This window comes from Proteiniphilum propionicum (assembly GCF_022267555.1).
GTDB classification, from domain to species: Bacteria; Bacteroidota; Bacteroidia; order Bacteroidales; family Dysgonomonadaceae; genus Proteiniphilum; species Proteiniphilum propionicum.
Genome location: NZ_CP073586.1, coordinates 749,728 through 980,413 on the forward strand (window position 1 = coordinate 749,728; position 230,686 = coordinate 980,413).

A 230,686-nucleotide genomic window follows, 5' to 3' on the forward strand; every position below is an offset into this window, starting at 1 on the left:
CCTGTCGCCATACATTCCTTTTCCTCCGTGCCTTGGCAGAAGAGCAGGATGAATGTTAACTATTCGTTCAGGATAACTGTCAAGAAGAGGTTGCGACAATTTCAGGAGAAACCCGGCAAGTACAATAAAATCGATATTGTATTCACGAAGAGTGTCGAGAACAAGCAGGCCGTCATCAAATTCAGGCTTGCTGAATGTAAAAGAGGGGATACCCAGATGCCTGGCACGCTCGTGCACATAAGCATCTCTTTTATTAGAGATAATTAGTGAAACCACAATATCGTCACTATCGGAAAAATAACGGACAATATTTTCAGCATTACTGCCGTTACCCGACGCAAAAATAGAAATACGAGTCATAAAACGGATGTTTTTTGCACAAAAAAACGTGATTTGTGCACTTATTTTGATTTTAATAGACAAAAGTTTGCACAATTAGAGAAAAAATGCGTTACTTTGCATCGCAAATTTAAGAATAAAATTTTTAATTTATTAATTAATATCGAAAGTTATGTCTGAAGTAGCACAAAGAGTAAAATCGATTATTGTCGACAAATTAGGTGTTGAAGAAGCTGAAGTAACAGAAACAGCAAGCTTTACCAATGATTTGGGAGCCGACTCACTTGACACAGTAGAATTGATCATGGAATTTGAAAAGGAATTCAATATCTCAATTCCAGACGATCAGGCAGAAAAAATCTCTACTGTTGGCGACGCAGTTTCTTATGTAGAACAACACGCGAAATAATCCATTCTATTCATGGAGTTAAAAAGAGTAGTAGTAACAGGCTTGGGAGCAATTACTCCGCTGGGTAACGACGTTAAGACAACGTGGGAAAATGCCTTAGCGGGTAAGAGTGGTTCCAGGCCTATTACTCATTTTGATGCATCGCTTTTTAAAACGCAGTTTGCCTGCGAAGTAAAAGATTTCAACCCCAGCGATCTTTTTGACCGCAAGGAAGCAAGAAAATATGACAGATATGCCCAACTTGCGATCAAGGCAGCCAAAGAGGCGATGGAAAATTCCGGACTTGACCTGGAGAAAGAAGATACAAGCCGTATTGGGGTAATATTTTCTGCGGGGATCGGAGGAATAAGAACATTTGAAGACGAGGTAGGTGACTATTATATCAATAAGGAGAAAGGACCACGGTTCAACCCCTTTTTCATTCCGAAAATGATAGCGGATATCGCAGCTGGGCATATCTCTATGATTTACGGACTGAGAGGTCCGAACTATGCAACCGTATCCGCTTGCGCTTCATCAACAAATGCCATCGTGGATGCTTTCAACCTCATTCGTCTTGGTAAGGCAAATGTGATCGTTACCGGTGGTGCTGAATCGACCATCAGCCCGTCTGCCGTGGGCGGATTCAATTCAATGCATGCTCTGTCTACACGAAACGACTCTCCGGAAACAGCATCACGCCCGTTCAGTGCGAGCCGTGACGGGTTTGTTATCGGCGAGGGAGGGTCAGCACTCATCCTGGAAGAGCTGGAGCATGCAATAGCCCGTGGAGCAAACATTTACGCGGAGGTGGCCGGTGGAGGTATGTCTGCCGATGCATACCATATAACCGCTTCACATCCTGAAGGATTGGGAGCAAAGTTAGTTATGCGTAATGCACTGGAAGATGCCGGAATGAAGCCCGAAGATATCGATTACGTAAACGTACATGGAACATCTACAACTGTTGGAGATATATCAGAGGTAAAAGCTATTCTCGAAGTATTCGGTGAACATAGCTATAAACTGAATATCAGCTCTACAAAATCGATGACAGGCCATTTGCTGGGAGGAGCAGGCGCACTTGAAGCAATGCTTAGTATCCTGGCAATCAGGGATCAGATTGTCCCCCCCACCATCAACCATGAAGAAGGGGATGACGATCCGGAAATTGACTATAATCTTAATTTTACATTCAACAAAGCTCAAAAAAGGGAGATAAGAGCTGCGTTATCTAACACTTTTGGCTTTGGGGGACACAACGCAAGTGTAATTCTCAAGCAATACAGCAAATAATGTGTTAAGAAGACTCGTAAAAAGGATCAAGGCTCTCCCTCATATTGGGAAAGAGCCTTATCTTTCATATTACAATGTACTTGGGTTCTATCCTGACAGGATTGATCTCTACAGGGAAGCTATGACTCACCGTTCCTCTTCCGTACGCTCCAAAAAAGGGAGATGGGTGAACAATGAGCGACTTGAATTTTTGGGAGACGCCATTCTCGATGCTATCGTTGCAGATATTCTCTATAAAAAATTCGAACACAAAAAGGAGGGATTTCTTACAAGCACTCGCTCACGTATTGTACAAAGAGAGACACTTAACAAGTTGGCAGTAGAATTAGGACTTGACAAGAAGATTGTATCATCTACCCGAAACCTGGCACACAACACTAACATATATGGAGATGCTCTCGAGGCTCTAATTGGCGCCATCTACCTTGATCAGGGCTACAGGGTAGCCAAGAAATTTGTATACGAAACACTTATAAAGGAGCATCTGAACATTGAAAAGGTACTAAAGAGTGAAGTCGATTTCAAATCACGCCTAATTGAATGGGGACAAAAAAACAAGGTGGATGTCTGTTTTGAGGTCACAGAATCGCTGTATGATACCCAAAACAACCCTGTTTTTATTTCATGTGTAAAGGTTGCAGGAGCTGAGATTGGTTCGGGAAAAGGATATTCAAAGAAAGAGTCGCATCAGATGGCAGCCAAGGTGGCCATCAAAAAACTTAGAGAAAGCGACAGCCTGCAGGAAGCCATCGCCAAAACTCAACAAAATAACTTATCAGCTCAAAACGAAATAACACAGGAGTAATGTCCTGAACAGAATTAAGGCAGCTAAAAAAATCATCTGTACTGACAGTCTTCAGAATGTGGTGCGTGCAACGCTTACCCTATAAAGTACCAAAAGAGATACCCATGCGCTTACCATGGACAACCAGGTCAGTGTCGGGTGTTACCAGTCGAAGCTTTCCTGCAATTTCTGACAAAGGTATATCGGAGATGCTGTTTCCCAGCTTTGCCACCATTCTCCCAAACTTCCCTTCATGGATCAGTTCCGCAGCATGTCCCCCCAGCAACGTACCAAGATTTCTGTCATAAGGCGAAGGTGATCCGCCTCTCTGTATATATCCAAGCACTGTTTCACGTGTCTCGAAACCGGTATGCTCCTCAATTTCACGGGCGAAATATGTAGCTGGCCGTTCTCTCACTGGCACTTCCACACCCTCTGCAACAGCAACAATAGAATAAGCTTTCCCCATCTCCATCCGTTTGTTGATTTTTTCTATTATTGCCTTCATATTATATCCCAGTTCGGGTATAAGAATTATATCCGCACCCCCTGCCATTCCTGCATAAAGGGTAATCCACCCAGCGTGATGCCCCATCAGCTCAATCACCATAACGCGACGGTGAGAACTGGCTGTGGAGTGTAGCCTGTCGATAGCCTCGGTAGCAATATTTACCGCCGTATCAAAACCGAAGGTTATATCAGTGCCGTACACATCGTTATCAATGGTTTTTGGTATCCCCACCACATTTAATCCAAGCTCCGAAAGCATCCATGTTGTTCGTTGGGTGCCGTTTCCTCCAATGCATACCAGACAATCGAGCCCCAGCTCGTGATAGGCATTTTTTATCTGCTCCCTGTCCTTCTCGTCGGGAGAGGTAATCATCTTGCGAAATACCTTTTCACGCGCAGTCCCTAAAATTGTACCACCCATATTAAGGATACCGGACAACGACGGGTCGGTAAGTTCTACAATATCTTTATGCAACAATCCTGAAAATCCATTCAAGATACCTATTACCTGCATACCGTAATTATTGATGACTGTTTTACCTACACCACGTATTGTAGCGTTAATGCCTGGAGCATCTCCGCCTGAAGTAAGAATACCGACTTTCATAAAATTTTTCTTTTAATCATTCAGGTCTGTGGATAATTGAATAGTCGCATAGATGCTGAATTGCAAACTTGTTACCTCCCTATTCTACTTATCCTTCAAAATTGACATGTAAATGTGACATGCAAAGGAAATAAAAAAGAGGTAAAAAAAGAACAGGAGGGGGTTATTTTATTAAGGAGACTTCATAAAAGCCCTTAAAAATTATGCTTAATTGTTGGAACCCCCACTAAATGCTTGTTAACGCCTTAAAACTCTTTCCTTATATCAGTCGCAAGATATTTATTTAAAAAAACTCCAAAGCCTCCCGGTACCGGCTGCTTATTAAAAAATTGAAAGCTTGGAAGAATATTTATTTATTGCTGCTAAAAATTATCTCCGCAGCTCTGTCAGATGCACCGGGCCCACCCAGAACCTGTTTCATATTTTTGTAATTATTAAGCATATTCTGCCTGTAGCTCTGCACATGAAGAATCTGATGCAACTCTTTGCGAATATTGTCTTCCGTAAAGTTAATTGCAAATAATTCTTTTACAACCTCATGTCCGCATATCAGGTTAACCAGCGAAATATAAGGTGTGTGAAGAAGATGTCTGAATCCCCAATAAGATAGCCTGGGCATTGCCATGCGGTAACATACCACTTGGGGCACTCCAAGCAAAGCAGTCTCAAGGGTGGCTGTCCCCGATGTCACCAACGCCGCATCCGATTGTGCCAGAATGCGATAAGTTTGATTGAAAAGCACGGTTGCAGGAGGGAAAGAGGTGGTGAAATCTTCATAAAATTGTGGATCTATTCCTGGGGCACCGGCTACAATAAACTGGTAACCATCAGCAAAACCCGCTACCGCCTGTAGCATAGAAGGTAAATTGCCCGCGATCTCCTGTTTGCGGCTTCCGGCCAGAAGAGCAATAACAGGCTTGTTCTCGAGGTTATTGACAGTGATGAAATCGTTGAAAACCTCATCTTTATGGCTTCTTGCCGCAATAGCATCTAACGTTGGATTACCAACATAACGGACTTTATATTGATGTTTTTGGTAAAAATCGACTTCAAACGGCAGGATGGAGAGCATCTCATCAACATATTTTTTTAACAATCTTATCCTGTACTCTTTCCATGCCCAAACTTTTGGTGATATATAATAATAAACAGGAATTCCAAGAACTCCTTTTGCATACCTGGCTATTTTCAGGTTGAATCCCGGATAATCTACCAGAATAACCACATCGGGACTGTATTCTGAAATATCTCTCTTGCAGTAAGCTAGATTTTTGAGAATAGTGCGAGAGTTCATAACAACAGGAATTATACCCATATATGCCATATCGCGGTAATGTCTTACAAGTGTCCCACCTTTTGACTGCATAAGATCACCTCCGAAGAAACGAAATTGAGCCTCATCGTCAAGTTTTTTGAGCGACTGCATCAGGTTCGATGCATGCAAATCGCCTGATGCTTCTCCTGCCACAAGATAATATTTCATGTTTTTTATTTTATAATCGCCACTCGTTCAACTCGGGAAGAAAATTGTGAGCTGTCATATCTATTTTGACCGGGACTACTGCTGCATAACCGTTCGCAAGTGCCCACTCATCGTTATTATTGTTTTCCTCTTCCCAATTTTCAAAATTACCGGTCATCCAGAAGACATCTCTTCCCATGCCATCTTTCGACCGGTGATACTCATTCACCCATTTCCCTTGTGTCTGGGTTGTCATTCTAATCCCTTTAATGTTGCCCGCAGGAACATTGACATTCAAACAGATCCCTCTGGGAAGCCTAACTTCAAGAACTTTTTTTGCAAGCTTGCGAGCAACATTTGCCGTAATTGAAAAATCCGCGTCGGGCGTAAAATCACAAAGCGAGAAACCTATTGAAGGTACATCAAAAATACAACCTTCAATTGCTGCCCCCATAGTTCCTGAATAGAGCACACTGATGCCGGCATTTGAGCCGTGATTGATTCCTGAGACAAGCAAATCGGGTTTTCTGTCCATGAACTCGTTGAGTGCAAGCTTCACACAGTCTGCCGGCGTTCCGTTACACATGTATGCTGTAAGATCCTCTTCTTTGTGAAATACTCTTGCACGAAGCGGTGTTGAAGTAGAGATAGCACTCGACATGCCCGAGCGGGGTGAATCGGGTGCAAAAACAACAATCTCTCCCAAACCTTTCATCGCTGAAGTAAGCGAAACAATTCCTTTAGCCTGATATCCATCATCGTTGGTGACAAGGATCAGGGGTTTTCTATTACTCATCATTCAATTTTTTAAAACCACAAATATAAGTAAATTCAAACACTTCCGCACAATGATGACTGTTTACAGGTCTAATTATTATGTAATCCTTATAATAACATAAGAAGAATTTACTACCTTTGGACGGTTAGATTAAATAAAAAAAATCAATATAATGAGAAAATTACATCTTTTGTTTTGCTTATTACTTATTTCCCTTACACTTTTTGCACAGGAAGTAAGACCAGTAAAAAACTTAATCGTTATGATCCCTGACGGCACCTCCATAGGTGTGTATTCCGCAGCAAGATGGTTCAAATACTATAACAATCAGGGCGAGTCGCTTCACATTGACCCCTATCTCACCGGGACCGTTACAACTTTTTCATCCAACGCGCCCATAGGCGACTCTGCACCTACAAGCTCAACATATGCCACAGGAATCTTGCAGCAATCGGGTAATGTAGCAATTTATCCGGAAAAATCGGATAACGACATTTTCCCGGTTGACGAATCAAGAACCTGGCAGCCGGCGGCAACAATACTTGAAGCGTCTAAAATTGAAAAGAAAAAAGCAGCCGGACTGGTAGTAACCTGTGAATTCCCGCATGCAACTCCTGCCGACTTTTCGGCACATCATTATAAACGAAGCAATTATAAAGCCCTTGCAGCTCAAATGGCATATCAGAATTTAGACGTGATGTTTGGAGGTGGAAACGGAATTCTTACGGATGACATCAAACAACATTTGTCCAACAACGGGACCACACTTATTCAGGATGATAAAAATTCACTTCTTAACTATAAGGGAGACGGAAAGGTTTGGGCATTGTTTGGTGACAAGGCTCTGCCTTACAACATCGACAGAAACACTGATAAGATACCAAGCCTTGCAGAAATGACAGAAAAAGCTATTGAACTACTATCAAAAAATGATAACGGTTTTTTCCTTATGGTAGAAGGGAGTCAGGTGGACTGGGCAGCACACGCCAATGACCCTGCTGCTATGATTGACGAATTTCTTGCTTTTGACGAAGCTGCAGGCAAAGTGATTGAATTTGCTATAAACGATGGAAATACAGCTGTGGTAATTCTTCCCGATCACGGGAACAGCGGCTTCTCAATAGGCAGGAAAGACTGCCCCGGATATGATAAGCTTTCAATTGAAAAATTATTTGGAGCAGTATCAAAATATAAACTTAGCACCAATGGTTTGGAATCAATCCTGGCAGATACGAAACCTGAAAATATTAAAGCTGTTTTTAAGAAATATACCAGTATAGACATTACGGACGAGGAGTTAGAAACGCTGCTCTCTTCCAAGAACTACAAAGAAGCCGATTATACAAAGGTGGGCACAGGCAACAATCTGGCGCATAATATTGGGAATATTTTAAATTCACGCACCTGTTTTGGGTTCACCACAGGAGGCCATACCGGAGAAGAAGTACTTCTTGCAGCCTATCACCCACAGGGTGATGTACCTGGAGGGCACCTGATGAACACACAGGTAAACGAATATCTTCAGAAGGTATCGGGTCTGGAAACATCGTTGCAAGAGCTTACAGACCGGATTTTTGTAAAACATTCGGAGTTGTTTTCAGGACTTAATTACTCTATTGATAAAAAAGATCCTGACTTTCCTTTGTTACGAGTAAAAAAAGGGAAGAACAGTCTTGAAGTGAAGGCTTTTTCATCGGTGGCAAACCTTAACGGAAAACCATTCGATATAGGCTCAGTAGTGGTTTACATCGATAAAAACGATACTTTTTATCTGCCAAAGATGCTTGCTGAGAAATTATAAACGGCAATGGAATTTAATCCAGGTTGTTGAACAAAAAAATCCACTTTACCGTGGATTTTTTTGTAATAATGCAATGAAAGACTTCATGGTCGGGACTTATCTCTTATTTGCTGTTTCAATATTTCCCAGAAATGAGATATGTTCTCTGTTTACATCACTCACATCGAGGCGTGCTGTACCGTTCTCCCAGATATCAAAGCTAAATGTCACAGCCCTGTCCAAATCTAAAATGGAAATTTGAGCAATCCAATTCCCTTTTTTCTTTCCCTGAGCGACCTGGTACGAAAAATCGGTACTTGTGAAGTTAAAACCACCTTCCCGCGGATCCATGAGTGCCCGGTATGCCCGTCCATAATATGGCAGATATGCCTTTACAGTATCGGGAGTGACTTTTACATCATAATAGGGAGAAAGGTAAACCGACATAAATCTGTTAGGATAGGCATAAGTGGCTTCAAAAGTAAAGTGAGGTATCTCCACCGCATTTTTTATCTCTGCTGCCCGCATCTCTTTATCGGCGGCTGTCTGTGTGCTTCCGCATGCCTGAAAAACAAGCAGGACAAAAAGCACAACTATTACATAGCGTAGCAATTTTGTCATTTTTCACCTCCTTAATTATTTGAAAGATCTTTCTGAGTTAAAGCCAAAACAGCACCGTATATCAATGCTGCTAGCGAAAAAACTAATCTCAGGCAAGAGAATATTTTTACGCGGGTTTAATGCAAAAAATAAAATAATCACATGAAACCTATATATTTAACACCTGAAAACATGATATTGTTTAACTAAAAGATCAGCAAAAAAGGAAAAATGAGAAAGGTAAAAACAGGTCATCACCACTATAATGAAATATGCCATATATATAGCTGACTTGGAAACAGTCCTAGTGTAGAAGTATGCATTCAGATAAGATATTAGAGGCACGACAAGAGTTAGAAAGAATATGTTCCGGCTCCAGTAAACAATCTGCAATAATAACATAAATACGGTGAGGAATACCACAAACTGCATAAAGCTAATTGTTAGCACTTTATCTCTTGAGTAGGTATTTATACTAAAAATCATGTTCGACACAAAAAACAGGCCGGTAATAATCACAGCCACCCACTCCGAAACGGAAAAAGCTGGAATCCCGGGAAGCGAAAATAAAGCAAAAGCTAAAAAAGGCTGAACGAAACCGGGAATATCATCGAAAAGAAAATAGAGAGAAAAAACAGATAGATATATTAGTGAAACACCGAAAAGCGATGACAAGAGCGAACGGAACTGAGGGCCGCGCATTGTCCGTTCCCCTTTCCACCATAGAGGTATCAGCATAAGCGCGTAGATCTGGAACAATGAAGCTGCAGCTATTAACACCCCTGCACGAAAGGAATAGAGGTATGAACTTGACTTTTGATAAGATCTCAGTAGAGGAAAAAATGCCAGCAGGACAAACACGATGGCGATATAGTTGCCGTTCATCACAAGAAAACATGGATGGAGGCTTAACAAAAAAAGAGGAACAACAAAGGGAAGATTTGAACGTGAACGGATAAGGTTAAACCTGCCATTCATAGTGGCAATTATTGATGCAATAAGAAAAACAGAGAGAGTGGAAACGAAAAACGATGTAAACGGATCATCAAACAAATGTTCAAAATATCTCCAAAGATGGCTATCGTCGATAAAAGAGGCTTGTGCCCTGTTTCCCCAATAAAACATTGCGGCACGCATACCTATCACACATATTGAAGTGAGCACAGGGATGAAGCGTCCCTCGACTATTACTGACCTGAATCTCCTTACAACACTGTGCATGAGGATTGATTGTTTACGGGATGCGAAGATCGAACCCTATATCTTTTCTGAAATAACTCTCTTCGAATCTTATTTTTTCAATGTTCTTGTAGGATGTTTTTAATGCTTCATCCATTGTGTTGCCATAAGAGGTAACTGCCAACACGCGGCCGCCTGCAGTAACCACATCGTTGCCCTGAATTTTTGTTCCTGCATGAAACACAATACTATCCTGAATATTTTCAAGACCGTCAATCTTTTTACCTTTTTCATAGGCTTCTGGGTAACCCCCTGAAACCATCATAACGGTTGTTGCAAAACGACCGTCAACCTCCAGCGTTTTGCTATCAAGCGTCTCGGTTGCCACACTGATAAACAGTTCTAAAAGGTCGGACTTGACAAGCGGCATCACCACTTCCGATTCCGGATCACCCATACGCACATTGTATTCAATCACTTTTGGGTCTTCTCCTATCTTAATCAGTCCCAGGAAAATAAATCCTTTATATTCGATCTTCTCTTTTTGTAATCCTTTTATGGTAGGTTCAACAATGCTAATGCGCACTTTTTCCATGAATTCTTTATCTGCAAAGGGGACAGGCGATACGGCACCCATGCCGCCGGTATTCAAGCCGGTATTACCTTCTCCAACACGCTTATAATCTTTTGCAACAGGAAATATCTTGTATGAGTTTCCATCGGTCAACACAAAAACCGAACACTCTATACCAGACAGGAACTCCTCTATCACTACCTTGCTGCTTGCCTTGCCGAACTTCCCGTTAAGCATCTCCCAAAGCATCCTCTTTGCTTCATTAAGTTCATCAATAATAAGTACACCCTTACCTGCAGCCAATCCGTCAGCTTTTAACACGTAGGGTGAAGGAAGTGATTCTAGAAAGGTGTTTCCCTCTACAATATTTTCAAGAGTGACAGTTTTATAAATTGCCGTGGGGATATTGTGGCGAATCATGAAATCTTTGGCAAAATCCTTGCTCCCTTCCAGCTGTGCCCCCTTTTTTGAAGGGCCTATTACGGCAATATGACAAATATCTTCATCGTCATGAAAAAAATCGTAAATACCTTGTACCAAAGGGTCTTCAGGACCGACCACAATCATATCAACATCATTGTCGAGCGAGAATTGCTTCATCGCTTCAAAATCAGTAACGCTAATAGAAACATTTGTCCCCAGCATTGCAGTGCCTGCATTACCAGGAGCAATATAAAGATTATTCAGATAGCCGCTTTTGCGTATTTTCCACGCTAAAGCATGCTCACGACCACCGGAACCAAGAAGAAGGACATTCATAATGTCAGCGATTCATTTACAATTTTACTTATTCATTGCCTTATCAGAGACATCAGGCAACAGCTTACAAAGCTACTAAAAATATTCTTAAGAAGCAGATAGTAAATTAAAATTTGGATTATGATTAGATAAAATTGATAAGCAAAAGCTATCTTTGCACAATAAACAAAAAAATGAACAGTAACAGGATATCAGCCCTATTTGGCATACGCTACCCTATTGTACAGGCCGGCATGGTATGGTGCAGCGGGTGGAGGCTGGCTTCAGCAGTTAGCAATGCCGGTGCTTTGGGATTGATTGGAGCGGGATCAATGCATCCTGTCACGCTGCGGGAGCATATTAAAAAATGCAAGGCAGCAACTGAAAAACCCTTTGGGGTGAATGTCCCGCTGATGTATCCCCAGATAGAAGAGATTATAAAGATAGTGATGGAAGAGGGAGTACCTGTAGTTTTCACTTCCGCTGGAAATCCAAAAACGTGGACCCCGGTACTGAAAGCCAGGGGAATAAAAGTAGCGCATGTTGTCTCAAGCTCCCTGTTTGCCCAAAAATCCGCTGCTGCAGGTGTTGATGCCATAGTTGCCGAAGGGTTTGAAGCAGGTGGCCACAACGGCCGCGAAGAGACCACCACACTTACTTTAATACCACAGGTAAGGGGTGCAGTTGATCTGCCGCTTATTGCCGCCGGTGGTATTGCCTCCGGAGAGGCGATGGCTGCAGCATTTGCTCTGGGTGCAGAAGGGGTGCAGTCAGGTACACGCTTCGCCCTTACTTATGAGAGCTCTGCCAGCGATGCATTCAAAGAAAAGTGCATCACCTTGGATGAGGGCGATACCATGCTTTCACTCAAGAAAGTAAGTCCCACACGCATAATTAAAAACGACTTTTACCGTCAGGTTCAGGAGATGGAAGACAGGGGGGCCACAGAGGACGAATTACGGCAACTCCTTGGCAGGGGTCGTTCCAAAAAAGGTATTTTTGAAGGTGATCTCAACGAAGGCGAGCTAGAGATTGGGCAGATAGCTTCACAGATCAAACAGATTATCCACGCCGAAGATGTGGTGAGAAAGATGATTGAAAGCTATAACCAAACAGTAATAAGGCTGTCTCAGCAAACTTTTGAATAAACAAGCGTTGCAACCAAACGTAAGCCGGCATGCCAATATCTGCAAATGAGGAATAACTTTATAGATATCCGTTAGTTAATTGAAATGAAATCATATGTAACACTTGTACCATACGGGGGACTTGCAAACCGCATGAAAGCTATCGAATCAATTATAGCTTTAATAAGAGGTACGAATATACAAGCTACGGCGATATGGTTCAAAGACAAAGGACTGAACTGCTCTTTTGAACAATTATTCCAATCAATTGACATACCAAATTTAAGATTGCGCAACGCTGTATTATCGGATTACATACTGTATGACCGTCCCCGTAGGAAAAACCTTTTTATTCCATTTATTTTTGAAAAAGCTGCTTTCAATAACTGCCTGTATGAAGATGATGTAACACAAAGGGTAAGCATGAATTTCGACTTCCGTCAATGGGTGTTATCAAATAAAAAAACTTATCTGTCAGCATGCGTGCTATTCTATCCAGGCGAATCTAAGTTCAGATTCAACTCTTTTATTCCTGTACCCTGGTTGCAGGAACGGATAAATGAAAGGTGCAAAAATTTTACAAACTATACTGTTGGGGTACATATCCGCCGCACAGATAACATTAACTCCATCAGAGAAAGTCCTACTGAATTGTTTATCCAGCGGATGAAAAAAGAGATAGAAAGTGAAAGTGACGTACGTTTCTACGTAGCATCGGATTCTACGGAAGAAAAAAAGAAGCTTACAAGCATTTTCGGAGATCGAATAATAACGGACTGGAAACCCACTTCACGATCTACCCCCGAAGGGATAGAGGATGCTTTAGTGGAACTATACTCCTTATCACGTACACAAAAAATATTTGGATCACATCGCAGTTCTTACTCAGAGACAGCTGCTGAAATAGGCAAGATATCACACGAGAAGATAAAAAGCAAATTATAAGCTGCCCATAAAGAGATGCCGGTATTGATTTATTTACTTTATCTTTGTATTCAACTATGCAATACGAACTTTTTCAATTGGAACGATTCTCATTTTTCAGCCTGAGCAGCGGGAGTTGCGGCAATTGCTACTATCTGGGTAACAGCCGTTACGGCATCCTTATAGATGCCGGTATAGGGCCCCGCGTTATCAGAAAGCGACTTGCCGAAAACGGAGTTGATCTATCATCTATTATGGCAGTTCTGATAACTCACGATCACTACGATCATATAAAATCGGCCGGATACCTGGGAGAGAAACTGCATATCCCGGTGTATGCAACCCGTGAGGTGCACAGAGGCATATCAAACAGTCCACTTATACGCCACAGCCTCAACGGGTCATCAAAATATATTAAAAAAGGGAACCCTTTTCAGATTGAAGATTTCCGCATTACTGCTTTCAACGTGCCACACGACAGTATCGATAATGCAGGCTATTTTTTTGAATTCGGCAACAACAAGCTTACTCTGGTTACCGATGTAGGTGCCATAACCGATGAGGTAGCATACTATATCTGCAAAGCAAACCACTTGGTTATTGAAAGCAATTATGATGAGGAGATGCTCCGTAACGGCTGCTATCCCTATCATCTGAAACGCCGGATCACATCAGGAGAAGGACATCTCAGCAACCGTGAAACTGCCGAATTCCTAGCTAACAACTATTCATCGGAGCTGCGCAATATCTGGCTCTGCCATCTGAGCGGCGACAATAATAATCCAACACTGGCTTATGAAACAGTAGAGAGACAGCTTTCGCAGAGAGGTATAGAAGTGGGGCGCCACGTTGCGCTACATGTGCTAGAACGAAATGTGCTGTCGAACAAAATAGATTTTTAGCCTATGAACCCTGCCCCTGTCATACTCTTCACATATAACCGTCCTTCCCATACCCGGCAAACATTAGAGGCATTGCTCAACAACAAGTTAAGCAGCCAGAGCGTGCTATATATTTTTTCTGACGGTTATAAAGACAACTCCGATAAGAGTGAGGTGCTGAAGGTACGTGAACTTATACACTCAATAGAAGGCTTCAAGGAGATTCATATTATTGAAAACAAGTTTAACCAGGGCCTGGCAAGAAATATTATCGACGGTGTTACCAGGATTGTAAACGAATATGGCAGAGTAATTGTTCTTGAAGACGATATTGTTACATCTCCATATTTTCTGACGTTTATGAACGAAACGCTTGAGAGATTCAAAGATGAAGAGAGGATAGGTCATATACAGGGATTCTGTTTCCCTTTGCCCGACCTGCCGGATGTCTTTTTAATAAGATGGACAGGCAGCTGGGGATGGGCAACCTGGAAAAGAGCTTGGCAGATGTTTAACCCTGACGGGGAAGCTCTGTTATTGTCACTGAAAAAGAAGAGACTAACAAAAGCGTTCGATTTCAATGGAAATTACCCATATACACGTATGCTGAAAAGGCAGGTTAAAGGGAAAAACGACTCCTGGGCTATCCGCTGGTACGCTTCACTGTTCCTGAACAACGTTCTTTCACTCAATGCAGGAAAATCACTCGTTCAAAACATTGGATTTGACGGAAGTGGAAGACATAGCGGAAGGAACATCGTTTATTCGACCAGTCTCCATAAAGATGATTTAAAGACAGAGATCGGAGTAATCAGAGAAAACAGAGCTGTAAAAAAAGCAATCGGTAAATATTACAGAAGAAAAAACTCTGTTTGGGCAAAGTTAAAGGGAAGGATTAACCGTTTTCTGAGAAGTAGATAACATATGAACATTCTCATTGTAAGCACATCAGACATTTACGGCGGGGCAGCTTTGGCAGCATTCAGGCTAATGAGAGCACTAAATTCCGGTGGAGAAAATGTTAAAATGCTTGTCCGGGATAAAAGGTCAAATGACCCTGATGTGTTTGTGGTTGGCAACCAACTCAAAAGCAGATGGAATTTTTATTTTGAACGGGGAGCGATTTTTTTACAAAACCGTTTCTCAAAAGAAAACTTATTCGACGTTTCTATCGCCAACACTGGCTGCTCAATTACAGAGCTACCCTTATTCAGGGAGGCCGATGTTATTCATCTGCATTGGATTAATCAAGGGATGCTATCCGTAAATGAAATTGAAAAGATCATTGCCTCCGGCAAAAAGGTGGTGTGGACAATGCACGATATGTGGCCGTTCACCGGAATCTGCCACCATGCGGTTACTTGCATTAACTACGAGAGGTCATGCGGTTTGTGCCCCTATTTAGTATCAGCATCGCCTGAAGATCTGTCACACAGTATTTTTCTGAAAAAACAAGCCATCTACGGAAATGGGAAAATCACTTTTGTGGCCTGCAGCAACTGGCTCAAAGAACTTGCAATCAGAAGTCCGCTAACGCAAGGACATACGGTAGTATCCATACCTAATCCCATAAATACTGATGAGTATTGCCAAAAAAACAAATTTGAAGCGCTCAAAAGGCTCAATCTGCCCGTTGACAGGAAAATTGTGCTGTTTGCAGCAGTAAAAGCATCTGATCCCAGAAAAGGGATTCACTGTCTGCTCGAGGCAAGCCGAATACTTGCAAAGAATCACAACAACATACTGTTCATCATTGCCGGCGGCAACGGTGAAGAATTGGAGGAAAAGCTTTCGCTCCCTGCTATTGACTTGGGACTTATTCCGCCTAATAAAATGGTTGATGCCTATAACGCTGCCGATCTGTTTGTAACACCATCGTTACAGGAGAACCTGCCCAATACCCTCATGGAGGCAATGGCATGCGGAACACCCTGTGTAGGGTTCAATACAGGTGGTATTCCCGAGATGATCTTACACGGTGAAAACGGTTACGTAGCCAAATACAAAGACGCCGGAGACCTGGCAAACGGGATATTATGGACTCTTTATAAGGCCGATTACGCAACACTATCATCCAACGCACGCAAAAAAGCACTTAAAGATTACAATGAATCACTGATAGCACAACAGTACATCGATATATATCATGCTTAAACTTTCTGTCATAACTGTTACCTTCAATGCCGAAATGACTCTGGAACGAACACTGAAAAGCGTTCAGGAGCAAACATATCATAACATTGAGCACGTGATTGTAGATGGAGCGTCAAAAGACGATACACCGATGCTCATCAGTCGATATTCAAATGAGAAGATGAAATGGATGAGCGAGCCGGATAAAGGATTATACGACGCAATGAACAAGGCTGTAGCAATGGCATCGGGCGATTATATCTGTTTTCTGAACGCCGGTGATACCTTTTTTGAAAAGGAAACGGTAGAAAAAATGATGCAATCTTTTAAGGAGAAGGCTTCTCCCGATATTCTCTACGGAGAGACTGCCATTGTAAATGGAGAGGGTGAATTTTTACATATGCGCCGCCTGAAAGCTCCTGACAGACTCTCTTGGAAGAGTTTCAAAATGGGAATGGTAGTGTGTCATCAGGCATTTTTTGTGAAACGGATACTCTTTGAGCCTTACGATATTTCATACCGATTCTCCTCCGATTTCGACTGGTGCATTCGAATGATGAAAAAGGCTGCATCAATTTACAACACTCGCAGTACGCTCATCAACTATCTTAACGAAGGAATGACTACTGCCAACCGTAAAGCATCTCTAAGAGAACGGTACCGTATCATGGTGAAATATTACGGCCACCTGTCAACCTTGCTTCATCATGCATGGTTTGTTATAAGGGCTGTTATAAAACGCGATGGGAAAAAGTGATTTAATATTGAGAAATACCTTCTCTGTTTACTTTATTTATGCCTCTTTGGCCTTTGAAAAGGTAACTGAGTATTTGGAAAGACCATTTGAAATAACAGGAGGATGCGTGCGAATGTTTATCTACGAAAAGGCTATCGAGTGTTGGAAATGACGGATTGATACGATAGAGATGTTTGAGATGATTGAAAACAACAGCATGATAATGAATAAATCTGATGTTTAGTAAAATGAAAAGACGAAAACTTAAGGTTGAAGAGCTGAATCGTATAAGTATTGAGGAGTTTCAGGCTGCTGAGAAAATTCCCCTGGTAATAGTACTTGATAACGTACGCAGCAGGAACAATATAGGTTCTGTTTTTCGCACAAGCGATGCTTTCAGAGTCAAGGAGATATTACTTTGCGGTATAACCGCAACACCACCCGATGCCGAAATCCACAAGACTGCTCTCGGTTCCGAAGACTCAGTAAAGTGGCGCTATTTTGAAAAAACATTATCGGCCGTTCAGCAACTGCGATCTGAAGGCTATACAATCTTCTCCGTTGAGCAGGCTGAGAACAGTCTCTCATTGGAATCAACGGAGTTGGACAAAAACAAAAAATATGCTGTTGTCTTCGGACACGAAGTTTACGGTGTGCAACAATCAGTTATCGATGCTTCGGACGGGTGTATCGAGATCCCGCAATATGGCACCAAGCACTCTCTCAATGTGTCGGTTGCTGCAGGTATTGTAATATGGGATTTTTTCAAAAAAATTTTGCATCCCTAAAATTACACTGCATGAATTGAAGTTCGCCATGTGCGAAGGCCCATTATATGTTTACCGGGGATATAGCTTCGTAAATCTCGGTACATCAGTTAAAAAGGATAAAACTGATATTTAAGAGTCGTACCTCTCTAGCCTTAAGGTTTTCCCGTTGAATACTGCATAGGAGAAGTATGTTATCCAGTCCCCAAGCATAATTACTTTAGAGCTCTCTGCTATGGGCAGTTCAAGCAATATATGGCGGTGTCCGAAAATAAAGTAATCAATATCAGGAACTTCACTCAGTTTCTGTTTTGCAAAGTTGACAAGATTCTCCTTTTCCTCGCCCAGGTAGGGCTGCACTCCGCCGTAGAGGCGGCTGCTATTCGACCAGGCATGTGCCATCGGTATGGTCCACCTTGGGTGAATAGCCGAAAAACATCTCCTGAGGAATTTGCTGTGGAACACTTTTCTAAGCAGGCGAAACGACCTGGAGTTATCCCCCAGCCCATCGCCGTGAGCAAGAAAAAATTTCTTTCCTTCTATTTCGGTTATAAAAGGTTCGAAATGCAGAATTAGCCCACACTCTTCTGAAAGGTAGTCGGTTAACCATATATCGTGGTTCCCAATAAAAAAATGGACCTCCACCCCTGAATCGGTCACCTCTGCCAGCTTTCCCAAAACACGAGTAAACCCTTTAGGTACAACATACCTGTATTCATACCAGTAGTCAAATATATCACCCATCAGATAAATCGCCTGGGCATCCTGTCTTGCGAAATCAAGCCAACGACACAGCTTCCGTTCCGTCTCAAAGGAATCGTTATGCGATTTTGATCCTAAATGGGCATCAGCGAGGAAATATATCTTTTTATCCACTGTTAATGATTCTGCAAATTTCCACACCAGATTACATCATTCCCAGCTCCAGAAGAGCCTCTTCACTCATCATCGAACGATCCCACGGCGGATCGAAGGTAAGATTGATGTCCACCTTTTTCACCTCCTGTATCGATTCAACTTTCAACTGCACATCCATAAGGATAAAATCTGCAGCCGGACAAGCGGGCGATGTAAATGTCATTTCTATTGTTACATTGCTATCATCATCTACATCCACATCGTAGATCATACCCAGATCATAGATATTCACGGGAATTTCGGGATCATACACCGTACGGAGCATCACCACTATTTTATCTTGTATCGCCTGTATCTTTTCGTTCATAATTCATTTTTTATTATTAAACCGAATTCCGGGCAAATTGTTTCTTTAATCAGATAATTCCTTCATCTGCATAACTGAAATAAGTTTCCCCGCATACTATAATATGATCCAACAGCATGATATCCATCAATTGAGCAGCATCTTTCAGCTTTTTTGAAATATGAGTATCCTGAGGGCTAGGACGGCAATTCCCGGAGGGATGATTATGCCCAAGTATTATACCTGATGCATAATGATTTAGCGCCTCTCGAAGAATCAGACGGATATCCACAACGGTCCCCGAAATACCTCCCCTGCTGACCTGCATTGTGGTAAGTACCTTGTTTGACCGGTCTGTAAGCAAAGCCCACGTCTCTTCATGGTTCAGATCGGAAAGAATTGGAAAGAAATGTTCATGTGCATCGCGTGATGATACTATTTTTCTTCTGTCGGAGATATCCGTATTTTTCCTTCGCCTCCCCAATTCGAGAGCCGAGATAACTGTAACTGCCTTGGCTTCACCTATTCCACGGAAGTTCCGCACCAGGTCGGCCACACTCATACGGGCAAGATTATTCAAATCGTTGTCGGCTTTAAGCAGAATTCGTTTACTCAGTTCTACCGCACTCTCCCTGTCATTACCAGAGCCAATCAATATAGCAAGTAGCTCCGAATCGGAGAGCGCCGATACCCCTTTCATCACTAATTTTTCCCTTGGACGATCTTCCTCTGCCCACTGTTTGATACTTAACCTGTTCATGTTATTATATTTCCGGATTGTAACAGAACAAATGTACGAATAAAAATCATAATGGGAAGGGGACGGCAGTTTTAAAACAAAAGAGGACGGACATTTTCTTTCATGTTCGTCCTCTCTAATACGAAGTTATTTAAATGTTTACTAAGAATCACTCTCTCACACGTTCCACATAGGATCCGTTTCGTGTATCAACTTTTATTTTTTCACCTGTGTTTACAAAAAGTGGCACACGCACCTCAGCACCTGTTTCAACGGTTGCAGGCTTCAAGGCGTTTGTTGCGGTATCGCCTTTTATTCCTGGCTCGGTATAGGTAACCTCAAGCACAACATGCAGAGGCATTTCTGCTGTAAGAATAGTCCCGCTTTCGGCATGGATCTGCACATCCACTATATCACCTTCTTTTAAGAACTGCACTCCTTCAATCTGCTCTTCAGGGATGGGTATTTGCTCAAATGTTTCGGTATTCATGAAATTATATCCCATATCGTCGCGGTAGAGATACTGAAAAGGGCGACGTTCTATACGTACCTCATCCACCCTTACCCCCGAGTTGAATGTCTTTTCAAGCACGCGTCCGGTAGTCACATTTTTAAGTTTTGTACGAACGAAAGCTGCCCCTTTACCTGGTTTCACATGCAGAAATTCCACAATAAAAAAGTACTGCCCATCCAAATCGATGCACATCCCGTTCCTGAAATCAGCAGTTGTTGCCATAAAATATTGTCAGTGTTAGTATTACTTATTATTAATTGATTCAGAGCGCAAAAGTAATTATTTCATCTGTAAAAAGCAAATGAAAATGCTTTAGCATTTATTAAAGGTGAAGAAATAGTTTGCAACGAAGTTCCACAGGGTTACGAATGCAGTAGCGATAGCTTTAGATATGTAGAAGTTTATCTTCCCCTTTTCGTGAAGTAGATAAAGAAACAGGTTATTCAATCCTAGGCCAATCACCGAAACTAGGAAAAAAGATAAATATTCAAGTCCCACATCAGGATTTTCGCTTTCAAATGTCCAGATTCTGTTCAAAACATAGTTGGATGTGGCTGCCAGCATAAAACCGATTGAATTGGAAAGAAATTTATTCCACTTTAACTTCTCCTTGCACATCCATGTAAAGAAAAAATCGATCACCGTACCCGACAATCCTACCACGCCAAACTTAAGAAACTTTAAAAACAAATCTATCATCATTCAAAAACTTTATTAATCGGTTTTTCCATTAAAAAAAGATACCAGATGAAGCCTGTACCTAACTACCGTTTTCTGCAAAAATAAAAAGTAAGTCCCGGTAAAACGAATTTTACAGGACTTACTTTCATTAATAGTTATTTATAGCACATTCATCGCATCCAATACCATCTTCACAATAAACAACACAAATATCACCCACATGGTCGTGGAGATCTGCCTGAATTTTCCGCTCAGCGCTTTCAGGAAGACAAAAGATAGCATGCCGAACACGATACCCTGGGCAATACTGAAAGCAAAAGGCATCATCACAATGGTAAGGAAAGCCGGCAGGGCTTCTGTCATATCATGGAAATTGATCTTTACAACTGAAGTTATCATGAACAGCCCAACCAGTATAAGCGCTGGAGCAGTAGCTGAGGCAGGAACCATTAGGAACAGCGGGGCGAGAAACAACGCCAGTGCAAACATTACAGCCGTGGAGAGAGCGGTCAGCCCGGTGCGTCCTCCCACAGCTACGCCAGAAGCACTCTCAACGTATGAGGTAACTGTACTTGTTCCCAGAACAGCACCAAAGGTTGTGCCAAGAGCATCGGCAAAAAGGGCACGTTTAATTTGCGGAAAGCTCCCTTCGTTGTCAGTAAGCCCAATCTTAGAAGCAACTCCCAAAAGGGTTCCAATGGTATCGAAGAGATTTACAAAAAGGAATGTAAACACTACGATCAGCATATCGGGTGTAAAGATATTGTGCCATTCAAACTTCATAAAGATTGGTGATATATCGGGAGGGAGAGCAACAATGCCTCCTTCGGGCAGGTGGACCAGTCCCAGCAAGCCTGCAAAAATTGTAGCGACAATAATCCCTATAAGGAACGCCCCGTGTACTTTTTTATGATACAATACCGCTGTAAGTATAAGTCCCGCCGAAGCGACCCATATATGGGGGTTAGACATCGCCCCAAGGGTTAGCATGGTGTTTTCATCTTTCACAATCAATCCCGCGTTCTGCAGCCCAAGAAAGGTAATGAAAAGGCCTATTCCTACTGGAATAGCATTTTTGATTGAACCCGGAATACTCTTCACTATCAGTTCCCGCACATTAAAGAACGTGAGGATAACAAAAATAATCCCTTCTATAAAAACTGCAGTAAGGGCCATCTGCCAAGAATAGCCGAGCCCTAACACTACTGAAAAGGCGAAGAAAGAGTTAAGCCCCATACCGGGTGCCTGTGCCACCGGCAGATTAGGGATGAACGCCATAAACATGGTTCCCAGTACGCTAGCTAATGCCGTTGCCGTAAAAAGTGCTGCCTTGTCCATACCCGATGCGCTCAGGATATTTGGGTTCACTATTAAAATATAAGACATGGTGAGAAAAGTTATGATCCCCGCCACAATCTCGGTACGAACAGTCGTCTTGTGTGCTTTTAGCTTAAATAATTTTTCCAACATAGATTCTTATATTAAACTTCAGAAAGTCCATTTAGTTGCCAGCGTTGGGATGGCATAAAAATTCTCAAGTCGCACAAAATTGTAGCTTATCTCCACTTCGCTCCCAACAGAAAAATTGGGAGTGACATTGTACCATATCTGCGGTTCGCTCAGCAAAACCAGCCTTTTCCCCGATTCAACACCTGTACGGTCTTTGTTCTCGGACCACAAGTCGAAAAATCCGGAAAGCGAAAGCTTGCTATCAGCCAGCAACGAGTTCCATGTAAAGGTCCACTGTGCGTCGTGACTCACCTCCTGAAACGAATTCAGCTTGTATGCCACGTATGTGTTCATGTGGAAATTACCCAACTGAAAGGGGTATCCCAAACCTCCCAGATAAGCAGCAGGAATGGAAAAGCCAATACCTGTACCTTTTACCAGTCCCAGACCCCCATTATATTCTATATGGGGAAAAAGCGGAAAATCGCCTATCTTAAATTCACGGGCTATCTCTGCATAAACCAATCCCGGGTTCCTTTTATCGAAACTAAAATCAAAGTCCACAAACATAAAAGTATTCCCCCACCGGTCGGGTTTAAACATTTCAAATGTAGCCGTAAGATAATTGACAGGGGCAACTTCATCGCCGTAAAATGAATGGCGGGGATCGAAATGCAGTTGTAGATTCTGCGCCTCAATCACAACCGCAACAGAAAGGATTGCAAGGGAAAGAAAGATCTTCCTGAACATACTGTAGTTGTTTTGATGAGTTAAACAAAAATAAATCGCAAAAGTAATAAAAAACGCAAAACAACACCGGTTACAGAAGACTTTTTTTCCTTTTTTATACCAAATGCCGTTATTACCGCTTAAATTTGTAATTTTGCCTTTTTAAAAAACTAGCCGGTAAAATGAACGAAGAAAAAGCAAAAAGTTTGGTAATCTACAACACATTAAGCAGGACAAAAGAAGTTTTTAAGCCACTGCATCCTCCTCTCGTGGGTATGTATGTATGCGGCCCCACTGTGTATAGTGATATCCACCTTGGGAACTGCCGTACATTCATCTCTTTCGATATGATATACAGATATCTGCTTCACCTCGGATACAGAGTGCGCTATGTACGCAATATTACAGATGCGGGGCATCTTGAAGGCGACCGTGATGAAGGAGAGGATAAATTTGCCAAAAGGGCCAGGATAGAACAACTTGAGCCGATGGAGATTGTACAAAAGTACACCATCGGATTTCATGAAGTACTCTCACTCTTCAACACTCTTCCGCCAAATATTGAGCCCACCGCCACCGGACATATCATTGAGCAGGTAGAGATGATAAAAGAGATTATGGCTGCAGGGTTTGCTTATGAGGTGAACGGATCAGTCTACTTCGACGTAGAAAAATACAGCCGTCACCACGACTACGGAATGCTTACAAACAGAAAACTGGAAGATCTGCTGGAAGGTACTCGCGAACTGAGCGGACAGGATGAAAAACGGGGAAGGCTTGATTTTGCACTATGGATAAAAGCAAATCCGGAAACTCTTATGCAGTGGCCTTCACCATGGGGCCAGGGTTTCCCGGGCTGGCATATCGAATGTTCAGCCATGAGCACCAAATACTTAGGTACTTCGTTCGATATTCATGGTGGCGGAATGGACCTTCAGGCAACTCACCACACCAATGAGATTGCTCAATCGGTAGCCTGCAATCACACTGAGCCTGTAAAGTACTGGGTTCACACCAATATGCTCACCGTAAATGGTACACGTATGTCCAAAACGGCGGGAAACGGTTTTTTGCCAAGGGAGCTGTTCACCGGTAGCCATCCATTGCTGGAAAGAGGTTATTCACCCATGACCGTACGTTTCTTTATGGCTCAGTCTCATTACCGGAGCACACTCGATTTCTCCAACGAGGCTCTTCAGGCATCAGAAAAAGGATATAAAAAATTGATGGAGAGCTTCTCAACAATAGAGAAGATAGAGCCTTCACCCTCCTCTTCGGTAAACATCGCCGATCTGGAAGACAGATGCTACGCTGCCATGAACGACGACTTTAACAGCCCCGTGCTGATTGCCCATCTGTTCGATGGAGTACGTATTATCAACTCAGCGTACGATAAAACAGAATCTCTCACTGCCGATGATCTGGCAGCACTGAAAAGGGTTATGCACACCTTTGTTTTTGAAGTATTAGGGTTGGTGGATGAGTCAAAAAGCGTGGCAGGAAGTAATGTGATTGACAATCTTATGAAGTTGATTCTTGATATAAGAGAGACTGCCCGTGAAAACAAAGACTGGGCTACTTCAGATAAGATACGTGACGAACTGAAAGCCGCAGGCGTGGAGATAAAGGACACCAAACAAGGTGTTGAATGGAGAATGTAAGACAGAATATGTATATCTGGACAGGATATTAAACAATTGAGAAAGCATTATATTGCGCCCTAAACCTAAAATATCAAAAATAATTATTTATAATATAAATACCTTTTTGGCAATTGATATTAAAATAGATTTTCAGAGGAGACTCAAGGCATTGAATGTAGAAAGTAAGATAAACAGAGTATGACGAAAACCGGGATAGTGGTATTCATAGTGAAAAGATATGCAGAAAAGAGATGCAAGGTCAAAACAATATTCAAAGCAGAAGAGTGTAAATAACATCAACAACCGATTGCCAATATTTCACAAGGCGGAAAAATTAATTAAATGAATTTAAACAACGTAAAAGCGAAAAGAAACAGCTGAACCTTCGTTTTAAAGTATTATTTTTGTATTATATATCAGTGATAAAAGTCGCACAGAGATGCAATTACAATATAAATTGTTTCCACCCGGCTCAATCCGGGTCACAGTACAGCTCCCCTCTTCTAAGAGCATGAGCAACAGAGCTCTTATTCTCAATGCATTGAGTTTGAGCGATAATCCTATCAGGAATCTTTCCGATTGCGAAGACACGCAAGTGCTTATAGATGCTTTCAACTCCGACTCCAACGTGTTCGACGTTAAGGGGGCCGGCACCGCAATGAGGTTTCTGACTGCTTTTCTAGCGGGGATGGAGGGCGAATGGATCGTAAAGGGGTCAAAAAGAATGCATGAGCGCCCCATTCATCCTCTTGTAGAGACTCTCATAGCGCTGGGAGCAGAGATTGAATATCTCGAGAAAGAGGGATTTCCACCTCTCAAGATAAAGGGGCGAAAACTCAAGGGTGGCGAAGTGTATCTCTCCGGAAATATCAGTTCTCAATTCATATCGGCACTACTTATGGTTGCCCCTCTGATGGAAAAGGGACTGACCATGCATATCGAGAAAGAAATAGTCTCCAGGCCTTATATCGACCTTACTCTGAACATGATGGAGAAATGTGGCGTTCATGCCAAGTGGGAGGGTAATGATATAACAGTCAAGCACCAAGCCTACAAGCCAATTGAGCATGTGGTGGAGGCAGACTGGACCGCTGCTTCCTATTGGTATGAAATGGTTTCCCTGCTTCCAGGTTCTGAGGTAAAGCTGAATGGGCTGAAGAAAAAGAGTCTCCAGGGCGATGCCAATGTGGCTAATCTTTTCGGCGACCTGGGTGTAACAACTGATTTTGTTTCGGATGGTATTATCATTCGTAATTCAAAGAGAAAAACGAGAAAATTTTTTCACGACTTTGTAAATGAACCTGATCTAGCACAAACTTTTGCGGCTACCTGTTGTTTTATGGGTATACCATTTCTTTTCTCAGGTATCCAGAGCCTGAAGATCAAAGAGACTGATCGTGTGCAGGCATTGATCAATGAGTTGGAAAAGCTTGGATATCTGCTTAATGAAACTGAAATAGGCATGCTTGAATGGGACGGAACGCGATGTTCTCCCGTAAAAGAGCCGTCTATAGACACCTACGATGACCATCGTATGGCTATGTCCTTTGCTCCGGGTGCAATCATTTTAGACACACTGATTATTAATGACCCAAATGTGGTTTCCAAATCGTATCCCAATTTCTGGGAAGATTTAAAATATGCAGGATTTAGAATAGAAGAAAGGTAACTGATTATGCAAAGTTTATTTGTTTTTGCCGGCATCATAGTTTTTTTCATCATAGCACTTGCTGTATCCAACAGCTTACAGCGCAAAAAGGGTAATACGAAGGAGCGGGAAGCCACTCCCCCCTATATCGACTTAAGTGGAGGCGGTTGTTGCGGAGCGCACGAAGTGTGCGAAAAAGACAGCCTTATAGCTGCCTTCGAGGAGAAACCGGAATATTTTGACGACGAGGAACTTGATAAATACTCAAACCGCGACTCTTCAAAATATGCCACAAACGAGATAGAGGAGTTTCGTGAGGTGTTCTACTCTGTTCTTGATGAGGAGAAACCACGCTGGATAAGAAGCCTTCAGATGAGAGGAATTTCCGTTCCCGATCAGATGAAAGATGAAGTGCTTATGATAGTAAATGATCTTAGAGCACAAAAAATGCATGCCTGACAGGGAATAAAGAGATGAATATCATTGAACTGTTTCAGTATGCTTTCTTCAGGAATGCACTTTTGGGAAGCCTTTTCGCAAGCATTGCCTGTGGAATCATAGGTACTTATGTAGTTACAAGACGATTGGTATTCATCAGTGGCGGCATTACACATGCATCATTCGGGGGATTGGGAATAGGTTTTTATTTTGGTCTTCCTCCTGTTTTGTCGGCTATGGCCTTCTCTGTTTTTTCAGCTTTCGGCATCCAGTGGCTATCAAGCAAGCAAGACGTTCGTGAAGACTCTGCCATTGCCGTCTTCTGGTCGCTGGGAATGGCAATAGGAATAGTACTTACTTTTCTTACCCCGGGGTATGCCCCTAACCTGTCGGAATACCTTTTCGGCAACATCCTTACTATTACACGAGCCGATATTGTTTCTCTGTTTGTTTTATCACTTGTTCTCCTGCTTTTCTTTGTACTGTTTTATCATTCTATTGTATCAGTATCGTTCGACACCGAATTTGCCCGTACCCGGCGTCTACCCACCCAATTTATTGAATATACGATGATGCTCTTTATCGCTGTTACCATTGTCCTGAGCATCCGCCTTGTGGGTATTGTGCTGCTTATGTCGCTTATCACCGTCCCGCAGATGACCGCCAACCTGTTCACTGTAAGCTATTCAAAAATTATCTCACTCTCTGTCCTGTTCAGTTTTGTGGGATGTGTTACCGGCTTGCTTCTCTCTTATTACCTGAACGTTCCCTCCGGAGCATTTATCATTTTTATACTGATCTTGATATTTTTTATCGGGAGAACCTTAAAACTCATTTTAAAAAACAAAAACAGGAATAATTAAAAACACGATAAGCATAGAAATGCTATTTAATCCATTAACTATCTGAGAATATGCTTTGCCGAATCTCAGTAGCCTTTCTTTTCGATTGTCAGTTGTTAAATAAACATTAACCTAAATAAAAGTCCCCTCCGATAAGTTTTTTATACACATAATGCACAAAATCACATACTTATTTTTAGCATGTTGCAATCCGTTAATATCGGTTTTCGGGGTTTTCGTGACAATCTCAAGTTTCGATATTGAAAAGCCTAAAACTTTAAGAAACTTATATGGCATACACAATAAAACAGTGTTTTTAGTGTTATTTACATAGAACAACGCCATATCGATATAAAACATATACTCCTCGCTGCTATCCAGCGAAAATCTACTAATATTGAACAAAGTAAATATCCTTATATCGAACACGCGTTGCAATAATTATTCATTTTAAACCGGTGAGTGAAATTAAAAGACAAAATCTGCATAGTTATCTCGGGATCTCTCTGTATAGCCCTCATTTTCGGGTGTTCTACCAAAAAGAATACCCCAGTCACACGTGCCTATCACGAGCTAACCACCCGCTACAACGTTTTTTTTAATGCACAGCAGGCCTATAATGAAGCACTGGCAAATCAGGTGGAAAATTTATCTGACAATTATTATAAACTACTCCCGTTTTACCCCTTGGAAACAATACAGGGGAAGACAACACCAGGCGGACCGTTTGATGGCGTGATTGATAAAACCACAAAAGCCATTCGGGAGCACTCTATTTCAACTAAACCGCGCCGCATCTCCTCAAAGAGATACTCGAAAGAGCAGTTACAGTGGTTTCGACAGGAGGAGTATAATCCCTTTATGAAAAATGCCTGGCTGCTTATGGGAAAAGCCTTTGTGCAGAACCGCGACTATGAAGAGGCGTTATCGGTTTTCGGTCAGATCTTACGCTTATACAAGGATGATGCCGATGTGAAGTTTGAAACAGAGATCTGGATGTTGCGTATATACACTGAGATGAACAGGACGTACGATGCAGACAATATGGCCTATGTTTTGAAGCTGAAAACGGTTCCTACTCATTTAAACACTATTTTCACAGAGACTTACACACTCTATCTGCTTCATAAAAAAGAGTACGCCAATGCTATCCCTTACCTGAAAAGAGCAATCAGTACCGAGAAAAATCACAAACAGCAAAAACGGCTGCAATTCCTTCTCGGGCAGGTTTATGCAATTCTTGGCGAGAACAAAAATGCTTACCAAGCATTCGAAAAAGTAAAAGGGCTCACTACCCCTTATAATCTTTTGCTGAATGCCACAGTTTACCAGACTGCCCTTTCTACCGGAAAGCAACAGCACAAAAGTCATGGAGAGTGGATAAACCTAGCTAAGAGAGAAGTCAACAAAGACACTACCGCAACGGCTTATAAGCTCTATAAGATATACAGTGAACTAGGTAGTGATTATCTCTCTCAAACACTATATCAAGGACTGACAGAAGAGAAACCAAATAAAAAGGAGACCACATTATCTTCCTTGCCTGCACCCCAAAGCAGGGTATCTCTTTTTACCTACCCTGAAGAGGAGTTGTATCAAAAAGCATATGAGGCTTATAAAAAAGGAGTTACCGCAAGTGTGCATAATGCTTTTGAAGAATTCATCGTTAAACATCCCGGATCGGGATTAATGCCTCAGTTCCTTCTGCTTAACGCACTATCTTACGCGCAAACAGGCAATGTGGCACAGACAAATGAATATTTGAACAAGCTTCTTGAAAGCTTTCCGGACTCAGATGCGGCTCCTATTGCCGAAAACATAGTGGAAGCGATATCGCAAGGCCGGACATTGGCAGACAACGCTTCCATGTATGTTGAGTGGAATAACGATTCGGCCGGCTCTCTCAATCAAAAAAAAGTAAAATTTGAGAACACCCTGTTCAGTAACGATAAAAAAGGGCTGCACCTTTTCCTCCTCTTATTTACACATAACTACACTGGTAAAAACAGGCTCCTTTTCGCAACGGCAAATTTCAATTTTTCACACTTCAGCTATCGCCGGTTTAATCTTTCTTTCATCCCTCTCATTAAGATGGAGGCGCTCAGTGTTCAGCCCTTTAACTCTTTTGAAGAAGCTTCACAATATGCACAAACAATATTATCTGATTCCATTTTTATATCTGCGTTGACTAAGGAAGTTTTTCCCGTAGTAATCTCCGAAGAGAACATCTCCTTACTGCAAATCCCGGAAGATATTGAAGAGTATCTTACCTTCTGCCGGGAGTATTTAAATACTTCACCGGCAAGAGTTCAGCAGACTGAAATGATTGTAAAAGCAGAAACAGGTGAAAATTTCGCACAAAAAGAGGAAAAGATTGTACCTTTGGATAGACGGAGTATCCCTGTGGGGGAAGGTTCGGTGAAACCGATCCGGCAAACAGACCGAATTACACCCGATGAGTTGAAACTGAGGCTCGAAGTGAAGGCCGCTGAGGCGATCCGGCAGAACAGGAAAGCCACGGAATCCGCCAGCAGAAAAGCTTTACAGAAAAAACGGGAACGTGAAAGAAAAGAAAAGATCAGGCAACGGGAACAGGAACTGAAGAGAAGGCAGCGCTTGCGTGAAATCGAATTAAAACAACGTGAACGGGAAAGAGATTTAAAAATTCGGAAACAGGAGGGTACCCGGAGAGAGAAGCTCAATGAAAGAGAGGCACTATTGCGTAATCAGAAAAAATAAACAGTTAATAAAAGCATAAACATCGTTTTCATTTGCTTATATGAATATGAATAGTCAACGTATGAAACAAATTGTTTTTGCAACAAACAACAGCCATAAACTCGACGAGATCAGAAAAATTATTAACGGAAGACTGCAAATCCTCAGTCTTTCCGATATTAACTGTCACAACGAGATAGAAGAGACCGGGGGAACCCTTGAAGAGAACGCCCTTATCAAAGCCAGATTCGTTAGAGAAATGTTTGGATACGACTGCTTTGCCGACGATTCAGGACTGGAGGTGGAAGCACTTGGTGGAGCTCCCGGCGTTTACTCATCGCGTTATGCAGGTGAAGGGTGCAATTCTATCGACAATATGAATAAACTGCTCCTGGCATTGCAGGGATTGGGAAACCGCATGGCACAATTTCGCACCGTAATAGCTTTGGTTATCAATGGAGAAGAGCACCTGTTTGAAGGAGTAATAAAGGGACAAATCATTGAGGAAAAGCGTGGGAAAAGCGGTTTTGGTTACGATCCTGTATTTGTCCCCCTTGGTTATGATCAAACCTTTGCCGAACTGGGCAACGACATTAAAAACAGCATCAGCCATCGGGCCATTGCCACTCAAAAACTGGTCGATTTTCTGCTGAAGCAAGAGTAACACTCTCTTTTTATTGAAAAATTCCCTATCTTTGAGAACTTAACAAATAAATTTATAACCTATGTCAACCAATATTCGTACAGGCATCATCGGCTACGGACTCTCCGGCCGCGTGTTTCATGCACCTTTCATCGACGTTGTGGAAGGCTTTGAACTTTCAAAAATAAGCACATCAAATCCCGGAAGGCAGGCCCTGGTAGAAGAACGATACCCAATCACAACAGTTGTTCCCAACGGAAAAGGGATCATCGATGATCCAGAGATAGATCTCGTAATCGTTACCTCTCCCAATACCGGTCATTTCCGTTGGGCAAGAGAAGCGTTGCTGGCTGGTAAGCATGTTGTGGTTGAAAAGCCTTTTACTATAAATGTAGCAGAAGCAAACGAGCTTATTGAGATTGCGGAACGACAAAAAAAGATCTTGACAGTTTACCACAATCGCCGTTTCACCAGCGACACCAAGACTGTAAAAAAACTACTTGAAAGCGGAATATTGGGAGAAATTGTTGACTATGAGACCCATTTCGACCGATACCGAACTGAACAACGTCCTAATGGGGCTTGGCGTGAAGAACCTCTTCCCGGATCGGGCATCTTCTACGATCTGGGTTCTCACCTTATCGACCAAGCCTTGTGGTTTTTCGGCATGCCTGCAGCAGTAACGGCGCAAATCGACTCACAGCGGCCTTGGGCAAAGGCTGACGACCATTTCGACGTGCGCCTCCACTATTCCAATTTCATCGCTACTCTGAAATCTGGAATGATCTGCCGGATACCTGGACCCACCTATATGCTTCACGGCACTAAAGGGTCGTTCGTCAAGTATGGGCTCGACGTGCAGGAGGCAACACTCGACAGCGGTATAATACCCTCCGGAAAAGATTGGGGGCGTGAACCGGATAACATCTGGGGCTCCATCAACATCGAATATAAGGGAGTGAAAATACAGGGAAAAGTAGAAAGTGAGCACGGCGATTATCGCGATTATTTCATCAATCTGCGTGATGCTATCAACGGTGAAGCCGAACTGGCCGTAAAACCGGAAGAGGCACGCAACGTAATGAGGATCATTGAACTTGCATTCCAGAGTAGCAAGGAGAGAAGGACCATCAAAGTCTTGTAATAGCTATGACAATCAGGGAAGATGTTAAATTGTTATTTCAACATCTTCCCTTCACCATTTTGAAAGTGTGTTTCATTACTATAAAAATGAAACGCTTTCGTATTTAACCTTCTGTCCCGATAATGCCAGCAACTTAATTATTTTCTTTCTGAATTGATTTGTTCTATTCTGATAAAGGCCAAATCCGTTTTATCAAAATCAGAAACAGTAAAGGTAAAAACACTGTTTGTCTCTGAGAAAAATTTCTCAATTTTTTTTTCTTCTTTGGAGGTATATACCTTAATGGCATATTTCCCGGGCATGGTTACAGAACATTGGATAGCTACATCTTCGTTCTTAGCCCCTTCTAAATTATCAGTAATTTCAATGCCGGTAAGGTCGTATATCAGAGCAAGCGTTTTTCCGCCATCTAAATTCAAGTGGCTGATTTTTATATTATCGTCTTTTGCCGTCAGCACAGCATATCCAGGTCCCGGTAGACCCGGGTAAATAATGTCTACATTACTGGTGATATTTGAAAATATTCTCGTCAATGCTTCTCTTTCTGTTACTTTATTTGGCAGTTCTTCTCTTACCTCTCCGTAACAATACACTCCAAATCCTTGCGCAGCACGTTCAAGTGTTTGTGCTGTGAATCGGCGGAAGTAAGGCAAGGAATTGAAAGATCCTATCCCAATCTCTGATGGTATGAGTACAGGCAGTCTGTAATTATACATATTTCCGTAATGTATGTCTAACCCCAAAAGAGCTTTTTCTCCCCAATGTTTATAAAGCATTGTACCTATAGCATCTAAGTTCCCGTCGGCATAAGTGGCAGCACTGGTCCCGGTCATTTCTACTCTTTTCGGGTCATTGGCTTCCGCTTGTCCCGCATCTAAATTAAAAGAGATAATTTTATAGGGGTCGCCTTCGTGATAGGCAGTTGTAAATTGTTTCCACCACCAATCCATAGCATCTTTCTTAAAGAGCGCATAATCTGTTTTGTTTGTCTTTAGCTTCCATTCTTCGTAGAGTGCTGATGTAACCGGATTAAAGTCGCTTTCATCCAAAAAGCTAAATCCTTCCTCGTTCCCCAACTGAATGCCCAATACTGTTGGATCGTCGCGATAATGTACCGCCAGTTTATATAACATGCGACGAATACGGTGAAATATTTCGGGATGCCCGTAAACGTGCAGCGGACGAATTCCGCCATCTTCGAGCAAACTCTTAATATCTTTATATACTTTTCCGTTTCGTTTTGGCCATTGCATTGTATAATTGGCCGAATCTCTATTGTCGAGGTGAAAAGTCCATGCTGTCTCAGGTTTTTCAGTCGGCACTTTGTCACGCTGGGCATGGAGAAACAGTATCCATTTAATTTTGAGTCCTTGCTTTGCGGCAGCATTTGTTACTTTATCGGAAAAGCTGAAGTCGAATTTATTATCCTGTGTTTCAATATCTTCCCAATGCAACATAACATAAGCGGTATTAGCTCCAATCCCCTTCATATCAGCAAACACCTTGTTGTAATCCGTATCCGGGTGGTAGCGTGTGTCCCAATAGCCTGTTTCTATAGCTTTTATGAAGAATGGCTGCATCACACCATTTTCTTTTGACATGTAAACAACTTTCTTGTTAGTAAGGCGTACTAATGAAAATGGTGCGTTAACTGTGTCTTTGTGCTCATAATCTGTTATGATTGCCGATTTTGGAGCAAACGGAGTCATAAAAGGAATTTCTTTGCTCATCATAGACTGAGCGCTGACTGCCAGGGATAAAATTAATCCGGCGACTAAACAAATAAAAGGTCGTATCATTGTATCAATAGTATCTGGCTTTAGAAGGAGCTTCTCCTTTATATTTTTCGTTTGTATAAACCCTGATCCAATCTATTTGCATATTTGGAGGATTACCTGGATTCCAGTCTGCCGGGTTTGCGCTTCCCATCCAGGATCCCTGACTAAAGGAGAATCCGGGAGTCATCATAAAATACCATCCTTCGGGGGTATTCCAGGGCCAGTCGATATTCCCGTTGTCCCCATATTTATGAATAAAATAGCAATCTCCATTAATACCAGCACGTATCTCTTTTTCTGTCAGTTCAATCCAATATATATGCCATTGGTTCATATCGTCAAGATCAAGCGTTTTATGAGTACTTCCATTAGGAGATTGATTATTGAAATTTTTGGAGTGCAGCGTAAACCACGCCTTCTCATTGGGCTTAGCCCGAGGTGTTTCCAGGAGATCTATCTCTCCGCATTCGGGCCAGCCAACGTAAGACGCGCCGCCATCTTTTCCGTAACGGGAGTTCTCCGGCATAAACCACAAGGCATGATTAAACCCGAGTTCGGGACCACACTTCATACGCACCTCATAGCGCATATTTTCTGTAAAAACGCCCCAGTATTGTGGAGATATGGGGGCAACCGTTTGTGTGGAGTAGGTAGAGTATTTCACAGTATTTCCGAAGAAATTGACAACTGAGTCGGGCTCTTCGATAGTAAGAAGATGGAGAACACCTTTTTTTACTCTCATACACTTGCTATTGTCTATTGCAGCATGATTCTTAAACCATTTCATTTGGTCTTCAAATCCGTAAGGGACACCATTAGGATTTACATCTTTGTCTTTAAATTCATGGGCTGTAAAGAAATACCATCCTGTCTGTGTCGGGTGCTTATCACCTGGTTTCAATTTAATTGGTTTGGAAGGGTTGGAATAAATAAGTGTTTCGTCTTCCTTGGGTTGTTTTACTTGTTTTGTCTGTGCTATAAGCGGGGTATAGTTGAGTGTCAACAAGCAGACACTAATAATAGTAAATAATATTCTAATCATAGTTTTATAAAGATTAGCAGTTTATTTGTTTAATTCAAACAAAAAAGTCATCGAACTATTTCTTTCTATTTTTTTTGGCAAATAAATTTTCACTTTGTTGCCTTTTACTTCGCATCTCCCCTTTTATAAAGTTTCAATAGCCCATAATCTGTTAATTAATGGATTACGTGGCATACAGGAACTTTATTACCGAACTGATTTAAATTATAAAAGAGAAAAAAGCACCGGCACTATTGCCGGTACTTTTTAAAAAATTTAGTAGCCAATAGCTCCTGAATTTGAAGTAAGCGGCCAACCGGGATTCTGATAGATTACCGAAGTAGAGGGATCATCGGGATTGGTGGCTGTAATTCGGAAATGCTCAATGTTGATCGGACTCAAATAATGAGCTTCACACCATTTGTAACCATCTTTCACGTAGTTGCTCGCAGTCAGGTTGATGCGATATGGACGGATATATTCGCTCTCATCAGGACTAGAAACGTTAGCTTTAGCAGCCGGAGCAGGAATCAGCACTTTTTTGGCATCTATTTTCCCTTCCGCTTCATAGAGAGGTTTATAATGAGAGCCCCAAAGACGGAATCCTTCGGGCATAAAACCGTTGATATTATCAAGAGCTCTCCATCGTTTCAGATCGTCCATACGAAAGCTTTCTTCCATAAGTTCGCAACGACGCTCTCTTCGGATATTGTAAAGAAGTGAAGATACCAAGTTCTTACCTGAATATTTTCCCCAATCTGACTCTTTACTCAAATCGGTAGCGGCAACTGTAACAGCGTAATCTGCAGGTAGCATTGCACGGGTACGCAGCTGTTTCCAATATTTATCTGCAGTAGCGTCAACGCTGTTTCCACCATTTTTAATGCACGAAGCTTCAATATAGTTAAGATAGGCCTCTGTAACTCTGAAGATAGGACAGCCTTCAACGCACCAGCTACCACCTCCGGCATAGGGTTCGTCCGAAAGGCCTTTGCGGAGAACATATCCGGTTACAGGCCTTACTTCAACCAAATCGACTACGTTGGGAAGAAGTGGCGCTTTGTCAAGGTTATCGCTTTTGGTGGTAAATTTTTCACCGGGTGTCATCATGAAAATCTGCAAACGATTATCGCGGTTTTCTCTTACACTTTCGATTGAAAGATCACCTTGATAAAGCGATGATGCATAAATTGGCTTGCCATCGCTGCAGAGGAATGTTTCAACAAATTGACGAGTGAATCCGTTATTTCCGCCATGACGGAGGTAGGAAGACGCACTGTGATTCAATTTGTCATTACCGCTACCTAAATCTTTCTCATAAGCACGCCAAAAAAGTATTTCAGGATATTTTTCCAGGCTCTTGTCAGCAAATTGTATGTAATAGGGGTTATTGGCATATCCACCGTTGTTTTCTGCCAAAGGAATAGCATCTGCTAGTTCTTTGGAAGCTTTCATACATTCATCGAGAAAGAAAGATATTTCGGTTTCGATATTGATACCTGTTTTTTTGCCAGGCCAACCCGGGCCACCAGGAACAAGAGCTGTTCCTTTATGATAGCTTAACCAGCTTGCTTCAAACAGTGCTACACGAGATTTCATCAACAATGCAGCATTTTTTGTCAGTCTGTTTTTACCTCCAACAGGTGCATTATTCATATATTCAATAGCTTTATCAAGATCAGAAAGAATGAACCGTGCCACTTCATTGCGTGGAGCACGTACGCTTGCCTCGGTAAGAGCAGCCATATCGTCAGGTAATTGAGTTGTGATAATAGGGAAGTCGCCCAATTCTTTCAAACGGGTAAAGTAGTCGTAAGCACGAATGAAATACACTTCTCCAATGTATTGTCTGAGGTTTACATCATTACCTGTCAGTTCTTTTCCTTCATAACGGGGAAGAACTGTTTCGAGGAAGTAGTTGCACGAGCGAATTATTTCAAATTTCCAACTATCATTGTTAGAATCAGTTTCAGGTACACGCCATTGCCCCGGCACCCAACGCGTGCTGTAATCTGCGGAAGTCTGATTGTCGGTATGCCTGTCGTTACCAAATGTCCCAACACTTCCCCACACACCGTGAACCGGGAAAATTGTATACAGATTGACAGCATAGGCGGCAAGATCGTTATCTGTCTTTAAGAACGTGTTTGGGGTGATCTGCGACAGAGGTTCTCTGTCAAGATAATCATTGCAAGAGGATGTTACAAGCCCAAAAAGGAACAGAAACATCACGGAGATTTTAATATTTTTATTCATATCAATATGTCTTTTAATTAAAAGTTAATACTCATACCAACGGATAATGTCCTGACCAATGGATATGTCTTTGTAACACCGGATGCCCAGGTACTGCTATAACCGGTACCCAAGACTTCAGGGTCAAACTGACTGGTCAAACTGGTAATAGTGAACAGGTTTTCGCCTGATAAGAATAATCTGAGGTTATTGAGGTTTATTTTATTCATCATTTTCTTTGGAAAGGTATAACCAATTTGAGCATTCTTCAAACGAATATAGGCCGCATTTTGTAAGTAACGGGTCTGAACATACTGGTTCTTACCGGCGCTTAGGATCGGACGTGCAAAATAAGCATCAAGGTTTGCACCATCGGGGTCTCCTTCCGGACGGAAGAAGTCGAGATGTTGAACAAATCCACTCGATTGCCATTTACCTCCTGCTGCACCAAAGAATGTATTTCCGGCACACCAGTAGTCGCGTTTTCCAACTCCCTGGAAGAAGATGCGAACATCAAAACCTTTCCATGCTGCATCAAGATCGAGACCGAATTTGTAGCGAGGGAGATTGTTGCCAATAATCCTGAGATCACCCGGATCTGTGATAGTGCTGCTCCCGGTATTTATTTTTTTGTCATCGTTGAGGTCGCGATACATAATGTCTCCGGCTTCCCATTTGCTGCCAATTTGAGACTGGTCGGTAGTAGCCAGGTGTTCTTGCATCTCTGCATCAGTTTTGGCGATGCCGATTGTTTCAAATCCCCAGATCTCACCTAAATATTGACCTGCCAGGTATGTTGAGATTGATCCGGTCGGGTTAGGGTAACGGTCAATTTTTTGACGGTCGTCTGATAAGTTTGCTTTAATTCCATAAGAGAAACTTCCTATAATATCGCGCCAGCTAAGGTCTAATTCAAAACCTTTTGAGGTTAAGTCAGCATTGTTGGTACGAGGTACTGCAATACCAAGAATATTTGGAAGCGCTGGTGCAGGCCCTACCATATTCAATGTATTCCGTACAAAGTATTCGGCTGATAAATTTAGACGGTTGTTGAACGCTGAAAGGTCAAGGCCGATATTCCACAAACGGACAGTTTCCCATCCCAACGATCTGGAAATAAGGGCGGGAATGCTCGATATGTTTTGCTTGGCTCCATTAATTATCCATGAATTCCAGTTAGTGTTTGAAGCACCTGCTGTAAAAGGCATAGTCTGTATATACGGATACAGGCTTTCTGTATTCTGATTGCCCAACTCTCCCCAGGATCCGCGTAACTTGAAGTTACTTACGAACTTGTTGGAATCAATTGTTTCCCAGAACGATTCGCGTGCAATGTTCCATCCGAGAGAGAAAGAGGGGAAGAAATTCCAACGTTTTTCCCTTGCAAAACGTGAAGTACCGTCGTAACGGCCACTGACTTCCAAAAGATAGCGCTCTTTGAAGTTGTAGTTGATACGCCCGAAAAAACCTGCAGTAGCCCAATCGTTGATGTTGCCATAAATCCCCGTATCTTTACCTGATGCAGCTCCGATTGCCTGAACCTCCTGGCTGATAAGGCCAGCACGAGTAACCCCAACTTCATTGTACTTGTTCAGTTCGGACTGAAATCCAGTCAAGAACAGAAAAGAGTGTCCGCTATCTAGATTAAGCGCGTAGTTAGTATAAACGTTTGGGTTGAAAAAGTTAGTGCGTGCGCGGCTCTCTGAAATACTTGTAGTGCCTGATGTATTGGCAGGCGTATTTTGGACAGTCCAATCGGTGGTAAATAATGTTGTTTTGTGAGTAAGATAATTATCTGTACGATAGTTCATCTCAGCAAAAATCTTCCAATTCTTTACAAATTCGAATTCCAGCTGCAACTGCTGATAGAAAATATCATTTTGTTGAATATTCCTGCCGCTGTTCATAATAGCATTGGCAAAGCTTCTGTAGTGCCCGTTAGGATCAATTAATGGCTCAGTTGGCCAACGCTTAGCAATATCGTGATAAATCTGGGCATCGTTCATTGACAAATATGTTGGTTTGTCAAGGTCGTTACGTATCCACTTCGTACTGTAATTAGCCTTTAGGTAATCGGTAACCTGAGCATTGATTTTTGCAGTAGTAGTGTAACGTTGCAATTTATCAGGGGCAAAAGAGATAATACCGTTTTGAAGCATATAGTTACCTGATACGTAATATTGGAACTTTTCCGTACCACCACTAATGCTTAAGTTATGCTCGTGTGAGGTATGTGTTTCGCCAAACATGATGTCATACCAGTTATTGTTTGCATTCCCAATCCAGTTCCAGGTTGTTCCATCAGCATTGGCATAAGTCTGATCGGTAATTTTTCCTGCTTGATAGTCAAGAATTAATTTCATCACTTCATCGTTATAGGTGACCCCCTCACCATTATTTATCGCAGCTCGATTGAAGTATTTAGCGAAAGTATAAGAGTCCATTGTCTCCGGCCTGTTAATAGCATTGGTAAAACGGATGTTGTTGTTGTAATTTACAACCACTTGTCCGGCTTTTCCTTTTTTAGTTGTAATCAAGATAACACCGAACGGAGCACGTGAACCATAAATAGCCGAAGATGCAGCATCTTTCAAAACCGAAACACTTTCAATGTCTTGAGGGTTGAGATTATCAATGCTACCTTCCATCCCATCAATAAGTACCAAAGGGGATGCTTTTGAGTCTTTACCGATGGTGCCTGCACCACGAATGTTAATATTAAGGTTATTACCTAACTCCCCTCCGTTTCCACCGTAGCTGAAGTTCATACCCGGAATAGCACCTTGCAGGGCTTGAGTCACAGAGGCGACAGGGCGAGATTCAAAAACCTTGCTGTCAACTGTTGATACAGCACCGGTTAAATTTACTTTCTTCTGGGTACCAAAACCTACCACAACAACCTCTTCCAATAACTCAGTGTCAGAAGTCATAACCACATTAATAGTAGTGCGTCCGTTTACAGAAACCTTCTGCGTTTTCATACCTACGTAGGTGAACATCAAGTTTCCGCTTGCCGGAACATTGTTCAACACATAGTTTCCTTCAATATCGGTAGTGGTGCCTATAGCAGCATTACCTTCCACAATAATGGTCGCTCCTATCACTTCCAGTCCGGTATCGTCTTTCACGTTACCTTTCACCGTAATGGTTTGAGCATACATTCCTAAAGACATCATCCACAGCATGGTGAATATTAGTCCTTTCCACATAATAATTGAATGTTTCCTATTCATTCTGATTTTTTTTAAAATTAATAATTGATTCATAAATCATGGCTGTTTTTATTGTTTTAGAATAGCTTTTTATATTTTTGATTAACTACATATGTTTTGTTAGTTTATAACAACTTCATCCAGATAAACCCATGTTTTTTGTCCTTGTCGCACGTGATATGGCGGACAAATTCCCGGATTTTTCACATCGATACGTATATATCTTGCAGAAATATTACAGAGAAGGAGTGATTTATCTTCACTAAAAGTTCCTTCGCGAAATATTTCCTCATAAGGGGTTTTCAACTGTCCGATTTGATGGAAATTCTCACTGTTTTCTGAAACAGATACTGTGAATTCGGATGGTTGATGCACCCCCATACCACTATTGGTTATGGTGCCAATGGAAAGAAACTGTAACGCCTGTACTGTCCCCAAATCAATAACAAACGAAAAATCAGTATCGTACCAACCCCTCCATTCAGAATCGGTGTGTTTCAAACTTCCCCGAACTCCGTTCACAAGCAACAATAAATTTCCGCTTGTTCCTTTAATTTTTGCTGCTGTAGCTTTGTTGAAACGTATTGGAAACGACAACACCTCTCCCATTCGCAAACCGTTTTTAAATGCGGCGGCTTTTATAAAAGTATACTTATCCACAACTAAACTTTTTTCAAAAATATGCGATTGATGTGTAGGTTGTGACCCATCCACGGTATAATGCACTTGCACATCGGGACGGATACAACTTATCGATACTTCTAATCGTTTATCATCTATTGGGAGCACAAGGTGATCGAGGTTATACATAGATGCGGCAAAGGAGATACGCATTGCCGCAAGCCTATCTGTAAATGCATCAAGCCGTGGTAAGAAATCATTCCAGTCTGCAGCATTTTTATCGCGCCACGCCATATCTGCAAAGGCTATCAAACGCGGGAAAACAAGATATAGTACATCTTCAGGCGATGAGCAAAATTCAGTCCAAAGTGAGGCCTGAACGCCCATCAAGAGGTTTTGCGCGTTTTTATCCCAGTCCGGTTGAACAGGTTCGTAATCGTAAACGTCTTTAAGCGTATTGTTCCCGAAATAGGTAAACGGCTCAAACCACTGAGGCCCCTGATATCGGATTAAATAAAGCTTTTTGGCAGGAGTCATTACAAACCTGTGTCCGAGTTTAGCTGCTTTTATCGCTTCTTGTCCATTGCCCTGCCAACCGAAAATTATTGCATTTTCAGGAATTTTACTATTCGTCAGTTCATCCCAACCCATTACTTCCTTTCCTTTACTCTGAACATATTGACCGACACGTTTCATGAAATAACCTTGCAATTCTTCTTCTGTTTGGATATTCTCTTTTTTCATTCTTAATTGGCATCGCGGGCATTTCTTCCAATAATACTTATTGGCTTCATCGCCGCCAAGATGAATGTATTTTGAAGGGAAGAGAACCATAATCTCATCCAAAACATCTTGGAGAAAAGTGAAAACACTGTCGTTTCCTGCACAGTAAATGTGTGAACGACCCTCTCCACCGCCAGGTATTACACCGAAAAACTCATCATCAACAGGACATGCTAATTCGGGATAAGCTGCCAGTGAAGAAACCGTATGGGCAGGCATCTCTATCTCTGGAATTACATCTATCTGACGATCAGCCGCAAAGCTCACTATTTTGCGGACATCATCCTGAGTGTAAAATCCACCAACTGTAGCCGGTTCATGCGCCTTTTGATTTCGCCTGTTCGGAAAAGGATAAACATTACGGTTTACGCACCACGCTCCAATACCGGTAAGTCTTGGGTATTTTTTGATTTCAATTCTCCAGCCATTATCGTCAACCAAATGCAAATGAAGTATATTGAGTTTAAGCATTGACATTGCCTCAATGATTTTCAAAACCGTTTCCTTAGGAATAAAGTAACGCGACACATCCAACATTAATCCGCGATAGCCGAAACGCGGCTTATCTATTATTTCTCCGCATGGCACTTTCCACTCAATTTTCTTTATATTAATGCTGCCTTCAATATCAGCAGGCAGCAACTGTCGTAAAGTTTGGAATGCATAAAAAAATCCGGCATTTGTTGATGCTGAAATCTGAATTTTTGATGGATATACGTTCAGCTTATAGCCTTCAAAAGGAATTGATCTGTCTGTTTTGAGCTGAATGTCTGATTTATTTGATTCCCCTGATATAATCACAGGTCGAAATCCAGCTGAACTAACAAAAATATCTGCAAAAATTTTTGCAGATATATATTGCTCTTCACTTTCAACCGAAATTGTGGTTTGCGGAGAAAAGTTAAAATAATCTTTGTTGTGCCTATGAGCTGATACAACTGGTGTAATATTATATGCCTTAACTAAAGGACTAAAAGCAGATATTAATATAAATACGAAAAAAAAACTTTTTTTCCTCATGTAATCTTAAAATTAGCATTTTGAAATAAAAGACAAGATCATAGTTTATTAAAAAAACTCACATATAGGGATATATTGATAAATGTCATTAAATGACATTACCGATTAGAACTATTATAATTTGTTTGAATGTTTTTGCGAAATTCTAAAAAAATTCGTGAAAGAATGTTCAAAAACATCTAATCTATTTCAAATAATATCTATTTAACATATTCTCTTGCTTATAAAGGCCTATGATAATATATTGATATGTTTTAGCATTTTATTGATAACATGATATATAAGTCCACTTCTATAAGTATTTTTCACGTAAAGTGGACCAAATGCATATTAAAATTAAATGTATCCTGTTAAATGTACAGGTTTATATTCAACGATGGAATAATTGTCCATGCGTGTATTTACATCCCAACTTATTTGAGATTCATTTAAAATAGAAGCAGGTTTCTCCGCAAATTAAGTTAAGGTTATATCTCCTTTATTTAATTGAGATAGTTAAGGGGTGGATCTGATCTATAAATTAAGTTAAGATAGTAGTTGAAGAGCACAATTATGAGACAAAATTTATTAAGAAAAAAACATCATTTATCAGTTTCAATTAGCTAATTTTGTAGAATGAAAACGAAAGGGGAAAATTTTTATGAGCTATACATTTAGAAACCGGTTTTTAATTTTTATAGCTATCTTATTTTATCTTTTACCGTTATTTACAAAAGCTCAAAATAACAACTTCTACAATTTCCATACTTTTTCTCTTAAGGATGGATTGACACAATCTACAGTATATGCTATTTTACGTGATAATAATGGCTATTTGTGGATTGGCACAGGTGCTGGGTTGAGTCGTTTTGACGGTCAACTAACCACCAGATATTTTGCTTCTATTAATGACAGCGAAACAATTCCCGGAAACCGTATCTTTTCTATCATTGATGATACAATGGGCAATGTATGGATAGCTACTTCCGGAGGATTAGTGCGCTTCGATGATAATAAAAATATCTTTGAGCGTCAGGAAATCAATGGAAAACCAATTATCGGAAACACTTTATCTGTTTTACCTGATGGCATTTTTTGCACCTCTGTCGACTCGTTTTACAAATATGATTACAAAACAAAAAAATGGCAAACACTACCTGTAAAAAGTAAAAATAAAGTTGATTTATTTTTCACAAGTACTGTTATGCTGAGTAATAACAAATTCTTATTAAGCGCCCGGCACAAGAATTTGTATCTTTACGATATCAACACAGGCGAATTCTGTGAAGCTGCATTTTACGAAGGAAAACATGATGTGAACAAAGTTTATCTCGATAATCAAAATCTCATTTGGGTTGCACCATACGGCGAAGGGCTCATGTGCTATTCACAAACAGGACAACTGATTAAAATCTACAATACCGCTAACTCCGGCTTGAACAACAATGTGGTATTAGATATTATTGAGCACAACGGCAGCCTATGGATTGGAACTGACGGAGGAGGGATTAATATTCTGAATACTGCTAACGATGAGTTTTCTCATTTACTGCCTATCCCGGAGAAAACATCTTCATTCCCTGCAAGGGCTATCGCTTCACTTTACAAAGACAAATGGAATAATCTTTGGGTAGGCAGTATTCGCAACGGATTAATTGAAGTCAAATCAGTATTTATGACTACTTACCTGCAAACTACATTTGGCAACCCTCATGGACTAAGCAGTTCTACCGTTATCTCATTACTGCAGGAGGACGACAGTACCATTTGGATTGGAACAGACGGAGGTGGGATTAACAAATTTAATCCTAAAAACAGAAGTTTTGAACATTTTCAGGCTTCAATTGGCGACAAAGTTTCCTCAATTGTGAAACATACAAAAGATGAGTTGTTGATTTCGGTTTTTGGGCAGGGTGTTTATTATTTTAACAAAAAAACCGGTCGGAAACGTCGTTTGATAGTGATGAATGAAAAGGAAGATTTTCGTGTGCTCAGATCTGGCTATACAGCAACCTTGCAAACCAATGATGGCATACATTATCTAATTCTTTCCGATAGTATCTATGAATATGACAGCCGGAATAATTCATTCACAATAATACATTTAGAGAAAAATATCTCTGAACAAAGTCATGTGATACGACAGGTAATATCTGATACTAATTGCAGATTTTTATTCACTGCAAACACCCTGTATTCACGTACTGAAAATAAAGAGTGGAAAAAAATGATTTCATTCCCTTCGGAGGAGATTATTGGGACTGTTGCACTCGGCTATGGTGAGACCTTATGGATTGGTACAAACTACGGGCTTAATCGTTTTAATCCACATACAGATAGTGTGGCACATACAATTCCATTACCTTACGAAAGTTCCATCACATCTCTTATATGTGATTACCAAAATCGTCTATGGATAGGTACAAATGGTACATTATGGGTATATTATGTTAACGAAAACCGTTTTGAACAATTCGATGTGTCAAGTGGAGCCATACCTAATGAGTATATGCCACGCTCAGTTATGATCTCCGGCAGTGGAAATATCTATATGGGTGGAGTAAACGGACTATTGTTTATTGACAAGAATATTATTCCATCAAAAACTACACAACCGGAAATTCAACTTAATGAGGTAATTTGTAACGATAATTTGCGTCAAAAACTTTATACAGCCGGAAAAAATATTGGGGAACCACCACGCTTAAAATTAGCTTGGAACAAATCATCGATAACTATGCAAATAATGGTTCCGGAAAAAGATATTTTCAGAAAACGTTTGTTTCATTACTATATTTCAGGATTTTCCGGTAAGCCAATTGAGACTGAAGACCAAAATATTACTCTGCAGTCACTTCCCTCAGGCAACTTTACTATTTCTGTATCGTGCAATTTAGCTAATGGCTTATGGAGTGACCCGCAAAAAATCCTATATCTTTCCGTATTGCAGCCCTGGTGGAAAAGTAGCTGGTTCATCGCTCTTTTTACTCTTGCTGCTTTGGCTGGTATCATTTTGACTGTATTTTGGTATATTCGCAAAAAAGAGAATGCTCATAAATGGCAACTAGTTATGCATGAGCAGGAAGTTTATGAAGAAAGGCTGCGGTTTCTTACCAATATAAGTCATGAATTACGCACACCACTAACACTTATTTATACGCCGCTAAAACGAATTATAAATCGGTTGCCTGAAACAGGAACAGGAACAGGAACAGAAAATGAAAAAAATGAAATTACCGGGATTTACAAACAGGCAGCAAAAATGAAAGAGATTATCGATATGGTGCTCGATATGCGTAAAATTGAAACAGGTAATGAAAAGCTAAACATCGAATTATATCCGCTGCACGAATGGATTATAGATACGGTAGAGTATTTTTCTGAAGAGATGAAGTACAATGAAATTACCCTTAAGTACAATTTTGACGAACATGTAGATAAAATTTCTTTTGACAAGAGAAAATGCGCCATAGTCTTATCTAATCTTTTATCCAATGCGCTAAAATTTGGCGGATTCAAAGGCAATATAACCATAAGTACCAAGTTGAGCAAAATTGAAAATTGTGTTCGAATATCTGTCTCGGATGAAGGTAAAGGGCTGAATGATTTAGATACCGACCGGTTATTTTCATGGTTCTATCAGGGAAAGCACGAGTATGGGGGGAGCGGTATCGGCTTGGCTTTTTCAAAGAAGTATGTTGAAATGCACAAAGGAAAAATTGGTGCACAAAGCAACAAAAATGGAGTAGGAGCAACTTTTTATTTCGAATTGCCTTTAAATCAACATCAGCTTAATAACGATGTTACCATAAAAGCTCAATGCAACGAGCTAACTGATAACGAGAACGATTCATCATATTCACAATATAAAGCAATACCTCGTTTCAACACCTCAAAGCTCTCTTTGTTGGTTGTTGAAGACAATCCTGAATTGCTCATCTTCTTAAAACAAAATTTCAGAGACACATTTCACACCGTTTTAACTGCAACAAATGGTGTAAATGCATTAGAAATAATTCGCAGTATGCAACCCGACATTATTTTGAGTGATGTTGTTATGCCTCGTATGGATGGTTTTGATCTTTGCCGTATTGTAAAATCGGATATCTCCATAAGCCACATTCCTGTGGTGCTGCTCACTGCACGTACCGGTTCAGAGGATACGTTACTGGGATATAAGCTTGGTGCGGATGCTTATGTAACGAAACCTTTCGATATTGATTTTCTTCAAACCATACTCGAAAATCAACTTAACGCTAGAGAACAAATCAGGGTGCAATATAAATCTAAAGCTACTGTTATGCAACCTCATGAAATAACTTTCAGTAATGCCGATGAGCACTTTATACAAAAACTTAACGCGCTTATTGAAAAACATTTAGATGACTCAAAATTCAACGTCCCATATATTGCCACGGAAATGGGGATGAGCCGGGCATCGCTTTACAACAAGATGAAAGAGTTACTGAATATCGGGGTAAATGATTATATAAATCGAATAAAACTTGAAAGAGCGGCTTTTTTATTAACCTCAAATCCAGATTTAGAGATCGCAGAAATTGCATCGAGAATGGGCTTCTCATCCCAACAATATTTCAGCACAAGTTTTAAACAATACAAAGGTGTTTCGCCGAGTGAATATCGGAAAAGGGAGCCCTGACGTGATGTAACCATTTCTCTGAACCTGATTCCTTTCGGCACTATGATGAAAATGGGCACCAGCACGATCAGTGCGGAGGCAATACATTGGGAAAAACATTGAAAATCCGTCTATTCTCTTTTCTCGGAACAAGCGGAGTGCAAGGATATATGAATATATTCAAAAAAACCACTCAGCGGATCTCTTGAATAAGTTTTTTCACTGCTCTTTCAATCGTCTTTTCACTCTTAAGCAGAGAGATGAATTTGCTACCTATTATTGCTCCCGAAGCTTCCCTGCAGGCAGCATCATATGTCTCTTTATTTGATATTCCAAAACCTATCAGGCGGGGATTCTTTAACTGCATCGCATTTACCCGCCGGAAATATTCGAGACTATCCTCACTAAAGGTGTCTTTGGCGCCGGTCACCGAAGCATTGGAGACCATGTAGATAAAGCCGGAAGTATGTCTGTCTATCTGCCTGATCCGTTCTTCCGATGTTTCAGGAGTAATAAGCATTATCATTCGAAGGCCATACTCTTTAGCAATGAATTTATAAGATTCCATATATTCGGCAAAAGGTAAATCGGGAATGATAAGACCGTCAATTCCGCATCTGGCTGCTTCCCTGCAATAATTATCGAACCCAAACTGAATTACCGGGTTGAGATACCCCATCAGCACCAGAGGGATCGATACCGACTGCCGCACATCGGTCAGTTGTGAAAAAAGAGTTTTCACGCTCATACCGTTACAGAGCGACTGCGCTCCAGAAGCCTGTATTACGGGTCCATCGGCCATGGGATCGCTAAACGGCACACCAATCTCAAGCAAATCCGCTCCATGTTTCTCAAGCGCCTGTATTACACCAACTGTATCGTCTAATTGCGGATATCCTGCGGTAAAATAGACCGATAAGATATTCTTTCCTTTCTCTTTAAATAATTGATCAATCCTGTTCATATCTGATTATTTCACTAAATTTAAACTTATTCTGCCACCTTCGCACCTCACCAAAAACCGGACTTAACGGAAGTGTTCTATTAATATTCTTATTAATTCAATATCTTTAATTGCCGGGGCAATCTCAAAACGACTGTTCACATCGATTCCTATATACTTGGGATGTGAAAAATATTTCACTGACTCTGCATCTTCCGGTGAGATACCGCCACTTAACAGAAAAGGTGTTCCGCCACGGTAATCCAAAAGCAGCTCACGGTTGAATTTCCTGCCGGTACCACCATAAAGCGGTGATTTTGTATCGAAGAGAAAATAGTCGCAACAACCTTCATAACGTTCCGTAAGCACTATGGGGAAGGGCTCATCTATGCTTATTCCAAATGATTTTATCACCGAAAAGCCTTTATCTCTCAACGCATTGCAATATGCAGGAGATTCATTTCCGTGCAATTGCAAAATCTGCAAGCGGTTATTATCAGCCAATGCAAGAAGAGAATCGATATCCTCATCCACAAAAATGCCTACTCTCTTCACCTTCTCCGGGATATAGGCCAATTTTCCACCTGTGTAGCGGAGCGACTTCCTGTAAAAGATAAATCCCATCCAATCCACCCCCAGCTGTTCTACTTTGCGAATGTTCTCTTCATCGCGCATACCACACACCTTGATGATCATTTTTCAATTCTTTTATTCATGCTTCATCGTTATTAACTTATACGGCTCCTCTTTATTATCCACTAAATTCAAGTTACTCACTATGAATTACCTGGCATTGCCGTTACTACCGGTAATATCATCTATCATCTCTTTCAGGCTCTTTCCTGGATTATCGCCCTTCATAAAATGTTCTCCGATAAGGAAACCACGATACCCTGCCTCTCTCAACTCTTTAACGATTGCAGCATCAGAAATGCCGCTTTCTGAAATCAGAATAGCCTCTTCCGGAAGTAGCTCTGCCATACTGAACGACTTCTGCAAGTCGGTCACAAAACTTTCCAGATTACGATTATTTATACCGATAAGAGTGTTAAGCGGAGTGATATAGTCCACCTCTCGTTCATCGTGTAGTTCCAGCAAGACCTCCAGTTGCAGGTCGCAGGCCAGTTGAGTTAGCTCTATGCATTCCTTCTTTGTAATAGCTGCCGCAATAAGCAGTACAGCGCTAGCACCTGCCAGTTTTGCTTCAAACAGCTGGTACTCATCTATGATGAACTCTTTCCGCATTACAGGAATCTTCACTCCACAGGATGCCTTTTCCAGATCTTCCATCGTTCCTCCAAAGTATCTCTCATCAGTGAGAACAGATAGTGCCGAAGCACCTGAGGACTCATATTCCTTTGTCACCCTGCTCACATCGGCAGAACGGTACAGCCACCCCTTGCTTGGAGAACGACGCTTAAATTCTGCTATGATTCCTGTTTCTGAAAATTCCAAAGCTGTTTTCAATGAATAGAAGGGGATAACGGCATCCTCAAGCTGCTTTTCCAGGAAGGGGAAGGGCTGCTTTTCCTTTCTCCGGGCAACTTCTGTTCTTTTATGTATAATGATCTCTCTTAATATATCTTTCATCTGTCGTCTGCTTTCTGTTTACTGTTGTCTGATACCGGCTCACCTATGCGGAAAATACTCCGGAACGGATTCAATGAACGTTATCCATATTCTCTTTTCAACTGTTTAACGTTACAAATTTCTCCAGCACCATCAATGCCTTTTTCCCATACAATGAATCTTCGGCCATTTGTAAACACTCCCCGATAGGTTTCTCCTGATCGATTGTCTGAATGCCGAAAGCAGCATTAACCAACACCGCATTCATCTGTGCATCAGTCGCCCTGCAATTAAGAACATTCCGGAATATTTGAGCAGCCTCTTCAGGGGTGTCCCCTCCATACAACGCCTCCTGTGATACACGGCTAAAACCGAGTTCTTCAGGGACAAACAGCTGTTCGCCTTTATTTGAGGACACTTTAAACTGACTTGTGAGAGATACTTCATCATAACCGTCAAGACTATGTACGATACAGAATTTCTTATCCTCCTCCTGGTAAATATAACTGTATAACCGCAACATAGACAGGTTGTAGACACCCAGCATCTGGTATTTGGGTTGCACAGGGTTTACAAGCGGCCCCAGCACATTGAAAAAATTGCGGACTCCAAGGCTTTTTCTCACAGGAGCTACAGCCTTTAATGCCGGGCTGAACAGAGGAGCGTGAAGATATGTAATATGGCAGTTCTCCAGACTTTTTCGAAGAAGATTAATATCGGTAGTAAACTTCACTCCCAGCTGCTCAATAACGTTACTTGCACCACTAATGGAGGTGGCCCCGTAATTGCCATGCTTAACTACGTTGTATCCTGCTCCGGCAACCACAAAGCATGCCGATGTAGAAATATTAAATGTATTTTTGCCGTCGCCGCCTGTTCCCACAATATCCAGCGGACTGTATTCAGACAGATCTGTCGGTAAACGCATCTCAAGCAGTGCATCGCGAAATCCCAGTATCTCATCCACCGATATGCTTCGCATCAGAAAGGAGGTGATAAGAGATGCAATCTGGGTATCGGGAATATCTCCATTTACAATATTGAAAAGTATCTGTTTGGCTTCTTCTCGAGAAAGATAATGAGAGTCAAAAAGCTTATAGAGTATTTCTTTCATACTATATTCAAATATTTTATTATTCAAGTTTCGTATATATAAATTAAAACATATACAGCTAAATATGAGGCCTGTGAAATGTATAGTGGGAACCCATTCGATGAAACAGTCGTAATCTGATAAGCTGTTTGAGCAAAACAAGTGAGCGCTATATTATCATTGTACCGCTTGATATTTATGCATTAAAGAGAGTTGCCGCTTTGTCGATGGCCAGCTTCAACGCTCCCAGCTTATTATTTACTTCGTTCAGTTCGTAAGTATCGTTACTTTGAGCAATTACACCTGCACCGGCCTGATACCACAGATCATTATTCCTGCTCACAAAGGTCCGGATAGTAATAGCCTGGCTCAAATCGCAATTAAGACCAATAAACCCAATACATCCACCATATGCACCGCGGTTGTGAGGCTCTATTTCGGAAATGAGCTGCATAGCCCTCACCTTTGGTGCACCGGAAAGAGTGCCGGCAGGGAAAGTGTCAAAAAAAGCTTTTATGTGATCGGCATTTCCATTGAGAGTTCCGCTCACGCGTGAAACCAGGTGTATCACATGAGAATAAAACTGAGGCTCTTTGAAGAACTCCACCTTTACATCGTGTGCATTACGACTCAAATCGTCCCGTGCAAGATCTACCAGCATCGCATGCTCCGCATTCTCTTTCGGATCGTTCAATAGATAATCCAAAGCTTTCATATCATCCTGGTAGTTACCGCTCCGTTTGGTTGTCCCGGCAATCGGATCAATAGTTATGGTCGATCCTTCTATCTTACAGTGCGTCTCGGGTGATGAACCAAAAATGCGGAATCCGCCGAAGTCGAAATAGAAAAGATAAGGTGAAGGGTTTATGGAACGTAATGCACGGTAAACCTTGAAATCGTCACCCGAAAAGGGTTGCACAAACCTTCTCGAAAGAACAATCTGAAATAGCCTACCACCTACGCAGTGCTCCACTCCTTCACGCACACTATTTTTGAATTGTTCGTCGGTCATGGTGCTGTATTCTTCTCCTTCTATAAAAAAGTTGTAAGTAGCATAGTTACGTTGATTTATAAGTGATTCCAGTTTGTGTAGAGTGCTAAGCTCTCCTTGCTCTTTCAGTTCTATCAGTGTGATTTCATCTGTAAAATGGTTGAAGATCATCACATATTTATATAGGATATAGAGCATGTCGGGGGCATCGTTCCGCTCCTCTATGCTCTCTCGCACAGCAATATTATCCGTATATTTCACACAGTTGAATGTAGTGAAGCCGAATAATCCGCAATGCCCACTTTCACTACCAGTCACTTCAAAATGTCCAATAAAGCTGTTTAGTGCATCGGAGATGGTAAAATCTTCCGAAAGTTGCCGTTCTTCCTCCCGGTCATCAGGAAAGAGGAATCTGCAGATACCCCTGTTCACCTCAACTCGTGCAATTGGCTTTAGTGCCAAATAAGAGATACTGTTCTCATTGGCATGGTAGTCGGAGCTCTCAAGCAATGCCGACTGGGGAAATGCATCCCTTACTTTCAGGTAAGTGCTCACGGGGGTATGCAAGTCACCCATCACCTTTTTGCTGTTAGTTTCAAATTTGTATATCATACGATAATAGTTTTATTATGTTTAGTACTCTTTTTCATACCTGAAATATGTATCGAGATCCTTGTCTCCTCTTCCGGAAAGTGTCAATACAACAATATCACCGGGAGAGAAATCCACTTTCTCGAGCGCTGCAAGAGCATGAGCAGATTCAAGTGCCGGAATTATACCTTCATGCCGTGTAAGGTCAAATGCAGCTCTTAGCGCTTCGTTATCGTTGATAGCGTACACTTTTGCTCGCCCTGTAGCTGCAAGATTGGCATGTACCGGACCTATGCCCGGGTAATCGAGTCCGGCAGAGATGGAATAGGGCTCAGTGATCTGCCCGTCTTCGGTCTGCATCAGCAGTGTTCTGCAGCCGTGCAACACACCCGGTTTACCCAGATGGATTGTAGCAGCCGATTCGCCGCTGTCTATTCCTTTACCTCCAGCTTCAGCCAACACTATGCGAACCTTTTCATTATCCAGGTACTCATAAATGGTACCAGCAGCATTACTCCCGCCGCCCACACAGGCAAAGAGGTAATCAGGATAATCACGCCCCTCTTTTTCTGCAAGCTGAACCCTGATCTCCTTACTGATGACCGATTGCAAACGTGCTACAAGGTCGGGATAGGGATGGGGGCCGATGGTCGACCCTATAATGTAGTGGGTGTCGGCGGGATGGCTGCACCAGTCGCGTATTGCCTCGTTGGTGGCGTCTTTCAGTGTCATATTACCGGAAGTGACCGGAACAACCTTTGCACCCAACATCTCCATCTTTCTCACATTCACCTGCTGACGTTCTACATCGGTTTTTCCCATGTAAACCGTACACGGCATCTGCATCAGTGCACAAACAGTAGCCGTTGCTACGCCGTGTTGTCCTGCTCCTGTCTCTGCAATAATACGTGTTTTACCCATTTCACGGGCTATCAGGATCTGTCCGGTGGTGTTGTTTATTTTATGTGCACCCGTATGGTTTAGGTCTTCCCGTTTCAGATATATCTTCGCCCCGAAACGCTCCGACAGACGGTTTGAGTAATAAAGCGGCGAAGGCCGCCCCACATAATCGTGCAGAAGCCGGTTAAACTCTTTCTGAAAGCTCTTACTCTCGATAATTGCCAGATAAGCCTCCTTGAGGTCTGTTACACACTGATGCAGTATTTCAGGAATGTATGCTCCTCCAAACTCCCCATAATATCCCTTCCCATCAATTGAAAAATGTTGCATATGTTTATTTATTTAATTGTCTTCTGTAGCGGCCCACGAAAGAAGTATCGAATGTTGACAATTGTTTGATCAACCTATCTCCTCTATTTCGTCCAATCCGTTTGTTGTCTGCCTATTGTCAATATCCTGCCTGCAGTTTGTATATGCTAAAAACACAAAGAGCCTGTCGCAGGATTGCGACAGGCTCTTTATATTTTTTCGATTTACTATAAACGCACGATGCTTCTCCTTACGACATTTTGAGTAGTAAGTAGCGCCACCAATATCCGTTTATAAGTAGATTCGTCATTTCGCTATTATTTTGGTTGCAAATATATACGATCGAAAAATAACACGCAACATTTTTTTCTTTTTTAACTTTAAACCATATTCAGGTTAAATTACCTCTGCATCAAAACCGGTTCGTTTCACGGTTTTGATGATATCCTCCGGAACTAGATCTTCCGTTTCCACAACCAATATTTTATCTGGATTGTCAAGCTCCATATTCCATGAATGTATTCCTTCCTTTCTATTCAAAAAAGGGGTAACCTTAGCTAGGCAGTTTGAGCAATTTATATTTGTTTTGAATCTGATAGTTCTCATTTTATTTCCTTATTAAAATTAGATGGAAGCAGCTGTTCTTTGAAACATCAAACTTTCATTTTAAAGACAAATGTAAACCTTTTTTGTTCATATTTCCCCTAAACCAATTGGGAGCTGAAGGGAAATTCTCTTATAATGGTCTGTATTTAGACCATTATAAAACCATTTTAAAACCATAATAACACCAAATAAATACGGAGTATATTAGGAGAAGATACGGAGGATCATAAGACAAACCCAAGCTCGGTTGAGGATTATTTCCTGTTCAAAGACAGGCTGGATCTTCAAAAACATTGAACAAGAAACAAATAACCAAAACAAATGTGATGATTTAGCGGGGCAGAGAGCAAAGATTCGCAATAAATGCATTATTTTTGGAAATGGCAAAAAAACAAAACAGGCACAAATTTACGCATCTGCTGACAGTTGCAGGGGCGTTGTTTGGAGTGATAATCATTTTCAGCCGCAGCACCCCCCTTTCGGAATGGTATATGCGCCACATTTACCCTGCGGTTGCAACCGTGCTATCCATGCTATCGGGGTTATTCCCCTTTTCACTCTACGACCTGTTTATTATGGCAGCGTCACTTTATCTGATAAAGCTGATTCTCTTTGTGATCATTCGGAAGAGTGGTTTTAAAAAGTTTCTTTATTCGCTGGTTCGTTTTGCGACGATTCTGGTCACCTGGTTTTATTTCGCATGGGGCATCTCCTATTTCAGGGAAGATTTTTATGCGAAGAGCGATCTCCAGGAGACTACATTTGGCGCAGAAAATCTAAAAAACTTTGCTGTTCGTTTTATTGCAGATGCCAACAACGCTTTTGTGGATTTCGATATCGTGGACAAAGAGATTGTCCGGGAAGAGATTGAAAAATCTTATATCTCATTGCACCGGAAGCTGGGGATTGCCTACCCCAATGGCAAAAGAAGAGTAAAACCCATGATGTTTGAATCGCTCTACTCGAAAATGGGTGTCTCCGGGTATTTCGGACCTTTTTTCAATGAAATTCATGTGAACGACTACAGCCTGAATTTCACTTACCCTTTCACATTGGCACATGAAATGGCCCATCAGTTTGGTATTGCGACCGAATCGGAAGCCAACCTGTATGCATTTATTGTTTGCGTGGGAAGCGAAGATGAACGAATTCGGTACAGTGCTTATGTCTCAACGCTTCTCTATTTGATGAACGATGCTGCTTATTTTCTGCCGGATGAGGTTGAGTCATTGACATCGCCAATACGAACGGAAATAATCGCAGATTTGAGAAGAAACCGGGAACACTGGCTGGTCGTCAGGAACAAGTCTCTCTCGGAGGTGCAGGACAGGGGCTATGATGCTTATCTGAAAACAAACAAAGTAAGCTCGGGGCGTGAGAACTACTCCGAAGTAGTTGGATTACTGATTTCAAGCTACGACATCTACATAAAAAAATAGCAAAGAAACTCCCGGAAGAACCGAGCTAACTAAAGTTTAATTCAGCTGTTATATATAGTAAATAACCGGTTATAAAACGGGCATGAATTGCTTGCAATCGATGAAAGGTAGGTATTCGCTCGCAGTAGCATAGTTCAAGCAAGCTTGACTCTGCTCATTTAGTCTAACGCGGACATTCCTTACACAAATGAAAAAATAAATAATCAGATGAAAAAGTTATTCCTTTTATTTACAGCCGTATCATTCATTGTTGCCTGCTCGGGGCCAAAAGGATTGGTAAAGATTGAACCGAACGGTAGTGAGGCCGCTCCGGAAGATTCCGTGGAATACGAGCTGATTGTCATGGATGCGGGATTCGAGACCTGGTATACACTCCAGGATTCACCGGCCAGGTACCGTTCGCAACAGTACTACGAAGGCTGGAACCAACAATATGTGTCGGCCTGGAACTATCTGGCTACACAACCGGGCAGAAGATCTTTTTTTCAGACCATCGTTGGATATGAACCGGGTGTGGACTATGGCTTCAAGCTAAACCACAAACTGTTCTACTATTTTCAGTACGTGGAACATGTTCTGGGTATTCCCATTCTGTCCTACCATCCGGAGGGCGTGGTCTTTTGAAGATATTTGTCCGTCATAACAAAGGGTAGAGCCTAAGGGCATGCCTTTACGTTGCTTTCCGGGATATTTTCCGGAAAATAAGCATTGTCATATTTTTTTGTTCTTCAGACGCAGGCTGTTTGTCACCACACTTACAGAACTCAATGCCATTGCAGCACCAGCAATCATGGGGTTTAGCATAAAGCCTGTGAGAGGATACAATACCCCTGCCGCTATGGGGATGCCAATAATATTATAAATAAACGCCCAAAAAAGGTTCTGACGGATGGTCTTGACTGTTGCCCGGGAGAGTTGGATTGCCTTAGGTATCTTATTCAGATCAGAAGAAATAATGGTCATTTTCGCCACATCCATTGCGATATCGCTCCCCGCTCCCATGGCGATGCTTACATCGGCCTGAGCCAGCGCACCACTATCGTTTATTCCATCTCCCACCATCGCAACTTTTTTTCCCTTTTGCTGGAGTTCCTTCACCATTTCGGCCTTTTCTTCGGGTAAGACACTCCCTTTATAGTGAGTGATGCCCAACTCTTTTGCCAATGCAGCTGCTACTTTCTCATTATCTCCGGTATATATAGCCACGTCAATTCCCATATCGCGAAGTTTATCTATCGCCTCTCTGGAAGTAGGTTTCATTTTATCGGTAATACCTACCACACCATATGCCTTCTTCTCATCGGCAAACAGGGAGACAGTATGCGCAACATTCAGTTCTTCGTCGATTTTGCGTTGCAGTTCAGATGAGATCAATATGTTCTTCTCCTTTATAAACTGCTCATTCCCCACATAATACGTCAACCCATTATATCTCCCCTCTATTCCTCTTCCGCTTACCTGTTGCACAGTCACATCGCCAAGTAATGTACAGTTCTCTTTCAGTGCTCCCGTGATAGCATCCGCCAGGGGATGCTCCGACCTGTATTCAATACTGTAAAAGATGTTATGATAAAACGTAAGAATACCAGGCTCCCACATAACAGAGCTAACCTGCGGCCTCCCCTCGGTAATGGTACCGGTCTTATCGAGCACCACAACATCAATATCCTTTGTCATCTCCAGGCTCTCGGCATCCTTGATCAGAATACCCTCTTCCGCTCCTTTACCTATACCAACCATAATGGCTGTAGGTGTGGCCAGTCCCAGAGCACAGGGACAGGCAATCACCAGCACCGTCACCATCGCCATCAGTCCGAAAACAAAGCCGTTGCCACCACCGGAAATAACCCAAACAACAAAGCTCAGCAAAGCAATAATGATCACTACCGGAACAAATACACCTGCAATTCTGTCCACCAATCCCTGTACGGGTGCCTTACTTCCCTGTGCTTCATCCACGGTTTTTATTATATGTGCCAGCAACGTCTCCTTACCCACCTTCCGGGCCTTGAAGCGGAAGCTTCCTTTCTGGTTGATGGTACCGGCATAAACCTTTTCTCCCGGGAGTTTTTCAACATGAATCGGTTCACCTGATATCATGCTTTCATCTACAAAAGAACTTCCTTCCGTCACCTCGCCATCCACAGCAATTTTGTCTCCCGGCTTCACGAGAACTATATCACCTACAAGTACCTCTTCAATGGGAATCTCTTCCGGTTTCCCGTCCCTGAAAACAATCACAGTGGAGGGCTGCAGCCCCATCAGCTTCCTGATAGCCTCAGAGGTGTTTCCCCTGGCACGGGCTTCTAGCAATTTCCCAAGCAGGATAAAGGCGATAATCACACCCGCCGCCTCAAAATAAACATGTGCTTCCAAACCGCGGTTTTCCCAAAACCGAGGGTAGAGCATATTAAAAAGGCTGAACAGATAGGCGATCCCGGTACTTAGTGCAACCAGCGTATCCATGTTGGCGGTATGGTGTTTGGCTTGCTTCCAGGCACCAACAAAAAAACGTCGTCCGAATATAAACAGGGCAGGGGTTGCCAGCAACCACATCGCTATGTTGGCAAACGGAGCATACATAAAAAACATGCCTATAATCACCAGGGGGACAGCCAATCCCACTGCCCAGATAGTATCACGACGAAGTTTTATATAATTCTCTTCCCGGAGATGTTCCAGATTTTCAAACGAAACCTCTTCCTCCTCTATCAACAAATCGTACCCTATCTCACGAAGGGCAGTTTTCATATCCGAAGGAGTTACAACACCCGGAAGGAACTCAATATTCCCTTTACCATTGCCATAGTTAACAGATGCGGCAAGCACACCCGGAACAAACGAAAGGATATTCTGAGTACTTGATGCGCACGCAGAACAAGTCATGTTGAGCACCGGCCGGATGATTTTTTCAGTTTTTACCTCTCCTCCCGATTTCCTGATGACAGCTGCCACCTCCTGCAGTATCTCTGCTGCAGCATCATTATATTTTTCATCTATTGCTATCGTTATCATTTTCTGTCTGCCGTTAAAATGAAACGATGCAATACCTTTTATCTGTTGAAAGGAGAGTTCAGACATAGCCGGCTCGCCTGTGATATATATTTTGTAACTGAGATTCTCTTTCATAATTAGTTATAACAATTCTGAATAGATGAAGTTCAAAACGAGTTTCATCATCTTTTTCATGAAAAAAATTGTATTTTTGTAAATAAATTTCGTACAAACCCTGCCTGACCGGAACTGGCACTGATAAAAATTTATTTTTGTTATGTTTAACAACAAGCCTGGTGTTATCCTGAATGAGAAAGCTTGAGCTGAACATAACACAGTGTCACTTGGTAAGCCAATTTTTGAATGCTTCACAGCGGAGTGTTATACAATATTGGCAAGCATCAAAACAGTGAAATTCTCTCGATCTACCTTTAACAGTTCTTTGAGCACTGGCCGAGAGATGATTACGCTCTGGTATAGATAAATAAGGGATTGTAATTTACCGGGAAAAGACAAATAAAAAATTAGTTGCCTGTAAGAGATGTCTGATGAAGTAAACGATCTTATTGAATTAAAGAACGGCTCGGAAAAAGCTTTTGAAACTATCTACAAACGATACGCCGGAAAGCTTTACAACTTCATTATGACCATCTCTCATGGAGACCGGTATATGGCAGAAGAGATTGTTCAATCAGTATTCGTAAAACTGTGGGTAATCCACCAGCAGATTAATCCAGAGAAGTCTATTCTTTCTTTTCTATCCGTTATCGCGAAAAACATGCTGCTTAACAAGTACCAAAGACAAACCGTTGAATTCTTGTATCATGAGTATGTTTCAAAAGAGCAGCCGGTTCATGACACGGTAACCGAGAAAGAAATTGATAGAAAATGGCTTGAAAACTACATAAATGAGCTTATCGAGCAATTACCCCCATCTAGAAAAAGGATTTTTATATTAAGAAGAAAAGAAGATTTATCAACTAGGCAAATCGCGAAGGTAATGAAAATATCCGTCAGCACTGTAGAAACTCAACTTTCACTGGCAACTAAATTTATACGAAAGGAGTTTGAAAAGAACTACGATAAATTGTTTCTCTTGGGACTCTGTTTGTTAATTTAACATAATGCACAACGTATGATTAAGGTAATTCCAATCACAAGCTGTACTATTTAATAAAGGAGCTTCAGGGTAGTCAACTGGTAAATACATTACACCCCCCATAACTAACAACTCGATCAAATAATGGAAAAAGAAAAATACATATTGCTTTTTGAGAAATATCTCCGGAACGAGGCCTCTGAAGAAGAGAAAGAACGTCTACTCACTATGCTTCGGAGGGACAAATACATCAATCAATTATTGGAAAAAGGACTTGAAAATAGCGAATCGGAATTCGATGAAGAAATCATAAACCGTATGTATGAAAATATTCGCACGACTGTTTTCCCTTCAAAAAAAAGCACGCGCAAGCTCATACAACCTGTATGGCGAAAAGCCATGCAGTGGGTAGCCATCATAATGCTTCCGGTTTTATCAGCATTTTTAGCATATTATATCACTATAAACCAAACTTACAACAACAATAATAATGTAACCGTCACTGCTGGCAATGGCGAAAAGGCCGATATTATGCTCGCTGATGGTAGCCACGTATGGATAAATTCCGGTTCTTCGCTTACTTACAACGAAGGTTTCAACCGCAAAGAGCGTAATGTTTACCTTGAAGGCGAAGCCTATTTTGAAGTGGCTAAAGATGCTGAACGCCCGTTTATTGTAAGAACCGGTGAAATGGATATCCAGGCGTTGGGTACTGCTTTCAACGTGAACGCATATAATGATGAAAGATATGTTTCATCCGTTTTACTGGAAGGAAAAATCAAAGTAATAGCGCTGGGGCAGGAACACATACTAACGGAAAACGAACGCGTTACAATAGACAGATCACTTCAAACGCTTTCCACTGACAAAGTTTATGCTTCCGATTTTGTGCAGTGGAAAGACGGAAATATCTATTTCGAAAATCGCTCCTTTGAAGAAATTGCCAATACGCTATCACGCGTTTTCAATGTAGAAATCAGGTTTGCCTCCGACAGCCTTCGCCCAATTCGTTTTTCGGGAACCCTCGGAAACAGCAGTATTCGCAATGCAATGGATATATTATCACTCACATCGCCCATGTACTATGAAATGAATGGTACTGTTATAGAGTTATATTACAAAGAGTAGTTCACGATCAGGTCTTTCTTAGTTAATATTATGGTAACACGCCAAATCAGGCACAGACCTTTAGCTGTACGCTTGGGGCCTTTCTCCGCCATTATTAAAGTAACACTCCAAAACAAATAGTCGTTTAAATGGCTTTCTATTTATCCTTTTTCAAAAGCTATCTGTTTTCTTAAAAACCGGTCAGTTAAATATTGCTAATTATAGTTAACCTATTAGCGGAATCATTTTACATTCCTGTACTATTATTAACAGGCGGGATAAGCACACTGGAGAAAAAACCTATTATATATTTTTCATTCATCGGAGATAAGAGTGAAACCTAATATGATTTTTTATCCCGGCGACCAAGGTCAACACTTAAAAAATTTAATTTATGAGGCAAAAACAATTTTTCAAAAGGTCCCCATTAGCAAGGCTTGCCATACTCTTGCTTTTATGGGTTGTGACAAATGCTACCTTCGCGCAAATTACCGTGAACGTGCAAAACAAACCATTGCGCGAAACATTGAAAGAAATTGAAAAAGTGAGCAACTACAAATTCTTTTACAACGAATCGCTTCCCGGATTGGACAAAAACATCACCGTCCGGCTCACCAATTCCGGTATTGATGCAGCTATGCAGCAATTGCTTTCGGGTACAACCATCGAGTATCGGAAAAACGAAAACAACATCATAGCATTGGTAGAAAAAGGTGCGACGAATCTGCCAAGCGCTGATCCCGCACAAAGCCGGCAAACTCCTGTCAAAGGACGTATTGTTGATGCTTCCGGTGAGCCTGTTATTGGAGCAACTATTCTCGAAAAAGGAAATCCAGGTAACGGAACTGTTACCGATTTCGATGGAAATTTCACCATCAACGTTGCTGCCGAAGCTATATTGCAAGTTTCGTATATCGGCTATCAGGAACAGGAAATTTCCACAGCCGGAAAAACATCAATAAATGTTGTGATGCGGGAAGATACACAGCAGTTGGAAGAATTGGTGGTAATAGGATACACCGTGCAACGTCGCGAAAGTTTAACGGGTTCACTTCAAACAATTTCTACCGAAAAGCTAAAAAACATAACAACTCCTTCCGTTGAGAATATGCTTAATTCCAAAGCACCGGGGGTATATGTTGCACCCGGTTCGGGACAACCCGGCTCTGTAGGAACCGTCGTTATTCGCGGTAAATCAACCGTGAATGGAAGTACCGATCCACTTTGGGTTATAGATGGCGTGATTGTAGGCAACAGTTCGGGATCTTTGAATCCCGCGGATATAGAAACGATGACCATCTTGAAAGATGCTGCCTCAACTGCTATCTACGGCTCGCAAGGTGCAAACGGCGTAATTGTGGTAACCACAAAAAATCCCAGAGCCGACAAATTGTCCGTGACACTTTCAGCAAAATCAGGTGTAAGTAACCTGATAAAAGGCAACTTGCAAGTGATGAATGGCGCGGAATTATATGACTATTATTCATCTATGGACAATCAGGAATCAATTGTTTTTCCGAGATGGAATTCAGACTTAAGAAATAGTGATTTTAACTGGTGGGATCAGGCTACGCAAACAGGAATTGTCCAGGATTATAACCTGTCTATTTCCGGCGGTTCAGAAAAAATGCGTTCATTAGTATCAGTAGGTATTTACGATGAAACCGGCTCTGTGAAGGGTTACGATTTTGTGCGATACAATTTTTTATACAAAACTGATTATCGTCCTACCAACTGGTTGACAATTAAACCGTTTATCTCAGGCTCACGTCGCGATATCAACGACCGGCAGCATTCTGTTTCTGCAATGTATTCAGCCCTGCCGTGGGACAGTCCTTATGACGACATAGGCAATGTTGTTCCAAATCGCTCACCGTTATGGGTAAACAGCAACGGCACAAACTATATGTACGATTTGCAGTGGAATTTTTCGAAATCAACAACGTACGAATTTATGGGAAATTTCGATTTCGATATCAAACTTACCGATTGGCTCACGTTCTCATCCGTAAACAATATAAAATACCAGGGGTATGCTTCAAAAGCGTACTACGACCCGCGTTCGTCTTCAGCAGAAGGTGTAAATGGACGTATCCAGGAGTACCGTTCGGAAATGACGCGACGCTACACCAACCAACTGCTTCGCTTCAATAAATATTTCGATAAACATTCCATTAATGCCCTCTTGGCATATGAATTTAACGATTACAACACCAATAATGTGGATGCAATAGGAATAGGTTTTGTGCCCGGATTCGAAATTCTCGACGTAACTGCAAAACCAGAAAAGACCAAGGGCGGCGTATCTGAATGGGCTGTACAGTCAGTGTTTTCAAATATAAATTATGCATATGACAACAAATATTTGGCTCAATTATCATTGAGACGCGATGGTGCATCAAATTTTGGAGACAATGCCAAATACGGAAACTTCTTCTCCATAAGTGGCGGCTGGAACATTCACCGCGAAGCATTTTTTCAAAATGATATTGTGAATGAACTTAAGCTGAGAGCTTCGTATGGTTCAGTCGGAAACCGTCCTAAATCGCTCTATCCTCAGTATGATTTATATTCTGTTTCTTCCGGATCAAGCTATAACGAAAAATCGGGTGCACTTATCTCACAAATTGGTAACCGGAATCTCACGTGGGAGAAAACATATACTACGGGAGTGGGGATCGATGCGGCTCTCTTTGACCGCGTACGTTTAACTCTCGATTATTACGATAAAAACACAAGCGACCTGCTTTACCAGGTTCCTGTATCCGGATTAACAGGTGTTACAAGTGTTTGGCGTAACGTGGGTGCAGTACGTAATAAAGGATTTGAGGCTACCGCAAGCATAGACGTCATCAAAAACAAAGATTTGCTATGGACTATTGACGGGAATATCGGATTAAATCGAAATAAAGTAACTGAACTTTACGGGCAACGGGATCCGCAAACCGGGAAGATAGCTCCCATAATTGGTGGCAGCGGCGTTAATATTGCAGGCGCAGCACAGACCATTCTGCGTGAAGGAATTGATGCCGACACATGGTATATACAAGAATGGGCAGGGGTTAATCCTGAAAACGGTGCACCCCAGTGGTACAAGACCGTAACCGATGATAAAGGAAATAAAACCAGGGAGGTGACGAGCTCGTATGCAGAAGCGGACCAAGTAGAATTAGGAGCTTATACGCCTAAATTCTTCGGAGGTTTTTCCACATCGCTTTTTTGGAAGCAATTTGATGCTAATATGGTATTCGGTTACTCCGTGGGTGGAAAAATTTATAATTACACCCGACTCGAATACGACTCTGATGGCACATATACCGATCGCAACCAGATGCGTTTAATGCCATCGTGGAGCCGGTGGACAAAACCCGGAGATATCGCCACTCACCCCAAAGCCATTTATGAAAATGCCACGAAATCAAACAGTGTCTCCTCTCGCTATCTAGAAGATGGCTCATACTTGAAACTGCGCAGTATTTCGCTGGGATACAATCTGGAATTGCCTCAATTTAACTTAAAAAATGTAAGGTTTTTTGTAACAGGTGAAAACCTTTTCACTATCACTAATTATTCGGGTGTTGACCCCGAACTTCCAACTTATGACGATGGTACAGGGCGCAAAATAGTAGGTGTAACTACCACCGTTTATCCCTCTACCCGCAAATTTTTATTTGGAATCAATGTAACATTCTAAAAAAGATCTAAACAGATGAAAAAAATATTTCTATATAGTTTACTCATTGCAGGCATCTTATTTTCTGCTTGCGATATAGATAGGTTGCCCTACGGCTCTATGCCCGACGAAAAAATAAAACAAGACCCTGACGGTTCTCTTGAAACGTTGCTTACCGGTACGTATGCACAACTGAGAGGCTGGTCAGACGTGATGCACCGCTGCGGTGAATACGCAGGCGATAACATCATGATTCGCGGATCATCCACCGATGCATTTTACGAATTTATTTCTTACTCGCGCACACCAAATAATTATCGTTTACAGAGTTTTTGGGACAATAGTTACAAAGCCATCGCTCAATCGTCAAATATCATTAAACTGATCAAGGAAGGACAAAGCCCCGAAGTTGACAATCAGCTAGGCGAGTGTTATTTTTTACGCGGTATGCTCTATTTTTACCTGTCGCGTGCTTATGGCCGACCCTACGCACAGGCTCCGGACAAAAATCTCGGAGTTCCCATCGTCAACGGAACTCCAGACGATGTCTTCGGTAAACTACCCGATCGGTCATCAGTCCAGGACACGTACAAACAAGCTATTGCCGACTTGGAGAAAGCCATTACATTATTAACTATCGACAAAGGGCCGGCTTATGCTTCCAAATCAGCTGCTCAAGCTTTATTATCACGTATTTATCTGTATATGAGCGGAACGTATGACAATCCGAATACCGAATATGCTAACTTGGCAATAAAATATGCCGACGAGGTAATTAATTCCGGTAAATACAGTTTGTTACCACGTGCAGACTTTATGAAATACAACACACTGAAACCCGAAAACAACAAAGAAAGTATTTTCGTTGTAAAACGTGTAGCTACCGAATTTTCAGGTTATGACCATTATTACGGCATTGGCGGAATGTACTCCAATATCGGTGGAATGGGCTGGGGAGAAATGTACGCAAGCGCTAAATACATCAGTTTACTCGACGAAACCGGACGTAACGACTGGGCAAACAATAAACTGGTAGATGCGCGTGCCGCATTTATCGAGCCACAGTATTCAAACGACAACGTAATGGTTTTCCGTTTCATAAAAAATTTGTATAACGCTTCCGGGGTACAAACTAATTATAGTTATGTACAAGCCCCCATTACAGTATCGGCCAACACCGTAACCTGTAAAGAGGGAGATAAAACATATTCATTAACACCGGTCGATGCTTCGCAGGGAATTTACTCCATAAAATATGAAGACGGGAAAACATATACCGGCGTTATCGACAAATTAATGAAGCTCAACCGGGCTTATCCGATGTTTTATATTGTAAAATGCTCACGTGAGGGCGAAGATTCCCAACTCCATTCGCCCATCATTACCCGATTGGCCGAAATGTATTTGAACAAAGCGGAAGCAGCCGCCAAAACCGGAAAATATGGAGATGCACTGACAGCCTTGAATATCATTCGCGAACGTTCATTGCCTGGCGAAGGCTATTCCGCGCTTACTGCCGCCAATGCCTGCGAGTTGATCGATAAAGAACGTCAATTAGAACTCGCTTTCCAGGCAGAACGAAGCTACGATGTATTTCGCAACGGCAAGTCGCTAACGCGTCATTATCCAGGGCCACATAATGCGATGGAAGAAGTGAAAGCAACCGATTACCGGGTAGTGTATTACATTCCCCAAAATGCAATAAACGCATACAAAGGTTCGGGTAGTACATTGACACAGAATCCGACATCAAATTAATTTTTCATTCCAAACACTTTTATTAATCTGTGAGGCAGAACAAATAACTGCCTCACATTTTTTCATTTTCTTTCAAAAAACAATCATGACAAAAATCATCAATTACATCTTTATCGCCTTACTTGGACTGATGCTATCTTGTGCCGGAAACGGAGGACAGGCGACAACTGTAAAATTAATAGAAACAAATATTCCGTAACGTCCTCCCGGGCAAGAGGATATGTTCAACTTTGCAGCGCCAAAAATGGATATGGTACGAGTAGGATTCATTGGACTGGGAATGCGTGGTCCGGGAGGCTACAACGTTTTACCCACATTCCCGGTGTTGAGGTTAAAGCTCTCTGTAATTTACACTCCGAACGCGTTGACAAAGCGCAGAAAATTCTGGGAAAAGCCGGATTTCCCGAAGCTGCTTGTCAGGCACTCGATATCCATCGTGGTGACAAAATGAATATTCTCGTAGCAATGAGACAAAGACAATTGTTCTTCAGTCGGTTAACCTAATGAAGTCGCAACGAAACATGATACTGACCGTAAAAAACTATCTGACGAAGAAAAAATAAGGATTAAAAACCTCGTTGCCGCATTGCTTCAAACGTGAGCACGGCAGTGGAGACCGAGACATTCAGCGAATCAATCTTACCGCGCATGGGGATTTTGATTCGCTTTGTCGCATTTTTCAGCCAGAATTGGGTGAGCCCGTCTGCCTCGGTCCCCATTATAATAGCTGAAGGTTGTTTAAAGTCTATATTTTGGTAAAAATCAGAAGCCTGTAATTCTGCTGCATAAGAACGGATATTATGCGCCTGCAGCCATGCAAATGCCTCTTCGGAAGAGCAGGCGGCCGTCTGCACGGTAAAGATGCCCCCCACCCCTGAGCGGATCACATTTGGGTTATACAGATCGGTCTGTGGATCACATACAATCACCGCATCAACAGCTGCAGCGTCGGCGGTGCGAAGAACAGCACCCAGGTTGCCTGGCTTCTCAACCGATTCAAGCAGTATAACAAAAGGGTTGGAGGAGAGATGTATGTCACATAGTCTGTGATGTTTAGGCTTTGCAATTGCCACAATCCCATCGGAATTCTCTCGATATGCTATTTTCCCGAATACCTGTAGTGATATATCGAAAATATTATTCCCGGGCAACGATTTCAGGATGTCGGGATATTTCGACTTTTCAAACATCTCGTAGCACACGTATACCGACTCTACCTTATATCCGCTCTGCAAGGCCAGGGAAAGCTCCCTCGCACCTTCAATCACGAACAGCTGTTGCTTTTTTCTCTCGTTGCTCTTCGACAGTTTTACAATGTTTTTTATCGAAGTATTTTGCAGACTTGTGATCATTCTCTTATTTTTGTGTGTAGTCCTGAAAATAGACAATCGCCCAAACTTTTTTTATATGGTTCAAATAAAGTCCATCACTCTTTCTATTGTTTAGGTATAAATAAAAAAGTCAAAGGGCAGACTTATTATCTTTTTTCAGCAGAAATGTATCAATAACCTCCCTGAATGATTTTTTTGGCAGAGCACCCATCGCCATCTGAGGTTGCTCTTTCATGGGAATAAAGAGGAAAAGGGGGATGCTCTGCACACCAAAGACAGACGCCAGCTCTGGCTCTTTGTCCACATTGATTTTATATACATGGATATAGTCGCCATATTCTGCAGCCAACTCTGCAAGTATGGGAGATGTTATCCTGCATGGGCCGCACCAGTCGGCATAAAAATCGACTATTGCCGGCTTATCACCCATATATTTCCAGGCTTCTGGATTCTTTTCATAGTCGAAAACTTTTTCCAGAAATGCAGCCTTTGTCAGTTCTATTGGTTTTACGGTCTTTTTTTCCTGCGGCTTGGCAGCCGATGCCGCAAGCACAATCATAAGTGCTGCGAGGATGGTTGTTATTTTTTTCATTATAATTTCTCTAAAGTGTGATTTCAAAATGCCCACTCATTTCAACAACAAACCATTGAAAAAAGTTTATCGGTAAGGTTTAATAACTCTCATCAGTTACAATTCGATAAGGTTTAATAACTTTCATCAGCAACAAACAGGATAAATTAAAATGACTTCCGGTCTTTATATTTTATCGTGTTTGGGCCCGGCACACCGAATTCTCTTGCCGATACATTTTCAAACTCAACCTTCCATATCTTTACATTATTAACAGAAGGTACCGAATAACTGAACTTCCTGCCGGAGTATTGGCGCATAATAATATCCAGCGCTTTTACTTTCTCATCATACTCTTCTTCGAAAACTACCTTACCTTTACAGATCACACTATAGGAGCGCATCCGGTAACTGCAAGCCACTTCCTCATTCTGCCACACAAGCGTGGGGTCTGTACAGAAGGTAATGCATACATTTGGATTTTTCTCAATGATAGAGATTGAATGCCCTTCCTGTGCCGAATGAAGATAAATAATTCCCTCTTCGTAACCGAAGTTCATTGGTAATACATACGGAATTCCGTTTTCATCAGACATCCCCACATAGCACAGCCTGCATGCCCTGATCGCATTATCTATGCGTTCTTGCTCTTCAATTGAAATGGTTCTCATATTGTTGTCTATCTATAACTCTTTTTGGTTTGTTGAGGGGCCATCCACGGTAAGCATAGGAGTCCCCTTTCCCATCTTTTTTCATATCATAGAACATTTTCTGAGTTTTTCAACTTATCTAATTCTCTCTCTGCAGGTGCTTGCAGAAGAAGCGGAAATAATTGAGACACTATTTTTATCATGCCGTAGGTTGAAAGCACAAACTAATTACCGAATACCAGCTGTTACGGATTTAAACATGGAAACGGCTTACGAAACTGTTGTTCCACTGCTATCAAAAACAGTTATTCTTTTTCCGCAAAGATAAACAAAAAAAGGAAAATCTTCTCCAGATCCTCCCTTTCTATATTTTTACCGCCTGTGTTCGGGCCGGTTATTTTACCTTATCCACTATTGCTTTAAACGCTTCTGGATGATTCATTGCCAAATCGGCAAGAACCTTACGGTTGATTTCAATCTCATTTTTGTGCAAAGCACCCATAAGGCGGGAATATGACATACCGTTTTCACGGGCTGCCGCATTGATACGCTGTATCCACAAAGCGCGGAAGTTGCGTTTTTTGTTTTTACGGTCACGATAGGCGTAGGTAAGTCCCTTCTCCCACGTGTTTTTTGCTACGGTCCACACATTTTTGCGGGCACCAATGTAGCCTCTTGTTAATTTCAGAACTTTTTTTCTGCGGTTGCGTGAAGCAACATGATTTACTGATCTTGGCATAATGTTACTTGTTTTGAATGTTAGCGTCTCTGTCCTGCAGAGCTCTTGGGAGCGTACATCCGGTTATTAAATCTCTTTACTGGAAACGTCGGTTATTTCAGCCTTAACAGTGTTTTAATACTATTCAAGTCTGATTTGTGAACAAGTCCCGTATGCGTAAGATTTCTCTTCTGCTTTTTTGTCTTTTTCGTCAGAATGTGACTCTTGTACGCATGTTTCCGTTTGATTTTTCCTGTTCCGGTAAGGGCGAACCTCTTTTTAGAACCGGAATTAGTCTTCATTTTTGGCATTTTGCTGTTCTCAAATTTGTTATTACTAATATCTTTTCCCAATCCGCAATACGGCGAAAAAGTTTGCAAAAGTAATGATTTTATTTTCTTTAAGCAAACAATTCTTTAATTTTTTACAGATGTAGAGTCAACCAGCAAGTGCAATATTACATACAATTTTTGTAAAACACATTTTTTGGTGAATTAAAATTCAATTTTTCTCTGGGTCTGTGATTCAGCTTGTACTGAATTTGTTTTATATCGTCATCGGAATAATCTTTAAATGAGGCTTTTTTAGGAATATATTGCCTGATTAGTTTATTTGCATTTTCAATGGCTCCTTTTTGCCATGAAGAATAAGGGTCGGTAAAGTAAATGGGTACTTCTAATTTTTTTGTTATCTCCCGGTGTGCTGCGAACTCGGATCCGTTGTCCGTTGTAATGGTTTTCAGTATATCTTTGAAAGGGAGCAATGCCTTGAAGACCTCCTTCACAACACCACCGGAATCTTTTCCTTTGGGCAATTTTCTGATCAAAAGATAATTTGTTTTTCGCTCGGTTAATGTCAGTATGGCCTCCGAGTGTGTTGCCCCGATGATGGTATCCATTTCAAAATCTCCAAACCTGGTTCCATCTGCTTCTGCAGGTCTTTGACGAATACTCACGCGATTGGGAATGTTCTTGACCGATCCTACAGGTCTTTGACGATACTTGAGTCTGTGACGACAATGCTTATACAAATCTCCGCCCTCGTTCTTATCCTTACGAATCCATTTATAGATGGTCTCGTGTGAGATATCTATTGACTCATATCTTTTGAAATACCCACTGATTTGTTTGGGAGACCAATCCTGACGAACTTGACGAAACACTTTTTGTTTGATCCACTCAGGAGTAGCTCGGTTCCCCGGCAAATGCTCTTTGCGCTCATTGGCCATCTCCTGCGCCAAACGCCATGAGTAGCCCCCGAACTTATTCTTGTTGCGCCGTACTTCTCTGGATACCGTGGAGGGGCTGACACCGATCTTCTTGGCAATTTCTCTTTGGAAAGCGCCGTTTTTCATTTCCAAATAAATTGCATACCTTTGCTCTGAAGTTAACTGTTTGTATTTTTTCATAAGCAACATAATAGTTAATTTTAGGGAGACTTCGGTCTCCTTTCTTGTTAATTTATGTTGCCGATTGACGCTCTTTGGGGGTTTCGCACCCCCATGCCGCTTGGCAAACCCCCGCGGTGTTTTTCATGGCTTGTTTGAGAAAAACTATGTCAAACTTATTGCGGGTGTTGCACTTCTAAGTTGAACTTAGGAGATCGGGGTACATAACTAATCAGGCCGCCTCAGTGGCCAGGATATCCAGGATAAAGTGCTGAAAACGTTACTCGCAATCAGAAATCACTTGAGAAATTCGCTGAGATATCCAGGATAAAGTGCTGAAAACGTTACTCTTCTTTGTTCTCTTTCTTAAGGGCAGGGGAACCTTTCTTAGGGGTAAGCATGATAGACATACGTTTTCCCTCCATAATAGGCAAATGTTCCACTTTGGCATAATCCTCAAGGTCGTTTGCGAAACGCAGAAGCAACACTTCACCCTGCTCCTTGAAAAGTATGGAACGCCCTCTGAAAAAAACGTATGCTTTTACTTTTGAGCCTTCGCCCAGAAAATTCATGGCATGTTTCAGTTTAAAGTTATAGTCGTGATCATCTGTTTGCGGACCAAACCGGATCTCTTTCACAGTAACTTTAACCGCTTTAGCTTTTTGTTCTTTCAGCTTTTTCTTTTGTTGATACATAAATTTCTGATAATCTATGATCCTGCATACAGGCGGTTTAGCCATGGGAGCAATTTCAACAAGATCCAATTCTTTTTCTTCGGCAATTCTCATTGCTTCTCTCGTAGAATAAATACCCTCTTCTACATTATCGCCTACTAATCGGACTTCCGGTACCCGGATTCGTTCATTGATACGGTGCTGGTCTTTTGAGTCTTTTCTCATTCAGAAACTGTTAATTTTTTCTCTGTGTTGTTGTAATTAATTTTAATTTCGTTGTTAAATCGATGAGTCCACTTTAAATAGTGGCAATTTTAAGTTTAAAAAAGTAATTCGTTGATTTTTCATTTCCTATTTTTGAGAAGCAAGGAAGTAAAAAATCAAACACGATAAAAAGTTTCTCCCTTATGGAGGTCTTTATATAGCGAAAATCGGTTATTAAACCATTTTCATGCGCTCTTTGACTTATTGTTATCAGATAATTTCCAAGGCGGACATGGTTTATCCATAAACATCTGGCGAAAGTAAATAATTTGTGCCTGAGCAAACCTCTGTATCGTGTTTTGTTGTTCCTCGTATGGAAGCAATACTGAAAGATGGTTGCCTCCACGTTGTTTCTTTTCATCTGTTCCTGCCCGGGGATAGCCGCGAGTTCGTGTCTTAGTTCTGCAGTTGCTATCTGTTCGTTCGTAAAATACCGGTACTTGCTCTTGCCTGTGGTGGCAATCCTCCATTTATCCCCGGTTTTGTATGCAGGGATAATCTCTCCGGTTTCGATATGGGTGACAACCAGCTCACCCTCCTTCATCTCCAGGTCATATTTAGATTGTCTCCCTTGTAATCCGCTTGTTATAAGTTCAATTGAGTTCATATCGGCAAACTCCCTGTTACCAGGGGGATTGATAAGCACCATCGGCATAGACTTTCTCTATTATATCGGTGCTTACCTTCTCCTGGATGTTGGTAACGGCATCCTTCAGGTAGCCATTGTCTGCAGCACTTGCCGGTTTCACCTGAACGTTTACGATCAGGTTGGGTTTGTCCTTCTGTTCATCCGTGTCATCACAGGTCTCGGTGATGTTCACACTGTAGCCCTTTACCTTCTGGTCTCCTTTTTTTTCGATAATCGGCATCGGGGTCATTGTGGTTTTGAACGCTCCTGGCCGTGATGTCCTCTTTGGGACGAAGGATAGCCTGTCCCTTGACCACCTCGTATTGCTCGTGGAAGACACGGTGAAGAAGGTCGTAGCCGGTAGTGGTCTCTGCAAGGCGTTTAAGAACCTGATAAATGAGCCCACCCAGGGAAGAGATTTTCTCGCCGAGAGTTTCACTGTTTAAGCGGTAAACCATATTCTGAGCATCTTCTTCTAAAAAATAGAAGTACCTGTTTCCTGAGCCTGGGGTTCAAAAGAAGCATCCCCCTATCGCCCAGGTCCTTGATAAACCCGCGGAAAGTGTTGTGAATGATCTCGAAACGGGAGTACCAGGCGATGTTGCTGCCAATGAGCTTACTGTCCATACGGACAGATTTGCCGGATATCTTGAAGGTGGAGAGTTGGTCGCCAGTGAGCTGCTCGAAGCTCTTTTCCATCAGGTTTACACCATACCGGTTTTCGTATTCACAAATACGCCTTCTCAGTAAATAATAAGTATCGATAGAGGGTGCAACATCACTCAGGGAGACTAGACCCAGGGCTTTACGCACCAGGAGATCGAACTGGCATTTATCGAACAGATCTTCATCGCTACAGCCAAAACCCTCCTTGATGATGGACATTCCGATAATCACCCGTATGGAAGCATTGGGAGCGCCCATGTTACCCTGTTTGAAAAGGGGAGCAAATATGGTTTCGTCTATTTGGGAGGTGACGTTTGCATAAAACCGGTTGTGCCACGCCGCAGGATCATCATATTTTTTTGCCTCACGCTTACCCATTTGGGTGGAAGGTGTGGAAAACATGTCATATTGTGGATTTACAGATGTCTTCTTGAACATGATTTCTTCTCTTTTAGGTGATGCAAAATACGATTTTTTTATCTGATAACAAGGGATTTTCAGAGCGTTTTATCAACAAAAAACGGAAATAAAACAACAAAATTAAAGTCAGGGACTTTTTAAAGTGGACTCAATCGATATAAATCATCAAAATTTCGCAGGATTCATCATTTCTTCAACCTCCCTTGAAATTTCTTTTGCAAATGTAAGCAATTTTACCGAACCTTTGTCTTCTCCGCCCTGTTTTCTTACCGAAACCTCTTCATTTTCTGCTTCTTTCTCACCCACGATAAGCAGATAGGGTATCCTTTTTAATTCATTATCTCGAATTTTTCGCCCCACCTTTTCATTGCGGTCATCTACCTCTGCCCTTATACCAAACCTTTTCAGCTCTTTTACTGCATTTTTTGCATATTCATTGAATTTCTCACTAACCGGAAGTATCACTGCCTGAGTGGGAGCAAGCCACAATGGAAACTTACCGGCGGTATGCTCTATGAGAACCGCCACAAAACGCTCCATTGATCCGAAAGGTGCCCTGTGAATCATTACGGGACGGTGCTTCTGATTATCGGCACCTGTATATTCCAGCTCAAACCTTTCAGGGAGGTTGTAATCCACCTGTATGGTTCCCAACTGCCAGCGTCGCCCCAGAGCATCCTTCACCATAAAATCAAGTTTTGGGCCATAGAAAGCAGCCTCTCCAGTTTCCACTTTCGCTTTTAGCCCTTTCTCATTACAAGCCTCAACAATTGCCCGTTCAGCTTTCTCCCAATTTTCATCAGATCCTATATATTTTTCCCTGTTTATCGGGTCGCGAAGTGATATCTGAGCTTCAAAATTTTCAAAATTCAACGCTTTGAAGATTATAAAAATAATATCCACCACCTTCAGAAATTCATCTTTTACCTGATCGGGTGTACAGAAGATATGTGCATCATCTTGCGTGAAACCTCTTACACGGGTAAGGCCGTGCAGCTCTCCGCTCTGCTCGTACCTGTACACTGTTCCGAACTCTGCCAGCCTCAGAGGCAAATCTTTATATGAGCGCGGAAAGGTTTTATATATTTCACAGTGATGTGGGCAGTTCATTGGTTTCAAAAGGAACTCCTCACCTTCTTCGGGTGTTTTTATCGGTTGAAAAGAGTCTTTACCATATTTTGCATAATGCCCCGAAGTGATGTACAGCTGCTTGTGCCCTATATGAGGTGTAATTACCTGGTCGTAATCAAAATCATTCTGAATCTTTTTCAGGAAGTCTTCCAACCTAAGCCTCAGCTGCGTACCTTTTGGCAACCACAAAGGCAATCCAGCACCTACTGTCTGAGAAAAAGCAAACAGCTGGAGCTCTTTTCCTATTTTTCGGTGATCTCTCTTCCTGGCCTCTTCAAGTATCAAAAGATACTCATCCAGCATCTTCTTTTTCGGGAATGTGATCCCATAGAGCCGGGTGAGCTGTGGGCGTTTCTCATCGCCGCGCCAGTAAGCTCCCGCAGATGACAGAATCTTTACGGCCTTTATATATGATGTATTGGGCAAGTGAGGGCCCCGGCACAGATCAGTAAAATTACCCTGTGTATATGTAGTTATTGAGCCGTCATCGAGCTCTTTGATGAGCTCTACCTTGTAGCTCTCGTTTCGTTCAGAAAACATTCTTACGGCATCACTCTTGGATATACTTTTTCTCTCAATATCCTCTTTGGCCGTGATAAGCTCCATCATCTTTTTTTCAATAACAGGAAAATCTGACTCCTTAATGGTAACGCCCTCACCCGGATCCACGTCATAGTAGAATCCGTTTTCAATAGCGGGGCCTATACCGAATTTAATCCCCGGATAGAGCTCTTGCAGTGCTTCTGCCATCAGGTGAGCCGACGAGTGCCAGTAAGCGTGCTTACCCTCATCATCTTCCCATTTCAGCAACCGCACAGTTGCATTATCCTCTATCGGCCTTGTCAAATCCCATGTTTCACCATTCACACTTACTGCAAGCACTTCCTGAGCTAAACGGTGACTTATACTCTTTGCTATATCTAATCCTGTTACCCCTTTTTCATATTCCCTTACTGATGAATCGGGAAATGTAATTTCTATCATGTTATGCTGTTCTAAAATAACTTTTTTCTTATGTGACTGCAAATGTAATGATTTTGTGAATTACGAGATAGCAAATTCACAATAAAAATGTTTCTGGAATGTTAATAAGGGACCTCTTTACTGCATTCTCTTAATAATACTGTATGATTGAACAACACCCAGTTCACCTGCTTTGCGGAGGTCGTCTAGCCCATCTTCGGACTCTCCGATAGAGAGGCGTGACAATCCCCGGTTAAAATAAGCTTCGGCAAACTGAGGTTCTAGCTCAATAGCCTTGGTGTAGTCGGCTATCGCAGCACGAAAATCTTTCTCAAGGCTGAAGATCTCGGCACGGTTGTAATAAGCGTATATGAAACCGGGATTTAAGCTGATAATCTTTTCATACTCTTTCAGTATCTCTTCATATTCAATCGACTTTGTTGATATCTCCGGCAACTTAGCCTTTCCAGGCATTTTACCCAGATCAGGCAGATCGATCCCTGACTGTGCATCCATCAGTAGCGGCTGTTCAATCAGATGATCATATTCAATTTGTTTTGTGCGGATAATCGCTTTTGCAAAATGAGCTACCAACATGTCCGGCATCAATTCAAGGACCCTGCTCATGTCCTTAAGAGCATTTTCATAATCCTGAACAAGCATAAAATCCATTCCTCTTCCGAAATAGAGAGCAGCGTTAGCGGACTCATGTTCAATCCTTCCAGAATAGTTGTCAATAGAGCGGAAATGTGTTTGTATCTGCAACTCATTTAACGACGCCTCGTTGTTGGTAACTTTCAGAAGCCAGGTAAGGTAAAGCTCTTTGTTTGCCCTGTCTATAGTTTCTGAATAGTATACCGGCCTGCGCACCTCGTAATCCCTTTCATAATAGGTGAGTACAAACTTTGGCTCAAGCTCGACCGGGGCTCTCATATTCTGTACTTTTCCCCTGCTTTGACGCTGATACTTGCTTTTCTGTGAAGTGTCTTCATCTGCCACCACCAGCAAGTTGAACTTATCTATATCCTGATCGGCCTGATCGCGGGTATCTCTTGCATCACCCTGCTCTCGTGCCTGTTTAAATGGTTCTGGATTCTCTGTGGCCACCTTTCTCGCTTTAGCCTCTTCTGAACGGGCCAGCATATAATCACGTTCTGCACCACGGAGATCGTCCAACTCACGCTTCAACTGCGAACGCATATAATAACCGGTAAAAAAATCGGGATGTTCCTCCAACACATAGTTCAAATCGTTCAATGCATCGGTTTTATTTCCAATTTCGTTGTTCAGCATAGCCCTGTTCAGATATGCTATTGTGTTGCCTGGCTGCAGCTCAATAACTTTATCGAAATCCTTTATCGCCCTGTTGTTATCTGCAACCTGAGCACGCAACAGCCCCCTGTTAAACCGGGCAATAAGGTTACTCTCATCCATCTCTATTACCCTGTCGTAATCGGCCATCGCTCCGCGCAGGTCGTTAAGGTGGTATTTCACTAACCCCCTGTTGATGTAATTCCCTTCAAAATAAGGATCTAGCCGTATAGCCTCATCAAGGTCGGCAAGAGCCCTGTTATACTCGTTCTGCTGGAAATAGAGCAGCCCTCTTGCAGAAAAAGATTGAGAAGTATAGGGATCAATCTCGATTGCTTTATTCAGATCAGCCATTGCATTGATGGTATCTTTCAGTTCAAGGTACATCTGTGAACGTGTAATGTATCCCGGTGTATAATCAGGGAAACGGCGGAGCAGCACGTCGAAAAACTTCTCAGCAATATCGTATTGCTTCATCTCGATATTCACTATCCCCATATTTACCAGGGTAAGCCTGTCTTCAGGAAAAAACTCAAGGCTTCTCTGATAGTCGGTGGCGGCCAGCTCATACTTTTCCTGATTTTGCCGGGCTGCACCGCGAAGCTGATATGCAGCGGTATAGTAGGGATTACGAACCAGACAGTTAGAGGCATCATCCTCAGCCCCTTTAAAATCATCGAGCATAAATTTTGCGACTGCTCTAAAGTAATAGGGATCAGCGAGGTATGGTTTCGCAGTTATTACCTGATTAAAATATTGAATTGCCAACACATAATCTTCAAAATAAAGCGCGTTTTTCCCTATCATCATTACGCGGTCTGTGTTTACCTGTGCCGATACCGACAGAGTTGAGAAAAATAGAAAGACAGCTATGAGAATTTTCTTCATTTGTAATTTCTTCCTTTATTTGTGAGAGAAACTCACTTTATTCATATCTTTTTTTCACTACCAGCTAAATTGACTGTGTCTTCTTAAGCCCTTTGGATGTGCGAATATATAGAATTTCCTGCATTCACAGCATAAAAAAAATCTTTAAGAGTGCTTTTTTTAATTATTCAACATAGTAACACCTTTATTGTTGTCAGATGCGCCGTACAATCCTGCTTCCATCGCTCTCTTCACATATTAACATTTTCACGGTATTCTCAGGTAAAACAGGCTCTATCAGCTCGGGCCACTCTATAAAGCAGCGACTACCACTGTAAAAGTAATCTTCACAGCCTAAATCAAAAACCTCTTCAAGCTTGTTGATGCGGTAGAAGTCGAAATGAAATATTGAGTCCCCGTCTCTGTCTTTATACTCATTGATGATAGCGAAAGTTGGACTTGTAACAGTCTCCCTTACCCCAAGTTCCTCGCAGACTGCTTTAATAAATGTTGTTTTCCCTGCACCCATGCTCCCATAAAAAGCAAAGACCTTGTCATCACCCATATTCGCGATGAATTCACGTGCAGCAGATCCTATTTTTGTTAAATCATTTATTTTTATATCCATATAATTAAAACTATTTACTTTGACCGGAGCAACAATTGCATATATTTAAACTGAACTATCTGGGAGAAAGTGTGACAAAAGGCACTAGCATCTCTTCAAGGGAAATTCCGCCATGCTGGAACGTATTCCCGTAAAAAGACGCATAATGATTGTAGTTGTTTGGATATACAAAAAAATCATCGTTCTGCGCAAAAATATATCTGGTAGTGATGTCGGGAGACGGCAACCCGAAATTTTCAGGATGAATAATATCGAACACCCTCTTTGGATCGTAGGCCAGATTTCTGCCCAGCTTGTAACGGAGGTTGACATTGGTTTCTCTGTCACCGATTACCTTTACCCCATTTTTAACACGTATGGCGCCATGGTCGGTAGTAAGCACTGCCCTGTAACCTTTCCGCGATATATCTTTAAACAACTTCAGAAGCGGTGAATGCAAAAACCATGTTTTTGTGAGTGAACGGTATGCAGACTCATCTGGTGAGAGTTCCCGAATCATTTTTGACTCTGTTCTCGAGTGTGCAAGCATATCAATAAAGTTGAATACTGCAATATTCAGGCTCTTGCTCTCAAGTTCCGAAAAACGGGCGTTCAGTTTTTCTCCCTCCAGGTTGGTATTCACCTTGTGATATGAAAACTTAACATCACGCCCCGACCTGAGTAAATGTTCATGGATGAGTCGCTCCTCCATCATATTTTTACCTTCTTGATCAGTTTCGTCAATCCACATTTCCGGATATGTTTCCGAAATTTGTTTTGGCATCAACCCTGAAAAAATGGCATTCCTTGCATAAGGAGTTGCTGTTGGCAGAATACTGAAGTAAAGAGTCTCATTGCATGAGAAGTACTCACTGACAATATCTTTAATTGACTGCCACTGATCGAAACGAAAATTATCGATAAGAATAAAAAAGAGTTTTTCGTTTTTTTCTAAAATCGGGAAAACAAATTTCTCGAAAAGGCCATGGCTCATCACGGGACGCGAAGTACAGTTTATCATCCACTCTCCATATCTTTTCCTTACAAACTTAGCAAATAGCCTTCCTGCTTCTGCCTTCTGTGCAAAAAGCATCTCTTTCATCGGGCTCTGTATTTGGTCAAGGACCATTTCCCAATAAACCAGCTCTTTATAAACAGAGATCCAATCGTTGGGCAAGCGGCTACTTCCAATTTCAACACTCAGCTGATTATATCTATCACGATAATTACCAGTCGCTGCTTTTGAAATAAGTTCTTTTTTATCTAAGATTTTTTTAATAGCCATCAGCACCTGGTTAGGATTAACCGGTTTTATCAGATAGTCGGTAATTTTGCTGCTGATCGCCTGATCCATTATGCCTTCATCTTCACTTTTGGTTATCATTACTACAGGCATATCAGGCTGCAATGCATGAATTCCTGCAAGTGTTTCCAATCCCGACAACCCAGGCATATGTTCATCAAGAAAAACAATATCAAAAAAATGTGTGCGGCACAACTCAAGTGCCTCACGCCCATTATTTACGCATTTCATCAGGTACCCCTTCTCTTCCAGAAAAAGAACATATGGTTTCAACAGGTCTATCTCATCATCCACCCAGAGAAACTGCGCCTTATCCATCTTTTAATTGTCTTGTAATTGTTTTAGATAATTAAACAAATGTATCTATTTATACTGTATCACACAATATTTTTTACTTTTTTAGGAACATATATGTATCCTGATGCAGCAATTTTGTAACTGCTATTCAGATGTATATATTTCTTGTTATTTTTATTGGTTTATGCTGATTATATGCATAAAAAGTGTATTTTTGTAGAAACTGGTATCTATATCAATAACTTAAAACCTGAAGAAGTTGAATTACAATTACCGGGTGAAATATTATTCGGAGTACATGAAGACAATTAATACTACTAAAAAAACAGAATATATGACAGCATCAACAAAAGCAGGGCATTATATTGACCTGGAAGAGAAATACGGAGCACATAACTACAACCCGCTGCCGGTAGTTCTCTCGCGCGGAAAAGGCTGTTACCTATGGGATGTGAACGGGAAGAGGTATTACGATTTCCTTTCGGCCTACTCTGCCGTGAACCAGGGACACTGCCATCCAAAAATTGTGAGGGCACTAAAGGAGCAGGCCAGGACACTTTGTCTTACATCACGTGCATTTTATAACGACTGTCTGGGACCATACGAAGAGTATATTCACAATTATTTCGGATATGACAAGGTTTTGCCAATGAACACCGGCGCAGAAGGAGTGGAAACCTCACTAAAGCTGGCTCGTAAATGGGGTTACCTGAAAAAAGGAATCCCTGAAAACGAGGCAATAATAGTGGTTTGTGAAGGAAACTTTCACGGAAGGACCATAACTATCATCTCCGCCAGCACCGATAAGGATGCTCGTGCAGATTATGGACCCTACACCCCCGGAATTGAAATTATTCCATACAATGATCCGCAAGCACTTGCTTCGATATTGGAAGCAAAAGGCAACCTCATAGCCGGATTTCTGGTAGAACCAATACAGGGTGAAGCAGGTGTAAATGTACCTGATGAAGGATATTTGAAGGCTTGTTACGAACTGTGTGAAAAACACAACGTCCTTTTCATTGCCGATGAGGTTCAGACAGGCATTGCCCGTACAGGTGAAAAACTATGTTGCGACCATGAAGGGGTGCGTCCCGATATTGTGATCCTGGGCAAAGCAATTTCTGGAGGGGTGCTGCCTGTTTCTGCTGTACTCGCCGACGATGAGATTATGCTTACTATCCGTCCCGGCCAGCACGGTTCTACATTTGGCGGTTTTCCATTGGCATGCAAAGTTGCTAAGGCCGCGCTGGAGGTAGTCAGAGAAGAAAATCTTGCAGAGAAGGCTGCTCTTCTGGGTGGCATATTCCGTGAGGAGATGGAGAAAATACACAGTCCGTTTATAAAACAAATACGTGGAAAGGGTTTGCTGAATGCCATTGTTATAGAACCTCACAACGGCAAAGAGGCATGGGATATATGCCTTAAGATGGCCGGGAACGGATTGCTGGCAAAACCTACCCATCGCCACATCATCCGTTTTGCCCCTCCGCTGGTAATCAAGGAAAAAGAGTTGAGAAAGGCAATTGAGATCATTAGAAAATCAATCAAAGCTATGGAATAATATTTTTTCCGGCAGTTTGATTTAAGAGCGATATCACTTGTTTTTAAACAGCTGAAGTAAAATTAAATCGAAATGAGTCAGATTAAAATTCGGTAGTTTTATGCAGACAACTTCCAAAATATTAATGGTACGCCCTGCACGTTTTGCATATAATGAGCAGACTGCCGGGAACAATTATTTTCAACATAAATCAGATTCTGATTCAATTGCAGATACAGCATTAAAAGAGTTCGATGCACTTGTGAGTATGCTCCGCGGTAAAGATATTGATGTGACTGTTGTTCAGGACACACTTGACCCGTGGACGCCCGATTCTATATTCCCAAACAACTGGTTTTCATCACACATAACCGGAGAGCTTGTGCTTTATCCAATGTTTGCAGAAAACCGGAGGTTGGAAAGGAAACCCGAGGTGATGAACCTGCTTCGCCGGAAGATGGATCACCGCAAAGTGGTGGATCTTACACACTGGGAAAATGAGGGTGAGTTCCTGGAGGGTACGGGTAGCATGATTTTCGACCGTTACAAACGGATAGTATACTGTTGCCGCTCAAAACGTACATCGGAAAAAGTTCTGGCTGATTTTTGTTCACTTATGAATTATGATGCCGTTGTTTTTGATGCAATAGATAAAAAAGGCAATCCGGTCTATCATACAAACGTGATGATGTCGGTGGGGACACAGATAGCAGTGGTGTCACTTGAATCCATCAGAGAGGAGAAAGAACGCAGCAAGGTTATCTCCAGCCTTGTTTCTTCTGGAAAAATTATCGTGAACATTTCGTTGGATCAGGTTGCACATTTTGCCGGTAACATGCTTGAGCTAAAAAGCCGGGGCGGACATCCGGTCATGGTGATGTCTTCATCGGCACGTGGTGTGCTGACAACGGCACAGGAAACCATCATCTCTACGTACAATTCAATTGTTTCGGCAGATCTTACAACTATTGAGACAAATGGTGGCGGCTCCGCACGCTGTATGATTGCAGAAATATTTCACTAAAGTTAGATATTTGCTCACCATGGCATAATATAAGTAAACTTATCTTCTGCTCATACGGCTTAACGCAAATAGTTCACTAAAGTTAGATATTCCAATTTTTTTATTTACTTTGTGTAAATATGATTTCCTCAACTAAATTAATCAAAAAAACTATGTCATTTAAATCAGAACTCAAAGAATTTTTAATGCGCGGCAGTGTTGTGGACATGGCCGTGGGAATTGTAATTGGCGGGGCATTCGGGAAGATAGTTACTTCTTTCGTGAACGACATTTTAATGCCGCCTATCGCTTTAATCACTGACCAGGGACAATTCACAGACCTCAAGCTTGTTTTAAGACAGGCGGTAATGGAGGGAACCGAGGTGATTTCACCTGCTGTTACATGGAATTACGGAGCCTTCATTCAGGCAGTAGTCGACTTCCTTATAATCGGCACATCAATCTTCCTCGTTATCAAAGGTATGAACTCACTTAAACGCAAAAAAGAGGAAGAGCCAGCACCGGAAGCTCCGGCAGAACCGACAAAAGAAGAGTCATTGCTGACAGAAATCCGGGATTTGTTGAAAAACAAATAAGATTGTTGTCACCGGAGTGTAGAAAAGTAAGGTGTTGCTAAACAACATGCTTGCAAATGTTTTAAACCATGCAATGTTCAGTTGAAGGGTAACGGGTTGCTTAAACAGCCCGTTATTTTAATATTAACCGGGTATGTAAACCATTTGCAAACAAGAATATGTTTAACAGATAGTTCAAATAAATTTAATCGACAGCCATACCACGGGAAACCTTATCTGTTTGGGCGTTCCGGTGAACCTCACCTGGAGATTTACATTGTGTAAATTATGGAATAAAAGAGGTGAGGTTATAACAAAACAGGTTATGCGATATGTTTTGTGGCTATTGACAAGCATAGAACTGAAAACTATTATTGAAAAAATAATTCCTGTTTTTTGTAACCGCACGGGTGAAGTTGCAGTCATATCAATGTAAACAAAGTAAAAATCTTTAAAAACTATTTGAATTATGGAAGATTTAATTGCTATTATTGCTATAGTTTGTATCTTTGGCCTGCCGGTTATTGCCGGTATAATCCTGGGAATGAGAGCTATCAAAAGTCGGAATGATGAACGGATGGGATTAATTAATCAGGGAATTATTCCTCCCGACACTCCAAAAAAGAAAGCAGCCCCCAACAGGCTCGTGTCACTCAGGAACGGGATTGTGCTTGTTGCTCTTGGAATAGGGATAATTGTCGGATTCCTATGCTCAGAATACCTGGCAATCGGAGAAGGGAATGAGTTCTGGGTAACTGGTGCCAGTGTGGTTTTCTTTCTCGGGATAGGTTATCTGATCTATTTCCTGGTAACTCAAAAAATGCCGCTTACGCAGCAAAAAGAGGAAACAGAACAGGAATAAAATCAGTTTGGATGAACGAGAATCAGCGTATACAACAGGTGCTTTCGGGAAACACTTCCGCGTTCGCATACTTTGTCGAGACCTATCAGGTTATGGCGATCACCATAGCCTATCGGATCTGCGGTAATATACAGGATGCGGAAGATGTTGTGCAGGAAAGTTATGTAAAGGCATTCAGGAATCTGCGCAGTTTTCGCTCCGACAGCAAATTTTCCACATGGTTGTATCGTATAGTTTACAATACTGCTATTACGCATACAAAGACACAAATGTGGATAGGTGTCAGAGAGGCAGGGATCGAAGATGCGTCTCATCTGGCTGATAATACACTGGAAATGAACATGGATGAAAAGGAAAGGAAAGAGATTGTTGCAGACGTAATGCAGAAAATGCCTAAGGGAGATGCGCTTTTACTAACGCTTTACTATATGGAGGACAATCCAGTAAAAGAGATTGCTAAAATAACAGGTTTAAACGAACCGAACGTCAAGGTGAAACTGTTCAGGGCAAGGAAACTTTTCAAGGAGATGGTTGTTTCGAGTTATGGAATGCAGGTTACAGGTTCATAAAAATGATAATAATGATGGAGAAATACAGTAATCAAAAAGAAGACGAAAAAATTCGTCAAATGTTGTTATCCGTAAAAATGGATGCACCGGAAAACCTGAAGCATCGCATAATGCAGCAGATAGAGACCGAGAAGGCACTTACACCACAGAAAATAAAAGCGAAAAAAGAGACTGGCAGTGTATTGATAGAGCTGGGTACTATCTTTGGCACCATGTATGCCGTATTGGCGGCAATGATTGCCGGGGTATATTTCCTTTTTGGCAAGGAATTTCTGTTTTCAGCACAATTTTTAGGAGCGGTGATCCTGGTTGCCTCAATATTCAGCCTGTTATGGCTTATATCGCGCTTAGATGCCCATATAAGGGAAAAAAAACGGGTGTTATCAAAAAGAGAATAGATCAAAAATTAATCACTTTCTGCTTAACTGCCCTACATTACTGCCAACGCCTCTTAATAATCCGTTATAGCGGTTATCATCTGAAATAATCTTCAATCCTTCCAGAAAGATATCATTTTCTTCGTTGATAATCCTAAAAAAGGCCGATGAGTCAAACAGGTCTCTAGCCATCAGTGCCTTAAACTGAACAAAAATCAAAGGGCGGGAGGTAGTGAACTCATCATCGTTCCACTCAACATTTTCTTCTTTAGCAATATTTTTCAACCTTCCCACCACCTCGTCAGATATAATGTATCCTTTGTTAAAAGAAAGCACATCTGGATATTTCTGCAACAACACTTCACGTTTAATGTCCACCTCAGAGATAGCAGCCCTGTTGATAATTCCTTTCGCATTAAGGTTCGCATGAAACATTGTTCCTGAAGTAGTATCCATGGGCACAAAATAATCCGGCATTATCCCTCCTCCACCGTATACAGTACGTTTATTCACCAGTGTTGTATATCTGAGAGAGTCGGGAAAGCGAATGCTGTCTGCAACAAAAAGTTCACCGTGATTGTAACGATTCACAAAATCACGGTTATAGGCATCAATGTTTCCCGTTTCATACGGTTTCTGAATACTTCTTCCTGTAGGGGTATAATATCTTGCAACTGTAAGTCGTATCATAGTACCGTCAGGTAGAGGCAGCTGGCGTTGTACCAGGCCTTTACCAAAAGTCCTTCTCCCCACTACCACACCTCTGTCCCAATCCTGAATGGCTCCGGCGAGGATCTCACTTGCTGATGCCGATGCCCCGTTAACCAGTACCACCAGCTTACCTCCCTTCAATTCATCGTTGCCGGAAGCGTTCATTGTAAAACGGGGCTGGTTCTTTCCTTCGGTATAAACTATCAGTTTATTCTCGCCCAGGAACTCATCAGCTATCTCATTAGCAGTTTGCAGTATACCTCCGCCGTTATCGGTAAGATCGAGAATAAGATGCTTCATCCCTTTTGATCTCAACTCTCTTTCTGCCATTTTGAACTCAGTTCCTGAGGTAACACCAAACCTGCTGAGACGGATGTACCCCACATTGTGTGTAACCATGTAGGAAGCATCGATACTTGTGATAGGGATTTTATCCCTTACGATACGAAACTCCATTAACCCGGGAACACCCCTGCGCTGAATCTTTACGTTGACAACTGTCCCTTTAGGGCCGCGAAGGCGCTTCACCACTTCCTGATTACCCATTTTCACGCCGGCAATAGTGGTGTCATTCACCTGAATGATTTTATCTCCCGGGAGGATACCTACCTTCTGTGACGGGCCACCTGAAATCACCTCCATCACGTAAAGGGTATCAGTAAGCATATTGAACGATATGCCTATTCCGTTGAAGTTCCCTTGTAAGGGTTCATTCATAGCCAGCACCTCCTCTTCGTTAAGGTACGACGAGTGGGGGTCGAGCTCTGCAAGCATTGCGCGTATTGCTGCTTCGGCAAGTTTTTTTGAATCTACATCATCAACATACAAGCTTTTTATAAGTTGAATTGTTCTTTCCAGTTTTACCCCATCGGGTGATGGCCTGAATTGCGCAAATAAGTTACCCCAAGCAAGGAGTACGCTTAGGGCAGTAATAATTATCTGTTTATACATCTTTTCTTTTTTGAAGATCAAATCTTCATCCCTTTTGGAATAAAGCAGCTGACATCATGGCCGTAACGCAGCAGTTCCCTTACGTGTGAGGAACTGACGTGTGTTAAAGCGGGTTCAGTGAATAATACAAACGTTTCTATTCCCGAAATAGTTCGGTTCATATCGGCAATTGTTTTCTCGTACTCGAAATCCACTACCGACCTTATACCACGCAGAATGTACCGTGCTCCAGTTTTCCGGGCGAATTCGATTGTTAGCGAGTCGTAGCTTTCAACCCTTACACGGGGTTCGTTTTTATATAACTCGCGAATCATTTCAAGACGTTTGTCCAAAGTAAAAAATGAGCTTTTTGATTCATTGACTCCTATCGCGATTACAATTTCGTCCATTAAAGACAATCCGCGGCGTACCAGCGACTCATGGCCAGTTGTGAATGGGTCAAAAGTGCCTGGAAAAACAGCAATCCGTTTATCGGGTACAGTTGTTTGGAACATTCTACTATTTTAGTATTGCTATAATATTAATAATGGACAAACTAAGCCACCTCATCCTCTTCCACAACCAAATTCTCTATAATAAACGATTGGCGTTCGGGAGTATTCTTACCCATGTAAAATTCAAGCAGTTCCTTAAGAAGGTCCTCTTTGCGCATGGTCACCCTATCGAGGCGAATATCTTCTCCAATGAAATTACGGAACTCTTCGGGAGATATCTCTCCCAAACCTTTGAAACGGGTTATCTCCGGGTTAGGGCCTAGCTCCTCAATTGCGCTGAGCCGTTCCTCTTCGGTATAGCAATAGAGAGTTTTCTTCTTGTTACGAACACGGAAAAGTGGTGTCTGTAAAATATAAACATGCCCCTTTTTAATTAGGTCGGGGAAAAATTGCAGAAAAAAAGTAAGCAGCAACAGCCTGATGTGCATACCGTCGGTATCGGCATCGGTTGCAATAATCACTTTGTTGTACCGCAGCCCATCCATGTTTTCTTCAATATTGAGTGCTGCCTGCAGCAGATTGAACTCTTCGTTCTCATAGACAATTTTCTTTGTCAGCCCGAAACTGTTAAGAGGCTTCCCGCGAAGGCTGAACACAGCCTGGAGATTGGGATCGCGACTCTTGGTGATGGAGCCACTTGCAGAATCTCCCTCAGTAATGAAGATACTTGATTTTTCCCGGTCATCACCTTTAGCATCGTTGTAATGGATTCGGCAATCGCGTAATTTTTTGTTGTGAAGATTGGCCTTTTTAGCTCGCTCCTTCGCAAGCTTGGTTACACCGGCAATTGCCTTACGTTCCTTTTCGGAGTCTAGAATCTTTTTCTGCAGCACATCCACCATATCAGGATTCTTGTGCAGATAGTTATCCAACTCTTGCTTTAGAAAATCGTTTATATGCTTGCTCACTGAGATACCGTTAGGTCCCATCTCTTTTGAACCAAGCTTGGTCTTTGTCTGAGATTCAAAAACCGGCTCTTCCACTTTTATGCTGATAGCTGCAACTATGCCATTACGAATATCGGAGTACTCAAAATTCCGGTTATAAAACTCCTTGATCACACGTGCTACAGCTTCACGAAAGGCTGTCAGATGGGTCCCTCCCTGTGTGGTATGCTGCCCGTTTACAAAAGAATAATACTCCTCTCCGTACTGGTTGGTGTGAGTGATCGCTACCTCAATATCATCGCCGAAAAGATGAATAATGGGATAGAGTTCATCAGAAGTTAGATTTTCATTCAACAGATCTTCAAGTCCGTTTTTCGACGAGTATTTTTTACCATTAAAAACAATGGTTAAACCTATGTTCAGAAATACATAATTTTTAAGCAGCGGTTCAATATGCTCATCCCGGTAGTAATACTCACCAAAGATCTCTCTGTCGGGTGTAAACTCTACATGAGTACCGTTCTGATTTGCACTGCTCTCTATGTCCCCTTCATGCGAGAGTACACCTTGCTGGAATTCCACAACTTTTGATTTCCCGTCACGCGAGCTTACCATAAGAAATGAAGATGAAAGTGCGTTTACTGCCTTTATCCCCACCCCATTGAGCCCTACTGACTTTTTAAATGCTTTGGAGTCGTACTTGGCACCGGTATTCATCTTGGAGCATACATCCTCAACCTTTCCCAGGGGAACACCCCTGCCGTAGTCTCGTACTGTAACTTTATCGCCCTCGACACCCACCTCGATAGTCTTGCCAAAACCCATCATATACTCATCTATTGAGTTATCAAGTACCTCTTTTAGCAACACGTATATACCATCATCGGAAGATGAACCATCTCCCAGTTTTCCGATATACATACCCGGGCGGCGGCGTATATGTTCCTGCCACTCCAGAGTAACAATATTCTCTTCTTGATAGTTATTTTGAAGTATCTGTAATTCTCTTTCTGTTTCGTTCACTTTTTATTAATTCCTCTATAAATTTTTTATAAAAGCTCTGCGCCTTTTTGTCTGTTTAGCTTCAAGGTCGTCCCACAATGATTGTACTCTGCTGTTCAGTTCCAGTTCTGGATTGCTCTCTGCATATTCAAAACCCAATTGAATGGCAGCAGGGATAAACTCATTGAATAACAAAGCATTTACTCCTTTGCCTTGGTATTCAGGATCAACAGCTACCAGCAACAGATCCAATACATTGTTCCCTTTTCCCTTTAAAGCTTTATACAGATGATACCATCCTGTAGGGACAAACCGCCCCCTTGCTTTCTGTAAAGCTTTGGCAATACTTGGCAGGCCTATTCCCACACCAATCAACTTATTGTCTTCCTGCCTTATTACTAGGGTCAGAAATTCCAGACGAAGCATTGGAATGTACATATCCACGTAATAATCGATCTGTCTCTCGGAGAGCTCTACAAAGCCATACAAATCTTTATATGCGCGATTGATTAATTTAAAAATATCTCTTGCATAAGGAATTACATCCTTTTTACTCTGGAGATGTTTTACAGCCAAGCCTGAACGTTTTTTTACTATCTCAGTTGCACGGATAAACCGTTCAGGCATCTCTTTAGGGATAGTGATGAGATACTCCACCCAGTCCTGATCCTTAACATAGCCCATCCTTGCCATATGATCCACATAGTAGGGATAGTTATAAATGGTGGACAAAGTGCTCATCTGATCGAACCCCTCAACGAGCATACCCTCATGATCGAGATCGGTAAAACCCAGCGGCCCGTGAATTTTCTCCATGCCTCTGGAACGTGCCCAACTCTCAGCTGCGCCAAAAAGTGCGTCAACTACTTCACTGTCATCAATAAAATCAACAAAACCGAAACGGGCATTCCTCTCATTCCATATCTCATTCGCTTTGAAATTGATAATTACAGCAATCCGTCCCACTATCTCTTCATCGCGGTAAGCAAGAAAATATGATGCATCGCAATGATCAAATGCAGGATTCTTGGTTCTGCTGAGCGTATCTCTCTCATCATAAACTAGTGGAGGAACAAAATATTCATTGCTCTCATAGAGATCGATGCCGAAATGGATGAACTTCCTTAAATCATCCTTCGTAGTGACTTTATTGATTATGACTGACATTTTTTAAATTCTTTTTTATTTCCTTACTTCGCAACTTACTTACAACTGTTTTAACATTGACACAAAGATAATGATTTTTTTGTTTATCAATAAACAGGTAATTTATTCTTTCACTTTCTCCTTATAGAATTCCCATCTACCAATTACATTCCTTACATAATTTACTGTTTCATCTCCCCTGAAATATCCGTTCTTACACACAGGATCAGCATAATACTGCTTCAGACGCTTCAACAGGATATACTTTTCCACGTTACCTTCCCACACATTCTTATCCGCTTCATACTTCTCTGCCAGTGCCCGTGCATCGAAGACATGCCCCACCCCGGCATTATACGATGCCAGAGCCATTTTCAAGCGTTCGTCAGGGTTCTCAACAGATCTAAAAAGTGCAAGCAGGCTTTTAAGATATTCAGTACCGGCACGTATATTGGAGTCGGGATCAAGTATCCGGTTTTGATCAAGGCCCACTGAAGCTGCCGTTTCAGGCATCAGCCCCATCAACCCTGCAGCGCCTGCCCAGGATTGCCCTTCAGTATTGAATGTTGATTCCTGGAACGCAATAGATGCTAACAGCCGCCAATCGATTTTCTTCTCTTTACCATACTTTTTAAAAAATATATCGAAAGGAGATATTACCCCCCGCCCCAAAATATCTCCATATGTAAACCTGTCACTTGCGGAAAACCCTTTCGCTTCTTCAAAATAACGTTTTATAATATGCAGAAATTCGGGCTCGGCCGCCTTGTTTTCAATCCAGCTGTCAAGTGAGTCGGCCAGCACCGGCATATCCTTCCTCACCATCCACGATGAACGCTGATCGAAACTTACCTGAAGATCAACATTCAGGTTTCTGAAATAGGTCTGGTTAAGCCTGGCAAGATCATCATCAGCAACCGTATAGGCCAGTTCTCCACGGGAAACCATTCGTATAAGGTCCTCCACGACAATAGTGTCTTTGCCTGCATGTTCAATGTAAATGCCTCCACCCAGCTCATTGTTGAGATTTTCCATTCTGTCAATATACTTTGACCCTTCAATAACCGTTACACTCTTCCCTATAAGCCCTGTCACATCGGTAAGAAGTGTATCGCCTCTCATTGCACGTTGAACAAGCACCTGGTGCGAGATCTGCTGAAGCCCGCAATAGATTACCGAATCTTTCAATGCATTGGTTACAGGCATATTATATGCGATAACATCACCCTCTCCACTCTGCAACATCTCCAAAAGTGCTTTTGGATTTTCTGCGACAATAATCTCCGGGATAAGGCCGTGATACCTGCTAAAATCAACAATCATATCATAATGATAACCCATCGGTTGATCACGATAGATAAAATATGAAGTAGATGTGTTTAGCGTAAGAACACGCAGGGTGCCGGACTGAAGGATTTGATGAAAATCACGCCTGCTGTCTTTCTGTTTCCCACACCCGAGGCATGACAGCACCAGCGACATTAACGCCAGCGACTTCAAAACCATTTTGTTCATGTCGGTCAATTTTCATTAAAACTGCGGCAAAGGTACGAAAAAGATCTTATATGAATATGATATCTATTTTATAATCATTTGTTTGTGAAAACATAAAATAATGGGTTATATTTGTAAATAGTCTAACTTTAGTAAACCCTAAATTGAGTATCCGTAATGAAGTACATGAAAATATTTACTCTCTTCTTATTCATTATTGGATCCATTGCCGGCATATATTCCCAGGATTCAAATTGGCGCATATATGTGGAGCATATGGCTGAGGAAGAAGGGATAAGTGAAACCACCATTGAGAACATATATGAAGAGTTACTCTATCTGGAAAATAATCAGATGAACCTGAACAGCATAACTCGCGATCAGCTGGAACAATTTCCTCTCCTTTCGATTGAGGAGATTAATGCCATTATGGGTTTTCTTGAGAAAAACCGACCCCTATACACAGTTTACGAGCTTAGGAACGTACCTCGCCTGGATATAAAGACTGTTGAATTAATTCTCCCTTTCTTCTATACGGGAGAAACAGATAAAACCACAGCTAAACTGTCGTTGCCCGGGATAGCGAAAAAAGGATTAAACGAGCTTCAATTCCGACTCGACAAAACAGTTACACCCCGTGCCGGTTACGGCGAGTTTCCTGATAGTATTCTTGAACGCTACCCTAACCGAAAATATTGCGGTGAGGATTTTTATACATCACTCAGATACTCTTTTCGTTACCGAGATAAAGTACAGTTGGGTATGACTGCCGAAAAAGATGCCGGAGAGCCTTTTTTTAAATCAGATCATCCTAAAGGGTACGACCATTACGGAATTCATATGATCATAAATGATATGGGGAGATTAAGAACAATTGCACTGGGTGACTACCGCCTATCTTTCGGCCAGGGATTGATTCTTAATAACGATTTTATGGTAAGTAAGGCATGGAGCAACGATAATATCGCACGGCGTACACAACATCCGAAACGCCACTTTTCTACGGCCGAAAGCGGTTTTTTCAGAGGGATGGCAGCTGTTTATGAGTATGACAAGATATCTGTAACGGCCTTCTATTCCAACAGACGCATTGACGCAAACCTTTCCGGTGATGGCGAAATCACTTCGTTCAAAACCGACGGATTGCATCGCACACCTCTGGAGATTGATAAGAAAAAGAATACCCGGGAACAAGTGGTAGGGGGAAATATCAACTTCAGGAAAGAAGGGATACGGGTCGGTATAAGCGGATTATACAATACTTATGACAGAGTATATAACCCACCGGAACAGAATTACAACATCTACTATCAGAGGGGCTCTTCGCATGCTAACGCAAGTGTGGACTATTCCTGTCAACTCCCCGGATTTATCTTTGCCGGGGAAACAGCAATAGCTAAAAACGGAGCTATAGCCACACTGAACACGGCACAATACCGTCCCTCGCAAACTCTCTCCTTTACGTTGTTGCACCGATATTTCCCTATCTCATACAATTCTCCGTATGGACAGGCTTTTTCTGAAGGGAGCAGGGTGCAGAACGAAAAGGGTCTATTTTTGGGCAGTGCCTTTAGCCCTTTCCGGAAGTTTTCGGTTGACACGTATATCGACTTTATACGTATTCCATGGCTTAATTTTGGCATAGACACTCCCTCAAAAGCAGTGGAATACTATTTTCTGGGCAATTATGCAATATCTCGCCAAAATTCACTGGATATCCGCTACAGATACAAACAGAAGGAGAAGAACAGGCGCATTCCCGGTGAACCGGTTGCTTTGGTACTGCCCTATGCCACACATAAACTCCGCCTGCGGTATGTTCACGAGCTCAAAAACGGGTGGAATTTTCGGACAACAGCCGATATGGCACATTATACGGAAAAACATTCACCAGCTGAAAACGGATTTATGATCTCCCAAAATACAGGTTACCGAGGCAAAGGGCGAATCACCGGCGATATATATCTGGCTTACTTCAGTGCTGACACCTATAACGCACGGCTCTACTCGTATGAACGAAATCTGCTTAATACATTCTACATGCCTTCATTCTACGGACGAGGATACCGGCTGGCAATCTCGGCAAAATATAATATTGCCACAAATCTGTCATTTTCCGTGAAAGCAGGATACACACACTATTTCAACCGTGATACTATCGGAAGCGGCACGGAAAAGATTAACGGCAATAGCCGTACCGACCTGTTCAGCTACCTGAGGTGGAAGTTCTGATAGCTATCATTGATTTTTGTCCGACTTGAGAAAAATCGGCAATGACACAGGAAAAGCCTGGCAACTTATGTCAATAGTTTTTTGTATTTTTGTAAAAATTATTGATAGATGCCCACCCCACTCCTGCAGATAGACTCACTCACCAAAAGCTTTGGAGACCTCCTTCTCTTCAGTGAAATCTCTTTCGGTATTGCTGAAAGCGACAAGATAGGACTGATTGCCCGGAACGGATCGGGCAAGACCACCCTGCTGAATATTATTGCTGGCCAGGAGTCTTACGACAATGGAAGGGTAGTATTCCGTAATGATATCCGGTTTGCATATCTGGAACAATCTCCCCGGTTCGACCCAAACCTGACGGTACTTGAAGCTTGTTTCAGTACCGGCACCGATATAGTGAAACTGATATCCCGGTATGAAGAGATAATCTCCTCCAGTAGTCAGGATGGGCTCGATGAGGTACTTACCGAGATGGATTTACATCATGCCTGGGATTATGAACAACGTATCAAACAAATTTTATCGCAGCTGAAGATCACCAACCTGCATCAGAAAATGGGCGAGCTATCGGGAGGACAGATAAAGAGGGTGGCGCTGGCAAATGTGCTTATCAGCGAACCGGAGCTGTTGTTTATGGACGAGCCGACAAACCACCTCGATCTTGAAATGGTGGAGTGGCTTGAGGAGTTCCTCTCACGGAACAGCATGAGTCTGCTCATGGTAACACACGATCGCTATTTTTTGGATAGAATCTGCACGCAGATACTTGAGATAGATGAAAAACAACTATTTTCCTATAAGGGTAACTTTTCTTATTATCTGGAAAAACGCGATGAACGAGTATCTGCACAGAACACCGAGACAGACAGAGCAAGGAACCTGATGCGAAAAGAGCTGGAATGGATGAATAGACAGCCTCAGGCACGCGGCACAAAGGCTAAATCACGCATTGATGCATTCCACTCACTCGAAGAGAGAGCCCGACACCGGCGTGAAGACCAAAATATACGCCTGGCAGCAAAAGGTGTGTATATCGGGAATAAGATCTTTGAAGCAAAGAACGTAAGTAAACGCTTTGGCGATATAAAGATCACGGAAGATTTCAGCTATATCTTTTCACGCTACGAGAAGATGGGAATAGTAGGGAATAACGGTACAGGTAAATCTACCTTTGTTAAGATGCTCCTAAACGAGGAGCAGCCTGATAGCGGCAGCTTCGAGATTGGCGAGACAGTGAATTTCGGTTATTACAGTCAGGAAGGATTGTTGTTTGATGAGCAGATGAAAGTGATTGAAGTGGTACAGAATATAGCTGAAGTTATTGACCTCGGCAATGGTAATCACCTCACCGCCTCGCAGTTCCTGCAACATTTTCTCTTCCCCCCCGAGAAACAACATAACTACGTGTACAGGCTCAGCGGCGGTGAAAAAAGGCGCCTCTATCTCTGCACTGTGCTGATCAGAAATCCCAATTTCTTAGTTCTGGACGAGCCAACCAACGATCTGGATATCATCACACTTAATATCTTGGAAGAGTATCTTGCCAACTTCAAAGGATGCCTTATCGTGGTATCTCACGACCGGTTCTTCATGGATAAAGTGGTGGATCACTTGCTTGTTTTTCAAGGAGATGCCCAGATAAGTGATTTTCCAGGGAACTACACACAATACAGGGAATGGAAATCAGAGAATGATAAGATACAATCCGAAATGAGCCGTATTTCTAAACCTGATACTAATCAGCATAGAAAAAAAACTGAGGAAAAAAGGAAGCTCACATTCAGGGAGAGAAAGGAGTTTGAAGCACTGGAACAGGAGATTGAAGCACTGGAGTCTGAGAAAGAGTGCATAGGCAGCGAACTATCATCAGGGAGCCTTTCCCCTGATGAACTGATGAACAAATCAAACCACCTGTCGGAGATCATGCAGCTGATTGATGAAAAAACTATGCGTTGGCTCGAATTAAGCGAACTGGAGTGAAACCGTTTTTATTAAATATGCCGGAACAATGCTTCACTAAGGTTAGACTATTTCTCGCTATGGCATAGCCCAAATAAATTTGTCCTCTGCTCATTTAGCTTAACGAAATAGTTCATATATTTATAATCATTCTAAATAAATAATGCTACCCTTTTATTTTTTTATTTTAATCTCAAAAATGATTATTTTTGTAAGCTGACGATACTGAAAGGATTAATAAAAACAAATAAACTAAAACTTATGAAAAGTGTAAAGGGAACACAAACCGAAAAAAACCTGATGCAGTCATTTGCAGGAGAGTCGCAAGCCAGAATGCGTTATACCTATTTTGCCAAACAGGCAAAAAAAGAGGGCTTTGAACAGATTGCCGCCATTTTTCAGGATACTGCCAACCAAGAACAGGAGCATGCAAAACGTATGTTCAAATATCTAGAAGGTGGAATGGTAGAAATTACCGCTGCCTTCCCTGCGGGAGTGATCGGCACCACTGCAGAGAATCTAAAGGCTGCAGCTGAAGGTGAAAACGAAGAGTGGACCGAAATGTATCCTAAGTTTGCTGATATAGCCGAAGAAGAAGGATTCAAGGAGATCGCCACAATGTATCGAATGATTGCCAAGGCAGAGGCAATTCACGAAGAGCAGTACCTGAAGCTGCTGAACCATGTTGAAAATGATACAGTATTCGCCCGTGAAGAGGAGATAGAGTGGCAGTGCCGTAATTGCGGTTTTGTCATCAAGAGCAAAAAAGCTCCGAAGACATGCCCTACCTGTCTGCATCCCCAGGCTTACTTCGAGCCCAAAAACGACAGGTACTACTAAAAAATTATTCCACGTATTATAACGCTGAGGGTGTTTCACAATGTGATTCCACCCTCTTTTATTTGTACTCCCCGTCAGGGAACATTACCTGATATTCAATTCTTAGAGACTTATTTCTATTCTGATAGCCTGTTTTTATCTGATTTATTACTACTTTTGCACGCTATTTAATCCTGGTATGGAGTATAACGAAATATTTGCCCGTACAGAGCTGCTTATAGGAAAAGATGCAATGCAAGCTATCACCACAAAAAAAGTAATTCTTTTTGGGGTTGGAGGCGTTGGTAGCTGGTGTGCCGAGGGGTTGATACGAAGCGGTATCATGCATCTTACCATCGTGGATTCAGACAGAGTTGCAGCAGCAAACATAAACCGTCAACTGCCGGCTACCACAGGAACAATTGGAGAGCTTAAGGTAAATGTGTTAAAAATGCGACTGACAGAAATAAATCCACATGCAATCATAAATACAATACCTGAAATTTATAATGCCGCATCGTCCGGTTCGTTTCACCTTGAAGAGTACGACTATATTATAGATGCAATCGACTCCCTTTCCAACAAGGTTCATCTCCTCATTACAGCCTCAAAAACCGGTGCAACCCTGTTCTCGTCGATGGGTGCAGCGCTCAAGATAGATCCGCAGAAGATTCACGTAGCGGAATTCTGGAAAGTACGTGGCTGCAAACTGGCATCGGCTCTGCGTCAGCGGATGCGAAAAGAAGGGAAGCCGCAAAAGCCCATACTCTGCGTCTACAGCGAAGAGCTGCTTAATAACAGGGGGGAGGATGTGTTGACAGATGCCGGCGAGCATGGCAGTTTCCGGAAAGCGCAGATTAACGGAACCATGGTGCAGGTAACTGCCGTATTCGGATTCACCCTCTCAGGACTGGTTATTCAGGATATAGTGAAGAATCTGTGAACTTTCTTCCATTTTTCTTACCTTTGTCCATTCAATTGAGAGACAACATTTGTATGAAATGGGAATAAAAGCCTTTCACACAAATTAGCATACAAAAATATTTTCGATAATCTGACGAACAGTAAAAACTGTTTTTTTACTGTTTTAAAGTGTAGAAAACGACTAACTTCAGTGAAAATAAAAGCTTTAATCGTATGAATATTGAACAGATACTCCAGGAGGCTATCAAAGGAGCAATCAGGGAACTTTATGGTACAGATGTGGAAACGTCGCAGATAACTCTGCAGAAGACAAAAAAAGAGTTTAAAGGACACTACACGCTGGTAACATTTCCCCTGCTTAAAATATCGAAAAAAAATCCTGAACAGACAGCGCAGGAGATTGGTACCTATCTGGCAAAAAAATCTCCCATCATCGCTGAATTCAATGTAATAAAAGGGTTTCTTAACCTGAGCATCGCTTCAGACACATGGGTAAAACTGCTCGAATATATTAACGCACAGCCAGAATACGGCTTCACACCGGTGGCCGATGATGCACCACTCTATATGGTGGAATACTCCTCACCCAACACCAACAAACCACTTCACCTTGGTCACGTACGCAACAACCTGCTTGGACACTCACTGAGCGAAGTATTGAAAGCTAATGGTAAACGGGTGGTTAAAACCAATATCGTGAACGACCGGGGTATCCATATTTGCAAGTCGATGCTGGCGTGGCTAAAATGGGGCTATGGAGAAACACCGGAATCATCGGGAAAAAAGGGAGATCATCTCATCGGGGACTATTACGTATTATTCGACAAAAAATATAAAGCAGAGCAGGCCGTATTACAGGATAACGGGCTGACTAAGGAGCAGGCCGAGGAACAGTCGCAACTGATGGAGGAAGCACGTGAAATGCTCAGAAAGTGGGAGGCCGGTGATGAAGAAACTGTAAGCCTCTGGAAGAAAATGAACAGATGGGTATATGAAGGCTTCGATGAAACATATCATCAGATGGGTGTCTCGTTTGACAAGATCTATTATGAATCGGAAACCTACCTGGCAGGAAAAAAGGAAGTATTAAGAGGTCTGGAGAAAGGGCTTTTCTACCAGAAAGAGGATGATTCTGTATGGGCCGACCTAACTACTTACGGTTTGGATCATAAGCTCCTGCTTCGTGCTGACGGCACCTCTGTATATATGACACAGGATATTGGTACTGCAAAACTGCGTTTCGATGATTACCCCATTGACACGATGATTTACGTTGTGGGCAACGAGCAGAATTATCATTTTCAGGTGCTTTCAATACTGCTGGATATGCTGGGGTTCGAGTTCGGAAAAGGACTGATACATTTTTCCTACGGAATGGTGGAACTGCCTGAAGGGAAAATGAAATCGCGCGAAGGGACTGTGGTAGATGCCGACGACCTTATGGTTGAGATGATTGAAACCGCCAGGGAAACTTCAAAAGAGCTTGGAAAGCTTGATGATGTGTCGCCAGAAGAGGCAGAAGCTATTTCCCGCATGGTGGGGATGGGCGCACTCAAATACTTCATCCTGAAGGTGGATCCGAAGAAAAATATGACATTTAATCCGAAAGAGTCAATCGATTTCAATGGTAATACCGGTCCGTTTATTCAGTACACCCACGCCCGCATCAAATCAGTTTTGCGCAAAGCGGAAGAGCAAGGTATTGTAATTCCTGAAAAGCTAAGCGGATCAATACCGTTATCGGAAAAAGAGGAAGGCTTAGTACAGATGCTGTCTGAATTCGGGGCAATTGTGAAACAAGCCGGAGAAGAGTACAACGTATCACTAATCGGCAACTATGTGTACGATATGGTGAAGGAGTACAACCAGTTCTACCACGAATACTCCATCCTTCGCGAAGAGAACATAGCGCTGCGTGATTTCCGGCTGGCACTCTCAAAAAATATTGCATTGACCGTAAAAAAAGGGATGAAACTATTTGGTATTGATGTTCCCGAAAGAATGTAATGGTAGCGAAGTCGCTTTATAAGGTAAGATATGTCCTGTCCTACTCCATATGAATGTGCGAAAGAATTTGTAACCCACACCGGCAGGAATATTTTTATTACCGGAAAAGCCGGCACGGGTAAAACAACTTTCCTGCACCAGTTTTGTGCCGAGACTACTAAACAGACAGCCGTGGTGGCGCCGACGGGCGTGGCGGCTATCAATGCCGGCGGGGCAACTATCCATTCGTTCTTCCAGTTGCCATTTACCCCGTTCACACCGACTCCTGCCGGACGCGAATCGCTGATCGCCCGCATTAAAATGAACAGTGCCCGCCGTCGCGTGATCCGTGAACTGGAAGTGTTGGTTATTGATGAAGTCAGCATGGTGCGGGCTGATGTACTAGATGCCATAGATACGGTTCTTCGCAGTGTACGCCACAGGCACTCGGAGCCCTTCGGTGGCGTACAGATGGTTTTTATAGGGGACATGTACCAACTGTCACCAGTGGCCAAGGCCGATGAGTGGAGGATTTTGTCGGATTATTACCGGGGAATATATTTTTTCCACAGTCAGTCCATTCAGGAGCATCCGCCGGTTTACGTGGAGTTCGACAAGATATTCCGTCAGTCAGATAACCTTTTTATTGACTTATTGAACCAGGTGAGGAACGATTCTCTTTCACCAGAAGGGTTCAACCTGCTGCAAAGCCGTTATGATCCGCATTTTAACCCATCACCAGATGAGAATTATATCACGCTTACCACGCATAACTTCAGCGCAGATGCGATCAACAGCGCCGAATTGGAAAAAATCAAAACAACCGTTCACCAATTCAAAGCTGTTGTTAAAGGTGAATTCCCTGTGAACGCTTTTCCCACCGATATGAATCTCGAACTTAAAGAGGGAGCTAAAGTGATGTTCGTGAAAAACGACATGGAGGTACCACGACGTTATTTCAACGGGAAAATAGGCAAGATCACCCGCATCATGGAAGAGAGCGTAACCGTGCTCTGTCCGGGCGACAAAGATGAGATCACCGTTTCACCCGTAATATGGGAAAATATCCGCTACACTACCAATCCCGAGACCAACGCGGTGGAAGAGGAGATAATAGGCACTTGCAAACAAATTCCCCTTCGGCTTGCCTGGGCCATTACAATTCATAAAAGTCAGGGGCTCACATTCGATAATGCAATTATCGATGCTGGAAAAGCCTTTTCACCGGGACAGGTGTATGTGGCGCTAAGCCGTTGCCGATCGCTTGACAGCTTGGTGCTGAAAAGCCCTATTAACCGCTACAGCATAGAGGTAGACGAACAGGTTGTCCGGTTCTCCTCGTCAAAACCCGATGAAAACCATGTTGCCGAAGAGCTTCAATTGGCAAAGGAACAGTTCAAAATTAACTTACTGCTTCAACTATACAACTTTGATCCGATTCTTCAAACAGCACGCTCGTGGTACTCCGATACAAAGGAAAACGAGTCTTCCTTCAGTGAAGAAACTGTTCCCTTCGTGGGTGAAGTCTGTAATAAGTTAACTGAACTGGAACAGGTAGCCAGTAAATTCAGAATACAACTGCAGCATATCATCCGGCAAACACCTGTCGACAAGGTTTTTCTTACAAAACGGATTCGTGCATCCTCCTTATATTTCAACGAAAAAATTGAAACATTGTTGCGGACGTTACAGGAATCTGCAGCAACCACCGACAATAGGGCTAATGCAAAGGAATACGATGATGACATCACTTCCCTGTTTGCAGCTGCAGCCCTGAAAACACATCTGATTTCCGCCACAGCCAATGACTTCAGCGTAGAGTCGTACTACAAGGCTCGCAGTCAGTTCAGGAAACCCCCTTTCTCCCTCACATCGTACAGCCGCGACAGCACCGGAACACAATTAAAATCGAACCACCCCGAACTTTTAAGTGAACTGGTTCAACTCCGCAACCACATCAGCAAAGAGGAAAATCTGCCGGTATATATTGTGGCATCCGTAAAGACACTGGTACAAATGGCCGATTACCTGCCGGAGACAGAAAAAGATCTACTGAAAATTCATGGTTTCGGAAAGGTTAAAGCAGAACGTTTTGGTGCGAAATTTCTTGAAATCATCAACAACTATATCACGGCATACGGAATTGAATCACAAATGATTCATTTCAAGGAAAACAAAAAGCAGAAAAAGAGGAAAAAATAAAAAAGAATCCGGCTTCGGATGAGTCACGGATCAGATTCAAACACTACTGATTCAGACACCATGTCAGATTCACTCGAATGTCCACAGCACATGGTCAGATTCAGACACTATTGAGCAGCGTAAAAACGTTTAATATTTACCTTTCTCTTTTTTATCTCGATTCTGAAAAGCGGGATTCGAGTTGTTTCTCCTGCTTCAACCCTGAACAGTTGTGTTGGCTTTTCACAGTAAGTATGTTCAGCAAGCGTATTTTGATCGAGAATTATTGTATACTCCCCAACAGGTAAAAATGTGAGAAATTTACCTTTGTTATCGGTAACCACAGTCTGAATAACAGAGCCACTACTATTCATGATGGTAAACATCAGCCCTTCATACCTCGGAATAAAATCATCATATTGTTTATCAGATAAATATTTAACGCCGCCCTGCAATGATCCGCTCTCTTTGAGAGGAATATCTATTACAGTTCTTGAACCGTTAACGACAACCTCTTTTGGATCAAAAAACCATCTTCCTGTTTCAAAAGGCTTTATACAGTACTTTCCATAAGGTACCAGAGAATAAGAGACTTTCCCTTCCTCATCAGAAATAAACACCTTCTCACCAATATTCAACAAATATTTACCGGCAGTTTTTTCATCATCGTCAAATTTACCATTGGCATTAATGTCATAAAATATCCGTGCTGCCACACGGCTTTTTCTTCCGCTCATTGGCTGCGTTCCTCCAAGTTTAAAGGTAACACCAACCTGTGCGTTGAATATATCGCCTCTGCCATGCGCACCATAAGCGTACCTGTACCAATATGAATTAAGGAACAAATTAATATTGCTTTTTGGAATATAGTTAATATTAATATGTGCAGATGGTACGCCTCCCTGGTATTTATCTTTACTATAGTTAATACCTGCTGATAGAAATAGTTTATTGGAAAGCTTTTTGTTGGCTGAAGCTGAGGCTGTGAAGCGTCTAAATCGCTCATTAAGGCCTCTCGACATCATATACTCGTAAAGATAATAAGCACCATTTTGGTAAGTGGCATTCAGATCAAGCCACTGATATGAATAACTTATGGTTGCCCTTGTCTGGTATTGCATATCATCTCCCAGAGGGTTTTTAAAAAACCCTCCATCGAGTGTGCCCAACAGAGAATAAGCGATATCCCGGCTTTGCCATCCCCACTGCCACCCCAGGCGATGCGACTTCATCTGCAAATTTTTACTTCCTGCCGGCACCATGGGAGAAAGCACCCGTGACGGATTACTTTCTCCCTGATGCTGGTAATAAATCAATGACGATAACCTTTTATGAGCTGGTAACGACATAGTTATATTTCCATAACTATTCTCCGATTGATAATTGTAACTATGACCATACGATTTTGGTTTAATCTTACTGTATGAGACACTCCCGCTTAAATGCAGCTCGTTACTGAGTTTAATATTTGCTCCCTGGGAAAATGAGGCTGTTCCCTTTCTGTTACCCGGGAAATAAGCATCGCTGAAATATCCTTCGCCATTTAATGTGAAGTCGCGTGTAATTCTTCCTCGATAAAAAAATTCTGCAGCTCCTGAAAACCTGTTACCGCTTTTCATACTGTATTTACCAATTGTTCCGTACCCTTTTAGAAATATATTCCAGTTTTGCCCTATACCGCTTCTAAGCTCCATTCCTGCAACATGAAAATATGCACTCTCATAAGGATTTTTCTGGTATATATAGCTTATTTTTGCACCCTTGTTATGATTATTTGCACCCAGTTCGCTCTGTAGATATATAGAATAGTAGTTTGAAAACCAAGGCTGGCTCCCAAGCAAGTTAAAATTCTGATCAATAGCGCCAATTATCAACCTTTTGTTACTGTTTCTATCAGAAAACATTGCTTTTGCTCCTCTTCCGAACATAGGTAGTTCCGTCTGTTCACTTATATTACCTATGATGAATTCATTTTCGTAAAGTTTATACATCAGCGAAGTGTTGGTGACCAGCGGTGTAGATTGGGCATTGTATTTGTTTATATTGCCTTGAAGCTGCAGATATCCTGCAGGCAGGTTTAAGTGACCTCTGCCATGAACCTGAATCATGTTTAATGATGAATTATACTGTTTATAGCTTAGCGATATAGCATTTTCCGTGGCTGTTATTCCGGGTATAGTTGAATTGTAGGGAGGAGTGTCAATGTACCTGCCTGAACAATGCACGTTTTGGACAGATATGGTTTTATTGCCGAACAAGGTTTTCTCACTCCCTTTCATTCCTGTTACATATACAGGGAACTGGCTTGATGCAAGCAGGTTGTCGCTGGGAACAAAGCTGAATAAAAATCTTTTACTTTCTCCAGGGACCAGGATATCACACTGTTCGGTAAAGGTATGCGCCCCTCTCAGATTTGGCACATTAAATACCATAGTCACCTTTTCAACAGTATTTCCGTTATTACTTACAGTTACCTGAACATGTACCGAATCTATGGGGTGAACAACCATAACAGGCGTAGGGTCAGCCATTAAAAAAAGTATCGATTTCTCTTCCACCTCCTTGAAAATCTCCTTGTTTGCCAGCTTAATCCCATCATCGTTTACAAAATCATAGCTTACGGCCCTCCTCCCGGCTCTCATCCATGTTTCTACTGTAAGTTTGTATGAAACAAACAGTGAATCTCCCGGCAACAGTAACACCTTTCGTTCCGGCCGTGAAATTATGCCTGCTTCGGAATTAATTTTTATCACTCCTCGCAAGGTATCATTCGTATTGTTTGTAGCTTTAATTATATGATTAATAACCTGCCCATTAAGAGACGATTCACGTATTTCAAGCTCAACCGGAACTAGCGATTGGGCATTCATACCCCGGGATATAAGCAACGCAATTAACAGTGCTTTAAATGATAGAATTAAGTATTCGGGGGAGCACATTATTATTGAGGCGTTATTTCATAAATCAGAGATGTTCCATACAGGTTTGATGATGCATCATAAAGCCGGTAATCATTAGGCTGTGTAGAATATATGATATTAAAAGTTGCTGTTTCATTCCCAGTTGACACACCCCGGAATATGGTTTTCGATTCGGTTGATAAGGTTGCAGGGACAGAAGTTCCGGCACTTCCTGAAAGATGCAGCTTCACTACATCAAGAGGTAGGGAACTTCCTTCTAATGATGAGAAGTTTGCATCTGTAGATCTGACAGATATCTGGTAATCTGTTGTTGCTGTAACCAACAAGCCATCGCTGTACGTAACATTTTTACCATGAATATAATCGTCCATACTGTTTAGTTCAAGTAATCCGTTTGATGCTTCAGCCGAAACACGTATTGAATACTCGTTTTCGGGTGGAAGTGTGCCTGAGAGTCTATGGACATGAATAATAAAAAAAACATCCTGATATCCGATAACACTATTATCCGACCGGTAAGCTGTAAACCTTAAAACTCCGTTAAATATCTTATTCCTTAGAGAGTTAAGATATCCACCTCCTGCAACTACGAAATCAAATACCATTCTGAGATTATAATATGAATTCCACTGGCTCACGTTGTATAGAGGAGCGTTGGAAGAGGGCACCAGAAATACCTCGTTATCATCTGAAAGGATAACCGGAGATATCATACCTATCTGTTGAACGGTTGGTAGTGGTCCCGGATTATTTGCTCGACCTTCAGTATATACCGGGACCAGGCTTAGTCGCTTCAAAGGGAAAGCTTTATTACCTGCGGTGAAAGGTTCAATTATCCTGACAGACAGTTTCCACCCGGGAATATTCAGGTTGGTTCCAATATAAGTAAAACCCATGGTAAACCCATCTGCAGCCACTGCTCCATTATAGGAATATACATTCAGGTAGTTATGGCTCCAGCCGTTGAACATTAGCTGCCCGTACGACATAGCTGCAACTGATAAGAACAGCAATATATGTGGAATTTTTTTACTCATTGCTAAACACCAGCTCTGCAGCTTCAATTGTTGTTTTATCACCATAATCGAGCATTACGGTTGCAATAAAATCGCCCTTCACCAGAGGTTTTGTCATAGGAATACTCAAGGTACGTTTATCTCCCGGCAATGTATAAAAATCTATCGGCTCTAATTCAACCTCATTACCTGTGGACTTGTTAAAAAGGCTGCTGCTAACCTTTCCGTTTATCCATATATTGCCACAGTTAGTGAAAATCAGATAAATAGATCCGTTCTCCCGGTCTAAACCAAGATTCTCTATTTCCAGTTTTTTTATCTCCGGAATGCTACTTCTTCTGTATATCTTAACCCCTTGGCGGACATTAATTTTTATGGCTGCACCTTGTGAATCAGCGCCATCAAGGGGATTCATTTGAGTTACATAGAGCATGGCCGTCTGCACTTCTCCTTTTATACCTTCTATTGGTACAGTCATGTTTAGGTCTATCTCCCGGTTCTCTCCGGGTTTAAGAGAAAGGTATGTTCCTCCGGGGAGTGTCAGCCATCCGGCACAGGAGTTATCAAGTGAACCGGGTGGAAGCATAATGTTGTTACCCTTGTCGTCATATTCCCAGTCCCCGAAAGTTATTGACAGGTTCAGCGCATGCTCTTTGCTGATATTGCTTAAATATATTTTTTGCGAGCTTGTTTCCCCAGGATTAAGATTATAATAGGCCCTTGGCGGGGAGACTGAAATACCGACTTGCGAAAAGAGATTCTGCGATATAAATATCAATGCTCCCGTAACAAAACATATACACAAAATCGACTTGTTTTTTACTGGTAACATAAAGCTGAATTCTTTAAAGGTGAAAGTTAAAAAAGGGAAAGTTAGATATAACAATCACTCTTTCCCATTTATTGAATTCCGGTTTAACCTCTAATTTGCAACTATTGTATAGGTAACATCAGCAGTATATATAGACTCTGGGGTATCAGGATGGGTATATTTGTCGATATATTTATATCCTCCACCTGCTTCGTTGTTATAAGTTATATTGTATTTCAATTCCGATCCACCTTTTTCAGAAGAAATCAGTGAGGTTTGTGTAGTCGATAAGTTAACTGAAGAAAAAGTCCCACCACTTGTGTTATCAGATCCGGCTTCAGCCAAAACAACCATATCGGAAGCTGCAATATTTTCAGTTCCTTTTGTGAAATCACCATTAGTCTGCACTGACACCGTAAATCCACCTGTACTGAAAACAGTAAGATGGTCTTCTTTTGTAACAGAAACACCATTGTTATAGTCATCCTTAGTGTAATACTCAATATCCACATTCTTTTGGGAAGGATTAACCGAGATAGTTTGAATAGGCTTGAATTTGATATTTAAAGTTACATTGTCGGCATTTGCAGGAGTTCCTTCAGCCATCACCTCATTTACACTCACTAAACCGCTAATTAAAATAGCAGCGGTTAAAAATAAATTTTTTGTTTTCATCTTTTTGTTGTTTGATACTTTATAAAAAATTTGAATTATATATGATTCGAATAAATTCACATTACGGACATTTCGTTATATTTTCGAGACATCTGGTCAGCACACTATTATATCGCAAAAAACATAAAGGCCAAACTGTGGAATACCTTCAGTTTTTTACTTGATAAAAAACAATAATAATTATACTATTGCGACACTATCTTCACTTTTAAGACAACTACCAAGAGTAATTTTATTATTGCCGAAAATTTATTGATTATTATCTTAAAATTAGGGACACGATTTTTAAAATTTCGGCGGAACACATTCCGGAGGTAGAAGGACAAAGGATAACCCTTGATCTAAATACTGTTCAATGATTTGGTTCTAATAGGAGACTAACATAACAACATTACAATTTTTTAATTCTAAAAAAAACATCAATAACGCTGTACTGCAATGTACATAAGGGATAGCTCAGCTTTAATATTTTTAAGCGTAAAGTCCTATTCTATAAGGTATTACTACCCGACACCCAAAAAACGCTGCAAATGTACATGTTTTTTTTGTAACATTCGTGTTTTTAACTTTGTTTAAGTTTATTTACAACTGATAAACATTGCGATTTGTAAAAGAAAAAGTAGCCGGATAACCGATGAATGCTTATCTTTGGGGAAAAAAATTGTTATGTCTAAAAATTTTTATTTAAGCTGGTTGTTAACAGCTATTTTTTCAGTTACAACACTTTATGCATCTAAGGTAGATACCGTAAAAGTGTTCAGCCCTTCAATGAAGAAAGAGATCAAGGCGGTTATAATAACCCCCACCTCCTGCTCAGCGGATACCCCGTCTCCTGTACTTTACCTGTTACACGGATATAGCGGGGATTATAGCAGCTGGGTGAAAGCATTTCCTGTAATCAGCGAGCTGGCTGACAAGCATGACATGATGATTGTCTGTCCCGACGGGGCATATGGAAGCTGGTATATGGACAGTCCCGTTGATCCTGATTTTAAGTATGAGACCTTTGTCGCTGAAGAGTTGATCTCATGGATAGATAAAAATTACAACACTGTTGCATCACGCGAAGGACGTGCCATAACCGGACTTAGTATGGGAGGCCACGGCGGTTTGTACCTTGCCTTCCGGAATCAGGATCAGTTTGGTGCTTGCGGAAGCATGAGCGGGGGTGTTGACATACGCCCCTTTCCAGACAACTGGGATATTGCCAAAAGATTGGGAACACAACAGGAGTTTCCCGAACGATGGGAGCATAACACCGTGATGGGTTTACTTCATCTGCTTACTCCCAATAAGCTCAGTATTATTATCGACTGCGGGACTGAAGATTTCTTTTACGAAGTGAATGAACGCTTGCACAGAGAGCTGCTGTACAGGAACATTCCTCATGATTACATTTCCCGCCCCGGCATTCACGACTGGAATTACTGGGCAAATGCAATAAAGTACCAGATACTATTTTTCAGCGAGTTCTTTAAAATCAGTAATTAAACACACTATATAATTACGATTTGCAAAATTAATCTGTAAAAATCTCAGGTCACCCTGCCCGTATTTTGCACCGCCTTAAAAGGTCGAGCCTGAACTGGCATGACCTGAGTCGTTTATGAGAAGCCAGTCTTTTGTAAAGCCAGCCTTTTGTACGGCCTTAAAATATCTAATAGACAACTAACAATAAAAAAAGCAAGTTATGAAGAAGTTTATTTCACTGTTTTTGTCCATTTTTGCAGGAATTGCCATTTTTGCCCAAGCACAGCCTGAGGCCTTCAAATTTGCACTTATAACCGACACACACATTGGAAGCCCTGATAATAATGAAGACCTTTTCCGTACAGTGAAGGATATAAATTCACAAAAGGATATTGCTTTCGTGATTGTCTCGGGAGATGTGACCGAATTCGGTTCCTATAACGAATTACGAATGGCAAAATGCCTGCTGGATGATCTGGATGTGCCGTGGCATATCCTGCCGGGGAATCACGATTCCAACTGGTCGGAGAGCGGGACAAACGATTTTTTGAGGGTGTTCGGAAATGAAACGTTTGGTTTTGATTACAACGGTTATAAGTTCATCGGACTTGCTTCCGGTCCTAATATGCGAATGGGGCCCGGGCAGATACCACGTGAAAACCTTACATGGTTTTTTAAAGAGTTAAAGAAAACCAACACCAATACACCTATTATCTACGTAAATCATTACCCCATGGATAATTCACTTAACAACTGGTACGAGGTGATGGATGCTTTGCGTCCCTACAATGTTCAGTTGATGCTTTGCGGGCATGGACATACCAATAAAGCAATGAATTTTGAAGGCGTGCAGGCTGCTATGTGCCGATCCAACCTTCGTGCAAAAGAGGATTATGGCGGCTACAATATAATAACAGTCAACCCGGGAGAGGTTTCTTTGCAGGAGCGGATTGTCTCCGGAGAAACTCGTGCTCCGTGGCTCTCCTGTTCAACACATGGCCGTCCACGGTGGGAAAGCGATTCTCCCAGGCCCGGCTACAGCATTAACATAAACCATCGTCACGTAAAAGAGGCTTGGAGCATACAGGAGGAAAGTGATATGGGCAGCGGTATGTTCATCCATGAAGGAGTGTTGATTTACACCAACACTGCCGGAGAGATAAAAGCTGCGAATAGTGCTGACGGCCAGACTATATGGATCTTTAACACCGGAGGTAAAATTTACTCCACCCCCACGGTATACAAGAACAAAGTATGGTGTGCTTCTTCCGACTCTTACCTGTACGGACTTGATGTGCGAAACGGTAAGCAGTTATTTAAACTAAAAAACGACAAGCCGGTGGTCTCATCTGCCGCTTGTGCAGATAATATGGTAATGATTGCCGGTGGCGACGGTTGTTGCCGGGCATGGGACGTAAACACAGGAAAACTCCGTTGGAAGTTCGACAGTGTTGAAAACTTTGTAGTGACACGTCCGCAAATAATAGAGGCCCTGCTATTTTTCGGAAGCTGGGGAAATGAGTTTTACGCAATAGATATCAAAACCGGCAACTCACGGTGGATCTGGAGCAACGGGCATACTAACAGAATGCTGTCACCTGCACAGGTTGTTCCCGTAATTACACACGGGCGTATTTATCTTGCCTCTCCTGACAGATTCATGACTGTGCTGGCAGAAAAAACGGGAGAGGTAATATGGCGGTACAACGATCCGGAGCAACGGGTACGCGAATCGATTGGAATTTCTGAAGATGGCAACACGGTGTATGCCAAAACAATGGATGGAAATATTATTGCTATTGATGCAACCGTTCCGGAAAGGAGGGTGAAATGGGTTTCATCGGGTGAAGATATGGGTTACGAACTTACCCCCACACCGGTTGTGGAGAAAAACGGAGTTGTTTACGCTCCCACCGACAAAGGGCTGATCTACGCTTATCGCGCATCTGATGGCACCTTTTTATGGAAGTACCGCATCTCAAGCGGACTGATTAACATGATCCTGCCCACAGAGAAAGGCGAACTATATGTCTCTTCAATGGATGGGAAGCTAGTGAAGTTAACGGTTTTATAGCGTGGCACCCAGGCTGCTTCCTTCAATACAAAATTTAGCGGGAACGATGCTCTGCAGTTCTCCCATCATACCATTAGCAATCTCTGGCACGATACTATAGATGCTATAGTTATCTTTTTACGTTTCTGAACATTTTAACGATTCGTTCAACACCTTTAACAAGCTTGTCTGCTTCCTCTTTTGTGTTGTAGAAGGCAAAGGAAGCTCGTACGGTTCCCTCTATGCCAAGCTCATGCATAAGGGGTTCTGCACAGTGGTGCCCTGTTCTTACCGCTATACCCATCTTATCCAACAATGTACCTATATCGTATGGGTGAATACCATCCACCAGAAACGAGATCACACTGCTTTTCTCTCCGGCATTGCCTATTATACGTAGTCCCGGTATGGATAGTAGTTTTTCAGTTGCATATTGCAGTAACTCATGTTCATATGCGGCTATCTTATCTATTCCGATTGAAGTGAGATAGTCAAGAGCGGCAGCCAGGGCCGCTGTTCCCACAAAATCGGGTGTCCCGGCCTCAAATTTAAAGGGCAGGCTGTTGAAGGTGGTTTTATCAAAAGAAACGCTTTCAATCATCTCACCTCCCCCCTGGTATGGAGGAAGATCATTTAACCACCGCTCTTTACCATACAATACCCCTACACCGGTAGGGCCGTATATCTTGTGTGAAGAGAAGACCAGAAAATCACAATCGAGCTGCTGTACATCAACCCTGCAGTGCTGTACAGACTGGGCTGCATCAATAAGTACAGGCACGTTTTGTGCATGCGAAAGCTTTACTATCTTATCTACAGGATTAATTGTACCTAAAACATTGGAAACATGTGTTACAGAGACAAGCCTGGTACGAGGCGTTATCATTCTCGACAGTTCATCCGTCAGCAGCTCGCCATCAGCGTTTATTGGGGCCACTTTCAGCTTCAACCCGTAATAATCGCACTGCATCTGCCAAGGAACAATGTTGGAATGATGTTCCATTGCGGTAATCAAAATTTCATCACCCTCCTTGCAGAATTTACGGCAAAAAGAGGAAGCGACTAAATTTATCGATTCGGTTGCTCCACGCGTAAACACAATCTCGTTGGAAGAAGCTGCGTTGATAAATTTCTGTACCGTTCTCCTTGAGGCCTCATGTTCATCGGTAGCTGCCTGGCTAAGAAAATGCACCCCCCTGTGTACATTGGCGTTTTCGAGACAGTACATTTTAGTGATCTTGTCTATCACACACTGAGGCTTTTGCGTTGTTGCCGCATTATCCAGATAGACCAGTGGATTCCCGAATACTTCACGTGAAAGTATCGGGAAATCGTCGCGTATCTTGTATATATCAGCTTTATTCAAATTACTCCTCTTTTCAACATTACTATCAACTATTTGCATACATTGCAGTTCCCGCATCGCATCAGTTCGCCCCTGAAACGCTTATCAATAAGGTTAACCAGCCTCTCCTGAAGTGTTTCAATACGTATAAGATCCACCACATCACGAGTAAAAGCCACCATCAGCAGAAGTCGCGCCTCTTCTTTGTCTATTCCCCTTGCGCGCATGTAGAACAGCGCTTCATCATCTAAATGGCCTGTAGTAAGTCCGTGAGAACATTTTACATCATCAGCATATATTTCAAGCTGTGGCTTTGAGTACATTCTGGCATCTTCAGATGCGCACAGATTCCTGTTAGTCTGGTAAGCCTGCGTTTTTTGGGCATCTCTCTCCACCAATATCTTTCCGCAGAAAACCCCTGTCGATTTATCCTGCAAAACAGTTTTAAAAAGTTCGTTGCTCGTACAGTTAGGAACGGAGTGATCAAGAAAAGCGAAATTATCGATATGCTGTGATTTATCGCATATGGCAAGTCCTCCCGCGTGTGCTTCGGCATGTTCGCCCAGAATGCGGTACCGATAGTTGTTACGGGTATATCCGTTATGGAGGGTAATACCGCTTGTAACAACATTGGATTTCTCTTTCTGTTCACTGAACAGGTTGTTCAGGCGGGTCACCTTCACTGAGTTTTCCTCAAGCTCATACATATCCACTTGTGCAGACACATCGGCAAAGATCTCTGTAACCTGCGTCACCACAAAATTAACATCGTCAACCGTATGATCACACACCAGCAGTTTCACGTGTGCATTCTCTTCCGCAATAATCAATATTCTCCTGTTCACATTCAGATCTACGCCTCCGCGTAATATATTGATAAGCTGCAAAGGTTTATCAACAGAAACATTTTTAGGAACATATACTACAAATCCATCCTGAGCAAACATAGTGTTGTATGCCACAACACCATTATCCGAGTAGTCTGCAATTTTCGCATAATATTTTTCAAACTGTTCGGGATAATTAACAGAAAAAACCTGCAAACTGCCTACAAAAACACCTTCCGGTAAAAACTCCAAATGCTGGTTTTTATCGTAATACCTGTCGTTTATAAGAAAATATAGGTTTGTAGAGAGGTTGGGCACATCGCATTTGAAGGCATCGTAAGGATTAACCGGAATAGGAATATTCCGTAGGTTCAAACCTAAATCAGCATCAAAAGCTCGTGCAATATTCGAGTGTTTGTAATCTTCATTCTGTGAAGTGGGAAATCCAATATTCTTAAAGGTTTCAAAAGCAGCATCTCGGTAACTGTTCATCGCCTCTGAGGAATATCTGTCCAGCTCACTCCTGTATTGTTCAAACAGATCTATATATTGTTGTTCAATCATTTTTACAGATGGGTTTTGGGATATGGAGTTATCAGCCAGTCATAGCCTCTTTTTTCGAGTTCGAGGGCTAAATCGGGGCCTCCTGATTTAACAATCTTACCCGCATACAGCACATGCACAAAATCTGGTTTGATATATTCAAGCAAGCGTTGGTAGTGAGTGATAAGAATGGTTGCATTCTCTTTGGTCTGGTGCTTATTCACACCGTCAGCAACTACCCTCAACGCATCAATATCAAGTCCTGAGTCGGTCTCATCAAGAATAGACAAGAGTGGGTTTATCATAGCCATCTGAAAAATTTCATTTTTCTTTTTTTCTCCACCTGAAAACCCCTCGTTTACCGAGCGGTTAACCAGCTGGCTGTCCATTCCCAACAACTCTCTCTTATCGCGCATCAGTTTCAGAAAATCGGAAGCAGTAATCGGCTGTTCATTCCTATATTTCCTTTGTTCATTAACAGCAGCACGCATGAAATTAACCATGCTCACACCGGGTATCTCAACCGGGTACTGAAAACTAAGGAATATTCCCTCACGTGCACGATCCTCGGGTTCCATATCGAGTAGATCTTTACCATTGAAAATTATACTGCCCCGGGTAACTTCATACTTGGGATTTCCGGCGAGCACAGACGCAAGGGTACTTTTCCCTGAACCATTAGGTCCCATAATAGCATGAACCTCGCCGGGTTTTACTTCCAGATCTACACCTTTTAATATCTCTTTATCTTCTACTATCGCATGCAGATTCTTTATCTTTAACATATTTGTAATCACGTGTAATATTATTAAATAGGCTGCTCTATTTAACGCCGCCCTAAAATAGTTTATTTGATAATACGAGTATGACAACAATTGCCACACAAGGATAGAATTCTCGAGACTGATAACAAACGATCCTCCTGAAATGTTTGATTTGTGCCTTAAATAATTGCTCACCCATTATACTAAATCGGGAACCGTCTCCTTTTCAACGCACCTATCCCTTTTCATCTTCGGCAATTATATCTTCCGCCTCCTTTATCTTCTTAAACAGATCAGATGCGAACACAAAATCGTTAAGCTTTACGTTATCAGCATCCATTATTTCCGACCTGTTTCCTTCCCACTCCTTTACCCCTTCATTGATAAAAATAACATTGTCTCCAATATTAATTACCGAATTCATATCATGAGATACAACTATTGTTGTCATTGAAAAATCTGTTGTGATATCATGAATCAGCTCGTCTATAAGCTGAGATGTTTTCGGATCGAGCCCCGAATTAGGTTCATCGCAGAAAAGATATTTCGGATTCAAGGCAATTGCTCTCGCAATAGCCACCCTTTTCTTCATTCCTCCGCTTATCTCTGAAGGATAAAGGCTGGCTGCATTAAGCAGATTGACTCTCTCGAGGCAAAATTCTGCACGTTTTTTGCGCTCACGCTTATTCTTCCTGGAAAACATATCAAGCGGAAACATCACATTCTCAAGCACTGTCTTTGAATCAAACAGTGCTGCTCCCTGAAAAAGCATTCCAATATCGCGACGAAGTCGACGAACCTCACCTGGTTTCATGCCGATGAAATTCTTTCCATCATAACATATCTCTCCAGATGTAGGAGTAATTAATCCGACAAGGCATTTAAGCAGAATCGTTTTCCCCGATCCGCTTTTCCCGATGATCATATTAACTTCTCCCTTATAAAAGGTAGTATTTATATTGTTAAGAACAACGTCGCCGTCAAACTCTTTTGTAAGATTTTTTATTTCTATCATACAGCCATTCCTTTACCCCAACACCAACTGCGTAAACACTAAGTCGGTAACAAGAATCAAAACGCTGTTTATCACCACCGAATTGGTACTGGCCTGCCCCACCTCTAGAGCGCCACCTTTTGCTGTGTACCCAAAATAGGCTGCCACAGATGCAATTATGAAACCAAAAAGCATCGATTTAAAAATGGAATACCAGATAAGTGACTCTCTAAAAAATGCCTGAATTCCATATACATAAGTATCAACTGATGGTATCCCCAGAACAATACATATGACATATCCTCCAAACATTCCCGTAAACATGCTAAAAACGACCAACACTGGCATAAATGCAACAAATGATGCTATCTTTGGCAATATCAGGTAATTTGCAGAGTTAACTCCCATTATTTCAAGTGCGTCAATCTGCTCGGTGATGCGCATTGTTCCAATTTCAGAGGCTACATTAGAACCCACCTTGCCAGAAAGGATAAGGCACATAATGGTGGAGGAAAATTCCAGCAGAATAATCTCTCTCGATACAACACCCACGGTAAACCTCGGCAGCATAGGTGAGTCGATATTCAAAGCTATCTGCAGAACAATAACAGCTCCTATAAAAAAAGAGATAATAACCACAATCCAGATAGAGCTGACACCCAGCTGATAAACTCCTTTCATGAACTCTTTCATGAACTCTCTAATTCTATCCGGCACTGACAATACTTTCTTCATCAGCAACGCGTATTCCCCTACACTTTCTATTGAACTGATAAAACTCATGTGCCTTTTTCGTTCGCTAATTATTTTTGCAAAGATAAATAAAATTATTACTGCGACTTACAAATCTTTCAGCAAGACATCATTTTTGTCATCGAACATACTTTTACGGGTATTCTCCAAAGCGTTCCAGTGATCCCGAAACTCCTCTTCTATATCTATCATGAAATCTTCCGATCCATGCTTATCAAGTTTTGAAATCAGGAGGTTCACCGTAATCTTATTAATATCGAATGCGGGCTGGTATGCGGGCACTCGCTCATCTGACGCTGAAGGAGTGATTGAGATAATTTTCAGTTCAAGCAGTTCATTCAAGATGTCGTTTGTAAGCCGCACCGGCACCTTGCACCACACCGAAAGGTGATCAGCAGTAAGTGGTGGTTTCCCCTCAGCAAAACGTTGAACTATCTCAGTGGTGATCATAAGCGTGAAAAAATCTTTATATCTGCGGCTAATATTTCGCGTCTCCTTCTCGAAAGAGAATTTCCTTACATTTTGTGCTGCATAGGATATCTCTGCGCCAATAAGAACAATAAACCACGATGTCTGAATCCAGAGCAACATTAGAGGGATAGCGGCAAATGTACCGTAAATGGCATTATAGCGGGTAATCCACAACTGACCGCTCAAATAGAGCATCTGAAAAAACTGAAATGCTGTCCCCGCAATTATTCCTGCAAGCAAAGCATTAGTAAATTTCACTTTTGTATTCGGCAAAAATTTGTAAAGTACAGTAATCAGAAGAATGATTAAAACAAAGGGTACAATATTCAGCAGGCGGGGTATAACAGGATACAATATATAGATAATCTTCAACGTATTGTTTTGAGGATAGCTGATGATACTCAAGGTATTGGCAAGAACAAAAAATATTGGCATCAGCAGTATAAACGCGGAATAATCGGTCACTTTCCGCGCAATACTTCTTCCTTTAGGCACCTGCCAGATTTTATTCAGGTTATTTTCAATATCACCGAAAAGGAGAATTATAGTATATAGAAACAACATAATACCCACTCCTGCAAATATTCCCCCACCCTTCGCCTCTTCTAACGACTTTTTAATAAGCAGAAACAGCAGGTTCAGAAACTCGCGGGTTCTCTCCTCTGCGGTCGCATTTTCTCCGGGTATAGCGGTAGTTATATCGGCTGAACCGGGGGTACCAGTGATATTTGAATTTCCTAAGTGTACCTGAACAGCGTTCACACTGTCGCTTGGTGTTTCGGGGATGGGTACTATTACCTCACTATGATGAACATCGCCAAGCATGAAGTTAAAGATACTGCTCTCCATTATATTCTCTATTCCAAATCCACGAGCAATGGCAAAAATTACTGCCAGCAACGGAACTATAGAGAGTAAAGTTCTGTATGTAAGCGACCGGGAACTGGCAGCAATATCAAGCTCCTGCACATTACGGACAGTTAGCATAACCGTCTTTATGGAATCATAAAGAATATTTTTTTTATTTGAAAGGGTTTCGGGATTCTGACGCCATATATCGAACGACAAAAATTGGATCAGTTTTTTTATCCTGATCCTTAAAAGATCGAGTCTGCCGGGTTTTTCCTCCTCTTCGCGATCGTATCTTTTGTTTTTTTTTGCCATTTTTTTTCTTAATAAAAAAGCAGCTGGCCTGTAAGCCGGGTTCTGTATCCCGAAGAGTCGGGATGTCTGTCATTTATCTGCGGATAAGTGTCGCCACTCTCCTTTAGCGGCCTACCCCTCGGCATCGGGCGAGCAACCCTACATATCCGATATACATGGCCTTGCAACCCATAACACGTACGGCATGCTGCATTGCTGCAACATCCGGTGAGCTCTTACCTCACCTTTTCACCCTTACCCGCGGCATAAAACCCGAGCGGTTATTTTCTGTTACGCTTAACTGCCCTCACGAACAGCTTCCCGTTAGGAAGTATGGTGCTCTGCGTTGCCCGGACTTTCCTCCACGACGTTAAAAGTCGCAGCGACAAACCGACCTGCTGCAATTGCAAAAGTAATACTAAATTAGCGATTTAACCCTATTTCTTGAGGTTTTTTACATTTCAGAATATGATTTAAGATTTAGATTCTTTTCTCAAACCAGCAGTATGGCAAAAAAGTTTCAACATATCACGCAATTCAATACCCAATAGCAGATGGCCAGGTAATAAAATACCGCGATACGCCGCATAATCGATTAACTGCAAATATAACAGGCCAGAATAAAGGCAAATATCCCTTTTCGCTGATTATATGGCGATTAAGCAAGCACCCGCCAAAGGGTTATTAAATTATACGCTGCTTTCCGTTATAGGATGAAGGACGCACAAAAGTAACAGCCAAAGGATTATTAAATTACACGGTATATTGTGAAAATTTATTCATAAACTCTTCATAATAAGTCTTTGAGACAGGGATATCGGGTGTGCTTTCAGCGTCAAGCTCCAGGACAAGCCCTCCTTTTATCTTCTTCAATATCTTCACCTTGTCAATATTCACTATGTAGGAACGGTGGCAACGAACCAAGGGGGTCTCTTTAGTTAGGTTCTCCTCCATCCACTTGAGCGAGTTACGAATTAAAAAACGCGACAACCTCGATTTGTTCAGATAATAAATGGTCGCATAATTATCTGCAGATTCAATATAAAGTAGATTCTCCAGCATAATAGATATCTTCAGATCACCTTTTTCATCAGGGAAAGCGATTAAAGTTTTCGCATGTATATCGGCAATCTTTTCATGTCCTATATGCTCTAACAAAGCACTTTTCTCTTTCCATGAAAAATATAGCCAGGAGATTAAATACGGCAAAAGTAACACCAGTGTAGTGTTGAAAAGGCTCTGGCGGAAAATTTCGGATATATCCCTGACGATCCCATCCTTGGGAAAGAATTTAGCAAATAGGGTGTAGAAGATAGCCATAGCCACTATCTCGCAGAGTATCCATAATGCGTATTGCCAATAGAGTACATCCCGCCTGTTTGAGTAAGCTATAAGAATCACACGGCTGATTACAACAACCAACATTCCTGTAAGTATTATCAGACTCGAAAACGCAAAATATTTAATATCTGAAATACCTGGATACCAGTCGCGGGAGCCGAAAGGTTGAAAAAGATTGATAAACAATAGCGCGAAGAGAGCCGTAAAAAGAATCATTCTAAGGCTGTTCTTCTTATCATATAGATATGCAGGGATCTTACCGTCCATCTTATCATCAAATTTTTTCCTGTTCAATACAAAATTAAATTTTTATTGAAGACTTACCAAAATAATTGAGGATGCGGAGGAGATTTTTCACCCCTGCATATCAGATTTCACCCCATATACAAGAATATATCCCTAAATTGCTGCCACTTTCCCTTTCATTTGCTAATAAGTGAAAAAGCCTGTTCTTTTACCGAAAAAAGGAATTATGACAAGTTATTTGAAACAATACAAAGAACTTAATCAATGTTTCAAACAGGGGATTGAATCTCATTTGGAGAAAAACAATATCGATATCTGTTTTTTCAGTTTCCACAGTTTTTCAAATGAAGGTAAAAATAAAATATCAGAGTACTGGGACAACAATATCACCGAAAATTTTTCTTTCGAATATCCGGTCTTTACTCCTTCTGAAAAAAAGAAATTTAACGAAGCCATCGTGCTTCTGCACGGGCTTAACGAGAGAAGCTGGAATAAATACCTGCCATGGGCTGAATATATCTGTAACCATACTCGCAAACCGGTAATATTATTCCCGTTAGCTTTCCATATAAACCGTTCTCCGCTCTCATGGTCAAACCCCCGTAGTTTAAGCCTGTCGCAACTGTTAAACTTCAGAAGGGAAAAATTCAACGGCGATCGTTCTATCAGCTATGCCAATGTAGCTTTAAGCGACCGCATAAGTCAGTTTCCAGAAAGATTTTATCTGTCGGGGCGTCAATCCTGGGAAGATTTAACTATTCTCTTCGAAGAGATAAAAACAGGGCATCATACGCTTTTCGGGGAAGGTGCCCAAATAGACATCTTCTCATACTCCATAGGTACCTTTCTTTCGCAGGTTGCCCTTATGGCAAACGATAAAGATCTTTTTTCCGACTCCCGCCTATTTATGTTTTGTGGCGGAAGCATCTTCCGTTCCATGTTTGGCATATCAAGAAGCATTATGGATAAACCTGCATTTGAGAAGTTGCAACACTATTATATTAATGTTTTCGGTAACGAAAAAGCACCAATATGGAAACAAGACAATGGCTTTAATGCATTTATGCGAATGATAACGCCTGAAAGGATGAAGAGCAAACGCGAAAAATTATTTTCAGGTTTGGCTAAACGAATAAAAGGAATTGTACTCGCCAAAGACCAGGTAATACCTTACAAGGGAGTTCTGGAAGCTTTGGGCCGAAAAACCGCGGAAGCCACTGTCCAATTAATCGATTTCCCTTTTCCCTATACACACGAGAACCCGTTCCCCATTAACACAAAGGATGCCTCATCGGTGAACAGAGCTTTCGTCAATGTGTTTTCACAGGCAGTAGAGTTTCTGATTTAAACCATCATTAATATATTTGAGATTTGTATTAATTATAATATTTTTATATTTTTGAGGTTCGATTTCTCAAAAAAACTAAAAATAATTTTCAGGTGCAGTCATCATCGGGATACAAGGCTCAATTTGAAGAAGTGTATGTTTCCAACTATGCACGAATGAAACGATTTGCACAGCAATACCTAATCCACGAGGAGGACGCTGAAAATATTGTGCACGACATTTTCTCAGAGCTTTGGGAGAAAAAGATGGAATTCTCTTCTTTCGTGAACTTTAACGGATACTTATTTATGATGTTGAAAAACAGGAGTATCGATTTCCTCCGTCGTAAAACCCTTGAACAACACGCTATCACCGAGATGCAGGATGAATACACCCATAGCCTGAAACTGAGACTCGCATCTTTGGAAGAGCTGGACAACAGGCTTCTCTCAGATAACAATATCGATACCATCATCCAAAAAGCAATTGATGCACTACCCGAAAAATGCCGGGAAATTTTCGTGATGAGTAAAATAGAAGGGAAAAAACAAAAAACAATCGCAGAAGAACTCAACATCTCAATCCACACCGTTGAAAGCCAGATGGGCATAGCCTTCAAAAAGCTGAGAGAGGCATTAAAAGATTACATTCCACTCTTTATCTTCTTTTTTATTTAACTTATTATCAATGGATTTAATCTTCTCAGATTTTATTTCACCATCTCTATCAAACCAATCCTTTACAAGACGAAGTTGCAGCAAGTTTCTTCTTTGCCCGACCGGTTTAACGAAAAAGTTTCCACAACTGAATATTCCAAACTATTTTACCCTCTATACTTGCCTAAAGAAAAAAATTTACTCTTTCATTAGCGGATTTTTACTTTTCATTCGTTTTATTAATAACAAGCATTAAAATGGACGAACAACTATTGCGATATTTTTCTGGAGAATTAACGATTAGCGAACAATTGGAATTGACTCTCAGTATTGAAAACGACGACCGGTTAAAGGCCGAATTCATTCGTTTACAGAATCTAAGTGCGGTTTCGGAACTTTCATCTCACCCCACAGACCGTAGTGAGGGAGACAGACATTTCAAAACATTTATCTCTCGAGTCAAACGTAATGCCAAAAGAAAAATCTTTGTCAATATTGCGAAATATGCAGCAATAGCGCTTATTCTGGTCGCTTCAACCGTTTGGGCTACGCTCTGGATCACTGACTCAGAGGCAACGGCAATGAACACGTTATTCGTACCGGCGGGACAACGGGCGCAACTAAGGTTACAAGACGGAACCGAAGTCTGGCTAAATGCACAATCAACTTTGAAATACCCTTCTCGCTTTTCTAAACGAAAGCGGCAGGTAGAGATTACAGGTGAAGCTTTTTTTGATGTGGCAAAAGATAAAAATAAACCTTTTATCGTTACCACACAAAACACTCATATGAAGGTGCTTGGAACACAATTCAACGTGTATAGTTATCCCGGAGCAGGATACATTCAAACAGACCTGGTAGAAGGTTCAGTGAAAGTCTATCAGGAGTACAATGAGAATATCAGTATAGTCCTGAAACCAAATGAACAAGTGATAATAAAAGGAAGTAGTATGACTGTCGGCAATATCGATAATCCCGATCATCTGCTTTGGAGAAATGGAATTTACTCTTTTAACAACGAATGTTTGATCGATATCATTGAGAAATTGCAGCTCTACTACGATGTGAAAATTATAGTGGAAGATCCTGAAATATTCAATACAAGATACACCGGAAAATTTCGCCAACGCGATGGAATTGACGAGATCATGCGTATTATACAAAAAATTCAGCCATTTAAGATTGAAAAAGACAAAGACGAAAATATCATCACCTTAAAAAAATAAAATAATGAACTCTCTAAAATATAATTGCCTATGAAGAATCAGATTCATAAATAAAAAAGCGACAGGTGCGCCAACACCTGCCGCTAAGCTTAAAGCAAAAATTCAACTATTTCGTTAAGCAATACGTGCATAAGACAAACTTGTTGGAATTATGCCTTTGTTAGAAATAGTCTAATTGTAATGAACTATCACTTAGTATTCACTTTAAACTCATACAAATATATGATAAAAAACATTTCATCGGATCGCTTTTTGCTAAAAAAAAGCGACTTTAAAGATTTATTCAAAATCATGAAAATCTGCTTATTTCTATTGTTTGCCTTCGCATTTCAACTGATGGCAACAAATACAAATGCCCAGGATGCTATAATTGAACTGAGATCCAACTCTGTAACCGTAAGTCAGCTGATCAGTGAAATTGAAAAACAGACGGACTATCTGGTCGTTTACAGCAACCGCGAAGTAAATACCAACAGAATAATTACTTTCCAACGGAAATCGGATAAAGTCTCCGAATACCTTAACGAAGCTTTTGCAAATACTGATATCGGCTACGATTTTGAGAACAACTATATTGTCCTTTCAAAAAAAGCCCAACAAACAACTAACATTCTTACTAATTTGGAGCAAACAGCCCAACAGCAAGGAAAAACCGTAAAAGGAACCGTTACCGATTCAAACGGAGAACCAGTTATTGGCGCTACGGTTATAGTGCAAGGCGATGCTAGCAAAGGTACGGTTACCGATATCGACGGAAATTTCACCCTTTCCGGAATTCCGGAAGATGCAGTCTTATTGTTCAGTTATGTTGGAATGAAAGCGCTGGAAGTATCTCTTAAAGGAAGGAGTAACGTATTGGTGGTGATGGAGTCAGATTCGGAGATGCTCGAAGAGTTGGTGGTAGTGGGATACGGAACACAAAAGAAAGCAAACCTAACCGGTGCTGTAGGGCAAGCTGATCCGAAGCAAATTGAGAACCGCCCAATTCCCAATATTGCTGTTGGTCTTCAAGGCATTATCCCTAACTTGAACATTAGCATGTCAAGTGGAGTGGCCACAGAGGTGCCTAGTTTTAATATACGTGGAATGACTTCGTTGACCGGAGGAACTCCTTTAATTGTCATTGACGATGTGCCTTCAACAGTAGAACAACTGATGAAATTGAACCCCAGTGATATTGAAAATATATCTACATTGATGGATGCTGCATCGGCAGCAATTTATGGGGCTAGAGCGGCCTTTGGTGTGGTGTTAGTGACCACCAAAAATGCCCAAAAAGAAAAATTGATTGTGACTGTAGGTTCAAATGTTTCTTTCCGCAGGCCTATCACTATCCCTCAATTTGTAACTGAGCCTGATACCGTTGTGTCATTACGGGTGCTTGGAAGTGGTTTGTGGTATTCGGTAAAGGATATCTATGGTTCGAATGATATGGACTATTTACATGCTGTAGCCAGAGGAGAGGCCGACCCAATAAGATTAAATCCGGAACAACCAGATCGGTGGCAGTATGCAGGAAGTACCGACTGGTTTAAAGAAGCAGCCAAAAAACATGCAATATCTCAAAACCATAATTTCTCAATTTCAGGAAAAGAGAAAAAGGTTAATTATTATTTCTCCGGAGCCTTTAACAGGCAAGGTGGTTTGTTTAAAATTGCAAAAGAGGATTTTGACCGTTACAATCTTCGGTTTAAAATCAATTATAATTTGACTCCCTGGTTGGTACTGTCGAATAATTCTGGATTTTCCTACGATATATACGATGAATCATCCCGAAGGATAGATGTTCAAACCTTGTTTGAAACCCCAACTTTCGATATGATCAAAAATCCTGATGGTTCTTGGACTGCAAGAGGAGCTTCCGTGTTCGGAGCTATAAAAGATGGAGGGAGAAGGGTCTCCAAAAATAATAATTTCAACACAACATTTACAGCGAAAGCCACCTTATATAAAGACCTGGTTTTTACAGGTAAAGCCTCTTTTCTGAAAGCCAGTTATGACATGTCGGCATTTTGGATCCCTATCCCCTACAAACTGGGACCCGATCATGTTGAAATCTATCGCCCTTTAAAAGAGGCTCAGCGTGAAGCTCAGTCAAAAAACCAAAACGTTTTTGATTTATATTTTGACTATGATAAAGAAATCGGCAAGCATAAAGTGCATTGCTTGGCGGGGTATAATCAGGAATATTATTACAATAACTGGTTTTGGGCATCTAACAAAGACTTAATCAGTGAGAATGTGCCTTCGATTAATTTAGCTACAGGCGATCCTTTAGTTGGGGAAAACATTGACGATTGGGCTACCCGGAGCGTTTTTTACCGATTAAATTACAACTTCGATAACAAATACCTTTTTGAATTTAATGGGAGATACGATGGGACCTCTAGGTTTCCAAGCAACAAACGATTCTGTTTTTTCCCTTCAATATCGGCTGGATGGAATTTATCGAAAGAAGAATTTTTCAAACCTCTTAGTTCCTATGTGAATTATCTGAAACCCAGAATTTCTTATGGTAATTTAGGAAATCAGGATGTGAGTTCCTATTTCTACTTACCCAGTATGTATTCCGGTAAAACCGAGGCGATTATTTACGGTGGCAATAAACTTGATCAACTTACCACTGTTTATGCACCAGGGCTGGTATCCCCCAATTTAACCTGGGAAACAGTTAGCACAATAAATTACGGGGTAGACATGGGTTTTCTCCAAAATCGTCTGAGCGCAACATTTGACTATTATCACCGCAACACATACGACATGCTGACCCCGGGTAAAACACTGCCAGCTGTTTTAGGGACTTCATCTCCAAAAATGAATGCTGCCGATTTGATTACCAAAGGTTGGGAACTAACGGTTTCATGGCGAAACGAGGCGAAAATACTGAAATCACCCTTTAATTATTCTGTTAAAGCAATTCTTTCAGACAGTCGGGCATGGATTACCAAGTATGATAACCCTGACGGCAAATTAAGTGATTACTATGTTGGTTATGAAATTGGGACAATCTTTGGCTTTGTTTCCAACGAATTATTCCAATCTCCCGATGAATTAAAGAATCATGCCAATCAAGGAATGTTGTGGACTTATCCTGACAAAGTACCCCCTGGACCAGGTGATATTAAGATTGAAGATCTGAATGGCGACGGAGTAATCAGGACAGGCAATACCATTTACGACCTGCAAGATCAAAAAATTATTGGCAATTCATCTCCTCGTTACCGGACCAGCTTTATGTTCGACTGTAATTGGAAAGGAATTGACTTGAGCTTGTTTGTTCAAGGAATCCTGAAGGGAGACTATTATCCTGGCGACACATATTTTTGGAGCGTTTATCAAACTCCCTGGATGAACGTAACTAAATGGCATCTTGACAATATGTGGACTCCCGAAAATACCGACGCTTATATGCCCCGCTTAAAAGGGTATGCCGCTTCGTGGTGGGGTGGTGGCGAACTGATTCGGGCAAACACCCGCTATTTACAGAAAAGAACTTATATGCGACTTAAAAATGCCAGCTTGGGATATTCCCTACCAGAATCCCTAATTCAAAATGTGAATATTTCTGGAATTCGATTCTATGTCAGTGGTGAAAACTTGTTTACATGGACTGCATTTGAAAACAAAAATTGCGATCCCGAGACATTGGCAAAATATCCACTTCAGAAAACATTTTTATTTGGTGTGAATTTTACATTTTAAAAGAATTAAAGTTTATGAAATCAACATGGAATCTTAAAAAAACATACACAACCTCTCACACTACTGGGAATGAGAAGAATGAATGACCATGCTGGTTAAATAAAATAGCATAATCAATAAACAATTTTAATGAGATGAAAAAAACATTATGCATAATAACAGCTTCAGTCGCATTGCTAGCCTGCAATGATGATTTTCTGGAGCGTTATCCTCAAACGAGTATCGTAGAAAAGAATTTTTTCAAAACAGTCGCTGATCTTGAAACTTATTCAAATCAGTTTTATGACTATCTATATGTCGAAAACATCGACCGCAATACCGATAATACCACTATTGAAAAAGGTAACATCAGGTCCCTTATGCTAGGAACCATCACTGCAGATAATGCTGGCGGATGGGACTGGGGCTCTTTAAGGGCCATTAATACGCTGCTCGATAATTCATTAAATATAGAGGGAGATGATCTGGAGATCAACAAATTTAAGGCTGTTGGTAAATTCTTCAGGGCACGTTTTTATATCGACAAGGTTAAAACCTATAGCGATGTTCCTTGGTATGGGAAGGTACTTACTGATACCGATATTGATTTGTTATACAAAGCTAGGGATACCCGTGAGATAGTCGTTGATTCAATTATTGCCGACCTTGAATATGCCACAAAATATATGGGGGAAAGCAAGCATAAAACGCGATTATCAAAGTGGGCTGCCTTTACTGAATTGGCAAGATTTTGTCTCTACGAAGGAACTTATAGGAAATACCACGAAGGAGAAGCTGATTTGCATGTGGTGAAAACACCAGAGTATTTTCTAAATAAAGCCATTGCTGCTGCCAGTGAGGTGATGGAATCCAAAAAGTTTGATATTTATTCAACCTCAAACTTTGACACCGACTACGGTAGCCTTTTTAAATCGTATGAACTGAATGACAATTGTGAAGTTATCATGTACCTTGCTCACGAAGAGAATAAGCGGGAAAACAATTCAGGAAAAGTACTTGATTATGAAAACGGGATTAGCCGTTCCTTTGTCGATTCGTATCTTTACAAGGATGGATCCTTTGTTCCCCGTAGTGTTACCGATACTTTACAGATAAATTATATTTTTGAAAATCGGGATCCAAGGTTAAAGCAGTCAATCATGTATCCCGGCTATGTGCTGTACAAAATCAGGGCCCACAAATTGCCCATAAACAAAACCGGAGGATACGGACAAATCAAGTTTTTACCCGATGAGAGCAAAAACCATTTGGCCATTTATGTTTCGGCTTCCACATCACTCCCTTTATACCGGTATGCTGAATTATTACTGATATATGCAGAAGCAAAGGCTGAGATGGGAGAACTCACCCAGGCTGACCTGGATAAAACGATAAATGTTTTGCGAAGAAGAGCCGGTATGCCCAATCTATTTATGAACCCTCCTATCGATCCTATGATGGCTGAAATGTACAACAATATTAAATCAACACAAAGTGCTGAACTGTTAGAAATTCGAAGAGAAAGAAACATTGAATTGTTTGCCGAAGGATTTAGGTATGACGACCTGATGAGATGGAAAATGGGCAAAGTTTATGAGTTCCCTCAGCAGGGAATATATGTGCCTAAATCGGGACTAGTTGATATTACTGGCGACGGAAGTCCAGACTATTACATCTGTGATACTGACGAAAATATCCCTTCAGACTTGCCCGGGGATATTTCAATTGAGATTACCTCGAAAAGCAATATTCCGTATTTTCTTGAATATGGAGATCACGGACATATCATGTTCAAAGCCGAAAAAAACGGATTAGGTAGTTTTGTCGAGCCTAAGTATTACTACCGTCCTGTCCCTACTTCTCAACTTAATTTAAATAAAAATTTAAAACAGATTTTTGATTGGGATTAATATTAGTTAAAAAAGATAGACATTAAAATAGGCCACGTCAAAAAACGAATAGCATTTATTGTACATGGCGAATTTTATCGAAAAAACAAAAATTAAATGAAATGAAGAATATTTATAAAATCATACTGGGACTATCTTTGATAGTAGTGGGTTGCCAGCAGGGAGTAGATATTGATGTGTCAATTATTCCAGACAAACCATTTATAAAATCAATTACTCTTGCCAATATGGATTCTACCGGGATTATTCGAAATCCCATAAGTCAAACCAATGTGATAGACACCATTAACTTTATTGATTCGGTATTTGTAAAAGACCGTTCGGTTAATTTTTCAAATATCTGGGCACAGGCATCTCTCGAAGAAGGTTGTACAATAGAACCTCTTGGCGATTCCCCGGCTTTTGGTGAATATGGAGATTTCTCGAAACCCACAAAATATAAAGTTATTTCCCCTACCGGAAGAAGTGCCGAATGGACCGTCGTGGTTGACTTTGAAAAAATTGTAATTAATTGTAAAGTCGATAACTGGGTAGGTAATATTTTCTGTAGCGATGGCATCTGGAGCAGCTACAGTCCGGGATATTGCACAGGCACTAAAGTTTCCAGCAGTTGTGACAGATTAAACCTGACATTCCCTTTTTGGGACGACGAAGCACTAATGGCAACTTTCGAACTGGAGCTAGGGGATTATGACCCCGAGTTATTTTCCGGAAAAATCACCCTTTTAGACGATGTACACCTTGTTGGTTCAGGATATGATGTTACATTCCATAAGGGTGATGCGGGAACTTATAGCCTACTTTCGGGGGTGATGGAGTTGGTAATTGACTTTAGCGGATACGATATAGGTGACGATAAATATAAATTTACTATTAAAGGACAATAAGTAGAATATTAACAATAGAGGTATTACCCAATTACGGCTATCATTCAATAAGCAGTGATAGCCGTAAATATCTCGATACGTGCATCTGTTCCGATTGATCCTCTAAAGGGTTTAATTTTTAGATGGTGCTTGATCCACTAAAAAACTATTTCTATTAAAGCAACTGTTTAATTTTAAAAAATGCCATATTTTGAGCCACACAATAATTAATTATAAATAAAATGAACACAATTGATGTTTTTACAAATGAGTACAAGGTAACAAAAAAACAAATACGATGGGTTGCATTATTAACCTTTATCTGTTCGCTGTATATTCCACTTGCTTCTTTTGGGCAAGAGATAAAAGTAATGACATACAATATCTATCATGGGGAAGAATATTATTCTCCGGGTGAGAAAAATTTGGAAAAAATCTCTGCAATTATCAATAAATACAAACCTGACTTTGTTGCCATGCAGGAAGTAGATAGCATGACCAATCGTACGGCAACAATAAATAACGGGGTAAAAATGGATGTTATAAAAGAACTTGCTGCCATGACCGGGATGTATGGTTTTTTTGGTAAGGCTATTCCTTACAGCGAAGGAGGTTATGGCGAGGGTGTCTTATCGCGTTTTCCCTCCAAGTCCATGTCTTATAACCTGCCGACTCCATCAGGTGGTGAAGGTCGTGCTTTACTGATGATAGAACATACTTTTTCAAACGGACAAAAAATTATATTTGCCGGGACCCATCTGTGCCACCAGTTTCCCGAAAATAGGCTGGCTCAAACCAAGGCAGTCTGCAATATTCTCAAAGACTCAACTATTCCTGTAGTTATGGGGGGAGATTTAAATTTTACACCAGATTCGCCCTCTTACCAAGAAATAACTAAATATTTTGAAGATGTAGCAAAAATGAGGGGGAAAGCCAAGTACACATTTTCTTTTGACGAACCCTCTTCCCGGATCGATTATATCTTTGTCTCCAAAGGCCATAAATGGCGTATTAAAAATGTAAAAGTGATAAAGGAGAATGCCTCTGATCATATGCCGGTTTTAGTCACTTTGGAGCTGAAAAAATAGGTTTTTAAATACAACCATATTGGTCGGATTTGGTTAAAATTGCAGCAATAAAGAAATGAAAAATAGCTTGCTTTTGGTTTTCTTATTTAATTAAACTGAATTCCTATGATAAAAAAACATATTGCAATTATATGCCTTTTTTGTATGGTATGGTCATGCGCGGGCATTAAAAACGAGATTGGAAAGCCCTATGTCGGATGGAAAAACGGCGAGATGGACATCCATCATATTTATACAGGAAGGGGAGAGGCAAATTTCCATATCTTCCCTGATGGCACATCGATGCTGATAGATGCGGGGGACTGGGATCCTTCCGATTACGACAAGATGTGCGAGCTGCTGCCCGACTCTTCACGTCGTTCAGGCGAATGGATTGCCCGCTATATAGAGCAGGTGAATCCATTTAAAAACCATGTCGACTATCTGGTGGTTTCCCATTTTCATAATGACCACACCGGCGATTGCACAAATAAAGCCAAGCAGACCTCAGTAAGAAACCCAGATTACGTTTTAACTGGTATAGCAGAAGTTGGAGAAACTATTAGTTTCAGCAAGATGATAGACCGCGGCTGGCCCGACTATCAATACCCTTTCTCTGTTAATGACTTGGACGTAGACAATTACCGTGCCTTTGTCGACTGGAAAATTGAGACGGAAGGATTATACCCCGAGCGCTTTGAAATTGGCAGCAACAAACAGATTGTGTTACTAAAAAACAAAGAGAAATATCATGAGGCATTCAGCATTCAAAACCTGGCGGCAAACGGGAAAATATGGACTGGTGAAGGCTTGGAGACGACCGACTACTATGAACTTCATCTCGATAATAAAACAAACTGGCAAAATGAGAATACCAAAAGCGTAGCCATGCGAATTTCGTACGGCCCGTTTTCCTATTATACAGGAGGTGACTTAAGCGGACAGTTGCTCGACGAAAAGGAAAATCCGGTTGATACAGAGGAGGAAGTTGCTAAAATATGTGGCACCGTAGATGTGTGCAAAGCCAACCACCATGCATATAAAGACGCAATGAGCGAGGGTTTTGTCAAAAACATTGGAGCATTTGCATACATAATCCCGGTGTGGGATTACGAACACATTCAGCCGGTTGTCATGGAACGAATTATTTCCCTATCTCCACATGAAGGAGGGCCAAAGATATTTACGACTCAATTCCCAGTCAGGCTCAGAAATCAATACCGTAAAGAAAAATGGCTAAATTCGGTTTGCCAGGAAGACGGGCATGTTGTTTTGAAGGTGTTTGATAAGGGCAGAAAGTACAAAATTTATGTACTGTCGCCACGTGATGAAAACCAGATAGTAAAAGGAGTCTATGGACCATATTATGCAAAATCGGATTTGCAGAATTAATAATTATACAGATGCTTCGTTTTAGAAAATAATATTCTGTGGCTCTTAGTATTTTCTTTCATAATGTCGGTGATAATGTCTAAAAAAATAAATTTAAATGATGAGAGCACCAAATGTTTATAGACTGGCCTGTTGCTGTATCCATAAAAATAATCAGAAGCGAAAGTCAAATGGAATTTATAATACACAAATAAAGGTTTTGACAGATTAGAATCACTAATTAAACAATAAATACAAATAACTATGGCAATTAACAGAAGAGAATTTTTAAGAACATCTCTAGCGGGAAGTGCTGTAATACTTGGCAGCAAGCTAAATGGAATGAATAAAACGGTGTCGGACCTGGATATGGTAAACATTACCGACGAAAATAATCCTCCTGCAAAAGGAAAATCAGTCCTGGGGCTCCGCTGCAAACATATTCCTACAGTCCGTATTGGGGTAGTAGGGCTGGGCCGGGGAGGCGCTGCAGTCAATCGGCTTAGCCTGATTGAGGGTACGGAAATAGTGGCTTTGTGCGACCTGAATCCGGAGCGAATCAAGAGCAGTCAGAAATCGCTGAAAAACAATAAGCGAAAGGAAGCTGCCATTTATACGGGAGATGAGGATTGGAAAAAAAATGTGCGAACGTGACGACATTGATTTAATCTACAACGCAACGCCATGTAACAGAGATAAATATCCCGACTTCTCATCCATGTTGCCGTCGAAGTCGTCTAAATCCTCGCCACATCCGCCATCTCGTGGTGTAAAACCTCCTTTTGGTGGAAGCCATCCAATCGATGGCAATGTTTTATCACACATGAAATGTTTTAAATCACGGCCGATTTAATTCGCCCCAAACATTATTTATGGGTACTGCTTGTAAATTTTCACCTCCGAATCCGCCTAACACCAGCTCACCCGTATACAGTAAGATCCTTTTTTATTAAATTATGTTGCTGGTTGACACTCTTTGGGGTTTCGCACCTCCAACCGCTTAGCACCCCCCCGCGGTGTTTTTCATGGTTTTGTTTAAAAACCTATGTAAAACTTACCGGGAAAGTTGCAATTCTAAAATACCAGATAGCAATCTTTAATCCGATCTGTCATCGCCTGTTTGAATGAACAGAATAATAATTCACATTTTTTTCATACATTTGTAAAATCAAAGCAATCAATTTGCAACTTTTTTGCAAACGGTCACTAACAGATATTACAAATCTGACAAAATGAGCCTTATCTGAAATGAAGGGTTTTTTCTATAAAGTATAAAAGTGCTTTGAAGAACAAAACAATAGATATAAACTCACGCACGCTTCGCCTTCTGCAGGAAGGAGATGAAAAGGCCTTTGAACATATTTTTCATTTCTACTACAATCAGGTTTATACATTTGTACTAAACACGCTTTTCAATAAAACTTTTGCAGAAGACATTACACAAACTGTCTTCATAACGCTCTGGGAGAAAAGAGAAACAATTGATCCCGATACCAATATTGCACCTCTTCTTTATACCATTGCCAAAAATCATGTTTACAGACAAACGGAACAATTGCTGCGAAAATACAAATATGAACAAACTCAACAGGAAATTATGCCGGAAGAGAGTAATCCGGAAGAAGATGTAAATAATCTTTTTCTGGAGAAAATTCTTTCAGAATTGATTGAAAAACTTCCCACAGCACGACGTAAAATTTTCTTATTAAGCCGAAAAGAGAATCTGTCAAACAAAGATATTGCTTCCCATTTAAATATTTCAGAAAAAACAGTTGAAACACAAATAAGACGCTCTCTTATTTTTTTAAATGAAAAACTGAAACACTACCTCAATTTGCTGATATTTTAATCTGTCGGTTGCTATAATTCCGGAAACCTTATGCGTCATTTTTAACATTATATTGTTAATAATAATTAATATTCTTGTTAAAACCGAAATCTTTGTAAGGGTTTTACCTTCCTCACGTATATAACAATAAATATGTCAGAAGAAATTACAAATTTGGTTGGGAAATTTCTCTCCAATACCCTATCGGAAGAAGAAATAGGTAAGTTGCTCCGTGCTTATCAACAAAAGCAGATAAGCGAAAAGCAATTTGGAGATTATTATGCAAGCAAATGGGAAGATGCCGGCCAGCATCCGTCCCGGCTCGCCGCAGAAAACAGGGAAAAAGCATGGGAACAGTTTAAGATGTATATGCGTCGAAATATCCAAACCCTTCCGAAACACAAAAGCAGATGGATTGCAATGGCGAGCATAGCAGCCGTAGCTATACTGTTTTTTATACTGGGCCTCTCGCTCCAACGGATCCGTAATCATTCACAACAAGAACTTGTGGTAATGGTTGAAAACGGACAAAAGGCAAGCGTTCAGCTTCCCGACGGTTCCCGGGTGCGCCTCAATTCGGCCAGCGAACTGCGTTATTCTCCGGATTTCGGAGAAAAAAGCCGAATGGTAAAACTGGAAGGAGAAGCCTATTTTGAGGTACAAAGCAACCCAAACAACCCGTTCATCGTGTTAACACGTGACCATCTGCAGGTAAAGGCTGTGGGGACAAAGTTCAACATTAAGGCATATTCCAATGATGATCAAATAACCGGAACACTCATTGAAGGCAGAATTGAAGTAAGCAACTCATTGTTATCCGAAGTGCTGGCTCCTAACGAACGTATTTCATTCAATACTAAAGATGGAATGTTCAGTAAGTCCCGTATAGACAGTGTAAATGAAGCCATTTTTTGGATGACCGATCAATTCGTGTTCGACAAAGAAACATTAGGAGACATTGCCAAAATACTGGAAAGAATGTACAACGTAACTATCTCTTTTACATCACCCGAAATAACAGAGATACAATATAGCGGAAAAATCAAGAACAACAGTATGGAGAATGTACTGAATCTTATCACTGTTGTTTCCCCGCTACAGTACACAATGTCCGGATCGCACATTACATTCAGTAAAAAACAGAATTAATAACTCACAAAAAATAGACGTGTATGAAATAAAACAGAAAACAACTCACCTGATTACAATAGAAATGCCGGAGCAATGTAAGGGCATCACTCCGGTTAAAGAATGCAATATTCCGCTAACAGGATAATAACACAACAGCAACTTGCTGATGGCCGCATTCATATGGGGGACAAAATTACTCAATCATAGTGAACTTCGTGCCTTTTTATCCTTAATTATATCCTAAAACAAGCTAAAATCTAAAAAAATTTATTCAATGAACGTACAAATCAAACGAATTGGCGTGAGCTGTTTGCTCCTGCTGCTACTAAGTATCGGGCAAAGTATGGCGCAATTGAGTATTTCTGCGACAAATACGGAAATAAAAAACATACTTCGACAAATTGAGGAAAAAAGCAGTTACACTTTTTTCTATAGCGATAATTTTCTGGATTTAAACCAAAAGGCGACCATCCAAACTAAGGACGAGACAATTGAAAACATACTAAACAGGTTGTTCCGGAATACGAACATCGACTATCTGATCAACAACACACAAATAGCGCTATCCGAAAAGCGCGCGAAAGAAAATCCCGTCAACACCGCCCAACAACAAAGAGGGAAGACCATATCGGGAACAATTCGCGATAACGCCGGCGATCCGGTTATAGGGGCAACCATCGTGGAAAAAGGGAATCCTTCACACGGAACAGTTACCGATACAGACGGTAACTTTAGCCTTCACAATACGCCTGAAAATGCTATACTCCAAATTACATATGTAGGCATGAAGCCGCAAGAAATAGCTATCAAAGGAAGGACAACAATACATGTCGCTATGGAACCGGACTCAGAACTGTTGGAGGAGTTGGTGGTTATCGGATACGGAACAATGAAGAAAAAATTGGTGACGGGTGCTACAGTTCAGGTAAAAGGTGAAAATATCGCACGATTAAACACACCCAACGTATTGGGGGCTTTACAAAGCCAGGCACCGGGGGTTAACATTACACAGGTCAGCGGATTTATCGGGGACGGTTTTAAGGTAAACATCCGCGGTATCGGTACCAATAATTATTCAACTCCTTTGTATGTAATTGATGGGGTTGTAGGCGGCAGCCTCGACGGACTAAGTCCTAACGATATCGAAAGTATTGACGTATTAAAAGATGCGGCAACCGCGGCAATTTATGGTTCAAGGGCTGCTAATGGCGTTATTCTTGTGAAGACTAAAAGTGGGCAAGCAGGAAAACATGAAATTACGTATGACGGTTATTACGGGATACAAAATCTCTATAAAATACCCACTGTCCTAAATGCCCAAGAGTTTATGAGCATTCAAAATGAAGCCCGGATCATGGATGGCCTGCCAATATATAATTGGAATAATTTAATTCCGACCAGAGATCTGGCCTCTATTCGTGACGGTTCATGGAAAGGAACGAACTGGACAAAAGAGATCCTTAATAAAAACGCCCTTATTCAATCCCACAGTATCGGCATCAACAGCGGAACGGAGCGATCTGTTTCATCCTTGGGCCTTACATTCCTTCAACAAGAAGCTACAATGGGCGTACCTTACAATATTCCCATTTTAAATCGGTTCAATGCGCGAATCAACACGGAATCAATTATCCTTAAAAAAGGAGACCTTGATATATTAAAAGTGGGTGAAACGCTTAATTATCGTTTTAATCGTTCTCAAGGACAGGTCGCTCGGGATGATATATACTGGAACACAATTCACAATACATTAGTGATGAGCCCATTGATGCATGCATACAATAGTAAGGGCGAATACTATACCTTTAATGACCAGGTAGCCGATGGTTATAATTGGGATACAGCAAACAATGCGAATAAAAACCCGATTGCATACATGGATTATATGATGAATCAAAACCTCAGTAAATCTCATTTCTTGCAAACCAGCGCCTACTTGGATCTGCAACCTATCAAGGATTTAACGTTCCGGTCACAGTTCGGTTATATGCTAAGTGCATCCAGCTATAGATCATATATTCCTTCTTTTGGAAAATTAACGGCAACTCTAGAGCAGGTGCAAGACCGCGTAACCCAATCCATGGGGCAATCTCAATATTGGACATTGGACAACACGATCAATTATGTTATGACATTTGGAGAACATAATCTGGATGCGCTCTTGGGACAAGGTATGACACGCCAGATGCTAAGCGAATCAATGAGCGGCTCCAATCAGGGATCTATCTTTTACGATTTCGACCATGCCTGGCTAAGTAATGTGCCTGGTTTAAATACAGTACAATCTCTTACCGGTACCCCTACCCTGTCAGGTGGCTCCTTATCTGCATTTGGACGATTGAATTATAACTATAACGAAACATATATGGCTTCGTTTATTTTACGAGCCGACGGCTCTTCAAATTTCGCTCCAGGGCATAGATGGGGATATTTCCCTTCCGTTTCAGCAGGTTGGGTAATAAGCAACGAAAAATTCTGGAATGAAAACATAAAAGGTGTAGATTTCCTGAAGTTACGCGTATCTTATGGTTCAAACGGTAATGACCGCGTTGCATCTTTTCAATATGTTGGATTGATAACTTCTAACAATAATAATGGCGGTTATCCTTTTGGCAATTCAATGGGAGATGCAGCCACGGGTTCATATGCTTATCGTGGGGTAAATCCAGATCTGAAATGGGAAACACAAACTATGATTAATTTGGGAGCTGATGCCAGTTTTTTCAACAACTGTATGAGATTGGAACTTGATTGGTATAATCGTATTACCAAAGACTGGTTAGTAGATCCCCCTCAGCCGGCAGATTTTGGAGTTTCCCCTGCTTTTATTAATGGCGGTGATGTTCAGAACACCGGGTTTGAAATAACCTTAGGCTGGAACGAGCAGGTAAGTAAGGATTTCTACTTCGATACAAACCTCTCGTTGAGTTATAATAAAAACAAGGTTCTAAAAATTGCAAATGCGGAGAAGATTCTTCGGGGGCCTATCAGCGTATTGTGGGAAGGATCAGACGAAAGCTATCGTTCTGAGGTAGGGAAACCATTCGGATATTTTTATGGATATAAAAGTAGCGGCATTTTTCAAAATCAGCAACAGATTGATGATTATAAAGGAGCCAAACTTCTGGGAGATAATACACAACCGGGCGATGTTATCTGGCAGGATATCGATGGAAACGGAACCATTAATGCCGATGACCGCACAGAAATAGGAAATCCGCATCCCGACTTCACACTGGGTTTTTCTTTTAACATAGACTATAAGGGAATTGAACTGAACGTGAACACTTACGGTGCATTCGGTCATCAGATATTGAAATCTTATCGTGATTATGTAGCCTCTCCAATGGCCAATTATACAACGGATATTTTCCAACGTTGGCATGGAGAAGGGACATCTAACAAATATCCGCGTGTATCAAGTTCGGTAAACTCAAACTGGAATAGGATATCCGATATTTACATAGAGAACGGCGATTATTTCAAAATAAAAAATGTATCCCTGGGATATGACTTCAAAAGAGCATTTAAAAGACTCCCTCTTAGTCAGTTAAAGATATATGTGACTGCACAAAACCTGTTTACATTCACAGGTTATACAGGAATGGATCCTGAAATTGGGTATGGAGCAGGAAATACCTATGCACAAGGAATTGATTTAGGATTTTATCCGAGTTCGAGGGTATATATGATTGGTATGAATATCAAATTTTAAAATAGAAAAACAATGAAAAAATATATCGCATTTATCCTATTATTGACCATTGGTTCCTACATAAGCTGCAGTGATTTTTTAGACAGTGAAAGCTTGACAACCAAATCAACCGATAATTTCCCGTTTACTGAAACGGAAGCTAACGAATTGATTACAGGCATATATGCCAATATGTTATTCCAGGATCCGGAAACATCCTCTTATTTCTATCTGGCGCAATTGGCGAGTGACGATTGCTTGGGCGGGAACCTGGAAGCATCGAATAACTGTGCGACCAACTTTCTGATGTACACAAACCTGAATATGCTACAACCCTTATATGCCCGGTGTTATAGGCAAATCAACCGTGCAAATGTAGCCATTGAAACATTAGATAATGTAGCAAAGTGGTCGAGTGAAACCGAACGAAACCGCTGCTTTGGTGAAGCCTATTTCCTACGCGCTTTCGCATTTAATGAACTGGTACAGGTTTTCGGCGGCGTTCCTTTACGTACAGACAGCAGAAACCCGGATAAACTACCGCGTGCATCTGTCGATGAAGTATATCAACAAATAGCTTCCGACCTGAAAAATGCCATTGAATTGATGCCGGACCGCATTTATCTGGATGGTTCGCCGATGGTGGGGCATGCTACCAAATACGCGGCAGAAGCCTTAATGGCACGTGTATTCCTTTTTTATACCGGGCGCTATGATAAAACCGAGCTTCCCGACGGAATTACCAAAGCACAGGTCATTGAATGGATAGATGATTGCGTGAACAATTCCGGTCATGATCTGGTTTCAGATCAACGCAACCTTTGGGCTTATACAAACAAAGCCTCCCAGGATAATGACCGTGAAGAATATAAATATCAATATGTGCTGAATAATCATCTGGATTGGGCCGGCTTAAGCCCCATCGAAACCCTGTTTGCCAACAAGCATAAATTAAAAGGCAACAATTGGACATATACATGGTTTAGCAATACAGTGTCGCAATTTTATTCTCCCTCGGCCGATAATTCAAAAGCAGAAGATGGAGAAGGTTACCCGTTTGGCAGAGGTTGGGGAGCCGGTCCAGTTTCGCCAGCTATGGTAAATGACTGGATAGAATGGTCGGAACAACAGTCCTATTTGAACGGAGCGACAGAAGATCCTCGCCTGACTGGTTCCATCTGGTCGTATCGTGCACTTGATCCGAATAATACAGGAAGCGTATTATTCGACCGGAGATTAACTCCGGATGAGCCTGATTACACGGTTTCGTATCGGTACTATGAACAGACCGGTTATCATCAGAAGAAATATATTAATGTTATGTCATATCAAAACATTAACGCCAATGATCCAGGAAAAAATCCGGTTTACGGAATCCGATCATTCGCTCTTCAGCTCTATCCTCAAATAACCGCTGATGTTATAAGCCAATCGCTGAACAACATCGCTGACTTAATCCATATTCGTTTTGCGGACGTATTGTTGATGCAATCAGAATTAAAAGAAGATGCCACCGGACTTAATCGCGTACGCGCCAGGTCGAATTTGGCGCCAATTGCTTATTCACTGGCAGCGATCAAAAACGAACGTCGTTGGGAATTTGCTTTCGAATCCATACGATGGTGGGATTTGTTGAGATGGTCAGGACCATCTTTGGAGGAAGCAGGAGAAGCGCTAAACAAACAAAAAGGATTTACCTTGCTTAATGCAGGCGTAGAAGTTCCAATGGTAAATTTTGACTACAAGGCTCGTTTAAAACAGACGCAAGGTTGGTGGCCTATTCCACAGACTGAAGTAGATTTATCGGGTGGTTTGTTTGAACAGAATCCCGGTTGGGAGTCCAGCGCTTTGTTTTCCAGTTGGAATAGATTACAATAACTTAAAAAATGATCAAGTATGAAAACAATAATAAGAATTTTTCTGCTGGGTATTTTATTCACTTATGGATGCGACCCGATTGAAGACATGGCACTGCGTGAACAGTTTGAAAATGCTGGAGCTCCTATAAGTCAAGCCGAATTGGATGCTGCTTTATCTGTTACACAACCTATTCCTAACACAGATGACAAAGTGGAAGGCGATCAGTATGTCGTATTGAAAAACAGTCGCCCCGATGTTGGCGGTGTATGGCACTTGGGATGGAGTACCGGTGAAAAAATTGTAGCATCCGATGACATTACCGTTATTTATGATGCTAACGGCGAATATGAAATCTATTATACCGGCATTTCCGCCAATCAGGTTGTTACGTCTAAAAAATTCAACATCAGCGTAACCAACTGTTTCGATGAATATGATCGTTTGTTATCAGGCGCAAAAGACAAAGCAGACAAAACCGCAAAAAAGACCTGGACATTTTTACAAGTAACAGGAGCCCTTTATAATGGAATGTATGGTAACTGGAAATATTATGATCCGGTTCCCGGACAGAACTCCTGGGGGACCGTAAATGCCGCAACCATACCGGAACAAACCATGGTATTTGAATTTAATGCCCATAAAATGACTACTTATTTGGGATCCGGAGCGGTATCAAAGGAGGGAACCTGGGCCTATACGCATAACAAGCCCGAAGGAGTAACAGGTGAATTGATAACCACTGCTCCTGTTATAGGCACCAATATTAGCTGGAGTGTCTGGAAAGGGGCCTCCACTCCATATTGGATAACGTATATTAGCGAAGACCTATTGGTGTTATGTTTCCCACAGACTTACAGTAAGCCTGCAGATGCAGCGGACTGGGATTTTTATGGGACCTATTTTTACCTTGTACCAAAAGAGGAATAAGTAGGTTTATCAATTGCCGGTAACAGGTATTGTTCTTGTTATAGGCACATTTTTGTGATTTATTGTTTTTCTAATAGATAATTCACATTTATATTCACTTATAATAAATGCTATTGGTTATTACTGTGAATAATAGATAACTTATGAGTTATATCATATTGATTCCAAACAGAATGTTAGTAAAAAATATAACAAAAACCCTTTATGTTGTGTTTGCGCTTTTGTTGTTTACAACTTGTGAGAAAGACGATTATGAAGCGGGATTAAAAGCTCCCGATAAGGACAGCAATATGCCTGAATTAGTAGAAGGACGTATCGCACTGGCTTACGTGACATCCTGGAGTACGGTGATCCCCGATCCCCAATACCTGACAAATATCAATTACGCCTTCGCCGAACCCTATATGGAGGGCGGAGTCTATAAAGGAATCTATGTACTGGGCGACGAAAACCGTTTCCGGCAGATCGTAAATCTGAAGAAGGCTAATCCGAATCTGTCCATTTCCATATCATTAGAAAATTCACAAGGGGAAGGTTTTTCACAACTTGCCAAATCGGATGAATACCGCAAAGCTTTTGCCAATGATTGTAAAGCTTTCCTGCAAAAATGGGGCATCGATGGTATTGATATGGACTGGGAGTTTCCCGGCCTCTCATGGAGCGGTGATCCGAATGCTTATGATGCGACAGTAGATGTAGCGAACCATGTACTGTTGATGAGGCAACTGCGTGAAACCTTAGGGACCCAGTACCTGCTCACCTATGCCGGCTATTGTATGGATAAGCAACCGATTACGGGAGGATGGCGCTATATCGACATTGCAGCCGTTGCCCCTTACGTCGATTTTGTGAATATTATGACTTATGATTTGGATGCGGCCCCCCATCATCAATCCGCACTGTATGATCCGTCGGCGGCTTCTGACTGTTCCCGTGCCGTTCAGGCCTATCTGGATGCCGGCATGCCGGCCAATAAACTGGTGTTAGGCGTACCTTTCTACGGGCGCCACTCATGGACGGAAGCGATCAACTACAAAAAAATCATCGATCTCGACGCCCGATCCTATAAGATCGACAATTGGGACAATGCGGCTTCCGTTCCGTACGTCACCTACAACGGGGTTTACTATTGCGGATACGACAATGAGAAAAGTATCGGAATGAAAGGCGAGTGGGTTCTGGGTAAAGGGATGAAAGGCCTGATGTTCTGGGATTATGACGGTGACGACAATCAGGGAACTTTGCGAAAAGCCGTATGGAAGTCTGTAATGAAGAGCAAAAAATCATAACTATAATTTATTGAATATGTCAGTCAAAATACAAAATTTTAAATTACATCTGCTTTTTATATTGTTTTTGTCTATCGCGATCGGAGTTCAGGGACAAACGAAACAGGAAGGAATAGATAAAAATTTCTTTCCTTTCTCGGTATGGTACAGTGGCGGCAAAGCCAGAGCTCCAATGCTGTCTGAGATAACAACAAAGTCGGAGCAGGAATGGAGAACCGATCTCCGGCAGATAAAGGATCTCGGATTCAACACCGTTCGTACATGGGTTGAATGGGCAGCCTGTGAACCGGAACCCGGTAAATACAATTTCGCCAATTTGCACCTTCTCATGCGACTCGCCAATGAAGTGGGATTAAAAGTATTCATTCAGATATATGTGGATTCCGCTCCGGACTGGGTAGCACAAAATTATCCTTATGCGCTGTTCGAAGCGCAAAGCGGAGATAAGGTACACCCCCAATCGGCACCAGGAGCCTGTACAGATAACAAAGCCGTGGAAGATGCGGTACTCAATTTTTATTCTGAAACAGCTAAAGTAGCAACTTCATATCCCAATTTTTTTGGATGGGATCTCTGGAGTGAACCGCATATAATCAACTGGGCATCTCTCAATTATATTCCAAATGTTCAGTTCTGTTTTTGTGACGGGACACAGGCAAGATTCAGGAAGTGGCTTGAGAAAAAATACAGCTCCCTCGAAAATTTAAACAGAGCGTGGTACCGTAATTTCACAGACTGGCCGCAAGTAGAAGCTCCAAGGTTCAGTACCATTTTAAGTTATACCGACTTCATCGACTGGAAAACTTTTATATATGAAAAACTGGTTCAGGATATGCAGGCGCGTTATGACGCAATAAGGAAAGTTGACAAGACTCACCTGATTACTGCTCATGCCGTAGGTGCATCGCTCTTTCAGTCTCCCCATGTTGGCGCGGGAGCAACGGACGACTTTCTTATGGCCGGTCCGTTGGATTATTATGGGGTATCACTCTATCCCAAACACAATCATCCTCAAAATGCATGGTCGGTGACAACGCTACGTACCGTGATGGACTTCACCAGGAGTGCAAACCGTGAAAAAGGTGGTTGGTACGTTGGAGAACTGCAGGCAGGATTAGGTACTATTGCGCTTCAGGTGAGTGACCCGGTGACCTCCGGCGACCATCGCATATGGGCCTGGTCGGCTATCGCCAAAGGGGCTAAAGGAGTAAATATCTACGCCTATTACCCAATGTCGTCAGGATATGAAGCAGGAGGGTATGGCTTGATTAATCTGGATGGAACCTTAACCGAAAGAGCAATAAAGGCAGGGGAAATAGCAGAGGTGGTGAACCGAAATCAGCAACTCTTCCTGGGTGCTACTCCTGCAAAGGCTGAAATTGGCATTGTATATAATCCGCTGACCCAGATGGTAGGAGGAATGCAGCGCAACGATTTTCCGGCAGCATTGAGCCAATCACTGATTGGTTATTTCCAGACATTTGCCAATCACAATATCCCTGTAGATTTTATCCACAGAAAACATATAGAAAACCGGGATCTTTCGCAATATAAATTGATCATAATCCCCTATCCTATCATGTTCACCCGAGAGGCGGCATCCGGATTGCGTGCTTTCGTGGAAAATGGAGGATATGTATTGGCGGAAGCCCGTATCGGCTGGAACGATGATCGTGGTTATGCTTCGGAAATTATTCCTGGTCTAGGGATGCATGACATTTTCGGTGTAAGGGAAAATGAAATCAGAATGCGTGACAATATTGAGTTGACAATTTCAGATGAAAATCACCCGGCACTGCAAGGACTTGAAGAAGGAAGTAAACTCAAAGGCTCTTTATATTTGCAGTCGTTAAGTATTCTTCAAAACAAAAATGTAAATATTTTAGCTATAGACGAGAAGGGACAACCGGTTGTTGTAAGTACTCAATTTGGGAAGGGCGAATCGATGCTCGTAGGATCTTATTTAGGGATGGCCAATTTTAAGGAGGTGAGCCCTGAAAATGACAGGTTCTTTGTCAATTTACTGAAATGGGCTAAAATTAAAAGACCTTTTACAACATCTCTTGACGGAAGAACTTCTAATCAGGTGGAAGTCCGGCTGCAGGATACAAAGGACGGTCCCCTTCTTTTTATCATCAACCATAGTGCCGGTAGTGAAGAAATTGATATAGTTCTGTATATGGACTCTGACGGTGTATATACCCTGCGGGATGTAATCAATGAAACGCAAAAAGAGGTGCGAAGCTCCGGTAATACGCTGAACATCAACACCCGTATTGACAGCAAAGATGTCCATGTGATTGGAATAACTGCAAGCAATCAAATTTCAAACAAAAAGAGATAACTCATGGCTGTTATAGGGATAGATCTGGGAGGTACCAAAATTACAGGCGCCCTATTTGATGAAAATGGTAGGATACTCTGCCAGGTATTGTGCCTTCTCGAAGAACGAAAAGAGAGCGAGGTAGGCCGGCTGGTTTTGCATACCATCGATGAATTAATTGAACGACCGGAGGGACGCAGGGATGCTGTCGAAGCATTGGGTATCTGTGTCCCGGGTATAGCGGACAGTAAGACTGGACTCATATGGGCACCCAACATAAACGGTTGGGAAAACTATCCGCTTCAAAAAGAGATAGAGGAGCATTTTAATGATGATAAGGTCACAATTAATATTGCCAGCGACAGGACCTGTTACATTCTGGGAGAGAAATGGAAGGGTGCAGCAAAAAATGCCACCAATGCAATATACATCTCAATAGGTACGGGTATTGGAGTGGGAATTCTGGTTGATGGAAACATACTACACGGACATGGAGATATTGTTGGTTCTGCCGGATGGTTTGCAATTGAGACTCCCTATAGAGAGGAATTTGAGAGATATGGTTGTTTCGAAAGTTATGCATCTGGAGATGGCATTGTACGCCAGGTAAAAAGGCTACTGGAAGATGGGACTCTGTTTAGAGAGAGTGAATTATATAAAAGAAAAATTGGGAGCCTGTCAACAAAAGATATTTTTGAAGCAGTGAATAACGAAGATCCCCTCGCATTGTTTGTTATTGAAAAAGCAATTGAAATGTGGGGTATGGCTTCAGCCAACTTAGTCAGCTTGTTAAACCCCGAAATAATCATATGGGGTGGAGGTGTTTTCGGACCAGCCATAAAATTCATAGAACGCATTTATGAGGAAGCTGCCAGATGGGCACAACCCATTGCTATGAAGCAAGTAAGATTCGAGAAATCAATTTTACAAGGTGATGCAGGACTATATGGCGCCGGTTACCTGGCACTTGCATCCATTAACAATAGCCTCAAGATGGGATAAAATAAGCAAAGCCTGCTTTATCTATGTCATGGCAAACGAACATCTAACTTTAGTGAAAATCAATAATTTTAATTTCGTGAAATACAATAAAACATACGTATATGTAGCCGCCTGTATAGGCATGGCTTTTTTCGGGATTGCATTTATTGTCATGGGGTCCGTTCTGCCCACATTGACTGCTGAATATTCTCTTGATGAAGTAGGATCATCTTCCCTAGTTTCTCTACTGCCAGTAGGAGTACTTGCAGGTTCACTCTTGTTTGGGGTTATTGTAGATAGATTTGGATATAAATTATTGCTTATCGTAAGCACACTGTTTACATTATCTGGAATCGAAGGATTGTCGTTTTTCGAAAACCTGAATCTTTTGCGTATATGTATATTTCTTATCGGTTTAGGTGGAGGTATGCTTAACGGCTCCACAAACGCGCTTGTTTCAGATATCTCAAATGACAAAGAGCGTGGTTCAATGCTAAGTATCCTTGGCGTTTGTTATGGCATAGGGGCGTTGGGGATGCCTCTTTTACTGGGAATGTTCTCCAGAACATATTCTTATCAAATAATATTGCAAGGTACGGGATTGTGTATGATGGCTGCCGTTCTATATTTTATTTTGATTAATTTTCCAGAACCAAAAATCAGACAGGGATTTCCAGTGAAAGAAGCTGTTAAATTGATAAAAGAACCTTTGATCCTTTTTTTAAGTTTTTTCCTCTTTTTCCAAAGTGGTGCTGAGGGGCTTATCAATAACTGGACTACCAGCTATCTTGATGGCAGAGTTGCATTGAATGGTAAAGATGTGGTTCTGAGCCTGACATTCTTTGTTTCAGGAATGGCTGTCTCCCGTTTATTTCTCGGTTATTTATTGCGTATAATAAAAAATGAATATGTTCTTCCGGGAGGAATAATAACTGCCATCATCGGAATAATCATGCTCAATTACGCATGTAATTTACGATTAGCCTCAATCAGCCTTTTTATTACAGGGTTTGGCCTTGCAGCGGGATTCCCGGTGATCATCAGTTATATAGGAACATCCTACAAAAATATGAGCGGAACGGCAATCGGATTTGCAATGGTAATTGCGTTGATCGGAAATACCCTGATGAATTATGCCATGGGGTTTATTTCAAAAACATTTGGCATTTCCTCTTTTACACTCGTTATAATTATTTTACTACTAATACAGTCAATTATACTTTTCACTAATTCAAAAAAAATTAAAAATATCAATTAAAATTACAATTATGAGTCCACTTTAAATAGTGGCAATTTTAAGTTTAAAAAAGTAATTCGTTGATTTTTCATTTCCTATTTTTGAGAAGCAAGGAAGTAAAAAATCAAACACGATAAAAAGTTTCTCCCTTATGGAGGTCTTTATATAGCGAAAATCGGTTATTAAACCATTTTCATGCGCTCTTTGACTTATTGTTATCAGATAATTTCCAAGGCGGACATGGTTTATCCATAAACATCTGGCGAAAGTAAATAATTTGTGCCTGAGCAAACCTCTGTATCGTGTTTTGTTGTTCCTCGTATGGAAGCAATACTGAAAGATGGTTGCCTCCACGTTGTTTCTTTTCATCTGTTCCTGCCCGGGGATAGCCGCGAGTTCGTGTCTTAGTTCTGCAGTTGCTATCTGTTCGTTCGTAAAATACCGGTACTTGCTCTTGCCTGTGGTGGCAATCCTCCATTTATCCCCGGTTTTGTATGCAGGGATAATCTCTCCGGTTTCGATATGGGTGACAACCAGCTCACCCTCCTTCATCTCCAGGTCATATTTAGATTGTCTCCCTTGTAATCCGCTTGTTATAAGTTCAATTGAGTTCATATCGGCAAACTCCCTGTTACCAGGGGATTGATAAGCACCATCGGCATAGACTTTCTCTATTATATCGGTGCTTACCTTCTCCTGGATGTTGGTAACGGCATCCTTCAGGTAGCCATTGTCTGCAGCACTTGCCGGTTTCACCTGAACGTTTACGATCAGGTTGGGTTTGTCCTTCTGTTCATCCGTGTCATCACAGGTCTCGGTGATGTTCACACTGTAGCCCTTTACCTTCTGGTCTCCTTTTTTTCGATAATCGGCATCGGGGTCATTGTGGTTTTGAACGCTCCTGGCCGTGATGTCCTCTTTGGGACGAAGGATAGCCTGTCCCTTGACCACCTCGTATTGCTCGTGGAAGACACGGTGAAGAAGGTCGTAGCCGGTAGTGGTCTCTGCAAGGCGTTTAAGAACCTGATAAATGAGCCCACCCAGGGAAGAGATTTTCTCGCCGAGAGTTTCACTGTTTAAGCGGTAAACCATATTCTGAGCATCTTCTTCTAAAAAATAGAAGTACCTGTTTCCTGAGCCTGGGGTTCAAAAGAAGCATCCCCCTATCGCCCAGGTCCTTGATAAACCCGCGGAAAGTGTTGTGAATGATCTCGAAACGGGAGTACCAGGCGATGTTGCTGCCAATGAGCTTACTGTCCATACGGACAGATTTGCCGGATATCTTGAAGGTGGAGAGTTGGTCGCCAGTGAGCTGCTCGAAGCTCTTTTCCATCAGGTTTACACCATACCGGTTTTCGTATTCACAAATACGCCTTCTCAGTAAATAATAAGTATCGATAGAGGGTGCAACATCACTCAGGGAGACTAGACCCAGGGCTTTACGCACCAGGAGATCGAACTGGCATTTATCGAACAGATCTTCATCGCTACAGCCAAAACCCTCCTTGATGATGGACATTCCGATAATCACCCGTATGGAAGCATTGGGAGCGCCCATGTTACCCTGTTTGAAAAGGGGAGCAAATATGGTTTCGTCTATTTGGGAGGTGACGTTTGCATAAAACCGGTTGTGCCACGCCGCAGGATCATCATATTTTTTTGCCTCACGCTTACCCATTTGGGTGGAAGGTGTGGAAAACATGTCATATTGTGGATTTACAGATGTCTTCTTGAACATGATTTCTTCTCTTTTAGGTGATGCAAAATACGATTTTTTTATCTGATAACAAGGGATTTTCAGAGCGTTTTATCAACAAAAAACGGAAATAAAACAACAAAATTAAAGTCAGGGACTTTTTAAAGTGGACTCAATTATGACACTTTCACTTGAATGGTTGGCAAATGCAAGAGGCATTATGCGAAAAATCGAAGAAACACAGCTCGAGAACATTAAAAATGCTGCAACTGCAATGGCAGATAGTATAGAAAAAAACAGATGGGTGCATACATTCGGCTGTGGACATGCCACGATACCCGTAGAGGAAATGTATCCGCGCATCGGTGGCTTTGTAGGATTTCATCCAATGGTAGAGCTACCAATGACTTTCTTCACCGGTATAACCGGACAGATGGGAATCCATCAGTTCTTGTTTCTTGAAAGAGCGGAAGGTTATGGTGACGCGATCATGAAAGCATATAACTTCAGTAATGAAGATTGTATATGGATTTTTTCACACACGGGGATTAACAATGTAAACATAGATGTGGCGCTTCATGCGAAGAAACTGGGACTGAAAGTAATTGTTTATGGATCTGCTGTAGAAGCCAAGGGCAAAGTAACCCGTCACAAAAGCGGAAAAACACTTTTCGAAATCGCCGATATTGTTGTTGATTCGTGCGTTCCGGTGGTAGATGCCTCGGTTGTTCTAAAAAATCACCAAGACAAAATAGGACCGGTATCTACTCTCGCTTTTGTCACATTAGTGTGGATGACCGTGACTAATGTTGCAGAAATTTTGGCAGACAGAGGTGTAAAATTATTCATCCATCCGTCACACAATGTTCCAGGCGACACCACGGCTCAGGAACGGTTAGATGCATGTCTTTCCGAATATAAGCGCCGAGTTTCATCGGTCTAGAGAACAATAACATCGGTCTAGAGAACAATAACAAAGGAACTTTTTATCTGAAAGGCGATTTATGTAGATAATATTCAATCATTGAGCAGAATTTCAAGAAAGATTTAAATTATCCAGGTCAACGATCTGATAAATACCTTTTGTATGCCAATTTACAAAAACATTGTCCTATGTTGGTAACTTAGACTGATTTTGAAAAAGATCAGAATGACAACTACCAGGCATTGATAACCTGTCCAGCCCTTCATCATCCCAGATATCATTGATAAAGCATTTGAAAACAGGCAAGTTGCATGACCTTTGCCAGATAGAAATTACTTTTATGTAAAGAAACGAAACTGCTGACCGGTTAAAATTTAAGTAAAAAGATTGTGCTACTGATATAATGTTTCGTCGTTATGTTGTAAATTTGCTTTTCTAAACGATATGGACAGAAGAGATTTTTTAAAAAGATTATCAGGGGGGATTTTATTAGCAACTTTACCTTGTCATTATTCCTGTAAAATACTTACACGCTCTTTGCGTTTTGGTATTGTTTCCGATATCCACTATGCAGATCGGGAACCTTGGGGTACAAGATTTTATAAAGAATCTATCGCCAAGCTTCAACATGCGATTGACCTTTTTAATAAAGAAGATTTAGATTTTATTATTGAATTGGGTGATTTAAAAGACCAGAATATTCCAGGCAATAAAGAAGAAACGATAGGATTCCTGAAAAAAATTGAATCTGTTATTAAATCATACAAGGGTCCGTCCTATCATGTTTTGGGCAATCATGATATGGATTGCATTTCAAAAGAAGATTTCCTGCAATACACATCTAATCCAGGAAATGCAGATAAAAAAACATATTATTCTTTCGATGTTCGAAATATTAGATTCATTGTACTCGATGCCAATTTCAATGAAGACGGGACTCCCTATGACAGTGGAAATTTTGACTGGACACAAGCTTATTTGCCGAAAGAACAGTTAGAATGGCTCAGCCTTGAACTTAAAAAGGATGACAAGTACGTTGTTGTTTTTATTCATCAGCTTTTGGATAGTTTTTCCGACATCTACGAATCGGTGTGCGTAAAAAATGCAAATGAAGTGATTGCTCTTTTGGAAAGTCGAAAAAATGTATTGGCAGTATTTCAGGGCCATCATCATGAAGGGCATTACAGTTTCCGAAAAAATATTCACTATTGCACAATAAAAGGTATGATTGAAGGAGAGTTGCCCGACAACAATAGTTTCGCAATAGTTGAAATTCATCCGAATTATGACATTTCCATCTCAGGCTTTTACAGTTATGCCTGTAAAGAGATGAAACACTTTCAATTTGGCGAATAAGTTTTGATGTTCAAGAAGTCTGTAATCTGAAAAACAAATCCACTGTAATAGAATGGATCAGCTGGATTCATGGCCGGGAATCGATCAGTACGGACGCGATTATGTTGTTGATGAATCTTCCTCACTGACGATACGAACATGTGACTGGAAATATACAGAACCCAATAACGGTAGTGCATGTTACAGGCTTGCCAATACAGAACTGGGGAACAGACAGATCAGCTCTACGATATGAGCTCAGAAAAGAATGAATTTTAAAACGTTACACATAAAAACGAACTGATACTGCGATTTATGAAGCAGATACTGTGAAATGAGGAGAACAAAGGGAATATGCAATTTCCAATTTTTTAATGTAACTTTAAAAATGAATAAGAACGTAACAATATGAATAACAATTTTTTTGCCGCAGGGATTTCCTTAGCTGCATTTGTACCAATCATTGCCCAACAAAAGCCAAATGTGGTATTTATCGTTGCAGATGATTTAGGGTATGGCGACTTGAGCTGTTTTGGCCAGGAAAAGTTTCTGACTCCCAACATAGACAGGTTGGCATTAAACGGAACCCGTTTTACACGAACCTATTCCGGTACAACAGTGAGTGCTCCCTCGCGAGCCAGCCTGATGACAGGATTGCACACCGGACACACGCCCATTCGCGGGAACAAGGAAATAAAACCTGAAGGCCAGTTTCCTCTGCCGGCAGGAACATTCACTTTATTTCACCTGTTTAAGAATGCAGGCTATACCACCGGTGCATTTGGGAAATGGGGGCTAGGACAGCCTGGTTCTACGGGAGATCCTAACAATCAGGGCGTAGACGATTTTTTTGGATATAACTGCCAGCTGCTGGCCCATAATTACTACCCCGATCACTTATGGCATAACCAACAGCATGTGAATCTTCCCGAAAATGACAACGGTCAGTTTGGTTCTTTTTCGCAAGACCTTATTCAAGGAAAAACGCTGGAGTTCATTGATAACCACAGTAAAAATCCGTTTTTCCTCTTCGTCCCGATGGTCCTTCCGCACGCCGAACTGGTTGTGCCCGAAGATTCCATCATACAGAAAATAAGAGGAAAGTTTGATGAAGAACCGTATAAGGGTACCGATTCCGGTCCCGCTTTCAGAAAAGGCGGTTATATGTCGCAGGAATATCCGCGAGCTACATATGCCGCCATGGTAATGCGAATAGATATGTACGTGGGACAGATTATCGAGAAGCTTAAAGAAACGGGAGTGTATGAGAATACTTTAATCATTTTCACAAGTGACAACGGCCCGCATTGTGAAGGTGGAGGCGATCCGGACTTTTTCAACAGCAATGGCATCTACCGGGGATATAAACGTGATCTGTATGAAGGTGGCATTCGTGTTCCAACAATTGTTTCGTGGAAGGGGAAAGTACCGGCAGGTAAGAAAAGTGATTTCGCCTTTGCATTCTGGGATTACATGCCTACATTTGCCGAGCTGCTGGAACGTGCAACACCCGGCAATACAGACGGGATAAGCGTTCTACCTGCAATATTGTGCAAAGAGGGACAGAAAGAACGTGATTATTTCTATTTTGAATTTCAGGAGATGAATGGAAAACAGGCCGTCATCAGAGGAGACTGGAAGCTTATACATCAAAATATCCGCAAAAACCCGGTATTTGAGCTGTATAACCTCGCTTCAGATCCTTCGGAGAACCATAACATCGTTTCACTCTATCCTGAAATTGCCATTGAAATGAAAGAAATAATGAAATCAGCCAGGACTGAGGACCCTAATTGGCCGCTATTTTAAAAACATTATCAGTTTGATCATAAATATAAACTTAAGACTTATGACCCACCAATCAATGAGATCAATTCTAACTTTCGGAGCCTGTATAGCATTGCCGGCAACGGCACAGGATGGAACTCGCGAACCTTTGAATGAGAGACCCAACATAGTGCTGATCTACGCAGATGATCTTGGGTACGGCGATCTGTCTTGCTACGGTGCTACACGAGTACAAACACCTAATGTAGATGCACTGGCTACAAACGGCCTGCGATTCCGCAATGCTCATTCTGCTGCAGCAACCAGCACACCATCGCGTTACGGATTATTTACGGGTGAATATCCGTGGCGAAGGAACGATACGGGAATTGCTGCAGGCGATGCGGCACTGATAATTAAGCCACATCGTTTCACATTGCCCAGGATGTTCCAGGAAGCAGGCTACACAACAGCAGCCGTTGGAAAATGGCATTTGGGAATGGGAGCCGAAAACGGCAAACAAAATTGGAACGAACGTGTTGCGCCGGGACCGGCGGAAATAGGGTTCGACTACTCCTACATCATGGCAGCAACGGGAGATCGTGTACCGTGTGTTTATATGGAAAACCAACGCGCCGTTAACCTCGACCCGAACGATCCCATATCTGTAAGCTATACTAATAACTTTAAGGGCGAGCCAACCGGAAAAGAAAATCCCGAATTGGTATACAAACTTCGTCCAAGCCTCAATCACGGCCATAATATGAGTATAGTCAACGGAATTTCGCGAATAGGGTATATGAAAGGTGGAAAATCGGCGCTATGGGAAGACGAAAACATTGCCGACAGCATCACGATACATGCGGTAAGATTTATTGAAAAGAACAAAGAGAAACCGTTCTTCCTATATTTCGGGACTAACGACATACACGTACCTAGATTCCCCCACGAACGCTTCAGGGGAAAAACCGAAATGGGACACCGCGGCGATGCAATCGTTCAGTTAGACTGGTCAGTAGGAGAGATAGTACGAGCTCTGAAGGAAGCTGGCATCTTCGAAAACACACTGATCATAGTCACCAGTGACAATGGACCCGTGGTAGACGATGGTTATATGGACGAGGCCGTGGAGAAACTGATGGACCACAAGCCCTGGGGACCGTTCCGCGGCGGCAAATACAGCACCTTCGAAGCAGGAACAAGAGTCCCTTTCGTAGTGCACTGGCCGGGAAATGTGAGGGAGGGTGTCTCCGATGCGCTGGTATCGCAGATAGACATGCTAGGGACAATGGCGTCGCTGATAGGCAGGGAGAATGGAAGCAGTATCCCGGAAGACAGCCGGAATCAACTACCCGCATGGCTGGGGATTGATCCGGACGGCCGGGATTATGTTATAGGTGCAGCTTCCTCTCTGACGATTCTCACCCACGACTGGAAATACATTGAACCAAGCAACGCCAGTCCTTATAACAGGCTCACCAATACCGAGTTGGGGAACAGGCAGGCAGACCAGCTCTACGACATGCGTTCAGACAGGGGTGAGTACGATAACGTGGCGGAGAAAAACAAACTGATTTTGCGCTTTATGAAGCAGATACTGGAAGAAGAGAAAAGCAAAGGTATGGGGCTCAATCTCTGAAAATATTCATACATAAAATTATAAATTAATAGCAACAACAACTTTCAGCTGAGAACAATCCCAATGGATAGAATAATACATTTTAACCTTGGTATATAAGAAATAATGAATAGCAAGAACTGGAAAAATTATTAACCGGGTTTATGCCCACAAAAAAGAGGCTTGCATAAAACAATAGCATGTTTCATTATTTGAAAAGGGAATGTTAATGATTGTGTGGTAGCTGAAAACAGACTATTTTTGCTCGTGGATAAAAATATGATTCGACATCAATAATCAGAAAATGTACGACGAGAAACTTCTTTTGAAACAGTTGCAACAGGGTGATGAGAAGGCATTCACGTCGTTGTTCAGGAAGTATTACAGGGATTTGGTGATGTTTGCCGGTTCCTATCTTCCTGAGAAAGATTGTTGTGAAGATATAGTGCAAACAGTTTTTGTTAATGTGTGGGATAAACGAAAAGATTTGAATTACGAAGTCTCTTTAAGATCTTTTTTACTGACTTCCGTAAAAAATAGTTGCTTGGATGAGTTGCGCCATAGAAAAGTGATAACAAAGTACCAACAGAACTACGATATATTGTGGAATAGCATGGATGTGTCAACAGAACAGCATGTCCTTTATTCCGAATTGAAATCTCATCTTGATAAGGCGTTGTCACTGTTGCCAAAAAAGCAGAGAAAGGTGTTTGAAATGAGCCGCTTGCATGGAACAAGGTACAAGGATATTGCACGTCAGCTGAACATATCGGAGCGGACCGTAGAAGACAGAATAGCGAAAACGATGAAATCACTTGTCAATTACTTGAAAGATTATCTCCCTTTTCTGTTTATTTTACATTTTTTACAATCATGACAAATGTGGAATATTGATTATGGCACGTCTCTTTAATGTATAAAGGTAATTAAAAACGTAACATTAAAAATTGACTAAAGAATTTGACATATTAGTTGCAAAAGATTTTGAGGGAACCCTAAGCGACGAAGAAAAGGAAAGGCTGAGCGAGTTGTACAATCAAAACGACTCTTTCAGGCACCTTTATGTCAGCTACAAAAACATACGGTCTGTCACTCATCCTCCATTTAACCCCGATTCTATAGATCTTGGGGCAGCAGAACGTTCCGTAATACGACAGATTCACAAACACAAAAGAAATGCACATTCACAATTTCTTGTCTGGTGGCAGAAGATTGCTGCAATCCTGCTAATCCCTCTGCTTGCTGTGACTCTCTATTTGTGGATGAATAAAAGACAAGGGGAAGCTCAGGCAGAATTGATTCACGTTGTCACATCCTTACCGGGAACACGCTCAAAAGTTAATCTTCCTGATGGTTCTGAGGTCTGGCTGAATTCAGGCAGTACCCTTACATATCTACTTGATTTCAATAAAAAAGAGAGAAGAACCATTATTGAGGGAGAAGGATATTTCATTATAGATGCAAATCCAGATAAACCTTTTTACATCTCAACCAATGGGATAGAGGTAATGGTTACCGGAACGGAACTGAATGTGGAAGGATACCCGGGTGACAGCCTCAAAAGGGTAATCCTGGCCAGCGGAAGTGCAGCTGTTACAACAAAGGGTAATAAAACAATCTCTCTTAAACCCGACCAATGCTTCACACTCAATACGCTTACCGGTCAGACTGCACTCAAAACCACTGATGCAGCTCTCTACGGCAAATGGAAAGATGGTATCCTCGCCTTTAGGGATGAGACACTTGAAAACGTATTCAAACGAATAGGGCGTACATTCAACGTGAATATACGAGTAACAGACTCACGTTTGGCTGCACATAAATACAGGGCTACCTTTGAGGATGAAAGCCTTCAGCAGATTTTAGATGCCATACAACTCTCTGCACCTATCAAATATAATTATTTTAAGCAGAATAATGGAGGCCGAAATTATGAGATAATTGAGGTCTGTCATAATTGATATTTTTATTGAAGCGTCACCTTATCTCTTTTCCTGTTGATAAGCGCCATGATAGAAATCGATGGAATGTGGATTTAAGTTATTACCACTTACCTGAAATGTTAAAAATAGAATTAGAATGTGGATTTTTCCAAACAGCACGTCTTATCCTATAGCAAGTGCAAACATTAATTAATCTATTTAATTACATTAATATTTTTTAACTTATGGCGAAAGAAAAACTATTCCTGAAAAAAAATGAATCAGGGGTCAGAACGGAGAAAATGAATCCCTTCATCCTGTTGTACTTCATTTTCTTTATGATCACGGGGACAATACATATTCAGGCACAAAACAGAGTGTCGCTCAGCCTGAATAATGTAACACTGGAGCAGGCAATCAGCACAATTGAAAACCAAACCGACTATCGTTTTCTTTTCAACAAAAACCTTGTCAATGCCACACAAAAAGTGAGTGTGAGTGTGAACGGTCAGACCATTGAAGCTGCATTGGCCCAAATTCTTATGGGGACCGGTATCGGTTATATTGTTAACGACCGACAGATTGTCTTGCACCCATTGAAGATAACGCAGAACTTATCACAGAAGACTGAAGAGAACCGGATTTCCGGGAGAATTGTAGATGCAAACGGTGAACCTATTATCGGGGCAACCATTATGGTGAAAGGAACTGGCAGAGGCAATGTAACTGATTACGATGGAAACTTCATTATTAGCGCAGGACCTGATGCCGAACTGGAAATATCTTATGTGGGATTTCAAACGCAAACCGTTTCTGTTGCGGGGAAAAACACAATAGTTATTGTGCTGCGCGAAGATACACAAACACTAGAAGAATTGGTGGTTGTAGGATATGGAACACTTAAAAAAGCCAACCTCACAGGAGCAACTACATCGATAAATATGAATGATGTATTGGGAAATCGCCCAGTAGTGAATGCCTCAACAGCCCTTCGTGGAACTGTCCCTGGCCTGCAAATTGTAAATGGAACGGGAGAACCCGGTGCCGAAAATGTGATGTCTATCCGTGGAGCAACAGCGTCAATCAATGGAGGAAGCCCTCTCGTGCTTGTTAATAATGTCGAGATGGACATTAATATGCTCGATCCGAATGATATAGAAAGCGTTACTGTATTGAAGGACGCTGCATCTTCTGCTATTTACGGAGCACGTGCTGCCTTCGGGGTGATTCTAATCACCACGAAAAAAGGGCTCACCGATGATAGATTTCAAGTAGATTATTTCAACAATTTCGCGTTTTCAACCCCCCGGAATTTACCACAAAAAGCGACTCCCCTGCAAACGATAACCATGTTCAAAGATGCAGGATTGACCAACTGGAACAATAACAATATCGATAAGTGGATCGAACTACTGAATGAATATAATACAAATCCGCAAGCCTATCCCAATGGTTCTACTACTATTGATGGAGTTATATACAATCTTCGCGAATATAATTCAATAAAAGATATGATGTCATCGAGTGGGTTTCAGCAAACACATAATGTTTCAGCTACCGGGGGAAATGCAAAATCATCATACAGAATGTCTCTGGGCTATGTCAGTGAAGATGGAATTCTTATCACAGATAAAGACTCATACAACCGTTACAACATTTCAGGATATATAAATTCGCATGCTATTTCATGGTTCAGGCCTGAATTGGATATCAAATATACTTCTTCAGAACGGAAACTGCCTGATACCAACGCTCCTTACGGAATCTGGGGAAGTGCAATTGCCTTCCACAGCTATTACCCAATAGGATCGACGATGGCAGATAATGAAGAATATTTTTACAATTCACCGTCATATCTAATTCAAAAAGCATATCCAACAACAACCGGACTGGATAACATCCGCCTTGCCGGAAAAATTACTATTATACCGATGAAAGATTTGAATATTATCGGTGAATATACTATCAACAAACAATTCTCCGATAAAACCCAATTCAATCCTATTTTCACCTACATGAGATCACAGGATAATATTATTGAAAACAGTACTACACCTGCAAACTCTAAATTCTACCACACAAACGAAAAAAGCAACTATAATGCACTTAATATTTACGGCGATTATACTTACAAGTCAAAACAACATACGATTAAATTCATGACCGGATTTAATCAGGAAAAATATTCTTGGCAGCAATTCTATGAAACGAGGGCAGAGATGATTAACCAAAACCTGCCATCGATTTCAGGCGGAACCGGAGAGGTTTTTGCTGACGATGCTTACTCGGAGTATAGTATCAGAAGCGGTTTCTATAGAATTAATTATGATTATGCCGGCAAATACTTGTTAGAAACAAATGGCAGGTACGATGGTTCTTCAAAATTCCCCAAAGTATCCCGATTCGGATTCTTCCCTTCTTTTTCCGCCGGATGGAGAATAAGCGAGGAGGGTTTCATGAAGTGGAGCCGGGAACTTATCAACAGTCTCAAAATCAGAACATCTTGGGGTAATATAGGAAACCAGAACATCAAACCATATATGTTTGTACCCGGGATGGAATCTTACGTGACAAACTGGCATATCGACAACCGAAGAGTCTATTCATTGAAAATGCCTTCTCTTGTGAGCAGTTCTTTCACATGGGAAAAGGTGCAAACACTCGATTTCGGACTCGATTTGACCATTCTTGACAACCGCCTGAATGCTGTTTATGACTGGTATCGACGTGATACGAAAGGTATGCTCGCAGATGGGGCCGAACTTCCTTCGGTCCTGGGAACCGGTGCTCCACGTGAAAACGTAGCCGATTTACGTACACAAGGCTGGGAAGCATCAGTTGAATGGCGCGATCGAATAGGCAATGTCAATTACAACCTGGGATTAAATTTATATGATTCGAATACAAAAATTACCAAGTTTGACAATGAGGCCGGACTTTTACCAACTTATGACAGCTCGGGAAAGATAACACAATACTATGTTGGGATGGACGTTAATGAACAATGGGGATATACTACCGACCGTTATTATACCGAAAATGACTTCAATACCGACGGCACTTTAAAAGAAGGTATTGCAAAAGTAGAAGGTTATACACCAAACATTGGTGATATTTTATATGTTGATTATGACGGAAATGGAGTTATAAACAGCGGTTCAAATACACTTCAAAACCCGGGTGATCGCAGAATTATCGGCAACAGAACACGTCGTTACCAATACGGTATAACCGGAGGGGTCGATTGGGAAGGTATATCGTTTTCGTTCATTCTACAGGGTATAGGTAAAAGAGATGTTTGGTATGGCAATGAACTTTTCTGGCCATGGTACGATGAGTTCAGCACACTTATGAGCAGCCAGCTCGATTATTGGACACCTCAAAACACAAATGCTTACTTTCCACGGGTATATGAAAGGGCAAAAGGAAACTCTTCCGCCAACAGATTCACTCAAACAAAATATAAACTGAATGGAGCTTACCTATCCGTAAAAAACATCACGCTTTCGTACTCTTTCCCAAAAGCAACCATAAAGAAATACAAACTAAACAATCTCTCTGTTTTCACAAGTGTAGAAGATTTATATAATTTCAACCATTTACCTAAAGGTATGGATGCAGAAGCCGGATCAAAAGCTCGAGGATGGACTTATCCTTTCCTCACAAAATGGGCTGTGGGTATGAGAATTGGACTTTAACAACAAAAAAAATGAATAAAATGAAAACAAAAATAATATCCATCTGTCTATTAATTTTATTAACTATCAGTTGCAATGATAGTTTTCTGGAGTTATATCCAAAAGACGAACAAACGGAAGCCACTGCTTTTGTTACATATGAGAATTTCAAAACATATGCCTGGGGACTCTATGAAGTCTTTCCTGGTTATTCAGATACATATTTCACAGGTGATTTAAACGGTGGATTGTTCACAATGATGACAGCAGGTGGACAGACACCGTGGTCGATGGGAAATGTGATTGTGCCCGCTTCAGACAATATTAACTGGAATTTTTCTTTTATCCGGAAAGTCAATATTATGTTGGATAATATTGACCAATCGGCGATGAATGAAACAGACCGTAAGCATTGGCGATCGGTAGGGCTGTTTTTCAGATCATACAAATATATGGATCTTCTGAGCAAGTTCGGTGATGTGCCATGGGTAGAAAACACACTGACTGAAAAATCTCCCGAATTATATCAACCCCGCGACTCTCGTGATGTGGTGGCAGCAAACATCCTCAGAGACCTGATAGAAGCCGAGCAAAACATCAAAACAAACGGTGATGGGGCAAATACAATAAATAATTTGGTTGTAAACGCATTAATTTCACGATTCAGGCTGTTTGAAGGGACATGGAGAAAATATCACGGTTTGAACGAATCTGAAAAATATCTCCAGGCCGCCATAAATGCATCACAAAAAATAATCGCGAAAGTACCTAATGTCTATAACAATTTCGATCTTTTGTTCAATTCTGAAGATTTATCAACTGTCGGAGAAGTGCTCCTTTACAAACAATATTCACCGGGTTTAACAGGACATGCACTTACAAGACGTGTACGAACAGGAGAAATGCAAGTGGAAGGAACACGCTATCTGGTTGACAGCTACCTTTGCACAGATGGACGTCCAATATCAACAAGCCCGCTATATGCAAACACAACCGAGTATGATAATTTCCGCAATCGTGACAGACGTCTATACCTAACAATTTGTCCTCCCTTTAAGACAGGTGATGCTTTCTCGGGTAATATTACATCATGGACCCGCCATGCCAATCCGGCGTTTAGTGAATATATAGATATAATCAACAATGCCTCATGGAAAGGCGGAAAATCACTACCTACATCCAACTTTCGAAACTTATATTGTACGCGTATGCCCAATTTGGCAAGCGCAAAAAATGGTGTTTTCAACTGGGGCAAAACATGGATGGGGTATTTTGTTTGGAGGTATTACAACACGACAACAGACGTATCTACCAACACCGACGTAGGAACCACGGATGCTCCCATTTTCAGGGTAGGAGAAGTAATGTTAAATTATGCTGAAGCCGCATTTGAACTAGGTCGATTTACACAAGAAGTTGCCGATGCTACAATAAATAAACTGCGTGCACGGGGTGGAACCAAGAACATGACAGTAGGCCAAATAGATGCAGATTGGGACACAAAACGTGACTCAGACGTTGCTCCTGTCCTTTGGGAGATCCGTAGAGAACGAGTTATGGAGCTTGCTACGGAGGGTTTCCACTTCGACGATTTGCGTCGATGGAAAAAAGCGGAAAAAGTACTCAACAAACAACCCCGCGGAGCATTTATCAGTAAAGCAGATTATGGGAACAGCAGCTCTACCAAATTGCAGGATGAAAACGGAGTTACTATAACCGGCAACGATACACAAGGTTATTTATGGTATCATGGCGTCCCCAGCGGATGGTTGCCGCATTATTATCTTTACCCTTTGCCCCTGAATGATCTGGCTCTAAATAAAGAGCTAAAGCAAAATCAAGGATGGAGTAAATAAAATATTAAATCCCGGGAAACCACTTCATGTTTTTGAAAAAGTTTCCCGGGACAAGTATTTTATACCTTAATGCTAAAAACTCTATCTTTGCACTCAAAACCTAATATTATTTCTTTCAATGAACAAAATTATCTTTGCCACACTTGCTTTGTGTGTTTCATTACTTTCATTCTCTCAATCCCGCCAGATAATAAATATCAATAACGACTGGCAATTCACGCCCGGCTATGAAGTTCACAACAATATTTTTACCAAAATTACGCTGCCACACACATGGAATATGGATGCCATGAGCGGAAAAATAGATTATTACCGCGGATTCGGCAATTATCAGAAAAAAATATATGTGCCTGAAGATTGGGAGGGTAATGTGATATTTCTGCGGTTTGGGGCGGTAAATCACACCGCAACGGTGCAAATCAACGGTGAAACCGTGGGAGAACACCAGGGCGGATATTCAGCGTTTGACTTCGATATATCCGATAAACTAAATTATGGTACCGAAAACACAATCTTGGTAAGGGTTTCTAATGCCCTTGATCTGGGTATTATGCCATTGGTAGGCGATTTTAACTCCTACGGTGGAATCTATCGTGACGTGGATATTTTGCTTCTACCTAAAAATCACATATCTGTCAATCGCTTTGCGTCTAATGGAGTACGCATCATCCAGAAATGTGTAACAAAGAATAGTGCCGAACTTGTGGTACGCATAGCAGTGGAAGGAAAAGGGAGGTTGAACGTGAAGTTAAAAAATAAAGAGGGAATAACAGTTGTTTCTACACAACAAAATATAACTCAACAGAGTGGTAAACAAATAATTGAAGTGCCGTTTTCACTAAAAATGCCGCATCTGTGGAACGGTCGGAAAGACCCTTACCTCTATTCAGCTGAAATTGAATTTGGCACCGATAAGGTAATACAACCTTTCGGATTGCGCTATTTTGAAGTGGATGCACAAAACCGCTTCCGACTAAACGGTGAACTGTTGCAACTGCACGGCGTCGGACGTCACCAGGATAATGCCAATGCCGGAAATGCCATCTATAGGACGCAAATGGAAACCGATATTCAAATCATGTTGGAGATGGGCGTAAATGCTGTCCGGCTGACACATTACCCGCACGATCCCTACTTCATTGAACTTTGCGACAAAGAGGGCATAATTGTCTGGAGTGAAATTCCATTTGTGGGACCTGGCGGTTATCGCGACAAAGGTTTCGTGAATACCAGGCGCTTTCGTGAGAATGGGAAACAACAACTTGCCGAGATGATTGAGCAGCTATATAATCATCCTTCAATCCTATTTTGGGGCATTTTCAACGAATTAAAAGAAGAAGGCGATAATCCCTTAGAATACGTAAAAGAGCTGAACACACAGGCAAAAGCTGATGATCCTACACGCCTGACCGTGGCGGCGAGTAACCAAAGTGGCGATCTGAATTTTATTACCGATCTAATTGGCTTTAACCAGTATTTCGGCTGGTACGGCGGCAATCCTTCCGACGTGGGCTCCTGGGCTGTCGGGATGCACGAAAAATATCCCGGTATAAAGCTTTCCATATCTGAATACGGAGCCGGAGCAAGCCCTTTTCATCAGCAGGAAATATTGACAAAACCTGTCGCAACAAGCCGTTGGCACCCCGAAAATTGGCAAACCCATTTTCACGAAGAGCATTGGAAAGTTATTAATGAACATAACTATTTTTGGGGGACTTTCGTTTGGGTAATGTTCGATTTCTACGCCGCACATCGCACCGAAGGTGAACGCGATGGAATCAACGACAAAGGGCTGGTAAGCATTGACCGTTTTGTGAAAAAAGATGCTTTTTATTTCTACAAAGCCAACTGGAATAAAGAGAATCCTTTTGTCTACGTTTCTGAACGTAGAAATTCGAGAAGAAAAAACTCCCTGCAAACGCTGAAAGTTTATTCCAACACCGAAAGTGTTGAACTGTTTTTAGATGGAAAAAGCATTGGAAGACGCTTAAATAACGGGTATGGAACTTTTGTCTGGGAAAATTGCCTGTTGAATAATGGGAAAAATACCATAGAAGCAGTTTCTAAAGATAAAAATGTTAGCGATAAAATTGAAATTGAAATAATATGAAACTAAAAAATATTATAATAGTAATCCCGTCGTTTCTGCCGGCAATGGCAGCGCTGCCCCAACAATCTCAAAAGCCAAACGTCCTTTTCATAATTGTTGACGACCTTCGACCCGAACTGGGATGCTACGGTTTGGATGCCATAAAAACGCCCAATATAGACAAGTTGGCAGGGAAATCAACAATATTTCAGAATGCTTACTGCAACATCCCGGTTAGCGGAGCATCACGTGCAAGCCTTTTTACCGGTATGTATCCCAAATTCCCAAAACGTTTTGTCAATTATACCACACGTGCTCAAACAGATGCCCCAGATGCCGTGCCATTTTCACAACTGTTCACCAATAACGGATATCATACCGTTTCCAACGGAAAAGTATTTCACCATATAGACGATCATGCCGATTCGTGGAGCGAACCTCCCTTCAGAACACATCCTGATGGTTATGATGTATATAATAATGAATACAACCGCTGGGAAATGTGGCTGAACGAAGAGTCAGCAAAATATATTAACCCGAAAACTTTGCGTGGCCCATATTGCGAATCGGCAGAAGTGCCTGATTCAGCATACGACGATGGGAAGTTAACCCTTAAAACCATTGAAGACCTGAAACGTCTTAAACAAACAAACAAGCCCTTCTTTTTGGGTGTAGGATTTTGGAAACCACATCTCCCGTTTAATGCTCCCAAAAAATATTGGGATATGTACGATCGCAATAAAATTCCTTTGCCCGACAATCGGTTTCGCCCCTTGGATCTCCCCGATGAGGTACAAGGATCGAGAGAAATATATGCATATGCAAGAGTTGAAGAACCGACGGATACAGTATTTTTGCGCGAATTACGCCATGGATATTATGCTTGCGTGAGTTACGTAGATGCACAAATCGGTTTAATCCTTGACGCCTTAAAAAAGCTTGATCTGGAGGAAAACACGATTATAGTGCTGTTAGGAGACCACGGATGGAACCTCGGAGAACACAATTTTATAGGTAAACATAACCTGATGAAAACATCCACACACACTCCTCTTATTGTACATGTACCTTGGTTTAAAAACGGAAAATCACTCTCTATGGTAGAATTTGTAGATATCTATCCCACATTGTGTGAACTGTGTAACCTGCCTGCACCCCAAAATCAGCTTGACGGAAAAAGCTTCGTTCCGATACTCAAAAATCCGAAAACCAAAACCAAATCATCCGTTTTTATACAATGGCAAAGTGGTTATAGCATTGTGAACAAACGCTATAGCTATGCTGAATGGGAAAAAGAAGATGGTAAAACATCAGTCATGATTTTCGACCACAAAATAGATCCAAAGGAGAACAAAAACCAGGTCAATGAATACCATTACAAAAATCTGTTGATGAAATTTTCAAAATATATAAAATTAAAAACCAGCCAGATAGTTAGTTACAAGTCTGCCCCGAACTGACTCTGGGAGGTGTGAAAACGTCAGATATTCTCACAGATTAAAAGTATGCCTTAGCCTTCAAATCAAAAAACTATCTCGGAATAAGATACGATGAACACTGGGCAACCTATACAAATGACTCATATACCGGATTCTTTATGGATGGACTTCCATACAGCGTTGATCCACGCTTTTTCGATATATATGCTTTGCCATGTGATGATGGGCATAGGTATAATACAAATACCAAAAGCTTTGATTTGGTAAAGGTTGGCGAAACTGTTCCTGAAGGAGAGAAACCCACAGTAGTTGCCACAGTGAACGTAGAATATGCGGTAAATGGCTTCAATAGCGGAGATTGGGGAGATGCTGGTGCGGCAAACGGGGTTTTGAATAATTATTACAAAAGCGCTCCATCGTTACAGAAGAAGTCAGGAGAAGCAGAAAAATTCTTATATAAATATCCGGTTGCATCGGAAACATTTTATGGGAAAAATCTGAATGATCAGTTAAGCAAGATTATTACGCAAAAGTATATTGCGCAATTGCCATGGCTACCATTGGAAGCATGGTGCGACCATCGCAGGCTCGAACTGCCATTCTTCGACAATGTGGCTGTAGATAATCCGCTTAGTAGAATGTCATGGCTTACAAAAGAAAATGTAAAGAACTCACAGAAATACAATTTCTTCCCTCAAAGGTTGAGATATCCCTCATCATTGGAAAACAGTAATCCTGAAGGTTATAAGCAGGCACTACAGCAGCTTGGAGGAGAGAACGGTATCTTTACACCATTATGGTGGTCAAAAGGTAAAAATGAGAAGTAATGGGAAAGTAATAAAATTTCAAGAATAATCTTAATTTTTCAGGTAGGGGGAAAACTTTGTTGTTTTCCCCCTACTCTGTACTTGATAGCTCGATAAAAGTTTCGAAACACAACGTAATAAATTAATTATCTTCAGACTGGCCATTTTTGAAACAACGTGGCCTTACTTTCAGATTGTCCGTCATAAAAATAAACATTAACCACAGTATTGTAAAACCGGTTACTCTGAAAATATTATTCTTTTTAATCAACCTAAGTTTTTCACCTAGATAACAACTTTTGTTTTATTTAGAAACATGCTTATTCAAAACTTGCCACATATACAATTTTATTTGTTAAACTCGCTTAGTTTTTTCATCTTTGCAGTGTTTACAATTAAATAAAGATCCTTAATAATATTCCACATAACTTTTTTATGTTGGAAATAATTGTATATAGATTTAATTGTTAATTAGTTAAATGCGCACTCGCCGAATTGTCGTTAATAAAATAAATATATAAACAAACCTCAAACATAAATTGTCAAATGAAAAGAACGTTCCTGCTTTCAATACTGCTTTTCTTATCGTTATTAGCGGTAGAAGGGAAGACCAGAAAAGCAGTATTTATAATTATTGATGGCGTGCCTGCTGACCAGATTGAGCGGCTTCAGCCACCTGCGATATATGATATTGCCTCGCAAGGAGCATATTCCAAGGCATATACAGGTGGCCAAACCGGTGGTTATTCACAAACAGCAACAATCTCTGCAATAGGTTACACTAATCTGTTGACATCAACATGGGTAAATAAACACAACGTTACAGGTAACGATAACCTAAAGCCGAATTATAATTATTGGACACTGTTTAGAATTGCCAAAGAACAGAAAAAGGACTTTAAAACTGCATTATATTCGAGCTGGACCGACAACCGTACGGTTTTAATTGGTGAGAATAAACCTGAAACAAATCACTTGAAAATTGATTTTGTGAAGGATGGATTTGAACTTGATACTATAAATTTTCCACCCAAAGATAAAGATTTGCATATTTTTGAAATCGACGAACATGTCTCTTGCCTGGCGGCAGAAGGCATTAAAAATGATGCTCCTGATTTAAGTTGGGTCTATCTCTGGTATACAGATGATGCCGGTCACATTTACGGGAACGGCCATGATTTTGATGAATATGTGATGAAAGCGGATAGGCAGGTTGCACGTGTTTGGGAAGCAGTGAAATATAGAGAAAAAAACTACGATGAAGAATGGATGATAGTGGTAACCACCGACCATGGACGTGCTGAAAACGGACATGGCCACGGCGGTCAATCGTGTCGTGAACGAACAATTTGGATTTCAACCAATGTGGCTGTAAATAAATACTTCAAAAGTGGTAATCTGGCGATAACAGACATTGCCCCATCAATCAGCCGGTTCATGAAGTTTGAAGTGCCGCAAGATGTGTTGTGGGAACAAGATGGGATACCTTTTATCGGGGATGTTGATATTTATAATCTAAAAACAATGCCATACGATAATTCAGTGTATCTCACATGGGACACCATATCAGATAATAACCCCGTTACAATTTATGTGTCAACTGAAAACAAGTTCAAAGAAGGCGGAAAAGAGAACTGGATTAAATTGGCTACTGTAAATGCAGGTATAAACAGTTATAAAGCAGAACTAAAAGACCTGCCCGCAGGTAGTTTTTATAAATTTGTAGTTGAAACGAAAAATAATCACTTAAACAGATGGATAATAAAATAAACATTGCCTATATTTGATATTATTTACAATACATTTGTTGCTTAGAAAATGCAGAGGGAAGAATAACAGCATAAACCTGCTATTTTCTTCCCTTTATTAATATTTAAGTTGCATAGGACAGCATAACGTACTAAATGCTATCAAGATAAAACTATACAGTTATGCATTTTTTTTGCAGTTTGTACATTTTCGCACAGCAGACAACACCTCAGTAGTGACGTACCTCAGCAATGTTAGGCATAATTTGGTTTGGTACAATCAATCTTCTTTGAAGTACATACTTTTATTGTTTGAATAATGCCATTAAGTGAGAATCTATAGAGATAATAATAGAAAAAAAGAATTATGAACCCCAAGAAATTATTCACCCTTGCTTTGGTTCCACTGACGGGGCTTTCAGCAAAAAACACAATTGCTCATAATAATCGTCCCAACATTATCCTATTTATGGTGGATGATATGGGATGGCAGGATACATCGTTGCCTTTCTGGAAAGAGAAAACTCCACTCAACGAGCGTTACCATACACCAAACATGGAGCGGCTGGCATCGCAAGGGATGATGTTTACCCAAGCATATGCCTGCAGCGTAAGTTCGCCTACACGTGTGAGCCTGATGACAGGAATGAATGCCGCCCGGCACCGGGTAACCAACTGGACACTCGAAAAAAACACCTCAACCGACAATCAGAGTAACATGCTTCAGTTCCCGGAGTGGAATGTGAACGGTATTTGCCAGGCTCCCGACGTACCTTACACATATGAAGTGACTTCACTGCCGCAATTGCTCAAAAACAACGGTTATCACACCATCCATTGCGGCAAAGCGCACTGGGGGGCCATCGACACACCAGGGGAAAACCCACATCACTTCGGCTTTGAGGTGAACATTGCAGGGCATGCAGGTGGTGGGATAGCAAGCTATCTGGGAGAAGAGAATTATGGAAACAGGACCGATGGTAAACCATCATCCAGACAAGCTGTTCCGGATCTGGACAAATACTGGGGAACCGAAACATTTGCCACGGAGGCATTAACTTTGGAAGCTCTGAAAGCACTCGACAAAGCCAAAAATCTTGGTCAGCCGTTCTTCCTCTATATGTCGCACTATGCAATACATATCCCTGTCAACAGGGACAAACGTTTTTATCAAAAATATATTGATGCCGGACTCTCGGAAAAAGAGGCTGCTTACGCTGCGCTTATAGAGGGGATGGACAAAAGCCTGGGAGATCTGATGAACTGGCTGGAAAAAAACGAACTTGATAAAAATACTATTGTAATTTTTATGTCTGACAACGGAGGATTCGCTACCGATACCCATTGGCGCGATGCACCTTTGTACACTCAGAACGCTCCACTGAACAGTGGGAAAGGATCGGCATACGAAGGTGGTATTCGGGAACCGATGATTGTCAAATGGCCGGGAGAAGTAAGCCCCGGCACGAAATGCGACGATTACCTTATTATTGAAGATTTTTTCCCAACTATTCTGGATATGGCTCAGGTGAGAGAGCGGAAAACTGTACAAACGGTCGATGGAGTAAGCTTCATGCCGATGCTGGAAGGCAAACCTACCAGATATGACAAACGTAACCTTTATTGGAACTACCCCAACCTTTGGGGTAACGAAGGACCAGGTATCGGCTCTACATGTACCGTTCGCAGAGGCGACTGGAAGCTGATATATTACTATGAAACCGGCAAAAAGGAACTGTTTAACATAACCAACGACATAGGCGAAACGGCCAATCGTGCTGAACAGAACCCACGATTGGTGAAAAAGCTGTCGAAAGAGCTGGGAAAGTTTCTACGCGGTGCAGATGCACAACGCCCGTCATTCAAGACTACAGGTAAGCCTTGCCCATGGCCCGATGAAGTGGACAAATAATAAAATAATGTTAACTCATAAAATTTGAATAGCTCCTCTTTAATTTTTCTAATTGACAATAAACCCGATTAAAAAATTTATCATCTCCCTGATATTATAGCTATTAACAACAACAGATATCTCGCAGCAGAACGACAGGGAAAACCTGGAAATATCACATAAAAATACAGAGAAGGCTCTTGCGAGCTATACAACATTAGAAAGGCTGAATTGCAGACTGTAAAATGGGTGACCATTCAGCCGTTTTTTGTAAATTTGAGCACCATTGCACAACAATGTAACGTTAAACATGATTATTTACCAACATAAGAAAGAGAGAATATGAAAAAAACTATTATCATTGCAATATTGGGAGTGGTTGTATGCACCTCTCTATTTCCACAAGAAAAAATTTGGAATGAAACAAAAGAGCAAAAGGCTGAAAGAATGAAGTGGTGGGTAAACGATCGCTTCGGGATGTTTATCCACTGGGGACTGTATGCTCTTCCAGCACGACATGAGTGGGTTCAGACAAATGAAAGAATTCCGTTAGAGGAGTACAAAAAGTATTTCGACAATTTTAACCCAGACCTGTATGATCCGCACGAATGGGCAAAAATGGCCAAAGAGGCAGGCATGAAATATGCGGTAATCACTGCAAAGCATCACGATGGGTTTTGCATGTTCGACTCAAAATATACCGATTACAAGGTCGTGAATACTACATACGGCAAAGATATCATCAAAGAGTGGGTAGATGCATTTAAAGAGGCGGGGCTAAAAGTGGGGTTCTACTATTCGCTTATTGACTGGCATCACCCCGATTTCACCATAGACAGAATTCACCCGTTGCGCCCAGGCTCAAATGAGGAATATGCTAAGCTGAACGAAGGCAGAGATATGAACAGGTATCGTAAGTTCCTGAAAAATCAGGTTACTGAGCTGCTAACCAATTATGGTAAAATTGATATTCTTTGGTTAGACTTTTCGTATCCGGGCGAATTTGGGAAAGGACGTGACGATTGGGATGCAGTTGAACTGGTAAAACTGGTCAGAAAGCTTCAGCCTGAAATAATTATTGACGATCGTGCCGACATTAGAGATGTGCCCGGTGGCTGGGATTTTATAACTCCAGAACAGTACAAAGTGGATAGGTGGCCAGAATTAAACGGGGAGCGTGTCCCCTGGGAAACCTGTCAAACCTTTTCTGGCAGTTGGGGGTATTTCCGCGACGAAGCAACATGGAAAGACAACAAGCAGCTGCTGGTGCTTCTGATTGAATCTGTAAGCAAAGGAGGTAACTTATTGCTGAACGTGGGGCCAACAGCACGCGGAGAGTTCGACTACAGAGCTGTAAGCGCTTTGGAGAAAATGGGCAACTGGATGCATTACAACAGCCGCTCCATCTATGGCTGTACCGAGGCCCCTGAGGCTTACACTGCCCCTGATAATACACTTTTGACCTATAACTCGGCAACCAACAGACTATATATCCACCTTTTGGATTACCCGTTACAAAATTTTAAACTTCCGGGATATAAAGGAAAAATTAAATATGCACAGTTTCTGCATGATGCTTCAGAACTAAGAATTACTGTACCGTCAGGCCATCACAAAGTTGAAGATGATGGATCGGACACAGGTGATTTAAACCTTAGTCTTCCTGTACTGAAACCAAATATTGAGATCCCTGTAATTGAGCTGATTCTGGAATAAAATAATTCACAAAACAAGCTATGGCTTATTCATTTATAATTATTTGAGCTTATTTGCTGATTTAGACTATGAGTGCAGGCAACAAGAGAGTGATATCACATTGCGATTCACTCTTTTTTTTATTGAGTCCACTTTAATAAGTCGTTTTGTGAAAATATGATATTTGATTTTCAAGTGATTATGATATCAAATCTTCTAATTTGAGACTTTTTCAAGCAGACTCAATATTATTTTGATTTATCTCGATGATATGGGTTAAGTTGATTTATCACAAATTGGTGCTACAGGATACAAGACTCCGAATATTGACAAGTGAAGGAATGAATCCTTTTTAGAAAATCGTTATTGGGAAATTTAGTGCCGGTATTCAAAAAAGCAGAAAAATCTTTGTTTTAACAGCAGTTCGGTAGATGTTTTTAATGTTAAATATCTGTTTTTCCTGCGAAATTGTTATTTTATTCAATTAAACAATTATCTTTGCAACAAATTTATTTGCATTAATGCAACAATTGTATTTGACATACACTATTACTACTACAACAATGACCATGACCCCTTGGGGGGTTATGTAAATTTTCACATCCGTAAGCAGGTATTGCTTTTATTGCGAACCATCCGGTTATCGCGTTAGAAATCAAATTTTTCCAATAAGCTGAATAAATTTACAACAGATTGATTTAAGTGCATCGCAGCATGTGCTTTTTCATTAAGTTAAATGAGTATGGGTATAAGTTTATTTACGCTATGCTATAGTGGGAAAAAGTTGAAAGATTTCAAAAAAATTCAAACTTTAGTGATCATTTTATTAATCTTTATCCGTTTACAGGAACGGGAATAATTGTAATAATCAAATGAAGGTGATGAAATTCGGGGGAACATCCGTAGGGAATCCCGGTAGTTTACAGCTGGTCAAAAACATTATAGAGAATCAAAAGGAGCCTGTCATAGTTGTCGTTTCGGCACTCAACGGCGTAACCGACCGTCTTTTACTGGCGGCAGACTTTGCTTTGAATAATAACTCAGGGTATAAATCGCTGCTTGACGAGATGGTGGACCGGCATAAAGAGATAATCGAAAAAATGGTAAATACCCCGACTGGCAAGGAGGAGGTAAAACAAAAGACACAGCAGTTGTTTGAGGAGTTGTATAACATCATGCAAGGTGTTTTTCTCATTGGCGATCTGTCTCAAAAAACATCAGATAAAATTGTGAGTTACGGAGAAAGGCTCTCATCTCTCATTATCAGCAAAGTTATTGAAGGGTCTCAACTATACGATGCCACAAAGTTCATTAAAACCCACAAACAGTTCAATAACCATATCCCAGATCTTGGACTATCCAACGAACTGATAAGAAAAACTTTCTCAGAAATGCCGCCTCCTGAGGTGGCGATAGTACCGGGCTTCATATCATCAAGCTACGATAATAATGAGATCACTAATCTTGGGCGTGGAGGATCGGATTATACTGCTGCGATTATTGCCGCAGCAATGGATGCTTCAATGTTGGAGATATGGACAGACGTAGATGGGTTTATGACAGCTGACCCAAAGATAATTAATTCTGCTTATGTGATTGAAGAGCTGTCGTTTACCGAGGCGATTGAGCTGTCGAACTTCGGTGCAAAGGTGATTTATCCGCCTACCATTTTTCCTGTTTATCACAAAAATATTCCTATTTACGTCAAAAATACTTTCCGCCCGGAATCAGAGGGAACGCTGATAAGGAACATTCTGCCAACCCGGAACGGAAAGATAATAAAGGGCATCTCATCTATAAATGACACGGCACTTATAACTATTCAAGGCCTTGGCATGGTAGGCGTCATCGGGGTAAACAAGCGGATATTCTCTGCCCTGGCCGATAACGGCATCAGTGTCTTTATCGTTTCACAGGCATCATCAGAAAACAGCACCTCTATAGGGGTGCGTTCTCAGGATGCTCCTCTTTCACAAAAGGTTCTCAGCAAAGAGTTTGCCCATGAGATTATGATGGGAAGCATAAACGAGATAATTGTAGAGTATGATCTGGCTACCATTGCCATTGTCGGTCAAAACATGAAACATGTGCCAGGTATTGCTGCAAAATTTTTCGGAGCACTGGGGAGGAACGGTATCAGCATTGTAGCTCTGGCACAAGGTGCAGGTGAGACAAATATAACATGTGTAATTTCAAGGTCAGATCTGAAAAAGTCTCTTAACGTAATTCACGACTCATTCTTTTTGTCACCCTACCAGGAGCTAAATCTATTTGTTATAGGTACCGGCACGGTAGGTGGCAAGCTGCTTGAGCAGATCAGGCAGCAGCAAAACACACTTAAGGAACAGAATAAGTTGAGAATAAATATTGTAGGTATTGCCAATGGACGAAAAGCACTATTCACTCGTGAGGGTATTCCATTGGAAGGATATTTCGACAATCTGATGTCAAACGGGGTAAAAAGCACTCCTGAACGAATTCGCGATGAAATCCTGAAAATGAATATTTTCAATTCCGTTTTCGTAGATTGTACGGCAAGTCCGGCTATCACTGATCTGTATAATGATCTGATAGCAAGAAATATCTCCGTAGTAACTGCCAACAAGATTGCCGCCTCATCAGACTATGAAAACTATAGAAACCTGAAGGAAACTGCCCGAAAAGCAGGAGTAAAGTTTCTTTTCGAAACAAATGTAGGAGCAGGACTGCCCATAATCAACACAATGAACTCCCTGATCAACTCGGGAGACAAGATAGTAAAATTGGAAGCAGTACTCTCCGGGACGCTGAACTTTATCTTCAACACTATTAGTGAAGAAATACCCTTCAGTAAAGCAATAAAGATGGCTGTTGAGGAACAGTTTGCCGAACCTGACCCCCGAATAGACCTGAGTGGACTTGATGTTATAAGGAAACTTGTTATTCTTTCACGCGAAGCAGGAGCTTGTGTAAATCAGTCCGATGTAACAAAACATCTTTTTGTGCCACAGAAGTATTTTGAAGGTACACTTGATGAGTTCTGGCAAGCCATACCCGAGCTAGATGCTTCATTTGAGTCACGCAGGAAAGAGCTTGCAAAAGAGGATAAAAAACTCAGATTCGTTGCATCATATAACAACGGAAAATGCGAGGTGGGACTTCGCGAGGTAGAAAAAGGACACCCATTCTACGATCTTGAAGGCAGCAACAACATCATCATGATCACGACCGAACGCTACAACGAATATCCGATGGTAATCAAAGGATATGGGGCAGGCGCAAGCGTAACTGCTGCAGGTGTATTTTCAGACATCATCTCTATAGCAAATATTAGATAATATGAGAAAAAGAGTTTTGAGTCCCCCGCAAATAGTCTCTTTCATTGCAGGCTGGCCAAAACATATATTAATGTTCAGTGCTTTCGCAGGAGGCTAAGTTCTTGTATGCTTAACTCCGTGATATACGAAACTGATTTACATATAAATGACTTTTTCAAGCAGGATTAATCATATTGATAATAAAATGAAACTGATAATTATACTTGCGGACGGGATGGCAGATGAACCCATAGCGGCATTGAATAATAAAACCCCGTTGCAGGCAGCCAATACCCCATACATGGATATGCTGGCACGAAAAGGCAGGAACGGACTGTTGAATACTGTTCCTGAAGGCTTCTCCCCCGGGAGCGAGATTGCCAACCTGTCGATACTGGGATACGACATACCTTCGGTTTATGAAGGGCGTGGCGTTCTTGAAGCAGCAAGCATGGGTGTGGATATCCTGCCAGGAGAGATGGTGATGAGGTGTAACCTGGTATCACTGGAAGGAGAGTTATTGAAAAACCATTCAGCAGGACATATCACCACTCCCGAAGCAGCCGAACTAATTTGTTTCCTGAATAAAAAGTTAGGAGACGAAATTTTTAGTTTTCACAGCGGGGTCTCTTACCGCCACCTTTTGAAGATGAAAGGAGGGAACAAGCATATACGCTGTACACCCCCGCACGATATTCCTGAAAAGCCATATTCCATCCACCTTATAAAGGCTGAGAGCATTGAGGCTGAACAGACTGCGCGCAAATTAAACAACCTGATCCTTGACTCTCAGCAGATTTTGGGTGATCATCCAGTGAATAAAAAAAGAGTGGCTGAGGGCAAAGACCCGGCTAACAGCATCTGGCCCTGGTCGCCCGGCTTCCACCCAAAAATGAAACCACTCAGTGAATTGTTCCCGATAAAAGGTGGTGCTGTAATTTCGGCAGTCGACCTGATACGGGGAATCGGTGTTTATGCCGGGCTGGAGGTTATAATGGTTGAGGGTGCTACAGGATTGTACAACACTAATTATGAGGGAAAGACGCAGGCTGCACTCAGTGCACTGAAAAAAAACGATCTTGTCTATCTTCACATAGAAGCCAGCGATGAGGCAGGACACGAAGGAGACGTATTGTTAAAAATAAAAACTATAGAGGACCTTGACTCGCGCGTTGTAAAGAAAATATACGAGGAGACAATAAAATGGGACGAACCGGTAATAATTGCCATACTCCCCGATCATCCTACACCCTGCGCCATTCGTACTCACACTCGCGACGCTGTGCCGTTTCTTGTTTACCACAGAGATATCTCTCCCGACAAGGTACAGGTTTTTAATGAGTTTACAGCAGGAGAGGGTGCTTTCGGACTCCTGAAAGGCAATGAATTTATACAAACTATTCTCAAATAGCAGCCCGGTAAATTTTCACTTATTATCAATATAATCAGGTAACTACACCGTACATTATAAAACGTTATTCAATGCTGATAATCAATATATTATGAGCAGTCATTGAGAAAAATTGCGGAACGTTGCCAAAAATCCAGGAAATTAAAAAAGTGAAGAAATAAAAAATCCAATAATGAACTATTACAGCACAAACAAAAAAGCGCCGCTGGCTTCCCTTAAGGAAGCGGTAGTAAAAGGGCTCGCATCTGACAAGGGCCTATATATGCCTGAAAAGATCAAGCAGCTTCCCGATACTTTCTTCAACGAGATCGGTAACGCCAGATTAAACGATATCGCTAAAACCGTTGCAGATGCTTTTTTTGGTGAAGATATTCCAAAAGATAAACTTGAATCCATTGTTAGCGATACACTTAATTTTGATATCCCCATAAAAAAGGTGGAAGAAGGAATTTATGTGTTAGAACTGTTTCACGGTCCCACCTTCGCATTCAAAGACGTAGGAGCCCGTTTCATGGCCAGGTTGCTCTCATACTTTGTGAAAGAGCAACATCAGGATGATGTAAAAGTACTGGTCGCCACTTCCGGTGATACTGGAAGTGCTGTTGCCAACGGCTTTCTTGGGGTTGATGGTATAAGGGTGTACGTATTGTATCCCTCGGGAAAGGTGAGCGATATTCAAGAAGCACAGTTCACCACACTGGGTCAGAATATTGTTGCACTCGAAGTAGATGGAACATTCGACGATTGCCAGGCACTGGTTAAATCAGCATTCATGGATAAGGGACTGAACAAGCAGATGAACCTAACCTCGGCAAACTCAATTAATGTGGCACGATTTCTTCCGCAATCTTTTTACTATTTTCATGCTTATGCCCAATTAGCAAAGCTGGGCATCTGCAACGATGTAGTTGTTTCTGTACCAAGTGGAAACCTTGGTAACCTTACAGCAGGGCTATTTGCCAGGCGCATGGGATTACCCATTAAACGCTTTATCGCCGCGAACAATAGGAATGATGTGTTTTTCAACTATTTGAATACTGGAATATACTCACCCAAACCCTCAGTTCAAACCATAGCCAATGCGATGGATGTGGGTGCACCCAGCAATTTCGACCGAATTATTGATTTGTACGGTTATTCACACAAAGCTATCCGGCAGGAAATATCCGGATATACATATTCAGACGATGATATAAGAATCACTATCCGTTCTGTTTTTGAAAGAACCGGTTATCTGCTCGACCCACATGGTGCATGCGCATATTGTGCATTAAAAGAAGGTAGGGCCAGAGGAGAAACAGGCATTTTCCTTGCCACGGCACATCCTGCAAAATTTAAAGAAACAGTTGAAGAAAGTACCGGTACTACCATTGAGATACCAGCAGGACTTGCAGCATTCATGCAGAAAAAAAAACATTCGTATCAGCTTTCTAACAACCTTGATCATTTTAAAAAGAGGCTAATCGGCCTGTCTTAAGTTTCTTTTTATTATTTTTGCTGCAAATTAATGCATTAATGAGTAGTTTTGTGTTTGAAAACCATTACTACCGGCTCTTTGCGAATGAGGCAGCTATTACATTTTACATATCTACTTATCGTTCTGTCACTTTGCCTTCATTGCTCTTCGGTAAGGAAGACGAGTGTAGTGACAAATCAGATAACCAAACCTTCTGCATCGGCAGCTCTGCTACCCGATTCAGAAGATAAAGATATTCTCTCACCTGAAACATCATTCTCTGAATCAGATAACAGGGACAGTGTGTTAGATGCGACAGCGTCGGCCGATATCTCGAAACAGAATATTGTTCCCGGCACAATTCCACAGGAACCATTATCATCCGATTCAATTCAACTGCCTGACTCTGTTGCACTCTCAATAGCTACGGATACTTTGATGGCACCAATAGCACAAGATACTGTACCTGCCGGGGAACAGATGCTGAAAGCTGCTGTCCTTTATACAGCACAGGACTCAATGGTGTTCACCGCCGACAACATGGGATTTCTATATGGAAATGCCGAAATAAAATATGGCGAAATGGGTATCAAGGGGGAATTTATCACTATGGATATGGACAGCAGCATTATTTCATCTACATTTGGCATCGACTCCGTGGGGAAAGAATTCGGATATCCTGTATTTTCGGAAAGTGGTACTGAGTATGAGATGAAGAAGGTTCGATATAATTTTGATACACGTAAAGCATTTATCAATAATGTTATTACTCAACAGGGAGAGGGGCATATAGTTGCAAATGATGCGAAGATGAACGCTGATAACTCTTTCTATATGAGAAATGCAAAATATACCACCTGTGACAATCATGATCATCCACACTTTTATCTGAACCTGTCTAAAGCAAAAGTACGCCCCGAAAAAGATGTCGTTACAGGACCGGCCTGGCTGGTGGTAGCCGATGTGCCCCTCTTTCCCATTGTGCTGCCCTTTGCATTCTTCCCATTCACGAAAACTTATTCATCAGGCATTATTATGCCGGGATACGGAGATGAGATGACCCGAGGATTCTATCTTCAGAATGGTGGTTACTATTTTGCATTGAGCGATTATATTGATCTTGCTGTAACCGGTGAGATATATACAAAGGGTTCATGGGGTATCGGTGCTCGCTCAAATTACCGTAAAAGATATAGATACTCAGGGAGTTTCAATGTATATTACCTGAATACTGTTACCGGAGAAAAAGAACTAAAGAAAGTTGTACCGGAAGCTTACTCCGTGGCAAAAGACCTGCGAATCAACTGGACCCATTCGCAGGATCCGAAAGCAAATATGTATCGCACACTCTCTGCAAGCGTAAACTTCTCTACAAGCAGAAACAACCACAGAGATCTCAGCAGGTTATACTCGCGTGAGGCATCTAACAACACCAAAAGTTCGAGCGTTAACCTCACACAACGTTTCCCTGACTCTCCATGGAGCCTTTCTGCAACAATGAGCATCAACCAGGTATCGCGAGATTCCACCATTGCAGCCACACTTCCTAATCTTTCAATCAACATGAGCCGAATCTATCCGTTCAAAAGAAAGAATTTGGTGGGTGATGAAAGATGGTTCGAAAAGATATCAATGAGCTATTCAGGAGAGTTCAGAAACTCCATAACCACCAAAGAAGACCTGTTTCTGAAGTCTAACCTGGTGCGAGACTGGACAAACGGGATGCGTCACAGCATTCCCGTGAGTGCAACGTTTACTCTGTTCGATTTTATTCAGGTATCGCCATCGTTGAATTATACAGAACGATGGTATACCGGTGCTCACAAACAAGCCTGGGATCCCATAGCCAAGAGACATGTCACAATTGATACAATTCAAGGATTTAAACGGGTTTATGACTACAGCACTTCACTAAGCGTACAGACAAAGTTGTACGGTATGTTCACTCCATGGTCGATATTCGGAGATAAGATACAGGCCATTCGCCACGCATTCTCACCCAGTATCAGTCTGAACTACAGGCCGGACTTCGGCGATCCGAAATACAATTTCTTCGAGACATACACCTATAAGAATGAGTATGGCGAGGATGTAGAATATACCTATTCTCCCTACTCAACAATGATGTTCGGAACTGCTCCGAAAGGGAAGAGCGGGAGTATAGGATTCGATTTCAAAAACAATATTGAGATGAAGATCAGATCAGACAAAGACTCAACAGGAGTGCGCAAAGTCAGCCTTATTGATGATCTGGGAATCAATTTTAATTACAATATGATGGCCGACTCCATGAAGTGGAGTATGATAAACTCAAATATCCGGTTGAAATTCTCAAAATCATACACTCTCAGCCTAAATGCAACATGGGACCCATACCTGTATGCACTTGATCAAAACGGGACCCCCCGCCAGATAGACAAACTAAGGATAGTCAACGGCAAAGGATTTGGGAAGCTTATGAGTACAGGCACATCTTTCTCATACTCACTGAATCAGGATACATTCAAAAAATTATTCAGCCGCAGCAGTGAAGAGGGCGATAAGGATAAAGGCGCTAAAAACCCGGAAAACAATCTGCCAGACGATGGCACAATGGGGGCAAACCCTTATGAAGAAGCCGAAAAAAGAAGCTCGTTCGACCGTTCTGAAGACAAAACAGGGGAGTTCGATAGCGATGGCTATCTGATAAATAATGTAAACTGGAACATCTCATTCAATTATTCTTTGAGGTATGGTTATGGAGAGTTCAATAAAGAAAGAATGGAGTACAGTGGCAAGCTAACTCATAATTTCGGCATGAGCGGTTCACTCCAGCCTACAAAAAACTGGAACTTCACTTTCAATACCGACTACAATTTCGACCTTAAAAAATTCACTAACATCAATTGTACGCTCACCCGGAATCTGCACTGCTGGACCATGTCGGCCAGCTTCATACCAATAGGGCCATATAAATCGTACAACTTTGTGATTCGAGCCAACTCTTCTATGCTACAGGATTTGAAATACGAACAGCGAAGCTCGCCTTATGACAGGGGAATGGACTGGTATTGATCTATTTATTACCCCACAACTTCTTCATCAGCTCATACATCTTTGCTTCAGCCGCATTCGACTGAGGATCCCAGAACTTACTCCCTTTCAACTCTTTGGGAAGGTAATCCTGCCTTACGAAATGATTATCATAGTCGTGTGAATATTTATATTCCCTGCCATAATCAAGCTCTTTCATCAATGAGGTGGGAGCGTTGCGTAAATGCAGCGGAACAGGCAGATTACCGGTCTGTTCGGCTTTAGCAATGGCATTGTCAATTGCCAGATAAGCGGAATTACTTTTGGGCGATGCTGCCAGGTAGATGGTTGTTTCTGCCAATACAATCCTGCCTTCGGGCCAACCGATCTTTTGCAGTGTTTCGAAACAGGCATTTGCCAGGAGCAACGCGTTTGGGTTAGCCAGGCCTATATCTTCGGCGGCAGAAATAACAAGCCTTCGCGCAATGAATTTGGGATCTTCTCCTCCTGCCACCATTCTTGCTAGCCAATAAATTGCCGCATCGGGATCACTTCCACGGATCGATTTGATAAAGGCAGAAATTATATCGTAATGCATCTCACCTCCTTTGTCGTAAGCAGCCGGATTCTCCTGCAGCCGCTCGGTGACCATCTTGTCGGTAATCACAATATCATCTTCGTTATTGTAGGCGACTGTCAGATCTAGTATATTCAGCAGTTTGCGGGCATCACCTCCCGAAAATCTAAACAGGGCTCCAGACTCTTTCACTTCAATTTTTTTCTCTTTCAGGATAAGATCTTCCTTTAGTGCACGCTGCAGCAGCACCTCCAGGTCTTTCTTCTCAAGGGATTTCAGCACGTACACCTGGCAGCGCGACAGGAGCGGCCTGATTACTTCGAATGAAGGGTTTTCGGTAGTGGCCCCTATAAGTGTTACCGTACCGGTCTCTACGGCATTCAGAAGGGAATCCTGCTGCGACTTACTGAACCGGTGTATTTCATCTATGAAGAGTATTGGTGCGGCATTGTTGAAAAAACTATTGCTCTTTGCTTTTCCAATCACCTCACGCACATCCTTCACCCCTGAATTTATAGCACTCAGCTTGTAAAAAGGTGCGTTCACAGTATTGGCGATTATATGGGCAAGGGTCGTCTTCCCTACTCCCGGTGGTCCCCAGAATATGATAGACGGTATCCTGCCGGAGTCTATCATCCGGCGCAATACAGCACCCTTACCGACCAAATGCTTTTGTCCGATAAACTCATCAAGATTTTGCGGCCGCAACCGTTCAGCTAAGGGTACACTCATAATTTTTCCAGAATTAGCAAATGAATGATTGCAAAGTTATGATTTTCCAGTAAATATAAAAAATAGACATATTACAGCACTCCTCTCCGATAATTTTTTTTGCAGTAGAGCCTAGACAGATATTGACACTCAATGCATTAAAAATAATAATTTTTGATATTCACAATTTTAGGAGTGAGCTCAAACATGTTATGGTCTAACACTATCACTGAAAAGCGGTTGCTGGTTGATATGTTTGACAGTAAAACATGCAGGTATCGTTGCTTTCTCAGCAAACAAAAATTACGGTGACAAGCACAACAGGATATGCCAGGCGAACTCGTTTTATCTCCTCTCTTTGAGATAGAAAACTATTCTTTTTGCTTTCACCAGCTCATCGTGGGTAATCCGGTGGTTTTTCCACCGTTTGCCATCGACCTCTATTCTGTCAATTAAGATAGCCTTGTCTGAAGGCCGCACACTCTCTATTTCAATCGTGTGACTGTTGTAACGATATGCATCAAGTGTTATTGTCAGCTTGTCGAAAACAGGTGTTGTAAACGTATACGAGGGGTCTGTTGCATTATCGGGATAAAGACCCATCATGGTAAATACAGCCCAGGCCGACATGGTGCCGGTATCATCGTTGCCGGGAAGCCCGTCAGGTGAGTTTTTGAAATGTTTCGCAAGCAGCTCCCGGGTAATCACCTGCGTTCGCCACTCCTCCCCCTTCAGATAACTGAAAAGATAAGGATAGCTGATGTTAGGCTCGTTAGTAGGGTCGTAATGCCCATCGTCAAATACCTCCTGCAGCTTTTTTACAAACTTCCGTTTGCCGCCATGCATTTTTATCAACCCCTCCACATCGTGGGGCACCATAAATGAGTAGTTCCAGGAGCTCCCCTCGTGGAAACCGTGTACAGGCTCAAAATTCTCGCCCTGCTTGGGGTTGAAAGGCGACAGGAATTCACCGTCGGGCAGAATAGGTCGAAACACCCCAAACTCCGTAGAATAGTATTTCCTGTAATTTAGCGACTGGCTGTAAAACCGATTTGCATCATCATCTTTTCCCAGAGCTTTTGCAAATTTTGACAAGGCATTATCGGCGATATAGTATTCCAGTGCATGTGACACTGAATTATCAAACTCCTCCCTTAACGGAATATATCCCCTGGCAATATAGTCGTCAATATCTGGACGGATAAAATTATCTTTTCCCGGAGTAGCAGCAGATTTATACATAGCATTATAGGCAGCCTCTACATCAAAGTCGCGAAGACCTTTCATCCAGCTATCCACCAACACCGGGATGGCGGGATCACCCTCCATGGTGAGCGTTTCGCGGCTGTAAAGCTCCCATCTTGGCAGCCAACCTCCCTCTTTATACATGTTTACAATGGAGCGGACCATATTCAGCTGCTTTTCGGGGTAAAGCAGTGTTAAGAGCTGGTGTACATTCCTGTAGGTATCCCAGAGTGAGAAAACTGTGTATCGGGCTGAATCTGTTTTGCGGATTTCGTTACCTTCCATTTCGGGGTATTCACCATTCACATCATTCAACACATTCGGGTGAATGAGAGCATGATAGAGACTGGTATAGAAAATAACCTGCTGGTCTTTGGAACCTCCTTCAGGTATAACTTTCGACAAAGCATCGTTCCATGCCTTGCGCGCATCACGCTTAACTTTTTCAAAATCGAAACCGGGCTGTTCTGTTTCCAGGTTCAAACGTGCATTTTTGGTACTCACAAAAGAGACTCCTATCTGAACTTCAACCGACTCTCCCCCCGTCATATCATACATAAAAAATGCGCCGATATCATCACCGGCAATATCTCGGTCATACCGGGTATATAGCTTTCTTTTTCCACTGGTCTCATCCCACTGTGCTTCAACTCCCATCTCACGCTGCATCTTCCAATAACCGGCAGCTTTGGGGTTTTTGTTTACCCGCATAACAAAATAGATGGGAAACACCGCTTGAGGGTTATAACAAAACGAACCCAAAAGTTTCATACCTTCAACTTCGGTATCGCTCACTCGGCGCATCCAAGCTCCGGACTCATTGGTAAGTCCCTCACCCAGGTTCAGAATTATATTTGCCTCTCCTTCGGGAAAGGTGAAACGGGCAATGCTGCTTCGGGAAGTAGCCGATACCTCCGCTTTGATATTATACTTTGTGAGTATGTTGGAGTAATAACCAGGAGTAGCAGTCTCACTGGTATATTCACTCCCATATTCCGTGTAGTTTACGTTTAAATCTCCCGAGGTAGCCATCAACAAGAGTGAACCTGCTTCAGGGCAACCTACTCCGCTCAGATTCACATGTGAAAAACCTGTTAAAAAACGGTTCACATTTGAATAGGGTGTAGACCACCACTGCTTGTCCTTATCAAACTTGTTCTTATTAGATCCCATCACATTAAACGGCGATACCGACATCATGCCGTTCGGCAGCACCGGACCGGGATTTGTGGTTCCGTAATTTGTTGTCCCGATAAAGGGGTTCACCAAATCAGCCGGTTCACCGGGATATGCAAAAAGAGAGAAAAAGGCACACGCAATGAAAATCAGTCTCTGAAAACAGTTCATAATTTGCAGTTATAGTATTTGTAAAAAAACATCTGTAAACGTTCCTTACACTTTCAATTTATGGACTATCGCCTCTACTGCAGCACTCATCCCTTGTGCATTTTTACCTCCGGCAGTAGCAAAATGAGGTTGTCCCCCACCACCTCCCCGAATATGTTTTGCTGCTTCCTGCACCATCTTTCCGGCATGGAATCCTTTCTCTACCAGATCGTCACTAAGCATAACCGTAAGGCTGGGTTTCCCGCTTGAGACAGTGGCACCCACAAAAAGCATCTTCTCCGGGAACTGCCCTTTAAGCTGATATGCGATATCTTTCATAACTTCTGCAGAGCCCATCGGCAATATAATTTTAAAGAGAATCACACCATTGACCTCCTGCTTCTTATCGATAATCATCTGCTTTAGCTGCTCGGTTTTCTCTTTCACATACTCCTGGAGCTGCTTCTTCATATCCTCGTTATCTGAGAGCATCCGATGTATCCCCTGCATCACATCAGGCACATTATTAAGAAGATTCTTGATTTCGTACAACGCATCTTCCTTTGCATACAGATAATCTTCACAAACCTTGGCGGTTAACGCTTCTATACGGCGGACCCCTGCGGAAATAGCGCTTTCGCTGATAATTCGGAATGTTCCTATACGGCCTGTAGAGGATATATGAGTACCACCACACAGCTCAATAGAGGAACCGAAGCGAACAGTGCGTACATCGTCGCCATATTTTTCTCCGAACAGAGCTATTGCTCCCTGAGCCTTTGCCTCTTCAATGGGAACATGGCGATGCTCTTCTATGGGGAAGTTTTTCCTAATCCTGGCTGTCACCTCTTCCTCCACCTTACGGATCTCCCCGGGTGTCATTTTTTGAAAATGGGAGAAGTCGAACCGCAACAGTTCTGGTGACACATATGACCCTTTTTGTTCCACATGTGCGCCCAACACCTCACGCAATGCCTCATGCATCAGGTGTGTAGCAGAGTGATTGCACTCTGTTGCTGTCCTTTTATCCATATCAATTTTGGCTGTAAATGTACCTTCCAGGTTATCTGGCAGTTTATGAGTGAGATGCACCGCCAAATTATTTTCACGTTTGGTGTCGAATATCTCTATTTTCTCACCTTCATCCGAAATCAGCCAGCCTTTGTCGCCAACCTGCCCTCCCATCTCAGCATAGAAAGGAGAACGTGAGAGCACAATCTGATAGAAACTGTTTTTTTTCTGCTTCACTTCCCGGTAACGAAGAATTTGGGTTATACATTCCGTTTCATCATACCCCACAAACTCCGGATCACCATCCTGCACTTTTGTCCAGTCGCCCGTCTCCACTGCAGCCGCTTTGCGTGCTCTATCCTTCTGTTTTTGCATCTCTGCATTAAAGCCGGTCACATCAACCGTCATCCCATGCTCACGCAGGATCAGTCCGGTCAGATCAAGCGGGAATCCGAAGGTATCGTAAAGCTTAAAAGCAATCTCGCCACTCAACTCCCCACACTCTTCATCGGGCATATTTTTCTCAAGTAGTTTTATTCCGGTCTCCAGGGTACGCAGGAACGACTCCTCTTCCTCCTTCATCACCTTCTTGATAAGCGTTTGCTGAGCTATCAGCTCGGGATAAGCATCGCCCATAACTTCTATTAGGACAGGGATAAGATTAAACATAAACGGTTCATGCATCCCCAGGAAAGTGTACCCATAACGGACTGCACGACGCAGAATACGACGGATTACATACCCTGCTTTGGCGTTAGAAGGAAGCTGGCCATCGGTAATGGAGAAAGCAATCGTACGCAGGTGGTCTGCGATAACACGCATAGCGATATCGGTTTTTTCATCCTCTCCATATTGTCTTCCACTTATATCACCTATCTTTCGGATGACTGGCTGAAAAAGATCGGTGTCGTAGTTCGACAATTTACCCTGTACTGCCATACACAATCGTTCAAATCCCATACCGGTATCTATAACTTTCGCGGGTAGAGGTTCCAGCGAACCGTCTGCTTTACGGTTATATTGCATAAATACCAGGTTCCATATCTCGATCACTTGCGGATGACTTCTGTTCACGAGAGTAAGCCCGTCAACCTTCGCGCGTTCACTGTCGGGGCGGATGTCGATGTGTATCTCGGAGCATGGGCCGCAAGGGCCTGTATCACCCATCTCCCAAAAATTATCATGCTTGTTCCCGTTTATAATCCGCCCTTTAGGCAGGTATCGCTCCCAGTATGAAGCCGCCTCATCGTCACGCTCAAGATTCTCTTCGGCAGCGCCTTCAAAAACAGTGGCATACAGCCTATCCTTATCAAGCTTAAGTACTTCGGTAAGATACTCCCATGCCCATTCAATAGCCTCCCTCTTGAAATAGTCGCCAAAAGACCAGTTACCAAGCATCTCGAACATGGTATGGTGGTATGTGTCGTGTCCGACTTCTTCCAAATCGTTATGTTTACCGCTCACGCGCAGACATTTTTGGGAATCGGCAACCCTCGGATATTTTGCAGGCGTATTGCCAAGGATAATATCTTTGAACTGGTTCATTCCGGCGTTGGTAAACATTAATGTGGGGTCGTTTTTAATTACCATGGGAGCCGAAGGAACAATATGGTGTTCTTTCGATTGAAAAAAATCTTTGAACGACTGTCTAATCTCTTTGGAAGTCATCATACAAGTTATATGTTACACGTTAAAAACCAAGGATAGAAGTAATATGCCACGGATTAACCGATCTGGAGCGTAAGGTTTCTTTGCACCTTCTCCTAACCCTTGCTATGTTTTTTATTTCAAAACAAAATGCAAAGATACTATTTTCTTAGGTTTTTTGGAACAGGTTTTTTGGAACAGGAGTATTTCCTTTTACGAAAGACGCTTAAAAATTAATTCGGTTTAACAATACTCGCAACAGATGTTTTACCAGGCCCAATAAATCTTTAAAAAAATACCAATATATTTATCGGCATTGGGTAGTAATTTTTCCAAATTACTCCAATAGATCTGATAATCTGCCAATAATTCATCAACCAGTACTCTTTTCAGATGCCGCTCGTAAAAATTTGCTTCAATTAATTTTTCTATTTTATCACTCAAAATTTTCTTTTAATGATTTGGCATCGTGCAAGAATTAACAATGACTGGCTTTAATATGTGTGCTTAAACAGACAAGACACTTGCAATGAAATATGTAAACAAGAAAAAGTATAAATTGAAACAAACAATAAACATTATTCGTCCAGTTTGTAATCAATGAAATCTCCGGTAGTCTCGATCAGACGGTTGAAGTCGTCTGGAAAACGTTCTCCACCATTGGCATTAATAGAAATGAATTTGCTTTGACCGTTTTGAACCAATTCAATGATATATAAAATTGAATTTTGTAAATTATTATTTTTCTCAAATCCGTAAGATTCTCTCATATCATTAATACCGCTTTTACTTACCAATTCCCTAAGTTCTATATACTCCTCTGTTGTTAGATTGCCCTGTCTGACTACTGGACGGCTAACCCCTTCGTATTTATCAAAAAAATAATTATTCTGTTCAATTTTATAGGTGGAATCGGAATTCATCTGAAATTCTACCTTATAATTCCCGATACTCTCCATGGTGAACTTGTAAGTGAAATCCATTAACTCCGGGTTGCTTCTTTTACACCCTGCAAACATAAAGATTGCAATAGCAACGATTGATAATTTGTATCTGATCATAAACCTTAAAATCAATATAAAAGGGAGGATATCCTCCCTTTTAGTTCAGTTATATAAAATTATTTATTTCCATGGATCGGGTTGTACCAAATATGGTTCGCCGTTTTCATCATTTCCCATGGTTTGAATTTGAGTTTGAGGTATTGGGAACATAGTTTTACTTGCATCCAGTGTAACAGCAGCACTGAATTTGGTGAACAAATATCCCTTCTCAAAATCGATATATTCTTTAATTTGCTGCGACATATATTCGCCACCCAATCGTGCCAAATCAAACCAGCGTTGTCCTTCCATGGCCAGTTCCAATTTCCGTTCCATCCGAACTGCTTTTATACATAATTCTTTATTGGTGAACACAGCATGCGTGGAAGGATACTCTTTGACAAGGTAATTTGCCGCAGGATTACCATTTGGCAGTTTGATTATGTTCACGGGAAGAGCGGCCCGTTTACGAATTTGGTTGACCATATTCATGGCTTCCGCTGTATTTCCGTCATTCGCCAAACATTCGGCATAAAGCAATATCATATCCCTTAAACTCAGGTATTGCAAGTTTATGGCCGACCCCGGTGCCCAACCGGCACTTAATCCTCCACCGGCCAATCCCGCGTCTAATTCTTTTTTTGAATAAACGTGTTTCTTAGGCATAAAGAATCCGCCGTTCCCCATATCTCTCACCCAGTTGCTTTTGGGAAACCCCCAGTCTTTATAGGGGATACCGAAACGTCCAATGGCAAAATCGAGACGTGGGTCAACAAGGGCATTGGTATTGACAGATAGTGGCGCTTCTTTTTCAGTAGACGGGTTTTTTACCGATACATACGGCTCGCTCCTGTAAGAATTATCTAATAAAGGTAATCCGTCCGTACCCACTTTAAAAGAATTAGCCAATTCATAAGAAGGTTGGTAAAAGCCACAACATCCACCGGGAGAATCGGCACCACCATGGGGATAGCATAAAGACATTCCTGTATTGGCATTGTTATAGTCGTTAGAAAATTGAACCGCAAAAATAGACTCTTTACCGTTATCGCGATAACTATCAAAATTGGCGTTCATATCATCTTCCAACCCATATTTCAGGGCATTGGATGTTTGGCCGTTATCTATTACATCTTTCAGAATGGGTTTTGCTGAAGCCATGTCGCCTTTTTGCATCAGGATTTTAGCCTTTAACGCTTTGGCTGCCCACAAATTTGCTCTTCCAGGCAAATCCTGTTTTTCCGGCAAATTAGTTATAGCAACATCTATGTCGGCCAATACTTTCGGGTAAATGTCAACATCATTATGTATTTTGGGATCATTATCCTTGACGGTTTCATCCACCCATGGAATGAAAGGGCCAAACACTTTTATGCCCTCAAAATAGAACAACGTTCGGAGAAAATACAGTTCCCCTTTCCGGGTTTTCACAAAAATTTCCGGCAACTCTTCTTCCACTTCTTCTATGGTTTGCAAAGCAATGTTCACCCGTTTTGCGCCTTTATACACCCATATCCATTTTTGATTAATATAGTTATTGTTCGATTGCACACTATATTTCTCCATATCGTTTAAAACGGACTGGTCATTGGCATCGGAGCCTTTGTTGGCGTCGCCGCCATACATGCCTCCAAACGTCCAGTTAAAAGGGCTAGCACCCCAGCCATCTTCAGTAAGATTGGCATAAGCTGTTGTAGTAAGTAAATCGACACCTGTCTTATTCATCAAAGCAGCCTGATCTATACTCCCTTGAGGCGTTTTATAAAGAAAACTTTCTCCACAAGAAGCCAGCATAATAAAAATTGTGGCAATAAATGATATCAGAATATTATTATTTTTCATACTGTTTAATAATTTAAAGTAATTTAAAAAGCGAAATTTACGCCAAAAATTAATCGCATTGTTGTGGGCCAGCCTCCACCATCAATTCCACGGCTCAAGTCGGCACGATTACCCACTCCGGTTTCCCTGTTCGTAATTTCAGGATCCAATCCGGTGTATTTTGTAAAGGTCAACAAGTTCTCAGCTTGTAGATATATACGTAGGTTGGAAATAGTTGCCTTTTGTAACCATGACTTAGGCAATGTATACCCAACCACTAAATTTTTCAACCTTAAAAATGAACCGTCTTCAATGTAGTAAGAATTAAGCACTTTTCCTGTCCAACCATCCTTTGAGTCTAATATGGGCAATTGGGCTTTTGAATTGTCGGCACCTTTTTTCCAGGAAAGATCGCGCATTCGAGTGGAGCGGTTCCCTCCAAACAGGGGAAAATCAGTAAAAAATTTGGTGTTATTGAGAATATCGTTTCCTAAGGTTGAATACCAAAACATAGTCAAATCCCAATTTTTATACGTGAAAGAAGCATTTAAGCCGGCAATTAGATCGGGATGCGGACTACCGATGACTGTACGGTCGTTCATATCGATCTTACCATCGGGTTCTCCATTTTCGCCTCCACCCAAATCGGCATACTTGTACTTTCCCACATACTCCTGCGGACCCGGTTTATCGGGATCCAACAAATCTTTTTGGGTGGTATTATAGGGAACCGGAGAATTCATGACGTCTTGTTCATTTTCATAAAAGCCTATAATCTTAAATCCATAAAATTCCGATATGGGACGCCCTTTAATCGTACGTGTTTCACCCACATCAAAGCGGTCACCATATCCCCATAAAGCAAAATCATCGGAGTTGGAAAGGCGCAATACCGTATTTTTATAGGTTGATAAATTCAATCCGAGGTCCCAGGAAAAATCACCTTTTTTATCCCGATAATTAAATGTAAAATCGGCACCCACGTTTTTCATATCTCCGTAGTTGATGTACGGTTTTCCAATTTCATCGTTTGCTAAAGCCGAATAAGCAGCTTCTATCAACATGTCGGAAGTTTGTTTGTGATATAAATCCAATGATGTGGAGAATTTTCCATTCCCAAAAGTAGCATCAATTCCCAGATTGGCCATTTTAGTAGATTCCCACTTCGTATCTTCATTACCAAAACGGTTCAACCTGTAACCCAGGTTTGTTCCGGTATTTGCTCCGCCAAGATCATAATTTGTGGCTCGGGGATAGGTTGTAAACTCCATCGCGTAGTTAGTGGTTCGGGCCATCTCGGAATTACCGGTAATTCCATAACCAATACGCAATTTCAAATCGTCCAACCAGTCTCTTGTTCCCTCCATAAATTGTTCTTCCGATACACGCCAGCCCAAAGATGCCGATGGAAAAGTACCGTATCTGTTTTTTTTAGCAAACCGGGAAACTCCATCTCTGCGAACAATTCCCGTAAGTAGGTACTTGTCTTTAAAAGAATAGTCGGCACGGGCGAATATTCCAAAGAGAGCAAATTCACCGTTGTACCATGAATCATTTTCCCGTTGATCATTCCTTTCTCCCATCCCTAGCGTCCAGGTATTGATATTGTCTTCATACAAATATCCGAACCGCTGTCCGCTCATACCGCGTCCCAGCCCGTCACGGATGGCTTCCGATCCCAAGATCACATTTAACGAATGAATGTCGTCAAACACCCTATTATATGTCAAGGTATTGGTCCACACCCACCTGAAGTTAAATTCCGAACGCTCTTCCAAATTATTCGTTCCCGGACTTTCGGAAAATTCGGGATTCTTTTTACTCATTCGGTAATAATAACGATTGGTATAATCCACACCAAAATTCGTCCGGAACATCAATTCTTTTATTAAATCCACTTCACCCCAAAAATTACCAAAGATTCTCGAATTGCTCCAATAATTATCTTTGTTCCTGTATTCCTGAGCAACAACGTTAATGAAATTTCCGGTTCCATTGATTTTCGAACCGGCCCAATTTCCGAATTCATCCTTTACCGGAACCCAGGGAGAGGCACGGTATGTCCATGAATATGGGTTTGCCTCGTTAAAATTGGTGTTTAGACCAACATCTTTTGTCCAAGTATATTGCAAATTTTCACCAAAACGCAACCAGGGGCGAACATCGAATGAACTGTTCAAACGGGTTTGATATCTTTTGTAATAAGAGTACTTCACCGTTCCCTGCTGATCGAAATAGTTCAATCCCATCAAATACTTTCCCTTTGTATTACCCCCAGACAAGGTTAACTGATGGCTCTGAATGGGAGCTACCCGGTCAATTTCGCTCCACCAGTCGGTATCTGAAAAAGGGACCATTTGATTATCGGGGAACGAATAGTTCTTAATATCCTGATTTTCACCTTTCGCTCCAGTTACCGTAAGATAATTGGGGATACGAGGTTCCGGGTATTCGCCAAATTGGGCATGATAGGGAATAGCTTTGTCTGCAGGTACACCACGGAGCAACATGGCGTTGCGTAGCGACTCCCACTCCAACGCCAACCGGTCGGCGGAGTTTAGCAAATCGTAACGTTTGGTTGTTTTTTGAACTCCATAATAAGCATCATACGTTAATTTTGGCTGTCCTGACGCCGTTCCACGTTTGGTGGTAATCAGAATAACGCCATTGGCCGCCTGTGCCCCGTAAATGGCAGCGGAGGATGCGTCCTTCAACACTTGCATGCTTTCAATATCGTTAGGATTCAGACTGCTCAGGTTCTGGTTACGGGTAGATACACCATCGATAACGTACAAAGGACCATTATCATTCACCGTATTAATTCCCCGGATACGAACCATGGTTGCCGAACCGGGGGAACCCGTTTGGCCAACATACACACCCGCAGCTTTTCCTTGCAGCTGCTGTGTTGCAGAAGAACCACTTGCAGCCAAAAGATCCTTGGTATTCACCACAGTTACCGAACCGGTAATATCTTTTTTAGCCTGAGTGCTGTAACCTACCACCACAATCTCCTGAAGACTTTCTAAATCTTCTTGCATCACAACCGTAAACTGCCGTCTTTCGCCAATAGTTATTTCCTGTGTAATATATCCTACATATGAGAATACCAATACGGAACCTGGCGAAACCACATTTAACGTGAAATTTCCATTAATATCAGTAACCGTGCCGTTTAAAGTTCCTTTTTCTACAACGTTCACACCGATCATCGGCGTACTACCGGCATCGGTAACCGTACCTCTAATATTAGTTTGAGCAAACACACCCATGGCAATTATCCACAATGAGGTGAATAATAAGCTTTTGATTAGATTTAACATTTTTTGTTTCATACTTCCATGTTATTTGGTTTAATAATATATAACTGATTTATCAGTGTTAATGAATGGATTTATTTTAAATTGATAGTGTCAACATTATTGCAATCCCAAAATAAATTTTAATACAAGATACTTAATGGTAATAATATCAATATCAATCCTTAAGGCGTTCGTGAAATTTACGAATTAAAAAAATAAGCAGAGCTTTTTAAAGGTAACTTTATCTCGCTTAATAAATCATAAACCACAAATATAAATCATTATCATTTATTAACCAAAGGAATGTCTTTTTTTGACCTTTTCTTCTGTTATCTTATGTTAATTAACGGAAGAAATTGTTTATAAAACAGCACATAATTATTAAGTAAAAACTGCTGAAATCTGATTAACAAGAGGTTGCATAGTAAAGTAGAAAATTATATCAAAAATTACAGAGCGAACTAACAAATATAACAGGACGAAAACTTGCAGAAGAAAACTTTAAAATTCCAAAAGAGGGTATTCGCCGTATCACCATTATCCTGGGATGTTTTATAAAAGAATTCAGCAAAGGAACAATTTCAGTGGCTTCAAAAACTGTATAACTGAAACTTTAAGCGTAGATATCAGGTATAGTTTATGTTACACTTAATAAATTGATATTTGAGACAGCAGGATCACAAAAAGCGTTTATATTAAAGTTCACGTTATATTCACTTACACTACTGTCCGGTTTAAAATGAAACAAATGTTATATACATCTATTATACAATGGAATACACTCCATTTCCAACTTTTCGATTTGAAATTAAATCTTGGAATATTCCTAAATGGGCAAATATAGATATATTAATTATCAATGGATTATAAATTAGTAAGACATAGATTAATGTTTAACCAGACAGCAGTAATTCACTTAATTGAAGACAATAGCAGATTTTTGAATAGTAGAATTAAGTGATTTGTTGTAGAAAGTAAACATTTGTAGTGAGAATAAAGAAAAAAAGTTTGCCTTTCACCTGAATAATCGTACTTTTGGGATGATTTAATCAGGATATATGTCAGTAATAACAATTGAAAGATGCCCAGTTTGCGGCAGCGGGGATTTAAAAAAAATTTTTGATGCTGTTGATCATTTCTCAAGCAAGGAGGTTTTTCCTGTTTGTGATTGCACGGTGTGCGGATTCCGCTTTACAAACAATTTCCCATCGGAAGATGTTATCGGAAAATATTACGACTCACCTGACTATATCTCTCATTCCGACTCAGACAAAGGACTGATTAACAAGCTGTATCACCTTTTCAGGGAACATATGCTAAAGAGAAAAGTCAAAGTGGCAGAATCATTTGTTAAAGGTTATGATAAGACATTGCTTGATATAGGCTGTGGAACAGGCTACTTTATGAACGCTGCCGAAAAATATGGTTTTGCAGTCTCCGGCATTGAGAAAAACAAAAAGGCACGGGAATGGGCAAACAACCATTTCGCATTAGACGTAAAGGACGAGAAAAGTTTTTTCGAAATGAAAGATGTATCGTTCAGTATTATCACTCTTTGGCATGTACTCGAACACCTGGAGAAACCGAACGAAACCATCGACAAGATAAAGGATATTCTCGCACCCGATGGCACAGTGGTGCTTGCACTGCCTAACCACCACTCTTATGATGCAAGATTTTACAAAGAGATGTGGGCTGCATATGATACTCCCAGACATCTATGGCACTTTACCCCGGTTTCCGTAGAGCAACTGCTTGCAGGGCACAGGATGAAAATCGTAAAAAGATTCCGGATGCCTCTGGATGCTTTTTATATTTCTCTGCTAAGTGAGAAATATAAAGGAAGCCCCGTGGTTGTAAAGTATATCAGGGCTTTTTCGATTGGCATAGCAGGATTTGTATTCTCCCTTTTTCAACCTGAATGCTCCAGCTCGATGATATATATTGCAAAACGTATAAGCGAAGAGTAATAAATTTAAGTATCAACTAAATGGAGAAGATAGAAATTTTCTGGAATCAGAATTTTTGAATAGTTGCCTTGTATATATACAATGACGGTTTTATAGAAAAATGAATCCCTCAAGCAGGTTAATTCACCAAAATCAATAAAAATTTGCCTTTGCACCCGAATAATATTATTTTTGAGAACTATATTGCGAATATTTTCAAAGCAATAAGCTATTTGTAAATATACTTCTTAGCGATTTTAAACTGAAATATCAGTATGGGTAAACGAAGAAAGCTGATCCGGTTCGATGACAAACGACTTTTCTACTCCATTCAGGAGGTAGCCGATCATTTCGCGGTAAACGTATCACTCCTGCGTTTCTGGGAGAAGGAGTTCGACAACATCAATCCTAAAAAAACCACCGGAGGAACACGCCAATACACCAAAGAAGATGTGAAACAGGTGGAGATAGTATATCATCTCGTAAAAGAGAAGGGGTTGACGCTGGAAGGTGCCCGCCAGACTCTAAAGTCGAAAAAAGATGATGAGGCAAAACGTGTGGAAGCAGTTGGCAAACTTATGGAAATAAAAAAAGAACTGCAATTGCTTGAAGAAGAGTTTGATCAACTGCATGAACTCCAAAAATATTCGAATACTGAAACAGAGTAATGATAAAACAAGAATAATTTACATAATGGAATAGCTTATCGATTTAGTAATAATAAGGTTGAGTCCCCTCCTAAAACCTCAAAACCCAATTTTATTGGTTTGCAACTTATTGAATATCAATGTTCATCTTGTGAAATTTTTCAAGAAAAAAGACTTATCGGACGGGACTCAAGGTAAGGTTATGATTAAATCGATAAATTAGTAAAATATTTTTACCTTGAACCATAATTTATAATCTTATGAACAAATTTTTTTTCTTGCCAGCCCTTCTTCTCTGTACTTGTATATTCGCACAAAACAAAACAACTGTGAAGTCAGGTGCTGAAATAACTGATGCCTATTTTCCCCTTTTGAAAGATAAGCGTGTAGCTGTAATGACCAACCAGACAGGAATGGCGGGCAATGAACATCTTGTGGATATGCTGATAAGATATAAGTTCAATGTGGTGGGCATATTTTCTCCCGAACATGGCTTTCGCGGAACTGCCGACGCAGGTGAACATGTAGCCAGTTCAACAGATGAAAAAACAGGTACTCCCATATGGTCGCTTTATGGAAGCGGTGGCGGAAAGCCTTCTGCAGAAAAAATAAAACAGTTTGATGTGTTGTTGTTCGACCTGCAAGATGTAGGACTCCGTTTCTATACCTACTACGCCAGCATGGCACGAATGATGGATGCCTGCGCGGAACACGGCAAAAAAATGATCGTGCTCGATCGCCCCAATCCCAACGGCATGTACGTGGACGGACCCATTCTGGACATGAAGCATAAATCGGGTGTAGGGTGGCTTCCCATACCGGTTGTGCATGGCATGACACTGGGTGAACTGGCGTTGATGATCAACGGTGAGAAATGGCTTCCCGAAGACAGGGTGTGTGACTTAACCGTTGTGCCCTGCGAAAATTACACACACCAGACACGATACGAATTGCCCATTGCCCCGTCACCCAATCTGCCAAATATTCACTCTATATACCTCTATCCATCCACATGTCTATTCGAAGGTACAGTGATGAGCCTGGGCAGAGGCACCCCCCAACCTTTTGAGGTATACGGGCATCCGAAATATAAAGAGTCTGATTTTTCATTTATCCCGCAAGCCGTTCCTGGAGCAAAAAACCCGCCGTTACTTAACCAGAAATGCTACGGGGTGGATCTGCGCAACCTGCCGGATGAGGAGATCATCGCAAGCGGTTTCGACCTTACTTACATAATAGATGCATACAACAATCTGAATATGGGTGAAAAATTTTTCACACCCTTTTTCGAAAAGTTAACCGGTGTGGACTATATCCGCCGGGATATCATTGCCGGCAAATCGGCCAAAGAGATAAAAGATAAATGGTTTTGCGATGTGGTAAAGTTCAAACTGCAGAGAAAACCCTATCTTCTCTATAAGGAATAGTAACAACGGGAGCGGTTCGATTTATAAAAAATGCGCAATGATGTGCATTTTTTGTATTTTTGCATTTTCTATATACAATAATCAAACGATTCTGGATTCCGGTTTTGGAATCCTTAAATAAATTCAGGTAATCAGATGGAGATTGCAAGCAAATACAATCCTGCAGAAGTAGAAGAGAAGTGGTATAAGTACTGGATGGACAATAAATTGTTCCATTCTGAACCAGATCATCGTGAACCATTCACCATTGTCATACCGCCGCCAAACGTAACCGGAGTACTCCACATGGGACATATGCTTAACAACACTATTCAGGATGTGCTGGTACGCAGGGCACGTATGCAGGGAAAAAACGCTTGCTGGGTTCCGGGAACTGATCACGCTTCAATCGCCACCGAGGCAAAAGTGGTGAACAGGCTTGCATCGCGGGGAGTAAAAAAAACCGACCTCGGCAGAAAAGAGTTTCTTAAGCACGCGTGGGAATGGACTCACGAGCACGGAGGGATTATTCTGGAGCAACTGAAAAAACTGGGGGCCTCATGCGACTGGGACAGAACAGCTTTCACCATGGATGATGTTCGTTCCGAAAGCGTACTGCGTGTATTTTGCGACCTGTACGAAAAAGGACTTATATACCGGGGCGTACGTATGGTGAACTGGGATCCCAAAGCCCTTACGGCTCTTTCTGACGAGGAGGTGATCCATAGGGAGGTAAGCGGTAAACTCTATTATTTAAGATACAAGATTGATGGTGATCCTGATGGCGCTTACGCGGTGGTTGCTACTACACGCCCTGAAACCATCATGGGCGATACGGCAATGTGCATCAATCCCAACGACCCGAAGAATGCCTATTTGAAAGGGAAAAAAGTGATAGTCCCTCTTGTCAACAGGGTTATTCCCGTCATTGAAGATGATTACGTTGATGTGGAGTTCGGTACGGGCTGTCTTAAAGTAACACCTGCACACGATATAAACGACTATGTACTGGGAGAAAAATATAACCTCCCGGCTATTGATATCTTTAACCACGATGGTACCCTCAATGAAAATGGAATGCAGTATGAGGGAATGGACCGTTTCAAGGTACGTAAGCAGATTGAGAAGGATTTGGAAAAAGCAGGCTTGCTCGACAAAACAGAGCCTTACACTAATAAGGTTGGATTCTCGGAACGTACCGATGAGATTATTGAACCGAAGCTATCAATGCAGTGGTTCCTGAAAATGGGGCCACTGGTCAAACCGGCTGCTGATGCGGTTGAAAATGACACTATCAGATTCTATCCCGAAAAATATAAAAACACCTACCGCCACTGGATGGAAAACATAAAGGACTGGTGCATAAGCCGTCAGCTGTGGTGGGGTCATCAAATTCCTGCCTATTTCCTGCCGAAAGGGGGGTATGTGGTAGCTATGAGCAAAGAAGAGGCTTTGGAAAAGGCACGCCAACAGGTTGATTATGATATCACCATCGACGACCTGAAACAGGATGAAGATGTCTTGGACACCTGGTTCTCATCATGGCTGTGGCCTATATCAGTTTTCGACGGCATAAACAGACCCGGAAACAAGGATATCAGTTATTACTATCCCACCAGCGACCTTGTTACCGGGCCCGATATCATCTTCTTCTGGGTTGCCAGGATGATCATGTCGGGATATGAGTACCGTCAGGAACCATGTTTTCGGAATGTTTATTTCACGGGGATCGTGCGTGATAAACAGGGAAGGAAGATGTCGAAACAGTTAGGCAACTCACCCGATCCTGTTGAGCTGATGGATAAATATGGTGCCGACGGCGTACGCATGGGAATGTTACTCTCTTCAGCTGCCGGAAATGATCTCCTCTTCGATGAAACACTCTGTGAACAGGGGCGTAATTTCAATAACAAGATATGGAACGCGTTTCGTCTTGTAAAAGGATGGGAAATTGACAAGAATATCACCCAGCCTGAATCGTCTAAAATAGCTGTAGAATGGTTTCAGGTAAAATTATCGGAGACTATTTCGGAGATTGACGACCTCTTCTCTAAATACCGGCTTTCCGAAGCATTAATGCTTCTATATAAGCTTTTCTGGGATGAATTCTCAGGCTGGTACCTGGAGATAATAAAACCGGCATATCAGCAGCCTCTGGATGCTGATACATATAGGGCAACGCTAAAATATTTCGATGCCTTGCTGCGACTGTTGCATCCTTTTATGCCATTCATTACCGAAGAGTTGTGGCAGGCACTGTACACAAGAGAGACAGGAGAGAGCATAATGACTGCTCTGCAACCTAAAGAAAAGACAATAGATAAAACTCTGATTGACGGGTTCGAAGAGATGAAACAGGTGGTTGCCGGAGTGCGAACCATACGGTTGGAAAAGAGTATTCCAAACAGGGATGAGCTTCAGTTACAGGTTATTGGTAGCCATAACAGTAAATACAACAGTATTATACTAAAGATGTGCAACTTGTCAAGCATCTCTGCGGCCATCGAGAAACAGCCTGGCGACTCGGGATTCCTTGTAGGAACAACGGAATACAGCGTTCCCCTTGCTGATAAGATGGATGTGGAAGCCGAACTCAGTAAGATGAAAGCAGAGCTGGCCTATACAGAGGGATTTTTACAGTCGGTATTAAAAAAACTTGGCAACGAACGGTTCGTCCTGAACGCGAAACCGGAGATAGTGGAAAACGAGCGCAGAAAACAGGCGGATGCCGAAAGTAAAATAGCCCTGCTAAAAGAGAATATCGAAGCATTGTCAACTGAATAATAGTTAAAATAGACCTTAATAATCTTGCTAGTTATGAAGAGTCTTTTTTAACTGCAATAAAAAGATGTTTAAACTCCTCTCTTATATTTCTACAAGAATTTCAGAAAAAATTATCTCCACGAAACCAGTATCGGGAGGAGATATATCTTCTGCCTACCTTATTGAGTCTGAAGCCCGGAAATATTTTCTGAAGGTAAATTCAAACCTTTGTGCTTTGGAGATGTTCCACGCGGAACAAAAAGGACTGCAAACCATTGAACAGACAAAAACCATAGCTGTCCCTCATGTGCATCTCGCAGATACCATAGAGGGGAAAGCCTTTCTCTTGATGGACTTTATTGAAAGTAAACGCCCCGATATGTCTGACTATATTCGTTTTGGAGAAGTGCTGGCCGAATTACACCACTGCTCACAGAAGGATTTCGGATTCAGTACAGATAATTTTATTGGGAGTCTTCCACAACGGAATAACACCCATGCCGGCTGGGCGGAATTTTATTGGTTCGAACGTATACTCCCTCAGCTTCAGTCGGCGCTTAAAGCCGGATTGATACAGCAGAATATCATACCAAAAGAAAAAGATGTTATCCCTCTGTTTCAAGAAATATTTGGCGATGCGAAACCCTCTCTTTTACATGGAGATCTATGGGGAGGAAATTACCTCATTTCAACCAATGGTGTCCCCTGCCTTATCGATCCTGCTGTCTATTATGGCCATTCCATGGTAGATATTGCCATGAGCGGCCTCTTCGGTGGTTTCGGGACCGAATTTTACAACGCATATCACGAAATCATCCCTAAAACCGAAAACTATCTTCAACAAATTGATCTATACCAATTATATTACCTGCTTGTACATTTAAACCTGTTCGGTAGCGGATACTACTCCTCCGTTTCATCAATCTTGAAAAAATATTTTTGATCTTTTTTAATACGATTAAAACTCAAGGTAGGGTTCAAGACGGTAGATATCGTCTGTGGTGAACTCATCGAGCATAGAAAGCTCGTTGATGGAAACAATATCTCCTTTTCGTCTGCGCAAGTTGATGATGGCCTGAACCTGTTTGTAATTAAGGTATGGATGCCGCAACATCTCCCTGAATTCAGACTTATTGACCTGAACTTTGCGTAAATTGGTATTCGTTTCAATATAAATATATGGTATTATGCTAGAGTACAGCTCGTTGTCAATGCCATAAACCTCCAAAAGCTGCTCAACCCTTGCGAAGCCACCCAGCAGATCACGGTATTTAACAATACGGGAGGCGTAGATACTGCCTATACCAGGTATCTTTTTCCAATCAACTGTATCAGAATTGTTTAAAATGATCATTTGGCCTTCTGACAGTTTTTCCGATCTTGAATAAGATTTACGGTCTCCAGGCGATTCATCCCTCGGTACTGTGGGTTCTTTTAAAAAATTATCCCTTCCTGAAAAAATTTCAGCTGAATCATTTTCCGTTCCGATATTAAAATAATCCTCCTCATGCTCCTTCAATTTGTTACGGAATTCTTCAAACTCTCTTATCAATGAGTCATTTTGCTCAACAATAAACCCGGATGAGTTCCTATAGCGAAGCAGGCTATTCAATATTAAAGTTAACACGATAAGAATCAACAAAAGAATTACCGCAATTTTTGAACCACTCCGGAAATATAAAAAATCTTTCCATTGCATACGATATATATATTTATAATACTTCAACTTACTGATTGTGTGATTAATGACTGTAACCAAATCTACCTTTCCGGTTAGTGCCAGGCAAATAAGAAGCCTTTGCCGGGTATGATATTCTAAATGGTTACGGTCGGACTTTGCCGGGTATGATTTAATCAAATGGATGTCGTGTAAATCCGGTTCCTCAGAATTATAAAGATAGAAAATAAATCAATTCCTTTTAATTAAAAGGCTTAAATTGTATCTTTGACAGATTTCTGGTCAGAGATCCGTTTAATTGATGATCCTAGCATAGTCTCGAATAGTATGGTATTGAATTACATTTGGATTGCATTTTTTTTGGTCGCTTTTATAGTAGCGACAGTTAAGCTTGTCTTTTTCGGAGATATATATGTGTTTAACGAAATCATGAATTCCACCTACGATTCAGCTAAAACCGGTTTTGAGATCTCGCTGGGACTTACGGGTGTGCTGGCTCTATGGCTTGGCGTGATGAAAATAGGCGAACGCGGAGGAATGGTTGAATTGTTCTCAAAGGCAGTTGCACCACTTTTTTCGAAACTCTTTCCCGACATTCCAAAGAATCACCCGGCATCAGGATCCATTCTGATGAATATATCGGCAAACATGCTTGGACTCGACAACGCAGCCACACCTTTTGGATTGAAAGCGATGCAGGAGTTGCAAGAAATCAACCTAAACAAAGAGGAGGCATCAAACCCCATGATTATGTTTCTTGTGTTAAATGCATCGGGACTGACGCTTATTCCGGTCACCATCATGGTGTACCGCGCTCAGCTGGGAGCTGTTAACCCTGCCGATGTGTTTATTCCCATAATGATTACCACATTTGCTGCTACTCTTGCCGGCATGATTGCCGTCTGCCTTAAGCAAGGAATCAATATTTTCAGCAAAGCGATAATAAGCTTTATACTTGTAATGTTGGGAATTATTACTGGAACCGTACTGATATTTCAATCAATGCCGCAGGAAAAAATCAATATTGTCTCCAGCCTGGCAGCAAACATCATTCTGTTTACCATTATAGTGCTTTTTATTGTAAAGGCATTGAAAAGAAAAATCAATATCTTCGATGCCTTTATTGACGGTGCAAAAGATGGATTTAAAACCGCTGTCTCCATCATACCATACCTCATTGCCATTTTGGTGGGTATAGGTGTTTTCCGCGCTTCAGGAGCGATGGATTTTTTGATGGATGGACTGCGAAACCTTGTGGCGTTGACGGGCACCGATACACGCTGGGTGGATAGTATGCCCACGGCTCTGATGAAACCGTTAAGCGGTAGCGGAGCACGAGGGATGATGATTGATGCAATGAAAACGTTTGGCGCCGATTCTTTCACCGGGAGACTATCGAGCGTACTCCAAGGAGCAACCGACACCACCTTCTATATTGTTGCCGTTTACTATGGTGCAGTGAACATCAAGAATTCACGCTACACCGTTCCCTGCGCGCTTTTGGCTGATTTGACCGGTGTAATTGCGGCCATTTTCGTGGCCTATCTCTTTTTCGGTTGAAATAAGGCAATTCTCAAAGTAAATAAATGTTAAATATATGGCTGTTACTTTTCATGTGGAAAATGTTGATTTTCCTGCAATAAAAAATAGAGAAACTGCAAACTGGATAAGAACCGTTGCGAAAAATTATGGTAAAAATGTGGGAGATATCTCTTATATTTTCTGTGACGATGAGAAAATACTGGAGATTAACCTTCACTACCTGAATCACGACTATTATACAGATATTATCACTTTCGACTACTCCGAAGGTGATATAATATCGGGAGATATCTTTATCAGTCTCGATACAGTGAATTCCAATTCACAAAAGTATTGTACTGAATATACAGAGGAACTGCACCGTGTTATTATACACGGAGTATTACATTTATGTGGGATTGACGACAAGTCAGCCACCGATGCCAGATTGATGCGTGCAGCTGAAAACGATGCTCTGAAACTATTATCTGTATAAATATTAAATATTTACATTAGGGAATACAATATACTTTTGGAAACATACATTTGAATAAACAAAACTTATTATACTAGTCACTTTATATTCCAATACTTCGGTAATTTTTTTAAAACAGTTCTTATAGTTCTCTGAATATCAATAGAGTATGGCACTTTTTGGGGATCTGGCATAAATTGTTGACTGTCAGTATTATAAATGAAGTTTTAACGAAGCATTAATATTCCATATAACATAATACTGAAAACTTTTTTATACCAAGTTTGATAAGAAGGCTTATACGGACATTATGGACAGTGATTTCACTACCGGGGGAAAATTGAAATTTACGGGCAACCCACACAAACCACACGTTTAGTGGCAATTACAATAGAGATTATAGCGGCCAACTATCGGTCTGCCTCCATATACAATTGGCTTAGTGACGCTTAAAACAACCTTACCTGTAATTAACAGTTAGAATATTCTTAACTTTTTCTTTTTTAGTATCTTTGCATAAGCATAAAAGGTACTGCTTTATAAAACAGGTGCAGAGTAAATTCATTTACTTATCAGAGGGCAGAAATAGAATATTTATATTACAAGATGAACTTTAAGTACGATATAATTGTTGTTGGTGCCGGGCATGCCGGATGCGAAGCTGCTACAGCAGCGGCCAACCTGGGCTCTAAGGTACTGCTTATCACAATGGATATGAACAAGATCGCCCAAATGAGCTGTAATCCCGCTGTAGGCGGCATTGCAAAGGGGCAGATTGTGCGCGAGATTGATGCTATGGGTGGGCAGATGGGTATTGTAAGCGACAAAACCGCTATTCAATTCCGTATGCTAAACAGATCGAAAGGACCTGCCATGTGGAGCCCGCGTGTACAAAGCGACCGTATGAAATTCATCGAAAACTGGCGTGAAATAATTGAAAACACACCAAACCTTGATATGTGGCAGGATATGGTAACCGAACTGACATTTGACAGGTCAATAGTTACCGGTGTTAAAACCCGCATGGGAGTAGAATTTTTGGCGAAAGCAGTTATTCTAACCAACGGAACATTCCTGAACGGATTAATACATATCGGCAAAGTACAGATTGGCGGGGGCCGTATTGCTGAGCCAGCCTCTCTCGGCATGACAGAGCAGCTATGCGAAAAAGGGTTTAAAACCGACAGGATGAAGACGGGTACACCTGTACGCATAGATGCCCGTTCTGTTGATTTTTCTCTTATGGAAGAACAGAAAGGGGATGATGATAGTTTTCACAAATTCTCATATTTACCCAATGTAAAGCGGGAGCTGAAGCAGCTCAGTTGCTGGATAACATATACATCGGAAAAAGTACATGAAGCAATTAGAGAAGGATTGAACGACTCTCCTCTTTATAATGGACAAATACAGAGTATCGGACCCCGCTATTGCCCGAGTATTGAAACAAAAATTGTTACTTTCTCCGAAAAAACCAGTCATCAGCTGTTCCTTGAGCCCGAGGGAGAAACTACTCACGAATATTATCTCAATGGTTTCTCCTCTTCCCTGCCCCTTCAAACACAGCTGAAAGCTTTGAAACTTGTTCCGGCATTTAGGAATGTTCATATTTATCGCCCGGGATATGCCATAGAGTACGACTTTTTTGACCCTACTCAACTGTACCCTACGCTTGAGACAAAATTAGTGAAAAATCTCTTTTTCGCGGGGCAGATCAACGGTACAACCGGCTATGAAGAAGCAGCCGGACAGGGGCTGATAGCAGGGATAAACGCTCATATAAATTGCCATGGAGGAAATCCATTTACACTGAGAAGAGACGAAGCATATGTAGGCGTACTTATTGACGACCTGATAACAAAAGGTGTGGATGAACCCTACAGAATGTTCACTTCACGCGCTGAGTATCGCATTCTCCTTCGCCAGGACAACGCAGACGAAAGGCTCACAGAAAAATCATATAACTTAGGGCTAGCCTCGGAAAGCAGAATGCACCTTTTGAAAGCAAAAGAGGAAGAAGTGAGAAAAATAATAGATTTTGTAAAAAACTTTTCAATCAAACCACAAAGGATAAACCCATTCCTGGAGCATATCGGTACAACTCCGCTAAAGCATGGCGTGAAGCTGATAGACCTGCTCACACGTCCTCATATCGACTTGTCATTGATGTCTGACAATGTGACTCCTCTTAAAGAAACCCTTGACACGATTGCTGACCGGAAGGAAGAAATAATTGAATGTGCTAATATCGAAATAAAATATAGCGGCTACATTAAACGGGAACAGATAATGGCAGACAAAATAACCCGTTTGGAGGAGATCCGTATCAAAGACAAGTTCAACTATACTGAAATACAGTCGTTATCTACCGAGGCAAGGCAAAAACTTACAAAAATAAACCCGGGAACCATTGCACAGGCAAGTAGAATACCGGGGGTCTCCCCCAATGACATTTCTGTGCTGCTTGTCCTCTTAGGACGATAAAACCGTAAATGTTCCACGTGGAACAGTGAAAAATCAAAATAAAATATATTAAAAATGAGCATAGAGACACTTACATCAGCTGTTAGAAATATTCCGGACTTCCCAATTCCTGGAATTCAGTTTAAAGATATCACAACGCTATTCCAATCACCAACTCACTTGAAAGAGTTAACAGACCTTTTGTATGAGCAGTACAAGGATAGAGGTATAACAAAAGTAGTAGGTATTGAATCAAGGGGATTCTTTTTGGGCCCCGCATTAGCTGTAAGACTTGGAGCTGGATTTGTGCCAATAAGGAAACCTGGAAAACTTCCATATAAAGTTATAGAGGAAACCTACACAAAAGAGTATGGAAATGACGCAATACAAATCCATGAAGACGCATTAACAAAAAACGATGTAGTCCTGCTGCATGATGATTTACTAGCCACAGGAGGGACAATGGCTGCAGCATATAATCTTGTAAAAAAACTTGGGGTGAAAAAAATCTTTATTAATTTTCTTATAGAATTAGTAGAACTTAAAGGCAGGAAGCATTTCCCTGAAGAGGTGGAAGTTAGTTCACTTCTTAAATTCAACGAATAATCATCAGCTTAAATTAGTGAGTAGATCAAATAACAGGTCAACAAAAAAACCAATAAAATTTATAATGCTTATAAAAAGCAATATCTACCGATGGTAATTAAAAATTTAAATTTTAACCCGAAAAAGATTTTTTGAAAAATTCAGTTTTGTAATTTTGCAGCAATTGCTACTTGCTAAAATGTCAGAAGAGATAAAAAATACACTTGCCGTAATTCCTCATCTTCCGGGCTGTTATCAGTTTATAGATGAGAAAGGCACAGTTATATATGTTGGCAAGGCAAAAGATCTGAAAAAAAGAGTGTCATCTTATTTCAACAAAAATCATGAACATCCTAAAACCAGAATTCTTGTAAGAAATATCAGAAAAATAAAATATATAGTTGTAAACACCGAAGAAGACACCTTCCTACTTGAAAATAATCTTATAAAACAACTAAAGCCACGTTACAACGTGATGCTAAAGGATGACAAAACCTACCCTTATATTGTAGTAAAAAATGAATTTTTCCCGAGAGTTTACAAAACAAGAAATATTGTGAAAGACGGATCAAGATATTTTGGGCCTTATACCTCAGTTCAATCTGTAAATACCCTTTTAGACATTTTCAGAAAAGTCTATAAAATACGTACATGCAGACTCAATCTTACTCCTGAAAATATTATTGAGGGAAAATTCAAAGTTTGCCTCGAATATCATATTAAAAGATGCAACGGCCCATGCGAAGGGTTACAGACACTTGAAGAATATAATAAGAATATTGAGGAAATTATTGAAATATTAAAAGGAAATGTTGCAATTATTGAAAAACAGGTTCAGGAGAAGATGCAGCTGCTTGCAAATGAATTGCGTTTCGAAGAGGCTCACGAGTTGAAAGAAAAATTGGTGCTTATTCAGAACTTCAGAGAGAAATCTCAAGTAGTCAGCAATACAAACTATAATCTTGATGTATTCTCAATTGAAGAGGATGAAAACTCTGCATACATTAACTATCTTCATGTTGTTAATGGCTCAGTAAACCAAGCATATACCTTTGAATATAAAAAGAAACTCGATGAAAGTGCTCAGGAATTGCTAAGTATGGGAATTATTGAGATGCGTGATCGTTTCGGAAGCAAATCGAAAGAGATTATTGTTCCGTTTATCCCGGATCTGAAATTATCGGATGTAGAGTTCACCATTCCACAGCGTGGCGATAAGCGTAAACTCCTCTCTCTTTCTGAGAAGAACGTAAAACAATTCAAAATAGATAAATTGAAAAAAGCAGAAATGCTAAACCCGGAACAGCGGACTACAAGAATCCTGAAAACCCTGCAAAAAGATTTGCAGTTAAAAGAGATGCCGTGGCATATAGAATGTTTTGACAATTCCAATATACAGGGAACAAATCCGGTTGCAGCATGTGTGGTGTTCAAAAAAGGTAAACCATCAAAAAAAGACTATCGCCATTTCAACGTTAAGAGCGTTGCAGGCCCTGATGATTTCGCATCAATGCGCGAGATTGTAGAAAGACGCTACTCTCGCGCGCTTAACGAAGGCTCCCCCCTACCCCAACTCATTGTGATTGACGGAGGTAAAGGACAACTAAACGCTGCTGTTGAATCTCTTCAGAAAAATGGGCTTTACGGTAAAATAGCAATTATCGGCATAGCAAAGCGCCTTGAAGAGATATATTTCCCTTATGACCCAGTTCCACTATATATTGACAAAAATTCCGAAACGTTAAAAATTATTCAGCACTTGCGTGATGAAGCACATCGTTTCGGGATTACCTTTCATCGTCAAAAAAGAAGTAAATCGCAAATTATTTCAGAATTAGATAATGTAAATGGGATTGGACCCGAAACAAAGAAAAAGCTTCTCTCTCATTTTAAAAGTATAAAAAGAATTAAAGAATCGAACGAAGAGGAAATAAAAAAACTTATTGGCAACAGCAAAGGCAATAAAATATTGAAATGGATTGCAGAAAGTAACAAAAAATAGTTTTATCGAATCTCCACTCTTCAATTCATAAAATTTCAGACAAGATATAATATTTATGAGAATTCTCATCCAGCGTGTATCACAAGCATCAGTACACATAAACGGAAAGGTAAAAAGCACGATAAAAAACGGTCTGATGCTATTGGTGGGTATCGAAGATTCCGACACTACGGAAGATATTGATTTTTTGTGCAAAAAAACAGTTAATTTGCGTATATTTGACGATGAAAACGGAGTGATGAATAAATCGGTACTGGATATTGATGGTGATATCCTTGTAGTTTCACAATTCACGCTGCACGCAAGTACCAAAAAAGGAAATCGTCCGTCATACATTCGTGCGGCAAAACCTGATATTGCCATTCCTTTATATGTAGAATTCTGTGAACGGTTAATATATACATTCGGGAAACCGATAAAAACAGGAGAGTTCGGCGCCAATATGCAAGTGCATCTTATCAATGACGGGCCAGTAACAATTTTAATTGATTCAAAACAAAAAGAATAAATTTATCCGGCTCCAAATATTATACAAACTTTATCAAGTTTGTATGTCTGATAATAAATACTGCGCAAAATAATATAAAAATGACAATCAATGAAGCTCAACAACAGGTAGATAACTGGATTAATAGCTTTGGCGTACGCTATTTTAGCGAACTTACAAATATGGCTATACTTACCGAAGAGGTAGGCGAACTGGCACGAATCATATCAAGAACATACGGCGATCAGTCATTCAAAGATTCAGACTTGTCAAAGAACATCGCTGATGAAATGGCTGATATATTATGGGTACTTATCTGTATGGCAAACCAGACAGGTGTGGACCTTGAAGATGCATTGAAAAAAAATATCATAAAAAAAACTGTAAGAGATTCATCAAGGCACAAGAATAACAGTAAACTAAATAACAAGAAATTAGAACCATAATCCTATTTTATAACTTATTAAACCAATCTGAAAATGGAAACAGATAAATATAGCAAAGCAATAAGTAACCATCCGTTCAAATTAACGGATAAAGAAGTAGCTGAAAAAACAGCAGGAATAATCGCTGAAAAATTTAATGAGAACAATAATCAGAAAGTATATAAAAAGCTTTATGGTTGCATAGACCTTACTACCCTAAACACAACAGATACAAAAGAGTCTGTTTGGAAATTTACAGAACAGGTAAATACCTTCGATGGTACCAATCCCGAAGTGGATAATGTGGCTGCAATCTGCGTATATCCTAACTTTGTGGAGATAGTAAAGGAAGCGCTTACAGCAAATGTTAAAATAGCATGTGTGTCGGGAGGCTTCCCTTCATCACAAACCTTCACAGAGGTGAAAGTAGCCGAAACTGCACTTGCTATCGCCGATGGAGCAGACGAAATAGATATTGTTTTCAATGTAGGACTTTTTCTTGAGGAGTATTATGAAGAGTTGTGTGAAGAAATTTCAGAGATAAAAGAGGCTTGTCGAAATGCTCCATTGAAAGTAATACTTGAAACAGGTGCATTGAAAACAGCAGAAAAGATTCACAAAGCCTCTATCCTCTCACTCTATTCAGGAGCCGATTTCCTAAAGACATCTACAGGTAAGGGTTACCCGGGCGCAACACCGGAAGCAGTATATGTAATGTGCCAAGCAATAAAATCATATTATTTCAAAACAAAACGTATGATCGGAATTAAAGTATCGGGAGGAGTAGCTACTGTTGAAGATGCTGTAAAATATTACACCATAGTGAAAGATGTTCTGGGTGAAGAATGGTGCAACAAAAACCATTTCCGTATTGGTGCAAGCCGATTATCGGATGTATTACTGTCTAAAATATAAACAAATTGAAATCAAATATATTATAAACAGCAATAAGATGAAAATCAAATTTTTAATGATGACTGCAGTTATCGGCATTTCATCTGTTTTCCAATTACCGGCACAGGAATACAGAGCTATTTCCGATTTGCGTAAACTACCCTATTGGCAGGATGTTAATGTTGTTAAAGTAAACAAGGAACATCCACGTACGCAATTTATGACGTACGACAATAAATCCGATGCGTTAAAAACACGTTTCGAAGAAAGTAAATATTACAAATCTCTAAACGGGACATGGGATTTTTATTTTGTAGATTCTTACAAACAGCTCCCTGAAAATGTTACAGATTCAACTGTCTCGCTTGACGGCTGGAAAGAGATCAGAGTCCCGGGGAACTGGGAGATGCAGGGATTTGGAACGGCTATTTACGTTAATCACCCTTATGAGTTCGTAGAGCGTGACCCGAAAACACGTTATCCGAAGATTGAACAACCCTACCTCCCCGAAGATAATCCCGTTGGCGTATATCGCCGTGAGATTGATATACCTGAAAGCTGGAGCGACCGGGAAATTTTTCTTAGCTTAGATGGGGCAAAATCGGGCGTATATGTCTATATCAATGGTAAAGAAGTGGGATATAGCGAAGATTCTAAAACAGCCGCCGAATTCAGAATAAACAAGTATGTAAAACCGGGAAAAAACACGATTGTTCTGAAAATATTCCGCTGGAGTACAGGATCTTACCTAGAATGCCAGGACTTCTGGCGTATGAGCGGTATAGAAAGGGATGTATTTCTATGGTCGCAACCCAAAACTTCTCTCCGCGACTTCAGAATTAAATCAACTCTTGACGATAGCTATAAAAATGGCATATTTGAGCTGGAGACGACAATAAGCAACTACAATTCAGGTGCATCATTTGCTGAGGTATCTTATGAGCTGCTAGATGCATCTGGAAAAATTGTTGCATCAGATATTAAGCCCATCAGCATCCATAGCAACGGTGAAAATGCCATATCCTTCACAGCTCAACTGGCTGATGTTGATACATGGACATCTGAACATCCTAACCTTTATAAACTGCTTATCACAGTGAAAAAAGAGGGAGAGCCTTCAGGCGAGGTAGTCCCCTACCCTGTCGGCTTTCGCCGAATCGAGATAAAAACAGTTAAAACGGGTGACAGAATCGACAGGCTGTTCCTTGTAAACGGTCAGCCTATTAAACTCAAAGGGGTAAATATTCATGAGACAAATCCAAAAACTGGGCACTATGTCACTGAAGAGCTGATGAAAAAGGATTTCACGCTGATGAAACAACATAACATCAACACTGTACGTCTTTCACATTACCCCCAATCGCGCCGGTTTTATGAACTTTGCAGTGAATATGGACTGTATGTGTATGATGAGGCAAATATTGAATCGCACGGGCTTTATTACGGCCAGCGCTCACTTGCAAAACATCCTGAATGGGAGCAGGCTCACATGGACAGGACAGTAAATATGTTTGAACGAAATAAAAATCATCCGTCGGTAACCATATGGTCATTAGGCAATGAAGCCGGTAACGGAATAAATTTTTTTCATACCTACAAATACCTAAAAGACCAGGAACGTAATTTTATGAACCGTCCTGTAAACTACGAACGGGGACTATGGGACTTTAATACGGATATGTATGTACCTCAATACCCAAGTGCGGCATGGCTCCACGAAATAGGAAGAAAAGGTAGTGACCGTCCTGTTATCCCCTCGGAATATTCACACGCAATGGGGAACTCAAACGGAAATCTTGATATACAGTGGGAGGCTATATACAAATATCCCAATCTACAGGGAGGTTACATATGGGATTGGGTAGATCAAGGAATGGAGGCCTATGACGAAAACGGGCGCCATTATTACAAATATGGCGGAGATTACGGTGTTGATATGCCTAGTGACGGTAACTTTCTCTGCAACGGATTGGTGAATCCAGATCGTACCCCCCACCCCTCTATGGCCGAAGTAAAATATGTTCATCAGAATTTTGCTTTTGAAGCAATTGATCTTACCAAAGGAATTTTCAGGATTATCAACCGTCAATATTTTTCAGATACCGATAACTACGTATTCAAATTCAATATTACTGAAAATGGTAATATATTATCTGATGGAATACTTCAGATTTCCCTGCAGCCTCAAACGAGTACTGAAGTTTCTGTCCCAGTAGGCAACCTGCAGCCTAAAGCAGGCAGAGAATACTTTATCAACTTCGAGGTAATTCAAAAAATAGAAACACCTCTTATTCCTGCAAATCATCTAGTTGCAATTGAACAATTCAAGTTGCCGTTAACAGCATCGAAGCAGATTTATGTCGATAAACCAAAAGGGCCTTCTCTGAAAATAAATAATTCAAAAGACAAAGTAGTAGTATCATCTCCTGTAGTAAATTTTGTATTTAACATGAAAACCGGAGTAGCTACCTCCTATAAAGTAAAGGGAATTGAATATTTTGATAAGGGTTTTGGTATTCAACCCAACTTCTGGCGTGGTCCAAATGATAACGACTACGGAAACGGTGCACCAAACCGCCTGCAAATATGGAAACAATCGAGCAAAAACTTCAACGTAACTGATGCGAAAGCCTATTCCGAAGGAAATAATGCAGTGCTTGAGACAACTTACCTGCTTGCTGCCGGTAACCTTTACACGGTGAAATACACAATTTACCCGTCCGGAATAATGAAAATTGGTATAGAGTTTTTCTCCGCAGAGAGGGAAGAGAAGCAGATTGCAGCATCAGAAGCTACTCTTACAGCAACCTTTTCTCCTGAAGCATCAGCAGCTCGCAAAGCTTCATCATCGCTTACCGTCCCTAGAATAGGCATTCGTTTCCGCTTACCAACATCTATGAACAACGTGGAATATTTCGGGAAAGGCCCGGGCGAAAATTATATCGACAGGGCGTCTGGTTCAAAAGTAGGTCTCTATAAAACTACTGTGGAAGAGATGTACTACCCTTACGTACGTCCCCAGGAAAACGGGCACAGAACCGATACCCGATGGGCAGCTTTTACTAACCAAAAGAAAGGGTTACTTGTTGTAGCCGATAGTACAATCGGTTTTAATGCATTGCGTAACAGCATTGAAGACTTCGACTCCGAAGAGGCTGTACACCGTCCCTATCAGTGGAATAATTTAAGCAGCGAAGAGATTGCATCACGTTCTGAGGAAGAAGCAAAAAACAACAGGCCAAGGCAGACACATATTAACGATATTGTTCCTCGGAACTTTGTAGAAGTATGTATAGATATGAAACAGCAGGGCGTTGCAGGATACAACAGCTGGGGAGCCCGCCCCCTTTCCGAGTACAGCATTCCTGCAAACAGGGATTACAAATGGGGTTTCACACTTATTCCCATTAGTAATACCTCTGAGATTGCTGAAAAAACAGTCTTTGAATATTGATCCAGATATACATAATCATTGGAAAGGCGGAATTTCTTGTCCGCCTTTCTTTTTTATGACCATAGCATAATTGATAAGTCACCCCCCACCCTGCCACTTTGTCGCCTTAATTCTCATATTTATAGAGTTTTTCGAGCACATCAAGCCATTTTGTCACTTTTTGAGTTATAAAAGGTCTAATTCTGTATCGGCATATCTTTTGCACTTTCAATAGTGTAACTAAAACTATTTCGTTAGTCTAAATATGATAAAAAAGAAATGGTTTAATTTTTAGAAAAAAATAAATTTAAACATAAACAAAAGAAAGGACAAAATTATGGCAATTATCAGACGTACCGGCAACTGGTTACCGAGTGTTTTCAATGATTTTTTCGGTAATGAATGGATGGAAAACAGCAGCAAATCTGTTCCTGCTATCAATATTCAGCAGAACAACAAAGGATTCACAGTAGAGGTTGCTGCACCTGGGATGACGAAAGAAGATTGTTTGGTTAGAATTGACGAAAACAATAACCTGGTAATCTCTTTCGAAAAGAAAATCGAACATGAAAATAAAGATGAAAAAGGTGTTTATCTCAGGCGTGAATTTTCATATACCCAGTTCCAGAGAACCATGATCTTACCAGATAACATTGAGAAAGATAAGATCTCTGCAAAGGTAGAAAATGGTGTATTAACTGTAGAAATTCCTACTGTGAAAGAAGAGAAAGTTTCCAAGTCGAAACTGATAGATATCAAGTAAAAAAAGAGAACAAAAATGAAAGAGGCTGTATCAGAATAGAGAAAAAGCCTTAAAAATTGTATATTAAACTATGTTCTCAGGCATGAGTGTTAATGATGAGAGGGTAAATTCACAATGTAATTTACCCTCTTTTTAATTGGCCCGGTCTCTTAAATAAGAGAGAAAGAGATGTAACAGAAACTGTATTTCACTACTGACTGCGGTAAGATCTGAAATCATACTCTCAGCTTTAGTCAAAAAATCATTCATTATTTTTGTAGCATATTCAATTCCATGCTGTTCTTTTGCAAACTGTAACAACAGCTCAATATTATCATCTGAATAATCTCTGGAATGAATAATTTGCATCATCTCCTCTACCAACTCTGAAGGGGCGTTTTGCAAAGCATAAATAAGAGGAAGGGTAATTTTTCCTTCCCTAATATCATTGCCTGTAGGCTTTCCTACATCAGCCTTATAATAATCGAAAATATCGTCTCTTATCTGGAAAGCTAAACCAAAAAATCTTCCCAGCATGCTGAACTTTTCAACGGTATCGGCGTCCGCTCCACCCGTTATAGCACCAATGGTAGTGCATACACTCATCAGTGAAGCGGTTTTTTTATCAATAACTTTAAAGTAAGCCTTTTCATCTATGATAATCTCACTTGCGAGTGAAAATTGTTCCAGCTCTCCTTCTGAAAGACTCTTCCCCATCTCAGAAATAATTCTGATTATATCAAGATTCCTTGTCTTCACGCTTTCGGCCAGTGCAGCAGATAAGAGATAATCGCCTGCTAAAACAGCCTTTGTGTTATCGTATACTGCGTTAACTGATTGTTTTCCCCTCCTGATCTCAGACCTGTCAATCACGTCATCATGAATAAGAGTGGCTGTATGAAGCAATTCTACCGTTACTGCACCGTGGTAAGTCTCGGGAATAATATGCCCGCATGCTTTTGCCGATAATAGGACCAATGTTGGCCTTAATTGTTTGCCATTAGTTCTAAAAATAAAATTAATCATCTCAGTAATGCGGGGATTATTGCTTATTACTGATTTGCGTAAATAGTCATCAAAAAGGAGCAGTTCTTCCTGAAGAAAATCTTTTATGACCGAACTTTGATCCATCACTGTTTCTATAATAACCCACAAAATTAAAAATAATTCTCCGCTTAGCAACAAATATTCGTAACTTTACATCCACTAAAATTTATTTTTAGTAAATTATGATACAAGTAACATAAATATCATAGGTTCCATGGTTACAATTGTAAAAGTAAAAAATTGTATGAATAAAAACAGACTTTTCCTTCTCGATGCATACGCACTTATCTACAGGTCTTATTACGCATTTATTAAGAACCCAAGGATAGACTCAAAGGGACGTAATACATCTGCTGTTTTCGGATTCGTGAATACGCTTGAAGAGGTGCTTCGCGAGGAAAATCCTTCACATATTGCCGTAGCATTCGATCCTGAAGGGCCTACCTTCCGCCATAAAGAGTTCGAGGGTTATAAAGCTCAACGAGATGCAACTCCTGAAGATATCAAATTATCAGTTCCCATCATTAAAAAAATTATTGAAGCATATAATATCCCCATTCTTGAGGTTCCCGGATATGAGGCAGATGACGTTATTGGCACTATTGCCAAACGAGCCGACAAAGAGCGTTTCGATGTATATATGATGACCCCCGACAAAGATTTTGCCCAGCTCACAGAGACTCATATCTTCATCTACAAACCAAAATACGGAAGTAGCGGATATGATGTACTAAACGATAAAAAAGTAATGGAAAAGTACGCCCTATCCCACCCGGAGCAGATGATTGATCTTCTGGGGCTAATGGGGGACAGCGCCGACAATATTCCCGGTTGTCCCGGTGTAGGAGAGAAAACTGCTATTAAACTGCTACACCAATTCGGTTCTATAGAGAATCTCCTCGAAAACAACGATCAACTGAAAGGCGCATTGAAAAACAAAATTGAAGAAAACCGCGATCAAATACTATTCTCGAAATTTCTTGCCACAATAAAAACGGATGTACCAATTGAGGTTAGAGAGAACGACTTTATACGTAAGGAGATGGACAAGGATGCTCTGCAGGAGATCTTTGAAGAACTGGAATTTAGAACACTGATTACGCGAGTATTTAAACAGGATTTTCAGAAGAAAAAATCAAACGAACCTGTACAGGGAGATCTCTTTTCGATGTTTGACAACACTAGCGTGCCGGAAGAAACTCAATTACTGTCTAATTTCGCTGATATTCATACCACTCCTCATCAATATATCATGGTACAATCGGAAGAGGAGATGGTAGCACTCAACAAGAAACTGTGTGCACGGAAATCGGTCTGTTTCGATACTGAAACAACAGGTGTTGATCCGCTTCTAAGCGACCTGGTAGGGCTATCTTTCGCATATACTGAGGGTGAAGCGTATTATGTACCTATATCAGCTAATCGTGATAGAGCGCTGCAACAGACAAAAATTTTCAAGACTTTTTTTGAAGATGAGGGTATAGAAAAGGTAGGGCAGAACATCAAATATGATATTCTCGAACTTCGTAACTACAATATCAATGTAAAGGGTGCACTTTTTGATACGATGATAGCTCATTATCTTCTCAATCCAGAAATCCGCCACGGAATGGATTACATGGCTGAAACATACCTCAAGTACAGGACCATTCATATTGATGAACTTATTGGCCCAAAAGGAAAGAATCAAAAAAATATGAGAGATGTAGATCCGGTCCTTGTAACGGATTATGCTGCTGAAGATGCCGATATCACGCTAAAACTTAAAAATATTCTCAAAAAAGAGATCAGTCAAAACAATCTTACACATCTTTTATACGAGGTTGAATTGCCTCTTATACATGTACTTGCCGACATGGAGTGGACAGGCGTACGGTTAGACCTGGAAGCTTTGAAAGACCTCTCAAAGGAGTATACGGCCGAACTTCTGCAGATAGAGAGAGAGATTATGGAGATGGCTGGCACCGAGTTCAATATGAACTCCCCGAAACAGACGGGGGAAGTGCTTTTTGACCGTATGAAGATTGTTGAAAGGCCTAAAAAAACCAAAACTGGCCAATACAAAACTAGTGAGGAAGAACTTGAAAAGATCAAATCCAAACACCCAATCATCGCTAAAATACTTGAACAGAGAAGCCTTAAAAAACTGCTTAGCACCTATATCGATTCTTTTCCACAGCTTATAAACCCCCGAACTGGGAAAATACATACATCATACAATCAAACTGTTGCAGCAACAGGACGTTTGAGCAGCACAAATCCAAACCTTCAGAATATACCGATCCGCGATGAACGGGGTAAAGAGTTGCGCAAAGTGTTTATACCCGATGAAGGATGTATATTTGCATCATCAGACTATTCACAGATAGAGCTGCGCATCATGGCACATCTGAGTAGTGATAAAAATATGGTGGAAGCGTTCAATAAAGGAGAGGATATTCATGCTGCCACATCCGCAAGAATCTACAAAATTCCTTTAGAGGAGGTAACAGAAGACATGCGACGAATTGCCAAGACAGCCAACTTCGGTATTATCTATGGCATTACACCTTACGGATTGTCGGAGAGGCTCAATATTTCACGTAGTGATGCCAAAGAACTGATAGATGGATATTTTGATACCTTCCCCGGTGTGAAGAGTTACATGGATAAAAGTATCTCCAAAGCCAGGGAAAAAGGATTTGTGGAAACTATCTTCGGCCGCAGGCGTTACCTGCCGGATATTAACTCCCGCAACGCCACTGTTCGCGGATACGCCGAAAGGAACGCCATTAATGCTCCTATTCAGGGTAGTGCCGCAGATATAATCAAGGTAGCTATGATACGAATATTCAATCGTTTTCAGCAAGAGAAGCTGAAGTCCAAAATGATCCTTCAGGTGCATGATGAGCTTGATTTCAATGTTTTTCCTGAAGAACTGGGAAGAATAAAAGAGATAGTGGTGGAAGAGATGGAGAATGCCTGCAAACTAAGTGTTCCGCTGAAAACAGACCTGGGAGTAGGTGATAACTGGCTGTCAGCACATTGATTGAGATATGCTGGACGGATTAGCGGAATACGGATATTGGGGCCTGCTGTTGTCATCGTTCCTGGCAGCAACAATTCTTCCTTTTAGCTCAGAGGTGGTTTTTGCTGCCCTGATTGCAGCGGGAATGGATATCTGGACATGCATAATTTATGCTACTGCCGGAAACGCTGCTGGTGGTGCAACATGCTATTATTTAGGTCGGTTGGGAAAAACAGAATGGTTGGAGAAATGGTTTAAAATCAAACCTGAAAAAGTCAATAAAACTATCACCTGGCTACATGGTAAGGGAGCCGTGATGGGTTTTTTCGGATTTCTACCTGCTGTGGGAGATGTTATGCTGGTAGCATTAGGTTTTATGCGTGCAAATATGCCCATTGTAATGACCTCAATGACTATCGGCAAGTTTCTGAGATATCTGATCATAGGGTTAGGAACCGGACATATTATGTCCTGGTTTTAATTATTCAGTTTTTAGTCTACTTTAACAAGTCGTTTTGTGAAAAAAGAAATTTTCTTTTCTAGTGATTATAATGCCAAATCATCTAATTTGAGACTTTTTCAAGCAGACTCAGTTTTTAATTTTTACTTTTAGTTTATCAATAAATATGTCAACGATACTCTTTCATGAAATTGTTTTTGGCCCCATTCACAGCAGAAGGCTGGGAATATCGCTTGGAATAAACCTGCTGCCTTACGACGGTAAACTTTGTTCGTTCGACTGCATTTACTGCGAATGTGGTTTTAACAAAGATTTCAGGACTAAAACAAAATTGCCTGACAGGATGAATGTACGTGCAGCTCTGGAAAATAAACTGTTATCACTCCTGAAGGAAGGCGTAACTCCCGATGTTATCACTTTCGCCGGCAACGGAGAACCTACCATGCATCCTGAATTTGAGGTAATTGTTGACGATACCGTTGAATTGCGAAACATCTATTTTCCAGATGCCAAAATAAGTGTTCTTACCAACGGAATGCATCTCGAACGGGGAAAGGTTTTAGATGCTCTGAAAAAGGTTGAAAATCCGATATTAAAACTTGATTCTGCATTCGATAAAACCGCCAAGCTTATCAATCGTCCCAACTCTCACATTTACAGGGTAGCAAAACAGGTTGAAAACTATAAACGTTTTCAGGGCAATTTTATACTCCAAACTATGTTCATCCGGGGTGAATTTGAAGGAGAGGTTATAGACAATACAACAGAAGAAGAGATTTCAGCATGGTTAGAGCTCGTAAGAGAGTTGAAACCGCGCGAGGTGATGATTTATACTATAGACCGGGAAACACCTGTTAAAACGCTTGAAAAAGTGCCCTTAGGCGATTTGCTAAAAATTGCCGACAGGGTAGGGAAGTTAGGTATAAAAACAAATGTTGCAGGGTAGAGTTAACTTTTTTGATATTTTGTACATTGAAAGCAGACTTACACGTTAAACTTGAAATGCATGATGTCTCCGTCCCTGACTATATACTCCTTACCCTCAACACTCATTTTCCCGGCTTCCTTTACAGCATTTTCAGATCCATAGGTAATATAATCTTCATATTTTATCACTTCAGCACGTATAAATCCTTTCTCGAAGTCGGTATGTATTACTCCCGCGCACTGCGGTGCTTTCCAACCTTTCTGAAACGTCCATGCCCTCACTTCCTGCGGTCCAGCCGTAAGAAATGTTTGAAGGTTTAATAACCTATAAGCCGCTTTTATCAAACGGTTCACTCCTGATTCTTCAAGACCAATTTCATTCAGAAACATCTCACGTTCTTCATAAGTGTCAAATTCAGCTATTTCTGACTCAATTTTTGCTGCCACAATTAAAATTTCCGCATTTTCATTTTTCGTTGCTTCACGAACCTGATCAACATAAATGTTACCGTTAACAGCGCTTGACTCATCTACATTACATACATACAACACAGGTTTTGATGTTAAAAGATAGAGATCTCTTGCAGCTTTAAATTCGTCTTTAGTATCGAAATGAACTGTCCGGGCAGATTCACCCTTGAGCAACGCTTCTTTAATCTTTGAGTAAACCTGAAAGGCAATCCTTGCCTCTTTGTCACCTCCTGTTTTGGCCTGTTTTTCTACTTTATTTATCCGGGCTTCAATGGTTTCAAGATCTTTCAATTGAAGTTCAGCATCTATTATTTCCTTATCCCTGACAGGATCTATCTTACCATCTACATGAGTAACATTTTCATCATCGAAACAGCGTAGTACGTGCAATATTGCATCAGTTTCTCGAATATTTGCAAGAAACTTGTTTCCTAAACCTTCACCTTTACTGGCTCCTTTAACCAATCCTGCAATATCAACTATCTCCACAGTTGTTGGAACAATCTTTTGGGGATTAACCAATTCAGCCAATTTATTTAAACGCTTATCAGGAACGGTAATAACTCCAACATTTGGTTCTATTGTACAGAACGGAAAATTTGCCGCCTGTGCTTTTGCGTTCGATAAACAATTGAAAAGTGTTGATTTGCCAACGTTTGGTAATCCTACGATACCACATTGTAAAGCCATTTTGTTGATATTTTAAGACCGCTTTATTTCTAAAAACTCACTTAAATAAAAAGCGGTGTATAAATGATTTTTTCGCGGTGCAAAGTTACAAAAAAGGTGTTAGTTAATAAACTCTCTTTACAGGAATGTGTTGTTTAAGTTATTACAACAAGGAGTCATCACCGAAAGGTCTATTTTATTGAAATCGGGAAAAATAAATTGATGTATTGATTTAACATCATTTTAAACCATAACGTCACAATCCATACCTTGCCGAAATTTCCAACATTCGCTCTATCGGCATCACAGCTTTAATTCTTACTTCTTCATCGATTAAAATTTCAGGCTTTTCATTTTTTAGACAGAGGTATAATTTTTCCAAAGTGTTCATTTTCATGTAAAAACACTCATTACAAGCACAGGTAGAATCTTCAGGGGGAGCAGGAATAAACAGTTTATCTGGATTTTCTTTCTTCATCTGATGTAAAATTCCCGCTTCTGTAGCAACAATAAACCTTATGTTATTTGATTTGGTTGCAAATTTTAAAATTGATGATGTTGAACCCACGTGATCAGCTATTTCCAACATATATTTCGGACATTCAGGATGTGCAAGAATTAATGCATCGGGATATTCTCTTTTTAAATCCATAATTTTCTCCAGTGAAAACTGCGAATGAACATGACATACTCCATTCCATAAAAGCATATTTCTACCGGTGAGTTTATTGATATAATCACCTAAATTTTTATCAGGACCGAATATTATTTTTTCCGATTCCGGAAGTGATTCCACAATTTGTTTTGCATTTGAAGAAGTAACAACAATATCTGTAAGCGCTTTTACAGCTGCACTTGTGTTAACGTAGGATATAACGGTGTGGTCAGGATGTTCATTGACAAATTTTTCAAATTCATCAGCGGGACAGCTTTCTGCCAAAGAACATCCGGCATTCATATCAGGGATAAATACTCTCTTCTCCGGACTCAATATTTTAGCCGTTTCTCCCATAAAATGAACACCACAAAGAACAATCACATCAGCTGTTGTTTTTGCAGCCCATTGAGCTAATGCAAGGCTATCTCCTACAAAATCAGCAATATCTTGAATTTCAGACTCCTGGTAATAGTGCGCTAAAATAATAGCATTTTTTTCTTTTTTGAGACTCTGAATATTTTGAATTATTTCTTCTTTTGTCATAAACTATTATTATTTACTTATTAAAAATAAAATCATATATGATAATAATGATGGCTTGTTGATAGTGTTGATGATTTTTTACCAAAAAATTTGACCGGATCGTTATCAAATATACAGAGCCGGTTATCAATAGTTATCAACAGGATAAATTTATTTTTTATCTTGAACGATAGATAATTATAAACTTTATCATAAACTGTTTATAAAAAGCAAAGTTAATAATTAATTTCTTTTCTGTTACAAAGTACCTGTTGAAAAGAAGGTGATATTCTACTGTTAAGAAAGTGTTATATTGTTGGGATAATCAGATATATTTTCTATCTCATCTATTTTCAACATTTCCAAATTAACTTTTAATAATCTGTTTACACACAATTCACAGGTTATCAACAATTATAAAAGTTGCATAAAATTAACCTAAACGCCTATAATATAAAGTATTAAAAAGAAAAATGAATTTCTATATATTGTTAATACTTATTTTAATATATCATTTGAGAACAAAGTTTTTATTACATTTGTTTGTTATTAAAGAGGAAAGTGAAGAAACTATATCCCATATTTATTCTGTTTTTACTGTATCTTCTTGTAAACTCCTGTATGTCAACAGTAAAAATTACATCTGTAGTTGAAAAAGATACGGAGGGGGATTTTCTGTTAAAATGGGAAGTAAGCCCTGATCAGGAAGGTAACATCGATATTTACTCATCTCTCACTGATAGTTCACTGACAAGTTTTACACAGATAACCTCCAGGAGTATCACTGACCAGGTTCTTAGGGTAAATCCTACAGGTTCCGGTTTAAGAGAGTATTTTATTCTCCGTACGGGGGGAGTACAGTCAGGTGTTGTTGCCAACAGAGCTATCGACATGAATAATATTAAGAATTTTAGAGATATAGGTGGATATTATACGACTGATAATCAACAGGTAAAATGGGGACAAATATACAGGTCTGCCGATTTAAGCAACGCTACATTATATGATCAGGAGAGGATAAGAAGGTTAAATATTAAGACAGTGATCGATTTCAGGTCGGAACGAGCTGCTAAAAAGTACCCTATTCTTATTCATCCTTCAATTAGAAAAATGTCTCTTCCGTTAAATCCTATGGATGCTTATAAGCTTGATGAGCAAATGAAAGATGTACATTTCGACCGGAGCGATGCTATACATTATGTTCAGGAGGAGTATGTAGCTATTGTGGAAAATCATAAAGTTCAGTTCGGAGAGCTTTTCGATATTCTTACAAATGATAGTAACTATCCTGTGTTGCTGACCGGTTCACTGGGTAAAGATGGTGTTGGAATGGCAGCATATTTTATTTTATATGCCATTGGTGTACCTGAAATTACATTGGAACAGGATTATATGCTTTCTAATATGTACATAGATCCTGCAAAAGCAGAAATAGATGCAAACAATCTCTCTGAATCTATGCAGGAAGCTGTGACTGCCATGCTGTCCGTTAACAGGGCATACTTGAATTATGCTATTGACCATATAAAAACAAAGTATGGATCGGTTGACAATTACCTTGAAAAAGAGCTGCGGGTAACTCAGGGAAAAAGAAATTTATTGAAAAAATACCTTCTTTATCGTTTTTGATTACTGTTTATTCAATTTATTTTCATACTTTTGCACCCGATTTTGATGGGGTGATATGAAATTTTACATTTAAGGTTATCCTTATTACCTTCATAAAATCACATATTGTAATTGAATTTTCTCTCATCTTTATGAACTATTTCGTTAATCTGGCACATAAGCTAAACTAGTTTGCATTATGTCGTGGATGGAAATAGTCTGACTTCTGTAAATATTTGCGTTTAAGCATTATTATCAGAAATCAGTCTTGGTTGCAATGTTATCGTAAAGCGATAAAAGAAACAAAACTTATTTTAAGCATTGTTGTTGCGGTCAAATGACTCACCTTGGTGAGTAGTTGTGTGGAGTGGAGTATAGAGAAATATCAATACTCACACATTAAACATTTATAAAAATGAGAACATTCGAAGAATTAGGAGTTGATTCCCAAATTCAACTTGCCATTACTGAATTAGGTTTCGAACAGCCAATGCCTGTACAGGCAGAGGTAATCCCCCTTTTGCTGGGAAACACAAGCAATATTATAGCACTTGCCCAAACCGGAACCGGAAAAACAGCCGCATTTGGTATACCCATTATCCAGAAAACAGATCCGAAATTTTTATCACCTCAAACGCTCATCCTTTGTCCAACAAGAGAACTGTGCCTTCAAATTGCAGGTGATCTGACTGACTATTCTAAATATGCGGAAGATGTAAAAATCCTTCCCGTTTATGGAGGTTCCAGTATTGAGAGCCAGATACGTGCCCTTAAAAGGGGTGTGCATATTATTGTGGCTACCCCGGGAAGGCTTATCGACCTGATAAACCGCAATACTGTATCACTGGATAATGTACAAACTTTTGTGTTGGATGAAGCAGATGAGATGCTAAACATGGGCTTTTCAGAAGATATTGACGAAATACTTTCGCATATTCCTGTGGAACGCAGTATGCTCCTTTTTTCTGCAACAATGCCGAAAGAGATTGAAAAAATAAGCCGGAAATATATGAAGAGTCCGGTAGAGGTTACTATAGGAAGGAAAAACGAGGGTGCTCAAAATGTAAGGCACATCTATTACATGGTGCATGCCAAAGATAAATATCTTGCACTGAAACGAATTGTAGATTATTATCCCAATATTTACGGAATAATTTTTTGCCGTACCAGAAAAGAGACACAGGAGATAGCAGAAAAACTTCTTCAGGACGGTTACGATGCAGACTCATTGCATGGCGACCTTTCCCAGGCACAACGCGATAATGTAATGAGTAAATTCAGAAACAGAAACCTTCAACTGCTGGTAGCAACTGATGTGGCTGCAAGAGGGTTGGATGTGGATGATGTTTCGCATGTAATAAATTTTGGTTTACCCGACGATTGTGAAGTTTATACTCATCGTAGCGGAAGGACCGGCAGGGCTGGCAAGACCGGTACATCAATCTCTATAATTCATATAAAAGAGAAAGGAAAAACTGCACAGATTGAAAAGCTTATCAACAAAAAATTTGAGAGACGTGAAGTCCCGAAGGGCGATGTAATTTGTGAAAAACAGCTGTTCAACTTTGTTGATAAAATTGAAAAAGTAAAAGTGAACGAGGAAGAGATAGAACGTCTGCTTCCATCTATTTTCCGTAAACTGGAATGGCTTGGAAAAGAAGATATAATAAAAAGAGTTGTCTCTCTGGAGTTCAATCGTCTGATTGAGTATTATCAGAAGGCCGAAGAGATTCACCAGCCTGAAGAGTCATCATCAAAAAGGAATGAAGGCAGATCTGGTGCTAAAAACTACGACAGAAATGAAAAAAATAGTCGTAAACCGGAAAAAGGTTATGCCCGCATATTTATCAATGTTGGGAAGATGGATGGTGCGAATCCGTCCACTCTTATGGGTTTCATCAATGAAAATGTGAAAGGGAAAGTTCCTGTGGGAAGAATAGACCTGTTGAAAAGCTTCTCTTTTTTCGAAGTTCCCGATGAATATGCGTCGAAAGTGGTTAATACTTTTAGAGGTATGTACATAGATGAAAGGAAACTGGTAGTGCAAATGGCTCAGGATGGTCATAGTCCAGAGAGAGGGAGGAGAGATTTTGCAGACCGTTTTTATCAGGAAAACAGCATAAACAGGCACAATAAAGGAAAAAATGGAGGTCGCAGGAAACGGTGATTGTTCCTCGGGGTTGAGCTGAATTTTTTACAGAGTGGGGTTCCTATATAATTCTCTTTATCTTTCAGATACTGTTGCAGTGCATCACCCTTTACTTAAAAAAGGAAGTCAAAAATTAAATCAATTTGATTCAATATCAGAAAAAATAAACTTTTCATTTATTTTATATGTGTCTTTAAAAAGGTATAGATGCTAAGTCTGTATCTTTTTTTATATCTTTGTGAACCATATAGCATAAGACCTATGGCACGAAGAAGACTTTCCCAGACTCAAATTGCTTTTATTATCATCCTCTGGCTTGTTCTGGTAGCGTATATTCTATTGTACGCTAAAATAACCTTTTATACCATTATTTCAATACTTATATCGGGAGCCATCGTATTTATTCCTGTTTACAAAAATCTAAAGAAATAGGTTTTATAGTAACAAAAATGATAAAAATATTAGAATATTTTTATCATTAGAAATTTATTTCTAATTTTGCATTTCAAAGTGATTATTTTTATACGAATTGTTAGAAAAATAATTTTAATGAAACTTGAATTAACGTTCTTGCTGCGGTAAAATGGTTACTACAAGTCTTCTGCAAAACAATGAAATCGAAATGATTAATATAATTATTAGAGGTTGCATCTGACAATAGTATAAATAAACAGATGAAATAATAAATTGTATGAAAGCTTCAGAGGTTATCGATCTATTAAAAAGACGTTTCCCCAACGAACCGGAATATCATCAGGCTGTTGAGGAAGTAGTTGAATCAATCGAGGATGCTTATAATGAACATCCTGAGTTTGAAAAAGCAAATATAATTGAGCGTTTGGTTATCCCGGATAAGATACACTCTTTTCGTGTTACCTGGGTAGATGATAAAGGAAATGTGCAGACCAATATGGGGTATCGTGTCCAGCATAACAATGCTATTGGGCCCTATAAGGGCGGAATTCGCTTTCATGCATCGGTATCTCCTTCTATTCTGAAATTTCTTGCTTTTGAGCAGACATTTAAAAATGCTCTTACCACTCTTCCTATGGGTGGTGCCAAAGGAGGATCAGATTTCTCACCTCGCGGTAGGTCCGATGGTGAGATTATGCGTTTTTGTCAGGCATTTGTTGAGGGATTGTGGCGAGTGATCGGGCCTAATACCGATGTGCCTGCCGGGGATATTGGTGTAGGAGGACGTGAAGTAGGCTATATGTTCGGCAAATACAAGAAGCTGGCCGAAGAGTTCACAGGTACGTTTACAGGCAAGGGACGCGAGTTTGGAGGTTCTCTTATTCGCCCTGAAGCAACCGGATACGGGAATGTATATTTTCTGCTGGAGATGCTGAAGACCAGGAATATTGATATAAAAGGGAAAAAATGTCTGGTGTCCGGATCCGGAAACGTGGCACAATATACCTGTGAGAAACTGATTGAGCTGGGAGCTATACCTGTTTCTCTTTCTGATTCAGATGGTTATATATATGATCCCGACGGAATTACAAGAGAAAAACTTGACTTCGTAATGGAACTGAAAAATCTTTATCGCGGCCGTATTCGCGAATATGCCGAAGAGTATGGTTGTAAATACGTTCCAGGAGCACGCCCTTGGGGAGAAAAAGCAGATATTGCCCTTCCGTCGGCCACGCAGAACGAGATTGACCAATCGGATGCCGCGCTCCTTGTAAAGAATGGGATTATTGCAGTATCGGAAGGTGCCAACATGCCTAGTACTCCTGAGGCAATAGAGATTTTTCAACAACACAAGATCCTTTATGCACCCGGTAAAGCTGCAAATGCCGGAGGTGTTTCGGTATCGGGACTGGAGATGACACAAAATTCAGAACGTTACAGCTGGCCAGCTGAACAGGTGGATGAAAAATTGAAATGGATCATGGGTAATATCCACGAAAATTGCGTTAAATACGGAACCGAAAGCGATGGTTATATCAACTACGTGAAAGGCGCTAACATTGCAGGGTTCATGAAGGTTGCCAAGGCCATGATGAGCCAAGGTGTTTTGTGATAAGTTATATACTTATTCCCGGATAACGGCTTTTTGCCGCAGTAAATGCAATTTCAAATAGGGATTCATAAATTTTTTTTATTCTGAGAATTGACGTATTTTTGCATTCTGAAAAAAGGATGGTCCGGTAGCTCAGCTGGATAGAGCAACAGCCTTCTAAGCTGTGGGTCGTGGGTTCGAATCCCGCTCGGATCACTCTAAAAATAAAGCACTTATCTAAATGTTTAGGTAAGTGTTTTTTGTTTTGGGAAAACAATGGGAAAACTAAAGGCTACTAATACTAATATATATCCACAATTTTCAATAACCCTAAAACACCTATTTACATTAGTTTTTAACCTGAAGGACTTAAATCTATTAAAGATATTGTAATAATTAATTATATTTGTGAAAACATGTTGGTACAAAACTTTCCAGTATATTTATTGGTTTGTGGGATAATTTTAAGTTTCTGAATTCACTAAATGGATTCAGAAACTATTTATTTTAATTAACATGCAACAAATACCGTGTGCGTAATAATAATCTGTAATGCTGAAATTTTAATCAAATTGAGAGGTTTTTTAAAATTCTATGAGAGCAAAAGTATACGTTGAAACCAATAAAAAAGATATTTACTATTATGACCATGTAAAAAAAGCTGTATATGATCTATATCCATTAAGAGTTGATAAGATTCAAACGCTGGAATATTTCAATGATAATCTATATGCCGATTCCAGATACCGGGCTTTTAAAAAAAACAATAACGATAAAATTAAAGAGTCCGATTTTAAAGAATTACCTGGTGAAGTAAATCGTGATATTGCTTATAAGGTTAGGATTGAACTATTGAATGTTATTTCAGACGATGATACTTTCATATTCGCGCATAATATATTAGCTCTAGGTATAAATAAATATGTTGAATCTCATAGATTAAATATTTGTAAGCCTAAACTGGAGAGTCTTGATGTTATATCAAAAATTGAGAATTTAATTTGCGAAAATAATGAAGATTATCCAAAATATAATTTGTCAGAATTCTTAATGCAGAAGGATCACTGGGAGTTTTATTGCAATCAAAATAGTGAACTTCAAAAGGATGAGAAATGGTGGCTTGAGGCTTTCAATTATGCTTATGAACTATTTGACAATGTACGTGTGAAGTCTTATGATCCTTTTAAGGCACAGTATATCATTAAAAATATTTATTTTAATGACAAAGAGTTTGAGCAAATTATTGTTACGATTATCAAAAATCTAATTGATAATTATAATTGCAATAATGATGATGAAAAAAGGAAGCGTTTGAAAATGCTATCAGTAATGATAGAAGAGTATAATAGTGAGAGTTACTTGAATATCGATAAGTATTATCAAAATAAATTACCTACCCTAAATCCTGATAAAATCAATTGGCTTAAAGCAACAAAGGTATTTAATTACAATATCATTAGAAAGTGGGTATTTCATGACTCCTTTAACCATGATCAGAGATTGAATATTATTAACCTTATAGAGAAAAAATACTATAAGGAAAAAGCAAGCCATCCAGATATTCTAATATATGATCTTTCAGAATATTTCCAGAACTTAAGAGATGAGGTTAATTCAAATCTAATCAAAGAGTGTGATGAGGTTAATTCATACAACGAGTCTTCATTTATGAAGGAAATTGAAGCTCTGAAAATTGATTTATTCCAAAAAACTAATGAAGTTGAGAGGTTATACCGGGAGAATGAAGCACTTAATAAGGAAAATCAAAAACTTGCAATAGATGTTTCTAATGATGGAATGACTGTTTCTCAACTGGCCATAACTTTCTATTACTTTTTTAATGAGTTGGGTGTTAACTTTGGCAACTCAGATAAAACTGAATGGGCAAAGTTGATTAATATAATAACCGGTAAGAGTAGAGAGAGGATCAGAAGAGCGCTTAATATTGAATTTGATACAAAAATCTCACAGAAAAATCTAAGATATATTGCTGGTTGTTTCCATAATTTATTCCCGCTTATCGAAGATAAAATAATAAAAGATATCAAAGAGTAAATTTGTAACCCCCTCTGTAACCCCTTCTGTAACTCCCTGACTCCGTTACAGCCTATATTTAGCTATCTATATTTGTCCCATCACCTCACTGTAGAGGTGGTGGCTTATTTTTTATTGGCACATAAATAAGTCTATTAATGCCATTAATATTATGGATGACAAAACAATTACATTTAATGAAGTACCTGAAGCTATTACTGTTCTGATTGAGAAAATTGGAAATCTTGAAAACATGATTGAAGCAACATTGAATTCCAAACCTAATGAAGCTGTATGGATGAATGTTGATGAACTGTGTGCTTATCTCCCTGCGAAGCCGGCCAAACAAACTGTTTACGGTTGGGTGTGCTCTAAATTTATTCCTTATCATAAGAAAGGGAAGAAATTACAGTTTCTGAAAAGTGAAATCGATGAGTGGTTAATGAGTGATACCAAAGAAGAGGAGGCTCTGCAAGAAGCAATTGAGGAACAAACTAAACGTATCCGTAATAATATAAGAAGGAGGAGCCTATGAAAGGAGTAGATTTAACTGATCGGCAAGATGAATGGTCTGACTGGATTGATGCTCAGGATGTATGCACTAACATGCATATTAGTCAGCGAACTTTACAGACCTGGAGAATTGAAGGTCTGCTTCCTTTCTCACGGATTAAAGGTAAGTTATATTACAGAAAGTCGGACATCTTTTTATTACTTAAAGAAAATTATAAT

The 230,686-nt window shown here is 41.0% G+C and carries 173 protein-coding genes, 1 tRNA gene and 1 other RNA gene (2 of these 175 running past the window's edge); 103 read left to right on the forward strand and 72 right to left on the reverse strand.

Features of this window, described 5'->3' with window-relative positions:
• Positions 1–411, reverse strand: the 5' portion of a protein-coding gene (gene purN, locus KDN43_RS02810; protein ID WP_407681803.1) for a phosphoribosylglycinamide formyltransferase. The gene continues 237 nt to the left of window position 1, outside the view; only the first 411 of its 648 coding nucleotides appear in the window; the start codon lies at positions 409–411; the stop codon falls past the left edge of the window.
• Positions 412–511: 100 nt separating this feature from the next.
• On the opposite strand from purN, the gene KDN43_RS02815 reads away from it, so the two are divergent.
• Genes KDN43_RS02815 through rnc form a run of 3 tightly spaced genes read left to right on the forward strand, consistent with a single transcriptional unit; the run spans position 512 to position 2,828 of the window.
• Complete coding sequence (locus KDN43_RS02815; protein WP_238868179.1) at positions 512–748, forward strand: acyl carrier protein; 237 nt, start codon at positions 512–514, stop codon at positions 746–748.
• Between the two features lie 12 nt (positions 749–760).
• On the forward strand, positions 761–2,023 hold the full coding sequence (gene fabF / locus KDN43_RS02820; protein WP_238868180.1) for a beta-ketoacyl-ACP synthase II: 1,263 nt from the start codon (positions 761–763) through the stop codon (positions 2,021–2,023).
• A 1-nt stretch (position 2,024) separates the two neighbouring features.
• Positions 2,025–2,828, forward strand: a complete 804-nt coding sequence (gene rnc, locus KDN43_RS02825) for a ribonuclease III (RefSeq protein WP_238868181.1) — start codon at positions 2,025–2,027, stop codon at positions 2,826–2,828.
• 79 nt (positions 2,829–2,907) lie between these two features.
• On the opposite strand, the gene KDN43_RS02830 is transcribed toward rnc, so the two are convergent.
• The 3 genes from KDN43_RS02830 to surE all read right to left on the reverse strand — a co-directional run bounded on the left by KDN43_RS02830 (position 2,908) and on the right by surE (position 6,182).
• On the reverse strand, positions 2,908–3,924 hold the full coding sequence (locus KDN43_RS02830; protein WP_238868182.1) for an ATP-dependent 6-phosphofructokinase: 1,017 nt from the start codon (positions 3,922–3,924) through the stop codon (positions 2,908–2,910).
• Positions 3,925–4,273: 349 nt separating this feature from the next.
• A complete protein-coding gene (gene lpxB / locus KDN43_RS02835; RefSeq protein WP_238868183.1) occupies positions 4,274–5,407 on the reverse strand; it encodes a lipid-A-disaccharide synthase in 1,134 nt (377 codons plus the stop codon).
• A gap of 10 nt (positions 5,408–5,417) precedes the next feature.
• Complete coding sequence (gene surE / locus KDN43_RS02840) at positions 5,418–6,182, reverse strand: 5'/3'-nucleotidase SurE (RefSeq protein ID WP_238869531.1); 765 nt, start codon at positions 6,180–6,182, stop codon at positions 5,418–5,420.
• Between the two features lie 154 nt (positions 6,183–6,336).
• Between surE and KDN43_RS02845 the strand changes: the two genes are divergently transcribed.
• Positions 6,337–7,965 carry an alkaline phosphatase gene (locus KDN43_RS02845; protein ID WP_238868184.1) on the forward strand — a complete coding sequence of 543 codons (1,629 nt, stop codon included), beginning with the start codon at positions 6,337–6,339 and terminating at the stop codon, positions 7,963–7,965.
• Between the two features lie 96 nt (positions 7,966–8,061).
• Here the strand turns inward: KDN43_RS02845 and KDN43_RS02850 are convergent, their stop codons facing one another.
• From KDN43_RS02850 to purD, 3 genes are all read right to left on the reverse strand, one after another.
• Positions 8,062–8,565 carry a DUF4251 domain-containing protein gene (locus tag KDN43_RS02850; RefSeq protein ID WP_238868185.1) on the reverse strand — a complete coding sequence of 168 codons (504 nt, stop codon included), beginning with the start codon at positions 8,563–8,565 and terminating at the stop codon, positions 8,062–8,064.
• 156 nt (positions 8,566–8,721) lie between these two features.
• A complete protein-coding gene (locus KDN43_RS02855; RefSeq protein WP_238868186.1) occupies positions 8,722–9,765 on the reverse strand; it encodes a hypothetical protein in 1,044 nt (347 codons plus the stop codon).
• 13 nt (positions 9,766–9,778) lie between these two features.
• Positions 9,779–11,056, reverse strand: coding sequence for a phosphoribosylamine--glycine ligase (purD, locus tag KDN43_RS02860; RefSeq protein ID WP_238868187.1), 1,278 nt, complete (start codon positions 11,054–11,056; stop codon positions 9,779–9,781).
• A gap of 173 nt (positions 11,057–11,229) precedes the next feature.
• On the opposite strand from purD, the gene KDN43_RS02865 reads away from it, so the two are divergent.
• From KDN43_RS02865 to KDN43_RS02895, 7 genes are all read left to right on the forward strand, one after another.
• The gene (locus KDN43_RS02865) at positions 11,230–12,183 is read left to right on the forward strand and encodes an NAD(P)H-dependent flavin oxidoreductase (RefSeq protein WP_238868188.1); all 954 of its coding nucleotides are present in this window, start codon (positions 11,230–11,232) and stop codon (positions 12,181–12,183) included.
• An 84-nt stretch (positions 12,184–12,267) separates the two neighbouring features.
• Positions 12,268–13,107 (forward strand): O-fucosyltransferase family protein, encoded by an 840-nt coding sequence (locus KDN43_RS02870; protein WP_238868189.1) that lies wholly within the window; start codon positions 12,268–12,270, stop codon positions 13,105–13,107.
• Positions 13,108–13,163: 56 nt separating this feature from the next.
• On the forward strand, positions 13,164–13,988 hold the full coding sequence (locus tag KDN43_RS02875) for an MBL fold metallo-hydrolase (RefSeq protein WP_238868190.1): 825 nt from the start codon (positions 13,164–13,166) through the stop codon (positions 13,986–13,988).
• 3 nt (positions 13,989–13,991) lie between these two features.
• Entirely contained in the window at positions 13,992–14,888 is an 897-nt protein-coding gene (locus KDN43_RS02880; protein WP_238868191.1) for a glycosyltransferase, read from the forward strand.
• A gap of 3 nt (positions 14,889–14,891) precedes the next feature.
• A complete protein-coding gene (locus KDN43_RS02885) occupies positions 14,892–16,121 on the forward strand; it encodes a glycosyltransferase family 4 protein (protein ID WP_238868192.1) in 1,230 nt (409 codons plus the stop codon).
• Positions 16,114–16,857 carry a glycosyltransferase family 2 protein gene (locus KDN43_RS02890; RefSeq protein ID WP_238868193.1) on the forward strand — a complete coding sequence of 248 codons (744 nt, stop codon included), beginning with the start codon at positions 16,114–16,116 and terminating at the stop codon, positions 16,855–16,857. The genes KDN43_RS02885 and KDN43_RS02890 overlap by 8 nt, the downstream gene beginning before the upstream one ends.
• Positions 16,858–17,084: 227 nt before the next feature.
• Entirely contained in the window at positions 17,085–17,624 is a 540-nt protein-coding gene (locus KDN43_RS02895; RefSeq protein ID WP_238868194.1) for an RNA methyltransferase, read from the forward strand.
• Positions 17,625–17,735: 111 nt separating this feature from the next.
• On the opposite strand, the gene KDN43_RS02900 is transcribed toward KDN43_RS02895, so the two are convergent.
• The 7 genes from KDN43_RS02900 to KDN43_RS02930 all read right to left on the reverse strand — a co-directional run bounded on the left by KDN43_RS02900 (position 17,736) and on the right by KDN43_RS02930 (position 22,940).
• On the reverse strand, positions 17,736–18,479 hold the full coding sequence (locus KDN43_RS02900; protein WP_238868195.1) for a UDP-2,3-diacylglucosamine diphosphatase: 744 nt from the start codon (positions 18,477–18,479) through the stop codon (positions 17,736–17,738).
• A gap of 31 nt (positions 18,480–18,510) precedes the next feature.
• On the reverse strand, positions 18,511–18,828 hold the full coding sequence (locus KDN43_RS02905; RefSeq protein ID WP_238868196.1) for a metal-sulfur cluster assembly factor: 318 nt from the start codon (positions 18,826–18,828) through the stop codon (positions 18,511–18,513).
• 49 nt (positions 18,829–18,877) lie between these two features.
• The gene (gene radC, locus KDN43_RS02910) at positions 18,878–19,567 is read right to left on the reverse strand and encodes a RadC family protein (protein WP_238868197.1); all 690 of its coding nucleotides are present in this window, start codon (positions 19,565–19,567) and stop codon (positions 18,878–18,880) included.
• Between the two features lie 148 nt (positions 19,568–19,715).
• Positions 19,716–20,282 (reverse strand): elongation factor P, encoded by a 567-nt coding sequence (gene efp, locus KDN43_RS02915; RefSeq protein WP_238868198.1) that lies wholly within the window; start codon positions 20,280–20,282, stop codon positions 19,716–19,718.
• Between the two features lie 90 nt (positions 20,283–20,372).
• The gene (locus KDN43_RS02920) at positions 20,373–20,759 is read right to left on the reverse strand and encodes a GtrA family protein (protein WP_238869532.1); all 387 of its coding nucleotides are present in this window, start codon (positions 20,757–20,759) and stop codon (positions 20,373–20,375) included.
• A gap of 141 nt (positions 20,760–20,900) precedes the next feature.
• Entirely contained in the window at positions 20,901–22,211 is a 1,311-nt protein-coding gene (locus KDN43_RS02925; protein ID WP_238868199.1) for an NCS2 family permease, read from the reverse strand.
• An 18-nt stretch (positions 22,212–22,229) separates the two neighbouring features.
• Positions 22,230–22,940 carry a DUF5020 family protein gene (locus KDN43_RS02930; protein WP_238868200.1) on the reverse strand — a complete coding sequence of 237 codons (711 nt, stop codon included), beginning with the start codon at positions 22,938–22,940 and terminating at the stop codon, positions 22,230–22,232.
• A gap of 161 nt (positions 22,941–23,101) precedes the next feature.
• Here KDN43_RS02930 and cysS point away from each other — a divergent pair, with 161 nt between their 5' ends.
• The 7 genes from cysS to KDN43_RS02965 all read left to right on the forward strand — a co-directional run bounded on the left by cysS (position 23,102) and on the right by KDN43_RS02965 (position 31,995).
• Complete coding sequence (gene cysS / locus KDN43_RS02935) at positions 23,102–24,580, forward strand: cysteine--tRNA ligase (RefSeq protein WP_238868201.1); 1,479 nt, start codon at positions 23,102–23,104, stop codon at positions 24,578–24,580.
• Positions 24,581–25,001: 421 nt separating this feature from the next.
• On the forward strand, positions 25,002–26,231 hold the full coding sequence (locus tag KDN43_RS02940) for a 3-phosphoshikimate 1-carboxyvinyltransferase (RefSeq protein ID WP_238868202.1): 1,230 nt from the start codon (positions 25,002–25,004) through the stop codon (positions 26,229–26,231).
• Positions 26,232–26,237: 6 nt separating this feature from the next.
• Positions 26,238–26,669, forward strand: coding sequence for a phospholipase (locus KDN43_RS02945; RefSeq protein ID WP_238868203.1), 432 nt, complete (start codon positions 26,238–26,240; stop codon positions 26,667–26,669).
• A 14-nt stretch (positions 26,670–26,683) separates the two neighbouring features.
• Positions 26,684–27,511, forward strand: a complete 828-nt coding sequence (locus tag KDN43_RS02950; RefSeq protein ID WP_238868204.1) for a metal ABC transporter permease — start codon at positions 26,684–26,686, stop codon at positions 27,509–27,511.
• Positions 27,512–27,952: 441 nt separating this feature from the next.
• Positions 27,953–30,229 carry a type IX secretion system periplasmic lipoprotein PorW/SprE gene (gene porW, locus KDN43_RS02955; RefSeq protein ID WP_238868205.1) on the forward strand — a complete coding sequence of 759 codons (2,277 nt, stop codon included), beginning with the start codon at positions 27,953–27,955 and terminating at the stop codon, positions 30,227–30,229.
• 61 nt (positions 30,230–30,290) lie between these two features.
• Positions 30,291–30,872, forward strand: coding sequence for a non-canonical purine NTP diphosphatase (locus tag KDN43_RS02960; protein ID WP_238868206.1), 582 nt, complete (start codon positions 30,291–30,293; stop codon positions 30,870–30,872).
• Positions 30,873–30,933: 61 nt separating this feature from the next.
• Positions 30,934–31,995: an oxidoreductase gene (locus KDN43_RS02965; protein WP_238868207.1), complete on the forward strand. Its 1,062-nt coding sequence runs from the start codon at positions 30,934–30,936 to the stop codon at positions 31,993–31,995.
• Between the two features lie 137 nt (positions 31,996–32,132).
• Here the strand turns inward: KDN43_RS02965 and KDN43_RS02970 are convergent, their stop codons facing one another.
• The 5 genes from KDN43_RS02970 to KDN43_RS02990 form a co-directional block, all read right to left on the reverse strand.
• Entirely contained in the window at positions 32,133–33,794 is a 1,662-nt protein-coding gene (locus KDN43_RS02970) for a glycoside hydrolase 5 family protein (protein ID WP_238868208.1), read from the reverse strand.
• 4 nt (positions 33,795–33,798) lie between these two features.
• Positions 33,799–34,815: a LamG domain-containing protein gene (locus tag KDN43_RS02975; RefSeq protein ID WP_238868209.1), complete on the reverse strand. Its 1,017-nt coding sequence runs from the start codon at positions 34,813–34,815 to the stop codon at positions 33,799–33,801.
• Between the two features lie 255 nt (positions 34,816–35,070).
• Positions 35,071–37,050 (reverse strand): RagB/SusD family nutrient uptake outer membrane protein, encoded by a 1,980-nt coding sequence (locus KDN43_RS02980; RefSeq protein ID WP_238868210.1) that lies wholly within the window; start codon positions 37,048–37,050, stop codon positions 35,071–35,073.
• 17 nt (positions 37,051–37,067) lie between these two features.
• Positions 37,068–40,262, reverse strand: coding sequence for a SusC/RagA family TonB-linked outer membrane protein (locus KDN43_RS02985; RefSeq protein ID WP_238868211.1), 3,195 nt, complete (start codon positions 40,260–40,262; stop codon positions 37,068–37,070).
• A gap of 99 nt (positions 40,263–40,361) precedes the next feature.
• Positions 40,362–42,665, reverse strand: a complete 2,304-nt coding sequence (locus KDN43_RS02990; RefSeq protein WP_238868212.1) for a glycoside hydrolase family 20 protein — start codon at positions 42,663–42,665, stop codon at positions 40,362–40,364.
• 640 nt (positions 42,666–43,305) lie between these two features.
• Here KDN43_RS02990 and KDN43_RS02995 point away from each other — a divergent pair.
• Positions 43,306–47,304 carry a hybrid sensor histidine kinase/response regulator transcription factor gene (locus KDN43_RS02995; protein WP_238868213.1) on the forward strand — a complete coding sequence of 1,333 codons (3,999 nt, stop codon included), beginning with the start codon at positions 43,306–43,308 and terminating at the stop codon, positions 47,302–47,304.
• 172 nt (positions 47,305–47,476) lie between these two features.
• Here KDN43_RS02995 and trpA read toward each other — a convergent pair whose 3' ends face one another.
• The 7 genes from trpA to KDN43_RS03030 all read right to left on the reverse strand — a co-directional run bounded on the left by trpA (position 47,477) and on the right by KDN43_RS03030 (position 54,285).
• The gene (trpA, locus tag KDN43_RS03000; RefSeq protein WP_238868214.1) at positions 47,477–48,247 is read right to left on the reverse strand and encodes a tryptophan synthase subunit alpha; all 771 of its coding nucleotides are present in this window, start codon (positions 48,245–48,247) and stop codon (positions 47,477–47,479) included.
• A gap of 63 nt (positions 48,248–48,310) precedes the next feature.
• Positions 48,311–48,922, reverse strand: coding sequence for a phosphoribosylanthranilate isomerase (locus KDN43_RS03005; protein ID WP_238868215.1), 612 nt, complete (start codon positions 48,920–48,922; stop codon positions 48,311–48,313).
• 87 nt (positions 48,923–49,009) lie between these two features.
• Positions 49,010–49,816 carry an indole-3-glycerol phosphate synthase TrpC gene (trpC, locus tag KDN43_RS03010; RefSeq protein WP_238868216.1) on the reverse strand — a complete coding sequence of 269 codons (807 nt, stop codon included), beginning with the start codon at positions 49,814–49,816 and terminating at the stop codon, positions 49,010–49,012.
• 97 nt (positions 49,817–49,913) lie between these two features.
• Complete coding sequence (gene trpD / locus KDN43_RS03015) at positions 49,914–50,909, reverse strand: anthranilate phosphoribosyltransferase (RefSeq protein ID WP_238868217.1); 996 nt, start codon at positions 50,907–50,909, stop codon at positions 49,914–49,916.
• Positions 50,910–51,084: 175 nt separating this feature from the next.
• Positions 51,085–52,491 carry an anthranilate synthase component I family protein gene (locus KDN43_RS03020; protein WP_238868218.1) on the reverse strand — a complete coding sequence of 469 codons (1,407 nt, stop codon included), beginning with the start codon at positions 52,489–52,491 and terminating at the stop codon, positions 51,085–51,087.
• Positions 52,492–52,512: 21 nt separating this feature from the next.
• Entirely contained in the window at positions 52,513–53,700 is a 1,188-nt protein-coding gene (trpB, locus tag KDN43_RS03025; RefSeq protein ID WP_238868219.1) for a tryptophan synthase subunit beta, read from the reverse strand.
• Positions 53,701–54,075: 375 nt separating this feature from the next.
• Positions 54,076–54,285: a heavy-metal-associated domain-containing protein gene (locus tag KDN43_RS03030; protein WP_238868220.1), complete on the reverse strand. Its 210-nt coding sequence runs from the start codon at positions 54,283–54,285 to the stop codon at positions 54,076–54,078.
• A 380-nt stretch (positions 54,286–54,665) separates the two neighbouring features.
• Between KDN43_RS03030 and KDN43_RS03035 the strand changes: the two genes are divergently transcribed.
• Both KDN43_RS03035 and KDN43_RS03040 read left to right on the forward strand, forming a co-directional pair.
• Positions 54,666–55,724 carry a DUF3810 domain-containing protein gene (locus KDN43_RS03035; protein ID WP_238868221.1) on the forward strand — a complete coding sequence of 353 codons (1,059 nt, stop codon included), beginning with the start codon at positions 54,666–54,668 and terminating at the stop codon, positions 55,722–55,724.
• Between the two features lie 207 nt (positions 55,725–55,931).
• A complete protein-coding gene (locus KDN43_RS03040) occupies positions 55,932–56,348 on the forward strand; it encodes a DUF6146 family protein (protein WP_238868222.1) in 417 nt (138 codons plus the stop codon).
• Between the two features lie 87 nt (positions 56,349–56,435).
• On the opposite strand, the gene KDN43_RS03045 is transcribed toward KDN43_RS03040, so the two are convergent.
• Complete coding sequence (locus tag KDN43_RS03045) at positions 56,436–58,853, reverse strand: heavy metal translocating P-type ATPase (RefSeq protein ID WP_238868223.1); 2,418 nt, start codon at positions 58,851–58,853, stop codon at positions 56,436–56,438.
• Between the two features lie 406 nt (positions 58,854–59,259).
• Between KDN43_RS03045 and KDN43_RS03050 the strand changes: the two genes are divergently transcribed.
• The 5 genes from KDN43_RS03050 to KDN43_RS03070 all read left to right on the forward strand — a co-directional run bounded on the left by KDN43_RS03050 (position 59,260) and on the right by KDN43_RS03070 (position 66,806).
• Positions 59,260–59,838 (forward strand): RNA polymerase sigma-70 factor, encoded by a 579-nt coding sequence (locus tag KDN43_RS03050; protein WP_238868224.1) that lies wholly within the window; start codon positions 59,260–59,262, stop codon positions 59,836–59,838.
• Between the two features lie 123 nt (positions 59,839–59,961).
• The gene (locus KDN43_RS03055) at positions 59,962–60,945 is read left to right on the forward strand and encodes a FecR family protein (RefSeq protein WP_238868225.1); all 984 of its coding nucleotides are present in this window, start codon (positions 59,962–59,964) and stop codon (positions 60,943–60,945) included.
• A 373-nt stretch (positions 60,946–61,318) separates the two neighbouring features.
• Positions 61,319–64,618, forward strand: coding sequence for a SusC/RagA family TonB-linked outer membrane protein (locus tag KDN43_RS03060; RefSeq protein ID WP_238868226.1), 3,300 nt, complete (start codon positions 61,319–61,321; stop codon positions 64,616–64,618).
• Between the two features lie 15 nt (positions 64,619–64,633).
• Positions 64,634–66,355 (forward strand): RagB/SusD family nutrient uptake outer membrane protein, encoded by a 1,722-nt coding sequence (locus KDN43_RS03065; protein WP_238868227.1) that lies wholly within the window; start codon positions 64,634–64,636, stop codon positions 66,353–66,355.
• Positions 66,356–66,605: 250 nt separating this feature from the next.
• Positions 66,606–66,806 (forward strand): hypothetical protein, encoded by a 201-nt coding sequence (locus KDN43_RS03070; RefSeq protein ID WP_456107268.1) that lies wholly within the window; start codon positions 66,606–66,608, stop codon positions 66,804–66,806.
• Between the two features lie 115 nt (positions 66,807–66,921).
• On the opposite strand, the gene KDN43_RS03075 is transcribed toward KDN43_RS03070, so the two are convergent.
• From KDN43_RS03075 to porX, 15 genes are all read right to left on the reverse strand, one after another.
• Entirely contained in the window at positions 66,922–67,707 is a 786-nt protein-coding gene (locus KDN43_RS03075) for a TrmH family RNA methyltransferase (RefSeq protein ID WP_238868228.1), read from the reverse strand.
• A 109-nt stretch (positions 67,708–67,816) separates the two neighbouring features.
• Positions 67,817–68,278, reverse strand: coding sequence for a thioredoxin (trxA, locus tag KDN43_RS03080; RefSeq protein WP_238868229.1), 462 nt, complete (start codon positions 68,276–68,278; stop codon positions 67,817–67,819).
• Positions 68,279–68,424: 146 nt separating this feature from the next.
• Positions 68,425–68,928 (reverse strand): pyridoxamine 5'-phosphate oxidase family protein, encoded by a 504-nt coding sequence (locus KDN43_RS03085; RefSeq protein ID WP_238868230.1) that lies wholly within the window; start codon positions 68,926–68,928, stop codon positions 68,425–68,427.
• Positions 68,929–69,301: 373 nt separating this feature from the next.
• Positions 69,302–69,646, reverse strand: a complete 345-nt coding sequence (gene rplT, locus KDN43_RS03090) for a 50S ribosomal protein L20 (RefSeq protein WP_238868231.1) — start codon at positions 69,644–69,646, stop codon at positions 69,302–69,304.
• Between the two features lie 92 nt (positions 69,647–69,738).
• Positions 69,739–69,936: a 50S ribosomal protein L35 gene (rpmI, locus tag KDN43_RS03095; RefSeq protein ID WP_238869533.1), complete on the reverse strand. Its 198-nt coding sequence runs from the start codon at positions 69,934–69,936 to the stop codon at positions 69,739–69,741.
• A 146-nt stretch (positions 69,937–70,082) separates the two neighbouring features.
• On the reverse strand, positions 70,083–71,033 hold the full coding sequence (locus tag KDN43_RS03100; protein ID WP_238868232.1) for an IS30 family transposase: 951 nt from the start codon (positions 71,031–71,033) through the stop codon (positions 70,083–70,085).
• 323 nt (positions 71,034–71,356) lie between these two features.
• The gene (gene infC / locus KDN43_RS03105) at positions 71,357–71,911 is read right to left on the reverse strand and encodes a translation initiation factor IF-3 (RefSeq protein WP_238868233.1); all 555 of its coding nucleotides are present in this window, start codon (positions 71,909–71,911) and stop codon (positions 71,357–71,359) included.
• 73 nt (positions 71,912–71,984) lie between these two features.
• The gene (locus KDN43_RS03110; RefSeq protein ID WP_238866130.1) at positions 71,985–72,599 is read right to left on the reverse strand and encodes a hypothetical protein; all 615 of its coding nucleotides are present in this window, start codon (positions 72,597–72,599) and stop codon (positions 71,985–71,987) included.
• Entirely contained in the window at positions 72,574–72,771 is a 198-nt protein-coding gene (locus KDN43_RS03115; protein ID WP_238866128.1) for a hypothetical protein, read from the reverse strand. The genes KDN43_RS03110 and KDN43_RS03115 overlap by 26 nt, the downstream gene beginning before the upstream one ends.
• Positions 72,749–73,036: a hypothetical protein gene (locus tag KDN43_RS03120; RefSeq protein WP_238866127.1), complete on the reverse strand. Its 288-nt coding sequence runs from the start codon at positions 73,034–73,036 to the stop codon at positions 72,749–72,751. The genes KDN43_RS03115 and KDN43_RS03120 overlap by 23 nt, the downstream gene beginning before the upstream one ends.
• The gene (locus tag KDN43_RS03125) at positions 73,014–73,682 is read right to left on the reverse strand and encodes a transposase (RefSeq protein WP_238865744.1); all 669 of its coding nucleotides are present in this window, start codon (positions 73,680–73,682) and stop codon (positions 73,014–73,016) included. The genes KDN43_RS03120 and KDN43_RS03125 overlap by 23 nt, the downstream gene beginning before the upstream one ends.
• Positions 73,683–73,829: 147 nt before the next feature.
• Entirely contained in the window at positions 73,830–75,779 is a 1,950-nt protein-coding gene (gene thrS / locus KDN43_RS03130) for a threonine--tRNA ligase (protein ID WP_238868234.1), read from the reverse strand.
• A gap of 117 nt (positions 75,780–75,896) precedes the next feature.
• On the reverse strand, positions 75,897–77,957 hold the full coding sequence (locus KDN43_RS03135; protein WP_238868235.1) for a tetratricopeptide repeat protein: 2,061 nt from the start codon (positions 77,955–77,957) through the stop codon (positions 75,897–75,899).
• Positions 77,958–78,150: 193 nt separating this feature from the next.
• Complete coding sequence (gene tsaE, locus KDN43_RS03140) at positions 78,151–78,564, reverse strand: tRNA (adenosine(37)-N6)-threonylcarbamoyltransferase complex ATPase subunit type 1 TsaE (RefSeq protein WP_238868236.1); 414 nt, start codon at positions 78,562–78,564, stop codon at positions 78,151–78,153.
• 55 nt (positions 78,565–78,619) lie between these two features.
• Positions 78,620–80,164 carry a T9SS response regulator signal transducer PorX gene (gene porX, locus KDN43_RS03145; protein WP_238868237.1) on the reverse strand — a complete coding sequence of 515 codons (1,545 nt, stop codon included), beginning with the start codon at positions 80,162–80,164 and terminating at the stop codon, positions 78,620–78,622.
• 313 nt (positions 80,165–80,477) lie between these two features.
• On the opposite strand from porX, the gene rocD reads away from it, so the two are divergent.
• The 6 genes from rocD to KDN43_RS03175 all read left to right on the forward strand — a co-directional run bounded on the left by rocD (position 80,478) and on the right by KDN43_RS03175 (position 85,093).
• Positions 80,478–81,707, forward strand: coding sequence for an ornithine--oxo-acid transaminase (rocD, locus tag KDN43_RS03150; protein ID WP_238868238.1), 1,230 nt, complete (start codon positions 80,478–80,480; stop codon positions 81,705–81,707).
• Between the two features lie 100 nt (positions 81,708–81,807).
• Positions 81,808–82,710 carry a citrulline utilization hydrolase CtlX gene (ctlX, locus tag KDN43_RS03155; protein WP_238868239.1) on the forward strand — a complete coding sequence of 301 codons (903 nt, stop codon included), beginning with the start codon at positions 81,808–81,810 and terminating at the stop codon, positions 82,708–82,710.
• 152 nt (positions 82,711–82,862) lie between these two features.
• Positions 82,863–83,285: a large-conductance mechanosensitive channel protein MscL gene (gene mscL, locus KDN43_RS03160; protein ID WP_238868240.1), complete on the forward strand. Its 423-nt coding sequence runs from the start codon at positions 82,863–82,865 to the stop codon at positions 83,283–83,285.
• A gap of 448 nt (positions 83,286–83,733) precedes the next feature.
• Positions 83,734–84,126 carry a DUF6249 domain-containing protein gene (locus tag KDN43_RS03165; protein WP_238868241.1) on the forward strand — a complete coding sequence of 131 codons (393 nt, stop codon included), beginning with the start codon at positions 83,734–83,736 and terminating at the stop codon, positions 84,124–84,126.
• Between the two features lie 11 nt (positions 84,127–84,137).
• Positions 84,138–84,695, forward strand: a complete 558-nt coding sequence (locus KDN43_RS03170) for an RNA polymerase sigma factor (protein WP_238868242.1) — start codon at positions 84,138–84,140, stop codon at positions 84,693–84,695.
• 11 nt (positions 84,696–84,706) lie between these two features.
• Positions 84,707–85,093, forward strand: a complete 387-nt coding sequence (locus KDN43_RS03175; protein WP_238868243.1) for a hypothetical protein — start codon at positions 84,707–84,709, stop codon at positions 85,091–85,093.
• Between the two features lie 12 nt (positions 85,094–85,105).
• Here KDN43_RS03175 and KDN43_RS03180 read toward each other — a convergent pair whose 3' ends face one another.
• The 5 genes from KDN43_RS03180 to KDN43_RS03200 all read right to left on the reverse strand — a co-directional run bounded on the left by KDN43_RS03180 (position 85,106) and on the right by KDN43_RS03200 (position 91,769).
• Entirely contained in the window at positions 85,106–86,734 is a 1,629-nt protein-coding gene (locus KDN43_RS03180; RefSeq protein ID WP_238868244.1) for a S41 family peptidase, read from the reverse strand.
• 17 nt (positions 86,735–86,751) lie between these two features.
• Complete coding sequence (coaD, locus tag KDN43_RS03185) at positions 86,752–87,228, reverse strand: pantetheine-phosphate adenylyltransferase (protein WP_238868245.1); 477 nt, start codon at positions 87,226–87,228, stop codon at positions 86,752–86,754.
• Positions 87,229–87,269: 41 nt separating this feature from the next.
• Entirely contained in the window at positions 87,270–89,138 is a 1,869-nt protein-coding gene (locus KDN43_RS03190; RefSeq protein WP_238868246.1) for a DNA topoisomerase IV subunit B, read from the reverse strand.
• A 15-nt stretch (positions 89,139–89,153) separates the two neighbouring features.
• On the reverse strand, positions 89,154–90,284 hold the full coding sequence (locus tag KDN43_RS03195; protein WP_238868247.1) for a GNAT family N-acetyltransferase: 1,131 nt from the start codon (positions 90,282–90,284) through the stop codon (positions 89,154–89,156).
• Positions 90,285–90,386: 102 nt separating this feature from the next.
• Positions 90,387–91,769 (reverse strand): MltF family protein, encoded by a 1,383-nt coding sequence (locus KDN43_RS03200; RefSeq protein WP_407681804.1) that lies wholly within the window; start codon positions 91,767–91,769, stop codon positions 90,387–90,389.
• 165 nt (positions 91,770–91,934) lie between these two features.
• On the opposite strand from KDN43_RS03200, the gene KDN43_RS03205 reads away from it, so the two are divergent.
• The 6 genes from KDN43_RS03205 to KDN43_RS03230 all read left to right on the forward strand — a co-directional run bounded on the left by KDN43_RS03205 (position 91,935) and on the right by KDN43_RS03230 (position 101,879).
• Entirely contained in the window at positions 91,935–93,989 is a 2,055-nt protein-coding gene (locus KDN43_RS03205; RefSeq protein WP_238868249.1) for a helix-hairpin-helix domain-containing protein, read from the forward strand.
• 108 nt (positions 93,990–94,097) lie between these two features.
• The gene (locus KDN43_RS03210) at positions 94,098–95,969 is read left to right on the forward strand and encodes an ABC-F family ATP-binding cassette domain-containing protein (protein ID WP_238868250.1); all 1,872 of its coding nucleotides are present in this window, start codon (positions 94,098–94,100) and stop codon (positions 95,967–95,969) included.
• Between the two features lie 240 nt (positions 95,970–96,209).
• Positions 96,210–96,788 carry a rubrerythrin gene (gene rbr / locus KDN43_RS03215; RefSeq protein ID WP_238868251.1) on the forward strand — a complete coding sequence of 193 codons (579 nt, stop codon included), beginning with the start codon at positions 96,210–96,212 and terminating at the stop codon, positions 96,786–96,788.
• A 178-nt stretch (positions 96,789–96,966) separates the two neighbouring features.
• The gene (locus KDN43_RS03220) at positions 96,967–97,710 is read left to right on the forward strand and encodes a tRNA threonylcarbamoyladenosine dehydratase (RefSeq protein WP_238868252.1); all 744 of its coding nucleotides are present in this window, start codon (positions 96,967–96,969) and stop codon (positions 97,708–97,710) included.
• A 194-nt stretch (positions 97,711–97,904) separates the two neighbouring features.
• Positions 97,905–99,698 carry an arginine--tRNA ligase gene (argS, locus tag KDN43_RS03225; RefSeq protein WP_238868253.1) on the forward strand — a complete coding sequence of 598 codons (1,794 nt, stop codon included), beginning with the start codon at positions 97,905–97,907 and terminating at the stop codon, positions 99,696–99,698.
• Between the two features lie 30 nt (positions 99,699–99,728).
• Complete coding sequence (locus KDN43_RS03230; RefSeq protein ID WP_238868254.1) at positions 99,729–101,879, forward strand: HRDC domain-containing protein; 2,151 nt, start codon at positions 99,729–99,731, stop codon at positions 101,877–101,879.
• A 107-nt stretch (positions 101,880–101,986) separates the two neighbouring features.
• On the opposite strand, the gene KDN43_RS03235 is transcribed toward KDN43_RS03230, so the two are convergent.
• The 4 genes from KDN43_RS03235 to KDN43_RS03250 all read right to left on the reverse strand — a co-directional run bounded on the left by KDN43_RS03235 (position 101,987) and on the right by KDN43_RS03250 (position 107,281).
• Positions 101,987–104,728 (reverse strand): carboxypeptidase-like regulatory domain-containing protein, encoded by a 2,742-nt coding sequence (locus tag KDN43_RS03235; protein ID WP_238868255.1) that lies wholly within the window; start codon positions 104,726–104,728, stop codon positions 101,987–101,989.
• Positions 104,729–104,799: 71 nt separating this feature from the next.
• Positions 104,800–105,816 carry a hypothetical protein gene (locus KDN43_RS03240; RefSeq protein WP_238868256.1) on the reverse strand — a complete coding sequence of 339 codons (1,017 nt, stop codon included), beginning with the start codon at positions 105,814–105,816 and terminating at the stop codon, positions 104,800–104,802.
• Positions 105,809–106,627, reverse strand: coding sequence for a fimbrial biogenesis chaperone (locus KDN43_RS03245; protein ID WP_238868257.1), 819 nt, complete (start codon positions 106,625–106,627; stop codon positions 105,809–105,811). The genes KDN43_RS03240 and KDN43_RS03245 overlap by 8 nt, the downstream gene beginning before the upstream one ends.
• Positions 106,628–106,717: 90 nt before the next feature.
• Positions 106,718–107,281, reverse strand: a complete 564-nt coding sequence (locus tag KDN43_RS03250; RefSeq protein WP_238868258.1) for a hypothetical protein — start codon at positions 107,279–107,281, stop codon at positions 106,718–106,720.
• Between the two features lie 666 nt (positions 107,282–107,947).
• On the opposite strand from KDN43_RS03250, the gene KDN43_RS03255 reads away from it, so the two are divergent.
• Together KDN43_RS03255 and KDN43_RS03260 are read left to right on the forward strand one after the other, a co-directional pair.
• Entirely contained in the window at positions 107,948–108,772 is an 825-nt protein-coding gene (locus tag KDN43_RS03255) for an alpha/beta hydrolase (RefSeq protein WP_238868259.1), read from the forward strand.
• A 199-nt stretch (positions 108,773–108,971) separates the two neighbouring features.
• Complete coding sequence (locus tag KDN43_RS03260; RefSeq protein ID WP_238868260.1) at positions 108,972–110,825, forward strand: outer membrane protein assembly factor BamB family protein; 1,854 nt, start codon at positions 108,972–108,974, stop codon at positions 110,823–110,825.
• 109 nt (positions 110,826–110,934) lie between these two features.
• On the opposite strand, the gene KDN43_RS03265 is transcribed toward KDN43_RS03260, so the two are convergent.
• The 8 genes from KDN43_RS03265 to KDN43_RS03300 all read right to left on the reverse strand — a co-directional run bounded on the left by KDN43_RS03265 (position 110,935) and on the right by KDN43_RS03300 (position 119,279).
• A complete protein-coding gene (locus KDN43_RS03265) occupies positions 110,935–112,170 on the reverse strand; it encodes an aminotransferase class V-fold PLP-dependent enzyme (protein ID WP_238868261.1) in 1,236 nt (411 codons plus the stop codon).
• Positions 112,171–112,199: 29 nt separating this feature from the next.
• Entirely contained in the window at positions 112,200–113,540 is a 1,341-nt protein-coding gene (gene sufD / locus KDN43_RS03270) for a Fe-S cluster assembly protein SufD (protein WP_238868262.1), read from the reverse strand.
• 2 nt (positions 113,541–113,542) lie between these two features.
• Positions 113,543–114,304: a Fe-S cluster assembly ATPase SufC gene (gene sufC, locus KDN43_RS03275; protein WP_238868263.1), complete on the reverse strand. Its 762-nt coding sequence runs from the start codon at positions 114,302–114,304 to the stop codon at positions 113,543–113,545.
• 214 nt (positions 114,305–114,518) lie between these two features.
• Positions 114,519–115,298, reverse strand: a complete 780-nt coding sequence (locus KDN43_RS03280; protein WP_238868264.1) for an ABC transporter ATP-binding protein — start codon at positions 115,296–115,298, stop codon at positions 114,519–114,521.
• A gap of 12 nt (positions 115,299–115,310) precedes the next feature.
• A complete protein-coding gene (locus tag KDN43_RS03285; RefSeq protein ID WP_238868265.1) occupies positions 115,311–116,060 on the reverse strand; it encodes an MlaE family ABC transporter permease in 750 nt (249 codons plus the stop codon).
• Between the two features lie 57 nt (positions 116,061–116,117).
• The gene (locus KDN43_RS03290) at positions 116,118–117,665 is read right to left on the reverse strand and encodes a YihY/virulence factor BrkB family protein (RefSeq protein ID WP_238868266.1); all 1,548 of its coding nucleotides are present in this window, start codon (positions 117,663–117,665) and stop codon (positions 116,118–116,120) included.
• A gap of 15 nt (positions 117,666–117,680) precedes the next feature.
• Positions 117,681–118,046: RNase P RNA component class A (gene rnpB, locus KDN43_RS03295), an RNA gene on the reverse strand.
• Positions 118,047–118,397: 351 nt separating this feature from the next.
• Positions 118,398–119,279: a LytR/AlgR family response regulator transcription factor gene (locus tag KDN43_RS03300; RefSeq protein WP_238868267.1), complete on the reverse strand. Its 882-nt coding sequence runs from the start codon at positions 119,277–119,279 to the stop codon at positions 118,398–118,400.
• Between the two features lie 178 nt (positions 119,280–119,457).
• Here KDN43_RS03300 and KDN43_RS03305 point away from each other — a divergent pair, with 178 nt between their 5' ends.
• The 9 genes from KDN43_RS03305 (at position 119,458) to KDN43_RS03345 (ending at position 131,989) form a co-directional block, all read left to right on the forward strand.
• A complete protein-coding gene (locus KDN43_RS03305; RefSeq protein WP_238868268.1) occupies positions 119,458–120,579 on the forward strand; it encodes a DUF6051 family protein in 1,122 nt (373 codons plus the stop codon).
• A gap of 92 nt (positions 120,580–120,671) precedes the next feature.
• Positions 120,672–121,235 carry an RNA polymerase sigma-70 factor gene (locus KDN43_RS03310; RefSeq protein ID WP_238868269.1) on the forward strand — a complete coding sequence of 188 codons (564 nt, stop codon included), beginning with the start codon at positions 120,672–120,674 and terminating at the stop codon, positions 121,233–121,235.
• Between the two features lie 236 nt (positions 121,236–121,471).
• Entirely contained in the window at positions 121,472–122,440 is a 969-nt protein-coding gene (locus KDN43_RS03315) for a FecR family protein (RefSeq protein WP_238868270.1), read from the forward strand.
• Between the two features lie 336 nt (positions 122,441–122,776).
• A complete protein-coding gene (locus tag KDN43_RS03320) occupies positions 122,777–126,142 on the forward strand; it encodes a SusC/RagA family TonB-linked outer membrane protein (protein ID WP_238868271.1) in 3,366 nt (1,121 codons plus the stop codon).
• 134 nt (positions 126,143–126,276) lie between these two features.
• The gene (locus tag KDN43_RS03325; RefSeq protein ID WP_238868272.1) at positions 126,277–128,031 is read left to right on the forward strand and encodes a RagB/SusD family nutrient uptake outer membrane protein; all 1,755 of its coding nucleotides are present in this window, start codon (positions 126,277–126,279) and stop codon (positions 128,029–128,031) included.
• 101 nt (positions 128,032–128,132) lie between these two features.
• The gene (locus KDN43_RS03330; protein WP_238868273.1) at positions 128,133–128,918 is read left to right on the forward strand and encodes a DUF5018-related domain-containing protein; all 786 of its coding nucleotides are present in this window, start codon (positions 128,133–128,135) and stop codon (positions 128,916–128,918) included.
• Positions 128,919–129,139: 221 nt separating this feature from the next.
• Positions 129,140–129,985, forward strand: coding sequence for an endonuclease/exonuclease/phosphatase family protein (locus tag KDN43_RS03335; protein WP_238868274.1), 846 nt, complete (start codon positions 129,140–129,142; stop codon positions 129,983–129,985).
• A gap of 105 nt (positions 129,986–130,090) precedes the next feature.
• Complete coding sequence (locus tag KDN43_RS03340) at positions 130,091–131,356, forward strand: ComEC/Rec2 family competence protein (RefSeq protein ID WP_238868275.1); 1,266 nt, start codon at positions 130,091–130,093, stop codon at positions 131,354–131,356.
• A gap of 243 nt (positions 131,357–131,599) precedes the next feature.
• A complete protein-coding gene (locus KDN43_RS03345) occupies positions 131,600–131,989 on the forward strand; it encodes a hypothetical protein (protein ID WP_238868276.1) in 390 nt (129 codons plus the stop codon).
• A gap of 15 nt (positions 131,990–132,004) precedes the next feature.
• Here the strand turns inward: KDN43_RS03345 and KDN43_RS03350 are convergent, their stop codons facing one another.
• Positions 132,005–132,160 (reverse strand): hypothetical protein, encoded by a 156-nt coding sequence (locus KDN43_RS03350; protein WP_238868277.1) that lies wholly within the window; start codon positions 132,158–132,160, stop codon positions 132,005–132,007.
• Between the two features lie 457 nt (positions 132,161–132,617).
• On the opposite strand from KDN43_RS03350, the gene KDN43_RS03355 reads away from it, so the two are divergent.
• The 9 genes from KDN43_RS03355 to KDN43_RS03395 all read left to right on the forward strand — a co-directional run bounded on the left by KDN43_RS03355 (position 132,618) and on the right by KDN43_RS03395 (position 146,626).
• Entirely contained in the window at positions 132,618–133,184 is a 567-nt protein-coding gene (locus KDN43_RS03355; protein WP_238868278.1) for an RNA polymerase sigma-70 factor, read from the forward strand.
• 132 nt (positions 133,185–133,316) lie between these two features.
• Entirely contained in the window at positions 133,317–134,312 is a 996-nt protein-coding gene (locus tag KDN43_RS03360) for a FecR family protein (protein ID WP_238868279.1), read from the forward strand.
• 256 nt (positions 134,313–134,568) lie between these two features.
• Positions 134,569–138,009 (forward strand): TonB-dependent receptor, encoded by a 3,441-nt coding sequence (locus KDN43_RS03365; protein ID WP_238868280.1) that lies wholly within the window; start codon positions 134,569–134,571, stop codon positions 138,007–138,009.
• 12 nt (positions 138,010–138,021) lie between these two features.
• Positions 138,022–139,866 (forward strand): RagB/SusD family nutrient uptake outer membrane protein, encoded by a 1,845-nt coding sequence (locus KDN43_RS03370; protein WP_238868281.1) that lies wholly within the window; start codon positions 138,022–138,024, stop codon positions 139,864–139,866.
• Positions 139,867–139,884: 18 nt separating this feature from the next.
• Positions 139,885–140,775 carry a hypothetical protein gene (locus KDN43_RS03375; RefSeq protein WP_238868282.1) on the forward strand — a complete coding sequence of 297 codons (891 nt, stop codon included), beginning with the start codon at positions 139,885–139,887 and terminating at the stop codon, positions 140,773–140,775.
• A gap of 143 nt (positions 140,776–140,918) precedes the next feature.
• Positions 140,919–142,064, forward strand: a complete 1,146-nt coding sequence (locus KDN43_RS03380) for a glycoside hydrolase family 18 protein (RefSeq protein ID WP_238868283.1) — start codon at positions 140,919–140,921, stop codon at positions 142,062–142,064.
• A gap of 16 nt (positions 142,065–142,080) precedes the next feature.
• Positions 142,081–144,408, forward strand: a complete 2,328-nt coding sequence (locus KDN43_RS03385) for a beta-galactosidase (protein WP_238868284.1) — start codon at positions 142,081–142,083, stop codon at positions 144,406–144,408.
• A gap of 3 nt (positions 144,409–144,411) precedes the next feature.
• Positions 144,412–145,389: an ROK family protein gene (locus tag KDN43_RS03390; protein WP_238868285.1), complete on the forward strand. Its 978-nt coding sequence runs from the start codon at positions 144,412–144,414 to the stop codon at positions 145,387–145,389.
• Entirely contained in the window at positions 145,322–146,626 is a 1,305-nt protein-coding gene (locus KDN43_RS03395) for an MFS transporter (protein ID WP_238868286.1), read from the forward strand. The genes KDN43_RS03390 and KDN43_RS03395 overlap by 68 nt, the downstream gene beginning before the upstream one ends.
• A 21-nt stretch (positions 146,627–146,647) precedes the next feature.
• Here KDN43_RS03395 and KDN43_RS03400 read toward each other — a convergent pair whose 3' ends face one another.
• The gene (locus KDN43_RS03400) at positions 146,648–147,697 is read right to left on the reverse strand and encodes a hypothetical protein (protein ID WP_238868287.1); all 1,050 of its coding nucleotides are present in this window, start codon (positions 147,695–147,697) and stop codon (positions 146,648–146,650) included.
• Complete coding sequence (locus KDN43_RS03405; RefSeq protein ID WP_238865744.1) at positions 147,675–148,343, reverse strand: transposase; 669 nt, start codon at positions 148,341–148,343, stop codon at positions 147,675–147,677. The genes KDN43_RS03400 and KDN43_RS03405 overlap by 23 nt, the downstream gene beginning before the upstream one ends.
• A 136-nt stretch (positions 148,344–148,479) precedes the next feature.
• Here KDN43_RS03405 and KDN43_RS03410 point away from each other — a divergent pair, with 136 nt between their 5' ends.
• The 19 genes from KDN43_RS03410 to KDN43_RS03500 all read left to right on the forward strand — a co-directional run bounded on the left by KDN43_RS03410 (position 148,480) and on the right by KDN43_RS03500 (position 180,286).
• Positions 148,480–149,244, forward strand: coding sequence for a sugar isomerase domain-containing protein (locus tag KDN43_RS03410; RefSeq protein ID WP_238868288.1), 765 nt, complete (start codon positions 148,480–148,482; stop codon positions 149,242–149,244).
• Positions 149,245–149,670: 426 nt separating this feature from the next.
• Positions 149,671–150,582 carry a metallophosphoesterase gene (locus KDN43_RS03415; protein ID WP_238868289.1) on the forward strand — a complete coding sequence of 304 codons (912 nt, stop codon included), beginning with the start codon at positions 149,671–149,673 and terminating at the stop codon, positions 150,580–150,582.
• Between the two features lie 52 nt (positions 150,583–150,634).
• Positions 150,635–150,817 carry a hypothetical protein gene (locus tag KDN43_RS03420; protein WP_238868290.1) on the forward strand — a complete coding sequence of 61 codons (183 nt, stop codon included), beginning with the start codon at positions 150,635–150,637 and terminating at the stop codon, positions 150,815–150,817.
• A gap of 152 nt (positions 150,818–150,969) precedes the next feature.
• Positions 150,970–152,370 (forward strand): arylsulfatase, encoded by a 1,401-nt coding sequence (locus KDN43_RS03425; protein ID WP_238868291.1) that lies wholly within the window; start codon positions 150,970–150,972, stop codon positions 152,368–152,370.
• Positions 152,371–152,425: 55 nt separating this feature from the next.
• A complete protein-coding gene (locus KDN43_RS03430; protein WP_238868292.1) occupies positions 152,426–153,967 on the forward strand; it encodes a sulfatase family protein in 1,542 nt (513 codons plus the stop codon).
• A gap of 283 nt (positions 153,968–154,250) precedes the next feature.
• Positions 154,251–154,823, forward strand: coding sequence for an RNA polymerase sigma-70 factor (locus KDN43_RS03435; RefSeq protein ID WP_238868293.1), 573 nt, complete (start codon positions 154,251–154,253; stop codon positions 154,821–154,823).
• Positions 154,824–154,893: 70 nt separating this feature from the next.
• A complete protein-coding gene (locus KDN43_RS03440; RefSeq protein WP_238868294.1) occupies positions 154,894–155,907 on the forward strand; it encodes a FecR family protein in 1,014 nt (337 codons plus the stop codon).
• Positions 155,908–156,170: 263 nt separating this feature from the next.
• Positions 156,171–159,566: a TonB-dependent receptor gene (locus KDN43_RS03445; protein ID WP_407681786.1), complete on the forward strand. Its 3,396-nt coding sequence runs from the start codon at positions 156,171–156,173 to the stop codon at positions 159,564–159,566.
• Between the two features lie 20 nt (positions 159,567–159,586).
• Entirely contained in the window at positions 159,587–161,401 is a 1,815-nt protein-coding gene (locus KDN43_RS03450; RefSeq protein ID WP_238868296.1) for a RagB/SusD family nutrient uptake outer membrane protein, read from the forward strand.
• Between the two features lie 118 nt (positions 161,402–161,519).
• On the forward strand, positions 161,520–163,511 hold the full coding sequence (locus KDN43_RS03455; protein ID WP_238868297.1) for a glycoside hydrolase family 2 protein: 1,992 nt from the start codon (positions 161,520–161,522) through the stop codon (positions 163,509–163,511).
• 44 nt (positions 163,512–163,555) lie between these two features.
• Positions 163,556–164,950 (forward strand): sulfatase, encoded by a 1,395-nt coding sequence (locus KDN43_RS03460; protein ID WP_238869392.1) that lies wholly within the window; start codon positions 163,556–163,558, stop codon positions 164,948–164,950.
• A gap of 137 nt (positions 164,951–165,087) precedes the next feature.
• On the forward strand, positions 165,088–165,756 hold the full coding sequence (locus KDN43_RS03465; protein WP_238868298.1) for a SusD/RagB family nutrient-binding outer membrane lipoprotein: 669 nt from the start codon (positions 165,088–165,090) through the stop codon (positions 165,754–165,756).
• A gap of 525 nt (positions 165,757–166,281) precedes the next feature.
• A complete protein-coding gene (locus tag KDN43_RS03470) occupies positions 166,282–167,505 on the forward strand; it encodes an alkaline phosphatase family protein (protein ID WP_238868299.1) in 1,224 nt (407 codons plus the stop codon).
• A gap of 345 nt (positions 167,506–167,850) precedes the next feature.
• The gene (locus KDN43_RS03475) at positions 167,851–169,395 is read left to right on the forward strand and encodes a sulfatase (protein WP_238868300.1); all 1,545 of its coding nucleotides are present in this window, start codon (positions 167,851–167,853) and stop codon (positions 169,393–169,395) included.
• A gap of 321 nt (positions 169,396–169,716) precedes the next feature.
• Positions 169,717–171,090, forward strand: coding sequence for an alpha-L-fucosidase (locus tag KDN43_RS03480; RefSeq protein ID WP_238868301.1), 1,374 nt, complete (start codon positions 169,717–169,719; stop codon positions 171,088–171,090).
• A gap of 851 nt (positions 171,091–171,941) precedes the next feature.
• Positions 171,942–174,386, forward strand: coding sequence for a bifunctional aspartate kinase/homoserine dehydrogenase I (gene thrA / locus KDN43_RS03485; protein ID WP_238868302.1), 2,445 nt, complete (start codon positions 171,942–171,944; stop codon positions 174,384–174,386).
• 184 nt (positions 174,387–174,570) lie between these two features.
• Complete coding sequence (locus KDN43_RS03490; protein ID WP_238868303.1) at positions 174,571–175,776, forward strand: cofactor-independent phosphoglycerate mutase; 1,206 nt, start codon at positions 174,571–174,573, stop codon at positions 175,774–175,776.
• Positions 175,777–175,948: 172 nt separating this feature from the next.
• The gene (thrC, locus tag KDN43_RS03495; RefSeq protein ID WP_238868304.1) at positions 175,949–177,253 is read left to right on the forward strand and encodes a threonine synthase; all 1,305 of its coding nucleotides are present in this window, start codon (positions 175,949–175,951) and stop codon (positions 177,251–177,253) included.
• A 168-nt stretch (positions 177,254–177,421) separates the two neighbouring features.
• Complete coding sequence (locus KDN43_RS03500) at positions 177,422–180,286, forward strand: putative LPS assembly protein LptD (protein ID WP_238868305.1); 2,865 nt, start codon at positions 177,422–177,424, stop codon at positions 180,284–180,286.
• Between the two features lies 1 nt (position 180,287).
• Here the strand turns inward: KDN43_RS03500 and KDN43_RS03505 are convergent, their stop codons facing one another.
• From KDN43_RS03505 to KDN43_RS03530, 6 genes are all read right to left on the reverse strand, one after another.
• Positions 180,288–181,553, reverse strand: a complete 1,266-nt coding sequence (locus KDN43_RS03505) for a replication-associated recombination protein A (RefSeq protein WP_238868306.1) — start codon at positions 181,551–181,553, stop codon at positions 180,288–180,290.
• A gap of 324 nt (positions 181,554–181,877) precedes the next feature.
• Positions 181,878–184,124: a GH92 family glycosyl hydrolase gene (locus KDN43_RS03510; protein WP_238868307.1), complete on the reverse strand. Its 2,247-nt coding sequence runs from the start codon at positions 184,122–184,124 to the stop codon at positions 181,878–181,880.
• 45 nt (positions 184,125–184,169) lie between these two features.
• Positions 184,170–186,785, reverse strand: coding sequence for an alanine--tRNA ligase (gene alaS / locus KDN43_RS03515; RefSeq protein ID WP_238868308.1), 2,616 nt, complete (start codon positions 186,783–186,785; stop codon positions 184,170–184,172).
• Positions 186,786–187,339: 554 nt separating this feature from the next.
• The gene (locus KDN43_RS03520; protein ID WP_238868309.1) at positions 187,340–187,822 is read right to left on the reverse strand and encodes a hypothetical protein; all 483 of its coding nucleotides are present in this window, start codon (positions 187,820–187,822) and stop codon (positions 187,340–187,342) included.
• Positions 187,823–187,885: 63 nt separating this feature from the next.
• Complete coding sequence (locus KDN43_RS03525) at positions 187,886–189,646, reverse strand: RagB/SusD family nutrient uptake outer membrane protein (RefSeq protein WP_238868310.1); 1,761 nt, start codon at positions 189,644–189,646, stop codon at positions 187,886–187,888.
• A gap of 23 nt (positions 189,647–189,669) precedes the next feature.
• Positions 189,670–192,897, reverse strand: a complete 3,228-nt coding sequence (locus KDN43_RS03530; protein WP_238869393.1) for a SusC/RagA family TonB-linked outer membrane protein — start codon at positions 192,895–192,897, stop codon at positions 189,670–189,672.
• A 1,088-nt stretch (positions 192,898–193,985) separates the two neighbouring features.
• Here KDN43_RS03530 and KDN43_RS03535 point away from each other — a divergent pair.
• From KDN43_RS03535 to KDN43_RS03555, 5 genes are all read left to right on the forward strand, one after another.
• The gene (locus KDN43_RS03535) at positions 193,986–194,897 is read left to right on the forward strand and encodes a class I SAM-dependent methyltransferase (RefSeq protein ID WP_238868311.1); all 912 of its coding nucleotides are present in this window, start codon (positions 193,986–193,988) and stop codon (positions 194,895–194,897) included.
• A gap of 254 nt (positions 194,898–195,151) precedes the next feature.
• Positions 195,152–195,544 carry a MerR family transcriptional regulator gene (locus KDN43_RS03540; RefSeq protein ID WP_238868312.1) on the forward strand — a complete coding sequence of 131 codons (393 nt, stop codon included), beginning with the start codon at positions 195,152–195,154 and terminating at the stop codon, positions 195,542–195,544.
• 239 nt (positions 195,545–195,783) lie between these two features.
• Positions 195,784–196,950 (forward strand): exo-beta-N-acetylmuramidase NamZ family protein, encoded by a 1,167-nt coding sequence (locus KDN43_RS03545; protein ID WP_238868313.1) that lies wholly within the window; start codon positions 195,784–195,786, stop codon positions 196,948–196,950.
• 135 nt (positions 196,951–197,085) lie between these two features.
• Positions 197,086–199,713 carry a valine--tRNA ligase gene (locus KDN43_RS03550; protein ID WP_238868314.1) on the forward strand — a complete coding sequence of 876 codons (2,628 nt, stop codon included), beginning with the start codon at positions 197,086–197,088 and terminating at the stop codon, positions 199,711–199,713.
• Between the two features lie 64 nt (positions 199,714–199,777).
• Complete coding sequence (locus tag KDN43_RS03555) at positions 199,778–200,635, forward strand: fructosamine kinase family protein (RefSeq protein WP_238868315.1); 858 nt, start codon at positions 199,778–199,780, stop codon at positions 200,633–200,635.
• A 15-nt stretch (positions 200,636–200,650) separates the two neighbouring features.
• Here the strand turns inward: KDN43_RS03555 and KDN43_RS03560 are convergent, their stop codons facing one another.
• Complete coding sequence (locus tag KDN43_RS03560; RefSeq protein WP_238868316.1) at positions 200,651–201,550, reverse strand: helix-hairpin-helix domain-containing protein; 900 nt, start codon at positions 201,548–201,550, stop codon at positions 200,651–200,653.
• A gap of 147 nt (positions 201,551–201,697) precedes the next feature.
• On the opposite strand from KDN43_RS03560, the gene KDN43_RS03565 reads away from it, so the two are divergent.
• The 10 genes from KDN43_RS03565 to KDN43_RS03610 all read left to right on the forward strand — a co-directional run bounded on the left by KDN43_RS03565 (position 201,698) and on the right by KDN43_RS03610 (position 214,418).
• On the forward strand, positions 201,698–202,930 hold the full coding sequence (locus KDN43_RS03565; RefSeq protein ID WP_238868317.1) for a nucleoside recognition domain-containing protein: 1,233 nt from the start codon (positions 201,698–201,700) through the stop codon (positions 202,928–202,930).
• A 37-nt stretch (positions 202,931–202,967) separates the two neighbouring features.
• Positions 202,968–203,387, forward strand: coding sequence for an rRNA maturation RNase YbeY (ybeY, locus tag KDN43_RS03570; protein ID WP_238868318.1), 420 nt, complete (start codon positions 202,968–202,970; stop codon positions 203,385–203,387).
• A gap of 585 nt (positions 203,388–203,972) precedes the next feature.
• The gene (mnmG, locus tag KDN43_RS03575) at positions 203,973–205,850 is read left to right on the forward strand and encodes a tRNA uridine-5-carboxymethylaminomethyl(34) synthesis enzyme MnmG (RefSeq protein WP_238868319.1); all 1,878 of its coding nucleotides are present in this window, start codon (positions 203,973–203,975) and stop codon (positions 205,848–205,850) included.
• 54 nt (positions 205,851–205,904) lie between these two features.
• Positions 205,905–206,435, forward strand: coding sequence for an adenine phosphoribosyltransferase (locus KDN43_RS03580; protein ID WP_238868320.1), 531 nt, complete (start codon positions 205,905–205,907; stop codon positions 206,433–206,435).
• Between the two features lie 178 nt (positions 206,436–206,613).
• Positions 206,614–208,416 carry an excinuclease ABC subunit UvrC gene (uvrC, locus tag KDN43_RS03585; RefSeq protein WP_238868321.1) on the forward strand — a complete coding sequence of 601 codons (1,803 nt, stop codon included), beginning with the start codon at positions 206,614–206,616 and terminating at the stop codon, positions 208,414–208,416.
• A 55-nt stretch (positions 208,417–208,471) separates the two neighbouring features.
• Positions 208,472–208,924, forward strand: a complete 453-nt coding sequence (gene dtd / locus KDN43_RS03590) for a D-aminoacyl-tRNA deacylase (protein WP_238868322.1) — start codon at positions 208,472–208,474, stop codon at positions 208,922–208,924.
• Between the two features lie 80 nt (positions 208,925–209,004).
• Positions 209,005–209,349, forward strand: a complete 345-nt coding sequence (locus tag KDN43_RS03595) for a nucleotide pyrophosphohydrolase (RefSeq protein WP_238868323.1) — start codon at positions 209,005–209,007, stop codon at positions 209,347–209,349.
• Positions 209,350–209,382: 33 nt separating this feature from the next.
• Positions 209,383–210,243 carry a deoxyribose-phosphate aldolase gene (gene deoC / locus KDN43_RS03600; protein ID WP_238868324.1) on the forward strand — a complete coding sequence of 287 codons (861 nt, stop codon included), beginning with the start codon at positions 209,383–209,385 and terminating at the stop codon, positions 210,241–210,243.
• A 37-nt stretch (positions 210,244–210,280) separates the two neighbouring features.
• Positions 210,281–213,676: a glycoside hydrolase family 2 TIM barrel-domain containing protein gene (locus tag KDN43_RS03605; RefSeq protein ID WP_407681779.1), complete on the forward strand. Its 3,396-nt coding sequence runs from the start codon at positions 210,281–210,283 to the stop codon at positions 213,674–213,676.
• 316 nt (positions 213,677–213,992) lie between these two features.
• Positions 213,993–214,418, forward strand: a complete 426-nt coding sequence (locus tag KDN43_RS03610; protein ID WP_238868325.1) for an Hsp20/alpha crystallin family protein — start codon at positions 213,993–213,995, stop codon at positions 214,416–214,418.
• A 132-nt stretch (positions 214,419–214,550) separates the two neighbouring features.
• Here KDN43_RS03610 and KDN43_RS03615 read toward each other — a convergent pair whose 3' ends face one another.
• Entirely contained in the window at positions 214,551–215,528 is a 978-nt protein-coding gene (locus KDN43_RS03615; protein WP_238868326.1) for a polyprenyl synthetase family protein, read from the reverse strand.
• A 160-nt stretch (positions 215,529–215,688) separates the two neighbouring features.
• Here KDN43_RS03615 and polA point away from each other — a divergent pair, with 160 nt between their 5' ends.
• From polA to KDN43_RS03630, 3 genes are all read left to right on the forward strand, one after another.
• On the forward strand, positions 215,689–218,472 hold the full coding sequence (gene polA, locus KDN43_RS03620; protein WP_238868327.1) for a DNA polymerase I: 2,784 nt from the start codon (positions 215,689–215,691) through the stop codon (positions 218,470–218,472).
• A 7-nt stretch (positions 218,473–218,479) separates the two neighbouring features.
• On the forward strand, positions 218,480–218,932 hold the full coding sequence (locus KDN43_RS03625; RefSeq protein ID WP_238868328.1) for a YqaA family protein: 453 nt from the start codon (positions 218,480–218,482) through the stop codon (positions 218,930–218,932).
• Positions 218,933–219,077: 145 nt separating this feature from the next.
• Entirely contained in the window at positions 219,078–219,857 is a 780-nt protein-coding gene (locus KDN43_RS03630; RefSeq protein WP_238868329.1) for a radical SAM protein, read from the forward strand.
• 38 nt (positions 219,858–219,895) lie between these two features.
• On the opposite strand, the gene ychF is transcribed toward KDN43_RS03630, so the two are convergent.
• Entirely contained in the window at positions 219,896–220,999 is a 1,104-nt protein-coding gene (gene ychF, locus KDN43_RS03635; protein WP_238868330.1) for a redox-regulated ATPase YchF, read from the reverse strand.
• A gap of 235 nt (positions 221,000–221,234) precedes the next feature.
• Positions 221,235–222,179: a quinolinate synthase NadA gene (gene nadA, locus KDN43_RS03640; RefSeq protein ID WP_238868331.1), complete on the reverse strand. Its 945-nt coding sequence runs from the start codon at positions 222,177–222,179 to the stop codon at positions 221,235–221,237.
• A 600-nt stretch (positions 222,180–222,779) separates the two neighbouring features.
• Between nadA and KDN43_RS03645 the strand changes: the two genes are divergently transcribed.
• The 8 genes from KDN43_RS03645 to KDN43_RS03680 all read left to right on the forward strand — a co-directional run.
• Positions 222,780–223,787: a tyrosine-protein phosphatase gene (locus KDN43_RS03645; protein WP_238868332.1), complete on the forward strand. Its 1,008-nt coding sequence runs from the start codon at positions 222,780–222,782 to the stop codon at positions 223,785–223,787.
• Between the two features lie 394 nt (positions 223,788–224,181).
• The gene (locus KDN43_RS03650) at positions 224,182–225,933 is read left to right on the forward strand and encodes a DEAD/DEAH box helicase (protein ID WP_238868333.1); all 1,752 of its coding nucleotides are present in this window, start codon (positions 224,182–224,184) and stop codon (positions 225,931–225,933) included.
• Between the two features lie 243 nt (positions 225,934–226,176).
• Positions 226,177–226,347: a hypothetical protein gene (locus KDN43_RS03655; protein WP_238868334.1), complete on the forward strand. Its 171-nt coding sequence runs from the start codon at positions 226,177–226,179 to the stop codon at positions 226,345–226,347.
• Positions 226,348–226,606: 259 nt separating this feature from the next.
• Entirely contained in the window at positions 226,607–227,941 is a 1,335-nt protein-coding gene (locus tag KDN43_RS03660) for an NADP-specific glutamate dehydrogenase (RefSeq protein WP_238868335.1), read from the forward strand.
• A gap of 121 nt (positions 227,942–228,062) precedes the next feature.
• Positions 228,063–228,136, forward strand: a tRNA-Arg gene (locus KDN43_RS03665).
• 378 nt (positions 228,137–228,514) lie between these two features.
• Positions 228,515–229,975 (forward strand): hypothetical protein, encoded by a 1,461-nt coding sequence (locus KDN43_RS03670; RefSeq protein WP_238868336.1) that lies wholly within the window; start codon positions 228,515–228,517, stop codon positions 229,973–229,975.
• Between the two features lie 151 nt (positions 229,976–230,126).
• The gene (locus tag KDN43_RS03675; RefSeq protein WP_238868337.1) at positions 230,127–230,489 is read left to right on the forward strand and encodes a helix-turn-helix domain-containing protein; all 363 of its coding nucleotides are present in this window, start codon (positions 230,127–230,129) and stop codon (positions 230,487–230,489) included.
• Positions 230,486–230,686, forward strand: partial view of a helix-turn-helix domain-containing protein gene (locus tag KDN43_RS03680; RefSeq protein ID WP_238868338.1) — the 5' portion only. It continues 72 nt past the right edge of the window; the window shows 201 of its 273 coding nt (coding positions 1–201); it begins with the start codon at positions 230,486–230,488; its stop codon lies beyond the right edge, outside the window. The genes KDN43_RS03675 and KDN43_RS03680 overlap by 4 nt, the downstream gene beginning before the upstream one ends.

What these genes read in the sequence shown, in the direction of transcription:
- KDN43_RS02815 (WP_238868179.1), top strand. Translation starts at nt 512, where the DNA reads ATGTCTGAAGTAGCACAAAGAGTAAAATCGATTATTGTCGACAAATTA.
- fabF (WP_238868180.1), top strand. Translation starts at nt 761, where the DNA reads ATGGAGTTAAAAAGAGTAGTAGTAACAGGCTTGGGAGCAATTACTCCG.
- KDN43_RS02830 (WP_238868182.1), bottom strand. Translation starts at nt 3,924, where the DNA reads ATGAAAGTCGGTATTCTTACTTCAGGCGGAGATGCTCCAGGCATTAAC.
- lpxB (WP_238868183.1), bottom strand. Translation starts at nt 5,407, where the DNA reads ATGAAATATTATCTTGTGGCAGGAGAAGCATCAGGCGATTTGCATGCA.
- surE (WP_238869531.1), bottom strand. Translation starts at nt 6,182, where the DNA reads ATGAGTAATAGAAAACCCCTGATCCTTGTCACCAACGATGATGGATAT.
- KDN43_RS02845 (WP_238868184.1), top strand. Translation starts at nt 6,337, where the DNA reads ATGAGAAAATTACATCTTTTGTTTTGCTTATTACTTATTTCCCTTACA.
- KDN43_RS02850 (WP_238868185.1), bottom strand. Translation starts at nt 8,565, where the DNA reads ATGACAAAATTGCTACGCTATGTAATAGTTGTGCTTTTTGTCCTGCTT.
- KDN43_RS02855 (WP_238868186.1), bottom strand. Translation starts at nt 9,765, where the DNA reads ATGCACAGTGTTGTAAGGAGATTCAGGTCAGTAATAGTCGAGGGACGC.
- purD (WP_238868187.1), bottom strand. Translation starts at nt 11,056, where the DNA reads ATGAATGTCCTTCTTCTTGGTTCCGGTGGTCGTGAGCATGCTTTAGCG.
- KDN43_RS02865 (WP_238868188.1), top strand. Translation starts at nt 11,230, where the DNA reads ATGAACAGTAACAGGATATCAGCCCTATTTGGCATACGCTACCCTATT.
- KDN43_RS02870 (WP_238868189.1), top strand. Translation starts at nt 12,268, where the DNA reads ATGAAATCATATGTAACACTTGTACCATACGGGGGACTTGCAAACCGC.
- KDN43_RS02875 (WP_238868190.1), top strand. Translation starts at nt 13,164, where the DNA reads ATGCAATACGAACTTTTTCAATTGGAACGATTCTCATTTTTCAGCCTG.
- KDN43_RS02880 (WP_238868191.1), top strand. Translation starts at nt 13,992, where the DNA reads ATGAACCCTGCCCCTGTCATACTCTTCACATATAACCGTCCTTCCCAT.
- KDN43_RS02885 (WP_238868192.1), top strand. Translation starts at nt 14,892, where the DNA reads ATGAACATTCTCATTGTAAGCACATCAGACATTTACGGCGGGGCAGCT.
- KDN43_RS02890 (WP_238868193.1), top strand. Translation starts at nt 16,114, where the DNA reads ATGCTTAAACTTTCTGTCATAACTGTTACCTTCAATGCCGAAATGACT.
- KDN43_RS02895 (WP_238868194.1), top strand. Translation starts at nt 17,085, where the DNA reads ATGAAAAGACGAAAACTTAAGGTTGAAGAGCTGAATCGTATAAGTATT.
- KDN43_RS02905 (WP_238868196.1), bottom strand. Translation starts at nt 18,828, where the DNA reads ATGAACGAAAAGATACAGGCGATACAAGATAAAATAGTGGTGATGCTC.
- radC (WP_238868197.1), bottom strand. Translation starts at nt 19,567, where the DNA reads ATGAACAGGTTAAGTATCAAACAGTGGGCAGAGGAAGATCGTCCAAGG.
- efp (WP_238868198.1), bottom strand. Translation starts at nt 20,282, where the DNA reads ATGGCAACAACTGCTGATTTCAGGAACGGGATGTGCATCGATTTGGAT.
- KDN43_RS02920 (WP_238869532.1), bottom strand. Translation starts at nt 20,759, where the DNA reads ATGATAGATTTGTTTTTAAAGTTTCTTAAGTTTGGCGTGGTAGGATTG.
- KDN43_RS02925 (WP_238868199.1), bottom strand. Translation starts at nt 22,211, where the DNA reads ATGTTGGAAAAATTATTTAAGCTAAAAGCACACAAGACGACTGTTCGT.
- KDN43_RS02930 (WP_238868200.1), bottom strand. Translation starts at nt 22,940, where the DNA reads ATGTTCAGGAAGATCTTTCTTTCCCTTGCAATCCTTTCTGTTGCGGTT.
- cysS (WP_238868201.1), top strand. Translation starts at nt 23,102, where the DNA reads ATGAACGAAGAAAAAGCAAAAAGTTTGGTAATCTACAACACATTAAGC.
- KDN43_RS02940 (WP_238868202.1), top strand. Translation starts at nt 25,002, where the DNA reads ATGCAATTACAATATAAATTGTTTCCACCCGGCTCAATCCGGGTCACA.
- KDN43_RS02945 (WP_238868203.1), top strand. Translation starts at nt 26,238, where the DNA reads ATGCAAAGTTTATTTGTTTTTGCCGGCATCATAGTTTTTTTCATCATA.
- KDN43_RS02950 (WP_238868204.1), top strand. Translation starts at nt 26,684, where the DNA reads ATGAATATCATTGAACTGTTTCAGTATGCTTTCTTCAGGAATGCACTT.
- KDN43_RS02960 (WP_238868206.1), top strand. Translation starts at nt 30,291, where the DNA reads ATGAAACAAATTGTTTTTGCAACAAACAACAGCCATAAACTCGACGAG.
- KDN43_RS02965 (WP_238868207.1), top strand. Translation starts at nt 30,934, where the DNA reads ATGTCAACCAATATTCGTACAGGCATCATCGGCTACGGACTCTCCGGC.
- KDN43_RS02970 (WP_238868208.1), bottom strand. Translation starts at nt 33,794, where the DNA reads ATGATACGACCTTTTATTTGTTTAGTCGCCGGATTAATTTTATCCCTG.
- KDN43_RS02975 (WP_238868209.1), bottom strand. Translation starts at nt 34,815, where the DNA reads ATGATTAGAATATTATTTACTATTATTAGTGTCTGCTTGTTGACACTC.
- KDN43_RS02980 (WP_238868210.1), bottom strand. Translation starts at nt 37,050, where the DNA reads ATGAATAAAAATATTAAAATCTCCGTGATGTTTCTGTTCCTTTTTGGG.
- KDN43_RS02985 (WP_238868211.1), bottom strand. Translation starts at nt 40,262, where the DNA reads ATGAATAGGAAACATTCAATTATTATGTGGAAAGGACTAATATTCACC.
- KDN43_RS02990 (WP_238868212.1), bottom strand. Translation starts at nt 42,665, where the DNA reads ATGAGGAAAAAAAGTTTTTTTTTCGTATTTATATTAATATCTGCTTTT.
- KDN43_RS02995 (WP_238868213.1), top strand. Translation starts at nt 43,306, where the DNA reads ATGAGCTATACATTTAGAAACCGGTTTTTAATTTTTATAGCTATCTTA.
- trpA (WP_238868214.1), bottom strand. Translation starts at nt 48,247, where the DNA reads ATGAACAGGATTGATCAATTATTTAAAGAGAAAGGAAAGAATATCTTA.
- KDN43_RS03005 (WP_238868215.1), bottom strand. Translation starts at nt 48,922, where the DNA reads ATGATCATCAAGGTGTGTGGTATGCGCGATGAAGAGAACATTCGCAAA.
- trpC (WP_238868216.1), bottom strand. Translation starts at nt 49,816, where the DNA reads ATGAAAGATATATTAAGAGAGATCATTATACATAAAAGAACAGAAGTT.
- trpD (WP_238868217.1), bottom strand. Translation starts at nt 50,909, where the DNA reads ATGAAAGAAATACTCTATAAGCTTTTTGACTCTCATTATCTTTCTCGA.
- KDN43_RS03020 (WP_238868218.1), bottom strand. Translation starts at nt 52,491, where the DNA reads ATGATATACAAATTTGAAACTAACAGCAAAAAGGTGATGGGTGACTTG.
- trpB (WP_238868219.1), bottom strand. Translation starts at nt 53,700, where the DNA reads ATGCAACATTTTTCAATTGATGGGAAGGGATATTATGGGGAGTTTGGA.
- KDN43_RS03030 (WP_238868220.1), bottom strand. Translation starts at nt 54,285, where the DNA reads ATGAGAACTATCAGATTCAAAACAAATATAAATTGCTCAAACTGCCTA.
- KDN43_RS03035 (WP_238868221.1), top strand. Translation starts at nt 54,666, where the DNA reads ATGGCAAAAAAACAAAACAGGCACAAATTTACGCATCTGCTGACAGTT.
- KDN43_RS03040 (WP_238868222.1), top strand. Translation starts at nt 55,932, where the DNA reads ATGAAAAAGTTATTCCTTTTATTTACAGCCGTATCATTCATTGTTGCC.
- KDN43_RS03045 (WP_238868223.1), bottom strand. Translation starts at nt 58,853, where the DNA reads ATGAAAGAGAATCTCAGTTACAAAATATATATCACAGGCGAGCCGGCT.
- KDN43_RS03050 (WP_238868224.1), top strand. Translation starts at nt 59,260, where the DNA reads ATGTCTGATGAAGTAAACGATCTTATTGAATTAAAGAACGGCTCGGAA.
- KDN43_RS03055 (WP_238868225.1), top strand. Translation starts at nt 59,962, where the DNA reads ATGGAAAAAGAAAAATACATATTGCTTTTTGAGAAATATCTCCGGAAC.
- KDN43_RS03060 (WP_238868226.1), top strand. Translation starts at nt 61,319, where the DNA reads ATGAGGCAAAAACAATTTTTCAAAAGGTCCCCATTAGCAAGGCTTGCC.
- KDN43_RS03065 (WP_238868227.1), top strand. Translation starts at nt 64,634, where the DNA reads ATGAAAAAAATATTTCTATATAGTTTACTCATTGCAGGCATCTTATTT.
- KDN43_RS03070 (WP_456107268.1), top strand. Translation starts at nt 66,606, where the DNA reads ATGGTACGAGTAGGATTCATTGGACTGGGAATGCGTGGTCCGGGAGGC.
- KDN43_RS03075 (WP_238868228.1), bottom strand. Translation starts at nt 67,707, where the DNA reads ATGATCACAAGTCTGCAAAATACTTCGATAAAAAACATTGTAAAACTG.
- trxA (WP_238868229.1), bottom strand. Translation starts at nt 68,278, where the DNA reads ATGAAAAAAATAACAACCATCCTCGCAGCACTTATGATTGTGCTTGCG.
- KDN43_RS03085 (WP_238868230.1), bottom strand. Translation starts at nt 68,928, where the DNA reads ATGAGAACCATTTCAATTGAAGAGCAAGAACGCATAGATAATGCGATC.
- rplT (WP_238868231.1), bottom strand. Translation starts at nt 69,646, where the DNA reads ATGCCAAGATCAGTAAATCATGTTGCTTCACGCAACCGCAGAAAAAAA.
- rpmI (WP_238869533.1), bottom strand. Translation starts at nt 69,936, where the DNA reads ATGCCAAAAATGAAGACTAATTCCGGTTCTAAAAAGAGGTTCGCCCTT.
- KDN43_RS03100 (WP_238868232.1), bottom strand. Translation starts at nt 71,033, where the DNA reads ATGAAAAAATACAAACAGTTAACTTCAGAGCAAAGGTATGCAATTTAT.
- infC (WP_238868233.1), bottom strand. Translation starts at nt 71,911, where the DNA reads ATGAGAAAAGACTCAAAAGACCAGCACCGTATCAATGAACGAATCCGG.
- KDN43_RS03110 (WP_238866130.1), bottom strand. Translation starts at nt 72,599, where the DNA reads ATGGTGCTTATCAATCCCCCTGGTAACAGGGAGTTTGCCGATATGAAC.
- KDN43_RS03120 (WP_238866127.1), bottom strand. Translation starts at nt 73,036, where the DNA reads ATGGTTTACCGCTTAAACAGTGAAACTCTCGGCGAGAAAATCTCTTCC.
- KDN43_RS03125 (WP_238865744.1), bottom strand. Translation starts at nt 73,682, where the DNA reads ATGTTCAAGAAGACATCTGTAAATCCACAATATGACATGTTTTCCACA.
- thrS (WP_238868234.1), bottom strand. Translation starts at nt 75,779, where the DNA reads ATGATAGAAATTACATTTCCCGATTCATCAGTAAGGGAATATGAAAAA.
- KDN43_RS03135 (WP_238868235.1), bottom strand. Translation starts at nt 77,957, where the DNA reads ATGAAGAAAATTCTCATAGCTGTCTTTCTATTTTTCTCAACTCTGTCG.
- tsaE (WP_238868236.1), bottom strand. Translation starts at nt 78,564, where the DNA reads ATGGATATAAAAATAAATGATTTAACAAAAATAGGATCTGCTGCACGT.
- porX (WP_238868237.1), bottom strand. Translation starts at nt 80,164, where the DNA reads ATGGATAAGGCGCAGTTTCTCTGGGTGGATGATGAGATAGACCTGTTG.
- rocD (WP_238868238.1), top strand. Translation starts at nt 80,478, where the DNA reads ATGACAGCATCAACAAAAGCAGGGCATTATATTGACCTGGAAGAGAAA.
- ctlX (WP_238868239.1), top strand. Translation starts at nt 81,808, where the DNA reads ATGCAGACAACTTCCAAAATATTAATGGTACGCCCTGCACGTTTTGCA.
- mscL (WP_238868240.1), top strand. Translation starts at nt 82,863, where the DNA reads ATGTCATTTAAATCAGAACTCAAAGAATTTTTAATGCGCGGCAGTGTT.
- KDN43_RS03165 (WP_238868241.1), top strand. Translation starts at nt 83,734, where the DNA reads ATGGAAGATTTAATTGCTATTATTGCTATAGTTTGTATCTTTGGCCTG.
- KDN43_RS03170 (WP_238868242.1), top strand. Translation starts at nt 84,138, where the DNA reads ATGAACGAGAATCAGCGTATACAACAGGTGCTTTCGGGAAACACTTCC.
- KDN43_RS03175 (WP_238868243.1), top strand. Translation starts at nt 84,707, where the DNA reads ATGATGGAGAAATACAGTAATCAAAAAGAAGACGAAAAAATTCGTCAA.
- KDN43_RS03180 (WP_238868244.1), bottom strand. Translation starts at nt 86,734, where the DNA reads ATGTATAAACAGATAATTATTACTGCCCTAAGCGTACTCCTTGCTTGG.
- coaD (WP_238868245.1), bottom strand. Translation starts at nt 87,228, where the DNA reads ATGTTCCAAACAACTGTACCCGATAAACGGATTGCTGTTTTTCCAGGC.
- KDN43_RS03195 (WP_238868247.1), bottom strand. Translation starts at nt 90,284, where the DNA reads ATGTCAGTCATAATCAATAAAGTCACTACGAAGGATGATTTAAGGAAG.
- KDN43_RS03200 (WP_407681804.1), bottom strand. Translation starts at nt 91,769, where the DNA reads ATGGTTTTGAAGTCGCTGGCGTTAATGTCGCTGGTGCTGTCATGCCTC.
- KDN43_RS03205 (WP_238868249.1), top strand. Translation starts at nt 91,935, where the DNA reads ATGAAGTACATGAAAATATTTACTCTCTTCTTATTCATTATTGGATCC.
- KDN43_RS03210 (WP_238868250.1), top strand. Translation starts at nt 94,098, where the DNA reads ATGCCCACCCCACTCCTGCAGATAGACTCACTCACCAAAAGCTTTGGA.
- rbr (WP_238868251.1), top strand. Translation starts at nt 96,210, where the DNA reads ATGAAAAGTGTAAAGGGAACACAAACCGAAAAAAACCTGATGCAGTCA.
- KDN43_RS03220 (WP_238868252.1), top strand. Translation starts at nt 96,967, where the DNA reads ATGGAGTATAACGAAATATTTGCCCGTACAGAGCTGCTTATAGGAAAA.
- argS (WP_238868253.1), top strand. Translation starts at nt 97,905, where the DNA reads ATGAATATTGAACAGATACTCCAGGAGGCTATCAAAGGAGCAATCAGG.
- KDN43_RS03230 (WP_238868254.1), top strand. Translation starts at nt 99,729, where the DNA reads ATGTCCTGTCCTACTCCATATGAATGTGCGAAAGAATTTGTAACCCAC.
- KDN43_RS03235 (WP_238868255.1), bottom strand. Translation starts at nt 104,728, where the DNA reads ATGAATGCCCAATCGCTAGTTCCGGTTGAGCTTGAAATACGTGAATCG.
- KDN43_RS03240 (WP_238868256.1), bottom strand. Translation starts at nt 105,816, where the DNA reads ATGAGTAAAAAAATTCCACATATATTGCTGTTCTTATCAGTTGCAGCT.
- KDN43_RS03245 (WP_238868257.1), bottom strand. Translation starts at nt 106,627, where the DNA reads ATGTTACCAGTAAAAAACAAGTCGATTTTGTGTATATGTTTTGTTACG.
- KDN43_RS03250 (WP_238868258.1), bottom strand. Translation starts at nt 107,281, where the DNA reads ATGAAAACAAAAAATTTATTTTTAACCGCTGCTATTTTAATTAGCGGT.
- KDN43_RS03255 (WP_238868259.1), top strand. Translation starts at nt 107,948, where the DNA reads ATGTCTAAAAATTTTTATTTAAGCTGGTTGTTAACAGCTATTTTTTCA.
- KDN43_RS03260 (WP_238868260.1), top strand. Translation starts at nt 108,972, where the DNA reads ATGAAGAAGTTTATTTCACTGTTTTTGTCCATTTTTGCAGGAATTGCC.
- sufD (WP_238868262.1), bottom strand. Translation starts at nt 113,540, where the DNA reads ATGATTGAACAACAATATATAGATCTGTTTGAACAATACAGGAGTGAG.
- sufC (WP_238868263.1), bottom strand. Translation starts at nt 114,304, where the DNA reads ATGTTAAAGATAAAGAATCTGCATGCGATAGTAGAAGATAAAGAGATA.
- KDN43_RS03280 (WP_238868264.1), bottom strand. Translation starts at nt 115,298, where the DNA reads ATGATAGAAATAAAAAATCTTACAAAAGAGTTTGACGGCGACGTTGTT.
- KDN43_RS03285 (WP_238868265.1), bottom strand. Translation starts at nt 116,060, where the DNA reads ATGAGTTTTATCAGTTCAATAGAAAGTGTAGGGGAATACGCGTTGCTG.
- KDN43_RS03290 (WP_238868266.1), bottom strand. Translation starts at nt 117,665, where the DNA reads ATGGCAAAAAAAAACAAAAGATACGATCGCGAAGAGGAGGAAAAACCC.
- KDN43_RS03305 (WP_238868268.1), top strand. Translation starts at nt 119,458, where the DNA reads ATGACAAGTTATTTGAAACAATACAAAGAACTTAATCAATGTTTCAAA.
- KDN43_RS03315 (WP_238868270.1), top strand. Translation starts at nt 121,472, where the DNA reads ATGGACGAACAACTATTGCGATATTTTTCTGGAGAATTAACGATTAGC.
- KDN43_RS03320 (WP_238868271.1), top strand. Translation starts at nt 122,777, where the DNA reads ATGGCAACAAATACAAATGCCCAGGATGCTATAATTGAACTGAGATCC.
- KDN43_RS03325 (WP_238868272.1), top strand. Translation starts at nt 126,277, where the DNA reads ATGAAAAAAACATTATGCATAATAACAGCTTCAGTCGCATTGCTAGCC.
- KDN43_RS03330 (WP_238868273.1), top strand. Translation starts at nt 128,133, where the DNA reads ATGAAGAATATTTATAAAATCATACTGGGACTATCTTTGATAGTAGTG.
- KDN43_RS03335 (WP_238868274.1), top strand. Translation starts at nt 129,140, where the DNA reads ATGAACACAATTGATGTTTTTACAAATGAGTACAAGGTAACAAAAAAA.
- KDN43_RS03340 (WP_238868275.1), top strand. Translation starts at nt 130,091, where the DNA reads ATGATAAAAAAACATATTGCAATTATATGCCTTTTTTGTATGGTATGG.
- KDN43_RS03345 (WP_238868276.1), top strand. Translation starts at nt 131,600, where the DNA reads ATGGCAATTAACAGAAGAGAATTTTTAAGAACATCTCTAGCGGGAAGT.
- KDN43_RS03350 (WP_238868277.1), bottom strand. Translation starts at nt 132,160, where the DNA reads ATGTGTGATAAAACATTGCCATCGATTGGATGGCTTCCACCAAAAGGA.
- KDN43_RS03360 (WP_238868279.1), top strand. Translation starts at nt 133,317, where the DNA reads ATGTCAGAAGAAATTACAAATTTGGTTGGGAAATTTCTCTCCAATACC.
- KDN43_RS03365 (WP_238868280.1), top strand. Translation starts at nt 134,569, where the DNA reads ATGAACGTACAAATCAAACGAATTGGCGTGAGCTGTTTGCTCCTGCTG.
- KDN43_RS03370 (WP_238868281.1), top strand. Translation starts at nt 138,022, where the DNA reads ATGAAAAAATATATCGCATTTATCCTATTATTGACCATTGGTTCCTAC.
- KDN43_RS03375 (WP_238868282.1), top strand. Translation starts at nt 139,885, where the DNA reads ATGAAAACAATAATAAGAATTTTTCTGCTGGGTATTTTATTCACTTAT.
- KDN43_RS03380 (WP_238868283.1), top strand. Translation starts at nt 140,919, where the DNA reads ATGAGTTATATCATATTGATTCCAAACAGAATGTTAGTAAAAAATATA.
- KDN43_RS03385 (WP_238868284.1), top strand. Translation starts at nt 142,081, where the DNA reads ATGTCAGTCAAAATACAAAATTTTAAATTACATCTGCTTTTTATATTG.
- KDN43_RS03390 (WP_238868285.1), top strand. Translation starts at nt 144,412, where the DNA reads ATGGCTGTTATAGGGATAGATCTGGGAGGTACCAAAATTACAGGCGCC.
- KDN43_RS03395 (WP_238868286.1), top strand. Translation starts at nt 145,322, where the DNA reads ATGCAGGACTATATGGCGCCGGTTACCTGGCACTTGCATCCATTAACA.
- KDN43_RS03400 (WP_238868287.1), bottom strand. Translation starts at nt 147,697, where the DNA reads ATGGTTTACCGCTTAAACAGTGAAACTCTCGGCGAGAAAATCTCTTCC.
- KDN43_RS03405 (WP_238865744.1), bottom strand. Translation starts at nt 148,343, where the DNA reads ATGTTCAAGAAGACATCTGTAAATCCACAATATGACATGTTTTCCACA.
- KDN43_RS03410 (WP_238868288.1), top strand. Translation starts at nt 148,480, where the DNA reads ATGACACTTTCACTTGAATGGTTGGCAAATGCAAGAGGCATTATGCGA.
- KDN43_RS03415 (WP_238868289.1), top strand. Translation starts at nt 149,671, where the DNA reads ATGGACAGAAGAGATTTTTTAAAAAGATTATCAGGGGGGATTTTATTA.
- KDN43_RS03420 (WP_238868290.1), top strand. Translation starts at nt 150,635, where the DNA reads ATGGATCAGCTGGATTCATGGCCGGGAATCGATCAGTACGGACGCGAT.
- KDN43_RS03425 (WP_238868291.1), top strand. Translation starts at nt 150,970, where the DNA reads ATGAATAACAATTTTTTTGCCGCAGGGATTTCCTTAGCTGCATTTGTA.
- KDN43_RS03430 (WP_238868292.1), top strand. Translation starts at nt 152,426, where the DNA reads ATGAGATCAATTCTAACTTTCGGAGCCTGTATAGCATTGCCGGCAACG.
- KDN43_RS03435 (WP_238868293.1), top strand. Translation starts at nt 154,251, where the DNA reads ATGTACGACGAGAAACTTCTTTTGAAACAGTTGCAACAGGGTGATGAG.
- KDN43_RS03445 (WP_407681786.1), top strand. Translation starts at nt 156,171, where the DNA reads ATGAATCCCTTCATCCTGTTGTACTTCATTTTCTTTATGATCACGGGG.
- KDN43_RS03450 (WP_238868296.1), top strand. Translation starts at nt 159,587, where the DNA reads ATGAAAACAAAAATAATATCCATCTGTCTATTAATTTTATTAACTATC.
- KDN43_RS03455 (WP_238868297.1), top strand. Translation starts at nt 161,520, where the DNA reads ATGAACAAAATTATCTTTGCCACACTTGCTTTGTGTGTTTCATTACTT.
- KDN43_RS03460 (WP_238869392.1), top strand. Translation starts at nt 163,556, where the DNA reads ATGGCAGCGCTGCCCCAACAATCTCAAAAGCCAAACGTCCTTTTCATA.
- KDN43_RS03465 (WP_238868298.1), top strand. Translation starts at nt 165,088, where the DNA reads ATGGATGGACTTCCATACAGCGTTGATCCACGCTTTTTCGATATATAT.
- KDN43_RS03470 (WP_238868299.1), top strand. Translation starts at nt 166,282, where the DNA reads ATGAAAAGAACGTTCCTGCTTTCAATACTGCTTTTCTTATCGTTATTA.
- KDN43_RS03475 (WP_238868300.1), top strand. Translation starts at nt 167,851, where the DNA reads ATGAACCCCAAGAAATTATTCACCCTTGCTTTGGTTCCACTGACGGGG.
- KDN43_RS03480 (WP_238868301.1), top strand. Translation starts at nt 169,717, where the DNA reads ATGAAAAAAACTATTATCATTGCAATATTGGGAGTGGTTGTATGCACC.
- thrA (WP_238868302.1), top strand. Translation starts at nt 171,942, where the DNA reads ATGAAGGTGATGAAATTCGGGGGAACATCCGTAGGGAATCCCGGTAGT.
- KDN43_RS03490 (WP_238868303.1), top strand. Translation starts at nt 174,571, where the DNA reads ATGAAACTGATAATTATACTTGCGGACGGGATGGCAGATGAACCCATA.
- thrC (WP_238868304.1), top strand. Translation starts at nt 175,949, where the DNA reads ATGAACTATTACAGCACAAACAAAAAAGCGCCGCTGGCTTCCCTTAAG.
- KDN43_RS03505 (WP_238868306.1), bottom strand. Translation starts at nt 181,553, where the DNA reads ATGAGTGTACCCTTAGCTGAACGGTTGCGGCCGCAAAATCTTGATGAG.
- KDN43_RS03510 (WP_238868307.1), bottom strand. Translation starts at nt 184,124, where the DNA reads ATGAACTGTTTTCAGAGACTGATTTTCATTGCGTGTGCCTTTTTCTCT.
- alaS (WP_238868308.1), bottom strand. Translation starts at nt 186,785, where the DNA reads ATGATGACTTCCAAAGAGATTAGACAGTCGTTCAAAGATTTTTTTCAA.
- KDN43_RS03520 (WP_238868309.1), bottom strand. Translation starts at nt 187,822, where the DNA reads ATGATCAGATACAAATTATCAATCGTTGCTATTGCAATCTTTATGTTT.
- KDN43_RS03525 (WP_238868310.1), bottom strand. Translation starts at nt 189,646, where the DNA reads ATGAAAAATAATAATATTCTGATATCATTTATTGCCACAATTTTTATT.
- KDN43_RS03530 (WP_238869393.1), bottom strand. Translation starts at nt 192,897, where the DNA reads ATGGGTGTGTTTGCTCAAACTAATATTAGAGGTACGGTTACCGATGCC.
- KDN43_RS03535 (WP_238868311.1), top strand. Translation starts at nt 193,986, where the DNA reads ATGTCAGTAATAACAATTGAAAGATGCCCAGTTTGCGGCAGCGGGGAT.
- KDN43_RS03540 (WP_238868312.1), top strand. Translation starts at nt 195,152, where the DNA reads ATGGGTAAACGAAGAAAGCTGATCCGGTTCGATGACAAACGACTTTTC.
- KDN43_RS03545 (WP_238868313.1), top strand. Translation starts at nt 195,784, where the DNA reads ATGAACAAATTTTTTTTCTTGCCAGCCCTTCTTCTCTGTACTTGTATA.
- KDN43_RS03550 (WP_238868314.1), top strand. Translation starts at nt 197,086, where the DNA reads ATGGAGATTGCAAGCAAATACAATCCTGCAGAAGTAGAAGAGAAGTGG.
- KDN43_RS03555 (WP_238868315.1), top strand. Translation starts at nt 199,778, where the DNA reads ATGTTTAAACTCCTCTCTTATATTTCTACAAGAATTTCAGAAAAAATT.
- KDN43_RS03565 (WP_238868317.1), top strand. Translation starts at nt 201,698, where the DNA reads ATGGTATTGAATTACATTTGGATTGCATTTTTTTTGGTCGCTTTTATA.
- ybeY (WP_238868318.1), top strand. Translation starts at nt 202,968, where the DNA reads ATGGCTGTTACTTTTCATGTGGAAAATGTTGATTTTCCTGCAATAAAA.
- mnmG (WP_238868319.1), top strand. Translation starts at nt 203,973, where the DNA reads ATGAACTTTAAGTACGATATAATTGTTGTTGGTGCCGGGCATGCCGGA.
- KDN43_RS03580 (WP_238868320.1), top strand. Translation starts at nt 205,905, where the DNA reads ATGAGCATAGAGACACTTACATCAGCTGTTAGAAATATTCCGGACTTC.
- uvrC (WP_238868321.1), top strand. Translation starts at nt 206,614, where the DNA reads ATGTCAGAAGAGATAAAAAATACACTTGCCGTAATTCCTCATCTTCCG.
- dtd (WP_238868322.1), top strand. Translation starts at nt 208,472, where the DNA reads ATGAGAATTCTCATCCAGCGTGTATCACAAGCATCAGTACACATAAAC.
- KDN43_RS03595 (WP_238868323.1), top strand. Translation starts at nt 209,005, where the DNA reads ATGACAATCAATGAAGCTCAACAACAGGTAGATAACTGGATTAATAGC.
- deoC (WP_238868324.1), top strand. Translation starts at nt 209,383, where the DNA reads ATGGAAACAGATAAATATAGCAAAGCAATAAGTAACCATCCGTTCAAA.
- KDN43_RS03605 (WP_407681779.1), top strand. Translation starts at nt 210,281, where the DNA reads ATGAAAATCAAATTTTTAATGATGACTGCAGTTATCGGCATTTCATCT.
- KDN43_RS03610 (WP_238868325.1), top strand. Translation starts at nt 213,993, where the DNA reads ATGGCAATTATCAGACGTACCGGCAACTGGTTACCGAGTGTTTTCAAT.
- KDN43_RS03615 (WP_238868326.1), bottom strand. Translation starts at nt 215,528, where the DNA reads ATGGATCAAAGTTCGGTCATAAAAGATTTTCTTCAGGAAGAACTGCTC.
- polA (WP_238868327.1), top strand. Translation starts at nt 215,689, where the DNA reads ATGAATAAAAACAGACTTTTCCTTCTCGATGCATACGCACTTATCTAC.
- KDN43_RS03625 (WP_238868328.1), top strand. Translation starts at nt 218,480, where the DNA reads ATGCTGGACGGATTAGCGGAATACGGATATTGGGGCCTGCTGTTGTCA.
- KDN43_RS03630 (WP_238868329.1), top strand. Translation starts at nt 219,078, where the DNA reads ATGTCAACGATACTCTTTCATGAAATTGTTTTTGGCCCCATTCACAGC.
- ychF (WP_238868330.1), bottom strand. Translation starts at nt 220,999, where the DNA reads ATGGCTTTACAATGTGGTATCGTAGGATTACCAAACGTTGGCAAATCA.
- nadA (WP_238868331.1), bottom strand. Translation starts at nt 222,179, where the DNA reads ATGACAAAAGAAGAAATAATTCAAAATATTCAGAGTCTCAAAAAAGAA.
- KDN43_RS03645 (WP_238868332.1), top strand. Translation starts at nt 222,780, where the DNA reads ATGTCAACAGTAAAAATTACATCTGTAGTTGAAAAAGATACGGAGGGG.
- KDN43_RS03650 (WP_238868333.1), top strand. Translation starts at nt 224,182, where the DNA reads ATGAGAACATTCGAAGAATTAGGAGTTGATTCCCAAATTCAACTTGCC.
- KDN43_RS03655 (WP_238868334.1), top strand. Translation starts at nt 226,177, where the DNA reads ATGGCACGAAGAAGACTTTCCCAGACTCAAATTGCTTTTATTATCATC.
- KDN43_RS03660 (WP_238868335.1), top strand. Translation starts at nt 226,607, where the DNA reads ATGAAAGCTTCAGAGGTTATCGATCTATTAAAAAGACGTTTCCCCAAC.
- KDN43_RS03670 (WP_238868336.1), top strand. Translation starts at nt 228,515, where the DNA reads ATGAGAGCAAAAGTATACGTTGAAACCAATAAAAAAGATATTTACTAT.
- KDN43_RS03675 (WP_238868337.1), top strand. Translation starts at nt 230,127, where the DNA reads ATGGATGACAAAACAATTACATTTAATGAAGTACCTGAAGCTATTACT.